This window comes from Variovorax sp. GW823-FHT04B03, from assembly GCF_058796495.1.
The window spans coordinates 1,411,626-1,632,983 of the sequence record NZ_JBXAIT010000001.1 but is presented as its reverse complement, the minus strand read 5'-3'; the positions used below and the strand labels follow the sequence as shown (position 1 = coordinate 1,632,983).

Below are 221,358 nucleotides of genomic sequence, written 5' to 3'. Positions count from 1 at the left end.
CGCTGCAATCAGAGCGCGAGACGAGGGGGTGAGGGGATGAGCTGCGAACACTGCACCGACCCCGACGGCGTGCCGTGCTTCCCGATGTACGGCATCGGCCCGCACATGCACATCCGACCGTTTGGTGGGACCGTCATCCTGCCCGGCCCCGCAATCCCCGGATATACGTCCAACCCCGATGAGCCCGGCTTCGGCGTGCACTGGTGCCCGCATTGCGGCGATGGAAAACCCGAAACCCTGGCCGCCGAGATCGGCCGGGCTGAGGATGGGAGAGAGAAGAAATGAGCGCACGACGTGTATCCCTTTCGCTGTGGGCTGAACGGCAGTTCGATCCAACCCCGACTGATCGAACCCTGCGACGCTGGGCAAAGGCGGGGCAGATCATCCCAGCCCCCATCAAGATCGGAAAGACCTGGTACGTGGAGCCTGCTGCACGACACATTGAAGAGGCCATGGCCGCCCCATCCCTGATGAACCGACTGAGGGCCGTCTGATGGCAGCGCGCCCCCGCGTGCAGTCACGTAAGGACTGGCCTCGTGGTCTGCAGGAGTCCCGGCCCGGGTACTTCGTCTGGATGAACCCGATCACCAAGGCGGCCATCTCGATTGGCCGGGTCCCGCTCCCCAGCGCGAAGATGCAGGCCATTGAGGCGAATCTTTGGGCCTCCCAGCAGATGGGGGCTGCGCGTCTGATTGATCGGCTGCAACAGCAGGACAAGACCGTGGGGGGGTGGCTGGATGAATGGCTCAAAACCCTCACCCATGCCGACAACACCATGAGGTCCTATCGATCCACGGTCAAGGCCATCAAGGAGCAAATCGGCGAGCATGCGCTTGCACGCCTAACTGTGAAAGACTGCGACGAGGCGGTGACAGCCATCGCCAAGGGCCGAGGCGACCGAACAGCGGGCGTCGCGCGCTCCGTCATGTCCACAGCGTTTCGCAAGGCCATCACGAAGGGCCTGATGCCATCGAATCCGGTGGATGTTGTAGAGGCCCCAACGGTCGAGGTGGTGCGCCAGCGCTTCACATGGGAGACGTTCTCCAAGGTGTGGGAAGCGCTGCAGCAGGCGCCTGTCTGGCTGCGCAATGCAACAGCCCTTGCTCTGCTGACTGGCCAGCGCCGCGAGGACATCGCCGAGCTTCAGTTCGGCGACGTGGTGGGCGATTACTTGCGCGTGGTTCCGATCAAGAACCGAGGCATGGTGAAGCTAGAAATCCCCATCGATCTACGCATGGACAGGTTCGGCCTGAGCATCAAGGAACAGATTGCGATCTGCCGCCGAACTGGGGTAGTGAGCAAGTTCATGGTTCACCAGACGCAGCCGCATGGCAACAGTCCGCCAGGCCGAAAGATCTGGCGCGACACTGTGACCCGACGCTTCACCGACTACGTGGTCATTGCGCTCGGGGAAGGCGAGAACCTGCCAACCTTCCACGAGCTGCGCAGCCTCTCCAAGCGGGCCTACATGGAGCAAGGTGGGGTGGACACGAAAGCGCTGCTTGGGCACACGACCGAGCAGACCGCCGCGCTGTATGGCAATGCCAGAGGCGCCGAATTCCAGCGCGTCCATATCGGATGATTTCTACCGAATTTCGACCGAGTTTCTACCGATTTATATTTCTCAGAGGGGGAATTGAGATCGACGTGTGCTGCCGGTGCACACGAACAAGATGGCGGGGGTGCTTGGTTTCATGCGCGTCGACTATAGGCACAGAGGGCAGGCATTCGGCATAGGCCGCCCTACCCCTGGCATCCCCCAGTCGGGGGATGCCACGAGGGAGCGAGGGCGAATCGCACCCTCCCTCACCAATGGACAGCTCCCATATCTTCGGTATCGCCTGACACAACTCCTTGCGCTTCACTACGGCCCATGGTCAGTGCAAAGGAGGTCACGATGCCCCGACCCAGTCTTCACAGCGCGAGCATCACGCTGAAACTCCCCTTCGACATGAGCGCCGCGCAAGAGGTCGAGGCCCTGCGCGCCGCTGGCATTCCGGTGGACGACCTGGGCAATGCCATCTCGGGCTTCCTGTTCGTGCGCTTCAGCAACGGCTGGCGCAGCGACTCGAACATCTTCCGCTGGTTTCCGGCCCCTATCGAACGCAGCGCGAACGAGGCCCGGCTCCACGCCACGCAGCCCCGGCGCAGCCTGTTGCTTCATGCCAAGGGTTGACGCTGGCAATGATGCGGTGCAACAATCCGGAAGTCATCATTTCGGAGCCCCGTGCGTGGACAGTGCCAGTTGGATCAGTGACAAGACGCGTGCCTCGGCAGGCGTGACACCCCCGGCCCTCTAGCGCAGGCAGCTCCCGCGCTGGCGGCCGCCGTGTCCGCAGCGCGAACCCCTTGCCCCTCGGGCAAGCGGCTCCCCCTACCGATTCCCGTTGTTCTTCGTCGCTGACTTTGTCAGTCAGCTTGCGTGCGTCCGTGCGCGAGGCCCTTCAGCGTGAAGGAGCCTTGTCATGCGCCAGTTTCAGATTCGTCCGCTGCATCCGCAGGTGCGACCGTCGCACGGTCGTCCGTCGGCGCACGCCGGTGCGCCTGTGCGCGTGAACCCGGCACCGCACGTCGACGACGAGCAGGCCCTGGACCGCGCCGCCGCGCTGTGGACCACGCGCCGCATCCGCAGCTTCTTCCTGCTGCTCGACCCACCCGGCCACGGCACCACGCGCCGCTGAAGCCCGCCCCTGCCACCCCACAGAACAGGAGGCCCTCATGGACCCGGACCCTTGCTTGCGCCGCTGTGCGCCGCCTTCCTTGCCCGATCGATCCCCCATTCACCTCGCAGCCTGCCGCGCTGCGGAGGAGCCCCGCCGGCTGACTGCTGAGTAAGCACGTCGTCACGGGCGTTTCCTTCCTTCGCGGCGCGCCGCACCCGAAGGAGAAACTCCCATGACCCGCGAACGCCTGCGGCGTGTCGTGCGGACGGCCACGGCCGCCCGTTCCACCGCCCGCCCCTTTGCCTCCCGCCGCCCCGCGCCAAGCCGCGCCTGGCTGGCCACCCTCTGCGGCCTGGCCGCCACGCAGACCCACGCCGCCGGCGGACACCACTCGGTGGACGACGCCGCCATCCTCGATCCGGGCCAGTGCCAGATCGAGACCTGGGGCGGCCAGCGCCTCGTGCACCTCGGCCCGGCCTGCCGTGTCGGCCCCATCGAGCTGGGCCTGAACCTCGAACGTGAGCGCGGAGCCGACAGCCGCACGCTGCGCGCCGGCCCGCAGATCAAGTGGGCCTTCGCGCTCACCGACACGCTGAGCACCGGCGTGCTCGCCTCGGCCACGTGGCAACGCAGCGACGCCGGCCACGCCTCGCTGCGCCTTACCGACAGCAGCGTGGTGATCCCCGTCACCTGGCAGTTCGACGACGCCTGGCGCGCCCACCTGAACCTGGGCCGCGACTTCCATCGTGCGCAGCCGAGCACCAGCCACTCGGGCGCGGCGCTCGAATGGGCCGCCCTGCCCGCGCTCTCGCTCGTGGCCGAGCGCTTCCGCGAAGGCGGGCGCAACGCCTGGCGCGCCGGCCTGCGCTGGACGGCCACCCCGTCGGTCAACGTCGACCTCAGCCACGCACGCGACCTGCGCCACGACGGCCCGCGCGGCTGGACGCTGGGCCTCACCTGGGCGTTCGCTCGCTGAGCGCCCCCACACAGGAGAAAAACAATGAAGAACGTCCTGAAGTCCTTTTTCGAAAGCTTCCTGCGCAGCCGCCACATGCGGCATCACTTCGAGCGCTGGCAGACGCTGCTGAGCGCCAAGCCCAGCAGCCTGGGCTCGGCCGCGATGCCGGCCGAGATCGCCAAGGCGCTGGCCGCCGCCTCGCACACCGACGCGGGCGAGGTGCTGGTGCGCATGAACAGCTCGTCGCAAGGCCTGACCGAAGCCCACGCGCTGGCGCTGCGCAAGCGGCTGGGCAGCAACGAAGTGCGCCACGAGCAGCCGCTGCCGTGGTGGAACCACCTGTGGCAGTGCTACCGCAACCCCTTCAACCTGCTGCTGACGGTGCTCGCACTGGTCTCCTACATCACCGAGGACACGAAGGCCACGGTGGTGATCGGCAGCATGGTGCTGCTGTCGACCGTGCTGCGCTTCCTGCAGGAGTCGCGCTCCAACAAGGCCGCCGACCGGCTCAAGGCGATGGTCAGCAACACCTCGACGGTGCTGCGCCCCGCGCCCGGCGAGAAGGCCGGCCGCGCGGGTGACGACGGCTTCGACCTCGCGCACGCCGGCACGCAACGCATCGAAGTGCCGATGCGCGACCTCGTGCCCGGCGATGTGATCGCGCTGTCGGCCGGCGACATGATCCCGGCCGACGCGCGCCTGCTCTCGGCCAAGGACCTGTTCATCAGCCAGTCGGCGCTCACCGGCGAATCGATGCCGGTGGAGAAGTTCTCAGCCACCGCCGCCGACCACCAGGCCGGCGTGCTGGAGCGCGACAACCTGCTCTTCATGGGCACCAACGTGATCAGCGGCACCGCCACCGCGGTGATCGTGCACACGGGCGAGCGCACCTTCTTCGGTGCACTGGCCCAGCGCGTGAGCGCCACCGACCGCGGCACCACCGCCTTCCAGGCCGGCATCAACCGTGTGAGCTGGCTGCTGATCCGCTTCATGCTGGTGATGGCGCCGCTGGTGCTGGTGATCAACGGCGTGACCAAGGGCGACTGGTGGGAGGCCGCGCTGTTCGCGCTGTCGATCGCGGTCGGCCTCACGCCCGAGATGCTGCCGATGATCGTGACGGCCACGCTGGCCAAGGGCGCGGTCGTGATGTCGCGCCAGAAGGTGATCGTGAAGCGGCTCGAGGCCATTCACAACTTCGGCGCGATGGACGTGCTGTGCACCGACAAGACCGGCACGCTCACGCAGGACCGCATCGTGCTCGAACGCCACACCAACGCCTGGGGCGAAGACTCCGACCACGTGCTGCAGCAGGCCTACCTCAACAGCTTTCACCAGACGGGGCTGAAGAACCTGCTCGACAAGGCCGTGCTCAGCCACGCCGAGGTGCAGCTCGATGCGCAGCTGCAGACAAGCTGGCGCAAGGTCGACGAAGTGCCCTTCGATTTCTCGCGCCGCCGCATGTCGGTGGTGGTGGCGCACGGCGAGGACGAGCACCTGCTGATCTGCAAGGGTGCGCTCGAAGAGATCCTGTCGGTGTGCACCTCGGTCGAACGCGGCGCCGAAGTGCTCGCGCTCGACGCCGACGTGATGGCGCGCATCCACCGCGTGGCCTCGGAGCTCAACGCCCAGGGCCTGCGCGTGGTGGCCGTGGCCAGCCGCACGCTGCACGCCGATGCGCGCAAGCCGGCCTACGGCGTGGCCGACGAAGCCGGGCTCACGCTGCTGGGCTACGTGGCCTTTCTCGATCCGCCGAAGGAATCGACCGCGCCCGCGCTGCAGGCGCTGGCCGCGCACGGCGTGGCGGTGAAGGTGCTGACCGGCGACAACGAGCTGGTCACGCGCAAGGTCTGCGGCGACGTCGGCATCGACGCCGGGCGCATGGTGCTGGGCCACGAGGTCGAGCGCATGAACGAGGCCGAGCTGCGGCAGGTGGTCGAAATGCGCCAGGTGTTCGCCAAGCTCACGCCCGCGCACAAGGAACGCATCGTGCAGGCGCTGCATGCCAACGGCCACGTGGTCGGCTTCATGGGCGACGGCATCAACGACGCGCCCGCGCTGCGCGCCGCCGACATCGGCATCTCGGTGGACGGCGCGGTGGACGTGGCCAAGGAATCGGCCGACATCATCCTGCTCGAGAAGAGCCTGATGGTGCTGGAGCAAGGCGTGGTCGAAGGCCGCCGCACCTTCGCCAACATGCTCAAGTACATCAAGATCACGGCCAGCTCGAACTTCGGCAACGTGTTCTCGGTGCTGGTGGCCAGTGCGTTCCTGCCCTTCCTGCCGATGCTGCCGCTGCACCTGCTGGTGCAGAACCTGCTGTACGACGTGTCGCAGATCGCGATCCCGTTCGACAACGTGGACGAAGAGTTCCTGAAGACGCCGCAGCGCTGGAACCCGGCCGACCTGGGCCGCTTCATGGTGTTCTTCGGGCCGCTGAGCTCGGTGTTCGACATCCTGACCTACACCGTGATGTGGTTCGTGTTCGCGGCCAACTCGGTGGAGCACCAGACGCTGTTCCAGTCGGGCTGGTTCATCGAGGGCCTGCTGTCGCAGACGCTGATCGTGCACCTGATCCGCACGCGCAAGATTCCGTTCCTGCAAAGCCGCGCGGCCTGGCCGCTGCTGGCCATGGGCGCGGCCATTGCCGCGGTCGGCATCTGGCTGCCGATGGGGCCGCTGGCGCACTACTTCAAGCTGCAGGCGCTGCCGCTCGCGTACTTCCCGTGGCTGGTGCTGATGCTGGTCGGCTACGCGACGCTGACGCAGGCCGTGAAGGGCTGGTACGCGCGCAAGTACGGCTGGCAATGAGACACAGACAACCGTCCGGACGCAGGGTCGCGGCTGTCACACAAGGCCGCTACCCTGCTTCGCACACAGAGGATCAGGAGGATCACTCATGGAAGCCATTCGCCACATCAACCTGCCCTCGCTGCTCGACACCCTGGTCAGCGTGGGCGCGGCCTTTCTGCTGGGCTCGCTGATCGGCTTCGAACGCCAGGTGCGCCAGCGCACCGCGGGGCTGCGCACCAACACGCTGGTGGCCGTGGGCGCGGCCGTGTTCGTCGACATGGCGGCCCGCCTGGGCGGCCCCGACGGCGCGGTGCGCGTGGTCGCCTACGTGGTCTCGGGCATCGGCTTTCTCGGTGCCGGCGCGATCATGAAGGAAGGCGCCAACATCACCGGCCTGAACACGGCCGCCACGCTGTGGGGATCGGCCGCGGTGGGCGCCTGCGCGGGCGCCGACCTGCTGGGCGAAGCATTGATCGCCGCGCTCTTCGTGCTGGCGAGCAACACGCTGCTGCGGCCGGTGGTGAACCGCATCAACCGCCGCCCGGTGCACGAGGAATCGAGCGAGGCCACCTACACGGTGCGCGTGATCTGCTCGCGCGCGGCGCGGCCCGAGGTGATGGACCAGCTGCTGGTGCAGCTGGAAGCCGCGAACTACCCGGTGCGCGACATCGACCAGCACGCCTTCGGGCAGGCCGACACGGAGATTGCAGCGACGCTGTACGCCACCGCGGTCGAGCCCGAAGAGCTCGACCAGGTGATCGCGGAGCTGGAAACGCTGGAAGGCGTCCAGCAGGCGTTCTGGAACGCCTCCGCCGAAGATTAAACGCCGAGGATCGACACCGCCTTGGTGTTGAGATAGGCCTCGATCGCCTCCGGGCCACCTTCCGAACCGTAGCCCGAATCCTTCACGCCGCCGAACGGCATTTCCGGCGAGGGCGTGGCGGGCTGGTTGATCCACAGCATGCCCAGCTCGAGCTTCTGGCTCAGCAGGTGCGCGCTCTTGATCGACTTGGTGAAGGCATAGCCGGCCAGGCCGAACGGCAGGCGGTTGGCTTCGGTGATGGCTTCTTCGAGCGTGTCGAAACCGCGGATCGCGGCGATGGGGCCGAAGGGTTCGTTGTTGAACACGTCGGCGTCCAGCGGCACGTCGGTGATGACGGTGGGGGCGAAGAAGTTGCCGGTGTCGCCGACGCGTTCGCCGCCGGTCGCGACCGTGGCGCCCTTCTTGCGCGCGTCTTCCAGCACATGGGCCATGGCCGTGAGGCGGCGGGCATTGGCCAGCGGGCCGAGGTTGGTGCCTTCGACCAGGCCGTCGCCGAGCTTGAGGCCTTCGGCGTGCTTGACCAGCAGGCTCGCGAACTCATGGCGCAGGCTGTTGTGCACCAGGAAGCGGGTCGGCGAGATGCAGACCTGGCCCGCGTTGCGGAACTTGGCGGCACCGGCGGCCTTGACGGCCAGCGCCACGTCGGCGTCTTCGGCCACGATCACCGGGGCGTGGCCGCCCAGTTCCATCGTGACGCGCTTCATGTGCGAGCCGGCCAGTGCGGCCAGCTGCTTGCCGACCGGGGTCGAGCCGGTGAAGGTGACCTTGCGGATGATCGGGTGTGCGATGAGGTAGCTCGAGATCTCGCCCGGGTTGCCGAACACCAGGCCCACCACGCCGCCCGGAATGCCGGCGTCGACAAAGGCCTTGAGCAGCGCGGCCGGCGAGGCCGGGGTTTCCTCGGGCGCCTTCACCAGGAAGGAGCAGCCGGTGGCCAGCGCGGCGCCGAGCTTGCGCACGATCTGGTTGACGGGGAAGTTCCACGGCGTGAAGGCCGCGACCGGGCCGACCGGCTCCTTGATGACCAGCTGCTGCGCGGCCAGGTTACGCGAGGGCACGATGCGGCCGTACACGCGGCGGCCTTCGTCGGCGAACCACTCGATGATGTCGGCGGCGGCCATCATTTCGACCTTGGCCTCGCCCAGCGGCTTGCCTTGTTCCTGCGTCAGCAGCTTGGCGATGTCCAGGGCGCGTTCGCGGATCAGGCCGGCGGCGCGGCGCATCACGGCGGCGCGCTCGTTGGCGGGCGTGTCGCGCCAGGCTTCGAAGCCGCGCTGGGCGGCGGCCAGGGCACGGTCGAGGTCGACGATGCTGGCGTGCGCCACCTTGCCGATGGCCTTGCCGGTGGCGGGGTTCAGCACGTCGAGCGTCTTGCCGTCGGCGGCGTCGACCCATTGGCCGTCGATCAGCAGGCGGGTGTCGGTGTAGGTGGCGGTCATGGCGAACTCTTTCCTTCGAGGACTGGATGGTGAAAACGAAACGGGAAATCGGGCGCGCGGCGCGGCACCCCGTAGGGGTGCGCATGCGACAACGGCGGCCAAGCGCCGCCGGGGCCGTAGATTAACCTGAGTTCACAAAGCTTGCCGGCGGCCCCGCCAGGGGCCGGGGCGCGCCTACAGCACGAGGATCGCGCGGAAGTCGTTGACGTTGGTGTTCGTGGGGCCGGTCACGAACAGGTCGCCGATGGCGTCGAAATAGCCGTAGGCGTCGTTGCGGTCGAGGTGGTCGGACAGCTTCCTGCCCTGCGTCGTGGCGCGCGCCAGGGTGTCGGGCGTGACGAAGGCGCCGGCGTTGTCTTCCACGCCGTCGATGCCGTCGGTGTCGGCCGCCAGCGCCCACACCTGCGGCTGGCCCATGAGCGCGCCGGCCAGGCCCAGGCAGAACTCGCCGGCCCGCCCGCCGCGGCCCTTGGCCTGGCCGGGTTGGCGCGGACGGATGGTGACGGTGGTTTCGCCGCCCGACAGGATGACGCAGGGCCGGGCGAAGGGCTCGCCGCGCAGGGCCACGGCGCGGGCGAGCGCCGCATGCACCTTGCCCACTTCGCGCGATTCGCCTTCCATTTCGTCGCTCAGCACGTGCACGCCGATGCCGGCGGCGCGCGCGGCCGCGGCGGCGGCTTCGAGCGACTGCTGCGGCGTGGCGATGAGGTGCGTGCTGTGGCCGGCGAACACGGCGTCGTCGGGCTTGGGGGTTTCAAGCGCGCCGCTTTCGAGCTGCGCACGCACGGGCGCCGGCACCTCGATACCGTAGCGATCGAGGATGGCCAGCGCGTCGGCGCAGGTGGTGGCGTCGGGCACGGTGGGGCCGCTGGCGATCACGGCCGGGTCGTCGCCGGGCACGTCGCTGATGGTGAGCGTGACCACGCGCGCCGGCGCACAGGCCGCCGCGAGCCGGCCGCCCTTGATGCGCGACAGGTGCTTGCGCACGCAGTTCATCTCGCCGATGTGGGCGCCGCTGTCGAGCAGCTGCTTGTTGATGCGCTGCTTGTCGGCCAGCGTGAGGCCTTCGGCCGGCAGCACCAGCAGCGACGAGCCGCCGCCGGAGATGAGGCACAGCACCAGGTCGTCGGCCGTGAGGCCCTGCGTGAGCGCCAGGATGCGCTCGGCCGCCTGCTGGCCGGCCGCGTCGGGCACGGGGTGCGCGGCCTCGACGAGCTCGATGCGCTGCGGCACGCCTGCGGGGCGCGGCGGAATGTGGTCATAGCGCGTGACGACCAGGCCCGACAGCGGGGCGTCGGCCGGCCACAGCGCCTCGAGCGCCTGCACCATCGAACCGCCGGCCTTGCCGGCACCCAGCACCACGGTGCGGCCCTTGGGCGGCTGGGGCAGATGCGCACCCAGCGTGGACAGCGGCAGTGCGCGGTCCACCGCCACGCGGTACAGGTGTTCGAGGAAGGCGCGCGGGGCTTCGCGCGGATCGGGAGTAGCGGCGATGGCTGAGGGCGAGGTCGATGCGGTCATGGCTTGCGTGTTGTCTCCATTCGGCGATTGTGCGACGACCGGTGGCCCGCCCTCGCAGGCCACGGTCTTCTAGTTCGTCTTGGCGCCGGCCTGGAACCAGCGGCTGATCAACGCCCGCTCTTCGTCGGTGATGTTGGTCGCGTTGTTCATCGGCATGATCTTGGTCACCACGACCTGCTGGTAGATCGCCTGGGCGTGCGCCGTCACCTGGTCGGGCGTGTCGACGCGCACGTTCTTCATCTGCACGGCCGCGCCGTGGCACATGAAGCAGCGCTGCTCGAGCACCTTCTGCACGTCCTGGTAGGCCACGGCGGGCGCGGCCTGGGCGGCGGTGGCCGCCACGGGCGCGGCCGGCTCGGGCTTCATCCACACGATGGTCAGGCCCAGCACCGCGATGCCGACCATGGCGTAGGGCAGCGGGTTGCCCGCGTTGCCCAGCTTGAAGCGGTGGCGCACCACGAAGAACTGCCGGATGGCCGCGCCGCCGAGCATGATCAGCAGCAGCACGATCCAGTTGTACTTGTGCGTGTAGGTGAAGCTGTAGTGGTTGCTCAGCATCGCGAACAGCACCGGCAGCGTGAAGTAGGTGTTGTGCACGCTGCGCTGCTTGCCGCGCTGGCCGTGCACCGGGTCGACCGGGCGGCCTTCGCGCAGCGCCTTCACGTTCTTGCGCTGGCCCGGGATGATCCAGAAGAACACGTTGCCGCTCATGGTGGTGGCCATCATGGCGCCCACCAGCAGGAAGGCCGCGCGGCCCGCGAACCACTGGCAGGCCAGCCAGGTCGCGAAGGCGATGAAGACCGCGATCAGCACGCCGACGATGGTGTCGCCGTGCTTGCGGCGCCCGAAGATCTGGCAGATGCCGTCGTAGACCATCCAGAACACGACGAAGAAGGCCAGTGCCACGGCAATGGCTGCGCCGGGCTGCCAGTCCATCTTGCTCTTGTCGATGAGGTACGTGCTCGCGTTCCACAGGTACGACATCGTGAAGAGCGCAAAGCCCGTGAGCCAGGTCGAATAGCTCTCCCAGTACGACCAGTGCAGGTGGTCGGGCAGCTTCTTGGGCGCCAGCGCGTACTTCTGGCTGTTGTAGAAGCCGCCGCCGTGCACGGCCCATTGCTCGCCGCCCACGCCCTTGTCGAGCGATTCCTGGTCCTGCGGCTTCTCGAGGCTGTTGTCCAGCATCACGAAGTAGAAGGAGGCGCCGATCCAGGCGATGGCGGTGATGACGTGGACCCAGCGCAGCAGCAGGTTGGCCCAGTCGAGGTAGTAGCTTTCCATGTGCTCTCTCTCAACCCTGTTGGCGCGTGGGGGCGCCAAGGAGGGGTTTCAGCCTGCTCACCACCGCGGGCGCTGTAAGCAGAGAAAGTGCCGCGAACGCAGGCCCGTTGAAATGGACCTCGCTCCGCTGCGGCTTGTTGTGGACCGAAAGTGTATACAGTTTTGGCACGAGGCGGGATGCTATTTGCGGCGTCGCCGCCAAGGGAAAACCCTGTTCAGCCCAGCGATTGCAACAACTGTGCCGCCACGGCCACCGCGATCACCTCGGGTTCCTTGCCCGTGATGCCGGGCACGCCGATCGGGCAGGTGACGCGCGCCAGCTCGTCGGCCGTGAAGCCGCGCGCCTCCAGCCGGTGGCGGAAGGTGGCCCACTTGGTCTTGCTGCCGATGAGGCCGATGTAGGGCAGGTCGTTGCCCGCGCGCAGGCGCTTCAGGCAGGCAATGACGATGTCCAGGTCTTCGGCGTGGCTGAAGCTCATGATCAGCACGCGGCTGCCGGGCGCGAGCGCGGCGACCGCGTCCTGCACGGGCTCGGAGTGTTCGGTGTCGATCTGTGCGGGCAGCGCGTCGGGGAACACGCCGTCGCGGCTGTCGATCCAGCGCACCGAGAACGGCAGCACGGCCAGCAGGCGCGCCAGCGCGGCACCCACATGGCCGCCGCCGAACAGGGCCACGGGTTCGAGCTGCGCGACCAGTTCTTTTTGCAGCGCGGGCGCGTCGGCCGCGCCGATGCGCCGGTAGGTCAGGAACATCACGCCGCCGCAGCACTGGCCCAGGCTCGGGCCCAGCGGGTAGCGCTGCACGCCGTCGAGGCTGCGGGTGCCGGCCAGGATCTCGCGCGCTTCCTGCGTGGCCTGGAACTCCAGCTGACCGCCGCCGATGGTGGCCGTGAGCCCGTCGGCCCAGACGGCCATCCAGGTGCCGGCCTCGCGCGGGGCTGAGCCCTGGGTCGATTCGACCCGAACCAGAACCGCGTCTTCAGTGCGAAGACGCGCCAGCAATTGATCGACCGCACCGTTCATGACCGAAACCTTCGGTTGCCGAGGCAGCAACAACTCACGGTATAACCCCGGCGATGATGACGAACCGCCAGCTTACGCCGCGCCGCCTCGCCTGGGCCGCCACTGTTCTTTCCGCCTTGTGGCTCGCCGGCTGCGGCTCGACGGGCTCGGTGCCCGGCCAGCTGAGCGGTGCCAGCAGCGCACAGGGCAGCGGCCCCGCGCCGCGTGCCTCCAGTGCGGCTACCGCGCGCGAGTACCGCCGCGACGCCGCACGTCACATCTACAACGCCAACGCCTCGCGCATCTACAAGGGCCAGATGCCGCCCCTGCTGTACGCGGTCGGCACCTTGCAGGTGAACCTCGACACAGGCGGCAAGGTGGTCTCGATGCACTGGCTGCGCGCGCCCAAGCACGCGCCCGAGGTGATCGCCGAGATCGAGCGCGCCGTGCTGCAGGCCGCGCCCTTCCCGCCCGCCCAGCGCCTGGGCGCGGTCACCTGGACCGACACCTGGCTGTGGGACAAGAGCGGACGCTTCCAGCTCGACACGCTGACTGAGGGCCAACAGCAAGGCGACTGAGAACGCGGCCGGAGGAATTTGCGAGAGGGCCGCCGCGCACGGCCGCCCGAAGCGGCCGGCCCGCCCCCGGTAGGGGGTTGGCGAAGCGACACGAAGTGCGCGAAGCCTGGGGGCGAGCATCAAGACCCGCGGTACGTGGAGTAGCTCCACGGGCTCACGAGCAAGGGCACGTGGTAGTGCTGGTCGGTGTGCGCCACGCCGAAGTCCAGCGCCACCTTGTTCAGGAAGTTCGGCTCCGGCAGCGTCACGCCGCGCGCCTTGAAGTAACCCGCCACGTCGAACACCAAGCGGTAGGTGCCGACCTTGATCGAGTTGTTGTCGTAGAGCGGACCGTCGCTGCGGCCGTCCGAATTCAGCGTGAAGCGCTTCACCAGCGTCGCGGCGTCGCCGTCGGTGGTGTACAGCGCCACCTCCATGCCGGCCGCGGGGCCGCCGTGCATCGTGTCCAGTACGTGAGTGCTCAAGCCCATGGGGCCTCCTTCAAAGGGTGTCGGATCGGTGAGATCGTGTGCGGGAAATTCCGGTGGACAAAAGTGTATACAGTTACCGGCTTTGGGTCTATCATGAAAAACATGGAGTCCTCCACCACCCGTTCGATCGTCGATGCCCTCACGAAGGCCATCGTCGAGCACCGCCTTCAGCCCGGCACCAAGCTCGCCGAGCAGAAGCTGGCCGACCACTTCGGCGTGTCGCGCACCTTGGTGCGCCAGGCGCTGTTCCAGCTCTCGCAGAACAAGCTGATCCGGCTCGAGCCGGCGCGAGGCGCCTTCGTGGCCGCACCCGCCGTCGACGAGGCCAAGCAGGTGTTCGCCGTGCGCCGCATGCTCGAGGCCGAGATGACCCGCGCCTTCGTGCGCAGCGTCACGCCCGCCAAGATCAAGGCGCTCAAGGAGCACGTGGCGCTCGAGAAATCGGCCGTCGGCGGCGAAGACGTGTCGGGCCGCACCGAGCTCTTGGGCGACTTCCACGTGCGCATGGCCGAGCTCATGGGCAACCAGGTGCTGGCGCAAATATTGGGCGAGCTGATCTCGCGCTGCGCCCTCATCACGCTCATGTACCAGAGCACCAGCGCCGCCGAGCACTCCAACGACGAGCACGCCGACATCGTGAAGGCGCTGGCCGCGCGCGACGAGGAGCTCGCCGTGCGCCTCATGACCGAGCACCTGGAACACGTCGAGGCCAACCTCACCTTCGACCGCAAGGTCCCGACCAACGACATCTCCCTCGCGCTGTCCTGATCCACACCATGACCGTCTACGACACCACCCTGCCCTACCCGCGCGACCTGATCGGCTACGGCCGCAACCCGCCCCACGCCCGCTGGCCCGGCGGCGCGCGCGTGGCGGTGCAGTTCGTCCTCAACTACGAAGAAGGCGGCGAGAACGCCACGCTGCATGGCGACGCGGGTTCGGAGCAGTTCCTGTCCGAGATGTTCAACCCGGCGAGCTTCCCCGACCGGCACATCAGCATGGAAGGCATCTACGAGTACGGCTCGCGCGCCGGCGTGTGGCGCATCCTGCGCGAGTTCGAAAAGCGCGGCCTGCCGCTCACCGTCTTCGGCGTGGGCATGGCGCTGCAGCGCTACCCCGAGCTCACGGCCGCCTTCAAGGAACTCGGCCACGAAATCGCCTGCCACGGCTGGCGCTGGATCCACTACCAGAACCTCGATGAAGCCACCGAGCGCGAGCACATGCGCCTGGGCATGGAAGCCATCGAAAAGCTCACCGGCGAGCGCGCGCTCGGCTGGTACACCGGCCGCGACAGCCCGCGCACGCGCCGCCTCGTGGCCGACTACGGCGGCTTCGAGTACGACAGCGACTACTACGGCGACGACCTGCCCTTCTGGATGAAGGTGCAAAAGACCGACGGCAGCGTCGTGCCCCAGCTCATCGTGCCCTACACGCTGGACTGCAACGACATGCGCTTTGCGCTGCCGCAGGGCTACTCGCACGCCGACCCGTTCTTCCAGTACATGAAGGACACCTTCGACGCGCTGTACGCCGAAGGCGACCCGAACGGCGACGACAGCCCCAAGATGATGAGCATCGGCATGCACTGCCGCCTGCTCGGCCGCCCCGGCCGCATCACGGCGCTGCAGCGCTTTCTCGATCACATCGCCACGCACGACAAGGTCTGGGTCTGCCGCCGCGTCGACATCGCACGCCACTGGAAGCAGGCACATCCTTTCGAAGCCGGAGCCGCATCATGAGCACCCCTCTCCTCACCCTTGCCCAACTCAACGCCGCAGGGCCGGCCGCTGCCGTCGCCATGCTCGACGGCGTGTACGAACACTCACCCTGGATCGCGCAGCGCGCGCTGGTGCAGCGCCCCTTCCGCTCGCTCGCCCACCTCAAGCACGCGCTGGTGCAGGCGCTGGCCGCGTCGTCGGCCGACGAGCAGATCGGCCTGATCCGTGCCCACCCCGAGCTCGCAGGCAAGGCCATGGTCAGCAAGACGCTCACCGCCGAATCGACCAACGAGCAGAACAAGGCCGGCCTGACCGACTGCACGCCCGAAGAGTTCGCGCAGATCCAGCAGCTCAACGCCGACTACAACGCGAAATTCGGCTTCCCGTTCATCCTGGCCGTGCGCGGCCCGCGCGGCACGGGCCTGGCCAAGCGCGAGATCATCGAGACCTTCGCGCGCCGGCTGCACAACCACCCGAGCTTCGAACTTGGCGAGGCGCTGCGCAACATCCACCGCATCGCCGAGATCCGCCTGAACGACAAGTTCGGCGCCGACATCACGCTCGGCAACGACGTGTGGGACTGGCAGGAACAGCTGTCGGTGCACACCGACCCCGGCTATGCCGAGAAGGGCCAGCTCACCGTCACCTACCTGACCGACGCGCACCGTGCCTGCGCCGCAAACATCTCGGGCTGGATGCGCGACTGCGGCTTCGACTCCGTGCACATCGATGCCGTGGGCAACGTGGTCGGCCGCTACGAAGGCGCCACGCCCGACGCCAAGACCCTGCTCACCGGCTCGCACTACGACACCGTGCGCAACGGCGGCAAGTACGACGGCCGCCTGGGCATCTTCGTGCCCATGGCCTGCGTGCGCGAACTCAAGCGCCAGAACCGCCGCCTGCCCTTCGCCTTCGAAGTCGTCGGCTTCGCCGAAGAAGAAGGCCAGCGCTACAAGGCCACCTTCCTCGGCTCGGGCGCGCTCATCGGCCACTTCGATCCGCGCTGGCTCGACCAGAAGGACGCCGACGGCATCACCATGCGCGAGGCCATGCAGCACGCCGGCCTGAAGGAAGAAGACATTCCGAAGATCCAGCGCGACCCCGCGCGCTACCTCGGCTTCGTCGAAGTGCACATCGAACAGGGTCCCGTGCTCACCGAGCTCGACCTGCCGCTGGGCATCGTCACCTCCATCAACGGCAGCGTGCGCTACGTGGGCGAAGTCATCGGCATGGCCAGCCACGCCGGCACCACGCCCATGGACCGCCGCCGCGACGCCGCCGCCGCCGTGGCCGAGCTCATCCTCTACACCGAACAACGCGCCGCGAAAGACGGCGACTCGGTCGGCACCGTCGGCATGCTCGAAGTGCCGAGCGGCTCCATCAACGTCGTGCCCGGCCGCTGCAAGTTCAGCCTCGACCTGCGCGCGCCCAACAACGCGCAGCGCGACGCGCTGGCCAACGACGTGGTCGCCGCGCTGAAGGACATCTGCGAACGCCGCGGCGTGCGCTACGAGCTCGAGGAAACCATGCGCGCCGCCGCCGCGCCGAGCGCCCCCGCCTGGCAGCAGCGCTGGGAACAGGCCGTCGACGCGCTGGGCATTCCCTTGTTCCGCATGCCCAGCGGCGCCGGCCACGACGCGATGAAGCTGCACGAGGTGATGCCGCAAGCCATGCTCTTCGTGCGCGGCATCAACTCGGGCATCAGCCACAACCCGCTCGAGTCGAGCACCAACGACGACATCCAGCTCGCCGTGCAGGCCTTCCAGCTGCTGCTGGACAACCTCGCCGCCGAACAAGCCCACTGACCGACCCCACAAGAACAACCACCATGACCGACTACGCCAAACTCGACGCCTGGATCGACGCCCACTTCGACGAGGAAGTGCAATTCCTGCAGCAACTGGTGCAGGTGCCCACCGACACCCCGCCCGGCAACAACGCGCCGCACGCCGAGCGCACCGCCGAGCTGCTGAAGGACTTCGGCCTCGACGCCGAGAAGCACGCCGTGCCCGCGCAAGAGGTGAAGGACTACGGTCTCGAATCGATCACCAACCTGATCGTGCGCCGCAAGTACGGCAACGGTGGCCGCACCGTCGCGCTCAACGCGCACGGCGACGTGGTGCCGCCCGGCGAAGGCTGGACGCACGACCCGTACGGCGGCGAGATCGTCGATGGCAGCCTGTACGGCCGCGCCGCCGCCGTCAGCAAGAGCGACTTCGCCAGCTTCACCTTCGCGCTGCGCGCGCTCGAGGCCGTGGCCAAGCCCACCCAGGGCAGCATCGAGCTGCACTTCACCTACGACGAAGAGTTCGGCGGCATCCTCGGCCCGGGCTGGCTGCTCGAGAAGGGCCTGACCAAGCCCGACCTCATGATCGCGGCCGGCTTCAGCTACGAAGTGGTCACCGCGCACAACGGCTGCCTGCAGATGGAAGTGACCGTGCACGGCAAGATGGCCCACGCCGCCGTGCCCACCACCGGCATCGATGCGCTGCAGGGCGCCACCAAGATCCTGAACGCGCTGTATGCGCAGAACACGCTCTACCAGAAGGTCACGTCGAAGGTCGAGGGCATCACGCACCCCTACCTGAACGTGGGCCGCATCGAGGGCGGCACCAACACCAACGTCGTGCCCGGCAAGGTCGTGTTCAAGCTCGACCGCCGCATGATCCCCGAAGAGAACCCGGTCGAGGTCGAGGCCAACATCCGCCAGGTGATCGCCGATGCCGCCGCCGAAAGCGCGGGCATCACGGTCGAGATCAAGCGCATGCTGCTCGCCAACTCGATGAAGCCGCTGGCCGGCAACAAGCCGCTGGTCGACGCGATCCAGAAGCACGGCGGCGAGCTGTTCGGCGAGCCCATCAAGGCCATGGGCACGCCGCTGTACACCGACGTGCGCCTGTACGTCGAGGCCGGCATTCCCGGCGTGATCTACGGCGCCGGCCCGCGCACCGTGCTCGAGTCGCACGCCAAGCGCAGCGACGAGCGCGTGGTGCTCGAAGACCTGCGCCGCGCGACCAAGGTGGTGGCGCGCACGCTCAGCGACCTGCTGGCCTGAGCGCCCTGAACTACGGCTGAAAGCGCATGCCTTCGGGCGTGAACTTTCATCGCAGTTTCATCGAAGCGTCACGACAGGATTTCAGACTCCGGGGTTCTCCGGCGGATGCGCTTTCACGCCATCCGCCTCGTTGAAATCCCGATGCGACGGCCAGCCATGCGCTGGCCGTTGCTGCTTGTGTCGCCATGAAAACCCTGTCTCCCGCACCCCGCTTTCGCACCACGCTTTTCTCTTCCCTCGCGCTCGGCGCGGCCCTGCTGACCGCGTGCGGCGGCGGTTCCGGCGGCGGTGCGCCGTTCGCCGGCCTGCCCATCGCACCGCCGGCCCCTGCACCGGCGCCCTCGCCCGCCACGCCGCCGCCACCGGCCGAGCCCGCCGGCCGCTGGACCGTGGGCGACCTGCACGTCCACACCATCCAGTCGGAGGACACGCAGCAGATTTCCACGCTCGACCAGGTGCTCGCCAAGGCCTTCGACACCTTCGGCCTCGACTGGGTCGCGCTGTCGGACCACCTGCGCATGTCTTCCTATGACAACGACGGCCGCAAACTGGACCCAGCGATTCCGTTCTCGCGAGGCATGGCCCTCTATCAGGTGCCGCGCATCAAGGCACTGCAGGCCGGCGGCAAGTACACCGACAAGACGATCTTCGCGTCCTTCGAGTGGGACATGGCCACGCACGACCACGGCAACGTCGGCATCCTGACCGACAGCCCCATGTCCGACGCGGCGCTCAAGGCCGTGAGCCAGTTCGAATACCTGTTCACCAACCGCGACCCCGCGCTGTTCCCCACCGCCGACGTCGCGGCCTGGAACGCCAAGGACGCCCGCGCTTTCACGACGCACGACGACGTGCTAAAGGCCATCGCGTGGCTGAAGAAGAACTACCCCGACTCCAGCTACCTGCAGATCAACCACCCCTCGCGCAGCCCCGGCAAATACACGGCCACCCAGCTGCGCGAGATGAACGACGCCGCGCCCGACATCGTGTTCTCGCTCGAGGGCATGGTCGGCAACCAGATGGAGCCCGACCGCGGCGGCTACGAGAGCGCCTACACGCCGGCCAACCTGCCCTCGCGCACCTACGGCGGCGTCGACTACCTCGTCGCCAAGCTCGGCGGCACCTGGGACGCCCTGCTGTCCGAGGGCCGCCGCATCTGGAACGTGGCCGATTCCGACTACCACTTCACGACCTCCAAGGGCCTGTACAGCAGCGGCTACGCACCCGGCGAGTACGCCAGGAACCACCTCTGGGGCGACATCAAGGACCCGAAGTCGCTGCTCACGGCGATGCGTTCGGGCAAGCTCTTCGCGGTCAACGGCAGCCTCATCAACGCGCTCGACTTCAAGGTGCAAAGCGCCAAGGGCGCGGGCGAGATGGGCGCCGAAGTGAGCGCCAAGCCCGGCGAAGACCTGAAGATCACCATCCGCTTCAAGAGCCCCGAGCGCAACAACTTCGAGTACCAGCTCGGCAGCGGCGTGTACGCCAATGTGAAGCCGGTGGTCGACCACATCGACCTCATCGCAGGCGACGTGACCGGCCGCGAACTCCCGGGCACCCCCGGCTATGCACGCGACACCAACCCGACGACCCGCGTGGTCAAGCGCTTCACCCGCGCCGACTGGACGCTCGACACCGAAGGCTACTTCGCGGTGAGCTACACCGTGAAGGCCGGCAACAACCAGTACTTCCGCCTGCGCGGCACCAACCTGGGCACCGACGTGCCGAACGAAACCGCGGGCGGCGAGCCGCTGTTCGATGCACGCACGCCCACGCCGGCCGGCGACGACCCGGTCACACGCTTCAACGCGATCAATGCGCGCAACTACAACGACCTGTGGTTCTATTCGAATCCGGTGTTCGTGAAGGTGGCGGCGCAGTAGGCGGCGCCCCCTCGCCCCGGCCTCCAAGGCGCCATGCCCCTCGCGGGGCATGGCGCTTTTTCTTTGCCCCGGCCCGCCCCGCATCAGGGAATCTACGGATATATGATTCCCCGCATGGTCTTGATTGGGTTCAATTTTTGTATACAAATAACGAACCCATAAAGACGGCGCGAAATTTGCGTCAAAAAGTCCCTCATCCCAACCAAGTACGAGGAAAGACCATGAGCACAGTCGCCAGCCATGCCCCCGCCGGGGCCAGCGAAGCCGGCATCGCGCCGCACGCGGAATCGAATGCCCTCATCAAGCCGGGCTACGACCCGCGCCTGACCAACGAGGACCTCGCCCCGCTGAAGAAGCAGACCTGGGGGCAATACAACATCTTTGCGTTCTGGATGTCCGACGTGCACAGCGTGGGCGGCTACATCACGGCCGGCAGCCTGTTCGCGCTGGGCCTGTCGAGCTGGCAGGTGCTGGTGGCGCTGCTGGTGGGCATCGTGATCGTGCAAGTCTTCTGCAACCTGGTGGCCAAGCCCAGCCAGGTGACGGGCGTGCCCTACCCCGTGGTGTGCCGCGCCTCGTTCGGGGTGCTGGGCGCCAACATCCCGGCCATCATCCGCGGGCTGATCGCGGTGGCCTGGTACGGCGTGCAGACCTACCTGGCGTCGGCGGCCTTCATGGTGCTGGCGCTGCACATGGCACCGGGCCTGGCGCCGTACGCCGACGTGGCGCAGTACGGCTTCGTCGGCCTCTCCGCGCTCGGCTGGGTCGCCTTCATGGTCATGTGGGTGCTGCAGGCCTTCGTGTTCTGGCACGGCATGGAAGCGATTCGCAAGTTCATCGACTGGGCCGGCCCGGCGGTGTACGTGGTGATGGCCGTGCTGTGCGGCTGGCTGGTGTGGAAGGCCGGCTGGAGCAACATCGACCTGAACCTGGGCGGCATCAAGTTCCAGGGCTGGGACGCGCTGCCGGTGATGCTCTCGGCCATCGCGCTGGTGGTGAGCTACTTCAGCGGCCCGATGCTCAACTTCGGCGACTTCTCGCGCTACGGCAAGAGCTTCGACGCGGTGAAGAAGGGCAACTTCTGGGGCCTGCCGGTCAACTTCGTGTTCTTCTCGCTGCTCACGGTGATCACCACGGCGGCCACGTTGCCCGTTTTTGGTGAACTGATCACCGACCCGGTGCACACCGTGGGCAAGATCGACAGCACCACGGCCGTCGTGCTGGGCGCGCTGACCTTCATGATCGCCACCATCGGCATCAACATCGTGGCCAACTTCGTGTCGCCGGCCTTCGACTTCTCGAACGTGGCGCCGCAGCACATCAGCTGGCGCACGGGCGGCATGATCGCCGCGGTGGGCTCGGTGTTTCTCACGCCCTGGAACCTTTACAACAGCCCCGAGGTCATTCACTACACGCTGGACGTGCTGGGCTCGTTCATCGGCCCGCTGTTCGGCATCCTGATTGCCGATTACTACATCGTGCGCAAGCAGCAGATCGACGTCGACTCGCTCTACACCATGAGCAAGCAGGGCAAGTACTGGTACAGCGGCGGCTACAACCCGAAGGCGATCCAGGCGCTGGTGCCCTCGGCCCTCGTGCCCATCCTGTGCGTGATGGTGCCGACGCTGCGCGGCGCCGCCAACTATGCGTGGTTCATCGGCATGGGCCTGGGCTTCATCCTGTACGTGCTGCTGAACCGCAACAACAAGACTTGAAACTGTAGAGAGAAAGAAAGGGACCGCGCCGTGCGCATCAAGATCATCAACCCCAACACCACCTGGAGCATGACCGAGAAGATCGGTGCCTGCGCCCGCGCGGTGGCGCACGCCGGCACCGAGATCGTGGCCGTGAGCCCGGCCATGGGGCCGGTCTCCATCGAGAGCCACTACGACGAAGCGCTGGCCGTGCCGGGGTTGCTGCAGGAGATCGCCGCGGGCGAGCGCGACGGCATCGACGGCTACGTGATCGCCTGCTTCGGCGACCCGGGCCTGAAGGCGGCGCGCGAGCTGGCGCGCGGCCCCGTGGTCGGCATCGCCGAGGCGGCGATGCACCTGGCCAGCATGATCGGCAGCCGCTTCAGCGTGGTGACCACGCTGGGCCGCACCATGGGTCAGGCCTGGCACCTGGCCGAGATCTACGGCATGGAGCGCTTCTGCGCCAACGTGCGCGCCTGCGAGCTGCCGGTGCTCGAGCTGGAAGAGCCGGGCTCCAACGCCCGCGAGCGCATCGTCGACGAATGCCGGCGCGCGCTCGAAGAAGACGGCGCCGACTGCATCGTGCTCGGCTGCGCCGGCATGACCGACCTGTGTGCGCACATCGAGCAGGTGCTCGGCGTGCCGGTGATCGACGGCGTGGCCGCGGGCACCAAGCTCATCGAATCGCTGGTGGCGCTGAAGCTGCGCACCAGCAAGCGCGGCGAGCTGGCAAGGCCCCTGCCCAAGCCCATGATCGGCGCGCTCGAGGCCTTCACCCTCACGCGCTGAGCCACAATCGACGGATGCCCCGCGCCAGTTCCAAAACCTCCGTCCCTTCCGCCGCCCCCGTTGCCGCACCGGCCGAGAACGGCGCGGCGCCGGCCGACAAGAACAGTTCCATCGAAAGCATCGCCAACGACATCGCCACCGCGATCGTCGAGAAGCGCCTGCCGCCCGGCACCTGGCTGCGCGAAGAGGCGCTGGGCCGCGTCTACTCGGTGAGCCGCACCAAGGTGCGCGCAGCGCTGCTGATGCTGTCGAAGGACAAGCTCATCGAGATGATTCCCGACAAGGGCGCCTTCGTCTGCCAGCCCACGGTGGACGAGGCGCGCGAGGTGTTCGCGGTGCGCCGCATCCTCGAGCGCGAGGTGGTGCGCCTGTTCATCGCCAACGCCCGGCCACGCGACTACCAGACGCTGGAGCAGCACATCAAGTTCGAACGCACCGCGCTGCGCCAGAGCACCACCATGGGCACGGTGCGCGAGAAGCTGCTGGGCGACTTTCACGTGGCGCTGGCCGAAGCCACCGGCAACCACACGCTGGCCGAGATGGTGCGCGAACTCGTGGCGCGCAGCTCGCTGATCGCGATGCTCTATCACTCGTCGAACGACCCGCACTGCTCGTCCGACGAGCATTCCGACTTCCTGCGCCTGTGCCGCAAGGGCGACGTGGAAGCGGCCGTGACCTGCATGATCGAGCACCTCGAACGCATCGAGGCCAGCCTCGAACTGGGCACCGAGAAGCCCGACCGCCAGCTCGACCTGGTCAAGGCGCTGCTGGCCTGAGCCTCTGAGCCCGTGCGTCGCTGACGCGCCCCACCCCCAACACCTGAGAGCCGGCCGAAACGCCGGATGCCCCGGCGCGCACCTCCCACAGCGCTTCTTCGCCGGATTCGGGTTTACCTGAATCCAGATTGCCGCATAAATTGTATACAGTTTCGCGTACACAACTGGTGTGCGCGACGGCTCTGCGACGCGCATCACTGCTCCGTTCCCCTCGCCGCGCCAGGAGACAACGATGACGGCAGATTCCCTTTCCAGCAATGTCCATCCCGTGGACCAGCGCCTGCCTTCGGGCAAGCTCGCGGCCCTCGGCCTGCAGCACGTGCTCGTGATGTATGCGGGCGCCGTCGCGGTGCCGCTCATCGTGGGCCGTGCGCTCAAGCTCTCGCCCGACGAGGTCGCGCTGCTGATCTCGGCCGACCTGTTCTGCTGTGGCATCGCCACGCTGATCCAGGCGCTGGGCGCCACGCAGTGGTTCGGCATCAAGCTGCCCGTGATGATGGGCGTGACCTTCGCCTCGGTGGCGCCCATGGTCGCCATCGCCAACGCCAACCCCGGGCAGAACGGAGCGCAGCTGCTGTTCGGCGCCATCATCGGCGCGGGGGTCATATCGATACTGATCGCGCCATTGGTGAGCCGCATGCTGCGGTTCTTTCCGCCGGTGGTGACGGGCACGATCATCGCGGTCATCGGCATCAGCCTGATGCGCGTGGGCATCAACTGGATCTTCGGCAACCCCGTGGGCCCGACGGCGCCCGCGCTGGTCGACCCGGTGTACGCCAAGTGGCTGGCCGAGGTCACCTCGCCGGGCAGCTCCATTCCTGCGGTGCCCAAGGGCTTCGCCATCATGCCCACCGTGCCCAACCCCAAGTACGCCGACCTGTCGGGCTTCGGCGTGGCCGCGCTGGTGCTGGTGTCGATCTTGCTGATCGTGAAGTACGCCAAGGGCTTCATCGCCAACATCTCGGTGCTGCTGGGCATCGTGATCGGCGCGGTGGTGGCGTCGATCACCGGTCTCATGACCTACGAGAAGGTCGGCAAGGCCGCCTGGGTCGACGTCGTGCTGCCCTTCCACTTCGGCATGCCGCTGTTCGACCCCATCCTGATCCTGACGATGACGCTCATCATGATCGTGGTGATGATCGAATCGACCGGCATGTTCCTCGCGCTGGGCGAAATGACCGACCGCAAGATCAGCCAGCAAGACCTGGCCAAGGGCCTGCGCACCGACGGCCTGGGCACGCTCATCGGCGGCATCTTCAACACCTTCCCGTACACCAGCTTCTCGCAGAACGTGGGCCTGGTGGCCGTCACCGGCATCAAGAGCCGTTATGTCTGCGTGGCCGGCGGCGTGATCCTGATCGTGCTGGGCCTGCTGCCGAAGATGGCCGCGCTGGTCGAGTCGCTGCCCACCGTGGTGCTCGGCGGCGCGGGCCTCGTGATGTTCGGCATGGTGGCCGCCACCGGCATCCGCATCCTGTCGGGCGTGGACTTCAAGACCAACCGCCACAACGCGATGATCGTCGCCGTGTCGATCGGCGTCGGCATGATTCCGCTGATCGCCCCCAACTTCAAGCAGTGGATGCCGCACTCGATCCACTCGCTGATCGAGTCGGGCATCCTGCTGGCGTCGATCACGGCCGTGCTGCTGAACCTGTTCCTCAACGGTGCGAAGCACGACGAAGAGGCGGTGATCGCGGCGGCCAAGCACGCCGACGCGCACTGAGCCGAAGCCAGAACGTGCTCTGACTAGATCATCGCCAACGGCGTCTTGCGCTTCGGCACCGGATAGATCCGGTCCAGCGCCGCCAGGGTCGTCGCATCGAGCTGCAGCTCGGCGGCGGCCCTGTTTTCTTTCAGGTGCGCGCTGCGCACCGCCTTCGGAATCGCCGCCACGCCCGGGCGCGCGATGACCGCGGCCAGCGCCAGTTGCGCGGCGCTCACGCCGAGCTCGGCCGCCAGCCGGCCCAGCGCCTCGTCGCCCGCCAGCGCACCCTGGTCGATCGGGCTGTAGGCCATCAGCGGCACGCCGCGTTCGCGCTGCCAAGGCAGCAGGTCGAACTCGGGGCCGCGCTCGCCGAGCGACAGGTACACCTGGTTGGCCGCACAGGCCGGGCCGGTGCCCACGACCTGCGCCAGCTCCTGCATGTCGTCGGTGTCGAAGTTGCTCACGCCCCAATGGGCGATGCGACCGGCCGCGACCAGTTCGTGCATCGCCTCGACCGTGTGCGCCAGCGGGTGGTTGCCGCGCCAGTGCAGCAGGTACAGGTCGATGCGCTCCAGCCCGAGCCGCGCCAGGCTGCGCTCGCAAGCCTGGCCCGTGCCGCGGCGGCTGGCGTTGTGCGGGTAGACCTTGCTGACGATGAAGAGCGCGTCGCGTTGCACGTCGCCCGCGCGCAGCGCCTCGGCCACGGCCTGGCCGACCACGGTCTCGGCGCCGCCTTCGCCGTACATCTCGGCCGTGTCGATCAGGCGGTAGCCCAGGCCGATGGCCTCGCGCACCGCGGCCACCTCGGCCGCGCGGTGGGTGGCGTCTTCGCCCATGCGCCAGGTGCCGAGACCGAGAACCGGCATCTCGCCGCCGGTGGGGAGTGGAAGTGTTCGCATGGGCACGATGGTACGCAGGCCCTTTCGGCGGGTGCCCGGGTGCGGGTTTTCCGCCCCGTCGCCTTCTAATTTTTCGAAGCTCAAGTCAGTTCGATGACCATCAATTGCTTATCTTCCGCCGTGTTCTGGCGTTTTGGCCTTCGCTTTTTGTCAATGCCTGGTGGGTGCCAACCCCCATCGCGCGCGCCCCACCCGCTCCTAGAATTTTTTGACGGCCCGGTGTCACAAGCGTCGGCGCTCTTATCGAAACGGTTCAGGAACAGGTTGAGTCAATGCAGCAGAAGCAAAAGCACAGGATTGCCGTCATTCCCGGAGACGGCATCGGCGTCGAAGTCATGCCCGAGGGCCTTCGGGTGCTCGACGCGGTCAGTCGGCGCTTCGGCATCGATTTCGCGTACGACCATTTCGACTGGGGCTCCGACCACTACGTGCGCACCGGCCTGATGATGCCGGCCGACTGGGCCGACAAGATCCAGGGCCACGACGCCATCTACTTCGGCGCCGTGGGCGACCCCGCCAAGGTGCCCGACCACATCGCCGTGTGGGGCCTGCTCATCAAGATCCGCCGCGACTTCGACCAGTACGTCAACCTGCGCCCCGTGCGCCTGATGCCCGGCGTACCCGGCCCGCTGGCGCACCGCAAGCCCGGCGACATCGACTTCCTCGTCGTGCGCGAGAACACCGAAGGCGAATACACCTCGGTGGGCGGGCGCCTGTTCGAAGGCACGCCGCGCGAGATGGCGATCCAGGAAGCCGTGTTCACCCGCGTGGGTGTCGACCGCATCATCGACTACGCGTTCCAGCTCGCCAACCGCCGCAAGCGCAAGAACCTGGTGGCCGCCACCAAGTCGAACGGCATCTCGATCACCATGCCCTACTGGGACGAGCGCCTGGCCGAGATCGCCACGCGCTACCCCGACGTGGCCACCAGCAAGTACCACATCGACATCCTGTGCGCGCACTTCGTGCAGCACCCCGACTGGTTCGACGTGGTCGTGGCCTCCAACCTGTTCGGCGACATCCTCTCCGACCTGGGCCCCGCCTGCACCGGCACCATCGGCATCGCGCCCTCGGCCAACCTGAACCCCGAACGCAAGTTCCCCTCGCTGTTCGAACCCGTGCACGGTTCGGCGCCCGACATCGCAGGCAAGGGCATCGCCAACCCCATCGGCCAGATCTGGTCGGCCGCACTCATGCTCGACCACCTGGGCGACAACGACCCCGTGTACGCACAGGCCTCGGCGGCCGTGCTCTCGGCGATCGAGACCGTGCTCAGCGAAGGCCCGCGCACGCGCGACATGGGCGGCACCGCCAACACGGTGGACGTGGGCCGCGCGATTGCCGAGTGCATCGCTTCGGCATGACACCTCCCGACCCTCTTTTTCGCAGGAAGCGAAACGCGCTGCGCACACCCGCAGCCTGCCCCCGTGCTCAGGGCACTGGGTGCTTCCCGCAGCGAAATCAAGGAGGAGGCCGAAGGCCGGGGGACATTCGCGGAGGGAAGTACCCGGTGGCCTGGGCACACGCCCTGAACAGCGACAAACAACGGAGCCACTGAACCATGGGCCTGTTCCTGCTCAAGCGCACCTTGACGCTCATCGGCACGCTGATCGGCGCGTCCGTCATCGTGTTCCTGGTGCTCGAAATTCTCCCCGGCAACGCCGCGCAGATGCTCATGGGCCCCGACGCCTCGCCCGATGCCGTCGCCGCCCTGGCCACCAAGCTCGGCCTGGACCAGCCCGCGTGGACGCGCTACTGGCACTGGATCGGCGGCCTGCTCACCGGCAACCTCGGCGACAGCTACGCCTACAGCTCGCCCGTCATCGACCTCATCCTGGAGCGCCTGGCGCTCACCGTGCCGCTGGCCGTGATGGCCATGGCCCTGACTGTCGTCATCGCCCTGCTCGTGGGCGTGACGGCTGCGGCGCGCCACAACAAGCTCGGCGACGTCGGCCTCATGGGCATGGCCCAGGTCGGCATCGCCATTCCCAACTTCTGGTTCGCGATCCTGCTGATCCTCGTGTTCTCGGTGCAGCTGCAGTGGTTCTCCGCCGGCGGCTTCGAGGGCTGGGGCGAAGGCATCTTCGCGGGGCTCAAGTCCCTGCTTCTGCCCGCGCTGTCGCTCGCAGTGGTGCAGGCCGCGATCCTCGCGCGCATCACGCGCTCCGCAGTGCTCGAGGTGATGCGCGAAGACTTCGTGCGCACCGCGCGCGCCAAGGGCGTGTCGCAGCGCATGGTGCTGTGGACCCACGTGCTGCGCAACGCGATGATCCCCGTCATCACCGTCATGGGCATGCAGTTCTCCGAACTGCTGGCCGGCACCATCGTGGTGGAGAACGTGTTCTACCTGCCCGGGCTGGGTCGCCTGATCTTCCAGGCCATCAGCAACCGCGACCTGATCGTGGTGCGCAACTGCGTGATGCTGCTCGCGGCCATGGTGGTCATCGTGAACTTCGTGGTCGACGTGCTCTATGCCGTGATCGATCCGCGCATCAAGGCGAGCGACATATGAGCGCCATCCTCTCCCCTTCCGTGCCCGCATCCGCTGCGCCCCTCGCGCCCGGCTTCTGGCGCCGCGCGGTCAAGCACCGCAGCTTCGTCATCGGCGGCGTGTTCGCGCTGCTGCTGTTGCTGGCGGCACTGATCTCCTTCGTCTGGACGCCGTGGTCGCCCTACGCGATGGACATGGCCAACAAGATGCAGGGTCCTTCGGCCACGCACTGGCTCGGCACCGACGCCTTCGGGCGCGATGTGGCCTCGCTGCTGCTCGTGGGCGCACGCGCGTCCATCCTCGTGGGCGTGATCGCCGTGGGCATCGGCCTCGTGGTCGGCACCGCGCTGGGCCTGCTCGCTGCCGCGAGACGCGGCTGGGTCGAAGAAGCGGTGATGCGCCTGTCGGACTTCACGCTGGCCTTCCCCGCGATCCTGTCGGCCATCATGATGACCGCCGTGTTCGGCGCCGGCATCGTCAACGCGATCATCGCCATCGGCATCTACAACATCCCGACGTTTGCGCGCATCACGCGCGCCTCGGCCAACGCGATCTGGTCGCGCGAGTACGTGGCTGCTGCACGCGCCTGCGGCAAGGGCAGCTTCGCGATCACGATGCAACACGTGCTGCCGAACATCTCGGCCGTGCTGATCGTGCAGATCACGATCCGCTTCGCCATCGCCATCCTGGCCGAAGCTGCGCTGTCGTACCTCGGCCTCGGCACGCAACCGCCGCAGCCCTCCTGGGGCCGCATGCTCAGCGAAGCCCAGACCCTCATGTTCCAGCAGCCCCTGCTGGCCGTCTTCCCGGGCATGGCCATCGCCTTCGCGGTGCTCGGCCTGAACCTGCTGGGCGACGGTCTGCGCGACCTGCTCGATCCGCGCCTGGCCCGCGCAAGGTAGACCGCCATGCCCCTCCTCGAAGTCAACGACCTCCACATCGGCCTGCAGACACAGCGCGGCCCGGCCGAAGCCGTGCGCGGTATTTCCTTCTCGCTGGAGCGCGGCGAAACGCTGGGCATCGTCGGCGAATCGGGCTGCGGCAAGTCGATCACCGTCATGTCGCTCATGGGCCTGCTGCCGTCCACTGCCAAGGTCACGGGCAGCATCAAGCTCGACGGCCAGGAACTCGTCGGCCTGCCCGAAAAGCAGCTGTGCCAGCTGCGCGGCAACCGCATCGGCATGATCTTCCAGGAGCCGATGACGGCCCTGAACCCTGTGCACACCATCGCGCGCCAGGTCGGCGAGCCGCTGATGCTGCACCGCGGCCTCACCAAGGCGCAGGCGCGCAAGGAAGCCCTCGACCTGCTCGACCGCGTCGGCATTCCCGACGCCGCCTCGCGCCTCGACGCCTACCCGCACCAGTTCTCGGGCGGCCAGCGCCAGCGCATCGGCATCGCGATGGCCCTGGCATGTGGCCCCGACCTGCTGATTGCCGACGAGCCCACCACCGCGCTCGACGTGACGATCCAGAAGCAGGTGCTCGACCTGATCCAGGGTCTGGTCGCCGAAATGGGCATGGCGCTGATCCTCATCTCGCACGACCTCGGCGTGATCGCCAGCAGCGTGCAGCGCATGCTCGTGATGTACGGCGGCAGCGCGGTGGAAAGCGGCCCGACCGAGACGGTCTTTGCCGACCGCGCCCACCCCTACACGCGCGGCCTGTTCGCGGCGCGCCCCGCGCTCGGCACCGTGCGCGCGGGCCGGCTGCCCACCATCCGCGGCAGCGTGCCCGAGCTGGTCGATATTCCGCGCGGCTGCGGCTTCGCGGGCCGCTGCGACTTCACGACCGACGCCTGCCACACCACGAAACCGCCGGTGGCCCGCCAACCCAACGGCCACTCAGTGAGCTGCCTGCACCTCGACGCCGTCGCCGCGCACGCCACGCTGGCCGCCGCATGAGCACCCCGATGACTTCGACGTCTTCTGCCTCCCCCCCGCTGCTGCAGGTGACCGACCTCGTGCGGCACTACGCATTGCCGCGCGAAAAGCTCTTCGGCCCGCCGCCCACCGTGAAGGCGCTCAACGGCGTGAGCTTCGAGGTGCAGGCCGGCAAGAGCGTGGGCATCGTCGGCGAATCGGGCTCCGGCAAATCGACCATCGCGCGCCTCGTGATGGCGCTGGACACGCCCACCTCGGGCAGCGTCGCCCTTGAAGGCCGCAACCTGCACGCGCTCTCGAAGGCCGAGCTGCGTACCGCGCGGCGCGACTTCCAGATGGTGTTCCAGGACCCGTACGGCTCGCTCGACCCGCGCCAGACCGTGGCGCGCATCGTCGCCGAGCCGCTCGAAGCCCTGGCCGAAACGCGCCGCGCCGAGCAGCGCGAGCGCACCGCCGAAGCGCTCGCCGCCGTCGGCCTGCGCACCACCGACCTCGACAAGTACCCGCACGAGTTCTCCGGCGGCCAACGCCAGCGCATCGCCATCGCGCGCGCACTCATCACGCGGCCCAAGCTCATCGTCGCCGACGAGCCCGTGAGCGCGCTCGACGTATCCGTGCAGGCCCAGGTGCTCAACCTCATGCAGGACCTGCAGCAGCAGTTCGGCATCAGCTATCTGCTCATCAGCCACGACCTCGCCGTGGTCAACCACCTGTGCGACGAGGTGTGCGTGGTGTTCAAGGGCCAGATCGTGGAACGCGGCCAACCCGCCGAACTTTTTGCCCACGCGCAACACCCATACACACGCACCTTGCTGTCGGCCGTGCTGCACACGCCATCGCGGTAGGCCCGAACGGGTCGAACCGGCAGCCTCTTTTTTCTTCCAGGAGAACCCCCGAATGTTGAAGCGACGCACCCTCATGGGCACCGCCATCGCCGCCGCGATCCCCGGCGCCTTCCCGCTGTTCGCGCAAGCCCAGACCGGCAAGAACATGCTGACCATCGGCATGCCGCTGGAACCGCCGGGCCTGGACCCGACGACCGCCGCCGCCTCGGCCATTGCCGAGATCGCGCACTACAACATCTTCGAGACGCTGACCAAGATCAACGCCGACGGCAGCGTGACGCCGCTCCTGGCCGAGAGCTGGACCGTGTCGCCCGACCTGAAGACCCACACCTTCAAGCTGCGCAAGGGCGTGAAGTTCGAGAACGGCGAGGCCTTCGACGCCGCCGCCGTCAAGTTCAGCTTCGAGCGCGCGGCCGGCGAGAAGAGCACCAACAAGGACAAGCGCTTCTTCAGCGAGATCAGCCTGAAGACGCCCGACGCCGACACGGTGGTCATCACCACCGCGCAGCCCAACCCCGACCTGCTCTTCATGCTCGGCCAGGCCACCGCCTGCATCGTCGAGCCCAAGAGCGCCGACACCAACGCCACCAAGCCCGTGGGCACCGGCCCCTACAAGCTCGACAGCTGGCAGCGCGGCTCGGCCTGTTCGCTGGTGAAGTCGCCGACGTACCGCAACCCGGCGCTGGCCAAGGTCAACAAGTTCGTCTTCAAGTTCATGTCCGACTCGGCGGCGCAGACCGCGGCGCTGATGGCCGGCGACATCGACATCTTCCCGCGCGCCGGCACGCGCAGCGTGGGCCAGTTCCGCGCCAACCCGCGCTTCCGCGTGCTCGAAGTGGGCACGCGCAGCAAGGTGATCCTGGCGATCAACAACAAGCGCAAGCCGCTGGACGACGTGCGCGTGCGCCGCGCCATCCTGGCCGCGGTGGACCGCAACGTGGTGATCCAGGGCGCGGCCGACGGCTTCGGCAAGGCCATCGGCAGCCACTACCCGATCGGCGCGCCGGGCTATGTCGACACCACCGGCATCAACCCCTTCGACATCGCCAAGGCGAAGAAGCTGCTGGCCGACGCGGGCGTGAAGACGCCGCTCGAACTGCGCATGACGCTGCCGCCGCCTTCGTACGCGCGCCAGGGCGGCGAGGTGATCGCGGCCCAGCTCGCGGCCATCGGCATCAATGTGAAGATCCAGAACGTCGAATGGGCCCAGTGGCTCAGCGGCACCTTCGGCGGCGGGCACGACTTCGACCTGAGCATCGTCGCGCACGTGGAGCCCTTCGACCTCGTGAAGTACACCGAGCCCGATTACTACTGGGGCTACGACTCGAAGAAGTTCCGCGACCTGTACGCCTCGGTCCAGAGCGAGCCCGACGAGAAGAAACGCAACGCGCTGCTCGGCGAGGCGCAGAAGATGCTCGCCAACGATGCCGTCAACGGCTTCCTGTTCCAGGCCGTGTTCCCCACGGTCGCGCGCAAGGAAGTGAAGGGCCTGTGGCCGAACATGCCGATCGTCGCGAACGACCTGGCTGCCATTTCGTGGGGTTGATGCGGCCATGACGAAACCTCTTTACGCCCTGGGCGTGCAGGCACTGCACGCCGCCTACGCCGCCAGGGAACTCTCGCCGGTCGAGGTGACGCGCGCGGTCAACGAACGCATCGCGGCCTGCGAGCCGCAGCTGCGCGCCACCTGGCTGTTCCGCCCCGAAGCCGCGCTCGAGCAGGCGCGCGCTTCCGAGGCGCGCTGGCGCGCCGGCACACCGCGCGGCACGCTCGACGGCGTGCCCGTGACCATCAAGGAAAACCTCGCGACCGAGGGCGACCCGATGCCGCTGGGCACCGCCGCCTACGAGCTCGTGCCGGTGAGCTACGACTCGCCACCCGCCGCGCGCCTGAAGGCCGACGGCACGGTGATGGTCGCCAAGACCACGATGCCCGACCTGGGCATGCTGTCGTCGGGCCTGTCGAGCTTTCATGACCTCTCGCGCAACCCGTGGGACACCTCGCGCACGCCGGGCGGCTCCAGCGCGGGCGCGGGCGCCGCCGCAGCTGCCGGCTACGGCCCGCTGCACGTGGGCACCGACATCGGCGGCTCGCTGCGCCTGCCGGCGAGCTGGAGCGGCATCTTCACGCTCAAGCCCAGCTTCGGCCGCATTCCGCTGAGCTCGCCCTACATGGGCCGCTGCGCCGGCCCGATGACGCGCACCGTGGCCGATGCGGCGCTGATGATGGCCTCGGTCGCGCAGCCCGACGACCGCGACTATTCGGAACTGCCGCCGCCCGTGATCGACTGGAACGCCTTCGAGGTCGATCCGTCGTTCCTCAAGGGCAAGCGCGTGGCGCTGCACATGGACGCGGGCTGCGGCCTGCCGCTCGATCCGCAGATCGCACAGGCCGTGCGCGATGCCGCCAAACGCATCGAAGCGGCCGGCGCGCACGTCGAGGAAATCCCGGCCTTCATGACGCCGCAGATGCTGCAGGGCATGGACCACTTCTGGCGCATGCGCTCGTGCCTCGACATGCAGGCGATGAGCGCAGAACAGCGCGCGAAGATCCTGCCGTACATCCGCGAATGGGCCGAGAGCGCGGCCGGCTTCTCGGGCGCGCACGTCTTCGACGGCTACAGCCAGTTCGTCGCCACGCGCGCGGCCACCGTCGCCGCCACCAAGGCCTACGACTTCGTGATCTCGCCGGTGTCGCCCAACATGCCCGCGCCCGCGGACCATGCTTCGCCCACCAACGACCCGATGCGGCCGCTGGAACACATCGGCTTCACGGTGCCCTACAACATGTCGGAGCAGCCGGCCGCGTCGGTCAACTGCGGCTACTCGACCGAAGGCCTGCCCATCGGCCTGCAAGTGGCGGGTCGCCGCTTCGACGACCTGGGCGTGCTGCAGTTCAGCCGCGCCTTCGAGCAGATTCGCGACGCCCAGAAGCCCTGGCCTGAACCCATCTGACCCGCCACACGGAGACACCTTCCATGACCGCCACCCACTACATCGACGGCCGCCGCGTGGCGTCCGAAGGCAACGCCACCATCGACGTGATCGACCCGAGCGACGGCCAGAAATTCGGCGAGATCGCGCGCGGCACCGCCACCGACATCGACGCCGCCGTGCGCGCCGCGCGCCAGGCCATGGGCGAGCATTTCGACGGCCCCTGGGGCGCCACCACCGCGCTGGAGCGCGGCCGGCTGCTCGCCAAGCTCGGCGCCGCCGTGATGCAGCACCACGAAGAGCTGGCCCAGCTCGAGGCGCGCGACACCGGCAAGGCGCTGCGCGTGGCGCGCAACGACGCGACCGCGCTGGCGCGCTACTTCGAGTACTACGCCGGCGCCTGCGACAAGCTGCACGGCGACACCCTGCCCTACGAGCGCGGCTACACCGTGCTCACCGTGCGCATTCCGCATGGCGTGACGGGCCACATCATTCCCTGGAACTACCCGATGCAGATCGCGGGCCGCAGCGTGGGCGCCTCGCTCGCCGCAGGCAACGCCTGCGTGGTGAAGCCGGCGGAAGACGCGAGCCTGTCGCTGCTGCGCCTGGCCGAGATCGCGACCGAAGTCGGCTTTCCGGCCGGCGCGCTCAACGTGGTCACGGGCTACGGCAAGGAAGCCGGCGCCGCGCTGTGCGCGCACCCGGGCATCGACCACATCTCGTTCACCGGCTCGACCATGACCGGGCGCAGCGTGGGCCTGGCCGCGGCCGAGCGCCACTGCCCGGTGACGCTGGAGCTGGGCGGCAAGTCGCCGCAGATCGTGTTCGCCGACGCCGACCTCGACGCGGCCGAGCCCGTGCTGCTCAACGCCATCATCCAGAACGCCGGCCAGACCTGCTCGGCGGGCAGCCGCGTGCTGGTCGAGCAATCGATCTATGAAGAAGTCGTGCAGCGCCTCGCGAAGCGCTTCACGGCCGTGCGCGCGGGCACGCCCGCCGAAGACCTGGACATGGGCCCGCTCATCAACGAGAAGCAGTTCCGCCAAGTGCGCGACATGGTCGCGACCGCCGAGGCCAGCGGCATGAAAGTGGCGGCGCGCGGCACCGTGTCGCCGCAGGCACCGTCCACCGGCTACTACCAGGAAGCCGTGCTGTTCCGCGACGTGCCGCATGACAGCGACCTGGCCCAACGCGAGGTCTTCGGTCCGGTGCTGGCCGTGATGCCCTTCGCCGACGAGGCCGAGGCGGTGCGCCTGGCCAACGGCACGGACTTCGGCCTGGTGGCCGGCGTGTGGACGCGCGACGGCGGGCGCCAGCTGCGCATGGCGCACAAGCTGCATTGCGGCCAGGTGTTCGTGAACAATTACGGGGCGGCGGGTGGTGTAGAACTGCCTTTCGGCGGCGTGAAATCGAGCGGTTTCGGCCGCGAGAAGGGCTTCGAGGCCCTGCTCGGCTTCACGACCCTCAAGACCATCGCCATCAAGCACGGATGAATTCATGACCACCACTGAACAGCAACCACAAACCTCGCGCAAAGTCGGCCTCGTCGGCGTCGGCCTGATGGGCCACGGCATCGCCAGCAACATCGTCAAGCACGGCCACCAGCTCACCGTGCTGGAGCACGCGGGCAACCAGCCGATCGACGACCTGCTGAAGGCCGGCGCCACCTCGGTGAAAGACGTGGCCACGCTGGCCGCGCAGGTCGATGTGCTGATCCTGTGCGTCACCGGCACGCCGCAGGTCGAGGCCGTGATGCTCGGCGACAACGGCGCGCTGACCACGCTGCGCCCCGGCACCGTGGTGATCGACTGCTCCACCGCCGTGCCCGCCTCCACCGCCAAGGTCGCGCAGGCCGTGCTCGCCAAGGGCGGCCGCTTCCTCGACACGCCGATGACCCGCACCGCCAAGGAGGCCGCCGAAGGCCGCCTGAACCTGCTGGTGGGCGGCGACGCCGACGTGCTGGCCTCGTGCCTGCCGCTGCTGCGCTGCTTTGCCGAGAACGTCACGCACGTCGGCGATGTGGGCGCGGGCCATGCGATGAAGCTGCTGCACAACTTCGTGTCACTGGGCACCGTGGCACTGCTGTGCGAAGCCGCGGCCTGCGCGCAGCGCGCCGGCGTGAAGCCCGAGGTGTTCGTGGACGTGCTCGCCAAGGGCGGCGGCAACGGCGTGGCGCTGGAACGCCTCAAGCCCAAGCTGCTGACGGGCAGCACCGATTCGCTGAAGTTCTCGATGGCGAATGCGAAGAAGGACCTGGGGTACTACAACGACATGGCGGAGCAATCGTCTTCGAGCCATGGCATCGCGCAGGCTGTGGATGCCTTGCTGGCGCACGGGGTCGAAGTGTTCGGGCCGGATCGCATGGTGCTCGATCTGGTCGAAGCGCTGCGCTGAAACTCTTCGGGGCGCGTGCGCAGGCCACCGGGTACTTCCCTCCGCGAATGTCCCCCGGGCTTCGCCCTCCTCCTTGATTTCGCTGCGGGAAGCACCCGGTGTCCTGCGCACGATGAGCGTGGCTGTGGTGCTGGCCGTTCAGGCGCTGCGGCGAAGTGCCAGCCCCAACCCGCCCGACCGCGTCAGTGTTATTGGATGGCGGTAGCCAGTTCTGCGCGCACGGCGGCGAACACGGCCGCAGGATCTGGGGCACGCGATATGGGGCGGCCGATGACCACGTGCGTCGCGCCAGCCCCGATGGCCTGCGAGGGCGTCGCAGCCCGCGCGTGGTCATTCTTTTCATCGCCTGGGAGCTGCGTGCCTGGCGTCACGATCAGGGCATCGGGCGGCAGGATCTCGCGAAGCAGCCTCACCTCCAATGGCGACGACACAACGCCATGGCAACCGGCCGCGGCGGCCAGACGGCCCAGCCGTGCGACCTGCTCTGGAACCGTCGAGGCAACGCCCACCTCTTTCAGATCCTGGTCACCCATGCTGGTGATGACGGTGAGCGCAAGCACCTTCAGTTGAGGGAACGGGCTCGCGGCCTCGACGGCCGAGCGAAGCACGGCGGAACCGCCTGAGGCGTGCACCGTCACCATCGACGCACCCAGGTGTCCGGCTGCGGTGACTGCGCCCGCCACCGAGCTGGGGATTTCCAGCAGCTTGAGGTCGAGGAAGACACTCTTTCCTGCCTCTGCGAGCTCGCGGACGACCGAAGGTCCTGCCGCTGTCAGAAGCTGCAGGCCGACCTTGTAGTGCGTGGTCGCTGCGCCCAGCTGCTTCACAAGGTCCGCCGCCAATGCGGCGGCTGGGAAGTCGAGCGAAACGATGATGCGGCTGTCCGTACTCATTGGCTTGTCCTCCATGCCGACGCCCCGCGCTCGGAGAGAACTCAGGCCTCCGAACGCTCCACGACCACCTCGCTGATCTGCACCATGGGTTGAATGTCCGTGTAGTTGGCGATGTCGCCCCGGATCTCCTCCTGGTGCTGGGCAGAGGCTGCCCGGTAAGCGTCGACGGAAGTGCAGACGAAGTCGCACTTGGCGATGTACGCAGGGTCGGTGCCCACACCACGCCCCGAGATGCCCTTGTCCACCATGTAGTACAGGCACGCAGCGCCGAGCAGTCGTTTCATCATGGGCATGTGCCTCTCGCGGTAGTACGCGTGGTCGAATCGCGCGCCTGCGGCGTAGGGGTACATGACACTGACCTTGATCATCGAGATTTCTCCTGGGGTTGCACGCTGGTTGACAGCCTCACGCGGGGAATCGTGCGCCCGACGCTTCCAGGGGCAGGCGCAGCCCGTTCGTGAGGTAGCTGACGGTGCGATAGAAGCCGGCCAGCATCAGCAGTTCGATGATGGCTTCTTCGCTGAAGTACGTTCGCAACGCGTCCCACAGGCCATCGTCGATGTCGGCGTGCGCGTGCAAGGAGTCGCACAGGCGCAGAAGCACCTGGTCCTCGGCCGACCAGCAGGCGTCGTTCGCCGAAGCCGTGACACTCGCCTGAACCTGCTCTGGCGTCAGGCCAGCGAGCCTCGAGAAGACCGTGACGTGGATGCCCCATTCGTATTCGGATTTGCACAATGCCGTGGTGCGGTGAATCACGATCTCGCGCTGCCGGATGCTCAAGTGGCCTTTGTCCAGCAACCCGCCGGCAAAGAACTTCTGAAACAGACGCGGGTCGCGTGCCAAGGTCGTGAACAGCCGCAAGGGGGGCTGTCCCTTCATCACCCTGTCGAGTGACCTGGAAATGTCTTCACCAAATGGTGGCGTTGCTGGCTCGATGCGTGCGGGCATGCAGACTCCTGATTCAAGGGCCACGCCATCGTAGGTCCGTTGCTGTATAAAGTAAAGCATGACGACACCTCGCATCGGCCACCCAGTTCGCGGCTCCACCACTGGCCGCCCCCTCATGGTCGCCCTGGACCTGCTGGGCCGGCGCACGGCGCTGCGCGTGCTCTGGGAACTTCGGGAGGGCTCGCTGACCTTCAGAGCCCTGCAGGACGCGTGCGAGACGAACACCCGATTGCTCAACACGCGGCTCACCGAACTGAGGGAGGTCGACCTGGTCGAACATGCCGAGGGTGGCTATCGACTGACGGACGAAGGACGGCGGCTTTCGAAGGCGCTGAAGCCGTTGTCAGCCTGGGCGGACCAGTGGGCGCGCGGAAAGCGATGAGAAGCGGAGCATCCGCGGCGAATGGCTCCGCCTATGATCAGAAACGTTTTTGTGGAGGAGCCCGTGACCGGCATGTTCGCGCTGCCCAGCCTGCCTCGCAGGTCGTGCGGGACACATCGCGTCAGTGCCTTGGAGAACCTATGAGAAAAATCTTTCCTCTCTGCACCCTCGTGTTGCTGTCCGCCCTCTCGGGTCAGGCCCTCGCAGGTGCCAACACGGCGCGACTGAACTGCACCGGAAGTCACGCGGGGCAGGCACTCACCTTGGTGGGTGATGTGCCCGCCTCCATCGTGGAGGTCGATCTGAAGCTCTCCTACGGCGGGCAAACTATGCGCCTGGTTTCGCCCCAGGCGGAAACCTCCGAGTCCACCGATTTCCGCCATGGCATCTTCAGGTTGGAGGCTGCGCTGTCCGGTTCGAACAAGCTCCAGCTTCAAGCCAAGCCCAAGAGCATCAAGTACAAAGGCAGCATGGGTGCCGGCAAACTCAACGCCAGCTTTGGCGCCATCCTCAAGAATGCGCCTGAGCCCTTTCAATCCGCGCTGAAAGGGGCCGAGCTCACTTGCATCTATGCATACGAAGTTTGAGCGTGGGCCCACAAATCGTTCAAGCAGGCAGACAGCCGCCGCGCGTTCAACCGCGAGCGCCTCGGCGAACCGCGATGCCTGCGATGGAATGGCATCCATCTGCGGCCACGACCCGAGGCTGAACCCTTGTTTCTTGCTCGCCCGATGAAGCGGCTGCGTCTCTTTGCCGCCCTGCTGTGGCTCGGCATCGCCCTCGGTCCAGCCCGCGCAGCGCCACCGACCTACCAGGCGCTGTACGCCAACCCGGAACGCGCGTTGCCGATGCAGCCGACCTGGCAACTGCAGCCGGTGGATGCACAGGCGCCACCGTGGGAAGACATCTTCACCTTCACCATCGGCATCGCCCCCAACCTGATCGAACGGGCGCGTTGGCTGAGCCTGAATCCGGGCAAGCACAGCGAGCGCGCCCCCGCGTTGTTCGACGGCCTCGACGGGCGCGTGCTTTTCCTTTCGCCGACCGCGCGCAGCTTCTGCGACGGACGCTGGCAGGTCGTGCGGCAGGAATACATCTCCCTCAATCCCGCACTGCAGCCGCTGCACCGGGTGTGGCTGGTGGAGCGAAAGCCCGGCGGCGGACTGCGCACCACCACGGCCAACGGGCGCATCGATGCGCAAGGCCAGTGGGCCGTTCCGCCCGTGAGTTGCGATGGCAAGGACACGATCTCCGCCGACTCCCCCGCCGCCCTCTCTTACCTGATGCCCGAAGGATCCAGGCCCGTGCCTTCCGAGCTGCAGGTGGACACGGTGTTCGCACAGCCCGGCTTGCGCGATGCACGGGGACAGTGGCGCCCCCCCGCCCCGCCGCGGGACATCACCACTGCACGGTGGATGGACTACAAGCGGCAGATGGTGACGCCTGGCTCCACCGGCTCGGGCCTGATCGACGCGCGCGGACGCATGGTGATTCCGTTCATCTTCGGCGAGCGGCCCGACGCCACAGCCCAGCGGCGCATCCAGCTGTGCACCGCCACCGGGCTGGATCTGCAGCGCAACGCCGGCACGCCGCAGGTGTGTCGCTGGCAACGACTGCACGGCAGCAGCAATGCCGGCGCCGCGCTGCGGCCGGTCAAGGACGCGGCCACCGGCCGATGGGGCTACCAGAACGCGCAGGGCCAATGGGCGATCGCGCCGCAGTTCGAATCGGCGCGCCGGTTCCGTCATGGCTACGCCGTCGTCTCGGGTGCGTTCCCCCAGGACTGGCGGCCGCCCGGGTGGCAGGACGAACGGCCGATCATCCGGCAGTTCCACCGCGTGGGCCGCCATTGGGTGGTCGACGCCCTGGTGCGCAACGCATCCACGGGCGGCGCGTGGGAATTACGCTATGGCCTGATGAACGATGCAGGGCAATGGCTTGCCGCCGTGCCGCAGCCCGCGCTGCACGTCACCGTGCTGGTTCCGCCCGGTGGCCGCAGCGGCCACTATGCCGAGATGCTGGCCAGCCACTTGCCCACCCTGCTGGGACGCAGCGTGCAGGTCGATCACGTGCCGACAGCCACCGAGGCCGACTATCGCCGGCTGATGACGGAGGGCGGCAACGAGAAGGTCCTGCTCGCGGCGTTGCGGCTGCCGCGCGGAGGCATCGAGGGCGTGCACCAGGCCGCTCCGATCGATGCGCTGATGCATTCCCTTCGCCCCGTCACGCTGCTGGCATCGGAGCCTCTGGTGCTGGCCATCGACAGCACGAAGGCCGACACGCTGGGCATCCGCAGCACGGACGACCTGCTGGCCTACGCACGGGCCCATCCGGGCAGCCTGCGCATCGGCACGGGCGACGACGGCTGGACGGGCCACCTCGCCTTCGGCCAGTTCCGCGCAGCGAGCGGCGTCGACGTGCAGCGTGTGGTCTTCAAGGGCATGTACCCCGACTCGGACGTCATTACCAAGGAGCATGCGGTGGACCTGCTGTTCGCGCCCGTGAACGGCGTGGCGGTCGCCGTGCGGCGCGGCCAGTTGCGCGTGCTGGGCACCACCGCCGACCCGGCGCACCCGCAAAGCTTCGAAGGTGTGCCATGGCCGACGCTGGCGTCGAGCGCGCCCCTGGCCGGCTACACGACCTACGACCACTTCAGCCTCTGGGCGCCCGCGAATTCGGAGGCCGAATCCAATCGCACCCTGCAGGAAGCCGTGGCCCAGGTGCTTGCCACGCCCGAGGTGCGCAAGCAGCTGCAAGACCTTCGCGTGGTCGGCGGCGGCGGTTCGCCGGAGCGCCTGCTGGCGCTGGAAGACGAAGAGCGCGAACGCTGGATGCGTGCGCTTTCATCACCGGCGCGTTGAGGGCGTTGAGGACACTGTCTCGCACCATCACTCGAACCGTATCTCGGCCACGGTCGGCGCATTCGGCTCCCTGGTCCTGGCATTCGCAATGGCACCGTCTTTTTCGTTCCTGAACCAGTAGCGGCACCCGGTTCGGGAAATCATCGTCACGCACATCGAGCCGTCGGCGTTGAGAACCCATTTGCCCGACGCCTTGCCGGGCCCGCTCTGGTTGACGAAGTCGACGCGGCCATCCGTATAGAACTGCCAGCGCGAGACCATGCCGGTCGACAGATTGCTCGAGACGATGGGTTTGCCGATCAAGGTGCTCTCGACCTCGGCTTTGCTCAGGAACACGCGGCCATGGATGGGTGCGGGCTCCTCGGAGATGGCCGGCACGACGGCGATGCACAGCAGCGCGCGGATGGCGTAACGGGTGAACATGACATGCCTCTCTGACGTCGCGCAGTCGGCACGCGTTCAGCCGAGCGCGTGCGTCCAAGCGCCTGGTTGGCCTGTCGGTAACGCCCGATGGCGTTACATGGCATTAACTAAAAAGCGCTACTTTTCTGTGCGCCAGATCCAGCCGGCGTACGCGAACGAGGCCTGCTTCTTCCTGCGCGCCACGGCCACGCCGGGAGGCGGTGGCCCGAGGTCGAGACGAGGAAGGCGGCGTTCTTTTTCTGCGACAACACGGCTTGTGCTCCGATGGCCCCTCGGCAAGGTGGCCGAAGGGCGTTGTGGGTGGCCTACGCAAACTCCGTGGCAACGGCGCCGGCGACGGCGGAAGAGCACTGTGAAGGCAGCTGTGCAATGGCTTGTATGGCACTGTGTCGTGCGTACGGTGCCTGTAAACGGCCTGTCGATTTTGCGGGCCCGTTTCGCCTGCCGGCTGTCGCGGATCACAGGCGCTGCTTGCGTTCGAAGCGCGCCGGCCCCTGCACCGTCCAGCCACCGCCGGCCGGATCGAGGTCGCGAAAGCATTGCGTGAGCCCGTTGTCCAGATCGAGGGTGACGCCGATCCGCCAATGCCCGGTGGCGCCGCGCTCCACCTGCAGCACGGCGAAGCCGTTGCCGGTGCCCACGGCCGCCGTGACCATGGTGGCGCCGAAGGCACCCGGCACGGTGCCGAGTTCGACCTGGCCGTCGAGCCAGAACGCGTCGGGCCGCGCATTGACGAAGGTCCAGGGTGCATACAGGCCCGAAGACACGACCGAGATCACCTCCACCGGCCCACCCGCCGCCTGCAGCCAGAGGCTCGACACGCTGGACATGTGGCGGTCGCCCGACAGCACCACCACGTGGCGCGCGGTGGTGTCGCGCAGCAGTTCGAGCAGCGCGCGCTGCGAGGCCGGGTAGCCGCTCCAGTCGTCCATCCCCAGGCGTTGCGCCGGGTCGCCGAAGACCGCCGCGCGCGGCATCGGGAACAGCGCCACCGGCGACACGATGAACTTGGGCAGCTCGGCGGGCGCAGCCTCGAGCCACTTCTTCAGGTCGCCCATGTCGGCCCCGGCACGGATCGCCGCCTGGTCCAGCGGCGTGGCTTGCGCGTCGGTGCGCAGCGCCCGCCGCTGCCGCGTGCTGCGCGTGTCGAGCATGTAGAACGGAAAGCCGGCCGGCGCCATGCGGTAGTCGAAGGGACGCGGGTCGCGCTGCGGGCCGATGCCCCGCACCAGCTTGTGCTGCTGCGCGACGTAGCCGTCGAGCGCGGCGCGCACGGCCGGCGTTCCATAGGGGTCGGGGCCCGGCTCCCAGTCGTCCATCACCTCGTGGTCGTCGAGCAGCGGACAGGTCGGCAGCGAGGCCATCACCTGCCGCAGCGCCTCCAGCCTGAAGGTGAGCGCATAGGCCTGGCCGACGTCGTCGCCGCCCGCCGGCACGAAGAGCCCGGCGGTCTGGTCGACATACACCTGGTCGCCTGCCAGCACCAGCAGTTGCGGCTTGTGCGGCGGCGCGAGCACCTCGAGCCGCTGCGCGAGCCGCCGGTACGACGCCTGCGCGGGCACCCGGTCGACCAGGCCCGGCACGTACTGGCAACTGGCGAGCACGAAGCACAGCGAGGCCTGTGCGGGCTCGCCCTCGCGCTGCACGGCGCCGGTCCATGCGGGGTCGAGGCGCACCACGGCGCGCTCGCGCTGCGCGTTGGTGGCGGCGTCCAGTGTCTTCATCACCTGGTTGCGGATGGGCTCGATGGGCTCGTCCTGCGGCTGCGCGAACAGCCCGGCCGACAGCCTCCGGCCCAGCACCTCGAGGGGGCCGCGCGCCATGGGCAGGTCGTCGTGCGCCGTCAGCACCGCGAAGCCCTGGTAGTCGGCGAGCCGGTCGTCGAACAGGTCGATCTCCACCGCCTCCTGCAGGAGCTTTTCGCGCGTGGTCTCCAGGCCCACCATCCATGCGAAGTCGAAGCACCAGCGCCCGTCGCGGCGCCACGCGGGCACGAAAACCACGGCGCGCGCCGACACATGCGCGGGCGGCGGACGCAGCGCCAGCCGGCAATGCAGCCGGCCCGCGTTGTCCGCCGACCGGCTCGCAAGGCCGAGCCACGGGCCGGTCCACGGCAGGCTGGCCCGCCAGTCGGGCGGCACCGGGTTGCCGCGGCCGGGCTTGTGGTCGAAGGCCTCGAGAAACCGCACGATGTGCGGGAACACGTCGGTGCAGGCCTTCTCGCCGATCAGCGTGTCCTGGTGGCCGTAGTCGCCGAGCACCAGCAGCTGGTGCGGGGTACCTTCGCCGAGGAACAGGTCGCTCCCGGAAGGCTTCGAAGCGTCCGACGGCTCCGGCAGCTGCGGAGGCTCCCGCGGCAGGCCTTCGTCTTTGCCGAACACGCGCTTGAGCAGCCAGAAGCTGTCGTACGAGCCGCGCCAGTCGAACACCGCGTTGCGCTGCCCGTGCAGCATGAACACCGGAAAGCCGAAGCGCTGGCCGACCTGCTCGAAGCCCACCGCATGGCCCTGCCCGCCGGCATCGGTCAGCACCTCTTCGCGGGCGTAGTTGCCGACCTGGGCGAGGCCGCGCACCTTCACGAAGCCGTAGATCGAATCGAGCGCATCGAGCGTGTCCTTGCCGATGTTGTGCAGCCGCATGGTCTGGCCGAAGATGGCGTCGGCCCGGTGCCGCACGGCCGCGAAGCCCGGCGCCTCGCGCAGACGCTCGGCCTCCCCGTCGTCGTCGGGGTAGGGAAAGGTCGCCAGCAGGCCGTCGACAAGCAGGCGCTTCATGCGCGTGAGCGTGGGTCGCGTGTCGAACTCGTCGATGCCGATGAACTGCTGCAGGTAGCCCGCCACATAGCCCCGGAAGCGGTTGAAGGCCGTGGCACGCAGCAGCGGCCCCACCTGCGACAGCACCACCGCGCCGATGGACGCATGCAGCCCCGGCAGGCACAGCACCGCCACGCTGAACATGGCGGCGCCGATGCAATGCGCCACCACGTCGACCTGGATGGGCGCCGCTTCGTCGGGCGTCGCATGCGCCGCCTGCACGGTGCGCAAGGCGTCGGGAATGTCGGTCTCGGCCACCTCGTCGAACGACCAGTAGCGCCGCGGCCGGTTCGGGAAGCCGATGCTGGTGCGCAGGTCGAGCACCCAGACCTCGCGCCCGGCCGCGAGCAGGCTGTGCACCAGGTTGCCGGGAATGCTCTTGTGCGCGAAGGTGGAACCGCTCGCGCCATAGCCGTGGATCAGCATCACGGGCCGCGTGCCCGCGCGGCGCACCGGCGGGTGGTAACGCGACAACAGCCGCGGCGGCGCGCTGCCCGGGCCCGCCGCGGTGACGAGCTCGACCGGCTCGGGCCGCACGCCGTACACCTCGCCCGGCAGGCGCTCCCAGTCGTGCTGCGGCGAGTCGGGCGGCGGCACGAAGTGCAACAGGTGAACCTGCAGCACGATGCGCAGCACCCACAGCGCCAGTTCGGCCAGGTCCGCCAGCTGGTTGGGCATGTCCTGCTGGTGCTCGACGCGCAGCAGGGGTTGCAGCGTCTCGACGAAGTAGGAAGGGTCCAGCACCAGCCGGCCCAGCGACTTCGGCGCATCGGGGCCGAGCTGCTGCAGCTCGCCCTCGCTCAGCTGCCGCCACGGGTTGCCGCCTTCGACGAACGCGATGCGCTTGGTGAGCCGCAGCCGATCGCCCTCCTTCAGCGGCGCGCCGTGCGCGATGCGCGCCACCGTCCAGTCGTACTCGATGAGGCGCACCTGCCCCAGGTGCGAGCACAGCGCCAGCAGATCAGCCATGGCGGGGCCCTCGAAGACGGCATCGTCCTCATCGATCGCGGCGCCGGCCGATGCGGCGCGCGCGTCCAGCAGGCTTTGCACCAGCGCCAGCAGCTTCTTGCGTGCCAACCCGTGGCTGCGCAGGATGCGTTCGATGCTGTCGCTCTTCTCGCGCACCAGCATCGATGCGGTGCCGGTGCAATGCGCGACGGGCGCGTCGTCGCCCTTGCCGAAGCGCAGGACGACCACCGGCTGGGACAGCACGCGCGGCGTCGCGCGCAGGCTCGGCACGTCGAACGGCTCGAATTCGACTTCGGCGCTCAGCGCGAAGGCCTGGCCGTCGATGTGCACGCGGCCCGTCATGCGCTCGCGCAGCGAGACGCGCGTGGGCGCGGGCGCGCGGGGACGGGTCAGGTCGCGGCGCAACGGGCGCTGCGACGGCGGCGGCTGTGGCGAACCGGCCAGCGCCAGGCCCCAGTCCTCGGCCAGCACAGGCACCGCGCGCTCGGCCAGCGCGGCGATGGTGAGCGAGGGGTTGATGCCGAGCGACACCGGCACGATCGAGCCGTCGAGCACCGCCAGACCCGGCAGCAGCGACGGCGCAGCTGAAGCACCCGCAGCGCCGTCGTAGACGCGGCCCCAGCTGTCGACCACGCCGCGCTCGCACCGATCGGCCATGCGGCAACCGCCCAGCGGGTGCACGGTGAGCACCGAGCCCACGCCCTCCAGCTGGCCGACCAGGTCGGCGAGGCTGCCGAACGGCGGTATCGGTTTCCACAGCGGGTTGGGCAGCACGCGCCCGCCGAGTCCGCCCGCGCCATCGTGGGCCGCATGCAGGGCGCGCATCTGCGCCTCGAACACGGGCAGTGCGGCCACCTTCGGCCACGCCACACGCACCTGCGCGTCGGCCAGCACGGCGCCCTCGCCGCCATGACCGACGAAGCCGATCTGGCCGGCCGCCCCGTCGTCGCCCATCATTCCGTAGACCGGCGTGCGGCGCAGCATGTCGTCGTCCACGGCCAGTGGATCGCGCCCTTCGTCTGGCGCGTGCAGGTCGAGGTCCATGTGCGCGAGCGCCTGCAGCGCGTCGGTGGTGGTCACCACCTCGGCCAGCAGGCGGCGCAGCGGCGCGGGAATGGCGAACTCCTCGATCACCAGCGGGCGCTCGCCCGGCTTCGCGCAGGTGCGCAGCAGCCCGGTGATGGTCGGCCCGATGCCGCGCTGTGCCGGCGCCTCGCCTTCGGGCGCACAGGACAGCGCTTCGTCGTTCTGCGCGGCCGCCACCGCGATCATGTCGCCGTTGGCCGAGAAGCCGCGGCCCACGGCCTGCGATATGGGCAGGCCCGGGCCCCTGGAGCGCAGCAGCAGCTCGGTGGAGCCCAGCGTGCCGGCGGCCACCACCACCCGCCGCGCGCGCACCACGTAGGGCCGGGCGTTGTCGGTGCGCGCCTTGCGCCGGTCGGTGAAGAAGAACTCGACGGCATAGCCGCCGCCTCCCGGCAGGGCCGCGATGCGGTGCGCGGTGCCGCCGGTGAACAGGCGCGCGCCCCGTGCATGGGCCAGCGCGAGGTAGTTGGTGTCCAACGATTTCTTGGCGCGGTGGTTGCAGCCGCTCACGCAGTCGCCGCAGCGCAGGCAGCGGTGCATCGCCACCTGGGCCGGCGTGCGCGTGCCGTCGGCGAAGGCGATGGCGACATGGGCCTTGCCGCCCGCCGCATGCAGCCGCGCGCCGGCATTCAGCAAGGAGTCGAGCTTCGACACGCTCTCGGGGATCTGCTCCAGGCCCAGCATGGCCTCGGCCTTGCCATAGCCTTGCGCCAGCGCGGCAAGGTCGAGGCCCCCGGGCCAGGCGCCGCCCTCGAAGGCATCGGGCGTGGCGCGCTCCATCACCGCCGCATTGATGAGCGACCCACCGCCCAGCCCGTTGCCGAGCAGCGCGTTCACTTCGCCGCCCAGGCGCAGATCGAACAGCCCCGAGGCATTGCCGCGCGCAGGCTTGCCGTCCTGCATGCTGAAGCGCACATGCCCCGGCAGCTCGGCGAAGGTGGCCGGAAATTCGCCGGGCAGGTATTCGCTGCCGCGCTCCAGCACATAGACCTTGATCGGCACGGCGCCCGGTGCGATGCCGGGCGCCGCGTCCAGCGACAGCGCGCCCGCCAGCCGTGCCGCCGCCACCGCGCCGCCGTAGCCGCTGCCGATGACCAGCACATCGCAGTGCAGCGCGTCGGGCGGCGCCGCGTCGATCTCGCGCACCAGCACCTCGGCGCCCTGCGAGAGCAGGCGGTCTCCGGGGTCATCCTCATCGTCGCGGCCACCGTCGTTCATGTTCGGCTCCTCGCGGAATGGATCGCGGATTCAGGAATGCCCGATGGCCGCGGCCAGCGCGCGGCCGAGCGTCTGGTCGTCGACAGGTTTGCGCAGCAGCGGCAGCGCCTGCTGTCGCGCCGCCTCGACCACTGCCTGGTCAGTGTCGGCCGTGACCATGACGATGGGCAGCGCAGGCTGTGCGGAGCGCTGCGCGCGCAGGCGCCCGGCGGCATCGAAGCCCGAGACGCCGCCGCCGAGCCGGCAGTCGAGCACCACCGCATCGGGCTCGTCGACCTGCGCCAGCGCTTCGTCGAGCGCGGCGGCGGACAGCACGCGGCAGCCCATCGCGCCCAGCGCGTTGAGGTAGGCGCCGCGCACCATAGGGTCGTCCTCCAGCACCAGCACGCAGCGCCCGGCCAGGCTCCACGTCGCGCCGGCGCCCTCCCCCTCGCAGCCGTCGGCACCGACAGGCGCGGCGCGCGGCAGCCGCAGGCGAAAGCAGGCGCCCGCGCCGAGGCGGGACTCGAGCTCGACCGGCACGCCCAGCAGCTCGGCCATGCGCCGCACGATGCCCAGGCCCAGGCCATGTCCCGCGGCAGGCGTGGTGCCGGAGCCCGACGCCTGGAGTTGCACCAGGTCCTCGAACACGAGCCGGTGGTTCTCGGGTGCGATGCCGGGGCCGCTGTCCTGCACGGTCAGCTCGACCTCGGCGTCCGATGCGTCCTGCGTGCGGACCCGCACCTCGACCTGCCCGCCCGCGGGCGAGAACTTGATCGCGTTGTCCACGAGGTTGGCCAGCATGCGGCGCAGCAGGTCGGGGTCGGTGCGCACCGCCAGGCCGGGCGGACAGTCGGTGTGCAGCGCGACCCGGCGCGCCGCCGCCGCGGCGCCGAAGCTGGCCATCACGGCGGTCAGCAGCCGGTCGATCTGCACGCGCTGGGGCTGGGCCACCACCACGCCGGCGTCGAGTTTCGAGACGTCGAGCAGCGCGTCGAGCATGGCGCGCAGCTGCTCCAGGCTGCTGTCGACCACCTCGACGATCGCGCGCGCATCAGACGCCATCGCCACGTGGCGCAGCGCCCCCACGTTGAGCGCCATCGCCTGCAGGGGTTGGCGCAGGTCGTGGCTGGCGCCGGCCAGGAAGCGGCTCTTGTCGTTGTTGGCGCGCACCGCCTGGTCGCGCGCGATGGCCAGCTGCGCGCGCTCGAACTCCAGCGAGGTGGCCAGCGCCTGGTTCTCGGCGCGGATGCCGAACGACTCCTCGAAGGTCTGCAGGTTGCGCCGGGCAAAGCGCGTCTGCACGCCGAAGAACATCAGCACCAGCGCGGCCACGCCCCCGCCGAGCCAGCCGCCGGCCGCCAGCCACATGGCGGCCGTGGGCACGAAGAGCAGCCCTGCGTAGGCCAGGAAGGCGGGCATCACGGTCGCGCTGGTCGACACCGCGCCCGCGCCCCAGGACACCAGGATCATCGTGAGGACCGCGTCCAGCGTCGGGTCGAGCCGGGCCATGAACAGCGCCGCGGAGCCGTTGCAGGCGCCGATCAGCACGTTCCAGTGCACGGTGGCGCGCAGCCGCGCGGCGATGGGGCGGGCGCGGTCGGCGGCCATGCGCGCGAGCGCGGCGGCGCGCCACTCGCGGCTGGCGATCACTGCCGCGAACCAGCCGAGCACCCAGGGCGTCGGCACATCGCGCCAGACGATGGCCGCGACGACGACGGCGGTGAGCAGGATCTGCCAGCGCAACCCCACGGCCTGCTCGGCGACCACCTGCAGGCGCCGTTCGTCCAGATCGTCCAGCGCGGCCGGCATGCTCACGCAGCCTCGAGCGCCCATGCCGCCTGCGCGTCGAAGACGCGGCACATGGCATCGGTGCGGTTGCGCGCGCCCAGCGCCCGGTAGACCATCGACAGGTGCACCTTCACGGTGCCCTCGGCAATGAGCAGCTGGCGCGCGATCAGCTTGACCGGCATGCCCCGCATCGCCAGCGCCAGCACCTCGCGCTGGCGCGGCGACAGCTCGACGCGCAGGAAGCCGGCGAGGTCTTCGCGCGGCAGCTCGTCGGGGTCGCGCGCGCGGGTCACGTCGTCGGCCAGCACGAACTCGGCCGGCAGGTAGATCTTGTGGCGCAGCACCACGCGCAGGGCGGCCTCCATGTCCTCGAGCCGGTACGACTTGGGAATGAAGCCGGCCGCGCCGGCCTCGATGACCTCGCGCACGCGCTGCGGCGAGCTTTCCGCCGACTGCATGCACACGGGCGTGGCCTCGAAATGCGCCTTCACGGCCTTGAGCGCCGCCAACCCGGACAGCTGGGGCAGGTGGTAGTCGAGCAGCAGCAGGTCGATGCCGGTGGGGTCGCGCTGGCAGGCTTGCTCGGCGTCCCGCACGGCGTCGAAATGGAAGGGACGGCCGGGTTCGATCTCGGCGGCCATGCGCTCCAGCAGGAGGCGCGTGCCGTTCCAGACGATCTCGTGGTCATCGACCAGCAGAACCTTCATACAGGCCTCTCGTCTACGGTGACCCTCCCCGTCCTGAATGCAGATTAGCGCAAAGCCCCCCAAGAAGCGAGCGTGCGCACCTACACCAAAGGCCTAGTCGGACGGCCACGCCGGGGACTAGGCGCTGCGCGCAATGGTTGCGGCGGGCGCCGCGCGGAAAACTGGCTGCATCGATCGCCACTTCGCATCCGATGCACCGAGGTCCGCCATGAACACCCCCCAGTCTCTTGCCGCGCTGCGTGCCGCATGGGAACCCCTTGCGTGCCGCTTGTGCATCCTGGCGCTGCAGCATGCGGCGCTCGCCCGCTGGCTGTGCGCCGCGGCCATGCTCGCCGCCTCGCTGCTCGCTGGCTGCGCTGCATTGCCCAACGAGGTACCCCGTGTCGCGTCGCACGCGCGCACCGACCTCGGGGACAGCCCCCTGGCGCGCATCGCCGCCGCGTCGCTGCCGGCTGCGGACAGCGCGATGTCCGCGATGCCCGATGCATCCGGCGTACGCCTGCTGCCGGGCGGCGACCAGGCCCTCGACGCACGCATCGCACTCGCGCAGGCCGCACGGCACACCGTCGACGCGCAGTACTACGTGGTGGCCCCAGACAGCGCAGGGCGGCAGTTCCTGCGCGAGCTGCGCGACGCGGCGCAGCGCGGCGTGCGCGTGCGCCTGCTGGTCGACGACCTGTACGCGGGCGGAGACGACGAGATGCTGGCCGGGCTGGCTGCGCACGCCAACGTGGAGGTTCGCGTCTTCAACCCGCTGCCGGTGCGCAGCGGTGGCCTGCGCACGCGCGTGCTGCTGTCGCTGCACGAGATCGGCCGCGTGAACCGGCGCATGCACAACAAGCTCTTCATTGCCGACAACAGCTTCGCCATCACCGGCGGACGCAACATCGCCGACGAGTACTTCGGGCGCAGCAAGCCGGCGAACTTCATCGACATGGACGCACTGGTGGCCGGGCCGGCGGTGCGCGCGCTGTCGGCGAGCTTCGACGCCTTCTGGAACGGGCCGTTGTCGTACCCCTTCGAAGCCATCGCGGCCGAAAGCGCCCCGGCAGCGGCTCCTGCGCGCGAACGCTTCGCCGCGCTGGTGCGTGACCTCGCGCGCTTCATGCCGCCTGCCGACGAACCCGATGCGCTGGGACGCGGCCCGGTCGGTGCGCAGCTGGCGCAGGGGCGCGTCGCGCTGGTGCCTGCGCAGGTGCGCGTGGTTGCGGACGCGGCGGTGCCAGGCCGCTTCGCTGATGATGCCGGCGGCAACGTCGAAGAAGCCGCAGCGCCCCAAGGCCGCGAGGGCGCGGTCATGGCCGCGAACCTCGACCTGTTCCGGACCGCGCGCTCGGAGGTGCTCGTCGTCTCGCCCTACTTCGTGCCCATGCCCCGCATGATCGAGGCCCTGAGCCATGCGAGCCGCGAGGGCGCGCGCGTGTCGGTGATGACCAATTCGCTCGCCACCACCGACGAGCCGCTGGTGCACTATGGCTACGCGCGCTACCGCAGCGCCCTCTTGCAGATGGGCGCCATGCTGTATGAGCTGATGCCGGCCAGCGAAGCGCATCCCGCCTGGAGCGACACCGACAGCGGCCGCGGCTCGCTCGGGCGCCTGCACGCCAAGCTGGCGGTGGTCGACCGGCGCTGGTTCTACGTGGGGTCGATGAACATGGACCGGCGCTCGGCGCACTGCAACACCGAACTGGGCCTGATCGTCGACAGCCCCGCGCTGGCCGGCGAACTGGCCGACCTGATCCAGCGCGTGCGCATGCCCGCGAGCTTCACCGTGAGCGAGGTACCTCTGCGGGGTGGCCTGCAATGGAGCTTCCTGCGCGACGGACGTCGCTGGGTGCTGCACCGGGAGCCCGAATCGAACTGGGCCCAACGACTGCGCTGGTCCGTGCTGTCGCTGGTGGTGGACGAAGATTTTCTGTAACCCGGCTTACGCAAACTGCCACATGACGCTCTTCGAAAGAGCGGCGCTTTCGTGCAAGAAATAGATCACTGCACGCGTGGCCCAGGACTACCATTCCATCGTTCACGTGCGGTTCGGCACGAGACTGCCGCGGACTGTTTGCTCACTCGTGTCGCAAGGAGAGTCGCGATGGCAAGCCCGATGAACGTCAGCAAGCTTCAGACGAAATCCCATGACGAACCGGACGAGGTTCGACAGCCCGAAAAGACCCGCGTCGAAGTGGTCCGCCTCGAGGGCTACACGCTCGGACGCTTCAAGTTCGAGCCCGGGTGGCGCTGGTCGAAGTGCATCAAGCCGGTCGTGGGCACGGACAGTTGCCAGGTGGCTCACGTCGGGTATGCAGTGTCCGGCCGGATCACCGTGCAAATGAATGACGGCTCGCAGACCGTCATCGAGGAAGGCATGTCGTACACCATTCCGCCGGGTCACGACGCATGGGTCGAAGGCAACGCGCCGTTCGTCGGCCTGGAGATGATGAGCGCAGAGGAATACGCAAAGTCCAAAAGCTGAGCCGAGGTGAGAGGCCTCGGGAAGGGACTTCTTCGGGATGGTCGAACGGGGCGTGACACCCGCGACCGTCCGGCTCACGCGCCCGGGTCTGCGGATTGCCTGGGCGGCGAGCCGGACGCCGAGGGCGTTTCAGCCCTTTCGCATGGTGATCGCATGAAAAGGGCAAGTCACTGCGCAATCGCTGCAGCCCGTGCACCGATCCGCGTCTTGAAGCGTCGACAACTTCTTCCATTGCTCGACTTTGAGACTGAGAAGGTGAAGGTCGCACGCGGCGACGCACCAGCCGCAGCCCGTGCAACGCGCGGCGTCGACAACGGGCAACCAACCGGGTCGGTGCGGGCGGCGAAGCTGATGTACGTCCATCTGTGATTCCAACGAGCCGTATCGGTCCGGAAGGTAGCATGCTGGCTGGCGCCAGTCGGCCACGACCGGACATTCGCGCGAAGCCTTCAAATGAGCACACCATCACATGCACCCGTTGATATGCCGTTCACCGTCGCGGCAGCCGTTCAGATGCTACGTTGGGGTGCGCTGTCCGCGGGCTCACCATATTCGCACGAGAAAATTGCGGAGTGGTGTGACCAATTCTGGTGTCAGTACCTGGAGGTGGATGCTCCCCCCGACGTCGAGCGGCTACTCCCCATCCTCACTGCCGTGGACACCCAGTGGGACCTATTTCTTACCAACACGTACTCGTTCCAGGAACTTCGCACTGGCTCGTTTGAGCAGGTGCGCATGCCGGTCGAATGGTTTGAGCAATGGCTTTGCGATGCGACTGACGGGAATCTAGCCGGCTGATCGGTTGTAGGCGGCTACAGTCGGCCAAAACCAGTCATTCGACGAGACCCTCAACGCGAATACCTTCTGACGATGGCAATCATTGAAATCACCGGATGGCGACCTGGTTTTCTGAAGGTCTCCTGCACAACGACCTTGCGAGCTGCAACCGGCGTGGGATTGGCGAAAGCCAAGGCCATTACCGACGGAGTGCTCCGCGATGAACGTCAGCGAGTCGAGGTTCCTGACGCGGAAGCACATCAGTTCGTGCTCTCTCTTCGAGAATTGGGGGCATCAGCAGAGGTTATCGATGGAACCGGCGCCCCGACATCCTAGAAACCGCCATGCCCGTGTTCGGTCAGGAGCCGCCTTCCATCGAGTCTTCACACTGACTTCGCACAACCTCAGCGCTCCGCCGCTAACGTAGGCATAGAACGCAGCTCTTCCGATTCCGAATGCCCCTAAACACGCTCAAGTCGACCGCGAGAAGGTTGACCATCTGCGTCGGCACCATTGCGATGCTGGGTGCCTGCGCATACTTTGTTGCTGGTCTTGCGCGGGAAAGGCACAGACTCGGCTTCGTTCCCACGGGGCTGGGTGTGACTGGGGTTCGATATGCGAAGGGGGACTCCTGGGGCTTCGGTCCGGGAGGCAATGAGACAGGTGTCATCGCATATGCCCTGCCAGTCCCCACCGCAACAGCCATTCAGAATCAAGGAATTCGCTATCTGCAGGACTTGCCGCCGGAGACGCTCGCCAACGGACTTGGCAGAGCTCACTCTTGGCAAACGACGCCTGCCCAGTTGGAAGGCTCCGACGCTCACGCCAACAGCGTCTTTTCGTTTGACGTAGCGGACTATTTGAATCGCTATGGTTTTGGCATTGATATCGACCCAACGGTCAGACAGCAAATCAACGATGCACTCGCCAATGGCGGGAGCTTCCTCTCGCACGAGCGCACCGGAATATTGATAGTTGCTCCAAGCCTGCGGAAGGTCTTCTACATCTACAACGGTTAGGCGCTGGGCGCTCAGGGGTTCTGAACGTCTGCTTTCTCGCCCGGGGCAACAGCCGCCTAGGGCCCCTTGCTGCCATTCCCGGCCCCTCAGTTCCTCGCGAAGAATCCGTCACCCAACCGGCCATCATCTGCATCGGCCTGCACCACGACGCCACGAACGCGACCTGTCGGCATCTGCGACGAAGCACTGCGCAACCATTGCTGCGTGCGTGCAACGCTCCTGTTGCAGGATCGCCATCGCGGTGTTAGCCTGCGCTCCCCCAAAGATCAACCATCGCGTTGCGGCCAACACCAACCGCACGAGAGCCCCATGAAGCAGTTCCTGACCAAGCAAGATGCATCGATGACCCGCGCAGTCGCAGTGACTTCGCTGCGCGCCTTTTTTGCCGAATTGCGTTCCTAGAGCCTTTCCACCTGGAGGCTCGGCCTCCTGAGTTTCACAAGACCCGGTAGGCCTCAAGCCACCGGGTTTTTTGTTTTCCGCTTGCCCACTTGGAGATTTGGACATGAGCCCCGAACGAGAGCTTCTTTCTTCCGCCGCACGCGCTGCCGGCGCAGTGCTGTGCGTCAACTCCGTGGAGTGGTTCGTGTAGAGCCTTCAGGCCCTCGTGCGCCTGGAGGTCCATCCTTCAGGCAAGAAAAAAAGTCTGTCGGGTGGTCCACCCCGGCAGGCTTTTTTTATTGCCCGCATGGCGGGCACCGCGAGTTTGGTGCGCGCGCACCGACAACCCGCCGACCGTTTCGCCTGGCCAGCGAATCGCATCGGTTTTTCAATCTCAAACTGGAGAGAAACATGATGAACAAGAAGGTTCATGTGAATGTCGGAACCATTGGTCACGTCGACCATGGCAAGACGACGCTGACGGCTGCTCTGACCTTCGTGCAGGCCGCGCGCTTTGGCGGCGATGCGCTGTCCTATGGACAGATCGACAACGCGAAGGAAGAGCGCGAGCGCGGCATCACGATCAATACCTCGCACGTCGAGTACGAGTCGGACGGCCGTCACTACGCACACATCGACTGCCCCGGGCATGCCGACTACATCAAGAACATGATCACCGGCGCCTCGCAGATGGACGGCGCGATCCTGCTGGTGGACGGCACCGAAGGCGCCGCGCGGCAGACCATCGAGCACGTGCTGCTGGCGCGCCAGGTGAACGTCGGCCACATGGTGGTGTTCGTGAACAAGATGGACCTCGTTGCCGCGAGTGACCGTGCGGAGATCGAGCAGCTGATCGAAATGGAGATCGGCGCGCTGCTGGCCGCGCACGGTTACCACGAGGCCCGCTTCGTGTTCGGCAGCGCGCTGAAGGCCCTGGCCGCCGCCGAACGCGGCGATCTCGAAGGCCCGGACGTGCAATGCATCGTCGAACTCGTGGATGCGCTGGACGCGTGCATTCCTGATCCGGTGCGCGACTACGACGCGCCGTTCATGATGCCTGTCGAGGGCGTGCACACCATCGCGGGCCGCGGCACCGTGGTCAGCGGCCGTGTCGAGCGCGGCGTGATCCGCGTGGGTGACAGCCTGGAGATCGTCGGGCTCAGCGCGGACGGCGACGAGCAGGTGGTCGTCACCGGCGTGCAGTCCTTCCACAAGGACGTCGCCGAGGCGCGGGCCGGCATGAACGTTGGCCTGCTGCTGCGCGGGGTCAAGCGCGACGCTGTCGTGCGAGGCCAGGTGGTCGTGAAGCCCGGTGCACTGAAGCCGTACCGGACGGGGCGCGCACAGATCTTCGTCCTCAGCAAGGACGAAGGTGGTCGCCATACCCCGTTCGGCTCGGGCTACCAGCCGCAGTTCTTCTTCGGCACGACCGACGTGACGGGTGTCATTCGCGTCGACACCGAGACCGGCATGGTCGAGCCGGGCGCACAGGCGCAGATCAGCTTCGAGCTGAACAAGCCCGTGGCCATCGAGAACGGCATGCGGTTCGCCATGCGCGAAGGCGGCAAGACCGTCGGCGCAGGCATCGTGACCGAGGTGCTCGGCTGAAAGGCTGATGCGCCACTTGCCCCTGTGGCCCGATTGCCGGGCGGCAGGGGCTTTTTTTTTGAGCCTCAGCCGAGCTGCTCGGCAAGCCCGACGATGATGCCCTCGGGCCCCCGGATGTACGCGAGCCGGTAGGACGTCTCGTACTGCATCTGGCCGATGAGTTCCGCGCCATGGGCTTGCATCCGCGCAACGACCGCATCGATGCCATCGACAGCAAACATGATGCGGCGAAGACCCAGGGTGTTCACTGGCGCATTCACAGGCCCGAACCGGACCGCATCCGGCGTGTGGAACTTGTCCAGTTCGATTCCCTGCCCATCGGGCGTTCGCAGCATGGCGAGGGTGGCCCGGACATCCCCCAGCCCGATGAGACTGCCGACAGCAGGCCCCTCCACCGTGGTCTGGCCCTCGAGCTTCAGGCCCAGCGCGACAAAGAATGCCTTCACCGCTTCCAGATCGTCGACAACGATCAGGATGTTGTCCATTCGTTTGAGTGTCATGTCCTTCGGCTCCTCTTTCAACGGTGTTGCAAGGTCTACACTGCGTCTCCGCTTTTGCAGGAGACGACCCCATGCCTCGATTGCTTGTGCGCAGCTTCGGTGTTTCGCTCGATGGCTTCGCGGCCGGCCCGGACCAGAGTCTGGCGCATCCGCTGGGCGTTCGCGGCCCTGAACTCATGGACTGGTTCATGCCCACGCGTGTCTGGCAGCAGATGCTTCAGACGGGCGAGACCAATGGCGAGACCGGCATCGACAACGAGATGGCCGAGCAAGGCTTCGCCGATATGGGGGCCTGGATCCTCGGGCGCAACATGTTCGGGCCGGTGCGCGGTCCCTGGCCCGACGAGAGCTGGAAAGGCTGGTGGGGCGACGAGCCTCCCTACCACGTGCCGGTCTTCGTGCTGACCCACCATGCCCGCGCACCACTGACGATGCAAGGCGGCACCACCTTCCACTTCGTCACCGGCGGCATCCACGATGCACTGGCGCAGGCACGGGCCGCCGCGGGTGGGCGTGACGTGCGGGTGGGCGGTGGCGTGGCCACCGTGCGCGAATACCTGAAGGCCGGCCTGATCGACGAACTGCACCTGGCCCTGCGGCCGGTGCTGTTGGGCCAGGGGGAAGCGCTTTTCGCAGGCCTGGACCTGCCAGCGCTGGGCTACCGCTGCGAACGGCAGGTGGCGGGCGAGCGCGCCATGCATGTGTTCCTGCGTCGCTCCGAATGAACCCGCGCCCTACGGCATCCCCCGCGCCAACAGATGGTCCACCAACCGACGCTGCGGAAAACTCAACGCCTCCTGCCGCGTGCACAGGTACATCCGGCGTGAAGCCCACGCGTCGGTGAGGTTGATGAAGCGCAGCTTCATCTCCTTGCGGTAGGTCACCGCCGCCCCCTCGGGCAGGATGCCCACGCCCATTCCCGCTTCGATCATCCGGCACACGGCCTCGAAGCTCTTCACGCGCACACGCAGGCGCAGCACCTTGCGCGCGCTCATCGCGGCGTCTTCCATGGTGCGGGAGATGGCCGAGTCGTCTTCGAGCCCCACGAAATCGAAGTCGAGCAGTTCTTCGAACGACACCTCGCGCCCGCGCCACGGATGCTTCTGGCGCACGATGGCCACGAGCCGGTCGGTGCGGTACGGAATGAAGTGCAGCGCCGGGTCGACCGCCTCGCTGGTGATCACACCCACGTCGGCCTGACGGTCGCGAATCGCCTGCACGATGTAGACGCTGCGGTGCTCTTCCACGCTCACGCGGATCTCGGGGTAGCGCAGCCGAAAGCTCGCCACGTCGTCGGGCAGGAACTGGCCCATGGCCGACGCGTTGGCGTGCAGCCGCACGCGGCCGGTGGCGCCCTGCGCGTAGTCGGACAGGTCTGCGCGCATGCGGTCCACGTCGCGCAGGATCTGGCGCGCATGCATGGCCAGCGACTCGCCCGCGCCCGTGGGCGTCACGCCCTTCGAGGTGCGGTTGAGCAGCCCCACGCCGAGCTGGCTCTCGAGGATGGCCAGGCGCCGGCTCGCGGCCGACAGCACCATGTGGCTCTCGGCGGCCGCCTTGGACAGGCTGCCGTGCTCAATGGCGCGCAGGAACAGCGCCAGCGAATCCAGGTCGGGTCTCATCGGGTCCTCGGTCGATCGGGCGGACATTGTCGGGCCTGCGCGGTTGTGGGCGCGTGGCCGAAGGCCTTTCGGCGAATCGACGGCGGCGGCGATGGTTCTTCCGGAATGCGGGTTTCTCCCTCGAAACGAAGAAGCACTTTCGGGCCGGGGTGCGAAAGAATCGTCGCTGTCTCGGCGGCAACCCCGGCGAGGCGTTTCGCGGGCCGGCCCTCTACCGGGGCCACGCCCGCATTCCACGAGTCCTACCCGGAGTCTTTTCTCTCATGGCAACCCACGAACTCGCCAGCGTTGCGCTGGACGACAAATACACGGCCACCGAAGGCCGGATCTACCTCAGCGGCATCCAGGCGCTGGTGCGCCTCATGCTCGTGCAGAAATGGCGCGACCAGCAGGCCGGCCTGAACACCGCGGGCTTCGTCTCGGGCTACCGCGGCTCGCCGCTCGGCGGCCTGGACGAAGCGCTGTGGAAAGCCCAGCCGCAGCTCGAAGCCAATGCCGTCAAGTTCCTGCCCGGCGTGAACGAAGAGCTGGCCGCCACCGCCGTGTGGGGCACGCAGCAGGTGCACCTGACCGGCGAGAGCGCGGTCGATGGCGTGTTCGCCATGTGGTACGGCAAGGCGCCCGGCGTGGACCGCTGCGGCGACGTGTTCAAGCACATGAGCCACGCGGGCACGTCGCCCCAGGGCGGCATCCTGCTGGTGGCGGGCGACGACCACGGCGCGTCTTCCTCTACCCTGCCCAACCAGAGCGACCACCTGTTCGCCGCCTCGATGATCCCCATGCTCTACCCGCAGAGCGTGGAGGAGTACATCGAGCTGGGCCTGCACGGCTTTGCGATGTCGCGCTTTGCCGGTCTGCCGGTCGGCTTCAAGGCGCTGGCCGACACGGTGGAGTCGTCGGGCTCGATTGCCGCCGGCGCGCTTGACGTGCACACGCGGCTGCCGAAGGACTTCGTGTTCCCGCCCGGAGGTGTGCATGCGCGGCTGTCGACCGACACGCTCGGCGTGCAGGCGCGCAAGCAGGAAGCGCTGATGCAGGACTACAAGATCTACGCCGCCATCGCCTACGCGCGCGAGAACCGCCTGAACCGCGTGACCATCGATTCGCCGCAGGCGCGGCTGGGCATCGTGGCCTCGGGCAAGTCGTACCGCGACGTGCTCGAAGCGCTGGAAGAACTGGGCATCGACGCCGACGAGGCTGCGCGCATCGGCATCCGCCTGTTCAAGGTGTCGATGCCCTGGCCGCTGGAGCCCGACTCGATCCGCGAGTTTGCCGACGGGCTCGAAGAAATCCTGGTGGTCGAAGAGAAGCGCCAGATCGTCGAGTACCAGCTCAAGGAGCACCTGTACAACTGGCGCGAGAACGTGCGCCCGCGCGTGATCGGCAAGTTCGACGAACAGGGCGAATGGGGCGCGCACCCGCGCGGCCAGTGGCTGCTGCCGGCCACGGCCGACTTCTCGGTGGCGCAGATCGCGCGCGTCATCGCCGGGCGCGTGGCGCGCTTTCACACCAGCGACCGCATCCGCATGCGGCTGGCGATCCTCGACGCGAAGGACGTGGTGCTCGGCAAGGCCGTGGCCACGCCCTCGCGACCGGCCTGGTACTGCGCGGGCTGCCCGCACAACACCTCGACCAAGGTGCCCGAAGGCAGCCTGGCGCTCGCGGGCATCGGCTGCCACGTGATGGCCACCGCCATCTACCCCGAGCACAACCGCACCACCACGCACATGGGCGGCGAAGGCGCGCCGTGGCTCGGGCAGGCGTGGTTTTCCAAGCGCAAGCACGTGTTCGCGAACCTGGGCGACGGCACCTACTACCACTCGGGTTCGCTGGCGATTCGCGCGGCCGTGGCGGCGGGCGTGAACATCACCTACAAGATCCTCTACAACGACGCGGTCGCGATGACGGGCGGCCAGCCGGTCGACGGGCCCATCACCGTGCCGCGCATCGCGCACCAGGTGGCGGCCGAAGGCGTGAAGCGCATCGCGCTGGTGGCCGAAGACCCGACACGCTGGGCCGACCGCAGCCTGCTGCCGCCCGACCGCGACGGCCTCTTTGCGCTGAGCGTGCACCACCGCGATGACATGGACGCGGTGCAGCGCGAGCTGCGCGGCTTCGAGGGCGTGTCGGTGCTGATCTACGACCAGGTGTGCGCGGCCGAGAAGCGCCGCCGCCGCAAGAAGGGCGAGTTCCCGCCTGCCGCACGGCGCGTGTTCATCAACGACGCCGTGTGCGAAGGCTGCGGCGACTGTGGCGAGCAATCGAACTGCACCGCCCTCCTACCGAAGCAAACCGACCTGGGCCTGAAGCGCAGCGTGGACCAGAGCGCGTGCAACGCCGACGAGTCGTGCATCAAGGGCTTCTGCCCGAGCTTCGTGACGGTCGAAGGCGTGAAGCCTCGCAAGCACGCGCCCGTGGCCGTGAAGGCCGCCGAGGAACCCGCTCTGCCCGCGCCGGCGCCGCTCGCGCTGGACGGCATGCACAACATCCTCATCACCGGCATCGGCGGCACGGGCGTGATCACCATCGGCGCGCTGATCGGCATGGCGGCGCACCTCGAAGGCAAGGGCGTGAGCGTGCTCGACATGACGGGCATGTCGCAGAAGAACGGCTCGGTCACGTCGCACGTGCGCATTGCGCGCGACGCGGCGCAGCTGAAGGCGCAGCGCATTCCCACCGGCGAGGCCGACCTGATCCTGGGCTGCGACATGCTCACGGCCGGCGCGCCCGACGCCATCGCGCGCATGCGGCCGGGCCGCACCTATGCGCTGGTCAACACCTTCGAGCAGCCGACCGGGCACTTCGCGCAGCAACCCGACTGGCAGTTCCCGGCCACGCAGGTGCGTGCGCTCATCGAGGAATCGGTCGAAGGCCGCGCCGACTTCATCGACGCCACGCAGCTGGCCACGCGCCTCATGGGCGACGCCATTGCCGCCAACCTGTTCCTACTGGGCTTCGCGTTCCAGAAGGGGTTCGTGCCGCTGTCGGCGCAGGCGCTAGACAAGGCCATCGAGATCAACGGCGTGGCCGTGAAGGCCAACCAGGCCGCGTTCCGCTGGGGCCGCAAGGCAGCGCTCGACCTCGCGGCCGTCACGCGCCAGGCCGCGCCGGCGCAGGTGGTGTCGCTGCAAAAGCCCCAGAGCTTCGAAGCGCTGGTGGCCGACCGCACCGCGTTCCTCACGGCGTACCAGAACGCAGCCTACGCGCGCAGCTACGCGGACCTCGTCGAACGCGTGCGCGAGGCCGAGCAACGCACACGCGGCAGCACCGTGCTGGCCAAGGCCGTGGCCTCGGGCCTGTTCAAGCTCATGGCCTACAAGGACGAGTACGAGGTGGCGCGGCTGTATGCCGATCCGCGCTTCATGGAGAAGCTCGGCGAGCAGTTCGAAGGCAAGCCGGTGCTGCGCTTTCACCTGGCACCGCCGGTGCTGGGCCGGCGCGATGCCGAAGGCCGCGCGGTCAAGACCAGCTTCGGCCCGTGGATGCTCGGCGCCTTCCGCGTGCTCGCGAAGCTGCGCGGCCTGCGCGGCACGGCGCTCGATCCGTTCGGCCGCACCGCCGAGCGCCGCATGGAGCGCCAGCTCGTGGCCGACTACCGCGCGATGGTCGAAGACCTGCTCGCGCGCTTCGAGCGCGTCGACTTCGACACCGCCCTGTCGCTGGCGCGCCTGCCGGAGCAGATCCGGGGCTTCGGGCATGTGAAGGAAGAAAGCATCGTGTCGGCGCGCGTGCGGTGGGAGATGCTGCGCGGGCAGCTCGATGCTGGAGCGCCTGCACGGGCCGCCCGAGCAGAACCAGTGGCGGCTTGAACGATAGCGCGGCCCGCTACAGCAGGCCTCTGGCAGAGGCCTTCAGCGTGGCGGCCGCGCGGGTCGAGCAACCGAGCTTGCGGAACACGCGTTCGACGTGCGTGCGCACCGTGCTCGCACTGATGCCCAGCGCACGCGCGACCTGCTTCGTGTTGTCGCCCTGGCTGATGCAGCGCAGGACGTCCAGCTCGCGCTGGGACAGTGACGCGTCGTCCTGCGCAGGGGCCACGGGCTTCGCGGGCGTGCCCGACAACGCGCAGGCGAGCAGTGCACCGACGACCTCCGCGTCGAAGCGGCCGGCCTCGACGTCCGCCTGCAGGCGATCGCGTGCCTGCGCATCGGTCAGTTCGGGTCGCCACGGACGGCGGGTGCGGTGCGACACCCACTGCTCGGCCGCCGCAACGACCTGCCCTTCGAGCGGCATCGACGCGCCGGAGCGGCCACGGAAGTAGCCGGAGCCATCGCGCCGCTCGAAGGCGAACGAGGCGATCTCCGCTTCTGCCGCGAGACCGTCGATCTGCCCCGCCGCGCGCGACGTCCAGTACGGCACGAGCCGCAGGCGCTCCATCGACGCGGCCGGCAACGGCTCGGGCGCATTCCAGATGGCGTTGGGCACCGCGGCCCGCCCGATGCCGTGGATCAGGCCGGCCCGGTGGATGCGATGGCACATCGCTTCGCTCATGCCCAGCTGGGCGCCGCAGTCGCGCGCCAGCCGGGCCACGCGCCGCGAGTAGCCCGTCATCCACGGCAGCTTGAGGTCGCTCACGTCGCCGACGAGTTCCAGCCCGACGCGCCGGCGCATCGACACCGGCGGATCGGCGGCATCGGTCCACGGCGCAGGCGAAGCATCCAGCCGCGTCATCCACGCCGCAGCGTGCGGTGCGCAAGCGTCGACCAGGAAGCCGGGGTAGAGGCTGTCGGCGCGCCCCCGCGCGAGCGTGAGGGCTTCATCGAGCCCGTAGAGGCGGCTGAAGATTTCCAGATCGCTCGCCAGGGCCACGACGTAGGTGGCCAGCGGAACGCCGTCGCCCTGCAGCAGGCCGGGGACGCCGCTGCCGTCGAAAGCTTCGAAGACGGCGCGCAGTGCGGCTTCGGCCTCGGGCCCCAGGCCGAGCATGTTCGCGATGTCGCCGGCAATCTCGCAATGGATCTGGGCCATCGCCACGACGGCCCCGGGAATGGACGCCTGGTGGGGCTGGCGCAGGCGCGGTTGCGCGGAGGCCAGAAGGGCTCTCCGGCCCAGCACATCGTCTTCCAGGAAGTCCGCGAACTCCTGCGCGTTCGCCGTGCAGCCCGACCAGCGCAGCAGCGCCACGTGTTGCGCGACCTCGACCTGCGCCGCGTGGCAGCCGGCCTGTGTCGCGATCATGCCGGCCAGCCAGGCGGTGCGCAGCGAATGGTCGATGGGCTGGCCCATGCTCAGGTCGCCGATGAAGGCGAGCGCGCGGGCCGCGTCGAAAGCGGTGAGGGTGGTGTCTTCGGGCATGGGATCGCGGGGGGCGAGCGCACAGCATCGCACAGCCGCCGGTTCGGCGCGTGTCGGTCATTCGACCGATACCGTGGTCCGGGGGAACGCAGAAGAATCGTTGCACCCGCCTCGTGCGAGGCGCGCCCCTCCTCCTACCTCCCCCCTTTCATGTCCGACATCATCCAACCCCCTCTGCAGCCGGCCGCCTGGCTGCGCAAGCTCTACTTCACCCGCGCGGCCTTTTCCTTCGTGTGGGTCGCGCTGGCCTTCAGCGTCGCCAGGCAGTCGCCGGTGCTGACGACGATCCTGCTGGTCGTCTATCCGGCGTGGGACGCGCTGGCGAACCTGGTGGACGCCCGGATGACCGGCGGCCCCCGGGCCAACCCCAGCCAGATGCTGAACACGTGGATCAGCGCGCTGGTCACCGCGGCCGTGGTGGCCTCCCTGGTGCTCGGGCTCCAGATCGGCCTGGCCATCTTCGGCGTCTGGGCCATCGTGTCGGGCCTGCTGCAGCTGGCGACGGCCGTTCGCCGCCGAAAGAGCCATCGGGGGCAGTGGGTGATGATGCTGAGCGGCGCGCAGTCTGCGCTGGCCGGCGGCCTCTTCGTCGCACGGCAAGGCACCGATGCCCCGGTCCTGCAGACGCTCGCAGGCTATGCGACGGTGGGCGCCGTTTACTTCCTGATCTCCGGACTCGTGATCCTGCTTCGCAAGCCGCAGGAGCGGCCCGTGAGTTCGCTCACCGCCACGCCTACAGCATCTTCCACTTCTTGCGGTCGATGACGCGGCGGCGCGTGTCCATGTTCAGCTGCGACAGCTCGATGTTCACCTGGTCCTTCGTGATGTCGACCAGCCCCCAGTTGCGCTGCAGCGCACCGACGGTGACGGCCGTGCGCAGCGCGGCGCCGGAGGACGTGGCTTCGAACAGGCTCCAGGGGCCGGCCGGCCACGGCACGGCGAAGCGGTTCTCGTGCACGTCGCCGCTGAGGATGAGGATGCGGCGCTTCTCCGCCAGCTTGAGGATCGCGGCGTGTTCGGCCGCGCAGTCCATCCAGGTCTCGCCGTGGCGGGCTTCGAAGGTGAGGCCACTGGCGATCAGGTGCACGGTCCTCTCGTCCGAGTCTTCGATGGCCTTCTTCAGTTTCTTCATCTGCGCGCTGCCGAGCACCGCCGTCGCGCCGCCCTTGGTCTTGTAGCTGCGGCCGTCGGTGAGGTGCAGCATCACCGGGCCATCCGCGTCGCCGGTATTGCTCAGCATGAGGGGCCGGTAGCCGGGTTCGGGAACGCCCGAGGCCCAGGGATCGCCGGCCTTGGGAAAGGTCTTCGGATCGTTCGAATCCAGCGCCTTGCGGTATTCCTGGAACGCGGCGCGGGTCGGGTCCAGCAGGTGCCGGTAGGAAGGCTGTCCCTCGATCTGCGCACCGCAGGCGCCGTTCCACAGAAAGTCGTGATCGTCCCAGATCGGATGAATCTGCAGGTCGGTCTTGCGCACCAGCTTGGCGAACTCCTTCTGGTTCAGCTGGTCGCGCAGCCGGCCGAAGGCGTGGATCGCGAAGTCGTTCGCGCCCATGGCCTTGACCGCGCCCATGCTGGAGCCGTCCGCGTCGTAGTAGGCCGAGTCGCCCAACAGCACCAGGTGCGTGGCGCCGGACGCGCCCACCTGGGTCCAGACAGGTTGTTCCTTGAAGGTCTGGGCACTGAAGCAGGAAGTAAAGGCGATCTTCATCGGGAGGCTCCTCGTTGTGGGTGCGCGGATGCTAGGAGCCGCCTCGAAACGTCGCCTCCCCCATCCATGGGAGGCGCATGCCGCGGGCCGCAAGGGCTCAGCGCCCCTCGTCTTCCCAGTCGACCCACTCCACCGGATGGGTCTTGAGGTACCTGCTGACGGCGGCACCGACGGTCGGAAAGAACGCGGCTTCGCCCAGCCGCGCGAAGAGCCCGAAGCGCTTCAGCTTGTCCTTGACGGGGTCCTTCATCTCGGCAAAGCACAGCTGGATGCCGGCGTCGCGCAAGCTGTCGACCAGCTCGGCCAGCATGTCGGCGGAGGTCACGTCCACGCTGGTGACGGGCTCCGCCGCGACGACCAGCCAGCGCACCGGCGCGGGCGACGACGCGATGGCGTCGCCCACCCGGTCGCGGAACAGCTCGGCATTGGCGAAGAACAACGGCGCATCCCAGCGAAACAAGACCAGGCCAGGGATGAGGCGCGCGTCGGGATAGCGCGTGATGTCGTGGTAGCCCTTGACGCCGTCGGCGCGCCCCAGCACCGCGGAATAGGGGCGCCAGGCATCCCACAGGAATTCGATGACCGCGATCACGATGGCCAGGCCGATGCCCTCGACAGCGCCCAGCACGACCACGCCGACCGTGCAGGCGATCGACAGCCAGAACTCCCAGCGCTGGATGCGGTAGATCCGCCGCAGGTCGGCGACCTCGATGAGGCCGATGGCCGATGCGATCACGACCGCGGCCAGTGCGCTAGTAGGCAGGTTCTTCAGCAGGTCCGGCGCCGCCACCAGCAGCAGGGCAACGGCCAGCGCGCCGACGAGGCCGGTCAGCTGGGTTCTGGCGCCCGCGGCCTCGGCCACGGGGGTGCGCGACGAACTGCTGCTGACGGCAAAGCCCTGGAAAAATCCGGCCGCCAGGTTGGCGGCGCCCAGCGCCACCATCTCCTGGTTCGGGTCGACGTGGGTGCGGGTGCGCGCCGCATAGACACGGGAGAGCACGCTGGTGTCGGCGAACGAGACGAGCGCGACGGCGCAACCGCCGATCAGCACGGGGCCGATGTCGGCGGCCGTGATCCACGGGATGCCGAACGCCGGCAGGCCTTGCGGGAGGGCGCCGAGCACCGGCACCCCCTCGCGCGTCGCCAGGCCCAGCACGCCGACGGCCACGGTCGCGCCCACCACGGCGATCAGGATGCCCGGCACGCGCCGGCGGCCCTTGAGCAGCAGGATGACCGCCAGGGTGCCCGCGCCGACCATGAGCGTGGTCGCGTGGGTCTTGCCCTCCATCACCGACACGGCGATGGCCTTCAGGGTCGCCAGCGGTGCATCGCCCTCGACCGAAAAACCCAGCAGCCTGGGCAGCTGGCTGATCAGCACGGTCAACGCGATGCCGTTCATGTAGCCGTAGCGGATCGGCTTGGAAAGCAGCTCGGTGACGAAGCCCAGGCGTGCAACGCCCGCGAGGATGCACACCGCGCCCGACACGATCGCCATCAGGCCCGCCAGGGCGATGGCGCGCTGCGGGTCGCCGCCCGACAGCGGAAGGACGACGGCCAGGATGAGGGCCGCCAGCGAGGAATCCGGGCCCAGCACCAGGATCCGGCTGGGGCCGAACACGGCGTACGCGAGCAACGCCACGATGGTCGCGTAGAGGCCGTGGATGCCGGGAACGCCCGACGCCTGCGCGTAGGCGATGCCGACCGGCACCAGCATCGTGGTCAGCACCAGCCCGGCCACGATGTCGTGCCGCAGCCAGGCCAGCTCGTACCCGCGCAGCGTGCGCAGTCCCGGCAGCCAGCGGCGCCATCCGGCCGCGTCGGCGGACTTCGCCCTCGACGCACTGCGGCCGGGTTCGGAAAGAGGAGGTGGAGGTTCCAGGTCGTTCATGCGCCGCGGGCCACAGGGTGGAAGGACAGTGCAGAGGCGCGCCGGGAAAGGCAAGGGGGAAGACACGGGTGCCGGCGCGGGCCGCGCGCCCCTCCCCGCCCCTGCGCCCCGGTCGCCTGCGAAACACGCACTTGACCGGCTGCGCCCGCGCCCGAAATTCGCTAGGCTGTGGTGGCGCGCGATGCCATCGAGCGCGGAGACAACGCGATGAGCCAAGGCACATCTCTTCGTCTGCATGTACCGGAGCCCACCGGGCGGCCGGGGCACGAGACCGATTTCTCCTACCTGCACCTGTCGCGTGCCGGCGAGGTGCGAAAACCCCCGGTCGACGCATCGCCCGCCGACACCAGCGACCTGGCCTACACGCTGGTGCGCGTGCTCGACGACGAAGGCCGCGCCGTCGGCCCGTGGGCGCCGACGGCCGACCCCGAGCTGCTGCGCCGCGGCCTGCGCGCGATGATGAAGACACGCGCCTTCGACGCCCGCATGCTGATCGCGCAGCGGCAGAAGAAGATCTCCTTCTACATGCAGTGCCTGGGCGAAGAGGCCATCGCCACCGGCCACGCGCTGGTGCTGCAGCAGGGCGACATGTGCTTTCCCACCTACCGCCAGCAGGGCCTGCTGCTGGCGCGCGACGACGTGACGCTGCTGGAGCTGACCTGCGAGCTGATGTCCAACGAGCGCGACCCGCTCAAGGGGCGGCAGCTGCCGGTGTGCTATTCGATGAAGCGGGCCGGCTTCTTCTCGATCTCGGGCAACCTGGCCACGCAGTTCATCCAGGCGGTGGGCTGGGGCATGGCCTCGGCGATCAAGGGCGACACGCGCATCGCCTCGGGCTGGATCGGCGACGGCGCCACCGCCGAGTCCGACTTCCACACGGCGCTGACCTTCGCGCACGTCTACCGCGCGCCGGTGATCCTCAACGTGGTCAACAACCAGTGGGCGATCTCGACCTTCCAGGCCATCGCCGGCGGCGAGGCGACCACCTTCGCGGCGCGCGGCGTGGGCTGCGGCATCGCGTCGCTGCGCGTCGACGGCAACGACTTCCTGGCGGTGCTGGCGGCCTCGCGCTGGGCGGCCGAGCGCGCCCGCAGCAACCTGGGGCCGACGCTGATCGAGTGGGTCACCTACCGCGCCGGTGCGCATTCGACCTCGGACGATCCGTCGCGCTACCGCCCGGCCGACGACTGGGCGCATTTCCCGCTGGGCGATCCGATCGCGCGTCTGGCGCAGCACCTGACGGCGATCGGCGCCTGGTCGCAGCAGGAGCACGCGCAGACGCAGGCCGACATGCAAGCGCAGGTGAACACCGCGGTGAAGGAGGCCGAGCGCTTCGGCTCCATGGCCGACGGCCATGTCGCGGGCGACGCCGCCCTGTTCGAGGACGTCTACAAGGACATGCCCGAGCACCTGAAGCGCCAGCGCGAACAGCTGGCATCCGAGGGGTGACGGCCATGGCCTCGATGACGATGATCCAGGCCCTGCGCTCCGCCATGGACGTGATGCTCGAGCGCGACGACAACGTGATCGTCTACGGCCAGGACGTGGGCTACTTCGGCGGCGTGTTCCGCTGCACCGAAGGCCTGCAGGCCAAGTACGGCCACTCGCGCGTGTTCGATGCGCCGATCAACGAGGGCGGCATCGTCGGCTCGGCCATCGGCATGGGCGCCTACGGCCTGCGCCCGGTGGTGGAGGTGCAGTTCGCCGACTACGTCTATCCGGCCTACGACCAGATCGTGTCCGAGGCGGCGCGCCTGCGCTACCGCTCGGCGGGCGACTTCACCGCGCCGATCACCATCCGCATGCCCTGCGGCGGCGGCATCTACGGCGGCCAGACGCACAGCCAGAGCCCGGAAGCGCTGTTCACGCACGTGTGCGGGCTGCGCACGGTGATGCCCTCCAATCCGCGCGATGCCAAGGGCCTCCTGATCGCCTCGATCGAGAACGACGACCCGGTCATCTTCCTGGAGCCCAAGCGGCTGTACAACGGCCCCTTCGACGGCCACCACGACCGGCCGCTGGTGCCCTGGTCGGCGCATCCGCTGGGCGAGGTGCCCGAGGGCTACTACACGGTGCCACTGGAGTCGGCCACCGTGTTCCGCCCCGGCGCCGACCTGACGGTGATCAGCTACGGCACCATGGTCTTCGTCTGCGAAGCGGCCGCGCGCGAGACCGGCATCGACGCCGAGATCATCGACCTGCGCAGCCTGTGGCCGCTGGACCTGCAGACGCTGATCGCCTCGGTGAAGAAGACCGGCCGCTGCGTGATCGTGCACGAGGCCACGCGCACCAGCGGCTTCGGCGCCGAGCTGACGGCGCTGGTGCAGGAGCATTGCTTCCACCACCTGGAAGCGCCGATCGGGCGCGTGGCCGGCTGGGACACGCCCTACCCGCATGCGCAGGAGTGGGCTTACTTCCCCGGTCCGGCGCGCGTCGGCGCGGCCTTGCGCCGCGCCATGGAGAACTGAATGGGCACGCTCACGATCAAGGTGCCGGACCTGGGCGAAGGCATTGCCGAGGTGGAGCTGGTGGCGTGGCGCGTGCAGCCCGGCGACACGGTGGCCGAAGACCAGGTGCTGGCCGACGTGATGACCGACAAGGCCACCGTCGAGATTCCTTCGCCGGCCGCGGGCCGGGTGGTCGCGCTCGGCGGCGAGGTGGGGCAGCAGATCGCGGTGGGCGCGGAGCTGATTCGGATCGACGTGGCGGCCGGCGGCGAAGCGAAGGAAGCGGTGCCGGTCGTATCGGCGCCGGCGCCTGCAGCGGTGCCTGCACCGGCACCGGCCGAACGCGCGCGTCCCGCGGCCGGCAAGCCGCTCGCCGCGCCCGCGGTGCGCCATCGGGCGGCGGTCCTCGGCATCGATCTGCGGCAGGTGCCGGGCAGCAGCGCGGACGGCCGCATCCTGCACGAGGACCTCGACGCCTGGCTGCTGCGCCGGCCCGGTCCGCCGGCGCCGGATGCCGCGCGCTACGCCGAGCGCCACGACGAGGAGGCCGTGCCCGTGACCGGCGTGCGCCGCCGCATCGCGCAGCGCATGCAGGACGCGATGCGCCGCATTCCGCACTTCACCTACGTCGAGGAGGTCGACGTGACCGAGCTGGAGCTGCTGCGCGCCCGCATCAACGAACGCTGGGGCGGCGAGCGGGCGCACCTGACGCTGCTGCCGCTGCTGGTGCGCGCGGTGGTGCTGGCGGTGCCGCGCTTCCCGCAGATCAACGCCCGCTTCGACGACGAGGCGGGTGTGCTCACGCGCCACGGCGCGGTGCACGTCGGCATCGCGACCCAGGCGGCGGCCGGCCTCATGGTGCCGGTGCTGCGCCATGCGGAAGCACGCGACCTCTGGTCGAGCGCGACCGAGATCGCCCGGCTGGCCGATGCCGCGCGCGCCGGCCGGGCCACGCGCGACGAGCTGAGCGGCTCGACCCTCACCGTCACCAGCCTGGGCGCGCTGGGCGGCATCGCCTCCACGCCGATCATCAATGCGCCCGAGGTGGCGATCGTCGGCGTCAACCGCATCGTGCAGCGCCCGGTGATGCTGGGCGGGGCGGTGGTGGCGCGCCGCATGATGAACCTGTCCTCGTCCTTCGACCACCGCGTGGTCGACGGCCAGCTGGCGGCCGAGTTCGTGCAGGCCGTGCGGGCGTCGCTCGAATGCCCGGCGCTGCTTTTCATCGAGTAGCCGCCCCGCACAGGTCTCACCGCCCCGGCGCGCGGCGGGGGTACCCCGTCGACCGGAACGCCCCGGGAATACCCTCTGAACCCCCTGCAATCTTCTTGCCTACAGTTCTTGTATGCAAGAAAAAGCGATCCTTGCATGCAAAACCTCGACACGACAACGACAGGAGATTTCCATGCCTCGCTTTGCCAAATCGCTCTTCGGACAGGTGGTCATCGCACTGGTGATCGGCGTGCTCGTCGGCCTCTTTGCCCCCGAGTTCGCCGCCAAGCTCAAGCCGCTGGGTGACGGCTTCATCAAGCTGATCAAGATGATCATTCCCGTGCTGGTGTTCTGCGTGGTGGTGCATGGCATCGCCGGCGCGGGCGACCTCAAGCGCGTGGGCCGGGTCGGCGTGAAGGCGCTGATCTACTTCGAGGTGCTGACCACCATCGCGCTGGCGATGGGCCTGGTGCTGGCCTTCGTGTTCGAGCCGGGCGTGGGCATGAACGTCGACCCCAAGGCGCTCGACGCGAGCGCCATGAGCGCCTACGCCTCCAACGCCGACAAGCTCACCAGCGGCGGCACGGTCGAGTTCCTGATGAAGCTCATTCCCACCACGGTGGTGGCCGCCTTCGCCACGGGCGACGTGCTGCAGGTGCTGCTGTTCGCGGTGCTGTTCGGCTGCGCGCTGTCGCTGCTGGGCGATCGCGGCGCGCCGGTGGCGGCCGTGGTCGATGCACTCTCGCTGGTGCTGTTCAAGATCATGGGGATCATCATCAAGCTGGCGCCGCTGGGCGTGCTGGGTGCCATTGCCTTCACGGTCGGCAAGTACGGCATCGGCTCGCTCAAGCAGCTGGGCATGCTGGTCGCCCTCTTCTACGGCGCGGTGCTGGTCTTCGTGTTCGTGGTGCTGGGGCTGGTGATGCGCATGTCGGGCTTCAGCCTCTGGAAGCTGCTGCGCTACCTGCGCGAAGAGCTGGCCATCGTGTTCGCCACCACCTCGTCGGACAGCGTGCTGCCGCAGATCATGGCCAAGCTGCGCCGCATGGGCATCCGCGATTCGACGGTGGGCCTGGTGATTCCCACGGGCTACTCGTTCAACCTCGACGCGTTCTCGATCTACATCACGCTGGCGGCGGTGTTCATTGCGCAGGCCACCAACACGCCGATCTCGATGGCCGACCTGCTGACCATCCTGGCGATCGCGCTGGTCACCTCCAAGGGCGCGCACGGCGTGCCAGGCTCGGCGATCGTGGTGCTGGCCGCCACGCTGCATGCGATTCCGGCGATTCCCGCCATCGGCCTGGTGCTGGTGCTGTCGGTCGACTGGTTCATGGGCATCGCCCGCGCGCTGGGCAACCTGATCGGCAACTGCGTGGCCACCGTGGCGATCGCCGCGTGGGAAGGCGACATCGACCGCGAACGTGCCCATGCCGTGCTCGACGGCACCTATTCGCCCGACGACGAGCCGCTGGCCGAGGCGCCCGTGGTAAACACCGGCACCGCCGCTTCCACCGCCCACTGAAAAAAATGCCCGCCGACGTCAGCCCCACCGCCATCGCCGAACGCGTCGTCGAGGCCATCCTCGCGCAGAAGCTCGCGCCCGGCGACCGGCTCGGCGAGCAGGCGCTGGCCGAGAACTTCTCGGTCAGCCGCACCATGGTGCGCGAGGCGCTGATGCAGCTGCAGGCGCGCGGTTTCGTCGAGGTGCAGTCGCGCCGCGGCTGGTACGTGGTGGAGCCCTCGGCCGAAGAAGCGCGCGACGCCTTCTCGGCGCGCCGCATCGTCGAGGCCGGCATCCTGGCCGCGAGCGAAGGCCGGCCGCTGGGCCAGGTGATCCGCAAGCTGCGCGACCACATCGCCGACGAGCAGCGCGCCATCGAAGGCGCCGACGCCGCCACGCGCGCCTTCCTGCTGGCCGACTTCCATGTCTGCCTGGCCGAGCAGATGGGCCACCAGCTGCTGGTCGACGTGCTGCGCGACCTCACGGCGCGCACCACGTTGGCGGCCACGCTCTACCAATCGAAGCACGAGGCCGGGCAGTCGTGCGCGGAGCACGGCGCCATCGTGGCGGCGCTCGAGGCCGGCGACATCGAGCAGGCGCGCCAGCTCATGCTCGACCACATCGGCAATGTCGAACGGGCGCTGGAAGTCGACGCCACCGCCGAGCCCGACGCGCCGAGCCGGCTGCGCGCCACGCTCGCGCCGGTGGCGCTGCCGCGTGCCGCCAGGCGTTGAAGCTGTGCATTTGTGCCGCCATCAGCTATCGATTGCATAGCTGACACCCGCCGCCGGCCCTGCGCCTGCGGCGTTTTTCTTGGGCAACCCTGTTGCGCCGCACAAGGGCGCGCCGGCTGACACAGCGGCGGGTTCCGGCTCGGCTACAGTCCGAGACACTTATGAACTCTCCCCAACTCCAGCGCGGCGTCTTCCTCGCCCTGCTTGCCGCCGTCACCGTCGCCTTTCTGTGGGTGCTGATGCCGTTCTTCGGCGCGGTGCTCTGGGGGGTGGCGCTGGCGATTTTGTTCACGCCGCTGTTCAAGTGGCTGCTCAAGAAGATGCCCGGCCGGCGCAACGTGGCCGCGATGTCCACGCTGGCGATCTGCCTGTTCATCGTGATCCTGCCGCTGGCGATGGTGGGCGTGTCGCTGGTGCAGGAGATCGCGCTGATCACCCAGAGCATCCGCTCGGGCCAGATCAATTTCGCGGCCTACTTCCAGCAGATCCTGAACGCCACGCCGCAGTGGCTGCTGAACATCGTGGAGCGCTTCAACCTGGGCGACATGGCGGCCTGGCAGGCGCGCGTCTCGGCCATCGCGGGCCAGGCCAGCCAGCTCATCGCCAGCCAGGCGCTGGCCATCGGGCAGAACACCTTCGACTTCGTGGTGAGCTTCTTCGTGATGCTGTACCTGCTGTACTTCCTGGTGCGCGACGGCACTTCGCTGTCGAAGACCATGCGCGACGCGCTGCCGCTGGCCAAGCCGCACACGCACTACCTACTGAACAAGTTCACCACCGTGATCCGCGCCACCGTGAAGGGCAACGTGGCCGTGGCCATTGCGCAGGGCACCATCGGCGGGCTGGCCTTCTGGTTCCTGGGCGTGCAGGGCGCGCTGCTGTGGGCGGTGCTGATGGCCTTCCTGTCGCTGCTGCCGGCCGTGGGCGCGGCGCTGATCTGGGGGCCGGTGGCCATCTACTACCTGGCCACCGGGCACTTCTGGCAGGGCGGCGTGCTGATCTTCATCGGCGTGTTCGTGATCGGCCTGGTCGACAACATCCTGCGCCCCGTGCTGGTGGGCAAGGACACGCAGATGCCCGACTACATCGTGCTGATGTCGACCATCGGCGGCATGGCGATCTTCGGCATCAACGGCTTCGTGATCGGACCGGTGATCGCGGCGCTGTTCATGGCGGCCTGGAGCCTGTTTGCGGACTCGGGCCATGTGGGCACGGGGCACGCGGTCGAAGAGGCCGCGCAGGCCCCGAAGGACGGGCAGGACAAGGCCTGACACCGGTCGCGGCCCTTCCCGGGCCGCGGCGTTCGCTCCTTCTGCGCGCATTTCGCGCGCGCAATCACGCATTCCGTCGCATGACGCTGGGCACCGCCCGGCGACTGCGGGATCGTCGGGCCCTCCACCCACCACGAGGCCTGCCATGCACCTTCCCGCTTTCCTCTCCCGCCCCGCCGCGCGCGGCCTGATCGCCGCTGCCGCGCTCGCCCCGCTCGGCGCCCTGGCCGCCGACCTGAACCTGCGCATCGCCGACGGCCCGGCTGCCGGCGCCACGCTCTACGTCGCGCTGTACAACGACGCCGCCAGCTACGCCGACAGCAAGGCCTTCGCCTCGCAGACCGCGCCGATGCGCGAAGGCAAGGCCCGCTTCGTCTTCACCGACCTGGCACCAGGCCGCTACGCGCTGCGCGTGTTCGCCGACGAGAACGGCAACGGCAAGCTCGACACCAACCTGGTGGGCATGCCGATCGAACGCTACGGCTTCTCGAACGACGCCAAGGGCAACCGCGGCGCGCCCGACTTCGAGGCCGCGGCGCTGCGCATCGACGCCGACGCGCAGGCCGTCATCCACCTGCGCTGAGGAGACACGGCCATGGAACGACGCGAACTCCTGCGCCTGCTGGCCACGGCCGGCGCCCTGCCCCTGCTCGCCCCGCTCGCACGCGCGGCCGGCACCACCGACGACTGGCAAGCCCAGTTCGAAGCCGCCGACGCGCCCTGGAAGATCGGCTTCGCCACGCCGCCTGGCGACCTGCCCCTGACCCGCGCCACCGTGCGCGGGCGCTTTCCCGACGCCGTCGCCGGCACGCTGTTTCGCATCGGCCCGGCCGGTCACGATCTCGGCGGCGAGCGCTACCACCACTGGTTCGACGGCGACGGCATGGTGCACCGCTTCGTCATCGAGGGCGCCGACGTGCGCCACCAGGGCCGCTACGTCGCCACGCCCAAGCGCGTGGCCGAGGTGAAGGCCGGCCGCCACCTCACCGAAGCCTTCGGCACCATGCCGCCGGGCGTGGAACCGCCCACCTCGGCCGACGCCATCAACGTCGCCAACACCAGCGTGCTGCCGATGCAGGGCGAGGTGCTGGCGCTGTGGGAAGGCGGCTCGGCCACGCGCATCGATGCGCGCACGCTCGACACGCTGGGCGTGAAGACCTGGCGCGCCGACCTCGCGGGCATGCCCTTCTCGGCCCACCCCAAGGTCGACCCGGACGGCACCGTGTGGAACTTCGGCGTGAGCTCGGGCCAGAGCCTGCTGGCGCTGTACGAGATCGCACCCGGCGGCGCGCTGCGCCGCGCGGCCGTGGTGCCGGTGCCCGAGCTGCCCATGGTCCACGACTTCGCCGTGACCGCGCGGCACCTCGTGTTCCTCATGCCGCCGCTGGTGTACGACAGCAAGCGCAAGGAGGCCGGCGCGAGCTTTCTCGACGCCCACGTCTGGCGGCCCGAGCTCGGCATGCGCGCGCTGGTGGTCGACAAGCAGGACTGGGACAAGCGCCAGCTGCTGGAGCTGCCGGCCGGCTTCCTGTTCCACGTCGGCAATGCGTGGGAAGAAGACACGCCGCGCGGTGCGCGCATCCACATCGACTACGTGCGCACGCAGAACGCCGAGTCGGTGTTCACCAGCAACCGCGAGGTGATGCGCGCGCGCCGCGTGCGCCGCAACGAGCCGCGCCTGACCGTCGCCACGCTCGACCTGGGCACTGGCAAGGCCACGCAGCGCGAACTGCCGCTGGAAGCCGAGTTCCCCCGCATCGACCCGCGCCGCGTCGGCCTGCGCCACCGCCAGGTGGTGCACGCCACGCAGACACGCGCCGACGTGCCCGGCTTCGGCGCGGTCGCGCGCACCGACATCGAGAGCGGACGCAGCCAGCGCTTCAGCTACGGCGCGCAGGCCATCGTGGAAGAGCACGTCTTCGTGCCGGATGGCGCGAAGCCCGGCTGGGTGCTGGGCACGGCGCTGGACTTCGGCCGGCAGCGCACGGTGCTGTCGTGCTTCGCCGCCGACCACCTGGCCGCCGGGCCGGTGGCGCAGGCGACGCTGCCTTACGCGCTGCCGCTGGGGTTGCACGGCGCGTTCGTGAAGGCCTGAGAAGGTGTGAATCCCCGACCGCTGCGGCCACGCGCACGCGGGGCCTGCAGCGGTAGCCCGTTCAGGCAGCCTTCGCGATCGGGATCGTCATGCCCCGGTGCACCTCCGCCTCACCGTGCCTGGCGAGCAGCTGCATCAGGTGCTTGCGAATCAGCATGCCCGGCCGGTCGGACTCCATCGAGTACTCCACGCCGCGCCGCCGCGTGTCGACCAGCGCATCGGGGTCGGTCGATTCGAGGATGTCCTTGTCCTCGCGCGTGATCTCCTCGTCGAAGTCGATCAGCATCTGCGCCGCGCAGTCGGCCTCGGTGTCGTTGCGGAACAGCCACTGGCACAACTGCATGCGCCCGTCGTCGATGGGCGTGAAGCAGTTGATGATGATGTGGCGGATGCCGCTCGGGTACTCGATGTCGAGGCGGCGCGCGAACGGCAGGAAGTAGGCGTTGCGCATGTGGCGTGTGGTGATCGCGTCGGTCACGCCGCTGATCGCGTGGAACTTCACCGGGTTGGTCGCTTCGATCACCGTCTCGGCGTAGAAGCCCGCTTCGTTTTCCACCAACTCGTACTTGCTCGGCTTCGGGCTTGCGGCCACGCCGAAGGTGGCGCGGTGCACGAAGCTGAAGTGCGAGTTGTCGAACGAATTTTCGAGCGCGCGCATCGGGCTGGTCTGCCACTCCTCGTAGAACTGGAAGATGGTGCGGTAGCCCGGATCGTCGAACTCGGGAATGACCGGGATGTCGGCGATGGGTTCTTCCAGCGCCACCCAGGCGTAGCCGTAGCGCGCGGTGCAATGGTAGGCCGTGGTCTTGTACTCGGGAGAAATCTTGCGGTCGGGCTCGTACTGCGGGATGCGCACCACCTGGCCGCTGCGGTCGTAGGTCCAGCCGTGGTAACCGCACTGGATCGCGCCCTGCCCGCAGGCCTTGCCTTCGCCATCCACGCACCAGCCCTTCGAGAGCTTCGCGGTGCGGTGGCAGCAGCGGTCGCGCAGGGCAGCCGGCTGGCCGTCGGCGTCGAGGAACAGAACGATGTCTTCGCCCAGCAGCCGGAAAGGCTTGGGGCCGTGGGCCAGTTCGGTGAGCGGCATGACGGCATGCCAGAACTTGCGGAAGACGGGTTGTCGGGTGACGAGCATGGGCGAACTCCTTCGATGTGCGTGTGGGACGAACGTGAAAGAGCAATTTCCTGCTTCGTCGGCATGCCGGTTGAAAAGGCATGCGCGAGGCTGAACGCTTCTACTCTGCGCCGATCGACTTGCAATTAGCGCGCCCGGATTGTGGCGCGCCCTTGTCGCACGTCCAAGCCCCTTGCCGCCATGCCCGAGCGCCGCACCCTGGCATGCCTCATGCAAGACAGCGAGCAAGAGTAGAAGCGTTCAGCAGCGCACGCACCATCCCCGTGCGCCCGCCCGGAAATTGCTCTTGAGGCGCCTCCCGCCCGCGGTGGGAGGCATCCGTCAAGACCACCGACTCCGAGGCCCCACCATGCAACGCCGATCCTTTCTTGCCGCCGCTGCCGCCACCCTCGCCGCCCCTGCCGTGCTCGCGCAGGGCGGCAAGCTCACACCGCTCAAGTTCACGCTCGACTTCCGCATCAACGGCCAGACCGCGCCCTTCTTCCTGGCGCAGGCCAAGGGCTACTACCGCGACGAAGGGCTGGACGTGACGATCGACACCGGCGCCGGCTCGGTCGCGTCGATCACCCGCATCGCCAGCGGCGTCTACCAGCTGGGTCTGGGCGACATCAGCTCGCTGGTCGAGTTCAACGCACAGAACCCGGGCACGCCGGTGGTGCAGGCCGTGTACCAGTACTACAACCGTGCACCGTTCGTGATCATCGGACGCAAGGACCGCGGCGTGACGACCGACTTCAAGAGCCTCACCGGCAAGAAGGTGGCGGCCGCCGCCGTCGAGTCCACGCGCCGCGCCTGGCCGATGGTGGCGCGCAGGCAGGGCATGCGCGGCGACGCCTTCCAGTGGCAGACCACCGACTTCAGCGCGCGCGACAACGTGATGGTGCGCGGCGACGTCGATGCCGCCACCTACTTCCACGACTCGGCCGTCTCGCTCTTCGCGCGCATGAAGGTCGACGAGCTGTCGGTGCTCAAGTATTCGGATGCGGGCGTCAACCTGTACGGCAATGCGATCCTGGCGAGCAGCAACCTCATTGCGCAGAACCCGAAGGTGGTGGCGGCCTTTCTGCGCGCCACCAACCGCGCCATCGTCGAGACCTTTGCCAACCCGATGCCCAGCATCGCGGCCATGCGCCAGCGCGAACCGATCCTGGACGAGAAGGTCGAACTCGAACGCTGGGGCCTCACGGCGCAGTACGTGGGCGCGGCGGACACGCGCGGCCACGGGCTGGGCGACATCCGCAAGCTCACGCTCGAACAGCAGGTCGACGAGGTGGCCGACACCTTCGGCCTGAAGACGCGGCCCTCGGCCGACGCCCTCTTCAATAGCTCAATGCTGCCTGCGCGCAGCGAGCGCCTTCTTCCCGCACCCAAGGCATGAACCTTCCTGACCCTTCCATTCCCGCCCTCCCCGAAGAAACCACGCTCGACGAGCGCGACGGCCGCTACCTGCGCAAGGCCATCGTGTGGTCGCATGCCGCGCGCCGGCGCGGCAACCGGCCCTTCGGCTCGGTCATCGTCTCGGCCGCCGGCGAGGTGCTGGCCGAGGCCGCGAACAGCAACGCCGAAACCGGCGACTGCACCGCGCACGCCGAAGTGAACGCGCTGCGCGCATTGGCCGGCCGCGGCCTCACGCGCGAAGAGCTGGCCGGCGCCACGCTCTATGCCTCAGGCGAACCGTGCGTGATGTGCGCGGGCGCGATCTTCTGGTCGAACATCGGCCGCGTGGTGTTCGGCATCGACGCGCAGCGGCTGCGTGTGTTCCGCGGCGAGCGGCAGGACCAGCGCGACGCGGAACTGTCGTGCCGCGACGTGTTCCGCGCTTCGCCGCATGCCATCGAGTGCATCGGGCCGGCGCTCATCGACGAAGCCGCCGCCGCGCATGACGGCGCCTGGAAGACCTGAGCCGGCGCACTAGACTCCCCGCATGCCCTGGCACGCCCGTCTCCACCTCGCCTACCAAAACGAAGCCGACCGCAGCGTCGCCCGTTTTCGCCACGACGGCCCGCTGCGCATCCTGCAGAGCCTCTATCCCGAAGGCGATGCCGTGTGCCACAACGTGCTGGTGCATCCGCCCGGCGGTCTCGTGGGCGGCGACACGCTCGACATCGACATCGAGGCCGCCGATGACAGCCACGGCCTGATCACCACGCCCGGCGCCTCGCGCTTCTACCGCTCCGAAGGCGAGACCGCGCTGCAACGCACGCGCATCCGCCTCGCACAGGGCGCGCGGCTCGAATGGCTGCCGCTCGAAGCCATCTGCTACAGCGGCTGCCAGGCGGAGAACCGGCTCACGCTCGAGGTCGCACCGGGCGCCGAGATGATCGGCTGGGACGTGTGCGCGCTCGGCCTGCCCAACGCCCACCAGCCCTTCGAACGCGGCACCTACCTGCAGCACATCGAAGCGCCCGGCGTGTGGCTGGAACGCGGGCGCATCGACGCCAGCGACCACCGCCTGCTGCAAAGCCCGCTGGGGCTGGGCGGCCACCGCTGCCTGGCCTCGCTGTTCGTCGTGGCGGGTTCGCCGATGGCCAAGGCACGGCGCGAAGCCCTGCTGGCGCAGGCGCGCACGCTGCTCGAAGCGCACGAACTGCACGAGAGCGCGGGCGCGACCAGCCCGCATGCGGAAGTGGTGGTGCTGCGCGTGCTCGCGCCGGTGGTCGAGCCCGCGATGCAGCTGCTGCGGCAGGTCTGGCAGGCGTGGCGCGGCGAGCTGTGGCAACTGCCGGCGGCCACGCCGCGCATCTGGGCGACCTGAGGAGCAGGCGGCAATCGCCGCTACTTTCGTGTCTTCAGGCGGTAGGTACCGTTGAACGGATACGGGGACGAACCGTTCTGCCCCACCGCCTGCACGTCGACCGTCAGCGTCTTGCCCGAGAAAACGAGCGCGCCCGTGAGGCGCGGCCTGCGCTCCTTCTCGTAGTGCTCCCGCAGCCGGAGATCGACAGGGTGCGTGGAAGGCGCCTTCTTCTGCGCCGCCTTGTCGAACTCGCTCACCTCGTACACCGAGGCGTCGGCTGCGTCGATGCGCCCTTCGATCGACGGCACCCGGATGCGGGATTCGAGTTCGTAGCTGCGGTGGAAGATCAGCGACACAGGGTCATGCACCATCAAGCCCCGGGTGGCGTAGAGCGTGACCTCGTAGCCGTCAGAAGTCCGGGTGACGGTCGCGTCGGGCTTGTTTCCTGTTGCCGTGCACCCGGCGAGCGCGAGCACGCACGCGAACAGGCGCCAGGACACGGTGCGCATCAGTCGGTCCGCAGAAGAAGGAGTGGGCATGCAACGGCGCGCTCGTGAAGGAGCGCCGAGTATGGCCGCGCCGCACTCGCCATCAACCGCAGGCGATCTTTCCGGACGGCGCGCTGCGCAGCCTGTTGAGAAACGCCAGCTGCACCCTGGCCGTTTCGCTGCCCTGCCCGGCGGCGCGCAGCATCCACGTGCGCGCTTCGCAGCGGTCGGCCTTCACGGCCGATCCGTACAGCGTGGGCCCCGTCAGCAGCACCATGCCCAGCATCTCCTGCGCCTCGGGATGGCCTTCGGTGGCGGCCTGGCGCAGTTGCTCGAGCATCGTTCGGTAGTCGCGTGCGGCCTGCGCTTCGAGGGCGAGCTGGTAGCGCTGCTCGGTCTGCAGGTCGACGTTCGCGTCGAAGGGCTTGGCCGCGGCGATGGCGGCGACGAGGCACAGCGTGCCTGACAGAAAGATGCGCCAGCGCAGCGACCAACTGGCGATCTGGTTGAGTTCGGATGACATCGGTTTTTTCTCCACGAATTGCGTGGCACCGATGGTCCCGCGAAGGCGCGCGCAGGAGAAACTGGAATTCACGCAGGACGCCTCAGGCGCCGCCTGAGCCCTGCGCGAAATTCGTTCAGAACATCGCCAGCACGGCCGCATTCACCGCATAGCCGCCGGCCGTCAGGAACACGAACAGCAGCGCCCCGAGCTTGAGCGGTTGCGCCCCCGCCTTGCGCAGGCTGGCAGCGCTGGTGCGCAGGCCCATCGCGGCCATGGCGGTGGCGAGCAGCAGCGTGTCGAGTTGCACCAGCGCGGCGACGAGTGCGCGGGGCAGCACGTCGAGCGAATGCACGGCGCTCACGGCGATGAACAGCACCGCGAACCATGGCACGCGCACCTGGCGCCAGCACGCGCCCAGGCTCGCCGCGCCCGGCGTCGAGGCCGCCACGCGGAACGACAGGCCCATGAGGAACGGCGCCAGCATCATCACGCGCAGCATCTTCTCGACCACCGCCGCGTTGGCCGCGCCCGGGCTGACGGCCTCGCCGACCGCGACCACCTGCGCCACCTCGTGGATGGTAGAACCCGCGAAGAGACCGAAGGCATGTTCCGTGAGGCCGAGGTACGGATAGACCAGCGGGTACGCCACCATCGACAGCGTGCCGAACACCACCACCGTGGCGACGGCGATCGACACCTTGTGCTCTTCGCCGCGCACCACGGGCTGGGTCGCCATCACGGCGGCGGCGCCACAGATGGCGCTGCCCGCGCCGATGAGCGCGGCGGTCTCGCGGTCGAGCCCCAGCCAGCGCGTGCCGATGCGCACCGCGAGGCCGAAGGTCAGCGCCACCATCGCCATCGCAATCAGCACGCCGGGCCAGCCGACGGCGCCGATGTCGCTCAGCGAGATGCGAAAACCGTAGAGCACGATGCCCGCGCGCAGCAAGGCGCTGCGCGCGAAGTCCACGCCCGCGCCGGTGCGCGCCGACACCGCGGGGAACACCGTGTTGCCCGCCACCATGCCCAGTGCGATGGCCAGCGTCAGCGCGCTCAGGCCCAGGTGCACCATCGGCGGCCATTCGGCCAGCAGCGCGGCGGCGGCCGCCAGCAGTGCAGACAGCAACACGCCGGGGCCGCAGCGGCGAACGAAGGAGAAACCGGGCAAGGAGGCGGCAAGGGAGGACATGGACCCGACTTTAGGAATCGACACCCCATGAGTCAAAGACATAAACTTCACCAATGCATGAAGTTAAGTTATGACCCTGAACCTGCATCTGGTGCGCCTGTTCGTCGCCGTGGCCGAAGCGGGCAGCTTCTCGCGCGCGGCCGAGGGCCTGTGGATCAGCCAGCCGGCGGTGTCCAAGGGCATCCGCGAGCTGGAGCACCAGCTCGACCTGACGCTCATCGAGCGCGGCGCGGGCAAGGGCTTTCGGCTCACGGAGGCCGGCGCGTCGCTGCTCACGCATGCGCGCGGCATCTTCGCGATGGAGCGCGCGGCACTGGACGACGTGCGTGCGCGCGTCGGCGTGCAGCGCGGCAGCCTCACGCTGGGCGCCAGCACCACGGTGGCGAGCTACTGGCTGCCGCCGCAGATCGCGGCCTTCTGCGCCGCCTACCCGGCGGTGGTGCCGCGCGTCACGGTCGGCAACACGCAGTGGGTGTGCGAGCAGCTGCTCGAATGCCGCATCGACCTCGCGCTGGTCGAGGGCCGCGTGGACGAGGAGCGCGTGGAAGTGCGCGAATGGACCACTGACCCGCTCGCCATCGTCGCGCCGCCCGATGCCGCCCTGCCCCGGCGCGGCGTGACGGCCGCGCTGCTGGGCCGGCAGAACTGGATCTTGCGCGAGCCGGGCTCGGGCACGCGCCAGGCCACCGAGGCGCTGTGCGCGGCGCACGGCATCGACGCGCCGCCGTGGATGGAAATGGCGAGCAACGAAGCCATTGCGCGCACCGTGGCCAGCGGGGTCGGCATCTCGATGCTGCCGCGCGTGGTGGTGGCCGACATGCTCGCGCTGGGCACGCTGCGCGAGCTGAAGCTGCCGGGCGCGGTGCTGTCGCGGCCGCTGTACCGGTTGGCCCTGAAGAACCGGCCGCTCTCGCCGGCGGCGCTGCGGATGGCGCAGATCCTCGGCGCCTCGTGACATGAAAAAAGGGCGCATCGCATGCGCCCCTTTCTCTCTGTCATCCGCTACCCGTCAGCAGCAGCGGCCCTTGCCCGCGCCGTAGCGCGCCTCGAGCCGCTCGCGGAAGAATTCCTCGTAGCTCATCGGCGCCCGGTCCGGGTGGGTGGCCGCCATGTGCGTCAGGTAGACGTCGTAGTCGGGCAGGCCGACCATGAGCCGCAGCGACTGCTTGATCGAGCGGGCGATGTAGCGCCCGGCTTCCGGCATGGCGAGGCCCATGGCGTGCTTGCGCTCGGTCAGTGGGCGGCGGACGAGGCCGCGCCCATCGCCTCGAACGGCGTCTCCTGCGTGGTCGGCCGGTGGGCAGCACGGGCCGCCAGGCAGGCCTTGATGCTGTAGACCAGCACGCTCAGCACCACGAAGATGAACAGCGCGCACAGCGCCGCGTCGAGCCGGTCGTTGAAGACGATGCGCGACATGGCTTCGGGCGTCTTGGCCGGCGCGATCAGCACGCCGTTGGCCAGGCCGTCGGCGTACTTGGCCGCGTGCGACAGGAAGCCGATCTTCGGATCGCTCGAGAAGATCTTCTGCCAGCCCGCCGTCAGCGTGCAGGCCAGCAGCCACACGGCCGGCGCCGCCGCCACCCAGGCGTAGCGCTCGCGCTTCATGCGGAACAGCACGACCACGCCCAGCATCAGCGCCACCGCGGCCAGCATCTGGTTGGAGATGCCGAACAGCGGCCACAGCGTGTTGATGCCGCCCAGCGGATCGACCACGCCCTGGTACAGGAAGTAGCCCCAGGCCGCCACGCACAGCGCGGTGGCGATCAGGTTGGCCGGCAGCGAGTCGGTGCGCTTGAGCGCGGGCACGAAGCTGCCCAGCAGGTCCTGCAGCATGAAGCGGCCGGCGCGGGTGCCGGCGTCCACCGCCGTGAGGATGAAAAGCGCCTCGAACAGGATCGCGAAGTGGTACCAGAAGGCCATCATGGCCTGCCCGCCGATCACCTGGTGAAGGATGTGGGCCATGCCCACGGCCAGCGTCGGCGCGCCGCCGGTGCGCCCGAGGATGGTGGTCTCGCCCACGTCCTTGGCCGTCTGCAGCAGCATCTCGGGCGTGACCACGAAGCCCCAGCCGGAGATCGTTGCGGCGGCCTGTTGCACCGTGGTGCCGACCAGCGCGCCCGGGCTGTTCATCGCGAAGTAGATGCCCGGCTCGATGCACGAGGCCGCCACCAGCGCCATCACGGCGACGAAGGATTCGGCCAGCATGCCGCCGTAGCCGATGAAGCGCGCGTGGCGTTCGTTGTCGAGCATCTTGGGCGTGGTGCCCGAAGAAATGAGCGCGTGGAAGCCCGAGACGGCGCCGCAGGCGATGGTGATGAACAGGAACGGGAACAGGCTGCCCGACCACACCGGGCCGTTGCCCTGCGCGAACTGCGTGATGGCGGGCATCTGCAGCGTGGGCATCACGACCACGATGCCGATGGCCAGCGCGATGATCGTGCCGATCTTCAGGAAGGTCGACAGGTAGTCGCGCGGCGCCAGCAGCAGCCACACCGGCAGGCTGGCGGCGACGAAGCCGTAGCCCACGAGCATCCAGGTGAGCGCCTTGCCGTCGAAGGTGAAGGCCGGGCCCCACACCGGGTGCTGGCTGACCCACTGGCCGCCGAAGATGGCCGCCATGAGCAGCACGAAGCCGATCACCGACACCTCGCCGATGCGGCCCGGGCGGATGTAGCGCAGGTACACGCCCATGAACAGCGCCACCGGAATCGTCGCGGCGACCGTGAAGCTGCCCCAGGGCGATTCGGCCAGCGCCTTCACCACGATGAGGGCCAGCACCGCCAGGATGATGATCATGATCATGAAGGTGCCGAACAGCGCGATCATGCCGGGCACAACGCCCATCTCCTGCTTGACCAGGTCGCCCAGCGAGCGGCCGTCGCGGCGCGTGGAGATGAACAGGATGATGAAGTCCTGCACCGCCCCCGCGAACACCACGCCCGCCAGCACCCACAGCAAACCGGGCAGGTAGCCCATCTGCGCGGCGAGCACCGGGCCCACCAGCGGGCCGGCGCCCGCAATGGCCGCGAAGTGGTGGCCGAACAGCACGTTCTTGTCGGTCGGCACGTAGTCCAGGCCGTCGTTGTGGCGGTGCGCGGGCGTCTTGCGGTTGGCGTCCAGTCCCAGCACCTTGTCGGCGATGAACAGGCTGTAGTAGCGGTAGGCGATCAGGTAGGTGCAGAGCGCGGCGGTCACGACCCACAGGGCGTTGATGCTCTCTCCCCGGCTCAGGGCGACGGTGCCCAGCGCGAAAGCGCCGAGCACGGCCACGGCCAGCCACACCAGATGGCGGCGAATGTTGGGCATGCGGATGTCTCCTCGATATGAACCGGGCGAGTGTTCCCCGCCCGCCGCCGGGCCGCATCCGTCGGACTGCGCGGGCCGGGCGGGTGGAATTGCCTAATGGATAACCCCTATCCACGCCCGGATCGCCGCCGCCGGACGGCCGCCGGAAGCGCCGCAAATCCGTTGCGCTCACATTAGATGTGATAAATTCACATTCACTAACAATGTGAAACATCTCTGACGAGTCCACGATGACCCAGCATTCGCAGGCACGCGCCCCCCGCGGCTTCACATTGATCGAGGTCATGATCACGGTGGCCATCGTGGCCATCCTGGCGTCGATCGCCCTGCCCAGCTACCAGCAGTACATCGTGCGATCGAAGCGCTCGGCGGCCCAGGCGCAGATGATGGACATCGCCAACCGGCAGCAGCAGTTCCTCATTGCCAACCGCGGCTACGCCGACAAGACGGCACTGACTGCCAGCGGCTACAGCCTGCCCGCCGAAGTCAGCAGCAACTACAGCTACGACGTCGCGCTGCAGGAATCCGGCCCGCCCACCTTCACGATCACCTTCACCGCGATCGGCAGCCAGCAAAGCGACGGCAACCTCGGGCTCACCAGCGAAGGCGTGAAGACGCCGTCCAACAAATGGTGAGCCCCGCCTTGCAGCGCCAGCGCGGCGCCACGCTGATCGAAGTGCTGGTCACCCTGCTCGTGCTGGCCTTCGGCCTGTTCGGCCTCGTGGGCCTGCAGGCCCGGCTGCAGGCCTCCGAGATGGAGTCGTACCAGCGCTCGCAGGCGCTGATCCTGCTCAACGACATGGCCAACCGCATCGCCATCAACCGCCGCGTGGCGGCCAGCTACGCCACCAGCGCACCGCTGGGTGGCACCGATGCCTGCCCCACCGGCACCGGCACGCGCCAGCAGATCGACGCCAGGGAGTGGTGCAACGCGCTGCAGGGCGCGGCCGAGTTCTCGGGCAACGACAAGTTGGGCACCGTCATCGGCGGGCGCGGCTGCGTGGAAGACATGGGCAACAACGAGTACCTCGTGACGGTCGCCTGGCAGGGCCTGGGCCCGATCTCGGCGCCGCCGGCCGGCGTGGCCTGCGGCAAGGACCTCTACGACACCGGCACCAAGTGCATCAACGACCTGTGCCGCCGCACCGTGACCACGCTCGTGCGCATCGGATCGCTCTCATGAACCTGCGCCCCACCGCACGCCGCGCCCAGCGCGGGCTGACGTTGATCGAGTTGATGGTGGCCATCACCATCATGCTCATCGTGATGGCCGCGCTGCTCACGCTGTTCCTCAACGTGAGCGGCTCCCAGCGGGAGATGGAACGCGTCAACCGCCAGATCGAAACCGGGCGCCTGAGCATCTTCGTGCTCGAGAACGAGATCTCGCACGCGGGCTTCTGGGAAAACTACATGCCCGAGTTCGACGACCTCACGGTCAGCGCCGCGCCCACGCACGTGCCCACCGGCAACGTGCCCGACCCGTGCCTGGCCTACTCGGCGGCGAACTGGACCGAGGACTACAAGCGCCAGCTGCTCGACCTGCCCGTGCAGGTCTACAGCAGCGTGCCGGCCACCTGCACCGACCTGCTGACGCACCACAAGACCGGCACCGACATCCTCGTGGTGCGCCATGCCGAAACCTGCCTGCCCGGCACGCCCCATTGCGACGCCGACGTGGCCGGCGCGATGTACTTCCAGTCGTCGCTGTGCGGTACGCAAAAGCCCTCGTCGTTCGACCTCTCGACCGGCGCCTTCGACCAGATGTTCCTCAAGGACTGCACCAGCGCCTCGCCCAAGCGCAAGCTGGTGGCCGACATCTACTACGTGCGCGACTACGCCGAGGCCGAAAACGACGGAATTCCCACGCTGGCACGCTCGCGCTTCGACCTGGTGGGCGGCACGCTCGCGCAGCAGCCGCCCACAGCGCTGATCGAAGGCGTCGAGGGCTTTCGCGTCGAGCTCGGCCTGGACACGCTGAGCAAGACCGGCGCCGCCGTCAACTATGCCCAGGCCATCGCCTGGGCCGACCCGGCGAACAAGTCCACCCCGTCCAACCGCGGCGACGGCAGCCCCGACGGCGCCTTCGTGCACTGCGGCGCGACCTGCACCGCCGACCAGCTGGTCAACGCGGTGGCCGTGAAGCTGTATGTGCTCGCGCGCGCCACCACCATCTCGCCGGGCCACACCGACACGCGCAGGTACCAGATGGGCGCTGCGACGCTCGCGCCGTTCAACGACCACTACAAGCGGCACGCGTTCGCGACCACCGTGCGCCTGACCAACGTCACCGGCCGGAGGGAAACGCCATGAAGCCACGCGTGCGCGCCGGCCGCTCCACCCAGACCCAGCGCGGCGCCGCGCTGATCATCGGGATGATCATGTTGCTGCTGATCACGCTCGTGGTCACCGCCGCCTTCAACCTCAGCGGCGCCAACCTCAAGGCCGTGGGCAACCTGCAGACCCGCAACGAAGCCGTGGCCGCCGCCAACCGCGCGATCGAGGAGGTCGCGGCCAGCCTGCTGGTGCCCGGCAGCGACGGCACCCCGTCGCTCGCGCCGCCGCAGGGCACCGTGAGCATGGTCGACATCAACAACGACGGCTTGAACGACTACACGGTCACCGTCGCCCCGCCCGTGTGCGTGCGCGCCACCAAGGCCGTCGACAGCGGCGGCGGCGGCAGCACGGGCCCGGGCGGCATCACGGGCGGCGCGTCCAGCAGCGGCTCGGGGCTCGCGGCCCTGCCCGACCAGTACAACACCGTGTGGGACATCAGCACCACCGTGACCGACACCACCCCCGGCGCCACCGGCACCACCACCTCCGTGCGCCAGGGCGTGCGGGCGCTGCTCAACAAGGCGCAGTTCGAAGCGCTGTGCGCGCCGCCGCCGGTCGCGCCAGCCGAACCCGCGCCAGCCGCCTCTTGAACCACGACGATGAACGGGTCCCCGCCATGACAAGGAAACTACTCACCACGCTGTGGGCCGCCGTGCTGCTCGCGTTGCCGATGCAAGCGGCGCAGGCGGAGGACATCGATCTCTTCGTGGAATACAACCAGGCGGCCGGGCAGATGCCCAACGTGCTGTTCGTGCTGGACAACACGGCCAACTGGAACCAGCCTTTCGAAGCCGAACTCGACGCGCTCAAGACGGCCTTCAGGAGCCTTGACCCCAACCAGTTCAAGATCGGCCTGATGATGTTCACGGAGACCGGTGGCGGCAACTCCAACTCGGACGGCGGCTACGTGCGCGCCGCCGTGCGCACGCTGGACGGCGACACCAAGATCACGTACACCAGCATGCTCGCCAGCCTGGACAAGACCGCCGACAAGTCCAACGGCGGCAAGGCCGGCAAGACGATGGCGGAGGTCTACCGCTACCTGTCCGGCGGCGCGCCGATCGCCGGGAACAACAAGCTCAAGACCGACTATCTGGGCAATACACGCGGGACCGCCGCGTCCAACCAGATCTATGCGCTGGCGGGCAACGCGCTCAGTTCGTTCAACGGCGCCCGCTACATCCCGCCGAGCACCGAGAACTGCACCGGCACCTTCATCATCTACATCAGCAACGGCGCGGCGCAAGACAACACCAACGACATCCAGATCTCGACCGAGGCCCTGCGCCAGGCCGGCGGCGACACGACCCCCATCGTGCTGGGCGTCAGCGGCTCGCAAGACAACCCCGCCGACGAATGGGCACGCTTCCTGAGGGACAGCATGCGCGTGAAGGTCTACACCATCGAGGCCGTCCGCGCGACCGGCGGCCAAGGCCCTGGCTGGACGGCGTTGCTCCGGAGCATGGCCGACAGGTCCGACGGTGAGTACTTCGACCTGTCCGGCAGCACCAATCTCAACACCGCGCTCATCGATGCGCTCGCCAAGATCTTCAGCAAGATCCAGGCGGTCAACAGCGTCTTTTCCTCGGTGAGCCTGCCCGTGAGCGTGAACACGCAGGGCACCTACCTGAACCAGGTGTTCGTCGGCATGTTCCGCCCCGATCGCAGCGCGCGCCCGCGCTGGTACGGCAACCTCAAGCAATACAAACTGGGACTGGACAGCGGCGGCCAACTTCTCCTGCAGGATGCCGTCGACGGCAACGCGATCAACAACAACACCGGTTTCGTGGACCCCTGCGCCCAGAGCTTCTGGACACCCGCGAAGGGGAGCGGGGGCAGTTACTGGGATTTCCTCCTGCCCGCGGACCGTCCCTCGGGCGGCTGCCTGGGTCAGAACAAGCTGTCCGACAGCCCCGACGGCGATGTGGTGGAAAAAGGTGCGCAGGGCTACATGCTGCGCAGCCTGACCGTGGCCAGCCGCAACATGAAAACCTGCGCCGCAACCGGCTGCAGCACACTCACGAACTTCTCCACCGGCAACAGCGCCATCAACAAGGGCGACCTGGGCGTCGCCGTGGATGCCGACCGCGACAAGCTGATCGACTGGGTACGCGGCCTCGACAACAAGGGCGATGACAGGGCCCGGGCCGATGGCACGCTGGTCACCACCGGCGGCATGCGTCCCTCCGTGCATGGCGACGTGGTTCATTCACGGCCGGTCGCCATCGACTACGGAACCGCCACGGCGCCCCAGGTGGTGGTGTTCTACGGCGGCAACGACGGCGCGCTGCGAGCCATCAACGGCAACCGCAGCAGAGCCATCGGCACGGCTGCCGCGGGCGCCGAGCTGTGGTCTTTTGTTCCGCCCGAGTTCTATGGCAGCTTGAAGCGGCTGTACGACAACAACGTCCGCATCGATTTCCCCGGCATGCCCGTGCCCACCGGCACCACTGTGGCCCCCAAGGCCTACGGCATGGACGGCGCGGTATCCGCCTACCGCCAGGGCAACACGGCCTGGCTGTTTGCCAGCATGCGCCGCGGTGGCCGGCAGATGTACGCTTTCAACGTGTCCGACCCGGCTGCGCCCTCCCTGAAATGGCGCCGCGGCTGCCCCAACCAGTCCAATGACACCGACTGCGACAGCGACTTCGAAGGCATCGGCCAGACCTGGTCGGCACCGAAGGTGCTGAAGGCCAGCGGCTACGCGTCGGGCAACTCGCCGCTGCTGATTTTCGGCGGCGGCTACGACAAGTGTGAGGACGCCGACACCAACAGCGCCACCCAGGCCTGCGGCAGCGGCGTGAAGGGCAACCGGATCTATGTGCTCGACGCCGATACCGGCGCGCAACGCAAGGTGTTCACCACGGAACGCCCGGTGGTCGGCGAAGTGACGGTGGTCACCGACGCGCTCGGCGTCGCCAAGATCGCCTACGCCGCCGACCTGGGCGGCAACGTCTACCGCATCAAGATCGGCACCGCAGCACCGTCCGCCTGGGAATTAAAGAAGATCGCCTCGCTCGGCTGCGACACCGTGACCACCTGCACGCCCAACCGCAAGTTCATGTTCGGCCCCGACGTGCTGGAGGACACCGGCTCCTACGTCGTGCTGCTGGGTTCGGGCGACCGCGAGAAGCCGCTGCGCCGCTACACCTCGGCCCTCAGCGTGGCCAATCGCTTCTACATGCTGGTGGACAAGCCCACCGACGACAACTGGCTGAGCAGCGAGGCCGTCCTCACCCGCTGCGGCACCGGCACCAGCAACGAGCTGCTGTGCCATGCCTCGCTGCAGGCCATCACCACGACCGACGACCCGACGTCCGCGGACCTTGCGACCAAGAAGGGTTGGTACCTCGCCCTCGCTGCCGGCGAGCAGGTCGTGACCGGCTCGGTGACCGCCTACGGCGTCACCACCTTCAACACCCACACGCCCACCGTCCCCAACACGCTGACGTGCAAGGCCGACCTCGGCACCGCACGGGTCTACAACGTCTCGTACGTCAACGCCGCGGCCCAGAGCACCCTCGGACGCTTCCAGAACGTGGTGGGTGGCGGGCTCGCGCCCACACCAGTCGTGGGTCGGGTCGAGCTCGACAACGGCAGCATTCGCGACGTGGTGATCGGCGCCAGTCCCAATTCCTTCCTCAGCCCCAAGGGCACCGCGCCCAAGGCCGCGTTCAAGCAGCCCAAGGGCCGGGTCTACTGGTTCATCCAGAAGTAAAACCGTGCACCCGCGCATGCGCCACGACCACCCCAGGCAGGCCCGCACCCGGCCGCGCGGCTTCACGCTCATCGAGCTGATGGTCACGCTGGCCGTGCTGGTGGTGCTGATCGCCATTGCCGTGCCCTCGTTCGACGGCATCCGGCTGTCCACCCGCCTGAGCAGCTACAGCACCGCGCTGGTCGCCGGCAGCCAGCTGGCGCGCAGCGAGGCCATCAAGCGCAACGCGCCCGTCACCCTGTGCGCCTCGGCCAACGGCACCAGCTGCAGCACCAACGGGCAGTGGGAAGCCGGCTGGATCGTGCGCAGCGACACGCAGGTGCTGCGCGTCGAACCCGCGGCCGCCAGCGGCTACCGGCTGCGCGAGGCCGATGGCGCCAGCGCCATCGTGTTCCAGGCCACCGGCCTGGGCGCCGGCCGGAGCAGCATCACCATCTGCCGCGCCACCCCGAGCGCCGACCAGTCGCGCGCCGTGAGCATCAGCGCCACGGGGCGCACCACCGTCACCCGGTCCAGCGGCGGCACCTGCGCCGCGACCTGACCCGGGCCGGCCGAGGGGGTCCGCCGGACGAACGACAATAGGGCCCTGTGGCAAGCCCGGGCGCCGGTCCCGCCTCTCTTGCCTTGACGACCATCACCAGGAACAACGCTCCCGCATTCATGGAACACCGGCTGGACTGGGCCCTTGCCGCCTGCGCTCGCATCCTCAGGCCCGTGGTCCGGCTGGCGCTGGGCATGGGCGTCAAGCACCCGCACCTCGAAGCCCTGCTGCGCGACCTGCTCATCGAGGAAGCCCAGCGCACCTGGCGCGCCCAGGGCGTGACCAAGCCCAACCTCAGCCAGATTTCGGTCACCACCGGGCTGAACCGCAAGGTCGTCACCGCCAAGGTCCGCGCCACCGTCGACCCCCTGCCCCACACCGAGCTGTCAGCGGCTGCCAAGACTTTTACGTTGTGGTTACAGATGACCACCGACGACGACACCCTGCGCCGCCTGCCCGTCGTCACCGAGGGTGACGGGCCCTCGTTCGAGCGCGTGGCCCGCCTGGCCAGCCGGGGCAACGTGCACCACCGCACCATCCTCGACGAGCTGGTGCGCCTGCAGATGGTGGCCGAGAGCGACGGCACCGCCGAACTCACGGCCGACGGCTTCGTGCCGGTGGAAGACCTGCAGTCGATGCTCGCCTTCCTGGGCGACAACGGCCGCGACCACCTGCTGGCCGCCGTCTCCAACACCCTGGGCGAACAGCCCCGCATGCTCGAGCGCGCCGTGTACGCGCGCGGGCTCACGCTGGCCGACTGCACGGCCATCGAACGCCTCGTGCGCGAACGCTGGGCCGGCCTGCACCACGAGCTGGCCCGCGAGATGACCGAAGCCGTCGACCGCGTGCCCCCTGAGGCCAAGGCCACCGCGAAGGCGCGCATCCGCGTCGGCATCTACACGTATTACGAAGACGAAGAAGGCGCGCCCACCCCCGGCGCGCCCCAGCACAACGAGTCCCCCCGATGAACACGCCTCCCCTTTCCTTGCGACTCGTGCGCGGCCTGCTGATGGCCAGCGCCATGGCCCTGCTTCTGTCCTGCGGGGGAGGCGGCGGTGGCGGTGGAGGTGGCGGCACGCCGGGCTTCGGCACCGCCGGCACCACGGCCACCGGTAACGGCGGTGGGGGCGGCGACGGCGGCTCGGGTGACGCCGGCTCCGGCAGCGGCACGGGCAATGGCAGCACCGGAAGCACCGGTGGCGGCGGCGACAGCACCGCCGGCAACACCAACGGCGACGGCTCGGGCGTGGGCTCCGGCGGCACGGGCGTGACCGCCGACGCCGCCGGCATCGGCGCGGCCGACGGCCTGGGCAGCGTGATCCTCAACGGCCTGCGCTACAACACCGACAGCGCCACCTTCAGCCTCGAGGACACCACCGAGCTGCAGATCGGCATGAGCGCGCGCATCGCCGGCAAGGTCGACGCCGACTTCAACAACGGCATCGCCGCCACGGTCGTCTCGGCCGCCGAGCTGCGCGGCGCCGTGTCGGCCATCGACCTGAAGGACGGCAGCTTCACCGTCATGGGCGCCCGCGTGACAACCGACAACGCCACCGTCTGGGGCGACGCCAAGGGCGCCGCCGACCTCGTGGACACCGCCGTGGTGCAGGTGTGGGGCCTGCCCGCCGCCCCGGGCATCCTGCGCGCCACGCGCGTGCTGGTGGCGCCCGCCACCACCGCCCCGCTGGTGACCGGCACCGTGCAGAACCTCGACCGCGGCGGCCAGCAGTTCACGCTCGGCCTGCTGACCATCGACTTCGGCGGCGCCGCCTTCGGCCCCGGCATCGATGCCGCGAGCCTGGCCAACGGCACCATCGTCCGCGTGCGCGGCACGGCGGCGCCGGCCGCCGGCCGCTTCACCGCCACCCAGGTGCAGGGCTGGTACGCCATTCCCTCGGCCGACGGCATCGCGCTGCAGCTGGCCGGCGTGATCACCGACTTCGCCGCGCTGGGCGACTTCCGCGTGCTGGGCAACAAGATCGACGCGCGCAACGCCCAGATCACCGGCGGGCCCAGCGGCTCCATCGGCAACGGCGTGAAGGTGGAGGTCGACGGTTTCCTCTCGGGCCAGGTGCTCGTGGTCAAGAAACTGCGCATCCGCCACGTGCCCGGCACCGGCGGGCCGGTGTCGTTCACCGTGATCGGCGCCATCGGCGGCTACGTGTCGGCCGCCGACTTCACCGTGCGCGGCCAGCGCGTGGATGCCAGCGGCTCCGGTACCATCTTCGAAAACGGCACCGCCACCGACCTGGGCAACGGCAAGCGCGTGACCGTCGTCGGCGACCGCGTGGTCGACGGCGTGCTCATCGCCCAACGCGTGAGCTTCATGCAGCCCTGAGGTCCGGGCCCCGGCGGTCCGGCCGCGCAGTGCGTGCACCGAGGGTGCACGCACTGCGCACCCCACAGGCCACGCCACCCATGGCGCGACCGGATCGATCGGAGCCATGGACACCCACACCACCTCTGCGCCCGCTCCCACCACGTCGCCCCGCTGCTGCATCGCCGGCGGCGGCCCGGCCGGCATGGTGCTGGGCCTGCTGCTTGCGCGCGCGGGCGTGCCCGTTGTCGTGCTCGAGAAACACCTCGACTTCCTGCGCGACTTCCGGGGCGACACCGTGCACCCTTCCACCCTCGAAGTGCTGCACGAACTCGGCCTGCTCGACGCCTTCCTGCAGCGCCCGCACAACCGCATCGAGGAGCTGCGCGGCACCTATGAGGGCCGCGGCGTGACCATTGCCGACTTCAGGCGGCTGCCCACGCACGCCCGCTTCCTCGTGCTCATGCCGCAGTGGGAGTTCCTGGACTTCATGTGCGACGAGGCGCGGCGCTACCCCGGCTTCGAGCTGTGGACCGACGCCGAGGCCGTCGGCCTGCTGCAGGACAAGGGCCGCGTCAATGGCGTGAAAGTGCGCGTCGGCGCCCGCAGCCCCGACAGCGGCGGCCCGAGAGACATCGAGCTGCACGCCTCCCTCATCGTGGCCGCCGACGGCCGCCACTCCACCTTGCGCGACGCCGCGGCGCTGCCGCACATCAGCTACGGCGCGCCCATCGACGTGCTGTGGATGCGCCTTCCCAAGCGCCCCGGCGACCCCGAAGCCACCGGCGGCCACATCGCGGCAGGCCACCTCCTGGTGACGCTCAACCGCGGCGACTACTGGCAATGCGCCTTCGTCATCCGCAAGGGCGGCAGCGCCGAACTGCAGTCGCGCGGCATTGCCGCCTTCCACGCCGAGATCGCGCGCATCGCGCCCTTCTTTGCCACCCGCCTGCCCGAGGCCCTGCCCGACTGGGAGGCCGTGAAGCTGCTCGAAGTGACCGTCGACCGGCTCGAATCGTGGTCGTGCCCTGGCCTGCTGTGCATCGGCGACGCCGCACACGCCATGTCGCCCGTGGGCGGTGTCGGCATCAACCTCGCCGTGCAGGACGCCGTGGCCGCCGCCAACCTGCTCGCTGCGTCGCTGGTCGGCAACGCCACCGACAAGGAAATCGACAACCTGCTGCCCCAGCTGCAGCGCCGCCGCGAATGGCCCGTGCGCGTCACGCAGGCCGCGCAGCGCCTCGTGCAGGACCGCGTGCTGATGCCCGTGCTCAGCCGCAGGGCGGCGGCGTCGACCGCGCCCCGCCCCATGCCCTGGGCCCTGCGCCTGCTGGGGCGCTGGCCGTGGCTGCGCACCCTGCCGGCGCGCGCCGTGGGCATCGGCGTACGGCCCGAGCACGTGCAGTCGCCGCGCGCGTAACGCGCGAGCCGGATTCGTCGGATCAGCCGGGCCGGCGCGCCTGCGTCGGCTGGCGCGACCAGTACACGCCATCGAGCCGGTCGAGCCGCACCTCGCCGCCCGTGGACGGCGCATGCACGAAGCGCCCATCGCCCACATAGATGCCCGCATGCGTGGGCGACGCCGAGCCGAACAGCACCAGGTCGCCCGAGCGAAGCTCCGACATCGGCACCGGTCGACCGAAGCCCGCCATGCGCGACACCGTGCGCGGCGGCACCTGCCCCACGCTGTGGCGGTACACGTAGCCGATGAGCCCGCTGCAATCGAACCCGCCCTCGGGCGAGTTGCCGCCATAGCGGTACGGCGTGCCGACCAGCCCCAGCGCATGGATCGTGATGCTGTTCGACTGCTCCGACGTCAACGGCGGGATGTTGCTGCTGGGCACCGAACCACCGGGCGCGCGCGCGGGCGGCGGGCTCGCGCAGCCGATGGCCAGGAGGCAGGCGGTGACGGCGGGGATCAGTCGGAACAGGAGCCGCTGCTGCAGCAGCGACAGCGATGCGGGGGAATGAGGAGGCGTCGGCAATGGTGTGTCGAGCATGGGCGCAGGCCGGTCTTGTGGACGTGGCCCGACTCTAGCGCGAGTGGGCCGGATCGCAATGCAGAGGCCCTTGGCGGGCGACAACGCCCTCGCCCTTCCTCGCCAATCAGCTGAAGCCGAAGACCAGCAGCAGGTTGTTCGCCGGCATCGCGTGCCGCTCGCGCAATGCGAGGCCGACACGGCGCGCTTCTGCCACCACGTCGTCGAGCCGGCGAATGCCCCACGCGGGATTGCGCGCGCGCAGGTCTTCGTCGAACGCCAGATTGCTCGGCGCCGTGGGGCCGTGCTGTGCTTCGTCTTCGAAGTAAGGCCCGTAGGTGATCAGCAGGCCGGTGCCGGCACGCAGATCCCGCGCGGCACCGGCCATCAACGCGGCGCAGGTGGGCCAGGGTGCGATGTGCAGCATGTTGGCGCAGTAGATGGCGTCGAACTTCTCTTCTTCTTTGCCTTCTTGAGCGAACGCAGGGCCTTGCAAGGGCCACTGCGGCGCCATCACGTCGAGGAGCAGCGGCGGGCGCAGATTGGGCAGCGCGGCTTGCTCGACGCGACTGGCGATCGCGGGGAGCGAGCGGGCGTCTGCGTCGGTGGGCTGCCAGGTCCATGAGGGCAAGGCAGCGGCGAACCAGGCGGCGTGTTGGCCTGTGCCGGAGGCGATTTCCAAGGCGGTGCCGCGCTCATCGAGGATGCGGGTCAAGGCATCGAGGATGGGTTGTTTGTTGCGGTCGGCGGCGGGGCTGAAAGGGAGGTCGGGCATCACGAGAAGCTTCGGGCAGGTACAACTTACAGGGTATCAAAGCAAGATCGCTCAGATCCGTTTCGTAGTTCCGCAATGTCGGCAATGCAGCGGTTGCCGACATCCCTCGGCCTCGCGCGAATGGGTACTATCGGCCAGAACCGGCCATTCACCTGGTCGCTTAAATGAACCCTGTATCCCTTGATCGAGGGCAGGACTTGTCGGTTTGCGCGTTTCGCTGCCCGCCAGCCTGCTCCAAGTACTCGACAAACCCGTCGAAGGCATTCAATAAGGGCTGGAACCGCGCCGCACCGCCTTCCAGTTGGCACAAGGCGTAGCAGGTCGCCTCCAGCGTGGACAGTTGGTCGGGCCCATGGGCTTTGCGGATACGGTAGTGCGAAGGCGGCAGGTTGTGCAGGGCCAAGCGGGGCAACTGTTGCAGTGGCGGGCTTTGGTAGAGCATCTTTCGGCTTTTGCGCCAGGTGCCGTCCAGCACGACCAGGCGCAGGCGCGACGGGGCTTCCGGCCACTCGGTCGGTAGCGGGGGTGGGACCCGCAGGTCCGGGGCGCTATCTTGCAGACTGTCCGGGTACAGCAGCAGCGTGTGCTTGCCGTCCACCGGCCAGACGGGCACGGCAAATGCCTCACCCACCACCAAGCGGCAGTGCGCCAAGCTGAGGTGCAGCAGGCGGGCACTGCCTTTGGCCTGGTGTACCTCCAACGGGTGCTGCAGCACTAGTACCTCCACCGTGTGGGCAGTGGGCGCGACCCAGCGGCAAATGCAGGCGCTGAGCGGGCGCAGGCAAGCGGTGCACTGGGGGCGTGGGACTACAGCGGCGGACATGGTTGGGTTTTATTCAGCGTGCCTGGCTAGACAATGCATGGAAGGAGATGTCTCTTAGTGGCGCGACGACCGGCAGCTTTGGACAATGTCGGAAGACCGCAGTGGGCCCTATGCCGTCCTACAACCAGCAGTCGAGAAAGTCCGCTTCGCAGCGATTGTAGAAATCGACTGCGAAGCGACGGACGTCTGCTTTGAGTTCAATGGCGCATCGCACTCGCATGAGCCCATGTGCCCCCCCAATCAAGATCGCCGGCCGTAAGCAAGGGGTAGCCTCCCGCGTCAGAAGAATCGACCCCCGAAAATCCCCGCTGCCATTCGCCGCCGACGTAGAGATCAATGCAGCCTCTCAGGGTTTGGAGAACTTCTTGTTGGGAAACCACCGGAAGATGTTGTCGCAGCGGTTGTTGGCGAGCCGCACGAACAGGTAGCCAGACTCTGCGTTGCCGAGCGCATCAACGGGGATTCCTGCGCCGCGAAGGGCTGCGACTTCGGCGTCCGCGTCAATGTCGAACGGCAAGCTGAGAGTCACCGTCGCTGTGTGCACGAGAAGCTTGGCCATGCTACGGGCTCAATGCGCTTGTTCCGATGCAGCATGCCTTTTGGGCGTCACGCGCATCACGGTGGCCCGGCCTGAACAGACGACTCGCCCACGTGGGTACAGCGGGGGACGGAGGTTCGGCCTCGTTCAACCCCGCGCTGCGCAGCACTCCGCGCATTCGAGTCTCCTCCAGATCATCGGTCGGCACAGGCGGTCGCGCGCGGCAAAGGCGGCGGAGCAGATGTATGCGCATTGGATTTCCTGGGTCTGTGTTGGGCGGCAGCGGCAATTGACGGCCGTACAAGCCAGTGCGCACCAGGTTCTCGGTGTCGATTCCCGCGGGGCTCATGGCGTACATGGGGTTGCTCTCCAAAGCGAGGTTCTGGGGGGCCCACGCTAGCCAGAAAGTGAGTCCCTGACTGTTCGCTGGCGCACCAAGCCCCCCCAAAAAATGTCCCGGCGATTGGTACGCCAGCGCACAGACGCCGGATTTCAGTCGCAGAATCATGAAAATTTGGAAGCAGATCTCGCCCATGGCATTGCCTCCTCGTTCTTCTTCGTTGCGTCGGGCCGCTGCACACAACGAACTGCTGGATGCCATCCCTGTCGAGGTGATGGCCCGAATGGAGCCGTTCCTGGAATTGGTGCCGCTGCGTCTCGGGGAGGTGCTCTACGAGTCGGGGGTGGTGCAGCGACACGTTTTCTTCCCCGTCGATTGCATCGTCTCCCTGCTGTACGTGCTGGAGAACGGGCAGTCGGCGGAGATCGCGGTCGTCGGCTTCGAAGGCATGGTGGGCGTGTCGCTCCTGATGGGCGGAGGTAGCACCCCCAATCGTGCCGTGGTGCAAAGTGCAGGCAAGGCCTTCAGGCTGAGTGCCACCCACGTTCAGGAGCTGACGGACAAGGGGGGCCCGTTGCTTCACCTCTTGCTGCGCTACACCCAGTCGCTCATCACCCAGATGTCGCAAACGGCGGTGTGCAACCGGCATCATTCGCTCGAGCAGCAGCTGTGCCGCTGGCTGTTGTTGAGCCTGGACAGATTGCCCGGCAATGAACTGGTCATGACGCAAGAGCTGATCGCCAACATGCTCGGCGTGCGACGCGAAGGCGTGACGGAGGCGGCAGGCAAATTGCAGCGTCTGAACCTGATCAAGCACGCCCGAGGTCACATCACGGTGCTCGACCGCCCGGGCCTGGAACAGCAGGTATGTGAATGCTATGAGGTCGTGAAGCGCGAAACAGATCGGCTGCTGCCTCGCCAAGTGGCAAGCTGATTCGCCGCGCCGATGGTCACGCTCGGTGCGCCGCCGCACAGACGTGAGCCATCGCATCGGCAACAATGCGGCGGGTCACGCATTTTCGCGCTGGCCCCTCTCAACAGGGGCTCTGTGACATCCCATCCGACCCGCCCCATTCACAACCGTCTGCTCGAAGTGCTGCCGCCGATGGTCAGGGCGCGTCTGCTCGAAAAATGCGAGAGCGTGCCACTGGCCGCAGCCCAGACGCTCTATGAGCCGGGCGATGCCATCCACCACATCCACTTTCCCACGAGCGCCTTTGTTTCGCTGGTTTCCACGGCGGATGGCCACGACGGCCTGCAAACAGGCTTGGTGGGCAACGAGGGCGCCTTGGGCTACGAACTGTCGCTGGGTGTTCAGAGCGCACCGTTGCGAGCGTTCGTTCAAGGCGGCGGTCTGGCCTGGCGCCTGACAGCGCAGTCCTTTGCTCAGGAACTGGAGCACAACACGATGCTCAGGCGTGTTCTCAACCGCTACGTCTGTGTGCTGCTGATGGAGCTGGGTCGCTCGGGCCTGTGCAACCGCTTCCATCTGATCGAGGAGCGCCTGGCGCGCTGGCTACTGACCACGCAGGATTGCGCGCACTCCGCACACCTGGCACTGACTCATGAAGTACTGGGTCGCATGCTGGGGGTGCGCCGGGTCGGCATCACCAATGCAGCGACGGCACTGCACGAGCGTCGGCTGATCGAATACCGCCGCGGCGCCATCACGATCACGGATCGCCAGGGACTGGAAAATGCGGCGTGCGATTGCTACCGGGCCAACCAGCGCAACTACGCGCGGTTGATCTCATGACGGGCGGCCTTCCTGCCATTCACACGGCAGGAGCATGAAGGTCGTTCTCCCGCAGCATCACCGGCTCCATGGCTCCCTGTGAGAGACGCCGCCGCACCGCGGCTTCTATCTCTTCGACATGGTGGCCGAAGGTTTCAAGCGGATCGGCGCTCTCGGGTGTGTGAAAGTGATAGCGCAGCGCTTGGCTCCCGACGCTGGCACTCACGAACCGGTTGCCCTCCAGGTCCACCCAGAAGCGGACGGAGCCAGAGGCATCATGAAAGTAGGGAGCATCGGACATTGCGAGAATCTTTCTTGGGGGCGGCTGTGCACTATCACACGCTTGGCGCTTCGCGGCCGTAAGACAACGGGAGTTGATCGCTCCGCAGGCCCAAGTGCTTGGCCTTTGCCATGAAATCCAGCGAGGTGACGGCCCGCCGGCATCGAGGCGCCGCTCTTGATGGGCGGGTGCTTAAGCTTCCTCTACCAGCGCCGGATGGCCGTCAACCAGATCATGGCGCGCCTTTTGTTTTCGGTCTGTGCGCCAGCGCACGGTCGAAAAATCTCCTGCGCGGTAGTGTGGCGGCTTCAACTTCTTCAACGGAGGGGCCCATGACACCTTCCCAGTTCACCGCCGAGTCGCTGCTTCGGACTTACCTCAGTGGGCGCAGCATGCCGAAAATCCTTCGTGACGCCATTGTGTGGTCGATCGAAGTTCGACTGGCCAGGGGCGACACGCCAACGCTCGACGAGACGCTGCGAACTGACATCGACAACCATGCTGTAGAGCCTCCTGGGGGACCGACCGTATGTGCCTTGTTGCGTCGCTTTGGCGAGACTGAAGACACAACGCATGCGAGCAGTCGCCCGAGCCACAGAGCGTTTGGAACCTCCGTTTATTGACACGAGCGCATCGGCTGGTTCGTGTCCACTTCAGTCAGACGGCCCGGGCAGATTTGCGAGGCGGAAGTCCGCGCCGGGTCGCAAAGCCGCCCTCGATGCATATCGCCCCGAGCGGCAGCAATCAGTCTGAAGCAGCCACCCCGGTATCCAATACCGGCGCCAAACTCTCACCCTCCCCCACTCTCCTGAAACAACGCCGCCGCATCCCGCGCCAAATCCGAAGCGATCCAAAGCAGGTTGTCCCGATGCCCGGCCCCCGCCTCTTCGAACCACCCATCGCCGGCGCCATGGCAGCACCACAGCAGTGAGTTCAGTTGTTCCAGCTTGCATTCCAACAGGTCTGCTGCGTTGGGGGTGGTCGCGTGGGGAGAGGCCGGCGCGGTAGCGCGGGCCATAATTCGTTTAGCCATTTGTTGTGCTCCTTATCAAAGCTTGCACGTCACTTGGTTAGACGGTCATGGTGTTCGCGCACCGTGGCCGTCGCCTTTTGTGCCTCACGTTCGCATCGATCGATCTGCATCTATGGCCCGCCGTGAGGCGAAGCGGTTCATTCATTCACTCAATCAGTCAGTGGTCCGTGGTGTGGTGTGTGCTGCCCTCCTCGCCCACATGGCGGGTCGTTTCATCGCAGGGGCATTCACTGTAGAGAAGTCCTGCCCGGCGCACAGAGATATTTCGCCGAGGAATGCGCGGTTCGCGCAAGTAATCGCGCTGCGGCAGCGGCGATTCACAAAGCCCTGACAGTCAGGCCCTGAAAGCAGGGCCCAAGCCCCGCATCGACAGCAGCGCCTCAACCCTGCCCGCCGAACTCCCGCGCGTGTTCCACCGCGTACTTGATGAGCTCCGCCTGCCCTTCGATGCCCAGGCGCCGCTTGATGCTCTGGCGGTGCGCCTCCACGGTGCGCACGCTCAGGCCGAGGTCGCGTGCGATCTGCTTGCTCGATTCACCGCGGCCGAGCGCGCTCAAGATTTCGCTCTCGCGCGGCGTGAGCAGCGGGCGCGGGGTCTGGTTGCGAAAGAGCTTCTTCGACACGGCCGGGCTCAAGAAGGTGCCGCCCGCCGACACGGCCTCGATGGCGGCCACGATCTCCGCGGCCGGCGCGTCTTTCAGCACGTAGCCACGCGCGCCGACCTGCAGGGCCTTCTGCACGTACTCGGGGTTGTCGTACATGCTGAGCATCACGATGTGCGGCGCGAGCTGGTGCTGCGGCTGTTGTTGCAGCAGCAGCGCCGCCAGCTCGATGCCGTTCATGTCCTTCATGCCCACGTCCATGAGCACGAGGTGCGGCTGCGCGGGGCCGATGAGTGCCAGCGCCTCGGCCGCGCTGCCGGCCTCACCCACGATCTCCAGGCCGGGCATGGCCCCCAGGCGTGCGCGCAGGCCGTCGCGCACCAGCGGGTGGTCGTCGACCAGGAACAGGCGCACGACAACAGGAGCAGCAGCAGCGGCGGAGTCTTCTTTCATGGCCGCTATTCTGGCTTTGCGCGCCGCACGGGCACTTCGGCCACGATGGAGGTGTGGCCCCGGCCCGAGCGCATGCGCAGCCGGCCTTCGATGGACTCCATGCGCTCGCGCATGTTGCGCAGGCCGATGCCGCGCTGCGGGTCGAGCTGCATGGCCTCGACGTTGAAGCCGACGCCGTCGTCGCTGATCTCCAGGCGCACGGCCTCTTCGTCGAAGCCCAGTGCGATGTGCACCTGTTGCGCGCGGGCGTGTTTGCGCACATTGGTCAACGCTTCCTGCGTGACGCGAAAGAGCGCGGTCTTGGCTTCTTGCGACAGCTCGAAGGGTTCGCCCTCGACCATGATGGATGCGTCCACGCCGCCTTCTTCACCGAACTCGGCGCCCAGACGCTCCAGCGCGGCGGGCAGGCCCAGGGTGTCGAGCAGCGCGGGGCGCAGCCGGTGCGAGATGCGGCGCACCTCGGTGAGCGAATCGTTCAGCCGCTGCAGCGCCTTGCCCAGCGCGGGCGGCGGCGACTGGTGCGCGCGGTCGAGCTGCTCCACCGCCGATTCGATCAGCAGCTTGGCCGACACCAGCGTCTGGCTGGTGCCGTCGTGCAGCTCGCGCGCGAGGTGGCCGCGCTCTTCTTCCTGCGACTGCACCACGCGGCGCGCGAGCAGGCGCAGCTTGGCTTCGGCGGTGCGGTGCTCGCTGAGGTTGAGCAGCAGCCCGGCCGCGCTCACCACGCCCAGGCACAGCGCGGCGATGCCGGCGATCCACAGCAGCGTGGCGGTGACGTTGGCGTTCATCTGCCGGTCGAGGGTGTCCATGGTCGACTGGATGTCGTCCAGGTACAGGCCGGTGCCGACCATCCAGTTCCAGCGCGGCAGCGCGGTGACGTAGCCGAGCTTGGGCGCCATCTGCGCGCTGGAGGGCTTGCGCCATTCGTACTCGACGTAGGCGCCGCCCTTGTCGCGCGCGCCCTTGATCAGCTCCTGGATGGTGAAGCGGCCATGCGAATCGCGCAGGTTCCACAGGTTCTGGCCGACCAGCTCGGGCTGGCGCGAGTGCATGAGCGAGTTGCCGTCCATGTCGTAGACGAAGAAGTAGCCGTCGTCGCCGTAGTTGAGCGTGGCCAGGCGGCGCAGGGCCTCGGTGCGCGTGGCCTCGTCGTCCAGCCCCGACTCGTACAGCGGCAGCAGGTTGCTCACGGCCAGGTCGACGTAGCTGCGCAGCTCGCTGCGGCGCTGGGCCATGTAGCTGCGCTCGATGAGCGCCCGCTCGCGCTGGGCCAGGTCGTGTTCCTGGTGACGCACAGCCAGGGCCACGAGCACCAGCGCGACCAGCAGGGGCGCAACGGCCAGCGCGACGATCTTGGTGCGGAGGTTCATCGGGGAGGGAGACTACCACTGGGGGTGGGCGGGGAGCTGACCTCGCGGCTTCGCGGAGAAATTTCGGGGAAGAAGGACCGGGTGACGTTGGGTGACAGTGTGCAGCGCCGAACCGGCCTACAACACGGGGACATCAACAAACGGAAGAGGGAGCACGTATGCGCAAGACGCAAAAGACGACGGCAGCCGAGACAGAGAATGAAGGCTGGAAGCGCGGCATCGACAACGCCGACGACAAGTGGGACAGCCACGACTGCGAGATCCGCTCGGCCGTCCATGAATACGACATGCACCTCTCTCGAACCAAGGGCTACGTCCCGTTGGACTGGCGCCTGGTGAAGGCCATGCTGTGGGTCGAAACGGGGGCCAAACGGCCGCAGTGGAAGACCCGCCCGATGCAGATCGGCAATACAGGAGATCTGGGCCTCCAGGCGCTGCTGGGTGGCAAGGACGGCGGTGACCTGATCCTCCCGCCCTCTTACCGCAGAAGCCTCTCCGTCGACGGCGTGCGCCGCGCGCCTGCCGACAACATCCGGGCGGGCATCGGCTATCTGCTGCTACGCATGGCCAATTTCTCCTTTCAGAGCGTGCCCGATGCAGACACCCGCACCCATCAGGTCGTCGTGAAAGCTGGCGATACCCTGAACAGCATCGCCAGAGCGAAAGGCAGCACGCCAGAGGTGATGAAGCGGCTCAATCCGTCCGCACACATGCTTCGGCCCGGCGAGGTGCTGCACTACCAGAGGGCCTCGGTTCAGAGGGTCATCACAGGCTGGAAGCCCATCACGGTGTCGGGAGCGGCAACTTACTACAACGTGGATGGCGATGCGACGTATGCAGACAAGCTCGGCTATGCCTTGGCGGCCGTTCGCAGAGGCTCCGAGGCAACCGCATGCAAGTAGGCCGAAACATCGGGCGGCGTCTCCTGGCACTCGCCTGCTCAGCAGTTATGGCTGGTCCCGCGCACGCCCACACATTCACCGGGAAGTTCACCGGCACGGGCCGGGCATGCAACGGCGTACTCCATGTGCGCAGCCAGACCATCGAATGGCGATCGAGTTTCAGCCGCTGCGCACGCAGCAGCTATGAGGTGCTGGACATGAGCCGCCCCGGCGAACCCGGGCGGATGGCTTTTCGCTTCAAGGCACGCGACGCCAAGTGCCTGTACGAAGTGGTCGCGCTCGAACAGGTGGACGGCACCGACTGGACGGCGGACGGCTATCCCTCGCTGGCGGCCTACCGAAAGAAGGACGTACCCGGCTGGCAGGACTCACCCCTGCCCGCCCGGCTCGTTCTGGAGTGCCCAATGACACAACAGCTGCGATGAGCAGCTGCGAAGCAGGTCAGTGCAGGCTCGTAGGCCGCCCCGAAGCCACCCACGCATCCAGCCCCCCCGTCAGCGGCAACGCCCGCCGCGCCCCGCGCGCCAGCAGCACGCGCGCGGCCTGCGCGGCCGAGACTTCGTTGGGGCAGTTGCAGTACAGCACCACGTCGCGGTCGGGGTCGATGGTGAGGTCCAGGTTGCGCTGCTGCAGCGCCTTGAGGGTGTACGACAGCGCGCCCGGAATGCGGCGCGGGTCGACCTGCACGCCGGCTTCGCCACGCACGTCGATCACCAGCGGCGGCACGTCGCCGCTCATCAGGTCGAACAGTTCGTCGACGCTGATGCGCGGCATGCCGGTGAGCCGCGCGAAGGCGCGGCGGCGCCAGTAGCGCACGGCGAGCATCACGAGCAGCACCACGCCCAGCGCGGCGGTGGCAATGCCGCCGGCCTGCGCGAGCACGGCGAGCACCTGCTGGATCTGGTCGCGAAAGAGCCAGCCCAGGCCGAGGAACAGGCCCGTCCAGACCAGCGCGGCGACGATGTCGAAGCCGACAAAGCGCCGCACCGACATGCCCAATGCGCCGGCCATGGGCGGCGCCACCACGGACACGCCGGGCACGAACTTGGCGGCCACGAGCGACATGCCACCCCAGTCGGAAATGAGCGATTCGCCGCGCCGCACGCACGAGTCCTGCGACAGCGAGATGCGGCACAGCAGCCGCATGAAGCGGTAGCCGAAGCGGCGCCCGGCATAGAACCACGCGCCGTCGCCCAGCAGGTTGGCGACCACGGCGGCCAGCACCACGCCGACCACCGACACGTCGCCCGCCGCCAGCAGCGCGCCGGTGACGACCAGCACGGCCGCGGCCGGCACGGGCAGGCCCAGGCGCGCGGCAAAGCTGGCGGCAAACACCACCAGGATCGCGTTCTGCACCAGCAGCGACATCAGCTGTGCCATGCGGGCCGCCGTTCGGTCGTTGCCGGGGGCCGCAGGGCGGCGCGCCGGGAGGGGGTGTGGGATGTGGTCATGCCGGGCGCGATTCTCCCGCATGGCCCAAGCACGTACTGCGCGCAGGCCATCCGGGGCGCCGGCACGCCCCCGTTCGCTCAGCGGGGCGCGTCGCCCTTGCGGTACTCGGCGGTGAGCGCGTCGAGCTTCTGCTTGAGCGCCGGGTCGAGCACGTAGCTGGCGGCGGCCACGGTGGCGTCGAGCTGTTCGGGGCGGCTGGCGCCCAGCAGCGGCGCGGTGATCAGCGGGTTGGCCATGACCCACGCGACGGCCAGCGTGGCCAGCGGCACGCCGGCTTCCTCGGCCAGTGCGTGCAGTTGGGTGACGGTGTCGAAGCTGCGGTCGTTCCAGTAGCGGTCCTGGTACATGCCGCCGGCGGTGCCGAGGGTGAAGCGGGTGTTTTCCTCGGGCTTGGCGCCGGGCTTGTACTTGCCGGTGAGCAGGCCGCCGGCCAGCGGGTTGTAGGGAATCACGCCCAGGCCCTCTTCCGCCGCGAGCGGCAGCAGCTCGCGCTCGATCTCGCGGAACAGCAGGCTGTAGCGCGGCTGCACCGACACGAAGCGCGTGAAGCGGTGCAGCTCGGCCTTGCCCAGCGCGCGGGCCAGGCGGTAGGCCAGGAAGTTCGACACGCCGATGTAGCGCGCACGGCCCGACCTGACGATGACGTCGAGCGCCTCGAGGCTTTCTTCGAGCGGCGTCTCGCGGTCGTCCATGTGCAGCTGGTACAGGTCGACGTGGTCGGTCTTCAGGCGCTTGAGCGAGAGGTCGATGGCGTCGAGCAGGTGCTTGCGCGAGGCGCCCTGGTCCCAGGGGTTGGGGCCGACCTTGTTGACGGCCTTGGTGGCGACCACGAAGCGGCGGCGGCCGGCGGGGCCCTGCTTGTCGAGCCAGTTGCCGATGATCTCTTCGGTGCGGCCGGTGGTCTCGATGGTGCCGCCCAGCGGGTACACGTCGGCGGTGTCGAGGAAGTTGATGCCGGCGTCGGCGGCCTTGTCCAGGATCTGGTGCGACACGGCCTCGTCGGTCTGCAGGCCGAAGGTCATGGTGCCCAGGGCCAGGCGGGACACGGTGAGGCCGGTACGGCCCAGGCGGGTGGTGGGGATGCTCATGCAGGCTCGCTCCGAGAAGGTGGGAGAGGGAGGAAAAGAGGCGGCGGCCATCATAGGCACGGCCGCGCATTCCTGCAGGCGCTGGAGATTCAGGTGGATTCGAGGTGCACGCCGGGCGCGCCGCGTTCGACAGAAAAGCGGGCCATGGCCGCGACGGCGGAATCGGCGTTCTTCTCGTCGTCGACCGCGCGGAACTCGACGGCGCAGCCGCGCGCGTCGAGCGTCATGAGGCCGTAGCCGCGCTTGTCGGCGCGGCCGTAGCGCAGGTGTTCGTTCTTCGCACGCATGTGGGCCACGCTGGCGGCGCTGGGCCCTTCGGAGGTGATGGCGCCGCCGACGAACTCGGTCGCGACGACGGGGCCCTGCGGCTCGCGGTGCAGGTCGGCGGCCCAGAAGGCGTGCACGTCGCCGCCGAGCACCAGCGCATCGCCGCCGCGCGACGGGTTGGCGGTCAGCGCGTCGAGCAGGCGCGTGCGCGCGGCGGCGTAGCCGTCCCAGCCGTCCATCCAGTAGCCGTGCCCCGCGCCGCGCTGGCGGTCGGCTTCGGCGAGCAAGGTGGGTTGGGCGATGACGGTCCAGCGCGCCGGCGGCGTGGCGAGTTCGTTCGCGAGCCAGGCTTCCTGCTGCATGCCGAGCAGGCTGCGCTCCGGGGCCAGCCGGTCGGCGCAGTCGACCAGCGGCTTGGTGCTGCGGCCCGGGAGGCAGGCGTGGTGCGAGCGGTACTGGCGGCCGTCGAGCAGCATCACGTCGAGCATGCGGCCGAAGCGATGGCGCCCGTAGATGGTCGCGCCTGCACCGCGCGGGCGCATGGAGGCGGGCACGGGCATGTGCTCGTACCAGGCCTGATAGGCGGCGGCGCGGATCGCCAGGAACTGCGCCGGGTCGGGCGTGCGTGGCGAGACGTCATCGGTGTAGTCGTTGGCGACCTCGTGATCGTCCCAGGTCACGAGCCAGGGAAAGGCGGCGTGCGCGGCCTGCAGGTGCGGATCGGTCTTGTAGAGCGCGTAGCGGTTGCGAAACCCGGCCAGGTCGGTGGGAATGCCGCCCTCGTGCCGGCGCACGTTGTGCGAACCGCGCGTGCTTTCGTAGATGTAGTCGCCGAGGTGGACGACGAAGTCGAGCGGCTGCGCGGCCATGTCGCGGTAGGCGGCGTAGTAGCCCTCCTCGTACTGCTGGCACGAGGCGAAGGCGAAGCGCAGCGGCTGCACGGCGGCGTCATCGTCGGCCGGCGCGGTGCGCGTGCGGCCGACAGGGCTGCGCACGCCGGCGGCGGTGAAGCGGTACCAGTAGGGGCGGCCCGGGCGCAGGCCCTGCACTTCGACGTGCACCGCGTGCGCGAGGTCGGCCGTGGCACTGGCCGTGCCCTTGGTCACGATGCGGCGAAAGCGCTCGTCCTCGGCCACCTCCCACTGCACCGCCACAGGCGCATCGCCCATGCCGCCGCCCTGCACCGGCTCGGGCGCGAGCCGCGTCCACAGCACCATGCCGTCCGGCAGTGGCGCGCCCGAGGCGATGCCCAGCGTGAACGGATCGCGCGCCGCCAAGGGCTGGGCGCGCAGGTGCAGGAAGGGATGGCCGAGCGCGGCGGCGGCGAGGCCGGTGTGCAGCAGGCGTCGGCGGGTGAAAAACGGAGGGGTCATCGGGCGTCTTTCTTGGCGCGTCGCTCGGCGATCTCGAGGTCGATCGATGCCTGCAGGCGCGCTTGCCGGTCGAGCTCCCTCTGCCGGGTGTCGACGCTCGTGTACTCGCGGTCGATCAACGCCTGCAGGCGCGCCAGCTGCGTGAGATCCATCTCGCGGGTGTTGGCGCTCGCGTGCTCGAAGTCGATCGACGCCTGCGGGCGCACTGGCCGCTCGGGCTCTTTCGGATGGGTGTCGACGCCCCTCGTTCGCAGGTCTTCGCTCGACTGCGAAGAAGCACCACCGGAGCGTCCCTCCCAGATCACCAATGCGCCTACGAGAAAGAGCACCGCGAACATGAATTCCATGGCGACGGGGTTCAGGTCGTCCTTGAGGATCGGCTTGAGCGAGCCGTCCAACCGATCTTTCGGGGGCAGCAGGACCGCGACCTTCTTGCCCACGGGGCGTGGATCGAACTTGCCGCCGCTGCGTGCGTACAAGACAGCCCGTCGGCCGTCGGGCCGGACGTAGTCGACCCGGACCTCTGTGTTGCCGGCGCCGGTGACGACACCCTCGACCTTGCCGTAAGAAGAAAGAATGACCGCGGCATCAAGCGCCGACAGCAGCGCGACACACAGCATGGCAACGCCCATCGCCGCGAGGCACACCGCCACAAACACTCGAAGGATCTGCATGGACTCCAGCCGTCAGGAACGTGCCTGATTCTGGCGCCCTTCTCTTACAGCACCGCCACTGCAGAACGGCGTCTCAGCCCACCGACCCTTCGCAAACCACAGCCACCGGCCGCCGCGCATCCGCACGCGCGCTCGCGACCGCCCAGGCAAAGATGCCCACGCCCGCCAGCGCCAGCAGCGCGCCGACCCAGCCGGTCGAGGTCCAGCCCAGGCCGGCCGCGATGGCGACGCCACCGAGCCAGGCGCCAAGGGCGTTGGCCATGTTGAAGGCCGAGTGGTTGAGCGCGGCGGCGAGCGTTTGTGCGTCGCCGGCCACGTCCATCAGGCGGATCTGCAGGGCCGGGCCGATGGCGACGGTGGTGCCGATGAGGAACACGGTGAAGGCTGCCGTCACGACGTGGTGCGCCGCGAAGGTGAAGCTGGCGAGCACGAGCGCCGCGTAGACCAGCACGCCGCCGATGGTGCGCATGAGCGACTTGTCGGCCAGCCGCGAGCCCACGAGGTTGCCCGTGACCATGCCCAGGCCGAACAGCGCGAGCACGAAGGGCACGCCGCCCAGCGGCAGGCCGGCCACTTCGATCAGCGTGGGCTTGATGTAGCTGAACACGGCGAACATGCCGCCGAAGCCGATGGCGCCGATGCCCAGCGTGAACCACACCTGCTTGCGCTTGAGTGCGCCGAGTTCGCGCCAGGGGCTGGCGCCGGCGGCGGGTGCGATGTCGGGCACGTCGCGGCGCAGCAGCGCCACGGCGACGAGCGCGATGACGCCCACGAACACGAAGGCCGCGCGCCAGCCGAACAGCTGGCCCAGCCACGCCGCGATGGGCACGCCGACCAGCGTGGCGCCGGTGAGCCCCAGCATCACGAGGCCGACGGCGCGTGCGCGGCGCCCCGGCGGCGCGAGCGTGGCGGCCACGAGCGCGGCCACGCCGAAGTAGGTGCCGTGCGGCAGGCCGGTGGCAAAGCGCAGCAGGTTGAGCGACAGGTAGCCGGGCGCCATCGCGCTGGCGAAGTTGCCGGCCGCGAACACGGCCATCAGCGCGATCAGCAGCGCGCGACGGCCCCAGCCGGCGGCCAGCACCGCGAGCACGGGCGCGCCGATGACCACGCCCAGCGCATAGGCGCTGATGACGTGGCCGGCCTGCGGGATGGTGACGGCGATGTCTTTCGCAACCTCGGGCAGCAGGCCCATGATGACGAACTCGCCGGTGCCGATGGCAAAGCCGCCGACGCCGAGCGCGAGCACCGCGCGCAGGAACTGGGCGGACGAGACGGACGGTGCAATGGCGGTGGTTTCCGCGCCTTCGCGGGCGGACGGTGAGGCGTTCAAGGCCGGGCTCCTGGGGGGTGCCCGGCGGACGCGGGCAAGGCCCGATTCTAGGGTAAACCCTTAAATTGTGAAGATGCTCTCGTGCGCCGCGTCTGTACCGTCTTGCAATTCAGATGGCAACCAACTGCCGCACGCCCTGCGCTTCCATGTCCTTGCCCAGGCCGCGCGCAATGACTTCGCCGCGCTCCATCACGAGGTAGTCGTCGGCCAGTTCCTGCGCGAAGTCGTAGTACTGCTCGCACAGCACGATAGCCATGTCGCCGCGGTCGGCGAGCATGCGGATGACGCGGCCGATGTCCTTGATGATGCTGGGCTGGATGCCTTCAGTGGGCTCGTCGAGGATCAGCAGCTTGGGCTTGGGCGCGAGGGCGCGGGCGATGGCCAGCTGCTGTTGCTGCCCGCCTGACAGGTCCCCGCCTCTTCTGTTGATCATCTGCTTGAGCACGGGAAACAGCTCGAACAGTTCCGCAGGAATGGGCGTGCCGCCGCTCTTGTAGGCCAGGCCCATGCGCAGGTTCTCTTCCACCGTGAGCCGCGCGAAGATCTCGCGGCCCTGCGGGACGAAGCCGATGCCGGCCCTGGCCCTGTCGTACGGCGTGGCCTTGTGGATCGGCTTGCCTTCGAGCTCGATGCTGCCGCTCTTGATGGGCACGAGGCCCATGAGCGACTTCAGCAGCGTGGTCTTGCCGACGCCGTTGCGGCCGAGCAGGACCGTGACCTTGCCGAGCGTGGCCTCGAAGCTCACGTCTCTGAGGATGTGGGAGCCGCCGTAGTACTGGTGGATGTTCTTGACTGTCAGCATGGTGGGATGCTTTCATTGGTCTTTATCGGGGGCACCCGGTGTGCGACACGGCGCGGTCGGTCTCACTGTGCCGGCCCTTCGGGCTGCCCTGCGGTGCTCGCGTTTCGCGGGGCCTCGCAGAACTCGCTGCGCTCAGACAGCTGCGAGCCCTGATCCGCGAATCGCTGCGCTCCTCGGCGGCACAGAGGGGCCGCCCACGCCGCACCGCACACCGGGCGCTGGTCGTGGCGTTGATGCCGGCGGCTTTGGCCGCGGCGACAAGTTCACCGGCCAAGGTAGACCTCGATCACGCGCTCGTCGGCCTGCACCTCATCGAGCGTGCCCTGCGCGAGCACCGAGCCATCGCACAGCACGGTCACGATCTCGGAGATGGTGCGGATGAAGCTCATGTCGTGCTCCACCACCATCAGCGAATGCTTGCCCTTGAGCGTGAGGAACAGCTCGGCCGTGCGCGCGGTTTCCTCGTCGGTCATGCCGGCCACGGGCTCGTCGAGCAGCAGCAGCTTCGGGTCCTGCATCAGCAGCATGCCGATTTCGAGCCACTGCTTCTGGCCATGGCTCAGGTTGCCGGCCAGGCGCGAGACGCTGTCGGCCAGGTGGATCGTCTCCAGCACTTCGGCCAGACGATCGCTCTGCGCCGAGTCGAGCCTGAACAGCATCGAGGCGCGCACGCCCTTGTCGGTCTTCAGTGCGAGCTCGAGGTTCTCGAACACGGTGAGGTGCTCGAACACCGTCGGCTTCTGGAACTTGCGGCCGATGCCCAGCTGCGCGATGTCGGCCTCGCGGTGGCGCAGGAGGTCGATGGTGCTGCCGAAGAACACGGTGCCTGAATCGGGTCGGGTCTTGCCGGTGATGATGTCCATCATCGTGGTCTTGCCCGCGCCGTTGGGGCCGATGATGCAGCGCAGCTCGCCCGGCGCAATGTCGAGCGAGAGCTTGTTGATGGCCTTGAAGCCGTCGAAGCTCACGCTCACGTCTTCCAGGTACAGAATGCGGCCGTGGGTGACGTCGACCTCGCCCGGCGTGGCGATGCGGCTGAAACCTGCGGTGCGGCCACCCGATTCGGTCTGGCCTGTGGCGGCGTGCAGCCCGGCCGCGCGTGCGGCGCGCTCGGCGCCGGCTTCCATCAGGTCGGGCGTCATGCGCGGGCTCCCTTCACGTCGGCGACCAGGGGCGCCTGCACCGTCGCTTCGGGCTCGGCGTGCGCGGCGCCGGGCTCGCGCCGCGCGTCCTTCGCGGCCGGCGCCGCGGCCTTCTGTGTCTTCTCGCGCGAGAGCCACTTGCGCACCAACCCCACGATGCCGTTCGGCAGGAACAGCGTGACAGCAATGAACAAGGCGCCCAGGAAGTACAGCCAGTACTCGGGGTAGGCCACGGTGAGCCAGCTCTTTGCGCCGTTGACGATGAAGGCGCCGATGATCGGACCGATCAGCGTGGCGCGCCCACCGACTGCGGCCCACACCGCGATCTCGATGGAGTTGGCCGCGCTCATCTCGCCCGGGTTGATGATGCCGACCTGCGGCACGTACAGCGCGCCGGCCACGCCGCACATCACGGCCGATATGACCCAGATCGTGAGCTTGTAGGGCAGCGGGTTGTAGCCCGAGAACATCACGCGCGTTTCGGCATCGCGAATGGCCTGCAGCACGCGACCGAACTTGCTGCCGATGAGCCACTTGGCGAACAGGAAGAAGCCCAGCAGCGTGAGGCCCGTGAGCGCGAAGAGCGTCATGCGCATCTCCTGCGTGGCGATCGGGATGTTCAGGATGCGCTTGAAGTCGGTGAAGCCGTTGTTGCCGCCGAAGCCGGTCTCGTTGCGGAAGAACAGCAGCATGGCCGCGAAGGTCATGGCCTGCGTGATGATCGAGAAGTACACGCCCTTGATGCGCGAGCGGAAGGCGAAGAAGCCGAACACGAAAGCGATGAGGCCGGGCACCGCCACGATGAGCAGCAGCGTCATGCCGAAGCTGCCGCTGAAGGTCCAATGCCAGGGCAGCTCCTTCCAGTCGAGGAACACCATGAAGTCGGGCAGGTCGCTCTTGTAGTTGCCGTCGCGGCCGATCTGGCGCATGAGGTACATGCCCATCATGTAGCCGCCCAGCGCGAAGAAGAGGCCGTGGCCCAGCGACAGGATGCCGGTGTAGCCCCAGATCAGGTCCATGGCCAGCGCGCAGATGGCGTAGCACATGATCTTGCCGACCAGCGCCACGGCGTAGTCGCTCATGTGCAGCGGGCTGTCGGCCGGCACCCACATGTTGAGCACGGGCGCCACGGCGCACACGACGATCAATGCGACGAAGAAGGCTGTCCAGCCCTTGCCGCTCAGCAGCGGGCCTTTGGTGGGAAGTACGACCTTGCTCATGCCTCTGCGCTCCGGCCCTTCATGGCGAAGATGCCCTGAGGTCTCTTTTGAATGAAGATGATGATGAAGACAAGCACCGCGATCTTCGCGAGCACCGCGCCCGCCCAGCCTTCGATGAACTTGTTGAGGATGCCCAGCCCCAGCGCCGCATACACGGTGCCCGCGAGCTGGCCGACGCCGCCCATCACGACCACCATGAAGCTGTCGACGATGTAGCTCTGGCCCAGGTCGGGGCCGACGTTGCCGATCTGGCTCAGCGCGCAGCCCGCCAGGCCCGCGATGCCCGAGCCGAGCGCGAAGGCGTAGGTATCGATGCGCGCGGTGTTCACGCCCATGCACGAGGCGATCGGGCGGTTCTGCGTGACGCCGCGCACGAACAGACCCAGGCGCGTCTTGCCGATGAGCCAGCCCATCGCGAGCAGCACGAGCGCGGCGAAGACGATGATGCAGATGCGGTTCCAGGGCAGCGTGACGTTGCTCAGCATCGTGAAGCCGCCGCTCATCCAGCCGGGGTTTTCCACGCCGACGTTCTGCGCGCCGAACAGCGATCGCACCAGCTGCTGCAGCATCAGGCTGATGCCCCAGGTGGCGAGCAGCGTCTCGAGCGGACGGCCGTAGAGGAAGCGGATCACGCCACGTTCGAGCACCGCGCCCACGAGCGCCGAGGCGAGGAAGGACACGGGAATGGCGGCCACCAGGTACCAGCCGAACGCCGCCTCGGGCATGTACTTCTGGAAGATGCCTTGCATCACGTAGGTGGCGTAGGCGCCGATCATCATCAGCTCGCCGTGCGCCATGTTGATGACGCCCATGAGGCCGTAGGTGATGGCCAGGCCCAGCGCGGCCAGCAGCAGCACCGAGCCCAGGCTGATGCCGCTGAACACGGCGTTGATGCGGTCGCCCCAGACCAGCGCGCCGTCGATGTTGGCGATCGATGCGGTGATGGCCGCCTTGACGTCGGCTTCGGTCTCGTCGGCCAGGCGCTGGTTGAGCAGCAGCTTGGTGTCGGGGCTGCGGTTGTTGCCCAGCTCCTTGGCGGCGGCGAGGCGCTTGGCCTTGTCGGCGCTGGTGAGCATGCTGGCGGCGCGCACGAGTTCGAGCTGCGCCTTGATCTTCGGGTTGGTCTCGGCGGCCAGCGCCTTCTCGACCATCGGGATGCGCGACTCGTCGGGCTCCTTGAAGAGCGCCTGCGCGGCTTCGGCGCGCACCGCGTCGTCGGTGCTCGTGAGCTTGAGCGCGGCCTGTGCGGCATCGAGCGCGCCGCGCATGAGGTTGTTGTTGACGACGTCTTCGGCGGTGTCGGGCACCTTCAGCTCGACGCCCGTCACGGGGTCGTAGCCCTTGTCGTCCTTCATCACGAAGACCTTGTCTTCGGTGTACTTCACGGCGTCGTCGGACATCGCCTGGATGAACGCGGCGGTCTTGTCGTCGGCGGTGAGGACGGCCTTGTTGAGCGCGGCGATGCGGGCTTCGGACTCGCCGGAGGCGATGGCCCGAGCTTCGTCGGCGGTCAGCGCATGGGCGGCCGACGCTGCGAGGAGCATGGCGGCGAAAGCGCAGTGAAGGGTTCGTCGAAGCATCATGAACTTGGAAGTTGGTAAGGCTCCCTCCCCTTTCGGGGGAGGGTCGGGGTGGGGGCACGCGGCGCCCGGACAAGCGCAGTGCTCGAATCGACCGCCGTCAGCCCCCACCCCTGCCCTCCCCCAGCGGGGGAGGGAGAAACACACTTACATCGACTTGCCGGCCGGGTAATCGGGCTTCTTGTCGTTGCCTTCGATGTACGGGCTCCACGGCTTGGCCTTGACCGGGCCCGGCGTCTTCCACACCACGCTGAACTGGCCGTCGGCCTTGATCTCGCCGATGAACACGCTCTTGTGCAGGTGATGGTTCTTCTCGTCCATCTTCGAGACGATGCCCGACGGTGCCGTGAAGGTCTGGCCGGCCATCGCCGCGATCACCTTGTCGGTGTCGGTCGACTTGGCCTTCTCGACCGCCTGCTTCCACATGTGGATGCCGATCCAGGTCGCTTCCATCGGGTCGTTGGTGAGCGGCTTGTCCTTGTGGCCGGCGATGTTCTTGGCCTTGGCGTAGTCGCTCCACTGCTTGATGAACGCGGTGTTGGTCGGGTTCTTGATCGACATGAAGTAGTTCCATGCCGCCAGGTGGCCCACGAGCGGCTTGGTGTCCACGCCGCGCAGTTCTTCCTCGCCCACCGAGAAGGCGACCACCGGCACGTCCTTGGCCTTCAGGCCCGCGTTGCCCAGTTCCTTGTAGAAGGGCACGTTGGAGTCGCCGTTGATGGTCGAGACCACCGCCGTCTTGCCGCCGGCCGAGAACTTCTTGATGTCGGCGACGATGGTCTGGTAGTCGCTGTGGCCGAAGGGGGTGTACTTCTCGTCGATGTCCTTGTCGGCCACGCCCTTGCTCTTCAGGTAGGCGCGCAAGATCTTGTTGGTCGTGCGGGGGTAGACGTAGTCGGTGCCCAACAGCACCCAGCGCTTGGCGCCGCCGCCTTCCTTGCTCATGAGGTAGTCGACGGCCGGAATGGCTTGCTGGTTGGGCGCGGCGCCCGTGTAGAACACGTTCTTGGAGAGCTCTTCACCCTCGTACTGCACGGGGTAGAACAGCAGGCCGTTCATTTCCTCGACCACCGGCAGCACCGACTTGCGCGACACCGAGGTCCAGCAGCCGAAGATCACCGAGACCTTGTCCTGGCCGAGCAGCTGCTTGGTCTTTTCAGCGAACAGGGGCCAGTTGGAGGCCGGGTCGACCACCACGGGCTCCAGCTGCTTGCCCAGCACGCCGCCCTTCTTGTTGATGTCGTCGATGGCCATCAGCACCGTGTCCTTCAACACGGTTTCCGAGATGGCCATCGTGCCCGACAGCGAGTGCAGCACGCCGACCTTGATGGTGTCGGCAGCGAATGCGGGGGCAGCAGAAATGCTGGCCAGCGCGACGGCGGCGGTGAGCGCCTTGAGTGTGAAACGACGTTGCATGTGGACTCCTGCTCCGGGTGGGTTGAACCTTGTCGACAGCGCGGGGCTGGCGATGGAGAGGAGTCTGCGGAACGCACCACAAAGGGGAAATACGCCGGGTGGCGTACACGGAGGTACTCAGGCGGGCGGCGGGGCCGGGTACTTCACGGCGTTGGCGAGCATCTTGTGCTTCGCTGCCTCGACCGGATCGATGCCGAGCTTGTCGGCCAGTTGCAGCAGGTAGAGCAGGACGTCCGCGATCTCGGTGCCGATCTCGGCGCGCTTCTCTTCAGGCAGCGCCCGGCTTTGCGCTTCGGTGAGCCACTGGAAATGCTCGAGCAGCTCGGCCGCCTCGACCGACAGCGCGGCGGCGAGGTTCTTGGGGGAGTGGAATTGCTCCCAGTCGCGGGCTTGCGCGAAGTCGCGCAAGGCCTGGGTCAGCGATTGCAGGTCATCGGCCATGGCATTCCTGTAGGGTTGGAGAAACCCATTTTGGGCATTAACATACCCAAAATGGGTAAATTGAAATCACCGGCACCGGTTGTCGAGAAGTCCGCCAGCCTGGCGGACGCCTTGTTCACGACCACGCAGCAACGCGTGCTGGGCTGTCTCTTCGGGCAGCCGGACCGGAGCTTCTTTTCCAGTGAATTGATCAAGCTTACCGGTGCGGGCTCGGGCGCAGTGCAGCGAGAACTCCAGCAGCTGACCGACAGCGGGCTGCTCACGACGTCGCGTGTCGGCAACCAGAAACACTACCGCGCGAACGCGGACGCACCGATCTTCGAGGAGCTGTGCAGCATCGTGCGCAAGACCTTCGGGCTCGCGGGCCCGCTGCGCGATGCACTGGCGCCCGTGGCCGACAAGATCGACGCGGCCTTCGTCTTCGGCTCGGTGGCCAAGAAGAGCGACACCGCCGCCAGCGACATCGACCTGCTGCTGATCAGTGAAGAACTTGCCTATTCGGACCTCTTTCTCGCCCTCGACGCCGTCTCTGCGCGCCTCGGCCGTACAGTGAACCCGACCCTGTTCACGAGGAAAGAACTGATGCGAAAGCTCAAGGACGGCGAATCTTTCGTCACGCGCGTCATGGCACAGCCCAAGCTCTGGGTGATCGGCGACGCGCATGCCCTCCCCGCTTGACAACCTGTGCGGCCCGTCGAAACCGCTGACGGCCGAAGCACCCGATGCGCGCGAATTCGCGGGCCTGCTTCGCTCCGGACTGGCTCGCCTGGCCGATGCGCAGGTCACCCAGCTCTCGCTGGAAAGCCGCTTCGATCTGGCCTACAACGCGGCACACGCCTTGTGCCTCGCTGCACTGCGATGGCACGGCTATCGATCGGGCAACCGCTTCATCGTCTTCCAGGTGCTGCCGCACACCCTGGCGCTGGGGCCGGAAGTCTGGCGCGTGCTGGCCAAGGGGCACGAGATCCGCAACCTCGGTGAATACGAAGGCGACATGAATATCGACGAACGCATCGTTCGCGACCTCATCGTCGCCTGTCAGCGCGTGGCCTCGGCGCTGTCCGACTTGCCCCCGCCTGCCACCACCTGACGCTGTCGCACGCCTGCGCGATGCAACACGGCCACCAGCAAGGCCGTGCCCATCAGGTAGAGCAACGCGACGCCGAGCGCGCTCGCATGGCCTGCGACGTCGCCGCCGTGCCCCAACTGCCCATAAAACAGGATCCCCACCAACGCCACCCCCAGCGCATTGCCCGCCTGCTGCACCATCGACAGCACGCCCGAAGCCACGCCCGCGTGCTGCGGCGGCAGGCCGGCCAGCACGGTGGACACGAGCGGCGCCATCACCATGCCGAGCCCCGCGCCCTGCACGAACAGCAGCGGCACCATCCACGCCACGACATGCGCATGGCCCGGCCAGCCGGCCACGTTGGCGCACTGCAACGCATGCCCCGCCGCGAGCACGAGGGCGCCGAGCGCGATCGGGGGCGTGCCGCCGAAGCGGCGGGCGATGCGGGCGCCGGCCATCGAGGTCGCGAAGAAGCCGACGGCCAGCGCCGTGAAGACGATGCCCGAGTGGAGCGCGCCCAGCCCCATCCCCTGCTGCAGGTACAGCGCCAGCACGAAGTAGAACGAGGCGTTGCCGGCATAGAAAGCCAGCGTGGTGAGCAGCCCGGCCACGAAGCGGCGGTTGGCGAGCAGCACCGGCGCCACCAGCGGCGCACCGCCGCGTGCCGCAAGGCGGCGCTGCTGTCCCGCGAAGAGGCCCCACAGCGGCACGGCGGCGGCCAGGTACAGCCAGCTCCACAGCGGCCAACCCTGCTGGCGCCCTTCGACCAGCGGCAGCACCACGGCCACCGAACCGGCCGCGACCAGCGCCATGCCGGCGAGGTCGAGCCGGCTGTCGCCCCGGCCCTGCGCCAGCGGCGGCACCACGCGCGGCGCGAGCACCAGCGCCAGCAGGCCAATGGGCACGTTGATGAGAAAGCAGCTGCGCCAGCCGAGCCCCGCGAGGTCGGCATGGATCAGCGCGCCGCCCACCAGCTGCCCCAGCGTGGCCGCCAGGCCCAGCGTGAGGCCGTAGGCCGCGAAGGCGCGCGTCCGGTCTTCGCCCGCGTAGGCCAGGCCGATCATCGCGAGCACCTGCGGCTGCAGCAGCGCGCCGGCCAGGCCCTGCAGCAGGCGCGCGGCCACGAGCAGCCCGGCGTTCGGCGCCACGCCGCAGGCGGCCGAGGCGAGCGTGAACAGCAGCAGGCCGAGCATGAACATGCGGCGCCGGCCGAACAGGTCGCCCAGCCGCCCGCCCGTGACCAGGCCCGCGGCAGTGGCCAGGCCGTAGCCCGCCACCACCAGCTGCAGCGTGCCCGCGCTGGCCTGCAGGTCGTGCTGCATCGATGGCAGCGCGACGTTGACGATGAAGAAATCGAGCACCACCAGGAAGGTGCCGCTGAGCATGACCCACAGGCCCAGCGGGCCCGGTGTGGCGGACGCGATCGATGGGGCAGAAGAAACGGCAGGGTTCGAGGAGGTCATGGCCCCCACTGTCGGCACCGGCCGGCATCGCGGCAATGACCTGCGAGGTCATGCGCGCAGGGCGCCGCGCGCTCAGCGCTTGTCGAACTGCGCGGACGCAAAGGCCCACGTCATGCGCGTGGCGTCGGGCCCGAGCGGGTCGCTGAACAGCTGCCCCCGCGACCCGCCGCTCCACGAGTGGCCGAGCCCCGCGATCTCGCACAGCGTGACCAGCGTGCGGCCCTGGCGCTTGAAGTCGGTCACGCGCATGGCACGGCGCTGGCCGCGTTGCAGGTCGCGCGCCATGCCGGCGTGCGCGCCCACGGCGGTGGCCCAGACGGCCGCGCTGCTCATCGCATTGCTGGGCGCCACCACGGCGTCGGCATCGCCGTGCAGCACCAGCATCGGCGGCAGCGTCGTGAAGACGGCCGCCGCGCCCATGGCCTTGCCGACCGCGGTGACGGGCATCGGCGGCACGTGCTGTCCGCGCATGGCGCCGAGCGCGGTGGCCGATGACTTCGCGGCGCCGGGCGCCACGCCCGAGTGCATGACCACCGCGCGAAAGCGGTTCGGGTAGCGCGTGGCCAGCAGCGCCGCCATGCTCGCGCCCGCCGACAGGCCAGCCACGGCCACGCGGTCGCGATCGACGGGGTACAGCATGCAGGCCTGGTCGACGGCGGCCATCAGCGTGGCGGCCTCGGCGTCGGCCTTGCCGGAGCGGCGCTCGTACCAGTTCCAGCAGCCCTGCGGATGGGCGATGCGGTCCTGCTCGGGGTAGAGCACGAGAAAGCGCTGGCGCACCGCGAGCGCGTTCATGCGCGTGCTGGCCGCGAAGTCGCGACCGGTCTGGCCGCAGCCGTGCAGCATGACCATGAGCGGGAGTTTCTCGCCGGGCTGCAGCACCAGGTCGGCCGGACGGAACAGGTGATAGCCGCGCGCCCCGCCCGCGCCCATCGCCATGCCGCTGATCCAGTCGCCCTTGCCGGGCGGCGGCTTGAGCCGCTTGGCGGTCGCGCGTTGCACCTGGCCGGCCACGCGCTTGCCGTTGCTCAGCGTGAGCTTGGTGAGCGCCTTCAGGTTGCGCTCATAGGCGCGGGCGAAGAAAGAAGCGGTGGAGCGACGGGCCATGGCGCAGTGTGCAGGCAAAGCGCCGGGCGGCCAAACGGCCGCGAAGCCTTCAGTAGATTTCCGGCACGATCATGCTGGCGGGGACGGGCTGGCGCAGGTAGTCGTCATGCCGCTCGCGCGCCGGCAGCTCGACCGGCGCGTGCGCCACTTCCTGGTAAGGCAACTGGCCCAGCAGGTGGCTGATGCAGTTCAGGCGCGCCTTCTTCTTGTCGACGGCCTGCACCACCCACCACGGCGCCTCGGGGATGTGGGTGCGCTCCAGCATGATCTCTTTCGCCTTGGTGTATTCCTCCCAGCGGCGGCGGCTCTCGAGGTCCATGGGGCTGAGCTTCCACTGCTTGAGCGGGTCGTGGATGCGGCCCAGGAAGCGCATGTGCTGCTCGTCGTCGGTGATGGAGAACCAGTACTTGATGACCTTGATGCCCGAGCGCACGAGCATCTTCTCGAACTCGGGCACGGTGCGGAAGAACTCCTCGTACTCGTCGTCGCTGCAAAAGCCCATCACGCGCTCGACGCCGGCGCGGTTGTACCAGCTGCGGTCGAACAGCACCATCTCGCCGGCCGCCGGCAGGTGCGCCACGTAGCGCTGGAAGTACCACTGCGTGCGTTCACGGTCGTTGGGCGCGGGCAGCGCGGCCACGCGGGCCACGCGCGGATTCAGGCGCTGGGTGATGCGCTTGATGACACCGCCCTTGCCTGCCGCGTCGCGGCCTTCGAAAAGAATGACCACCTTCTGCTTGCTGTGCTGCACCCAGTCCTGCAGCTTGACCAGCTCGCCCTGCAGGCGAAAGAGTTCCTTGAAATAGGCCTGGCGCGCCGCCTTGTCGGACACGGAAGACACGGCCGAGCCGGGGTCGAGCCCGTCGAGGTTGCGGTCTTCGATCTCCAGTTCGAGTTCTTCGTCGTAGCTGTCGATCAGGTCGCGGGCGATGCGTTGCATCAGGTCTTCGTGGTCGGGAAGTGCGCTCGTCAGCATGATGAAAAGGGGCAAGAGTGGCGGGTAGACAAAAAGCATGCTGCCCCCGCCGCATGACGGCGGCGTGACGGTTTTGCGGCTGTTTTCTGTAAGCCGACACGCCGTTGTCACATGGCACGAACACCATCCGGGGCATGCTGGCAGCCCGCCAAACGGGCGTCTGCCTGTTCACATGTCTTTTCTGACCACGCACCTTGTCGGTATTTCATGACCTCGCCGCGCAGTCCTATGGCGGCGACGAAGCCGGGCTGATCTGCGGCTACCTGTTCGACGCCGCGGCGCCGGAGCCCGCGCGGGCCATCGATTCGGCGCAGGCCGCCGCGTGGCTGGCGGATGCCGGCCAGCTCGGCGACAGCAACGCCTACGTGTGGCTGCACTTCAACCTGAGCCATGCGCACGCCGAACGCTGGCTGGTGCGGCACGCCGCCCTGTCGGACACCTTCTACGAGACGCTGCACGAAGGCCTGCCCTCCACGCGCATCGAGCGCGCCGACGACTCGCTGATCGCGGTCATCAACGACGTGCACTTCGAGTTCAGCTTCGAGCCCTCGGACATTTCGACGCTGTGGATCAGCGTCGGCCCGCGCCTGGTGGTCACGGCGCGCACCAAGCCGCTGCGTTCGGTCGACGCGCTGCGCACGGCCGTGAAGGCGGGCGAGGCGCCGCGCTCGAGCACCGAGCTGCTCGAGCACCTGCTGCGCGCGCAGGCCGACGTGCTGGTGAAGATCGTGCGCGGCGTCACCTCGCGCATCGACCGCATCGAGGACGAGCTGCTGGCCGGGCGTCTGGACCACAAGCGCGCGCGCCTGGGCGTGCTGCGCCGGCTGCTGGTGCGGCTGCAGCGGCTGCTGGCGCCCGAGCCGGCCGCGCTGTTTCGCCTGCTGCAGGGTCCGCCGGCCTGGATGGCCGAGCCCGACGTGCAGGAGCTGCGCGGCTCGACCGAGGAGTTCTCGGTGGTGCTGCGCGACATGCAGGCGCTGCAGGAGCGCATCAAGCTGCTGCAGGAAGAAATCGCCGCCAACGTCAACGAGGACAACAACCGCAGCCTGTTCGTGCTGACGGTGGTCACGGTGCTGGCGCTGCCGATCAACATCCTGGCCGGCCTGTTCGGCATGAACGTGGGCGGCATTCCGCTGGCGGAGCACAAGCACGGGTTCTGGATCGTGGTGGCGATCGTCGCCACCTTCACCGCCGTGGCCGCCTGGACGGCGTTTCGCAAGAAGCGCTGAGGCGCCGCAGCGCCGGCCCGGTCAGTCCGACGACGGCAGCGGCGCGGCGGCCGCGTCCTGCATGCATTGCAGGAAGACGCGCGTGGGCGTGTTCATCGCCTCGCTGCGCAGGCGGAAGGCGCACATGGGGCCGCGCAGCAGTTCGCCCGGCATGGCGATGCGGCGCACGAGCCCGCGCCGCTCGAAGTCTTCGGCGTAGTGGTTGGCGGTGGCCCACAGCAGGCCCGAGCTGCGCACGAGGTGCAGCGCGAGCGGGGCCGAGTCGGCCTGGATGTCGGCCGGATGCGGGCCGCCCGGGCGGCGGTGCACCGACAGCATGCGGTCCAGCTTGGGCCGCAGTGGCGTGCGGTGCGGCGGCAGCACCCAGCGCTCGTTGGCGGCCTCGGCCCAGGTCGGCGCGCGCTTGAGCGCCAGCCGGTGCCGCGGCGCCGCCACGATGCTGCTGAACTCCTCGTACAACGGCGTGACCTCGACGCGGTTGAGGTCGACCGTCCACTCCGCGTGCGCGAGCATGAGGTCGATGCGCCCGTCCTGCAGCGCGCCGTGCAGGTCCTCGATCTCCAGCGTCTGCACCATCGGGCGCACGTGGGGCAGCATCTGCGAGGCCTGCAGCAGCGCGGCCGCGAGCCGCTGCGCCGAGAACACGGGCAGCACGCCCAGGCGCAGCTCGCCGCTCACGCCCACGCGCAGGTCGCGCAGCGACTCCTCGGCCAGCATCAGCTCGCCCAGCACGCGGTCGGCGTGCCGGACCATGCTCAGCCCCGCCGCCGTGGGCGCGATGCGCTTGGTGGTGCGCTCGAACAGGCGCACCTGCAGCGTGGCCTCGAGCTGGGCCAGCGTGCGCGACAGCGCGGGCTGGGTGGTGTTGAGCAGCTCGGCCGACTTGCTCAGGCTGAGCGTGCGGCCCAGCTGGCTGAGCAGCCGCAGCTGGCGCAGCGTGAGGTTTCGTTCCAGGAAGGAGGCCATGGCCATTTATATCGGCAACGGTATGAGTACGCTCGGATTTCTCATTTGTCGCCCTCCCCCGGCCTGCCCAGAATCCGCCCACCCCCTGGCACCCCGGAGACCCGCGATGACCGAACCGACGAAGCGATTCCTTTGCGCCGCCCTCATGGCCGCTGCCCTGCTGGCCGGCCTGCTGCCCGCCGGCGCCGCGGCCCAGGCGTACCCGTCCAGGCCCGTGCGCCTGATCGTGCCGTGGGCGCCCGGCACGCCGGCGGACGTGGCTGGCCGCGTGGTGGCCGAGCGCATGGCGGGCGGGCTGGGCCAGACCGTGTTCGTCGAGAACCGGCCGGGCGCGGCCGGCACCGTGGGCCTGGGCGAGGTGCTGCGCCAGCCGGCCGACGGCTACACGGTCTACATGCTGTCGTCGGCCTCGCTGGTGGCGCCGCTGCTGTTCCCGGGCCAGTCGCTCGACCTGCTCAAGAGCCTGGAGCCGGTCGGCATGACGGCCTGGAGCTACAACGTGTTGGTGGCGCCCGCCGGCTCGGCGCTGGGCTCGCCGCGCGAGCTGGAGGCCGCGGCCAAGGCGCGGCCGGGCACGCTGAGCTTCGGCTCCGGCGGCAACGGCACGCCGGCGCACCTGGCCGGCGCGCTGTTCGCCCAGCAGACGGGCAGCCAGCTCACGCACGTGCCGTACAACCAGTTCCCGATGGCGGTGGGCGACCTGCTGGCCGGGCGCCTGGACACCATGTTCCTGACCGCCTCCGCCGCATTGCCGCAGATCCAGGCCGGCAAGCTGCGCGCGCTCGCGGTGACCGGCGCGCACCGCCTGCCAGCCCTGCCCGCGGTGCCCACGATGATCGAGCAGGGCTACGCGGGCTTCGAACTGCGCTCCTTCGACGGCATGACGGTGCGCAGCGGCACGCCGCGCGAGATCGTCGAGCGGCTCGGCGACGCGCTTGCCAAGGCGCTGGCCGCCCCCGAGGTGCGCGAGCGCCTGGCCACGCTGGCGCTCGAACCGGAGCCGATGACGCCGGCGCGCTTTCGCACCGTGCTGGCGGCCGAGTCGGACAAGTGGTTGCGCCTGGGCCGCAACGCCGGCATCAAGGCCGACTGAGCGCGCGCGATGCAGGCAGACATCGTGATCGTCGGCGGCGGCTCGGCGGGCTGCGTGCTGGCCGCCCGCCTGAGCGAAGACCCCGCGCTGCAAGTGGTGCTGGTCGAGGCGGGACAACCGTCGCGCAACCCGTGGCTGCGCATTCCCATCGGCTACTTCAAGACGGTGGGCCACCCCCGGCACGACTGGCGCTTCGAAACCGACCCCGAGCCCGACATGGCGCAGCGCCGCCTGCCCTGGCCGCGCGGGCGGGGGCCGGGCGGCTCCAGCCTGATCAACGGCATGCTGTACCTGCGCGGCCATCGCGCCGACTACGACCAGTGGGCCGCCCTGGGCAACCCGGGCTGGGACTGGGACAGCGTGCGCCCCTACTTCGACCGGTCGCAGCCCGCGGCCGATGGGCCGCTGTGGGTGTCCGCGCTGCCGCGCGATGCGTTGTCCGACGCCTTCATCGCCGCGGCGGCGCATGCCGGCATCGCACCCACGTGCGACTTCAATGGCGGCGACAACAGCGGCGCCGGCTACTTCCGGATGACGACGCGCCACGGCCGGCGCATGGACACCGGGCGGGCCTTCCTGGCGCCGGCGCGGGGCCGGCCCAACCTGCGCGTGCTGTCGGGCGCGCAGGCGACCCGCGTGTGCTTCGAGGGGCGGCGTGCCGTCGGCGTGGACTGTGTGCGCGACGGCAAGGCCGAACGCGTCTCGGCGCGGCACGAGGTGATCCTGAGCGCCGGTGCCATCCAGTCGCCGCAGCTGCTGCAGCTCTCGGGCGTGGGGCCGGCCGGGCTGCTGGGCCGCCTGGGCCTGCCGGTGGTGGCGCCGCTCGAGGGCGTGGGGCGCAACCTGCAGGACCACCTGCAGGTGCGGCCCAGCTACCGCTGCCAGGGCATCGAGACGCTCAACGACATCGCCCACAGCCGCTGGCGCAGCGCGCGCGAGTTCATGCGCTACCTGCTGACGCGCGGCGGCGCGCTGAATGGCGGCGTCTACCGCGCCGGGGCCTTCTTTGCGGCGGGCGACGAGGCCGCGGGGTGGCCCGATGCGCAGATCCACTTCGGGCTGGTGAGCTTCGAGCGGCCGCACCAGCCGCCGCATCCGTTCCCGGGCGTGACGCTGTCGGCCTGCCTGCTGCGCCCGCACAGCCGCGGCGAGATCATGCTGCGCTCGGCCGATCCGCTGGCGGCGCCGTCGATCCAGCCGCGCTACCTGTCGCACGAAGCCGACCGCGCGCTGGCCGTGCGGCTGGTGCGCAAGATGCGCGAGATCGCCGCCGCGCCGCCGCTGGCGCGCTACCTGGCGCAGGAGCACGAGCCCGGGCCCGCGCTGGCCAGCGACGCGCAGCTGCTGGACTGGGTGCGCCGCCGCGGCGGCAGCATCTTCCATCCGGTGGGCACCTGCGCCATGGGTCCCGCCGACGACGGCGCCGCGGTGGTCGATGCCCGCCTGCGGGTCCATGGCCTGCAAGGGCTGCGCGTGGTGGACGGCTCGGTGATGCCGCGGCTGGTGTCGGGCAACACGAACGCGCCGATCATCATGATCGCCGAGCGCGCCGCCGACCTCGTCAGGCACGACCTGCGCGCCTGAGCGCGAACGCGCCGCCCCGCAGGACGGCGCGCGCCAGGCCGCTTGGGCGATGAGGTTAATGCTATTTATCTAGTAGCAGACCGAAGCATCCACACGCCGGTGTCGGCGGGCGAGAGCGCCTAGAATCGGCCGGTGTCTTCTACTCTCAATGCCGATCTTCACTGCCACTCCGTGGTCTCCGACGGCACATTGACGCCCGAAGCGCTGGCCGCCCGCGCCGCCGCCAACGGGGTCGAGCTCTGGGCCCTCACCGACCACGACGAGGTCGGCGGCCAGCACCGCGCCGCCGCGGCCGCGCGCGAAAACGGCATGCGCTACCTCACCGGCACCGAGATCTCGGTGACCTTCGCGAACGAAACCGTGCACATCGTCGGCCTGGGCTTCGACCCGGACGACGCCGCCATGTCGCAGGGCCTGTACGACACGCGCGGCGGCCGCGGCAAGCGCGCGCAGGAAATGTCCGAGGGGCTGGCCAAGGTCGGCATCCACGGCGCCTACGAAGGTGCGCTCAAGTTCGTCGGCAACCCCGAACTCATTTCGCGCACGCACTTCGCGCGCTTCCTGGTCGAGCAGGGCCACTGCCGCGACACCCCCGAGGTGTTCCGCAAGTTCCTCACCGAAGGCAAGCCGGGCTACGTGCCGCACCGCTGGGCCTCGCTGAAGGACGCCGTGCACTGGATCACCGCCGCCAAGGGCATGGCCGTGATCGCGCACCCGGGCCGCTACAAGTTCACGGCCAACGAGGAGTACGCGCTGTTCCTCGAATTCAAGGCGCACGGCGGCCAGGCGATCGAGGTCGTCACGGGCAGCCACACGCCGGCCGAGTTCGTCGAGTACGCCGACAAGGCGCTCGAGTTCGATTTCGCCGCCTCGCGCGGCAGCGATTTCCACAGCCCCGACGAGAGCCACTGCGATCTCGGCAAGCTGCCACCGTTGCCCGGCAGCCTCACGCCGGTGTGGGAACTGCTCGGCCACCGCATCCAGCAGTGAGCCAGAGCCCCGGGCCCGGCATCGACAACGCGGCCAGCGCCGCGCTCGCCCAGGCACGCGCCGCGGCGCAAACCCGCCGCCGCACCGAATCCGAACGCATCCTGGCAGGCATCGGGCTGGTCATCCTCGCGGTGGCCTGCTTCGCCACGCTGGACACGGCCACCAAGTACTCGACCCTGGCCGTGCCGATCCTCATGGGCGTGTGGTTCCGCTATGCCTTCCAGGCCGTGGCCACCACGCTGGTGCTGCTGCCGCTGCGCGGCACGGCCCTGCTGCGTACGCAGCACCCGCGCTACCAGGCGCTGCGCGGGGCGCTGCTGCTGGGCTCGAGCCTCTTTGCCTTTTTGAGCCTGCGCTACATGCCGCTGGCCGAGTTCACGTCGATCGTGCTGATCGCGCCGCTGGTGATCACGCTGCTGGCCGCCACCACCCTCAAGGAGCAGGTGTCGCCGCTGCGCTGGACGCTGGTGGCCGGTGGCTTCATCGGCACGCTGGTCATCCTGCGTCCGGGCGGCGGCAGCTTCAGCTGGGCCGTGCTGCTGCCGCTGGGGCTGGTGCTGACCAATGCCTGGTTCCAGGTGCTCACCAGCAAGCTCGCGCAGACCGAGAACCCGCTGACCATGCACTTCTACACCGGCTGGGTCGGCACGCTGCTGGCCTCGGTGGCCGTGCCCTTCGCCTGGACCGCCCTGCCCTCGTGGGAATGGTGGGCGCTGCTGTGCCTCATGGGTTTCATGGGCACGGTGGGACACTTCATGCTGATCCTGGCCTACCAGCGCGCGCCGGCGTCCACCCTCACCCCGTACCTGTACGCGCAGATCGCCTTTGCGATGCTGGGCGGCTGGCTCATCTTTTCCCACGTGCCCGACCGCTTCTCGCTGATCGGCATGGCGATGATCGCCGTGTGCGGCGCCGCCGGCGCGTGGCTCACCGTGCGCGAGCGGCGCGTGCCGATCGAACCGGCGGAATCCTGATCAGGAGCAATTCACCATGGCCCAGTACTTCGAAGTCCACCCCGAGAACCCCCAGCAGCGCCTGCTGAAGCAGGCCGTGGCGCTGCTCGCGCGCGGCGAGGTCGTGGCGGTGCCCACCGACTCCAGCTACGCGCTGGCCTGCCACCTGGACGACAAGGACGCGGTCGACCAGCTGCGCCGCATCCGCCAGGTCGACGACAAGCACCACCTCACGCTGCTGTGCCGCGACCTGAGCGAGCTGGCCAACTACGCGCGCGTCGACAACAAGCAGTACCGCCTGCTCAAGGCCGCCACGCCCGGCCCCTACACCTTCCTGCTCGAAGCCACCAAGGAAGTGCCGCGCCGCGTGAGCCATCCGCAGCGAAAGACCATCGGCCTGCGCGTGCCCGATCACAAGGTGCTGCTGGAGCTGCTGGAACTGCACGGCGCGCCGCTCCTGGCCACCACCCTCATCGCCCCCGGCGAGACCGAGGCGCTGAACGACGCGCAGGAAATCCGCGAGCGCTTCGAGAAGCAGATCGGCGCCGTCATCGACGCCGGCGCCTGCCCGTCGCAGCCGACCACCGTGGTCGACCTCACGCCCATGGGCACAGGCGACGACCCGGTCGTGGTGCGCCAGGGCCGGGGTGCGCTCGCGGTGCTTGGCCTCTGACGAACGGCTCGGCCGCCCCATTCCTCTCTGACACAATCGCGCAGTGGATATTTCCAATCTGATACAGACGGTTCTGATTTACGCACTGCCGGTGATCTTCGCGATCACCGTGCACGAAGCGGCGCATGGCTACGTGGCACGCCACTTCGGGGACAACACCGCCGCCATGATGGGCCGCGTGACGCTCAACCCCATGAAGCACATCGACCCCATCGGGACCATCCTGATGCCGCTGATGCTGTACTTCGCGACCTCGGGCGCCTTCCTGTTCGGCTATGCCAAGCCGGTGCCGGTCAACTTCAACCGCCTGCGCCATCCCAAGCGCGACATGGTGTGGGTCGCACTCGCGGGCCCGGCCTCCAACTTCATCCAGGCCATCCTGTGGGCCGTGCTGCTCATCGTGATCGTCGCGGCCGGCGTCAGTGAAACCTTTTTCATCAAGATGTGCCAGGGCGGCGTGCTGGTCAACCTCGTGATGTGGGCCTTCAACCTGTTCCCGCTGCCCCCGCTCGACGGCGGCCGCGTGCTGGCCGGCCTGCTGCCCAGCGGCCCGGCGCAGAATTTCCTGGCGCGCATCGAGCCCTACGGCTTCTTCATCGTGATGGCGCTGGTGCTCGCCGGCATCGTCAGCAACTACTGGCTGCGCCCGCTGATGGATGCCGGCTACTTCGTGGTCAACCTGCTCATCACGCCGCTCAAGGCAATGCTGCTCTAAGTTTCTCCTTCCGTCACATGGCTTCGTCTTCTCCAGCTCCCCTGCGCGTCCTGACCGGCATCACGCCGTCGGGCACGCCCCACCTCGGCAACTACGTCGGCTCCATCCGCCACTCGGTGCGCCAGAGCGTCGCGGCCGGCGTCGAGAGCTACTTCTTCCTGGCCGACTACCACGCGCTCATCAAGGTGCAGGAGCCGGCGCTCATCCAGCGCTCCACGCTCGAGATCGCCGCCAGCTGGCTGGCTTGTGGCCTCGACCCCGAACGCGTCACCTTCTATCGCCAGTCGGACATCGCCGAGATCACCGAGCTCACCTGGTTCCTGACCTGCGTCACCGGCAAGGGCGTGCTCAACCGCGCGCATGCCTACAAGGCCCAGCTCGACAAGAACATCGCCAAGGGCGAGGAGCCCGACGCCGACGTGACGGCGGGCCTGTTCATGTACCCCGTGCTGATGGGCGCCGACATCCTGATGTTCAACGCCCACAAGGTGCCCGTGGGCCGCGACCAGGTGCAGCACATCGAGATGGCGCGCGACATGGCGCAGCGCTTCAACCACCAGTACGGCGAGCACTTCACGCTGCCCGACGCCGAGATCGACGATGCGGTCGCCACCTTGCCCGGCCTCGACGGCCGCAAGATGAGCAAGAGCTACAACAACACGATCCCGCTGTTCGCGCCGCGCGCGCAGCTGCAAAAGCAGATTGCCAGCATCGTCACCGACTCGCGCGCGCCCGGCGAGCCCAAGGACACCGAGGGCTCGGCCCTGTTCCAGATCTACCAGGCCTTCGCCAGCGCCGAAGAAACCGAGGCCCTGCGCAAGGCGTACGCCGACGGCATCGCCTGGGGCGACGCCAAGCAGGTGCTGTTCGAGCGCATCGACCGCGAAGTGGCGCCGCTGCGCGCGCGCTACGAGGCGCTCATGAACGACCCGGCCGAGATCGAACGCATCTTGCTGCTGGGCGCCGAGAAGGCGCGCAAGCTGTCCCGCCCCTTCATGACCTCGCTGCGCCATGCGGTCGGCCTGCGCAACCTCGCGGCGGGCCGCGACGGCGCCGGTGCCAAGGCCGCCAAGGTGGCGAAGCCCAGCTTCAAGCAATACCGCGAGAAGGCCGACGGCCTGTTCTATTTCAAGCTGCTCGATGCGCGCGGCGAAACCCTTTTGCAAAGCCGTGGATTCGCGTCGCCGCAGGAAGCGGGCCGTACCATCGCCGACTTGCAGGCGCAACGCGGCGCGGCGCTCACGGCATTGGCCGCGCAGCTCGAACCGGTCGACGCGCAACAGGCTCGCGCCGCCACCGAGGCGCTGGAGGCACTGGCGGAGGCAACGTCCACCACCCAGGGACATTGATCCGGCAACAACCCGCGGGCCATCCGTCGGCGGGTGTGACAAGAGAGAAGACGGTGCGATCACAAAGGAAGAAAACATGAGCATTTATGTCATCGACGACCACCCCCTGATGCGCGACGCGATCGTGATGGTCCTGCGTCGCCTGCGCCCCGCCGAGAACATCGTCGAGCTCGAGCGGCTCGACAAGCTCGCCAGTTCGGTCCAGCAGCGTGGCGCGCCCACTCTCTTCTGCCTGGACCTGAAGCTGCCGGACACCAATGGCGTCTCGGGCGTGATCGCGGTCAAGCAGGTCTATCCGAACGTGCCGATCGCCGTGTACTCGGCAGCCCCGGCCGCCGACATGGAAGACGCCTGCATCGAGGCTGGCGCCGACACCTACATCGAGAAGTCGGCCAGCTCCAACGAGCTGGCAGCCGCCCTGCGCGGCCTGCTGATGGCCGGATCGGAAGACGACACCGAAGAGATGCCGGCCGCCAACAGCGGCAAGCTCTCCAAGCGCCAGACCCAGCTGATCGCCATGCTCGACAAGGGCATGAGCAACCGCGACATCGCCACCGACCTGGAGATCAGCGAACACACGGTGAAGGTGCACCTGTGGCGCCTGTTCCGCCGTCTGGGCGTGAAGAGCCGTACGCAGGCCTTGCACTATGCAAGAACGAATGGGCTGCTGTCTGGCTAACCCCCAGGCTTCGCGCACTTCGTGTCGCTACGCCAACCCCCTTGCAGGGGGCAACACCTGAGGCCCGGCAGAGCCGGTTCCTCGGTGTTACTGGAAGGAAAAAACCGCGCAACAGCGCGGTTTTTTTATGGGCGCGTCGCTCTCGTGCTCAGCCGCCCGACGCACTCACCCGCGCCTGCGCCACCGCCTCGTCGGCGTCGTGCAGCGCCACGCGGAACACGCTGCCGCTGCCCAGGCGCGAGCGCACGCTGACCGGGTGGCCCAGCACGTGCGACAGCCGCGCGACGATGGCCAGGCCGAGGCCGAAGCCGTCGGAGGTGCCGGCATGGTCGGCGACCTTGTAGAACTCCAGGAACACGTCACGCAGGTGCTCGGGCGCGATGCCGATGCCGGTGTCCCACACCTCCACGCGCATGCCCTCGCGGGTCTGGCGCGCGGCCAGCAGCACGCCGCCTTCGGTCGTGTACTTGATGGCATTGGCCAGCAGGTTGCCGATCATGCGGCGCACGCGGATCGGGTCGGTGAGGAACGAGCCCTCGGTCACGTGCACCCGGAAGTCCAGCCCCCGGCTCTCGGCCACGGGGCGGTACTGCAGCTCCAGGTCGTGCAGCAGTTCGGCCACGTCGACGCGCTCGATGTGCAGGCGCACCTGGCCCGCGTCGATGCGCGCGAGGTCGAACATGGAGTCGAACAGCGCGTTCACCGCGTGGGTGGCGCGCACGATCTTCGGGGCCAGTTCGAGCACCAGCTCGGGCTCGTTGCGCAGCCAGTCGGCGTACAGCGACAGCGCCAGCACGGGCTGGCGCATGTCGTGCGCGGCGCTGGCCAGGAAGCGGTTCTTCATGGCCACGGCCGACACGGCCGCCTGCCGCTGCTGCGTGAGCGACTTGATCAGGATGTGGTTGTGGAACAGCAGCTCCAGGCTGTTGCGCGCGGTCTCATGGATGTTGCGGCCGGCGCGCAGCAGCAGGAACCAGTGCAGCGCCGGCAGCAGCGGCATGAGGTAGCCGTACTGGAAATGCGGGTGCTGCATGGTGACGGCCACGAGGCGCACCAGCACCGCGCCCAGCATGGTGATGAACAGCGTGTTGACGTAGCGCTTGAGCAGCGGCGGGTGCAGCGCCAGCCCGTTGAGCGGGAAGGTGCCCACACCGGCCACGATGAGCCAGCTCATGAACTGGTTGACCTGCGGCGTGCGCTCGAAGAACAGCAGCACCGAGCAGCCCCAGACCACCGCGCTGGTGCTCCACACGAAGCCGTAGCGGTCGGTGAACTGCTGCTGCGCGACGGCACTGCGCCCGGCATAGCGCACGGCGTACACGCGCGCGCCCCAAGCCCGGCAGGCGGTGGCGATGATGCCGGCGGCCAGCCAGGTCAGCAGCTCCCAGCGGGGCACGTGGCCCCAGCTCAGGCCGACCATGGCGGGCATGAGCGCCGCCGAGACGAGGTAGGAGCCGCGCGCCGAGCGCATCAGGCTGCGGATGAGTTCCCCGCGCACCCACGACTCGGCCTCGTCGGCCGACGCCGGAGCGGGTGTCACGCTTGCGATCGACGCATTCGCCATGGATGCATGACCGTGGTGGATTCGGCCAAACCAGAGAAAGATGGAGACAGGCGCCTGCGCAGGCGCCGGAAGTTCGCGATCTTAACGGCCTGTCGGCCATGGTTTCGGGAAGTAACCGCAGAAAATCCGCCCGCCCCGCGCAGCGGTCCGCCGCGACGCCCCGTTTACCATGCGGGCTGCCGACACACACCGCACGCCATGCTGAACAACATCACCCCTTTCCTCGTCCACTGGGCCATCACCGGCATCTCGCTGTGGGTCGCCAGCCATCTCTTCAAGGGGCTCAAGTTCGACAGCACCTCGGCGCTGATCGTGTCGGCGCTGCTGCTCGGCCTGGCCAACGCCATCGTCAAGCCGCTGCTGATCTTCCTGACACTGCCGCTGACGCTGCTGACCTTCGGCCTGTTCCTGCTGGTCATCAACGCGCTGATGATCCTGCTGGTGGCGGCGCTGGTGAAGGGCTTCAAGGTGTCGGGCTTCTGGACCGCGCTGTTCGCGAGCATCTTCGTCTCGCTGCTGAGCATCGTCATCGGCTCGTTCGTGACGGGCGGCGACCCGGCCGAGCAGATCCAGATGCCGCAGGGCGGCAACTGGCTCTGAGCGAGCCCCTGCCTTTCTCGCGGGCCCCGCCCGTTGCGCGCGAAATGCCCCGCGCTCTTCGGAATCAGTGGGGCGACCGGTGTGGCTTCGCGGGAAACCCGTGCGCACGCGATGTCCAGGCAATCAGAAGGCCGGGAAGCAACAGCGCCAGCAGTGCCCATGGAAAAGCGCCGACGCCCGATGTCTCCAGCAGCACGCCACCGACGATGCCGCCTCCCGCAATGGCGATGTTCCACACCGTGACGAGGATGGATTGCGCCACGTCCGCGCCGGGGCCGGCTGCTTCGGCCGACGCGGTCTGCAGCAAGGCCCCGGAGCCGCCGAAGGTCAGCCCCCACGCGGCCACCGCGACATAGACCACCACCGGCTGCGTGCCGGCGACGCCTAGGGCCAGCGACGCCAGCGCAAAGCCCGCGAGGGCGAGCAGCACCAGCGAGCGCAGCATGCGGTCGATGAGCAGCCCGCTGATCCAGATGCCGGCCAGCGATGCCACGCCGAAGACCAGCAGCACCGCATCGACCCGATCGGACAGGCCGGCCGGCGCCAGGAACGGCATCACGTAGGTGTAGAGAATGCTGTGCGCCAGCACCCACAGCGCAAGCACGGCCAGCACCGGTCGCACGCCGGGCGTGACGAAGATCCGGCGCACCGGCGCGCGCTTTTCGGCCGTCTGCCCCGGATAGTCGGGCACCTGCAGGAAGACCCAGGCCATCACCGCCAGCGTGAGCAGCGACATGCCGCCGAACGCGGTGCGCCAGCCCAGCGTGGCGCCCATCAACGTCCCCAGCGGGACGCCCAGCGACAACGCCAGCGGTGCGCCCAGCCCTGCCACTGCCAGCGCGCGCCCCTTGAGGTGCTCGGGCACCATGCGCCGCGCATAGCCCGCCAGCATCCCCCAGATCAAGCCGCCCGCCATGCCGGCCATGAAACGCGCAACCAGCGCGACGGCATAGCTCGACGTCAGCGCCGTGAGCGTGTTGAAGGCCAGCACGGCGACCAGCGCCGCGATCAGCAACGGTCGGCGCCGCCAGCCCAGCGTCGCCGCCGTCAGCGGGATGGCCGCAACCAGCGAGCCGATGGCATAGAGGGTCACGAACTGGCCCGCGAACGCTTCCGACACGCCCAGGTCCTGGCTGATGCGCAAGAGCATGCCGGCCGGCATCGTTTCCGTCAGCAGTGCCAGGAAGCCGGTCATCGACATGGCCAGCAAGGCGGCCACGGGCAGTCGTTCAGTGCGCTCGCCCCCGGTGGCGGTTGTGGTGGTCATTCAGTTGTTTTCCATCGTCTGTGCCCGCGTTGGCCGGGTGGCCCGCGTTGGCGTCCACCGCAGTGTGGGCGGGAATGCATCAATGAAAAATGGGCTAAAGTTTCAAATACATGTGACTCTCCAGTCATCAATCAAAGTCGCTCCATGGAAAACCTGGGTTCGCTGAACGTCTTCGTTCGCGCCGGCGAAACGCGCAGCTTCACGGCCGCGGGGCAGCAGTTGGGCATCTCGGCCTCGGCCGTCAGCAAGGCCATCGTGCGGCTCGAAGAACGGCTGGGCGTGCGGCTGTTCCATCGCTCCACGCGCACCGTCCACCTGACACCGGAAGGCGCGCTGTTCCTGGAGCGCTGCCGGCGCATCCTTTGCGAGGTGGAATCGGCCGAAGCGGAACTGCTGCAGACACAGAGCGCACCGCGCGGCAAGCTGCGCATCAGCCTGCCGTCGGTGGGCACGCTGTTCATGCCCAAGCTGGCGGCGTTCAAGCGGCTCTACCCCGACATCGAACTGGACATCGACTACGCCGACCGGCTGGTGGACGTCATCGAGGAAGGCTTCGACGCGGTCATCCGCACCGGCGAGCCCAGCGATTCACGGTTGATGGCGCGCCGCATCGGCTCGTGCCGCAAGGTGATCGTCGGTGCACCGGCCTACTTTCGCCGGGCCGGCGTGCCGCGCGAACCGCAAGACCTGGCAAGCCACGCCTGCCTGCTCTACCGCTTTCCCAGCACCGGCAAGCTGGACGTGTGGCCGTTGGGCCTTGCGGCCGGCGCGCCCGCCATCGACCTGCCGGCCAGCATGGTGACCAACACGCTCGATCCGCAGGTCTGCTTTGCCGAGCAGGGGCTGGGCATTGCCTGCGTGCCGGAGATCGCCGTGCGCCAGCAATTGGAACAGGGCCGCCTGGTCACGGTGCTGGACGACCACAACCGCGAACACATGATCTTCCACGTGCTGTGGCCGTCGAGCCGGCAGCTGTCGCCCAGGATCCGTGTGTTCGTGGACTTCATCGCGCAGCACCTGTTTCCGCTTTCGGATGCGCTGGCGCAGCCGATTCGCTCAGGTCAGCGCTGCGCGCCCGCCATGTAGTCCACCGTCAGCTGCGTCAGCGTGCGCACGCCCACCAGCAGGCTGGCCTCGTCGACGAAGAAGCGCGGCGAGTGGTTGGGCTCGGCCTTGTTCGCGTCGCGGCCGGGCGGCGTGGCGCCGATCATCACGAACAGGCCGGGGGCCTTCTGCGCGAAGAACGAGAAGTCTTCGCCGCCCGTGCCCTTGGGAATCACGATCGGCGTGGCGCCGGGCACGCGCTGCAGGCTGGGCACCATCTTGGCAGTCAGGGCCGGGTCGTTCACGGTGGGGGCGTAGCCGTCGGCCTCGACGCGGACCTCGGCCGTGCCGCCGCCGCTTTGCGCGATGTGCGAAGCGGTCTCGCCCATGCGCTGGATGATGAACTGGCGCATCTCGTCGTCGTAGGTGCGCAGCGTGCCGCTCATCTCCACAGAGTCGGGAATGATGTTGTAGCGCGTGCCCGCATTGAAGGTGCCCACGCTCAGCACCGAGGGCTCCTTGGTCACGTTGACCTGGCGGCTCGCGATGGTCTGGAAGCCCAGCACGATCTGCGAGCCCAGCACGATCGGGTCGACCCCGCTCCAGGGTTGCGAGCCGTGCGTCTGGCGGCCCTTCACGCTGACCTTGAAGGTATCCGAGCTCGCGGTGATGGGGCCGCTCTTGTAGCCGATCTGCCCGGTGTTCAGGGCCGAGACCAGGTGCAAGCCGAACACCGCGTCAGGCTTGGGCGCGTCGAAGGCGCCTTCGGCCAGCATGCGGCGCGCACCGCCGATCTCGGCATTGGGCAGCTTTTCTTCGGCCGGCTGGAAGATCAGCTTCACGGTGCCGGGCAGCTGCGCCTTCATCGAGGCCAGCACCTCGGCCACGCCCATGAGGATCGCCACGTGGCCGTCGTGCCCGCAGGCATGCATGACGTCGACCGTGGCGAAGCCCCACTGGGCACGCGCCTTGGAGGCGAAGGGCACGTCGACCTGTTCCTTCACGGGCAGCGCGTCCATGTCGGCGCGCAGCGCCACCACCGGGCCGGGCTTGCCGCCGCGCAGCGTGGCGACCACGCCGGTCACGGCCACGCCTTCGCGCACCTCGTAGCCCAGCGCCTTCAGGTGGGCCGCGACCAGCGCGGCGGTGCGCTTTTCCTGGTTGCCCAGCTCGGGGTGCTGGTGGATGTCGCGGCGCCAGTCGATCACCTTCTGCTCGATGGCCTTGGAGCGCTCGGCGATCAGCGGGTACAGCGGCACGGCAGCGGCCGGCGCGGGCGATGTGGCAGCAGGCGCCTCCTGCGCCGAGGCGCACAGGGACGAGACGGCAAGGACGATGGGCAGGCACAGGCGCGCGGCCGGACGGAATCGGTGGGACATGATGATGTGTTGTCTGAAAAGCAAGAAAGGGAAGGACCCGCCGGGCGGGAGCCCTTCGTCCGCACGGCCCCGTCGGACCGGCAGCCGATGCGCCCTTGTCTGCCGCCCGACCCCGTGAGCGTAGGAAGGCCACCGATTGGCGTCCAATCGCTTTTGCATCGACTGATAATGATTGCCTATCGATGGCCGCCGACACACCCACCCCGTCTTCCGTGCTGCACGAGCGGCTGCTCGCGCGCCTGCGCCTGCGCCACCTGAAGCTCATCGACGCGCTGGCCGCGCACTCGCACCTGCGCCGCGCGGCCGAGGCGATCCACATCAGCCAGCCGGCGGCCACGCAGATGCTGCAGGAGGTCGAGGGCCTGCTCGACACGCCGCTGTTCGAGCGCCACGCGCGCGGCATGCGCATCACCGAAGCCGGGCGGCTGCTGGCGCTGCACGCGCGCATGGTGATCGACGCCATGCAGGTGGCCAGCGACGGCCTCGCGGCGCTGGCCGCGCAGGAGACGCGCGCGCTGCGCATCGGCGCCATCGAGGCGGCCATCGCCAGCGTGCTGCAGCCCGCGCTGAACCTGCTGCATGCGAAGCACCCCAAGCTGCGCCTGTTCATCGAGGAGGGCAACATCGAGCGGCTCACGATCGGCCTGCGCGCGGGCGCCTTCGACGCCGTGCTGCTGCGCCAGCCCGCGCGCGTGCCCGACGCCCACCGCTTCGTGCCGCTGCGCAGCGACGAGGTGGTGGTCATCGCCGGCATCGGCCACCCGGCCGTGCAGCGCAAGCGCCTGCGGCTGCGCGACCTCGCCGATTCGCGCTGGGTGCTGCCGCCCGCGCACTTCGCGGTGCGCCAGGTGATGGAGGCCGCCTGGGCCGCCGAGCGGATCGTGCCGCGCCCGCATGCCATCCAGGTGCTCACGCCGCAGCTGGTGCGCGCCCTGCTCTCGCAGCCCGACGTGGTGGTGCCGGTGCCGCGCACCGTGCTCGACCAGCTCGACCGCGCGGCCGTGGCCGAGCTGCCGCTGCGCATGAACGCGCCCATCGCGCCGCTGGGCATCCTCTACCGCACCGACAACGAGGTCGGCCCGCTGCCGCTGCTGGTCGATTTCCTGGTCGCGCAGGCGAAGAAGAAGCCATAGAGAGCGCTTCAGGCGGGTTTTTCATGCGGGCAATGCCCCGCTTCACACCCGCTTAACTGTGGGGCCGCACACTCGACGCCACCCGCCCGTCCCCTCGGGACATGGCACGGTTTCCGCTCTGTAAAGTTCGCCGCCCCCGCGCCGCGGCATTGAACTCGACGGCGCGAGCCCGCTCCATCTTTGGCTTTCGTTACTTCTGCCTGTCCATGCCCGTCCACTTTGCCTCCCGCTCCGCCCCGCTCCTCACGGCCCTGTGCATCGCCGCCGCCCTCGCGGGGTGCTCGCGCACCAATGTGGAGGCCGCCGGCGCGGCCAAGGCGGCCAACGCCCCGGCAAAAGAAGTCGGCATCGTCACGCTCAAGTCCGAGGTGCTGGCCCTGAGCACCGAGCTGCCCGGGCGCACCGCGGCCCCGGTGATCGCCGAGATCCGCCCGCAGGTCGGCGGCATCCTCAAGGAGCGGCTCTTCACCGAAGGCTCGCAGGTCAAGGCCGGCCAGGTGCTCTACCAGCTCGACCCCGCCTCGCTGCAGGCCGCCCATGCCAGCGCGCAGGCCAGCGTGCGCAAGGCCGAGTCGGCCCTGGCCACGGCCCGCACCGTGGCCAAGCGCAATGCCGAGCTGGTGAAGATCGACGCCATCAGCCGCCAGGTGTTCGACGAGACCCAGGCCGCCGAGCAGCAGGCCGAGGCCGACCTCGGCGTGGCCCGCGCCGCCGAGCAGACCGCGCGCATCCAGCTGGGCTACACGCGCATCACCTCGCCGATCACCGGCTGGGCCGAGCTGTCCACGGTCACGCCGGGCGCGCTGGTCACAGCCAACCAGGCGGCGGCCATGACCACCGTGCAGCAGCTCGACCCGATCCATGTGCACGTCACGCAATCGAGCAGCGAGCTGCTGCGCCTGAAGCGCGAGCTGGCCAGCGGCCGGCTGCAGCGCGCCAGCGACGCCGAGGCGCGCATCCAGCTGCTGCTGGAAGACGGCAGCCCCTACCCGCACGCCGGCCGCCTCACCTTCAGCGGCGTGACGGTCGATGCCGGCACCGGCAGCGTCACGTTGCGCGCCGTGGTGCCCAACCCCGACAAGCTGCTGATGCCCGGCATGTACGTGCGCGCCGTGCTGCAGGAAGGCGTGAACGACGCCGCGCTGCTGGTGCCGCAGCAGGCCGTCACGCGCGCGCCCGACGGCAGCGCCTCCACGCTGGTGATCGATGCCGAGGACAAGGTCCAGAAGCGGCCCATCCGCATCGGCCGCGCCGTCGGCACGCGCTGGCAGGTGATCGACGGCCTGGCCGCGGGCGACCGCGTGCTCATGGAAGGCTCGCAGCGCGTGAAGGTGGGCGACAAGGTGCGCACGGTCGACCTGGGCGCGAAGCCGGCCGGTGCTGCCATCGCGAGCGCCACGCCCGACGCCGCCTCCGCCACCGTCGCGCGCTGAGGCCCCGCCATGGCCCAGTTCTTCATCGACCGCCCCATCTTCGCGTGGGTGCTTTCCATCGTCGTCATGCTCGCCGGCCTGATGGCCATCCGCACGCTGCCTCTCGAGCAGTACCCCGACATCGCGCCGCCGCGCGTGTCCATCAACGCCACCTACACCGGCGCCTCGGCCAAGACGGTCGAAGACTCCGTCACCCAGGTCATCGAGCAACAGATGAAGGGGCTGGACAACCTGCTGTACATGCAGTCGACCAGCAACTCGTCGGGCGTGGCGCGCCTGTCGCTCACCTTCAACGCGGGCACCAACATCGACGTGGCCCAGATGCAGGTGCAGAACAAGCTGCAGCAGGCCATGTCGCGCCTGCCGCAGCAGGTGCAAAGCCGCGGCGTCACCGTCACCAAGGGCGGCAACGATTTCCTGCTGATCGTCTCGATGTTCTCCGGCGACGGCAGCGCCTCGGCGGTGGACGTGGGCGACTACATCAGCAGCAACCTGGTCGACGTCATCAGCCGCGTCGACGGCGTGGGCGAGGTGCAGACGCTGGGCACCGGCTACGCCATGCGCCTGTGGCTGGACCCCGACAAGCTGCGCAAGTACGCGCTCATGCCCTCGGACGTGGGCAACGCCATCACCGCGCAGAACGCGCAGGTCTCGGCCGGCCAGCTCGGCGCGCTGCCGGCTGGTGCGCAGCAGCAGCTCAACGCCACCATCACGGCGCGCAGCAAGCTGAAGACGGTCGAGGAGTTCGAGAACGTGGTGCTGCGCGCCACGCCCGACGGCGCCGTGGTGCGCCTGCGCGACGTGGCCCGCGTGGAACTGGGCGCCGAGAACCTCACGGTGCGCTCGGTGCTGGGCGGTCGCCCGGGCGCCGGCATGGGCATCGTGCTGGCCGACGGCGCCAACGCGGTGCAGGTGGCCGAGGCCGTGAAGGCCAAGGTGGCCGAGCTGCAGCCGCTCTTTCCGAACCAGATGCAGACCTTCGTGAGCTACGACACCACGCCCTTCGTGAGCGCGTCGATCGACGAGGTGGTGAAGGCGCTGGCCGAGGCCATGGTGCTGGTCGTGCTGGTGATGTACATCTTTCTGCAGAACTTCCGCGCCACGCTGATCCCGGCCATTGCCGTGCCGGTGGTGCTTCTGGGCACCTTCGGCGTGCTCTCCGTGGCGGGCTACTCGATCAACACGCTCACCATGTTCGGCATGGTGCTGGCCATCGGCCTTTTGGTGGACGACGCCATCGTGGTGGTGGAGAACGTCGAGCGCGTGATGCACGAAGAGGGCCTGTCGCCCAAGGAGGCCACGCGCAAGTCGATGGCCGAGATCACGCCCGCGCTCGTGGGCATCGCGCTGGTGCTGTCGGCGGTGTTCATCCCGATGGCCTTCTTCGGCGGCTCGACCGGCGTGATCTACCGCCAGTTCTCGATCACCATCGTCTCGGCCATGGCGCTGTCGGTGTTCGTGGCGCTCACGCTCACGCCGGCGCTGTGCGCCACGCTGCTCAAGCCGGTCGCCAAGGGCGGCCACGCGGCCTCGCGCAAGGGCGTGCTGGGCGCGGTCGACCGTTTCTTCGCGGGCTTCAACCGCCGCTTCGACCAGGGCGCCGACCGCTACCAGGGCATCGTCGGCGGCATCGTGCGGCGCGGCAAGCGCAGCCTCGTGGTGTACCTGCTGATCGCAGCCGTGATGGCGCTGCTGTTCATGCGCCTGCCCACCTCCTTCCTGCCCGACGAAGACCAGGCCTTCCTGCAGGTGCAGGTGACGCTGCCGCCGGGCGCGTCGGATGCGCGGCTGCAGCCGGTGGTCACGCAGATGCAGGACTACTTCACGAAGCAACCCGAGGTGGTGAGCGTGAACGTCATCACAGGGCAGAACGGCGACCAGAGTTCGGCGCGCGCCTTCGTGAAGCTGAAAGACTGGGCCGAGCGCGAAGGCGCCGGCCAGTCGGCCGCCGAACTCGCGCGACGCGCCAACAAGGAGCTCTCGACCATCCGCGACGCGCGCATCTTCGTGCTGCTGCCGCCGGCGGTGCGCGGGCTCGGCGCCAACGCGGGCTTCAACTTCCACCTGAAGGACATCAACGGGCTGGGCCACGATGCGCTGGTGAAGGCGCGCGACCAGCTCATCGACCTGCTCTCCAAGCGCCCCGAGGTGGCGAACGTGCGCAGCAACAACCTGGACGACACGCCGCAGTTCGCGGTGGACATCGACGACGCGCGCGCCGGCGCGGCCAGCCTGGCCACGTCCGACATCGACAGCACCCTGTCGAGCGCGATGGGCGGCACCTACATCAACGACTTCCTGGACAACGGCCGCGTCAAGCGCGTGTACATGCAGGGCGACACGGCCTTTCGCATGCTGCCCACCGACATCGACCGCTGGAGCGTGCGCAACAGCCTGGGCCAGATGGTGCCGTTCCCGGCCTTCTCCAGCTCGCGCTGGACGTATGGCTCGCCGCAGCTGCAGCGCTACAACGGCAGCCCCAGCTACGAGTTCGTCGGCGATGCCGCACCCGGCGTGAGCTCGGGCGACGCCATGGCCGCCGTCGACGAAGTGATGAAGCAGATGCCCGCCGGCATCGGCTACGAATGGACCGGCGCCTCGTTCCAGGAGCGCCTGTCGGGCGCGCAGGCGCCGGTGCTGTATGCCATCTCGATCCTGTTCGTGTTCCTGTGCCTTGCGGCGCTGTACGAGAGCTGGTCGGTGCCGTTCTCGGTGATCCTGGTGGTGCCGCTGGGCATCGTCGGCGCGCTGCTGTTCACCAGCCTGCGCGGCCTGAGCAACGACGTGTACTTCCAGGTCGGCCTGCTGACCACGGTGGGGCTGTCGTCCAAGAACGCGATCCTGATCGTCGAGTTCGCCAAGCAGCTGCAGGAGCAGGGCAAGGGCGTGATCGAGGCCACGCTGGAGGCCGTGCGGCTGCGGTTGCGCCCCATCCTCATGACCTCGCTGGCCTTCGGCTTCGGCGTGCTGCCGCTGGCCATCGGCACCGGCGCGGGCGCGGGCGGCCGCCAATCGATCGGCACCGCGGTGCTGGGCGGCATGGTGGTCGGCACGGCGCTGGGCATCTTCTTCGTGCCGCTGTTCTTCGCGATGATCCGCGGCTGGCTGGAAGGCCGCCGCAAGCCGGCCGACACGCCGCCGGATGCCTTGCCCGCGGAACAGGGAGCCCAGTGATGACGCGCACCACCCTGCCCCGCCTTCCCCTGCGCGCACTGGCCTGCGCCGCCCTGGCCTCGGCCGTGCTCGCCGGCTGCGTCAATCTCGCGCCCGCGTACGAAACGCCCGCCTCGCCCGTGCCATCGAACCTGCCCTCGGCCGGCGTCACGACGACCACACCCCTGGACATCGGCTGGCGCGACTTCTTCGTCGACAAGCAGCTGCAGGGCGTGATCGAACTCGCGCTCGCCAACAACCGCGACCTGCGCGTGGCGGCGCTCAACATCGAGCGTGCGCGCGCCCAGTACGGCATCGCGCGGGCCGACCTGTTCCCCACCGTCAACGCCGGCGCAGCCGGCACGCGCTCGCGCACGCCGGGCAGCCTGTCGACCAGCGGCGAATCGCGCATCGCCTCGCAGTACAGCGCCAACCTGGGCATGACGGCCTACGAGCTCGACCTGTTCGGGCGCGTGCGCAACCTCGGCGAATCGGCGCTGCAGGGCTACTTCCAGACCGAGGAGACGCAGCGCAGCACGCAGATCAGCCTCGTGGCATCCGTCGCCACGGCCTGGCTGCAACTGGCCGCCGACGAGCAGCGCCTGCAGCTGGCGCGCGGCACGCTCGAGAGCCAGCGCAAGTCCTTCGAGCTGGTGCAGCGCAGCCATGCGCTCGGCGCGCAGTCGGGCCTGGCGCTGGCGCAGGCGCAGAGCACCGTCGATGCCGCGCGCGCCGACGCCGCGGCCTTCGACAGCCAGGTCGAGCAGGACCGCAATGCGCTCGCGCTGCTGGTCGGCGCCACGCCGCCGCCCGAGCTGCTGCCGAGCGCCGCGACGACCGCCGACGTGGCGCAGCTGCTCGTGCCGCCGGCCGGCCTGTCGTCGAACGTGCTGCAGCAGCGGCCCGACGTGCGCGCCGCCGAGCACGCGCTGCGCGCGAGCAATGCCGACATCGGCGCGGCGCGCGCGGCTTTTTTCCCGCGCATCGCGCTCACCGCGTCGGCCGGCACCGCGAGCAGCACGCTCTCGGGCCTGTTCACCAGCGGCAGCAAGGCCTGGAGCTTCGCGCCGTCGATCAGCGTGCCGATCTTCGACGGCGGCGCCAATCGCGCCAACCTGCAGGTGGCGCAGGCGCAGCAGAAGATCCAGATCGCCACCTACGAGAAGGCCGTGCAGACCGCCTTCCGCGAAGTGGCCGACGCCCTGGCCGAACGCCGCACGCTGGCCGAGCGCCTCGACGCACAGCGCTCGCTGCGCGCCGCCACCTCGCGCAGCTTCGCGCTCTCGCAGTCGCTCTTCAAGAGCGGCGCCGCCAACTACCTCGACGTGCTGGACGCGCAGCGCAGCGACTATGCGGCGCAGCAGACGCTGATCGGCCTGCAGCTCACGGAGCAGACGAACCGGCTGGCGATCTACAAGGCGTTGGGGGGTGGGTGGAGCGAGGCGTCCGGCACGCAGCAGCCTGCGCAGGGCGACTGACGCACCACCGCCCTACGCGCCGGCCACGGCGTAGGGCGTGAACCTGCTTTCGTTCTCGTTCACATCCAGCGGCCGCCCGATGAACGGGAACGCCCGCTGCGGGCAGGCCACGCGCTCGCACACCTTGCAACCCATGCCGATGGGCGTGGGCACGTCGGGGTCCTTCAGGTCCAGGCCCTTGGCGTAGACCAGGCGCGGGGCGTGGCGGATGTCGCAGCCCAGGCCGATCGAGAAGGTCTTGCTCGGTGAGCCGAAGCCGCGCTGGCCGTGCGACACGGTGCGCGCGATCCACAGGTAAGCGCGGCCGTCGGGCATGCGCGCCAGCTGCGGCAGCACGCGCCCGGGCTGCGCGAAGGCCTCGTACACGTTCCACAGCGGACAGGTGCCGCCGGTCTTCGAGAAGTGGAAGTGCGTGGCCGACTGCCGCTTGGAGATGTTGCCGGCCCGGTCCACGCGGATGAAGAAGAAGGGCACGCCCGACGCGCCCGGGCGCTGCAGGCTGCTCAGGCGGTGGCACACGGTTTCGAAGCCGACGCCGAACTGGCGCGCGAGCAGGTCGATGTCGTAGCGCAGCGCCTCGGCCGCCTGCAGGAACGGGCCGTAGGGCAACAGCACGGCCGCCGCGAAGTAGTTGGCCAGCCCGATGCGCGCGAGTGCGTGGGCCGGGGCGTCGCCGAAATCGGCCTGCACGACCAGCGACTCGATGAGCGCGGCCTGCTCCAGCAGCGCCAGCTGCGTGGCCAGCTGGAAGGCCTGCTGGCCCGGCTCCAGGCCGGCCGACAGGCGCAGCACGCGGCGGGCCGGGTCGTAGCGGCGCTGGCTGTCGAGCGCGCCCTCCCCTTCGTCGCCCGGCACCACGCGCACGCCGTGGGCCGAAAGAAGCCGCTGCTGGAGCCATTCGGCGAGCGGTCCGCCCTGCGCGCGAGCCTCGGCGGCGAGCGATTCGGCGGCGGTGTCGAGCGGGTCGAAATGGTTCTGGTGGGCAAAGAAGAAATCGCGCACCACCTCGAAGGGCATGGGCCGGCTGCGCGAGATGTCGCCGCGCCCGTCGCCGAGTTCGGCGGCCATGAGCTCCAGCCGCTCCTGCGCCTCCTGGTGGCGGCGGTGCAAGGCGAGCAGCGCACGCGCCACGGCCGGCATCTGCGACGCCACCTCGCGCAGCTCGGGCAGCGCCACGGCCTCGCCGCCGGGGTTGTCCGCCAGCGCCTCGCGCATGCTGGCCACGAGCCGCGCCTCTTCGTCTTCGGAGAACTGCTGCACGTCGACGCCGAGCGTCTTGCTGATGCGCAGCAGCACCGCCACGGTGAGCGGGCGCTGGTTCTGCTCGATCTGGTTCAGGTAGCTCGGCGACAGGCCCAGCATCTGGGCCAGCGCCACCTGCGTGAGGCCGCGTTCAGCGCGCAGCGTGCGCAGGCGCACGCCCATGAAGGTCTTGCTCATCGGGTCACCTCGTGGGTCTTTGCGAAATTCGCAATATTTGCAAAATCATCCGTCTTCATTCGCAATGATTCGCCAATTCAGGCCTTCATTATGGGCGTTCGATTGCGTAAATTGCGAAGCATGACAAACCGATCCGCCGCCATCGAGCTGACCGACATCGTGTTCCCCGAGCACGCCAACCACTACGGCACGCTGTTCGGCGGCAACGCCCTGCTGCTGATGTCGAAGGCCGCGTTCCTCGCCGCGCGCGCCTTCGCGAAGTCCGACGTGGTGATGGCCAGCCTGGGCGACGCGCAGTTCTTGGCGCCCGTGCCCGTCGGCCATGTGCTGCGCATGCGGGCCTGGGTGACGCGCGCCGGGCGCAGTTCGCTCACGGTCTGCGTCACCGGCGCAGCCGAGCCGCCCGACGGCGAAGCCCGCCCTTCGCTGAAAGGCCTGTTCGAGATGGTGGCCGTCGATGGCCGCGGCCGTCCCGCGCGCCTGCGCAACACCTACCTGCACCCCGTGCCCACAGACAAGGAACCCGCATGAACGACACCGCCACCCCCACCGGCTTCAAGCCCAAGAAATCCGTCGCCCTGTCGGGCGTGACCGCCGGCAACACCGCGCTGTGCACCGTAGGCCGCACCGGCAACGACCTGCACTACCGCGGCTACGACATCCTGGACATCGCCGAGGTTTGCGAGTTCGAGGAAATCGCGCACCTGCTGGTGCACGGCAAGCTGCCCACGGCTGCCGAACTGCGCGCCTACAAGGCCAAGCTCAAGGCCATGCGCGGCCTGCCCGCGAGCCTGAAGGAGGCGCTGGAGCAGCTGCCCGCCAGCGCGCACCCGATGGACGTGATGCGCACCGGCGTCTCGTCGCTGGGCTGCCTGCTGCCCGAGAAGGAAGACCACAACCTGCCCGGCGCGCGCGACATCGCCGACCGCCTGATGGCCTCGCTCGGCTCGATGCTGCTGTACTGGTACCACTGGTCGACGCAGGGCCGGCGCATCGAGGTGGAGACCGACGACGACTCCATCGGCGCGCACTTCCTGCACCTGCTGCACGGGCGCAAGCCCAGCGCGCAGTGGGAGCGCGCGATGCACACCTCGCTCAACCTCTATGCCGAGCACGAGTTCAACGCCTCCACCTTCACGGCGCGCGTGGTCGCGGGCACGGGCTCCGATGTGTACTCGGCCATCACCGGTGCCATCGGCGCGCTGCGCGGCCCCAAGCACGGCGGTGCGAACGAGGTGGCCTTCGAGATCCAGAAGCGCTACGACGCGCCCGACGAGGCCGAGGCCGACATCCGCCGCCGCGTCGCAGCCAAGGAGGTCGTGATCGGCTTCGGCCACCCGGTCTACACCGTGAGCGACCCGCGCAACGTGGTCATCAAGGGCGTGGCGCGCACGCTGTCGCAGGAAGCCGGCTCGACCAAGATGTTCGACATCGCCGAGCGGCTCGAGACCGTGATGTGGGACGTGAAGCAGATGTTCCCCAACCTCGACTGGTTCAGCGCCGTGAGCTACCACATGATGGGCGTGCCCACGGCCATGTTCACGCCGCTGTTCGTCATCGCGCGCACCTCGGGCTGGGCGGCGCACATCATCGAGCAGCGCATCGACAACAAGATCATCCGGCCGAGCGCCAACTACACGGGCCCCGAAGACCTGAAGTTCGCGCCGATCCAGGATCGGAAGTAAAAACACGAGAAGAAGAAAAGCGCCCGTGCCTGCGCGCGGGTGCCGAGCGACAAGCGCCCCCCCATGAACACCGACTACCGCAAGAACCTTCCCGGCACCGCGCTGGACTACTTCGATGCGCGCGCAGCCGTCAAAGCCATCCAGGCCGGCGCCTGGGCCACGATGCCCTACACCGCGCGCGTGCATGCCGAGAACCTCGTGCGCCGCTGCGACCCGGCGATCCTCGTGCAAAGCCTCACGCAACTCATCGAGCGCCGGCGCGACCATGACTTTCCGTGGTTCCCCGCGCGCGTGGTCTGCCACGACATCCTGGGCCAGACCGCGCTGGTCGACCTGGCCGGCCTGCGCGACGCCATCGCCGAACAGGGCGGCGACCCGTCGCAGGTGAACCCCGTGGTGCCGGTGCAGCTCATCGTCGACCACTCGCTGGCGGTGGAGTGCGGCGGCTTCGACCCCGATGCCTTCGCGAAGAACCGCGCCATCGAGGACCGGCGCAACGAAGACCGCTTTCACTTCATCGAATGGACGAAGCGGGCCTTCCGCAACATGGAGGTGATCCCGCCGGGGAACGGGATCATGCACCAGATCAACCTGGAGCGGATGTCGCCCGTCGTGCATGCGCAGGACGGCGTGGCCTACCCCGACACGCTGGTGGGCACCGACAGCCACACGCCGCACGTCGATGCGCTGGGCGTGGTCGCGGTCGGCGTGGGCGGGCTCGAGGCCGAGAACGTGATGCTCGGCCGTGCCTCGTGGATGCGGCTGCCCGACATCGTCGGCGTGCGCCTCGCGGGCCGGCCGCAGCCGGGCATCACGGCCACCGACGTCGTGCTGGCGCTCACCGAGTTCCTGCGCGCGGCGAAGGTCGTGGGCGCCTACCTGGAGTTCCACGGCGAAGGCGCGGCCAGCCTCACGCTGGGCGACCGCGCGACCATCTCCAACATGGCGCCCGAGTACGGCGCCACCGCCGCGATGTTCGCCATCGATTCGCAGACGCTCGACTACCTGCGCCTCACGGGCCGCGCCGACGAGCAGGTGCGCCTGGTCGAGGTCTATGCGAAGCAGGCGGGCCTGTGGGCCGACACGCTCGCCGAGGTCGAATACGAACGCGTGCTGCACTTCGACCTCTCGACGGTCGTGCGCAACATGGCCGGCCCCTCGAACCCGCATGCGCGCGTGGCCACGGCCGACCTCGCGGCGCGCGGCATCGCCGCACCGTGGGACGAGGTGCCCGGCCAGATGCCCGACGGCGCAGTGATCATCGCGGCCATCACCAGCTGCACCAACACCAGCAACCCGCGCAACGTGATCGCCGCGGGCCTGCTCGCGCGCAACGCCAACCGCGTGGGCCTGGCGCGCAAGCCGTGGGTCAAGACCTCGCTGGCGCCCGGCTCGAAAGCGGTCACGCTGTACCTGGAAGATGCGGGACTGATGGGCGAGCTGGAACAGCTCGGCTTCGGCGTGGTCGCCTATGCCTGCACCTCGTGCAACGGCATGTCGGGCGCGCTCGACCCGGCCATCCAGCAGGAGATCGTCGATCGCGACCTGTACGCCACGGCCGTGCTCTCGGGCAACCGCAACTTCGACGGCCGCATCCACCCGTATGCGAAGCAGGCCTTCCTGGCCTCGCCGCCGCTGGTGGTGGCCTACGCCATTGCGGGCACGGTGCGCTTCGACATCGAGAAGGACGTGCTCACCGTGGTCGACGGCAAGGAGATTCGCTTGAAGGACCTCTGGCCCAGCGACGAAGAAATCGATGCCATCGTCAAGGCGAGCGTGAAGCCCGCGCACTTCCGCCAGGTGTACGAGCCGATGTTCGCGATCCAGCCCGACACGGGCGAGCAGGTGGCACCGCTGTACGACTGGCGCCCCGCCTCCACCTACATCCGCCGCCCGCCCTACTGGGAAGGCGCGCTGGCAGGCGAGCGCACGCTGAAGGGCATGCGTCCGCTGGCGATCCTGCCGGACAACATCACGACCGACCACCTGTCGCCGTCGAACGCGATCCTGCTGGACAGCGCGGCCGGCCAGTACCTGCACCGCATGGGCCTGCCGGAGGACGATTTCAACTCCTACGCCACGCACCGCGGCGACCACCTCACGGCGCAGCGCGCCACCTTCGCCAACCCGACGCTGAAGAACGAGATGGTGCGCAAGGCCGACGGCACGGTGCGCGCCGGATCGCTGGCGCGCGTGGAACCCGAAGGCGAGGTGATGCGCATGTGGGAGGCCATCGAGACCTACATGCTGCGCAAGCAGCCGCTGATCATCGTGGCCGGCGCCGACTACGGCCAGGGCTCGTCGCGCGACTGGGCCGCCAAGGGCGTGCGGCTGGCCGGCGTGGAAGCGATCGCGGCCGAAGGCTTCGAGCGCATCCACCGCACCAACCTGATCGGCATGGGCGTGCTGCCGCTCGAATTCAAGCCCGGCACCAACCGCCTCTCGCTGGGCCTGGACGGCACCGAAACGTACGATGTGACCGGCGCGCGCACCCCGCGCGCCGACCTCGTGCTGGTCGTGCACCGACAGAATGGCGAACGGCTCGACGTGCCCATGACCTGCCGCCTCGACACCGCCGAGGAGGTCTCCATCTACGAAGCCGGCGGGGTGCTGCAGCGCTTTGCGCAGGACTTCCTCGCCGCCACGAAAGCCGACTGACGATGCCGCACCTTCCGCAGATCAAGATCCCCGCCACCTACATGCGCGGCGGCACCAGCAAGGGCGTGTTCTTCCGCCTGCAGGACCTGCCCGAGGCCGCGCAGGTGCCGGGCCCCGCGCGCGATGCGCTGCTGCTGCGCGTGATCGGCAGCCCCGACCCCTACGGCAAGCAGATCGACGGCATGGGCGCGGCCACGTCGAGCACCAGCAAGACCGTGATCCTCTCGAAGAGCGAGCGGCCCGGCCATGACGTGGACTACCTGTTCGGCCAGGTGTCGATCGACCGGCCTTTCGTCGACTGGAGCGGCAACTGCGGCAACCTCTCGTCGGCCGTGGGCCCGTTCGCGATCAGCAACGGCCTCATCGACGCAGCGCGCGTGCCGCGCGACGGCGTGGCCGTCGTGCGCATCTGGCAGGCCAACATCGGCAAGACCATCGTCGCGCACGTGCCGATGACCGGCGGCGCGGTGCAGGAGACCGGCGACTTCGAACTCGACGGCGTGACCTTCCCCGCGGCCGAGGTGCAGCTCGAATTCATGGACCCCGCCGCCGAAGAAGACGGCGCGGGCGGCGCGATGTTCCCGACCGGCAACCTCGTCGATGACCTGGAGGTTCCCGGCCTCGGCACGCTGCAGGCCACGATGATCAACGCCGGCATCCCCACCGTCTTCGTGAACGCCGAGGCGCTTGGCTACACGGGCACCGAGATGCAGGACGCGATCAACGGCGATGATGCCGCGCTCGCCCGCTTCGAAGCCATCCGTGCGCATGGTGCGCTGCGCATGGGCCTGATCCGCACGCTCGACGAAGCGGCCAGCCGCCAGCACACGCCCAAGGTCGCCTTCGTGGCCAAGCCTGTGGGCTATACGGCGTCGAGCGGCAAAGCCGTGGCGGCTGGCGACATCGACCTGCTCGTGCGCGCGCTGTCGATGGGCAAGCTGCACCACGCCATGATGGGCACGGCGGCGGTGGCCATCGGCACGGCCGCTGCCATTCCCGGCACGCTGGTGAACCTCGCGGCCGGCGGCGGCGCGCGCGAGGCCGTGCGCTTCGGCCACCCCTCGGGCACCTTGCGCGTGGGCGCGCAGGCCCGCCAGGTCGATGGCGAGTGGCAGGTGACCAAGGCCGTCATGAGCCGCAGCGCCCGCGTGCTGATGGAAGGCTGGGTGCGTGTGCCCGGCGACACCCTTTGAGCTTTCAGATCCATTCACAGGAAATTCCGATGTCGACTCGCAAGACCCTCCGATCCCTGGCCGAGGCCCGCCGCGGCGTGCTGGTGCCGGGCGCCTTCAACGCGCTCTCGGCGCGCGTCATCCAAGACCTGGGCTTCGAGGCCATCTACGTCACCGGCGCGGGCGTCACCAACATGTGGTTCGGCCTGCCCGACCAGGGCTTCATGGGCCTGCACGAGATCGCCGACCACACGGCGCGCATCCGCGACGCGGTGAACCTGCCGCTGATCGTCGATGCCGACACCGGCTTCGGCAACGCGCTGAACGTGCGCCACACGGTGCGCGTGCTGGAGCGCGCGGGCGCCGACTGCATCCAGTTCGAGGACCAGGTCGCGCCCAAGCGCTGCGGCCATTTCTCGGGCAAGGAGGTGATCTCCACCGAGGAAGCCGTCAACAAGATCAAGGCCGCGGTCGATGCGCGCACCGACCCCGACCTGCTCATCATGGCCCGCACCGACGCGGCGGCGACGCTGGGGTTCGAGGCCGCGATCGAGCGCGCGCAGAAGTTCAGCGAGGCCGGCGCCGACATCCTGTTCGTCGAGGCCGTCACCACGGCTGACGAGATCCGTGCGCTGCCGCAGCGGCTGGCGAAGCCGCAGCTCATGAACATGGTGATCGGCGGCAAGACGCCGATCTTCGGCGCCGAGGAACTCGGCGGCCTCGGCTACGGCATCGTGCTGTATGCCAACGCCGCGCTGCAGGGCGCGCTGGCCGGCATGCAGAAGGCGCTCACGGTGCTGCGCGACACGCGGCGCATGGACGAGGACCCGTCGCTGGTCGCGCCCTTCGCCGAACGGCAGCGGCTGGTGCGCAAGCCCGAGCTCGATGCGCTGGATGCACGCTACGCCAGCTGAGGTTCTCTACAAAGAGTCCTTCAGCTTCGCACGCAGCCGGCTCACCGCCTGGCCGTGCAGCTGGCACACGCGCGACTGGCTCACCTCGAGCACCGCGCCGATCTCGCGCAGGTTCAGCTCTTCCTCGTAGTAGAGCTTGAGCAGCAGCTGGTCGCGCTCGGGCAGCGCGCCAATGGCGTCCACCAGCTGGTGGCGAAAGCCGCTTTCGAGCAGGCGCGCCAGCGGGTCGTCGAAGTCGCCGCGCCCCTTGCGCGCCTCCTGCGCATGCAGGTCGAGAAAGGGGTTGTCGGGGTCGCCCTTGGCGAAGTCTTCCACGTACAGCAGCTGGCAACCCTGGATGTCCTGCAGCATCGACTGGTAGGTGTCCAGGTCGACCTTCAGCTCCTTCGCGATCTCGCCTTCGGTGGGCGCGCGGCCCAGCCGGTGGCCCAGCGCCTGGATCGCCTTCTCGATGCCGCGCGCCGACTGGCGCAGCCCGCGCGAACCCCAGTCGCTGGCGCGCAACTCGTCGAGCATGGCGCCACGGATGCGCTGGCTGACGAAGGTCTCGAACTGCGCGCCGCGGTGGTCCTGGTAGCGGCTCGATGCGTCGAGCAGGCCGAGCATGCCGGCCTGGATCAGGTCGTCCAGCTCCACACTGGCCGGCAGCCGCGCCATCATCTGCAGCGCGATGCGGCGCACCAGCGGCTGGTGCTGTTCCAGCAGATGCGATTTCTCGATGGTGCCCTGTGCGGTGTACACGGCCGTCCGTCCTCGTGGTCGTGTCTCAGGCCGCGAGCGCCTGCGGGAACACGGCCGGCCGCGCGGGCGTGCGCCAGGTCCAGCGCCCCATGTCGTCGGCGATGGCGCGGAAATCGACCGCCGCCGCGCTGGCCGGAAAGGCCTCGACCACGGTCTGGCGCAGCCGCGCTGCATCAGCAAGCCACGGGTCGGTGCGCACCCAGCCCACGGGCATCAGCGACAGCGCGAGATAACGGCTCGCCGCCTGCGCGAGGTTGTGCATGACCTGCTGCGCGGTGCCGGCATCGGCCACGCCGTTGAGCAGGAAGCGCAGCTGCTTCAGCGCATGCGCGCGGTGCAGGCGCTTGATGCCGGCGTAGGCCGAGGTGATGGCCGCCGGGTGCGGCTGCAGCACGAGCAGCAGTTCGTCGGCGCCCTGCGCCAGCGGCGACAGGCAGCCTTCGTCGTCGAAGGCCGCATCGACGAGCACGATGCCGCGCGGCCACAGCGTGCGCGGGTCGATGGTCGTGCCGGGCGAAGCGGGCAGCACCTGCACGCCGCACACCGCGCTCGCTGCGGCCTGGTCGATGCGCAACCGCCGACTCGCCACATCGGCCAGCGTGCCGCGCGGGCCCAGCGCCCACACATCGCACACCGAGCGCACCTTGGGGTGGTGTTCGTCGAGCAACAGCACGTCCTTGCCCTGCTGCGCCAGCGCCGCGCCCAGGCTCATCGCGGCCGTGGTCGCGCCCGCGCCGGGGCCCATGCCCGCCACCGCGACGACGCGCACCGGCGCCTGCCCGAGCAGCCGGCGCAGCCCATCGGCCTGGTCCGTGACGCGTGCGCCCATCGCCTTCAGCCCAGGCGTTCCAACGCGCGCGGCGCTTGCGCAGGCGCTGCCGATTCGGCGCCCAGCGCATCGAGCAGCAGGAACAGCTTGCCCACGCCCGCGTACAGCGCGCCGCCCGTCAGGGCGCGGCCGGCGCGCGCGGCGCGGCCCGTGAGCTGGCCCAGCAGAAGGCGCGTGCGGTCGGCCCACTCGCCTTCGGCCTGCAGCAGGCGCCACACGGTGGTCGTGACCTGGCCGGCGACGAGCAGGCGCTTCATCATGTGCGGATCGCCGGGCTCGCCCATGCCACCCACGAGCTGCACGCCGTCGCGCAGCAGGCGGAAACACGGCTCGGCGTCGGCGGCCCAGCCCTGCCATTGCGCGAGCTGCGGTGCGCCCACTTCGTCGCCCAGGTTGGTGAGCACGCAGGTCTGCGACAGCAGCTTGCGGCTGCGCGCATCGACCACGCGCACAGAGATGCAGCGCAGCGTGGGCAGGGTGTCGCGGTCGATGGCGGTGCGTGGCAACACCTCGACCTGCGCTTCGCATTGCAGTGCAGCCTTGCCGCGATAGCGCACGGGCCGCTCGGTCGCATCGTCGAACGCGAAGGCCAGGCGCGCGAGCGTGGTCGCGGTGCCGGTGCGCAGGTCCGTCACGGCCGTGCTGCCGGGCGCGCGCGCCAGCCATTGCATGCCTTCGGCCTGCCACGCCAGCATCTGCTCCAGGGCCGGCGGCTTGCCCAGCACATGCACGAGCCGCTTGCCGAAATCCTGTTGCTGCAGCCACTGCGCCTGACGCTGGCCCGGCGCGGCCGACTGGCGCGCCGCAGCAGTCGAAAGCCACTGGTTCGGCGCCGCCAGCGGCAGGCCGCTGCGGTCCGACAGCAGCAGGCTGCCGTGGCACACGTAGGCGTCGCCGCTGTCGGTCGCGCGCAGGCCCACCTGCCCGGCCAACGCGAGGACGTAGGTGTCACAGCCCGAAACCAGCTCGCCGCGCGCAAACGTCGACAGCTCGTGCAGCACAGCCTTGGCATCGATGGCCTCGTCACCGGCCTGGCGCCACAGCGTGCGCGCGCCGTCGAAGCCGATGTGCGCACCGGCCAGCGCGCCAGCAGTCGTCGCCAGCTCCTGCGCGTCGTGCGCCATCGCACGGATCAGGCTCTGGTAGCGCAGGCGCAGGCGATCGGTCTCGCCCTGCGCTTGCGGCGAAGGCGCGGCCTCGTCGGGCAGGTCGGCTTCGGCCGGCACGAAGAGCGGGCTGTGCTGGCGCGGCTGGAACACGCTGTCCACCAGCTGCACGCGGTCGGCGCGCACCAGGTTCTCGGGCACCTTCTGGCCGCCCGAGATGTAGTGCACGGGCAGGCGGTGGCGGATCACGGTGTCGATCAGCGCGCCCGGGTGGGTGGCCTCGTCGACCTTGGTGAAGATGCAGCCCGCCAGCGCATGGCCCTGGCGGTAGGCGTGCACCACCTCGTTGAGCGTGTCGCCGTGGCTGGTGGCGTTGAGCAGCAGCAGCCGCTTCACCGGCCGCTGGCTGCTGCCGAGCATGGCGATCTGCTCGGGCACGGCGCGGTCGCGCTGGCTCATGCCGACGGTGTCGATGAGCACCATGTGGCGGTCGCGCAGGTCGTGCAGCACCAGCTGCAGGTCGGCCGCGTCCTTCACGGCATGCACCGGCACGTTGAGGATCTGGCCGTAGATGCGCAGCTGCTCGTAGGCGCCGATGCGGTAGCTGTCGGTGGTGACGAGCGCGAGCTTGTCGGCGCCGAAGCGCATCACGCAGCGCGCCGCCAGCTTGGCGGTGGTGGTGGTCTTGCCGACGCCGGTCGGGCCCATCAAGGCATAGACGCCGCCCTGCGCGAACAGCGCGTCCTCGTCCTCATGCACCGGCACCGCGCGCACGAGCTCGGAGCGCACGAAGGCCATGCCGTCGGCGTAGCTCTGGCCCGTGGGCAACTTCTCGAGCATGGCCTTCGACAGGCGCGCGCTGAAGCCGGCGCCCAGCAGCGTGCGCAGCAGGCGACCGCGCACCGGGTCGCGCCGCTGGCTGTCGCTCCAGACCACGCTGGCGAGCTGTTCCTCGATCATGCCGCGCATCGAATGGAGTTCGCTGAGCACGGTGGGGTCGGCCGGTGCGGCCGTGGCAGGTGCGGCTGCGGGCACGGCGGCCTGCACGGTCTGCTGCACATCGCCCTCGGCCATGGCGACGATCTCGACGCCCTGCGCGGTGGCACGGTGCGTGAGCACGATGGCCTCGGCGCCGAGCGATTCGCGCACCAGGCGCAGGGCCTCGCGGCCGGTGGCGGCGACGAATTTGCGTGCGGTGGTGCGCACGTCGGTCTGTGAATTCAAACGGCTCGTCCTCCAATGGCGGCGGTGATCTTGATGGTCCGGGCGTCAGGGATCTCGGCGTGCGAGAGCACCTTGAGCTGCGGCAGGCTGCGCCGCAAAAAGCGCGACAGCAGCACGCGCAGCGCGTGCTGCACGACCAGCACCGGCGCCAGCCCCATCTGCTCCTGGCGCACCATGGCGGCCTGCGCCTGCTTGAGCAGGTTGTCGGCAATGCCCGGCTCGATGCCGCTGCTGTTGTTCAGGGCCTGCTGCAGCACGCTGTCGAGCGAGCCGTCCAGGCCGATCACCTGCATCTCCTCGTCGCCCGGGAACAGCTGCTGCGTGATGGCGCGGCCCAGCGCCAGGCGCGTGAGCGTGGTGAGCTCGGTCGGGTCTTTCACCGTGGGCGCGTGCTCGGCCATCACGTCGAGGATGGTGCGCATGTCGCGGATCGGCACCTCTTCGTCGAGCAGGTTCTGCAGCACCTTGTGCAGCGTGCTCAGCGACAGCACCTTGGGCACCAGGTCTTCGGTGAGCTTGGGCGCGGTCTTGGCGATCTGGTCGAGCAGCTGCTGCACTTCCTGACGGCCCAGCAGCTCGGCCGCATGGGTGTGGATCAGGTGGTTCAGGTGCGTGGCCATCACGGTGCAGGCATCGACCACGGTGTAGCCGTACACCTGCGCCTGCTGGCGCAGGCTGGCGTCGATCCAGGTGGCCTCCAGGCCGAAGGCCGGGTCGCGCGTGGGCGTGCCCGTCAGCGTGCCCGTCACCTGGCCGGGGTTGATCGCCATCCACTGGTTGGGGAAGGCCTCGCCGCGACCGATCTCCACGTCCTTCAGGCTGATGACGTAGGCGTTGGGCTTGATCTCCAGGTTGTCGCGGATGTGGACCACCGGCACCAAAAAGCCCAGCTCCTGCGCGATCTTCTTGCGGATGCTCTTGATGCGGCCCAGCAGCTCGCCCTGCTGCGACTGGTCCACCAGCGGGATCAGCCGGTAGCCGACCTGCATGCCCAGCGGATCGACCATGGCCACGTCGTCCCAGGTGGCTTCGGCCTGCTCGGCCGAGGCGGGCACGCCCGCCCCTTGCGTGGCGGCGGCAGCGGCAGCCTGCTGCGCGGCCGCCTGCGGCTTGCGCTGCAGCAGCCGCTTGCCGAGCCACACCAGGCCGCCCGCGATCAGCAGGAAGGCCAGGTTCGGCATGCCAGGGATCATGCCCAGCAGGCCGACGATGCCGGCCGTGAGGAACAGCACCTGCGGGTTGGAAAAGAGCTGGCCCGTGAGCTGGCTGCCCACGTCCTCGTCGGTGGTCACGCGCGAGACGATCACGCCGGCCGCGGTGGAGATCACCAGCGCCGGAATCTGCGCCACCAGGCCGTCGCCGATGGCCAGCAGCGTGTAGGTCTTGCCGGCCGTGGAGAAGTCGAGCCCGTGCTGCAGCATGCCGACCACCAGCCCGCCGATGATGTTGATCACCATGATGAGCAGGCCCGCGATCGCGTCGCCGCGCACGAACTTGCTGGCACCGTCCATCGAGCCGTAGAAGTCGGCCTCCTGCGCCACCTCGGCGCGGCGCTTGCGGGCGATCTCTTCGCCGATCAGGCCGGCGTTGAGGTCGGCGTCGATCGCCATCTGCTTGCCCGGCATGGCGTCGAGCATGAAGCGCGCCCCCACCTCGGCGATGCGGCCCGCGCCCTTGGTGATCACCATGAAGTTGATGAGCACGAGGATGATGAACACCATCACACCCACCGCGAAGTTGCCGCCCACCAGGAAGTGGCCGAAGGCCTCGATCACCTTGCCGGCCGCGTCGGGCCCGGTGTGGCCGTGCATGAGCACCACGCGCGTGGAAGCCACGTTGAGCGACAGGCGCAGCAGCGTCGAGAACAGCAGCACCGCCGGGAAGGCCGCGAAGTCCAGCGCCTTCATGGTGTACATGCTCACCAGCAGCACCATCACCGACAGCGCGATGTTGAAGGTGAACAGCAGGTCGAGCAGGAAGGGCGGCAGCGGCAGCACCATCATGCTCAGGATGAGGATGATGAGGATCGGGCCCGCCAGCCCCTTGAACTGCGAGCCGGAGAAGATCCGCGCCGGCAGGCGCATCAGTTCGTTCAATCCGTTCATGCGACCGCCGGCGAATACTGCAGGTCGGCCGGCACCGGCAGGTCGGTCGGCGTGCGCGGCGCCTCGCCGCCCTCGCTGTTCCAGCGCTTGAGCTGGTACACCCAGGCCAGCACCTCGGCCACGGCGGTGTACAGCCCGGCCGGAATCTCCTCGCCCAGCTTCGTGTGCCGGTACAACGCGCGCGTGAGCGGCGGCGCTTCGAGGATCGCGACCTTGTGCTCCCTGGCCATCTCGCGGATGCGTGCGGCCACCAGCTCGGTGCCCTTGGCCACCACGCGCGGCGCGCGCATGTCGCTGTCCAGGTACTGCAGCGCGACGGCGAAGTGCGTCGGGTTGGTGAGCACGATGTCGGCCTTGGGCACCTCGGCCATCATGCGGCGGCGCGCCATCTGCTGCTGCTGCCGGCGGATCTGTGCCTTGATGTGCGGATCGCCTTCGCTTTCCTTGTGCTCCTGGCGCACGTCCTCGCGCGACATGCGCAGCTTGCGGTAGTAGTTCCAGAGTTGGAACGGCACGTCGACGAGCGCGACGAGAAAGAGCGTGGCGGCGATCAGCGCGCAGTGCTTGGCCACCAGCACCAGCGCGTGCGGCAGCGCCTCGTGCGCGGGCTGCGACATGAGCGCCATCACGGCCTCGATGTCGTCCACGATGACCCACCACGCCACGCCGCCGATCAGCGCCGACTTGGCCAGCGCCTTCACGAGTTCGGCCAGCGCCTGCGCCGAGACCATGCGGCCGATGCCGGCCAGGGGATTGAGTTTTCCGAAGTTCGGTGCAACGGCCTTGCCGGAGAACATCCAGCCGCCGAGCATCAGCGGCGCGGCCACGGCGGCCACGACCATCATGGCGAACAGCGGCCCGATGGCCACGAGCGCATGCAGCACCATGAGCCCGCTCTGCGAGAGCATGTGCGCGGGGTCGAAGGCGCTGGCGCGTTCGAACTGCAGGCCGCGTCGCAGCGCGCCGCTCAGGCTCGCGCCGAGCGACTCGGCCGCCAGCCACAGGCCGGCGCTCGCGGTGGCGAGCATGACGAAGGTGGTGAGCTCGCGCGAACGGGCCACGTTGCCTTCCTCGCGCGCCTTCTCCAGGCGCCGCTCGGAGGCGGGTTCCGTTTTCTCGAGATCGCTTTCCTCAGCCATTCATGCTCCGAACCAGCACTGGCGAAGTACGCCTTGCCCAGAACCAAATTATTGGTTCCGGTGGTGCGGAACAATCTGCCGATCAGGGCCGGTATCGCCCTGCAATTCGGCCAATCAAGCAGGCTGCGAGCGGCTCAGAAACCCAGGCTTTCGAGCAGGTCGTCGACCTGCGCCTGGTCGGTCACGGCGTCGGGGTTGCCGGGCTTCACCTGCGGCCCGTTCTGCAGGCTCTGCACGGCCTCGTGGCGCTTCTCGGGCGGCGAGTTGTCGATGAGCACCTGCAGCAGCTGCGTCTCGACGTCGTTGACGACTTCCATCATTTTCTTGATGACCTGGCCGGTGAGGTCCTGGAAGTCCTGCGCCATCAGGATCTCCATGAGCTGCGTGTTGATGGCGCTGGCGCGCTGGGGCACGTCGTTCAGGTAGCCACGCGTGTCCAGCACGAGTTCGCGCGCCTGGTCGAGTTCGATCGGGTTCTCGAACCACTGGTCCCAGCGCTGCGTCAGGGCCTTGGCGTCGGTGGCCAGGGCTTCCTGCAGCGGCTGCGCCACGTCGATGGCGTTGAGCGCGCGGTGCGCCGCGCGCTCGGTGGTGGCCGCCACGTAGTTGAGGCGGTCGCGCGCATCGGGAATGGCCTGCGCGGCCTTGGCCACCTGCTTGTCCAGGCCCAGCTCGCGCAGGCCTTCGCGCAGCTGGCGCGTGAGGTGGCCGATGCGGCCCAGCAGTTCCTCGGTGGTGTTGTTGGTGGCGTCTGCCGCGCCGGCGGTGTCCTGGCTCATGCCTTGGCCAGCTTCTCGAAGATCTTGGTGATCTTCTCTTCCAGCGTCGCCGCGGTGAAGGGCTTCACCACGTAGCCGTTGGCGCCGGCCTGCGCGGCCGCGACGATGTTTTCCTTCTTGGCCTCGGCCGTGACCATCAGCACCGGCAGCGTCTTCAGCTCGGGGTCGGCGCGGATGGTCTGCAGCATGGTCAGGCCGTCCATGTTGGGCATGTTCCAGTCGGAGACCACGAAGCCGAAGCTGCCGCCGCGCAGCTTCTCCAGGCCGGCCACGCCGTCCTCGGCCTCGTCGACGTTGAGGAACTCCAGCTCCTTCAACAGGTTGCGCACGATGCGCCGCATGGTCGGGAAGTCATCCACCACCAGGATCTTGATGCTCTTGTCGATCACGATTTTTTCCAGCTCCACAGGTCGTTGTTCAAACTCGTCATACCCGGTTCGCACGTTCACCGAACGTGCGAAGGTGCGCCATCACGCGGCGACTGATTTCGTTCAGCGGCGACACCTCGTCCACCGCGCCCAGCGCCACCGCCTCGCGCGGCATGCCGAAGACCACGCAGCTGGCCTCGTCCTGCGCCAGCGTGTGCGCGCCCGCGCGCCGCATGCGCAGCAGGCCCTCGGCGCCGTCCTTGCCCATGCCGGTGAGGATGATCCCGATGGCGTTCTTGCCCGCGTGCTTCGCCGCCGAATCGAACAGCACGTCGATCGACGGCCGGTGGCGGTTCACGGGCGGCTCCTGGTCCAGGTGCGCCACGTAGTTGGCGCCGCTGCGCGCCAGCGACAGGTGAAAGCCGCCCGGCGCGATGTAGGCATGGCCCGGCAGCACGCGCTCGCCCTGCTCCGCCTCCTTCACGCGGATGCGGCACAGGCCGTCCAGGCGCTGCGCGAAGGAGCGCGTGAAGCCGGCCGGCATGTGCTGCGCGATGAGCACCGCGGGCGCGTCGGGCGGCAGCGGCTGCAGCACCTCGCGGATGGCCTCGGTGCCGCCGGTGGAGGCGCCGATGATGAGCAGCTTCTCGGTGCTCAGCAGCGGGCTGCGCAGCAGCGCCTCGGGCGCCGCCTCGTGGGCGGGCCGCGCCGCCGTGGCCGCTGGGCGCGCGGGCAGCAGCCGCGCACTGGCGGCCGTGCGGATCTTGCCGGCGATGAGCTCGGTGTAGTTGAGCAGGCCGTCGCGCACGCCCAGGCGCGGCTTGGTCACGAAGTCGATGGCGCCCAGCTCCAGCGCGCGCAGCGCGATCTCCGAGCCGCGCTCGGTGAGCGAGGACACCATGACCACCGGCATCGGCCGCAGGCGCATGAGCTTCTCGAGAAACTCCAGGCCGTCCATGCGCGGCATTTCCACGTCGAGCGTGAGCACGTCGGGGTTGGTGACCTTGATGAGGTCGCGCGCCACCAGCGGGTCGGCCGCGGTGCCGACCACGGTCATGTCGCTCTGGCTGTTGATGATCTCGCTCATCACGCTGCGGATCAGCGCCGAATCGTCGACGCAGAGCACCTTGATCTTTTTCTTGCTTGGCAGGCTCACCGGCTTCCTTTGGTTCTGTCGATCTCGTGCGGCGCGGCGGGCACCGACAGCCGGCGCAGCAGCTCGCCTTCGTCGCGGCGCACCCGCAGCACCTCGGTCTGCGCGCGCAGGCGGCGCACCACGGCCTTGCCGCTCTCGGGCAGGAAGCACACGCGGCGCGCATGCGGTCCGCGCAGGTCCTGCGCCGCCACTTCGATGCGTTCCGCCTCCAGGTAGCGCAGCACGAAGTCGGCGTTACGGTCGCCGATGTTGAGCGTGGTCATGCCGGCCAGCACGGCGCCGCCGCCGAACACCTTGGCCTGCAGCCGCTCGCGCCGCGCGCCCGCGCGCACCAGTTCGCGCACCAGCACGTCCATGGCGTAGGCGCCGTAGCGCATCGAGCCGCCCCCGGGCTCACCGTCGTCGGGCAGCATGAAGTGGTTCATGCCGGCCACGCCCGCCTGCGCGTCGTGCAGGCAGGCGGCCACGCAGGAGCCGAGCACGGTGCTCAGCACGGTGTGGTCGGTGGTCACGTAGTACTCGGAGGGCAGCAGCTTGACGGCCATGCGCCCGACATCGCGGTCGAAGTAGTGGTGGCTCGCCAGGCTCATGCGATGCCCGACGGCGTGCGCGACAGCTCGTACACCGTCTGCCCCAGCGGGCGGAAGGCCGGGTTGACGAGCGAGGCGTTCTCGGAATGCCCGGCGAACAGCAGGCCGCCCGGCTTGAGCAGCGGCGCGAAGCGGTCGAGCACCTTCTTCTGCGTCGGCTTGTCGAAATAGATCATCACGTTGCGGCAGAAGATCGCGTCCACCGGCTCCTTCACCGACCAGGCGCTGTCCAGCAGGTTGACGCGCGAGAACTTCACCAGCGTGGCGACCTCGGGGCGCACGCGCACCTTGCCGGCGTTGGTGCCGGTGCCCTTGTTGAAGAAGCGCCGCAGCCGCTCGGGCGACAGGCGCCGCACCTGCTCGGTGGTGAAGACGCCGGTGGCGGCCTTGGCCAGCACCGCGGTGTCGATGTCGCTGGCGATGACGCGGGCCGAGCCCGCGCGCTCGCCCAGCGCTTCCATCAGCGTGATGGCGATCGAGTACGGCTCCTCGCCCGTCGAGGCGGCTGCGCACCAGACGGTGACCGGGCCCGGCCGCTTGCGCACATGGTCGGCCAGCGTGGGAAAGTGGTGCGCCTCGCGAAAGAACGAGGTCAGGTTGGTGGTGAGCGCGTTGATGAACAGCTGCCACTCGTCGCCGTCGTGGCGCGCCTCGAGCTGGTCCAGGTACGGCGCGAACGCCGGCAGCTGCAGCTCGCGCAGGCGCCGCGACAGCCGGCTGTACACCATCTGCCGCTTCTGCTCGCCCAGGGCGATGCCGGCGCGGCGATGGATGAGGGTCCGGATTCTGGAGAAGTCGTGGTCGGTAAAGTGGAACTCGGTCGTCACAGCCAGCCTGGAAGCGTGACTTTCAATGGTCACGGAAACCGCCGTTTCCAATCGGCCGATCAGACGCGCAAAAGCCTTGCATTTCCGGGGGTCAGGCAGGCGGTGCGGTCACGGCCGGGCCGGCGTCGAGCGCCCACACCAGCGCCGACAGCTGCGCGGCGTTGACCTGCGCGGCGCTCAGGAAGAGCGCCTCCGACAGGCGCGCCGCGCGGCCGTCGTCGGTCTCGCAGCTTTCGGCCAGCGCCACGAAGGGGCCGTAGACGCCGCTGCGCGACAGAATGGCCTGCTGCACCGCCTCGGTGAGCTGCACCTTGCGCAGCACGCCTTCCATGGGCACGCCCAGCAGCTGATCGAGCAGCGAGAACATGCCGGCAACGAACAGGTTGTCGGCCTCGCTGGGTGGCAGCATGCCCTGCCCCATCAGCTCGACGAAACGCCCGCGCAGGATGGCCTTCTTCATCATGAAGGGCGAGCTGACCTTGTTGCTGGTGGCCAGCAGCAGCGACAGCCAGCGGTACAGCGGCGAGTAGCCCAGCATGGCGACCGCATGGCGCAGCGAGTGGATCTCCACCGCCAGCCCCACCGAGGGCGAGTTGATGTAGCGCAGCAGCCGGTAGGTGAGCGCCGCGTCGTGCTTGAGTGCGCCCTCGATGGCGCGTACGTCCTCGTTGCGCAGGATCATCTGCATCAGGTGCACGATGAGCTGCGACTCGGGCTGCAGCGCGTCGGCGCTGTCGCGCGCTGGCGGCAGGCGCACGGCGCCGTCGACGAAGACCTGCACGCCGCGCGCGGCGCAGGCCTCGAACTCGGCCCAGTTCGCCACGCGCGCGGCGATGGGCGCCGGGCCGGAGGGCGACACGTCCGCCAACTGGGAGGGCAGCACCTCGCGGTGCATGACGATGGCGCGCAGCTCGTCGTCGTCCGGCAGCGCGACGCCGCCGCACAGCATGAAGCCGAAGCCCTGCTCGCGCAGGAACAGCAGGATGGAGCGCATGTCGGCGTCCATCAGCTCGTCGGCCTTCATGCACAGCACGACGTTGCGCGGCGGCAGCGACTGCAGCTCGCTCTGGAACAGCGCATCGACGGTGACGTCGACGAACACCATCTGCCCGCCCAGCAGCCAGCCGTGGCCGCCCGGGTTCAGGTGCAGGCCCAGCGTGTCCATGAGCGCCTTGACGCCGGCCGCCGCACCCGCGTCGGTGCCCTGCCCGGCCGCGCGCCAGGCCATGCGGTAGCCGACCACACGGCGCTTGCCGTCGAGCAGCATGGCGTAGGCCACATGGCCGTCGGCACCGACTGCGGGCGTGATGGCGGGCGTTGTGTCGGCTTGCGCGCCGTTGCCGTCGACGCCGGGGCGCCGGAAGAAATCGAACCTCATGCGGCCGTCCCTCGCGTCGGGATCAGGACGCCAATGCGTCGGTGCGGCGCGCGGCGCCCGCCAGGGCCGCCGCGCTGGCGGCCTGTGCGCGCTGGATGCGCGGCATCGCGCCCACGTCGACGATGAAGGCCACGCTGCCGTCGCCCACGATGGTGGCGGCCGAGATGCCGGGCACCTTGCGGTAGTTGGTCTCCAGGTTCTTCACCACCACCTGGTGCTGGCCGAGCAGCTCGTCGACCAGCAACGCGAAGCGGCTGTCGTCGGCCTGCACGATCACCAGGATGCCCTGCGTGGGCTGCGTCTGCGCGCCGGCCACGTCGAACACGCGGTGCAGCTCGATGAGCGGCAGGTACTCGCCGCGCACGCGGATCACGTGGCCGTCGGCGGTAATGGAGTGCAGGTGCTCCGGCAGCGGCTGCAGCGACTCGATCACGTAGCTCAGCGGCAGGATGTAGGCCTCGCTGCCCACGCGCACCGACATGCCGTTGAGGATGGCCAGCGTGAGCGGCAGCACGATGCGCGTGGACGTGCCCTGGCCGCCGCGCGAATGAATCTCCACATGGCCGCCCATCTCCTGGATGTTGCGCTTGACCACGTCCATGCCCACGCCGCGCCCCGAGATGTCGGTGACCTGCTCGGCGGTGGAGAAGCCGGGCGCGAAGATCAGCTGCCACACCTCTTCGTCGGGCATGGCGTCGCTCACCGGCAGGCCCTGCTGGCGCGCCTTGTCGAGGATGCGCTCGCGGTTCAGGCCCGCGCCGTCGTCGCTCACCTCGATCACGATGTTGCCGCCGTGGTGCTGTGCCGACAGCAGCAGCTGGCCGGTGGCGTCCTTGCCCTTGGCCAGGCGCACCTCGGGGGCCTCGATGCCGTGGTCCAGGCTGTTGCGCACGAGGTGCGTGAGCGGATCGACGATGCGTTCGATGAGGCCCTTGTCGAGCTCGGTCTCCTTGCCGTAGGTGTCCAGGCGCACCTGCTTGCCGAGCTTGGCGCTCACGTCGCGGATCACGCGCGGGAAGCGGCTGAACACGTAGTCCATCGGCATCATGCGGATGGACATCACCGATTCCTGCAGGTCGCGCGCGTTGCGCTCCAGGTGGCCCAGGCCGCTCAGGAAGCGCTCGTAGGCCACGGGGTCGAGCACGGTCGCGGCCTGCGTGAGCATCGACTGCGTGATGACGAGCTCGCCCACGAGGTTGATGAGCTGGTCGACCTTCTCGACGTCGACGCGGATGGAGCTGGACTCCTTGGCGCTGGCGGGCGCAGACGCGGCGGCGGCCGATGCAGGGGCCGGTGCGGCGGGTGGCGGCACGACGGGCTCTGCCACTGCGACCACGGGTGGGGCAACGTCGGCCACCTCGCGCGTGATGTCGATCTGCGATTCGTCGATGACGAAGCAGCACACGGCCACGATGTCGTCGGGGTCGCAGGTGGTGGCCAGCCGCACGGTCAGCTGGTCGTTGCTGCGCGTGCGCGTCAGCACGGTGCCCAGGTTGGCCAGCTCGCCGGCGAGCAGCTCGCATTCGCTGTCGGACAGGCGCGCGAAGCGCACGACCAGCACGCCGTCGCTGCTGCTGCAGCCTTCATCGGCCGGCGCAGCGGCTTGCACGACAGGCGCCGGTGCGGGCGCGGGTGCAGGCACCGGCGCGGCGGCGTTGTTCTCCATCGCCAGCTGCTGCAGCACGCCGCAGATGTGGGCGACCCTCTCGGCGTCCGGCTCCTTGCCGGCCTGGTAGGCGGTGAGTTGTTCTTGCAAGGCGTCCTTCGTTTCCAGAAAGGCATCGATCATCGGAGCGCTCAGGTGCAGCTGCCCGTGGCGGGCCCTGTCCAGCAGCGTTTCGAGCACGTGCGTGGTGTGGGTCAAGGCGGTGAAACCGAACGTGGCCGCGCCGCCCTTGATGGAATGCGCCGCGCGGAAGATGGCGTTGAGCTGCTCGCCGTCGGGCGCCTCGACGTCGAGGTCGAGCAAGAGCTGCTCCATCTCCGCCAGCAGCTCGATGGCTTCGACGAAGAAGGCCTGGGTGAATTGACTGAGGTCCATCTGTGGTGCTCCGGGGCCCGCGCTTTTGCGCGAGGCCGCTTCCTTGTTCTTGTTATCCCGCCGTGTGTCCCGCCGCGGTGCGCGCCTGCGCGGCCGGTGGCGGCAGGCCGATGCGCGTGGCGCCGGCGTCGTTGCTGTTCTCGCGCTCGATGCGCTCCTGCGTGCGGTGGTTCAGCAAGATGATGCTGATGCGGCGGTTGATGGGGTTGCGCGGGTCGGCGCGGTCCAGGTGCATGCTGTCGGCCAGGCCGATCACGCGCAGCACCTTGTCCTCGGTCATGCCGCCCGTGACCAGCTCGCGGCGCGAGGCGTTGGCGCGGTCGGCCGAGAGCTCCCAGTTGCCGTACGAACGGTCGTTGGTGTAGACGATGGCGTCGGTGTGGCCCGACAGCGTGAGCTTGTTGGGCAGGCCGTTGAGCACCGGCGCCAGCTCGCGAAGAATGGCGCGCATGTGCGGCACCACGCGGGCGCTGGCCAGCTCGAACATCGGGCGGTTCTCGCTGTCCACGATCTGCAGGCGCAGGCCTTCGGTGGTGATGTCGATGAGGATCTGCGAGCGGAACTGCTGGAACACCGGGCTCTTCTCGATCAGCTCGTCGAGCTTCTTCTTCATCTCGGCCAGGCGGCTGGCGTCGGCCGCGTCTTCGCTGTCGGCCTCGGTGTGGCGCACCTCGCCCTCGGCGTGCATCACGTCGGCGCCGCCGCCGGGAATCATGCTGGTGCTCATGCTGCTCTTGTCGCCGCCGGCCAGCGCCACGCGCAGCGGCATGCGAAAGTGCTCGGCAATGCCTTCGCGCTGCTTGGGGCTCGAAATCGACAGCAGCCACATGACGAGGAAGAAGGCCATCATGGCCGTCATGAAGTCGGCGTAGGCGATCTTCCAGCCGCCGCCCGCATGGCCGCCGCCGTGCCCGCCGCCGTGGGCGCGCTTGATGATGATGCGGGGCTTCGCGTCGCTCATGGCCGTCGGGGAATCAGCGCGCCTTGACTTCGCGCACGTGGTCGTCCAGCTCGGTGAACGAGGGGCGCTCGGTCGAGAACAGCACCTTGCGGCCGAACTCCACGGCCAGCTGCGGTGCGTAGCCGTTCAGGCTGGCCAGCAGCGTGACCTTGGCGCACTGGTAGATCTTCATGCCCTCTTCGACCTTCTGCTCGATCAGCGAGGCCAGCGGCGACACGAAGCCGTAGGCCAGCAGCACGCCCAGGAAGGTGCCGACCATGGCGTGCGCGATGAGCGCGCCCATTTCCGACGGCGGCAGGTGGGCCGAGCCCAGCGCATGCACCACGCCCATCACGGCCGCGACGATGCCCAGCGCAGGCAGCGCGTCGCCCACGCGCGAGAGGCTGTGGCCGGGCACCGCCGCCTCGTGGCGGATGGTGTCGATCTCGTGGTCCATCAGGGCCTCGATCTCGTGCGCGTCGGTGTTGCCGCTGATGACCAGGCGCAGGTAGTCGCACAGGAACACGGTGATGCCCTCGTGCGCCAGGATGGTCGGGTAGCGGCCGAAGATCTCGCTTTGCTCCGGCGCTTCCACGTCGGACTCGAGCTTCATCATGCCCTCCTTGCGGGCCTTGGCGAGCAGCTCGTACAGCAGCGCCAGCAGGTCCATGTAGAGCTGGCGGTTGTGCTTGGACGAACGCAGCAAGAGCGGCAGCTCCCGGATGGTCGCCTTGATGGTCTTGCCGTTGTTGCCCGCGATGAACGCGCCGAGCGCGGAGCCGCCGATCATGAGCAGCTCCACGGGCTGGAACAGCACGCCGAAATGCCCGCCCATGAGGCCGTAGCCGCCGAAGACGGCGCCGATCACCACCAGATATCCCACCAGAACCAGCACGCGCTTCCCCTATGCCCTGAGGCGTCCAAAACAAAAAACCCGCGCCGGGCGCCGGGGCACTTTCACGAGACGGCGCCGCCGATGTCGAGCACCGGGCCGCCGGCAATGAGGCCGCCGCGGCGCACCGGTTCGAGCTTGGGCTTGCGCGCCTTGCCCGCGCGCGAAGGCGGGCGGCACAGCACGCACACGTAGCCGTGCTTGTGGTCGTGGGCGTGCGCCACGAAGTGGCCGCCGCAGCGGCTGCACGGGCTCAGCTGCAGCATGTCGCTGTCGAAGAAACGCACCATGGTCTCGGCGCGCGTGAAGTCGAGCACGACCTCGCTGCCCTGCGACTCGACCTGCTCGGTGTACAGGCGGTAGGCCTTGATGAGCGCGGGCAGCTCGCCCTCGCCGGCCTCGTCGCGCATGAAGCGGTAGATGTTGTAGAACATCGACGAGTGGATGTTGGCCAGCCAGGTCATGTACCAGTCGGTGGAGAACGGCAGCAGGCCCTTGGGCGGCGAGACGCCCTTGAGTTCCTTGTACAGGCGGATCAGGCGTTCGCGGCTGAGCGCGACCACGGCCTCCAGGAACTGCAGGCGCGCACCCAGGCCGATGAGTTCGACCGCGAGCTGCACCTGCCGGACCTCGCCCAGGATGCTCTTGGCAGTCATGCGCTGGCCGAACCTGCTTTGCGCATCTGCGGCTGGGCCTGTGCCTGGCGCGCGCTCATCAGGATCGACATGTGGGCCTGCTGCAGCGCGGGCTCCTTGCCCTCGCCGACCACGGCGAACATGGGCCGGTCGTCCAGGCGGAAGCTGCACAGCAGGAAGTTGGACGCGGCCAGCTTCACGATCTGGCTGAGCGACATGTTCATGAGCAGATCGGCCAGCTCGCGCCCCACGCCGAGGCGGAACATGGCTTCCGCCCGGTCCCGCTTCACGAGCTTCTGCGCGAGCAGCATGTAGGCCAGATTGATCTCGCCGATTTCCTTCGAAATCACGCCGCCTGCGTTGACATTGCAATTTTCCACGTCTACTTCCATTTCCGATTCCATGTCGACTCCGCACGTCCATCCAACATGTATACATTATATACACACTTATTTACACTTCGAAGACAAAGTAGAGCAAAAAGTAAAAGGGTTTTGACGAGGTTTCCGACGGAAGGCTTCAGACCTCCCTCTGGGGAAGCGGTTTCAGTCCTGGCACCGGCGCGCAGTCACGGAGCGCAAGCAATTGTTACGGGCGTGCGTATTCCGGCAATTGGCAATCCCCTCGCCAATTGAATTTATAAAGACTATCGAGCACCTCCGAGCGTTAATCGGCGGCTTTATTCAGGGTCTTTCAATAGGTCAATGACTTTCCATAGAACAACCGCCGATCAAGGCGCCGCAGCCTCGGCGCCGCCTTCCAGCCGGTGAATCCAGGCCATCACTTCCGCGACCGCCTGGTACAGCTGCGGCGGGATCTGGCGGTCGAGGTCGATCTGCATCAGCAGCTTCACGAGGTCGGCCGACGCATGCACATAAAGCCCGTGCGCGCGCGCCTCGCGCAGGATCGATTCCGCCACCACGCCGTAGCCCTTGGCGACGACGACGGGGGCCTTGCGCGTGTCCGCATGCGAGAGCACGACGGCGCTGTGGCGGTTGCGAAGGTCATCGCTCATGCCGCCGCCTTCTCCGTGACCTGCAGCTGCTGCAGCTGAAGACCGACAGCCTCGAAGCGTTGCGCGAGCCGGCCGGCGTCGCCGCGCAGGCGGGCCACGGTGGCGTGCTCGCGCGCCTGCAGCTGCGCCTGCACGGTCGGGCCGCTGAGGCTCAGGCGCAGGTCGACCTCGCCCAGGCGTGGCAGCACGAGCGACACGGTGGTCGACCAGCGGCGCGCGGCTTCTTCCTCGGCGGGTTCGCCTTCGCGTGCGTTGGAGCTGGCGGGTTCTTCCTCGATGGTCCACGCCATCGGCACCTCGGGCCAGGCGTGGCCGCTCCAGCGGAAGGCGGCACTGGCCAGCAGGTCGAGCTGCTGGTGCACGACGGTGACGGCTTGCGGGTGGATCACTTCGGCGCTGCGCGGGGCCGGCGTGCTGGTGACGTCGACCGCAGCGCGCGCGTGTTCTGCGAGGCGGGGCGCGGGCATTTCCGACGGGGCCTCGGAGAGGCCGTAGGCCGCCTGCACGCGCGCCGCATCCGGTGCGGGCGCGGCGGCGGTCTCGCTGCGCGCAGCGCCACGCGCTGCTTGTGCGATGTCGGCTTCCGGCGCGTCGACCTGCGGGGCCTGCGCCTGCGCATTCGGCGCGGGCGGCGTTGCAACATCGACCGCAGCCAGCGCCGTCGCCGCAGCCACCACGCCCTGCCCTGGTGTGCTTGTCGTCGTCGCCACCATCACCGGACTCGCCCAGCGCGCCTGCGGCTCCCGCGCCATCTGCGCGAGCGTGCGCGTGCCGGCCGCGAATTCGGCCAGGTGCGATTCGTAGAAGAGCCCGCTGTCCGCCACCGTCTGCGCCAGCGTGCCCGCGAGTGCCGCGGTGTTCGTACCCTGGCGCGCGACGGGCAGCAGCAACGGCGCCTCGCCCCGCACCGGCCCCGGCGCGGCCTGCAGGTCGGCCAGCACCGCGCCGATCACGCGCGCGGCCAGCGACAGGCGGGTGTCGATCGAAGGCGGCGCACCGCCGGCAGGAGGCGCAGCCCCATCGCCACCGGACGCGCCCGACGGCACCAGCCGGTCCAGCGCCGCACGCGACGGCAGGCGCACGTCGTTCGCCGTCTTCGGAACGGCCACCGCCGCACCGGGCGCGCCCACCGTGGTCTCGGGCCGCAGGCCGAGCAGGTCGAGCGGCGGCGTCAGGCGCGCGGCCCTCAGTGCGTCGATCAGTCCGGTGAGTCCCAGCATGGCCACGGTGGTGTCGTCCTGTCGGTTCGCGTCAGTGCGCCAGGCCGTAGGCCTTGCCCAGGTTCTTCTGGTGGTTGAGCGAATCCATGCGGCGGATCAGGTCGTCGAGCTGCGGCTTGATGAGCCCCGACAGCTCGGCCTGCTCGGTGCAGATGCGCTCGAGCAGGCGCAGCACGAGGTCGCGCTGCGCGGGCTCCAGCGACGCCAGCGGCTGGATCGCCTTCAGGCGCTCGACCGACGCCGAACAGCGGGCCTCCAGCTCGGGCAGCTGCCCCCATTCCTTGGCACGGGCCAGCGCCAGCATCGTCGAGATGCACGCGGCCAGCTGCTCGTAGCAATGAACGATCTCGCTGCGCACGGCCATCTGTTCCTGCCCCCAGGTCACGCTCTGCATCATCAGTTGGAGGGCCTGTCGTCGATCTCGCGCCAGGCGGACGCCAGGTGATCGAGCAGGCGGTCGGCCTCGTCCAGCGCCTGCACGTCGTTGCGCAGGTTGGCCAGCAGCAGGCGTTGCACCACGTAGTCGTACAGCGACGACAGGTTGCCGACGATGTCGCCACCGGCCTCGCCGGCCGCCTCGGCATCGAGGCTGGCCTTCAGGCCGTTGTCGACGATGTTGATCGCCTTCGAAATCGCCTGCCCCTTGGCGCCGATGTCGCCGGCCGTCATGTGCAGGCGCGCCGCGCCGATGGCGGTCTTCGCGCCGTCGAACAGCATGTGGATCAGTTGCAGCGGCGACGCGCTCATGGCGCGCGTCTCCACGCCGACGCGCGCGTAAACGCCGGCACCGGTGCGGGAGTGGTGAGAGCTGTACATGTCGCGTCCTGTCCTCAGCCCTTGCTGGCGTTCATCGCGTCGAACTGCTGCGCGAGGTATTTCAGCGTGCCGTTCATCTTGTTCATCGCCACGTCCAGCTGCACGAACTGCTTGCGATAGCGCTCCACCGTCGCGTCGGCACGCTCCTTCATCGCGGTGTACTGGGTGTCGAGCTGCTTGAGCGAGCTCGTCACGCCATCGGTGGCGACCTTGAGCGCGCCCTTGGTGCCGGTGAGGTCGTCGACCAGCGCCGTCAGCTGCTTGCCGTAGCCGGCGGTGCTGCCGGTGCCGCTGGAGAACAGCTTCGCCACGCCCTCCAGGTTGGTGTCGATGGCCTTGTCGAGCTTGTCGTTGTCGATCGCGAGCGTGCCGTCCTTCTGGAACGAGATGCCGATGGACGTGAGCACCTTCAGGTCGTTCGGGCCGCCCACCTGCGGGGCGACCAGCGCCTGGCGGATGCGCGTCTGCAGGTTGCGCAAGGTCGAGTCGCCCACCAGCGGCGCGGCGGCCTTGGCGTCGGTGTCGAAGGCCGTGAGCGACTTCGCGGTGCTCTGCAGCGCGTTGTAGGCCTTCACGAAATCGGTGATGGCCGTCTTCACCGACGTCGTGTTGGCCTTCATCACCAGGCTGAGCTTGCCGGTCTGCACCAGCGTGAGCGTGGTGCCCTGGATGGCGTCGGTCACCGAGTTGCTCGTGCTGGTGACCGCGATGTTGTTGACGGTGAGCTTGGCGTTCTGCGCCGCGGCGGTCTGCTTCAGGTTCTGCGTGCCGGCGGGGTCGTTGCCCAGCAGGTTCTGCAGCGCAGCGTCGCCGTCCACCGAGATGCGCATGGCCGAGGCCTCGCCCGTCTGCGTGGAGGTGAGCACCAGCCGGTTGGGCGTGCCGCTGCCGTCGTTCACGATGGTGGCCGACACGCCGGCGTTGGCCGCGTTGATCGCGTCGCGGATGCCGCCCAGCGTGTTGTTGGTCGCATCGATGGTGATCGGCTTGGCAATGCGCGTGGCGTCCTTGTCGAAGGTGGCGCCGGTGTACTGGCCGGTCGCCGGGTCCAGCGTGCCGCCGGAGACCTTGCCGAAGTCGATGGTGATCTTGCCGCTGCCGATCACGCTGGTGGTGCTGGTCTGGCCCTTCGCGATGACCGACTGCGCCTGCGCGAGCTGCGAGATGTCGATGGCATAGGTGCCGACCGACCTCGGGTCGGTGCCGCTCGCCGCCAGGATGCCGCTCACGCTCGGCGTGCCGGTGATGGCCTGGAACAGCGCCGGGTCGCCCAGCTTCTTGGCAGCCGCCTGGATGCCGGTGAGCGCGCTTTGCAGCGTGCCGTAGGCCGAGAGCTTGCTGTTGTAGCTGGTCTGCTTGGCCTTCAGGGCCACCAGCGGCTGGTTCTCCGCGGTCTGCAGCTGGGTGAGCAATGCGCCCAGGTCAAGGTTGGCGCCAACGCCGATGCTGCTGATCGATGCCATGTCGGGGGTGTCCTGAAATGCGAATGAAATGAAGAGGTCTGGAGCGGGTCGTGATCAGGCTTGCTGGCTCACCAGAAGCCCGGCCTGCCGGTCCATGACCTTGGCGATGCGAACGACCTCTTCGGTCGGAATCTGGCGAATGACTTCGCCGTTGCTGCGGTCGACCACCTTGACGATGAGCTTGTCGGTGTCGCGGTCGACCTCGAACTGCAGGCTGATCGAGCGGCTTTCCAGCGAGGCGTTGACGGACTTCACCGCCATCTCGATCTGCACCGGTGTCGCCTCCTCGACTTCGGCCTCGGCCTTGCGCAGTGCGGCGGCCTCGGCGGCGGCCGCAGCGGCACCGCCGGTGCGGCCGGCAAGCAGTTGCTGCAGCCAGGGGCTTTCCACGGCGGAGGCGGCGGGTACGGGCTGGGACATGGTCTGCGTTCTTCTTCTGGAGTTCGTTGTCCTGTGCGGCCTCGCCACCAGCGTGGCCGCACAGGACAACGCAGGCGGCTTCGGGTCGCCCCGAAGGCCTGCGAGCAAAAAAACAAGGCACCGGGCGCCACCCTCGTGAGGGGCGCCCGGCGGTCTCAGCGAATCAACGCAGCAGCGACAGCACGCCTTGCGTGGTCTGGTTCGCCTGGGCCAGCACCGAGGTACCGGCCTGCTGCAGGATCTGCGCGCGCGTCATGTTCGACACTTCCACGGCGTAGTCCGAGTCTTCGATGCGCGAACGCGACGACGACAGGTTGGTGATGGTGGTGCCGAGGTTGGCGATCACCGAGTCGAAACGGTTCTGCACCGCACCCAGCGAGGAGCGCAGCTTGTCGACCTTCGACAGGGCGGCGTCCAGGGCCTTGAGCGGGTCGACCGTCGAGGTCTTGCCGCTGCGGGCGTTCAGCGTGAAGGCACCGGCCTTGGCCGAATCGGCGTAGACCGCATTGCCAGCGCCGTCGGTCACTGCGCCGTTGCTGTGCACGCTGTAGGTCGACACGGTGGTGAGCGAGTTGCCGAGCGAGCCGTCGGCGCCCACGTAGGCGCCAGCAACCGTGCCGCCAGCAGTGATCGTGACACCTGCCACGCCGCCGATGGTCGATGCCGCCACGGCGGTACCAGCACCTGCGGCCAGCTTGTCGTTCAGCGCAGCGGCCGAGATTTCGTCGCCGGTCACGTCGAAGTTGGCTGCACCGGCGGTTGCCGTGTAGGTGGTGCCGCCGACCTTGATGGTGCCGCCCGTGCCGGTAGCCGACGCCATGCTGGTCGTTAGGCTCGTCAGCGTGGCTGCCTGAACGCCAGCGCCAGCGCTGTTCTGCGTCAGGTTGCCCACGTTGTCGACAAACAATGCAGAGCCGTCGGTCGCCGTGATCGTGCCGGCGCTGTCGATCTTGACGTCCAGCGAGGTGCCGCCGATCGTGACCGTGGCGGTCTTGCTCGAGCCCGCTGCGGGCTGGAGCGAAGCGATCGTGGCAGCGTTCGTGCGACCCGTTTCACCGAAGGTGAAGGCGGACTTTGCAGCGTTGTAGGTGTAGGTGGAACCTGCGGTGACGACCGAGTCGCCCGCCTTGGCGCCCGCCAGCAGCTGGCTGCGCGTGGCCAGCGTGTTGGTGGCCGTGACGTCGTACTTCTGCGTGCCGTTGACCGGTGCGCCGTTGGCGACAGCGCCAGCCAGCGTCAGGTCGTCCTTGGTGGCGGCCTTGTTCAGCGTGCCCGTGCCGTTCACGTTGAAGCTTTCCAGACCCAGGGTCTTGGCGCTGATTTCCTGCAGGTCGATGTCGATGGTTTCGCCATCGTTCGCGCCGACTTGCACCGTCAGCTTGCCGGCGTTGGCCGACAGGACCTTCACGCCGTTGAACTGGGTCTGCTCCGACACGCGGTTGATTTCGTCCAGGCGCTGGCCGATTTCCGACTGGATCGAGTCCAGGTCGGTGGCCGAGTTGGTGCCGGTGGCGGCTTGCACCGACAGGTCGCGGATGCGCTGCAGGTTGTTGTTGACTTCGGTCAGCGCGCCTTCGGTGGTCTGCGCGATCGAGATGCCGTCGTTGGCGTTGCGCGCGGCTTGCGTCAGGCCCTTGATGTTGGCGGTGAAGCGGTTGGCGATGGCCTGGCCGGCGGCGTCGTCCTTGGCGCTGTTGATGCGCATGCCGGAAGACAGGCGCTCGATGGCCGTGTTCAGGGCCGATTGCGACTTGTTGAGGTTGTTCTGCGTGAGAAGAGAAAGGCTGTTCGTATTGATGACTTGCGCCATGTTCGACTCCTGATTGACAAAAGGTTGTGGACTCCGGCCATCGGCCGTAACGCTGGACCCGCTTCCACGGTGAGACTCAAGCCATCGTTGAAGGGGATATCGGCGGGTGTCCGCAAACCTTTAGGGCCGCAACGAAAAAAGTTCTACGTTGCCGCCCCCTGCCTCGTCATGCCTGCATGCTCATGATTTCCTGGTAGGCCGTCACCAGCCGGTTGCGCACCTGCAGCCCGGTCTGGAACGCCACGTTGGCCTTCTGCAGGTCGACCATCACGTCGTTGAGCGCCACGCCGGGCTTGCCCAGCTCGAAGGATTCGGCCTGCGCATAGGCCTGCTGCTGCGCGCCGCTGATGCTGGCGAGCGAGCGCTGCAGCTCGGCCGCGAAGCCGCCCGCGCCGGCCGGCGCAGTCGTCGTGGGCCCCATGCCGCTGGCGAGCGCGGTGGCGCGCATCTGCTGCAGGACGGATTCGATGGCATTGATGGACATGGGGAAAAGTTCACTTCCAGCTGACTTGACACGGAGCGCGCGAGCGCTCCAACCGGCAGGCAGCGTATCAAGGGAAGACCCCCATTCAAACGCGCAACTGAGGGCAAAACCCCCGGCTGTTCGACCGATCGAATTCCCCATCGCCTGCTGACAATCGTTCGCGAAACCACAGGCCGCGCACGACGTCGCCGGCCACCGGCATGACATCCCAACACCGAATTCCCTCTCTCACACCGGCGCCGGCCCTGCGCGGCGCAACGGCCCCGGCGAAGGCGTGCCGATGAGCACGGCCGCGCCCACGGGCGGCCTGGCGGCGGGCGCCAACGGCCTGCCCCCGATGCTGGAGCGCATGCGCGCGCAGCCCCGGCTGCCGCTGATCCTTGGCGCCGCGGCGCTGGTGACGGTGGCGGCCGCTTTCTTCCTGTGGAGCCGCGGCCCTGACTACAAGGTGCTCTACACCAACGTGTCGGACCGCGACGGCGGCGCGATCATCGCGTCGCTGCAGCAGATGAACGTGCCCTACAAGTTCGCCGAGGGCGGCGGTGCGATCCTGATCGCGGGCGACAAGGTGGCGGAAACGCGCCTGAAGCTCGCGGCCCAGGGCCTGCCCAAGGCCGGCGGCGTGGGCTTCGAACTGATGGACAACCAGAAGTTCGGCACCAGCCAGTTCGCCGAGCAGGTCAACTACCAGCGCGGGCTCGAGGGCGAGCTGGCGCGCTCCATCGAATCGATCGGCAGCATCGAGGCCGCGCGCGTGCATCTGGCGCTGCCCAAACCGTCGCTGTTCGTGCGCGACCAGAAGAAGCCCTCGGCCTCGGTGGTGCTCACGCTGATGCGCGGGCGCAGCATCGACGAAGGCCAGGTGAGCGCCATCGTGCACATGGTGTCTAGCAGCGTGCCCGACCTGGACGCCAAGAGCGTCACGGTGGTCGACCAGCGCGGCAACCTGCTGTCGTCGGCGCGCGGCACCAGCCAGGGCCTCGACGTGAGCCAGCTCAAGTACGCGCAGGAGATCGAGCAGGGCTACGTGCGCCGCATCGAAGCCATTCTTCAGCCGCTGGTGGGCGCGAGCAACGTGCGCGCGCAGGTCGCGGCCGAGATCGACTTCTCGGTGGTGGAGCACACCGACGAGAAGTACCGACCCAACCAGGACCCGGCGCAGGCCGCGATCCGCAGCCAGCAGTCCAGCGAATCGGCGCAGCACAACGGCGCGCCGCCCGGCGGCGTGCCGGGCGCGCTGTCGAACCAGCCGCCGGTGAACCCGACGGCGCCGATCACCGCGCCCAAACCGCCGAATGCGCCCAACGCACCGGGCACGGCGAACACGGCTCCCGCGCCCACACCGGCCGGCCCGAGCAACACGCGCAAGGACGTCACGACCAACTACGAGCTCGACCGCACCATCCGCCACGTGCAGCAGGCCGCCGGCGGCGTGAAGCGCCTGTCGGTCGCCGTGGTGGTGAACCACCGCGACACGGTCGATGCCGCCGGCAAGACCAGCGCCCGCGCGCTCGCGCCGGCCGAGCTGGAGCAGATCCGCAACCTCGCCAAGGAAGCGATGGGCTTCAGCCAGGAACGCGGCGACTCGCTCAACGTGGTCAACAGCGCCTTCGCCCGCGACGGCGACAGCGACGCCGGCCCCGCGCCCGACGTGCCGTTCTGGCGCGACCGCGACAACCTCGCGTTCGGCAAGACGCTGGTCCCCTACCTGCTCATCGGCCTGCTCGCGCTGTTCGCCTGGTTCGCCGTGGGGCGTCCGCTGATGCGCCGGCACCTGGCCGCGCCGCCGCCCGCACCGCCCGTGGCCGATGCGAGCGCCGTGGCCCCCACCGGCACGGCCCCGGCCGAGCCCGAAGAAACCCTGCAGCAGCGCGAGTCCGCACGCCAGAAGGCCGACATGGACTACGCCCAGCAGACCGCCGACAAGGACCCCAAGCTCGTGGCCGCCCTGATCCAGCACTGGATGCACTCCGATGACTAGCAGCGAAGCAGGCACCCGCAAGAGCGCCATCCTGCTCATGGCGCTGGGCGAAGACCGCGCCGCCGCCGCGCTGCACCTGCTGCCCACCTCCGAGGTGCAGGCGCTGGGGCTGGCCATGTCCAAGCTGAGCGCGGTGTCGCGCGACGAGCTGGCCTCGGTGCTGGCCGAGTTCCGCCAGGAGACCGAGCAGCTGTCGGCCCTGCACCTGGGCTCCACCAGCTACATCCGCGCGGTGCTCAAGAAGGCGTTGGGCGACGACCGCGCGAGCAACCTGCTCGAGGACATCCTGCAGCCCGACGAGCCGCACGGCGGCATCGAGCGCCTGAACGAACTCGAGGCCGGCGAGGTGGCCGAGCTCATCCGCGACGAGCATCCGCAGATCCTCGCGACGCTGCTGGTGCACCTGGACCGCATGAAGGCGTCGGAGGTGCTCGAGAAGCTGCCCGCGCGCCTGCGCCACGACGTGATCATGCGCGTGGCCACCTTCGGCGGCGTGCAGCCCTCGGCACTGAACGAGCTGACCGAGGTGCTGACCGAAATGCTCGCCGGCCAGGGCCTGCGCCGCAGCCGCCTGGGCGGCGTGCGCACCGCGGCCGAGATCGTCAACCTGATGAGCACCACGGTGGAAGAAGAAGCCATCGCCCATGTGCGCGAACAGGACGAGGCGCTGGCCCAGCGCATCGTCGACGAGATGTTCGTGTTCGAGAACCTGCTGGGCCTGGAAGACCGCAGCATCCAGCGCCTGCTCAAGGACATCGAGAGCGACTCGCTCATCATCGCGCTCAAGGGCGCGCCGCTGGAGCTGCGCGACAAGTTCCTCAGCAACATGTCGCAGCGCGCCGCAGAAACGCTGCGCGAGGACATGGAGCTGCGCGGTCCCGTGCGCGTGTCGCAGGTCGAGACCGAACAGAAGGCCATCCTGCAGGTCGCCCGCCGTCTGGCGGACGCCGGCGAGATCGTGATCGCGGCGCCTGGCACCGATGACTTCGTCTGACCCCGGCGCCTTCGGCGCCTCCAACAGTTCGCGCGAGCGCCTCGCCGCCATCCACGCGGCTGCGCGCCAGGCCGGCGCAGGCACCCCGGCGCTGTCGGCGTGGGAGCGCTGGGAGATGGGCACGCTCGATGGCAAGGCGCCGTCGGGCACGGCCCTCTCGCGTCAAACCGTGCAGCGCCCTTCCCCGCCTGCTGCGCCCCCCGCGCCCAAGGTCGACCTCGCCGAGCTGGCCCGCATCCGCAAGGAAGCACGCGCCGCGGGCGAGGCCGAGGGCCGCGCCGCCGGGCTGGCCGAAGGCCGCCAGGTCGGCCACACCGAAGGCCTGGCCACCGGCCTCGCCGCCGCCAGCGTGCACGCCGAACGCCTGCGCGCGCTGGCCCGCTCGCTGCCCGAGGCGCTGCGCGGCGCCGAAGTCGAGCTGGCAGAGACCGTGCTCGCGCTCGCGCTCGATGTGGCGCGCCAGGTGGTGCACCGCACCTACCAGGCCGAGCCCGAGTGGGTGCTACCGCTGGTGCGCGACCTGCTGCACGCAGAACCCGCGCTGCGCGGCGAACCGCGCCTGCTGCTGCACCCCGACGACCTGGCCCTGGTGAAGAACAGCCTGGGCAACGAGATCGAGGCGGCCGGCTGGCAGCTGCGCGCCGACGACAGCCTGGCGCGCGGCGGCTGCCGCGTGCAGTCGGCCACCGGCGAGCTGGACGCCAGCCTGGCCACGCGCTGGGAGCGCGTGGGTGCGGCGCTGCGTGGCGACGCTTCCTGAGCCGATGCAGACGACGGCCACCAACCCTCATCTGAACAGCGTGCGCGCCGTGCTGGAACAGGCGCGCGCCGACGTCGCCCGCTGCACGACCACCACCGCCTCGGGCCGCCTCACGCGCGCCGTCGGCCTCGTGCTCGAGGCCGTGGGCCTGCAGCTGCCCGTGGGCAGCGACTGCCTCATCGAACTGCCGCCCGGCCATCCGCAGCGCCATGCCGAAGCCGAAGTGGTGGGCTTCGCGGGCGACCGTCTCTTTCTCATGTCGCAGACCGAGGTGGCGGGCCTGCTGCCCGGCGCGCGCGTGTTCGCGCGGCCCGGCCTGCGCGAGCCCGGTGCGACCGGCGACGCCCACACCAAGCGCCTGCCCGTGGGCGAAGGCATGCTGGGGCGCGTGGTCGATGCGGCCGGCCGGCCGCTCGACGGCCTGGGCCCGCTCGACGTGGCACGCCAGGTGCCGCTGGCGGCGCCGCCGATCAACCCGCTGTCGCGCGCGGCCATCGACTCGGTGCTCGACGTGGGCGTGCGCGCCATCAACGCGATGCTCACCGTCGGCCGCGGCCAGCGCATGGGCCTGTTCGCGGGCTCGGGCGTGGGCAAGAGCGTGCTGCTGGGCATGATGGCGCGCTACACCAGCGCCGAGGTGATCGTGGTCGGCCTCATCGGCGAACGCGGTCGCGAGGTGAAGGACTTCATCGAGAACACGCTGGGCGAAGAGGGCCTGGCCCGCGCCGTGGTGGTGGCCGCGCCGGCCGACAACTCGCCGCTGCTGCGTTTGCAGGGCGCGGCCTACGCCACCTGCCTGGCCGAGTACTTTCGCGACCAGGGCAAGGACGTGCTGCTCATCATGGATTCGCTCACGCGCTATGCGATGGCGCAGCGCGAGATCGCGCTGGCCGTGGGCGAGCCGCCCGCCACCAAGGGCTACCCGCCTTCGGTGTTCGCGCGGCTGCCGGCATTGGTCGAGCGTGCCGGCAACGGTGCGCGCGATGCGCAGGGGCGCGGCGGCTCGATCACCGCCTTCTACACCGTTCTCTCTGAAGGCGACGACCAGCAGGACCCGATCGCCGATTCGGCGCGCGCGATCCTGGACGGCCATGTCGTGCTCTCGCGCACGCTGGCCGAGGCGGGGCACTACCCAGCCATCGACATCGAGGCCTCGATCAGCCGCGCGATGACGTCGTTGATCGCGCCCGCGCAGTTCGACACCGTGCGTCGCTTCAAGCAGATGCTGTCGCGCTACCAGCGCAACCGCGACCTGATCAGCGTCGGCGCCTACGCGCCGGGGCACGACCTGCAGCTGGACCAGGCGATCGCGATGTACCCGCGCATCGAAGCCTTCCTGCAGCAGTCGATGCACGAGCGCACCGGCTACGAGGAGGCCATCGCCCACATGGACAGCCTGTTCACGAACATACCTTCCCCAGGACGCCCATGAGCAGCAGCAAGCTTCCCCTCGGCATGCTCATCGACCTGGCGCAGAGCCAGACCGACGACGCCGCGCGCCGCCTGGGCGCCTTGCAGAGCGCGCACCTGAGCGCGCAGCAGAAGCTCGAGCTGCTGCTGCAGTACCGCCAGGACTACCACGCACAGCTGGACACGCTGATGCGCGGCGGCCTGCCGTCGTCGCAGTGGCGCAACTACCGCAACTTCCTCGGCACGCTCGACCACGCGATCGCGCAGCAGCGTGCCATCGCCGAACGGGCCGGGCACCAGCTCGACCGGGGCCGCACCGACTGGCAGCGCGAGAAGCGCCGCCTCAGCTCCTTCGACACGCTGGCCGATCGCGTGCGCGCGCAGGAACTGATGGCGCAGGCCAAGCGCGAACAGCGCGACAGCGACGAACGCGCCGCCCGCCAGTTCTTCGACCGCGCCTCGCACCCCACCCACTGAATCTCCTCCAGGAACCGACATGCCTCCCATGATCCCGCCGACCGTCACGCCTGCCGCCTCCTCGCCGGTCGCGCAGGGCGGCGCACGTGGCCGCAGTGCCGACGAAGCACAGGGCCACGCGTTCGGTGCCGCGCTCGAACGTTCGCGTGCGAGCCAGGCCGAGAAGGCGTCGGATGCCGACACCGTGGTGGCGGATGCCAAGCCGCTGCGCAAGACGGACCTTGCGGAAGAGATCCGGGACGCGCAGCCTGCGGAGCCCGACCTCGCCTTTCTCGCAGCGGCCGTCACGCCGCAACAGGCATTGGTGCTCGCGGGAGGTGCGGCCACGCAGGGCAGCGGTACGCCAGAAACTTCGCTGGCGCCGGTCACGCCTGACGCGCAAGCCGGCCTGCCTGCGGGCACGGTGCGTTTGAGCAGCGACGCCGCCGCCGCACCCGCGCCCGCCATCGCCACCGAAGACGCTTCCGCCCCCACCGCAACCGCCGCCACACAAAGCGCAGCGCCTGAAGCCGACGACGCCGCACCGCCCTCGCTGTACGAGATCGTGCGCGCCGCCGTGGCCGCGCAGCCGATGGCTGTCGATGGCAAGAAGCCGGCCGCCGCACCCGCCGGCCCGCCCGTCGGCACCGCCGCACCGGGCCGCGCGGGCGCACCGCGCACCGTGAGCGCCACCACCACCGAACAGCTCGCAGCCGCCGCGCAAGCCCAACCCGCCGGCGATGCGAAGCTTGCGACGACAGAAGCAGCACCCGTCGCCGCAGTCCCCGCAACGACCTCAGGCGACGACGCGGCGACCCCATCCACCACCCCGTTCGCGCTTCAACATCCCGTCGCCGCTTCCACCGAACGCACGACCGAAAGCCCCGCCGCACGCCCCGCCATGCACACGCTCGCGCCCGAAGTCGGCAGCGAGAAATGGGCCCCCGCACTCGGTCAGCAGCTCGCGCGCATGAGCCTCACCGGCACGCACACGGCCGAGCTGAACCTCAACCCCGCCGGCCTCGGCCCGCTGAAGGTCACGCTGTCGGTCGGCGAGCACCAGGCGCAGGCCGCGTTCGTGTCGGCGCACGAGAGCGTGCGCAAGGCCGTCGAGGCCGCGCTGCCGCAGCTGCGCACCAGCCTGTCGGAGCAGGGCATCACGCTGGGCCAGACCTCGGTGGGCGCGGACACGCGCGCGCCGTTCGGGCAGGACGCGGCGTTCGCGCAGCAGCAACAGCAGCAACAACACCAACGACAGGGCGCATGGCGACCGCAGGGCACTTCCGCTGCCACCGACATCGCCCGCACGGCAACCGCAGCACCCCGCCCCGTTGCCACCCCACGCACGGGCCCGGGCGTCGACACCTTCGCCTGAAACCGCCCCGCCCGCCTCCCGCAATGAACGGATGTGAAGCGCCTTTGTGCGCTTGTTCGGCCGTTCGCCGGCGGGCGACTTCGCAAAGAATAGATCGGACCCGTCCACCGTTTCACCATGGCTACCTCTTCTCCCGCCGCCACCGCGGCTGCGTCGGTCGCGACCGACCCGCCGGCCTCGCGCCGCACCTCGAAACTGCTGATCGGGCTCGTGGCCGTGCTCGGTCTGGCTGCGGCCGGCGCGGCGGCGTACGTCTTCGTGCTGCCCCGCTTCACCGAACACGCTGCCGCCGAGGCGGCCAAGGCGCCGGTGCCCGAGAAACCCATCTTCCTGCTGCTGGAGCCGCTGACCGTCAACCTGCAATCGGAAGGCCGCTCGCGCTTTTTGCAGATCGGCATGGCGCTGAAGGTGCGCGACGAGCAGGCCAAGGCGCAGATCGTGGAGTTCATGCCCGAGCTGCGCAGCCGCCTGCTGGTGCTGCTGTCGAACCGCCCGCCCGAATCGCTGGTCACCTCGGAAGACAAGGCCCGGCTGGCCACGGAGATTCACAGCGCGCTGAACGCGCCGCTGGCCGAGGGCCTGCCCGAGCTGGGCATCGCGAGCGTGTCCTTCAACTCCTTCGTCGTGCAGTGACGACGATGCCCGTTTGCGGACCCGCGATCCATGGCGTATGAACAGGTGCTCTCCCAGGACGAGGTCGATGCGCTGCTGCAGGGCGTCACCGGCGGCGACCTCGACCAGGCCGCCGCGCCCGCGCCGCCGCCCGACGGCCTGCCGGCCTACGACCTCGGTGCGCCCGACCGCGTGGTGCGCAACCGCATGCACACGCTGGAGGTCATCAACGACCGCTTTGCGCGCGGCCTGCGCAGCGCGCTGCTGAACTTCATGCGTCGCAGCCCCGACATCTCGGTGGGGCCGGTGCAGATTCAGCAGTTCGGCGAGTTCGTGCGGCACCTGCCGGTGCCCGCGAACATCAACATGGTCCACATGAAGCCGCTGCGCGGCACCGCCCTCTTCGTGTTCGACCCGAAGCTGGTGTTCCTCGTGGTGGACAACCTGTTCGGCAGCGACGGGCGCTACCACGTGCGCGTGGAAGGCCGCGACTTCACGCGCACCGAGCAGCGCATCATCAAGCGCCTGCTCGACCTGTCGCTGCAGTGCTACGGCGACGCGTGGCAGCCGGTGTTTCCGCTGGCCTTCGACTACGTGCGCGCCGAGATGCACGGCAAGCTCGCCAACATCGTGGCGCCCAACGAGGTGGTGATCAACACCACGCTGCAGATCGAGTTCGGCCCCATCGGCGGCTTTTTGCATGTGTGCCTGCCCTACTCGATGATCGAGCCGATCCGCGACCTGCTGTCCAACCCGATCCAGGACGAGGTCGAGGTCGACAAGCGCTGGGTCACGCAGATGTCGCGCCAGATGCAGGCCGCCGACGTCGAGCTCACCGCCGACTTCGTGACCATGCCCTCGACGCTGGGCGAGGTGATGAAGCTGCGCGTGGGCGACGTGATTCCCATCGAGCTGCCGGCGACGGTGGTCGCCAAGGTCGGCGGCGTGCCCGTGATGGCCTGCGGCTACGGCACCTCCAACGAGCGCTACGCCCTGCGCGTGCAACACATGATCTCCCACCAAGACAGCGATTCGAAGAACGACCATGACTGACAACACCTCTGCCGCCAGCGACGCGGACGACTGGGCCAGCGCACTGGCCGAGCAGACCGCGGCGAGCGCGCCCGCGCCCGACCCGGCCGTGGCTCCCGCAACGGCGCAGGTCTTCCAGCAGATCCAGGATGCACCGGCTGCATCGTCCGCCACGCCCGTGGACATCGCACGCGTGCTCGACGTGCCGGTGCAGCTCACCGCCGAGATCGGCCGCACACGCATCACCATCAAGAACCTGCTGCAGCTGTCGCAGGGCTCGGTGGTGGAGCTCGACGGCCTGGCCGGACAACCGCTGGACGTGCTGATCAACGGCTACCTCATTGCTCAAGGCGAGGTGGTGGTGGTGAACGAGAAGTACGGCATCCGCCTGACCGACATCGTCACGCCCTCCGAGCGCATGCAGAAGCTCGCGCGCGCATGAACCTGGCGCGGGTGTCTTCGCTGCTCGCGCGGGGCACCGCGCTGCTCGCACTGGGCTTTCATGCAGCGCATGCGGCGCTGCCCACCGTGCCCACGCCGGTGCGCGAAGCCGCGCCGCCCGCTGCGGTCGGCGGCGCGGGCCTGCTGCAGGCGGGCTTCGGCATGGCGGCGGTCGTCGGCCTGATCTTCCTGTGCGCGTGGCTGGCGCGGCGCTTCGGCCTGCAGCGGCTGGGCGGCGGCCAGGTGGTGAAGGTGGTGTCCACCGCCATGGTCGGCCCGCGCGAGCGCGTGGTCGTGGTGGACGTGGCCGGCCAGTGGCTGGTGCTGGGCGTCACCAGCAGCCAGGTCCGCACGCTGCACACGCTGCCGGCCCAGGCAACGCCTGCGGCAGTCACACCCATGTCGCCACAGAACCCGGTGGGCCTGTTCGCCCAGAAGCTGCGCGACTCCCTCGCGGGCAAGGCGCGCACCGCGCCATGACGCGCCCTGCCCTGCACCGCGGCCTGCGCACCGCCCTGCTGCTGCTCGCTGCCACGCTGCCCGCCGTCGCATGGACCCAAGGCCTGCCCGGCCTCACGAGCACGCCGGGCCCCGGCGGCAGCCAGACCTGGTCGCTGAGCGTGCAGACGCTGGTGCTGCTCACCTCGCTCACCTTCCTGCCCGCGCTGCTGCTGTCGATGACCAGCTTCACGCGCATCCTCATCGTGCTGGGCCTGCTGCGCACCGCCATCGGCACGCAGACCTCGCCGCCCAACCAGATCCTGGTGGGGTTGTCGCTGTTCCTCACCTTCTTCGTGATGTCGCCGGTGTTCGACAAGGCCTACACCGAGGCCTACGTGCCGTTCTCGGAAAGCAAGCTCAGCGCCGAAAAAGCGCTGGAGCGCGGCATCGCGCCCTTCAAGACCTTCATGCTCAGGCAGACGCGCGAGACCGACCTGGCGCTGTTCGCGCGGCTCGCCAAGGCGCCCGAGATGCAGGGGCCCGAAGACGTGCCGCTGCGCATCCTGCTGCCGGCCTTCGTCATCAGCGAGCTGAAGACGGCGTTCCAGATCGGCTTCACCATCTTCATTCCCTTTCTCATCATCGACCTCGTGGTGGCGAGCGTGCTGATGTCGATGGGCATGATGATGGTGCCGCCCGCGTCCATCGCGCTGCCCTTCAAGCTCATGCTGTTCGTGCTGGCCGACGGCTGGCAGCTGCTGATCGGTGCGCTCTCGCAGAGCTTCTACTTATGACGCCCGAATCCGTCATGACCATGGGCCACCGGGCCATGGAAATCTCGCTGCTGCTGGGTGCGCCGCTGCTGCTGGTGGCGCTGGTGATCGGCCTGGTGGTCAGCATCTTCCAGGCGGCCACGCAGATCAACGAAGCCACGCTGTCCTTCATTCCCAAGCTGCTCGCGGTGTTCGCGACGCTGGTCATCGCCGGGCCGTGGATGCTCGACCGCATGCTCGACTACATGCGTGCCCTGTTCGCCAGCATCCCGCAGATGCTGGCGTGACGCCCTCGGTTTTCTCCGTCACCTCGGGCCAGCTCGAGGCCTGGCTGGTGGCCTTCCTCTGGCCCTTCGTTCGCATGCTGGCCATGGTCTCCACGGCGCCGGTGTTCGGCGAGCCCTGGGCCACGCGGCAGGTGAAGGTGGGCATCGCCGCCGTGCTCACACTGGTGATCTCGCCCACGCTCGGCCCGCTGCCGGCGGTGCCCGTGGTGTCGGCAGGCGGCCTCTGGATCATCGTGCAGCAGGTGCTGATCGGCGCCGCCATGGGCTTCTCGATGCGCCTCATCTTCACGGCCGTGCTGGCCGCGGGCGAGTACATCGGCCTGCAGATGGGTTTGTCGTTCGCGTCCTTCTTCGACCCGATGAGCCACGGCAGCACGATGGTGGTGTCGCGGTTGCTGAACATGCTGGCGATGCTGATCTTCATGGCGCTGGACGGCCACCTGCTCATGCTGGAGGCGCTGGCCGCGAGCTTTCACACGCTGCCCATCGCCGACGCACCGCTGGCGGCCGGCGGCTGGATGTTCCTGGTGCTCGCGGGCGGCGACATCTTCGCGAGCGGCCTGCTGCTGGCGCTGCCGCTGATCACCGCGCTGCTCACGCTCAACCTCGCCATGGGCATCCTGAACCGCGCGTCGCCGCAGTTCAGCATCTTCGCGGTGGGTTTTCCGCTCACGCTGCTGGCGGGGCTGGTGATGCTGCAGCTGCTGATGCCGCACCTGGCGGCGTTCCTGGAGCCGCGGTTTGCGGAGTCACTTTCGAACATGCTGCGGTTCACGCAGGGGTTGCGGCGCTGAGGGGTGAAGGGCTGCTTGCGGCCAGTCGGCTGGTTTGAAGGACAGCAGGGTCACGGGATGGCGCGCCGCTCCCACTAAGATGATTCCGGCCGCAACACGGAAGGTCGCGCATGTCACACCCCATTTATCTGTCCAGCTCCTCCCTGCCCCGGATGCCGGAAGGCAGCCGCAACGAATGGCGCAGTTTCTTCGGCCATGGCACGGAGCTGGAGGCCAACGCGTTCTTCCCGCTGTTCTGGCGGGCCCTCTTCAGCCCCAGCGACATACGGTACGCGCGCTTCCTCGACGAATACGACATCGACGACGAAGCCTCGGCCGTCGACCGCGAGGAATGCATCGAGGATTTCGGCGCCGACGCGACCTACCCCTACCTCGTCATTGACAAGGCCGCGGCAGTTGCGCGGCTGGCGACACGGCGTGAAGCGATCCTCGGCGCCGTCGGAGAACGCTACCGCCCGATCTACGCGTCGTTTGAAGCACTGATTGCGCAGCACTTCGGGGACTACCTCCTGTTGCGCACCTCCGGCTTGCCAGATGCGGCCGACGCCGAGCCATGGCTGCGCGCCGATCTTGGGGACATCGACGGTCTCCACGACAGCAAGGCGCTCGAAAGCCTGATGTCGGATCTTGCGAGGCACGACGCGGACCCGGTCTGGACATTGAGCGGCCTCGCGTCATCCAGCGATGGCGCCTGGCCCACGCCGGCGTTGCGAGAACACTTCCCCGACCCGCGACAACGGAAGGCCCGCAGACCGCCGACCCTACAGCAGATCGACGAACACGATCGCGCGTTCGCGGAACCCAAGGCGCACGCTGCGAAGAGCTGGCTCGACCCCGCCCTGGAATGGCTGGGCGCCTTCGTGGCGGCGGGTGCGGCCTTGGGCGCCTATTACTTCACCCAATCCACCTGGCTGGCCGTGCTGGCATTCTTGTGTGTCGCCGTGGCATTGGGCTTCGGCATTGCGAGGCTGCGCGCCCCGAGACGATGACCCCGGCCCTGGCCATCAACAAGCCTGCTGCCGCTACATCGCGCGAAACAGGTGCCCGAACGCGCGGCTGACCTTGAGCGATCGCGCCAGGCCCCGCACGGACAGGCTGTAGCGCCCGCTCTCGTCACGGGTGGCGCTCACGATGCTGTGGATGTTGACGAGCACGCCGCGATGCACCTGCGTGAAGTCGGTGGCGTCGATGCGCGATACCAGATCGCGCAGGCTCATGCGCACCAACGCCTCGCCCTGGGCCGTGACGACATTGACGTACTTCTCGGCGGCTTCCAGGCAGATCACCTCCGAGACCGGAATCATCCGCACGGTGTTGCCGACGCCGGCACGGATGACCTTGATCTTTTCGGGCGCATCCGCCGGATCGGTGATCGACTGCACGCGCTCCATCAGGGCCGCCATGCCACCGGCAGCCGGGGTCCGGGCGCGCTCGTGCAACCTGTGCTTCAGGCGTTGCACGCAGACCTGCAGGCGTTCGAGCGTCGCCGGCTTGAGCATGTAGTCCATCGCCGCATGCTCGAACGCCGAGATCGCGAAGTTGTCGTACGCGGTGATGAAGACGAAGAGCGGTTCGGCCTGGTCGTCGGGCCACTCGTCAGCGACGGCCTCGGCGACTTCCAGGCCTGTCTTGCCCGGCATCTTGATGTCCAGGAACATCACATCGGGCGCCAGGGTCTGGGCCAGTTCGATCGCCTTCAGGCCATCGTCGGCAACGCCCACGATCTCCAGCTCGGGCCAGGCTTCGTGCAACAAGCGCTGCAGCGTTCTCGACAGCACCGGCTCGTCTTCGGCAATCACGCCGCGCCACGCACTCACGATGGAATCCTCACGACCGCGCGCACGCCGCACGGCGATCGGGCCTGCAGAGACAGGGACGCACGCAAGCCATAGCGGGTCTGGAGGCGGTCACGCACATTTTTCAGTCCGGCCCCGCAGACCTCGTCGCCACCCGAAGCGGGCAGGTGCGGCGACAAGCCCAGACCGGAATCGTCCACAGCGACCTCGATGCCGCCCTCGATCGAACGCGCCAGCACTTCGACGCCCCCTGCGCCCAACTTCGGCTCCAGGCCGTGCCTGATGGCGTTCTCGACCAGCGGCTGCAACAGCATCGGCGGGATGGCGATCCGCTCCAGCTCGGCGGGCAAGTCGAGCCGGTAGGCCAGCCTGGGGCCCATGCGCAAGGACATGATGTCGAGGTACGCCCTCAGCTGGGCGAACTCCGACTGCAGCGTCGTCACCTCGTCGCGAGACGCTGCATGCGTGCTGCGCAGGTAGACGATCAGCTGGTCGATCATGCGCTCGGCCTGTCGCGGGTCTTCGTCGACAAGCGAGCGCAGAGTCGCCAGCGTGTTGAACAGCATGTGGGGCTCGAGCTGCGCGCGCAGCAGCCGCAGTTCCGATTCGGTGGCCAGGCGCTGGGCGTCGGATCGGGCGACCGCCTCCTTGGCAAGCTGGTCACGCGTCGCAGCGACGTAGAGGACGAACATGGCCAGCACCAGGCCGAAGGCGAAGGCCACCATGTAGTCGCGGTCATGACCCACGACGCGGCCGATCGGTTCGTCCAATATCAGGAGCGCGACCAGGTGACCGCCGAAGTACCCCGTCGGGATGGCGATCGCGCCGGTCAGAAGCCAACGGGGCAGCGCCTGCATTCGCCGCAGTCGTCCAAAGCGGCCCAGCACCGCGACGCACGCGATGAACACCATGCCGACACATTCGACGAAGACGAACAGACGCGCCGGCGTTTCGAGTGCAGGAGCGGCCCAGAAGAGCAGCCCGGCCGCGATCGCGCACAGCAGGAACGAACTGGCCGTCAGCCGCGCTGCGCCCAGCCAGCGGGCGGGAATGGGTGAATCAACGCGGATCACGGATGGCAGTCGGCTGCATGCATCGCGTCACTGTAGAGGTTGGCACGCCATGCCGCCACCGATCGAGGGCCCGTGGGGGCGAGTTTGTCCTCGAGCCGTCGTTTGAGGGGCCCGAACGGCGACCGCTCGATGCCGCCTCACGACCGTTGGCACCCTCGGTTGGACGTTTGGGCGCCAAACCGGATGCGCGCCCGGCTGCGGCCGCCGACAGTGCGGGCCTCACCACCCGGGAGTCCCCATGCAACGATCTTCTTCTCTTTCGAACACGCTGCTTTGCGCCGCGGCCGCCGTCTGTGCAGCCCTCGTCACGACGAACGCACAGGCCTTCGACGGCATCGTGGAAAAGCAGGTGTTCAACCTGCCCACCTACACGACCGTGAACGGCCAGGTCATCAAGGGCGTGCGCATCGGCTATGAAACCTATGGCCGCCTGAATGCAGCGCGAGACAACGTGATCCTCATCAATCACTTCATCACCGGCACCTCGCACGCCGCCGGCCGGTATGCAGCGAGCGACGCCGCGCCGGGTTACTGGGACACGATCATCGGCGCCGGCCTGCCGATCGACACCGATCGGTTCTTCGTCATCGCAACCGACGCGTTGTCCAACCCCAATCGCGCATCGGCCACCGTCGTCAGCACCGGCCCCGCCAGCATCGACGCCGCCACCGGCAAACCGTATGGCCCGCGCTTCCCGGTGCTGGCGGCGCGGGACACGGTGGAGGTGCAGAAGGCCCTGCTCGATGCGTTGGGCATTCGAACCCTTTACGCCGTGGCGGGCGCGTCGGCCGGCGCCTGGATGTCGGTGGAATGGGCCTCGGCCTATCCGGAGCGCGTGCAACGCCTGGTGTCCATCGTGGGTCCTGGCGTCGACAGCCCGGCCTACGCCATCGCCAAGATGAGCTCGTGGGGCGCGGCCGTGCGGCTGGACCCGAACTGGGCCCACGGCGACTACCACGGCAAGGCCGAGCCGCTGGCAGGCATGACGCAGGCCATGCGGCTGGTCACGCTCGACGCGCTCAGCTTCGCCTGGGCCGACAAGGCCTTCGGCCAGAAGTGGGCCGACCCGGGCAAGAACCCCGGCGAAGCGGCCGCGAACCAGTTTGCGGTCGATGCCACCCTCGAGAAGATCGGCGAAGCGCGTGCCAAGGGCATGGACGCCAACAGCTGGCTGTACACGCTGAAGGCCTTGCAGCTGCCCAGCGCCAAGCCAGAACGCATCAAGGCCAGGTCGCTGTTCGTGGGCATCAGCTCGGACCAGATCTTTCCGCCGCTCCTGTCCCAACGCGCCGTGGAGATCCTCAAGGCGCAAGGCACGCCGGCAGAGTATGTCGAGATGAACAGTCCCAATGGCCACGCCGATGCACTGGGTGCCACCATCGGCCTGGCCTGGCCGGGCCGGCGATTGCGTCGCTCCTGGCCAAGTAGGCGCGCGGTCTGTGGCGTTGTCAGCAAGCGTCCGGTCGGGAAGAGGAAGCCGGCCTCTTTCAAATTCCGTCCACCAGTTTTCTGGAATCGCGCGATGGATGCAGGCTTTCTTTTGGAGGCTGAAGGAGCCATTCCTCAGGCAAATTGCGCCAGCCCATGCCCGACGGACCAGTTCTCCTTGGGGGCATCGGCAATGGTCACAAAGACGTCCTCCGGCCGTATCCCCGGGCTCTCGGCCAGCAGCTGCGCGATGCGCTGGAACAGCGCCTTCTTCTGCTGCGCGGTGCGCGTGTTGAAAACGGTGATCTGGATGTACAGGAGATCGTCGCTGCGCGCGACGCCGAAGGCGCCTCCATATCGGAAGTTGGCGGCCTCGTGCTCGGTGATCGTCATGAACTGGTCGTCTTGCGGCACGTTCAACGTGTCGCGCAGTGCGCGATAGAGGCTGTCGAAGATCGCCTGCCGGTAGGCCTCGGGCTTTCCCGCGCGCATCGAGATGTGAATGGTGGGCATCGCTACTCCGGTCATCTTGGAACAGCGGATGTTATGTATTCGGATTTGCTATTGATACTTATCTCAATAACAATCTTTTGTCATGACTGATCGCCCGCTGGATCTCGACGCCGTTCAGGCCTTCGTTCGCATCACCGAACTGGGCAGCTTCACGCGCGCCGCAGAAGTCATGCAGACCACGCAGGCAGGGATCAGCCTGAAGCTGAAACGCCTGGAAGACAGGTTGGGCTGCCGGCTCCTGGAGCGCACACCGCGGCACGTGGAACTGTCGGCGCGCGGTGCCGCCTTCCTGGGACATGCCCGGGAACTCCTGGCGGTCCACGATCGCACGCTGGCGGCCTTTGCCAGCGCCCGCCAGCGGCTGACCATCGGCATCAGCGACCACGTGGCAGGCCCGGAGTTGCCCGCGCTGATCGCCCGCATGAACGCGCAAGACGCGCAGCTGCTGATCGATATCCGGATCGGTTCGTCGGGCGACCTGCTCCAGAGCTACGACCGACGCGAACTCGACACGGTCATCGTCCGGCTGCATGCGGGACGCACGGACGGAAAGCTTCTGACGCAGGAGCGCTTCGGCTGGTTCGCTGCCGCAGGCTGGCAGCACCGCGTGGGTGAGCCCCTGCCGCTGGCCACGATGGCGCAGCCCTGCGGCGTGCGCGCGCTGGCGGAGCAGCTCCTGGACACGGCCGGCATCCCGTGGACCGAGGTGTTTGTGGGGGGCGGCGTCGCAGCCGTGGCGGCGGCGGTGGTGGCCGGACTGGGCGTCGCTGCGTTGGCGCCGCGCATGCTGCCCCTGGGCTGCGTCGACGTGGGCCCCAAGCTGGGTCTGCCCGACCTGCCGCGCCTGCCGGTCCTGCTGCACTCCCGGGTCCGGGAGGGTCGGGCGCGCGAGGCCGTGGACGCCCTGTCTGCGGCGTTCAGGAGCGTGGCGAGAAACTGAGCCGACTGCGTCAGGGCGTGCGTTCGTCCACCACGAAGCCCCAGAAATCGTCGTCGCAGTGGATGCAATGGTCCAGGAAGGATTGCATGCCGCTGGCGTGGAACCACACCAGGCCCTGCGCCTCGTCGCACAGCGCATCGGCCTGCGCGTCCAGGCTGAGCGATGGGAGGTGGGCCAGCTCCATGTCGGCCAGAAATTCCTGCGTGTCCAGCTTGCCTGCAAAGAGGTCGTGGTCGAGGCTGGCGATCCGGCCCTTGTGCCGGCCGTGCAGCACCTCCACGAACGGGTTGCCCGCGGGGTCGCTGCCGATGTCCAGAAACCAGTCGGCCAGCAGGCTCTCGGCCTGCAGAGTCTCCAGGTCGCAGTGCGGGTCCGAGGCGCCGAAGCTGTTGAGCACCCGGAAGTTGGCGTGCGACGCGCTGCTCGCCGTGCCGTCTGGCTGCACATAGGCCGCGATGTCGCCTGCCTGTTCCATCTCGTACAGCGAGAAGCCGTTCTGGATTCGCAGGAAGGTGGCGTAGGCGTTCGAGAAACCGAGGCGGCGCTGCAGCGCGTCGACCGCCTGCGCGGAGGCTGGCGCGCGGCCGAAGGGATTGGGGAAAAGTACTTTCATGGCGTTCGCTGCAGCCTAACGCGGATCACGGCGCACCGGCCCCGCGTCGCTTTCGTGCACCGCCCCTATCGGCCAGGCAGGTTCAGGCCGTAGATCAGCATGTCCTCGAAGACGCCCCGGTGGTTCACGTGCTTCACCAGGCGCCCCTCCGGAAGGAACCCGGCCTTCTGCATGACGCGCTCGGAGCCGATGTTGCGCGGCAGGCAGCTGCACACGATGCGGCTGATGCCGAGCTCGCCGTGTGCGTAGCGGATCACGGCGCCGACCGCTTCGGAGCAGATGCCGCTCGACCAATGCGCAAAGGCGACCCAATAGCCCAGCTCGGCGCGACGATGCAGCGTGGACATGTGGGCCAGCTGCACCGCGCCCAGCAGCTCGCCCGTGTCGGCGCTGGTCACGGCATAGATGACGTCGGTTCCCGCGCGGAAGGCGGGAGCGTGCGAGGCGATCCATTCGCTGGCCACGCCATCCGGATAGGGGTGAGGCACGTGCGCGGTCGGCTCGGCGACGCGCACATCGCCTGCGATGCGTTGCACGTCATCGGCGTCGTCAGGATCGAACGGGCGCAGGACGAGACGGGAGGTTCGGAGCTGAGGTTGCATGGCGGGGTTCGGGTTCAACGTCGCTGGCGTGGCCAGGGGCCCATTCTGGGCCAGAAGCCGAACCGCGAGAATGCGGGCAACAGACACTTCAGAGGAGCTCGCCTTGACCACCGTCGCCATCACCCCCGCCATCCACGTCAGCAACAGCAAGGGCTTTGTCCTGTTCGGCGGCGTGAACGTCCTCGAGTCGAAAGACATGGCCCTGCGTGCCGCGGAAGAGTACGTGCGGGTCACGCAGAAGCTCGGCATTCCCTATGTCTTCAAGGCGAGTTTCGACAAGGCCAATCGCTCGTCCATCCATTCCTACCGGGGCCCCGGCCTGGAAGAGGGCCTGAAGATCTTCGAGGCCGTGAAGGCGGCGTTCGGCGTGCCCGTTCTCACCGACGTGCACGAGCCCTGGCAGGCGAAACCCGTCGCCGAAGTGGTCGACGTCCTGCAGCTGCCTGCGTTTCTCGCCCGCCAGACCGACCTGGTCGTCGCGCTCGCCCAAACCGGCAAGGTCATCAACGTCAAGAAGCCCCAGTTCCTGAGCCCGACGCAGGTGCTCAACATCGTGGAGAAGCTCAAGGAGGCGGGGAATTCCTCCGTCATCCTGTGCGACCGCGGCACCTGCTTCGGCTACGACAACCTGGTGGTGGACATGCTCGGCTTCGGCACCATGAAGAAGGTCACCGGGAACCTGCCGGTCATCTTCGATGTGACCCATGCCCTACAGCAGCGCGAGGCCAACGCCATCGCCTCCGGCGGGCGGCGCGAGCAGGTGGCCGAGCTGGCGCGTGCGGGCCTGGCGGTGGGCCTGGCGGGCCTCTTTCTCGAAGCGCATCCCGACCCGGCACAGGCCAAGTGCGACGGCCCCAGCGCCCTGCCGCTGGACCAGTTGGAGCCCTTCCTCACGCAGCTGAAGGCGTTGGACGACCTGGTGAAGTCGTTCGCGCCCCTTCACATCCGCGCCTGAACAGGACGCTCCCGCAGGGGCCTCTAGCGGCTGTCGAGGCGGGCCTTCATGTAGCAGGCCCGCAGGAGCGCCTGTTCGCGATGGGGATCGTGCAGGCCATTGCCCATCGGCCGGGTCCGGCTCGCCGCCTCCTGCAGGGCCCCGGCGTGGTACTCGGCCAGCGACTGGGGCGGAACGGCCAGCGCGCCTGCGGCGTATTCGACCCTGGCTTTTTCCGTCATCCAGCCCTGCACGCGCTCGCGCGACCCGGTGTGCGTGCGGCGGTAGTAGCGGTCGGCCTCCACCTCCGATTGGTAGAAGGTATCGATGGCGGTCCGCAGGGCGTCCGAGCAGCGCGACATCAGCATGTCCACGGAGGGTTCGCTGCGCGAGGATGCTCTCGCCGCGGGAACGCCGCCCGCCTGGACCGTCGGGCGTTCCGGCGCCGCGGCCTCGTTCGGCATGGCGGCCGAGTCGCAGTTCCTGGCGCCCGAATGCCTGCATTCGGAGACGAGCCGCACGTACTCCTGCTGATAGACCTTGCGCGTGGCCGCACGGTCTTCGGGTGTCAGGTTGCCGCAGCTGCGATCGAGGTACTCGATCATCGTGTAGTTGTGGACGCGGTCCGCACCAGGGCCCGAGGCCTGCGTGGCGCGTTGCTGCAGCGCCTTGCATTCTTCCGAGGAGGCGCGCGTTCGCTGGGAGGGCGCCGGATTTGCGGTCTTCGCCTCTTTCTCGGAGAAGCAGTACCCCCGGTAGCCTCGCCCCTCCACGTACCGCCAGCGGCCCGTGCCCCGGTGCTTGGTCGAGCAGGCCCACCAGTGCACGGTGCCGTGAAGGAGGTTGCCCTCCTTCTTGCCGGGGCCCAGCGTGCTGAGTCCGCCGTTGGGACACTGGAAGGCCTCGGAGCTGTCGAAGAAGTGCTTGGTCTGCCGCGGGTTCTCGACGCAGAAGCCGACGTCGACGCTGTAGTTGCATTGGTTGAAAAGCGTGCTGTCCTTGCCGATGACGCAATGGCTGTCGGTGCCGTCGTTCGCAGCCAGGGCGGGCAAGGCCGTGCCCAGCAGGAAGACGCTCAGGGCCAGGGTGCGAACGATCGGCATGCTTTTCTCCTCCAGGATGGCGCCTGAATCTAGCCGGCCGATTCGCAAACGAAATACCGCTTTTGTGGGAGGCCACGGGAACCGGTGGCCCGCCTCGCAAGACGCAAGTGGAGAAGCAATCCCACGCCAACGGCAGGCAGCTTGCTTCCTGCCTCGTGTTCATCGCACCCGCGCTGTCTCGTTTCTATTCCTCCGGCCTGACGTCCATTCCCAGCGCCTCGGCGATGGTCAAGGCTTGCACGGCGGTGATGACTGCGCCCTGGAGCTGTACGTGCTGCGGTTCGAGTGCGCTCAGGTCACTGCCACGCAGGTCGCACCGCGAGAAGTTGGCGCTGTGCAGCCAGGCCCCCGACAGATCGACATCGCGAAGCACGCCGCCGTCGCATCGTGCGCCCGTGAGGTCGACCTCTCGCATCCGTGTGCCATGGAACGACGCCTTGCGCAAGTCGGCCCCCGGAAGGCCGGCAAACGACCAGTCGCCGCCGACCGCTTTCATCACCTCGAACATGCAGCCATCGAACATGCTGCCGATGAACTTGCAATCGATGAAGCTGGCATCGAAGAACTTGCAGGCGACAAACGTGCAATTGACGAAAGCCGCATCCGTGTGGACCGACGCATTGAAGCGCGCGCTCCGGAAGGTGCAGTCGGTGAACACCGACCCGGTGTTTCTGGCCTCCGTCATGTCCAGATCGCTGAACAGGACGGCGGTGTAGGTTTGCCGGTCGATGTCTTTCCCGTACCAGCGCTCTCCAGCCAGCGTGGTCCGGGTCGCAGGTGCCGGTGCCCCATATGCACGGTCGGCCATGGATCGATTCTCCGAGGAAGGTGGGTGTGGTGCGCGGCTGCCAGGCGGACGATCGACGGCAGCCAGCCGACGCATTCTGCCCGCGCCCATCGCGACGATGGGCTTCCTCCTCCAGTGGCCAGCACGCAGCCGCTGGCCACCCCACCCTCACAGGTAGTTGAAAAGCGAAATGCTGTTCAACTTGGCAAACGTCATCTGCGTCGCCTGCAGCGACGACTGCCGCTGGTAGAACTCGGAAATCGCCGTGTACGGATCGAGGTCCTCGATCGACGACAGGTAGCTTTCTTCCTGCAGCTTGTTCATCGCGCCGGCGCTGTCGAGCGCCTGCAGCTCGACCTGGCGCGAGCCCACCGACGACAGCACGGTGAGCACGTTGTCGTGCGCGTTCGTGACCTTCACGTTGGCGGTGCTCAAGGCGTTGCGCAACTGCGCCTGGGCCGCCGCGCCGCCGCCGTTCAGCGGTGCGCGCAACGCCGTCACCAGCTCACCCAGGGCCGCGAAGATGTCGGTGCCGGCGTTCTGTGCGGTCGACACGTCGAAGCTGTCGCCGGTGGCCGGCGTGCCGCTGATGGCGATCTGCACGCCGCCGAACGAGATCGGGGTGCCGGCGGTGAACGGGCCGCTCGCGGCCACCACGGGCGGCGTGTCCTTGGTCATCACCGTGTAGTCGGTGCCGGTGAAGCGGATGGTGAAATCCTTGCCGTAGTTCGGTGCGGTGGCGTCGGTGATGCTCACCGCGCCGAACACGCCCGAGCCGGTGTTGGCAGGTGAGCCCGAGGTCACATAGCCCGCACCGCCTTGCACCGACTGGAAGATGCTGCGGCCGTCGTCCGAGGTCGACATCTGGCGCGCCACGTCGATCTGCATCAGCCGCTCGCCCTGGTCGCCCACGTACTGCACGCCGCCGCCGGCAGCCATCACGAAGGGCGGGCTGCCGCTCTTGAAGCCGGCGAACAGGTACTGGCCGCTGCCGTTGTCGCTGTTGGCCACGCCCACCAGCTGCTCCAGGCTGCTCTGGATGGCCGTGGCGAGCGAGGCGCGGTCGGCGTCCGAGAGGCCGCCGCCGCCGGCCTGCACGACCAGCGTCTTCACGTTCTGCAAGATGGCCGTCACCGAATTGAGCGCGTTCTCTTCGGTCGACAGCGCCAGCGCCGCGCGCTGGCGGCTGGTGGTGAACTGGGCGCCCTCCGCCAGCGTCTGGCTCACGCCCAGCGCGCGCGCCGCGCCCACCGGGTCGTCGCCGGCCGTCAGGAACTTGGAGTTGGTCGCCAGCTGCTGCTGGACCTTGAACAGCTTCTGCTGCTGCAGGCCCATCGACTGCAGGCTCTGTTCGTAGAAGGATTGGGTGCTGATGCGCATCGCGGGTCCTGGAATCTGTGCGGAGGTGAACGATCAGCTGCGGATGCCGAGGATGGCGTCGAACATGGCCGACGCGGTCTGGATCACCTTGGCGTTGGCCTGGTACATCTGCTGGAACATCAGCAGGTTGCCGGTTTCCTCGTCCTGCACCACGCCGGAAATCGCGCGCTGGCTGGCCTTGATCTGGCCGGTCACGCTGTCCTGCGTGACGGCGGCCACCTTGATCGACATGGCGCGGTTGCCGACGTCGCTCACCAGCTGCGAGTAGGCGCCGTTGAAGGTCGCGGTGCCGTTCGACATCGTGGTCTTGCGCTGCAGCGCGCCCAGCAGCAGCGCATTGCCGCCGTCGGAGACACCGCCGGTGTTCTTGCCGATGGTGAAGGTGTCGCCCTGCGCGGGCGCGCCGGTCATGGCCACGGTGATGCCGTCGAAGCTCATCTTCGCGCCGGCCGTGTAGGGCACGGGCGTGCCGGCCGGGTAGCTGGTGGCGGTGCCGTCGGCGCGCGTGACGGTCACCGCCGAGCCGGCCGGAAAGCCCGACAGCGTGCCGGTGCCCGCGTTGAAGCTCAGCGTGACGTTGCCGGCCAGCGGCGAGCCCGGGTAGGCGGCATCGACGGTGGCCGCGCCCAGTGCGCCGCTGCCCTTGTTGCCCGCGGTGTTGCCGGTGATCACGGGCGAGGCGGCGGCCACCTTGGCCGGGTCGCGCACCAGCACCTCGAGGTCGCGCACGCCGGTGCGCGTGGGCTGCACCAGGAACGAATCGCCGGCCTGCGCCGTGCCGCTCGCGGCCGTGAGGCTCACGCCGTCGAAGCTGATCGGGAAGGTGGTGAAGCTGCCCATCGGCGTCTTGTCCGAGAGCCGCGTGACCGTGTAGGTGAGCGTGCCCCCCACGTCGGTCACGCTCACGTTGTAGTCGCTCGTGGTGAGCTTGGACGCATCGGTCAGCGTGGCGCCCAGCTCGAGGTTGCCGGCGTTGCTTGCATTGGCGATCGTGCCCGGCACGGCCTGCGAGAAGAAGTTCTGGCCCAGCGCGCCGTTCAGGTCCACGCCCAACTTGTGCTGCGCGTTCACCGCGTCGGCCACCGACATGGCCAGCCGGCCGATGGCGTTCTGCGTGGGGATCAGCGTGTCCTTGCGGAAGGCCATGAGGCCGCCGAGCACGCCGCCGGTGAAGGCGCTGTCGTCCAGTTCGACGGTGTTGCCGGCAAAGCCCGACAGCGCCACCACCTGGCGCGTGGGGTCGGCCGACGACGTCACCGCCGCCATCTTCGAGGCGTGGTCGCCCACCACCAGCGACTGGCCGGTGGCGATGAACACGTTGTACTTGCCGTCGTCCTGCTGCAGCACGCGCACGTCGACCACCTGGCTCAGCTCGCTCACGAGCTGGTCGCGCTGGTCGAGCAGGTCGTTGGGTGCCTGGCCGCCGGCCACCGCGCTCATCTGGCTGATCTGCTGGTTCAGGCTGGCGATCTTGGCGGCATAGGTGTTGATCTGGCTCACGCTGCCCACGATCTGCTCGTTGACCGAGGTGTTCAGGTCCGACAGGTACTGGTCGGTCGCGCGGAACTTGCTGGCCAGCGACTGCGCCGCGCTGATCATCTGCTGGCGCGCGGCCGGGTCGGCCGGCGTGTTGGCCACGCCCTGCACGCTGGTGAAGAAGCTCTGCATCAGCGGCGCGATGCCCGAGGTCTTGTCGGCCAGCAGCTGGTCGATGCGGTTGACCTGCACGCCGTTGGTGGCCAGCGCGGCCGACTGCGACTGCGCGGTGGCCAGCTGCGCCGTGAGGTAGCGGTCGTAGCTGCGCGACACGGTCGTCACGTTGGCGCCCGAGCCGATGAAGCCCGAGCCGCTGGCAATGCCGCCGGCCGAGGCGATCTGCGCGATCTGGCGGCTGTAGCCGGCCGTGTACACGTTGGCGGTGTTGTGGGCCGTGGTCATCAGCGCGGTGCGGGCGACCGCGAGGCCGCTCAGACCTGTGTAGAACATGCTTCCGGACATAAGGCTTTACCTGTCAAAGGGGTGTGTGGGAGCGGCATCGCGCGCGATGCCTCTCGGTAGTTATCGGCAGCGCGCGCCCGAAGTTGAGGGGCGCGCGTCGTCTTTACGCTTGACTCAGAATTCCGACCAGTCGCCCTTGGCGTCGCCGGCCATGGCGAGCTGCGGTGCGCCACTCGGTTCGCGGCGCGTGGGCAGCGCCTTGGCACGCGGCTTGGGCGTCGGCTTCGGCGGCTTGGGAATCGGCGTGATGCGCGTGAAGCTGGCGCGGGTCGTCGCGACCGCGTTCGCGTCGAGCTTGAAGACGCTCACGGCCTGCACGAGGGCGCCGGCCTGCTCCTGCAGCGACTGCGCGGCGGCCGAAGCTTCCTCGACCAGCGCCGCGTTCTGCTGCGTGACCTGGTCCATCTGCGTGATCGCCTGGTTGATCTGCTCGATGCCCGAGGTCTGCTCCTGGCTCGCTGCCGTGATCTCGCCCATGATGTCGGTCACGCGCTTGACGCTGCCCACGATCTCTTCCATCGTGCGGCCGGCTTCGGCGACTTGCTTGCTGCCTTCTTCGACCTTTTCCACTGAGTCGCCGATCAGGGTCTTGATTTCCTTGGCAGCGGCTGCGGAGCGTTGAGCCAGGCTGCGAACTTCAGAGGCCACGACTGCGAAGCCACGACCTTGTTCACCAGCGCGTGCGGCTTCAACAGCAGCGTTCAGCGCCAAGATGTTGGTCTGGAACGCGATGCCATCGATCACGCCGATGATGTCGACGATCTTCTTGGACGATGCATTGATCGAGCCCATCGTGTCCACGACCTGAGACACGACCGCCCCACCCTTCACAGCGACTTCCGAAGCAGAGACGGCCAGCTGGTTCGCCTGCCGCGCGTTGTCCGCGTTCTGCTTCACCGTCGAAGTCAGCTCTTCCATCGAAGCCGCCGTCTGCTCCAGCGAACTGGCCTGCTCTTCGGTACGCGACGACAGGTCCTGATTGCCCGAAGCGATCTGCCCCGACGCCGTGGCAATGGTCTCCGTGCCCGTGCGCACCTCGCCCACCACCTTCGCCAGGTTGGTGTTCATGTCCTTCAGCGCCTGCATCAGCTGCCCGGTCTCGTCGCGGCTGTCCACGCGGATGTTCGCGCTCAGGTCGCCCGCGGCCACCGTCTCGGCCACGCCCACGGCCTTGGCCAGCGGGCGCACGATGCTGCGCGAGATGAAGAAGGCGAACAGGCCACCCAGCAGCACCGTGAGCGCCGTCAGCAGCAGCCGCAGGTTGAAGCTCTTCGCATTCGCCGCGTCGATGGCGTGGCTCATGTCGTCGATGGCGCGGCGCTCGATGGCCAGCAGCTCGAGCACGCGGTTCTCGTACGCCTTGGCCGCTGGCTGGAACGACAGCTGGTAGGCGCGCACGGTCTCGACGGTGTTGCCGCTGGCCTTGGCGCGGGTCACCTCGTCCTTGGCGGCCTGGTACTTGGCGCGCAGCTCGACGATGGACTTGTAGGTCGCTTTTTCTTCGTCGGTGACCAGCAGCGCCTCGACCTTGGCCATGGTCTCGCTGCCCTTCTTCACGCTCTCGGAGATCACGTCGGCGAACAGCATCGGCAGCGCTTCGTCGGTGGTGCGCGCGATCATCGAGGTGCGCGCGATGGCCGAGTAGGTCAGCACGTACCAGTCGGAAATGAGCCGCTCCTTGGCCAGCGGGCTCTGCATCATGATGCGCGTGGCCTCGGCGTTCTTGTGCGCCGACATCAGCCCCACCGCGCTGGAGATGAGCGTCAGCCCCAGCACGATGGCGAAGGCGAGGGTCAGGCGGGTGCCGATGCGAAGGTTCGAAAAGAATGTCATGGGGTGGTCCTCAAACGGTGGCTGCGGCTTCGATGAGGCCCATTTCTTCGCTGGACATCAGCCGGTCGATGTCCACCAGGATCAGCATGCGTTCGTCCAGCGTGCCCAGGCCGATCAGGTAGTCGGTGTCGAGCACCGAGCCCATCTCGGGCGCCGGCTTGATCTGCTCGGCCGTGAGCGTGATCACGTCGGACACGCTGTCCACCACCATGCCCACCACGCGGCCCGAGATGTTCAGCACGATCACCACCGTGAACTGGTCGTAGGTGGGTGCGCCCAGCTCGAACTTGATGCGCATGTCGATGATCGGCACGATGATGCCGCGCAGGTTGACCACGCCCTTGATGTAGTCCGGCGCGTTCGCGATGCGCGTCACGGCGTCATAGCCGCGCAGCTCCTGCACCTTCTGGATGTCGATGCCGTATTCCTCGTCGCCGAGCTTGAAGGTCACGACCTCCAGGCGGTTGGCCACGGTGGACGCGGACGGCGCCGCGCCATTCGATCGCGGTGATGTGTCTCTGGTGTTGTTCAACATGTGTTCTTCTCCTCGTTCAATACGCATCCCGGGCGCCGGCACCCTCGCCCGCCCCGGTCCTGAATACCCCTGCGGCCCGGACCAGGCCCTCCGCCTGTTCCTGCAGCGACTGCGCCGTGGCCGAGGCTTCTTCGACCAATGCGGCGTTCTGCTGCGTGACCTGGTCCATCTGCGTGATCGCCTGGTTGATCTGCTCGATGCCCGAGGTCTGCTCCTGGCTCGCTGCCGTGATCTCGCCCATGATGTCGGTCACGCGCTTGACGCTGCCCACGATCTCTTCCATCGTGCGGCCGGCTTCGGCGACTTGCTTGCTGCCTTCTTCGACCTTTTCCACTGAGTCGCCGATCAGGGTCTTGATTTCCTTGGCAGCGGCTGCGGAGCGTTGAGCCAGGCTGCGAACTTCAGAGGCCACGACTGCGAAGCCACGACCTTGTTCACCAGCGCGTGCGGCTTCAACAGCAGCGTTCAGCGCCAAGATGTTGGTCTGGAACGCGATGCCATCGATCACGCCGATGATGTCGACGATCTTCTTGGACGATGCATTGATCGAGCCCATCGTGTCCACGACCTGAGACACGACCGCCCCACCCTTCACAGCGACTTCCGAAGCAGAGACGGCCAGCTGGTTCGCCTGCCGCGCGTTGTCCGCGTTCTGCTTCACGGTCGAGGTCAGCTCTTCCATCGAAGCGGCCGTCTGCTCCAGCGAGCTGGCCTGTTGTTCGGTGCGCGAGGACAGGTCCTCGTTGCCCGAGGCGATCTGGCTCGACGCCGACATCACGCCGGCGACGTTCGCGCCCACGTCCGCGACGATCGCGAAGAGGTTGGCGCTCATCTGGTTCAGCGCGCGCAGCAGCCCCGCGATCTCGTCGCCGGGCCGCACCGTGAAGCGCACGAGGTCGCCGCCCGCGATGGTGCGCGCGACCTCGATGGCCTCGTCGAGCGGACGGAACACCGTGCGCCCGAGGAACGCACCGAGGCCCAGCCAGGCCAGCGCGGCGCCGAGGCTGCCCGCTGCCACGGCGGTGGGCAGCCAGCTGTGCGCGCCGGACGCAGCGGCCAGGCGGGACGCCTCCATCCAGCCCATCGCGCCCAGGCCCGCAGACAGCGCAGCCGCTACGACGGTCACGCCGAACACGCGGCGCCGCACCGGGATGCGCCGCAGCCGCGCCAGCGGACGCGTCCAGCCGCTGCGCACCACCTCGCCCTGCAGCAGCTCGAGGCCCTTGGCCTCGCCCTCGCGCATGCGGCGGTAGAGCGCATCGGCGGCAGCCACGTCGTCGCGCGCGGGGCGGCTGCGCACGGACATGTAGCCCTCCACGCGGCCCTGGTGGCGGATCGGCGTGACGTTGGCGAGCACCCAGTAGAAGTCGCCGTTCTTGCGCCGGTTCTTGATCAGGCCGGTCCAGGGCAGGCCCTGGTCCAGCGTGCGCCACAGGTCGGCGAAGGCCTCGGGCGGCACGTCGGGATGGCGCACGATGTTGTGCGCCTTGCCCAGGAGTTCGCCGGCCGTGAAGCCGCTGGCCGCGACGAAGGCCGGGTTGACGTAGGTGATGCGGCCCTTGAGGTCGGTGCGGGACACCAGGGCCTCTTCCTTCGAGAGTTCGTATTCGATGTCGGTGACGGGCAGGTTGACACGCATGGCCGGTGCGTCGCCTTCAGGCCAGGGCCAGCGCGTTGCCGTGGCTGCTGCTGCCGCCGAGGCGGAACACGCCGACGACCTGCGACAGGCTGCCGGCCTGCTCCTGCAGCGACTGCGCGGCGGCCGAGGCTTCCTCGACCAGCGCGGCGTTCTGCTGCGTGACCTGGTCCATCTGCGTGATCGCCTGGTTGATCTGCTCGATGCCCGAGGTCTGTTCCTGGCTGGCCGCAGTGATCTCCCCCATGATGTCGGTCACGCGCTTCACGCTGCCCACGATCTCTTCCATCGTGCGGCCGGCTTCGGCGACTTGCTTGCTGCCTTCTTCGACCTTTTCCACCGAGTCGCCGATCAGCGTCTTGATTTCCTTGGCGGCGGCTGCGGAGCGTTGAGCCAAGCTGCGAACCTCCGAAGCCACGACGGCGAATCCGCGACCCTGTTCCCCAGCGCGAGCGGCTTCAACAGCGGCGTTCAACGCCAGGATGTTGGTCTGGAACGCGATGCCGTCGATCACGCCGATGATGTCCACGATCTTTTTCGACGAAGCGTTGATCGAGCCCATCGTGTCCACCACCTGCGACACCACGGCGCCGCCCTTCACTGCGACTTCCGAAGCGGAGACGGCCAGTTGGTTCGCTTGACGTGCGTTGTCCGCGTTCTGCTTCACCGTCGAGGTCAGCTCTTCCATCGAAGCGGCCGTCTGCTCCAGCGAGCTGGCCTGCTCTTCCGTGCGCGAAGACAGATCCTGGTTGCCCGAAGCGATCTGCCCCGAGGCCGTGGCAATGGTCTCCGTGCCCGTGCGCACTTCGCCCACCACCTTGGCAAGGTTGGCGTTCATGTCCTTCAGCGCCTGCATCAGCTGGCCCGCTTCGTCGCGGCTGTCCACGCGGATGTTCGCGCTCAGATCGCCGGCAGCCACCGTCTCGGCCACTTCGAGTGCATGGCCCAGCGGGCGCACGATGCCCAGCGTAAGGCGCCAGGCGAACAGCGCGCCCAGCGCCAGCGCGATGGCCGACAGCACGAGCAGCGTGGTGCGGCCCTCGGTGTGGTCGGCCGCGATGCCCTTGGCGGCGGCGTCGATCTTTTCGCGCTGGTGGTTGGCCAGGTTTTCGACGGCGCCGGCGTAGACGGCGAGCGCCGCGCTGAACTTGGTGTCGACCAGCACATTGGCTTCGTCGATCTTCTTCTCGTCCTTGAGCTTGTTGAGCGTGCCCACGGTCTCGAGCACGACGACGCGCGCCGCGACCACCGCGGCATAGAGCGCCTTTTCTTCCGGCGTGGCGAGCATGGCTTCCAGCTGCTTCTGCGCCGGCGTGATGCGCGCCGAACCCGCCGCCTGGAGCTTGGCGAAATAGGCCGCCACCTCGGGGTCGGTGGTCTTGACCATCGCGTAGTTGGCCACCGTGTTCGACTTGAGCAGGCTGAGCCATTCGGCCGCCAGCCGCTCCTTGACCAGCGCGCCCTGCACCATCTCGTCGGTCGCCTGCCCCACGTTCGTCAGGCGCAGCACGCCCGTGCCCGCAATGAACGCCATCAGCAGCAGCAGCACCGCGAAGCCGAGCCCCAGGCGGGTGCCGATTTTCAGATCCTTCAAACTCATTGCGCTTCTCTTCCTTCAATAACGGGGGACGGTGGCCGCATCGCGCGGCGGGCCACCGGCATGACATGACGGCATGGCGGGACGGCGGCCTGCGCCACCCCGTCTCCCTGTTATCGGCAGCGCGCCGCCAGACTTGAGTCTTTTTTCTGAATATCGGTGCGGATCGGGGCGCGGGCGCATGCGTTCTCTGTCAGGCGTCGGTGGCGTTGACGTGCTGGAACACCCGGTCCAGCCGCTCGGCGACCTTGGCGTCGTGGTGACTTGCACGGGCCCGCGCATGCGCCGCGAAGCCCGCGAGACCCAGGCCCGTCAGGCAGGCGGCGCCCGCCAGCGCCCACACGACATGAAGCGCCCAGGCGCAGCCGGTGCCGACGTGGAAGCCGAGGAAGAGCGCCACGGCCAGCAGCAGGAGCAATGCGGCGAAGCCCATGCCGACACGGCGCAAGGCTTTCGGATGGAAGTGCGTGGACACGGGGCGTTCTCAGGCCGCAACGGCTTCGTCGGCGTCGAGCTTGAAGGTGCTCACGGCCTCGACCAGAGCGCCGGCCTGTTCCTGGAGCGACTGCGCGGCGGCCGAGGCTTCTTCGACCAGCGCCGCGTTCTGCTGCGTGACCTGGTCCATCTGCGTGATCGCCTGGTTGATCTGTTCGATGCCCGAGGTCTGCTCCTGGCTCGCGGCAGTGATCTCGCCCATGATGTCCGTCACACGCTTGACGCTGCCCACGATCTCTTCCATCGTGCGGCCCGCTTCTGCGACCTGCTTGCTGCCTTCTTCGACCTTTTCCACCGAGTCGCCGATCAGCGTCTTGATTTCCTTGGCGGCGGCTGCGGAGCGTTGAGCCAAGCTGCGAACCTCCGAAGCCACGACGGCGAATCCGCGACCCTGTTCCCCAGCGCGAGCGGCTTCAACAGCGGCGTTCAACGCCAGGATGTTGGTCTGGAACGCGATGCCGTCGATCACGCCGATGATGTCCACGATCTTCCTGGACGAGGCGTTGATCGAGCCCATCGTGTCCACGACCTGCGACACCACAGCGCCGCCTTTGACAGCAACTTCGGAAGCCGACACCGCCAATTGATTGGCCTGCCGCGCGTTGTCCGCGTTCTGCTTCACGGTCGAAGTCAGCTCCTCCATCGACGCCGCCGTCTGCTCCAGCGAGCTGGCCTGCTCTTCCGTGCGCGACGACAGATCCTGGTTGCCCGCTGCGATCTGCCGCGACGCCACCGCGATCGAATCGGTCGAGGCCTTGATGCGCGTCACGAGGTCGGTGAGCGTGTCTTCCATCTCGCCCATGCCGCGCAGCAGCCGGCCGAAGTCGCCGCCGCGCTCGGTCTCGAACTCCTGGCTCAGGTCGCCGGAGGCCACGGTCTCGGCGATCAGCAGCGCCTCGGCGACCGGATCGGCAATGCTGCGCGTGAGCAGCCATGCGAGCACCGCGCCCAGCGCCAGCGCGGCCGCGGCCAGCGCGACGATGTAGAGGAGGCCCGCGCGGTACTGCGCGTCGATGGCGGCGGCGGTGCTGTCGATGTGCTTCTGCTGGTGCGCCACCATGGCGCGGATGCCCGCGTCGTAGCCGTCGAGCATCGGCAGCAGCTGCGAGTCGGTGCGCGTCGCGGCCTCGTCCTTGCGGCCTTCGGTCTTCAGCTGGAGGATCTGCTGGCGCAGCGCGATGTACTCGCCGCGCCGCTTCTGGATGTCGGCGCTCAACGCCAGCTCTTCCGGCGACACGAGCAGCGCCTCGAGTGCCTTCTGCGTCTCGGAGATGGTGGCGCTGGTGGCGGCGATCTGCTTTTGCAGGTGGGCCTGCACCTGCGCGTCGTCGCTCTTGAGCAGCGAGAAGGTGCGCACGCTGTTGGTGGCCGTGCCCAGCTGCCAGGCCGTGGCCAGGCGCTCCTTCGACAGGGTGCGCGAGGCCATGTCCTGCGTGGCCTCGCCCACGCCCTGCAGCCGCAGCACGCCGATGCCCGCCACGGCCACCAGCAGCGCCAGCACCAGCGCAAAGCCGGCGCCCAGCCGCATTCCGATCGTCCAGTTCTTTATCGTCATTCGCTTGTCTCCTCTCGGGGCCTCTCGTGTCGTTGTTCTCGGGTCCGGGCAGTCAGGCTGTGCGAAGGGCTCAGCCGAACTTCTGCATGATGCGAACCAGCTTCTCGCCGTAGCGCGGGTCGGTGGCATAGCCCGCGCGCTGCAGGCCGTGCGCGGCCTGCGCCGGGTCGGCGGTGGCCAGCACGTTCGCGTAGCGCGGGTTGCGCGTGATGAAGCGCGCGTAGTCGGTGAAGGCCTCCTCGTACGAGGCGTAGGCGCGGAACTTCGCGCGCACCTTCTGCGGCTCGCCGTCGATGTATTCGGTGGTGGTGGTCTCGACCGTCGCGCCCTTCCAGCCCTTGTCGGCCTTGATGCCGAAGAGGTTGAAGCTTTGCGTGCCGTCATCGGCGCGAATTTCTCGCTTGCCCCAGCCCGATTCGAGCGCGGCCTGCGCCAGGATCAGCGGCGCGGGCACGCCGCTGGCGGCGCTGGCCGCCTGCGCGGAGGCGCCCATGCGGTCCACGAACGCATCGACCTGGCCTTGCAGCGAGGCGTTCGCGACGGGTGCGGGGCCGCTCCTGACTTGATAGACGCCCAGGTCGGCCGCCGTCGACACGCGCGCGCCGGGTGCCGAGCCGATGGGGATGCCCGCGCGCGGGCCGTACGGCAGGCCGGGGGGCGGCTCCAGCGACATCGGCCGCGTGCCGATGCCGTCGTCGGCTTCGGTCGCCGCCGAAGGCAATTGCCGCCGCAGCTGCGCCAGCATCGCCTCGGCCAGCCCCACGCCGCGCCCCGAAAGGTTCTGCGTGAGCTGCTGGTCGAACATCGACAAGTAGACCTTCTGGTCCTGGCTGTCGAGCAGGCCGCTCGAAGGCGTCGCCTCGCGCATGCTCTTGAGCACCATGTTCATGAACAGCGCCTCGAACTGGCGCGAGACCTGCTGCAGGCCCTCTTCGGGCGAGGTGCGCACGGTGCGCCGCAGCGCATCGACGCCCTGCACGTCGAGCGCAAAGCGCTGATCGAGCGCGCCGCTGCGGCTGGCCGCGTCGGCGCCGGTCCATGCTGTGTTGGCGGAGATGGTCATGACTGCGGCCTCAGATGATCTCGAGCTCGGCGCTCAAGGCGCCGGCCGACTTCATGGCCTGCAGGATCGACACCAGGTCCTGCGGGTTGGCGCCCAGGCTGTTCAGCCCCTTGACCACATCTGCGAGCGAGGCGCCGCCGCGCACCATCTGGATCGCGCCGCCGCCCTGGTTGACGGAAATCTGCGAGGTCTGCGCCACCACCGTGCTGCCGCCCGAGAACGCGCCCGGCTGACTGATCACCGGCTCGGTGTTGATCACCACCGACAGGTTGCCGTGCGCGATGGCGCAGTCCTTCACGCGCACCGCCTGGTTCATCACGACCGAGCCCGTGCGCGCATTGACCACCACCCGCGCGCCCGCCTGCGTGGGCGTGACCTCGAGCTCCTGCAGCTGCGCGAGAAAGCCCACGCGCCGCTGCGGCTCGGGCGCCTGCACGCGGATCACGCGCGCGTCCATCGCTTCGGCGGTGCCGGCGCCGAACTGGCGGTTGATGGCGTCCGTGGCGCGCTGCGCGGTGCCGAAGTCGGAGCGGTTCAGCTCGATGGTGAACGCGCCTTCCGCGCCCACCGGCGCCTCGACCGTGCGCTCCACCAGCGCGCCGGCGGGAATGCGCCCCGAGCTCAGCTGGTTGACCTGCACCTTGCTGCCGTTGGCCGACGCACCCGCGCCGCCCACCACCATGTTGCCCTGCGCCACCGCGTAGGTCGCGCCGTCCACGCCCTTGAGCGGCGTCATCAGCAGCGTGCCGCCGCGCAGGCTCTTGGCATTGCCCATGGACGACACGGTGACGTCGATGTTCTGCCCCGGCCGCGCGAACGACGGCAGCGTGGCCGTCACCATGACGGCCGCCACGTTCTTCAGCTGCATGTTCACGCCCTGCGGGATCGTGATGCCCAGCTGCTGCAGCATGTTGTTCAGGCTCTGCGTGGTGAAAGGCGTCTGCATCGTCTGGTCGCCCGTTCCGTCCAGGCCGACCATGAGGCCGTAGCCGATGAGCGGGTTGTCGCGCACGCCCTGGATGCTGGCGAGTTCCTTCAGGCGTTCTGCGTGCGCGGGCGCGATGAACAGGAGCGCGCACAGCGCCGCGATGCGCCAGCGATTCGAGGTGCGCGAAGACTGGAGGTGTGTCATCAGAATGGCATCACATTCAAGAAGATGCGCTGCATCCAGCCCATGTGCTGGGCTTCATCGATGTAGCCCTTGGCCGAGTACTCGATGCGCGCATCGGCCACCAGCGTCGAGGGCACGGTGTTGTTGCCCGACACGGTGCGCGGGTTCACCACGCCCGAGAAGCGGATGTACTCGGTGCCCTGGTTGATGCCCATCTGCTTCTCGCCGCTCACCAGCAGGTTGCCGTTGGCCATGACGTCGGTCACGGTGACGGTGATCACGCCGTTGAAGGTGTTGTTGGCGTTGGCGCCGCCCTTGGCATTGAGCGTGTTGGTGCCCGACAGCTTGGTGTCCTGTCCGTCGAGCAGGCCGCCGATGAGCTTGGGAATGGCCGCGAACACGCTGGTCGTGTTGCCCGTGCGGCTGGCATTGGCGCCCGAGTTCTTGGTCGCGTTGACCTTCTCGCTGATGAGGATGGTGAGGATGTCGCCGACGTTGCGCGGGCGGCGGTCTTCGAACAGCGCGTTGGCGCCGGGGCCGTCCTGGAAGATCGCACCCGGGGCGCGGCGCGCCTGCACCGCCGCGTACTGGTCGGCGCGCGCCGTCATCGGCTGGTGCACCAGCGGCTCGCGCGGCACCTGCGCGCAGCCGGCGGCCAGCGCGGTGGCGAGCAGCAGCGCCGCCGCCCGGCGAAGAAGACGCACCCCCGCCCGCATCACAACTGGGCCAGGCGCTGCAGCATCTGGTCCGAGGTCTGGACCGCCTTGCTGTTGATCTCGTACGAGCGCTGGGTGGCGATCATGTTGACCAGCTCTTCCACCACGTTGACGTTGGAGGCCTCCACATAGCCCTGGCTCAGCGTGCCCGCGCCGTCCACGCCGGGGTTCACCTGGTTGGGTGCGCCCGAGGCGTCGGTCTCGGCATACAGGTTCTCGCCCTGGCTCTGCAGGCCGGTCGGGTTGACGAAGGTCGCGAGCTGCAGCTGGCCGACCTGCACGGTGTTGGTACCGCCCGCCTGCACCACCGACACGATGCCGTCGCGGCCCACGGTGATGCTGGTGGCGTTGGCCGGGATGGTGATGGCCGGCTGCACCGGGAAGCCGCTGGCCGTGACCAGCTGGCCGTCGCGGTCGGTCTGGAACGAACCGTCGCGCGTGTACGAGGTGGTGCCGTCGGGCATCAGCACCTGGAAGAAGCCGCTGCCGCTGATGGCCACGTCGGTCGGTTTGTCGGTCTTGGTGAGGTTGCCCTGCGAGTGGATGCGCTCGGTGGCGACCACGTGCACGCCGGTGCCCACCTGCAGGCCCGAAGGCAGGCGCGTCTGGTCGGAGCTCTGGCCGCCGACCTGGCGCAGGTTCTGGTAGACCAGGTCTTCGAACACGGCGCGGCTGCGCTTGAAGCCGGTGGTGCCGACGTTGGCCAGGTTGTTCGAGACCACGTCGAGCTGCGTCTGCTGCGCGTCCAGGCCGGTCTTGGCGATGTAGAGGGAGCGGATCATTGAAAGGAGTTCCTGGAAGAGGGTCAGCCGTAGGCCAGCAGCTTGTTGGCGGTCTGCGCGTTGATGTCGGCGGTCTGCAGCGACTTCATCTGCATCTCGAAGCTGCGCGCGTTGGCGATCATGGCCACCATGGCATCGACCGGCTGCACGTTGCTGCCCTCGATGGCGCCGGAGATGAGCGTGACGGCCTCGTCGGCCTCGGCCGGCGGCAGGTCGGCGCGCATGCGGAACAGGCCATCGTCGCCGCGCACGAGGTCGGTCACGGGCGGGTTGACCAGCTTGAGCCGGCCCACCTCGGCGATGCCGGTGAGCGTGGTCGAGGCCGCGTCGCGCGAACCCACGAGGCCGTTGGATGCAATGCTCACGGCCGAACCCGGCGGTACGGTGAGCGCGCCGTTGTCGCCCACCACGGGGCGCCCACCCATCGTCGTGAGCTGGCCGTCGGCGCCGATCTGCAGGTTGCCGACGCGCGTGTAGGCCTCGCTGCCGTCGGCCGCCTGCACCACCAGCCAGCCCTGGCCGCCCACGGCCACGTCGAGCGCGCGGCCGGTCTGCGTGAGCGGGCCGTGCGTGAAGTCGGCGCCGGGCGTGGTGGCGGCCACGAAGGCGCGCGTGGGCGCTTCTTCGCCGACCACGGGCACGGCGCGGAAGGTCGCGATCTGCGCACGGAAACCCGGCGTCGAGACGTTCGCCATGTTGTTGGCGACCACGGCCTGCTGCTCCATGGCCTGCTTGGCGCCGCTCATGGCGACATACAGCATTCGATCCACGAAGTGCTCCCGATCAGCGGATGTTCATGAGCGTCTGCATGACCTGGTCTTGCGTCTTCACGGTCTGCGCATTGGCCTGGTAGTTGCGCTGCGCGACGATGAGGTTCACCAGCTCGGAGGTCAGGTCGACGTTGGACGACTCCAGCGCCCCCGAGGCCAGCGAACCGGCCTTGGTGCCTTCGCCCGGCGTGCCGGTGAGCGCATTGCCCGAGGCCTGCGTCTCGGCCCACACGTTGTTGCCCTTGGGCTCCAGGCCGTTGGGGTTGGCGAACGACGACAACACGACCTGGCCCAGCAGGCGCGTCTGCTCGTTGGAGAACTTGCCGGTGATGGTGCCGTCAGGGTTGATCGAGAACGCGGTGAGCTCACCCGACTTGTAGCCGTCCTGGCCCAGCTTGCTCATGCCGTTGGCGCTGCCGAACTGCGTGGTGCCCGTGAGGTCGACCGAGGCGGTGAGCGGCGAGGCGCCGTTGATGAAGGTGAGCGGCCCGATGTTGAACGCGCCCGAGGCGGGTGCGGTCATGACGCCCTTGGCATCGAACGTGACGTTGGACAGCGCGGCGCCGCCGTTCAGCGGTGCGCCGTCAGAGGTGCCGTACACGTTCCAGGTATTGGCCGCCGTCTTCACGAAGTACACGGCCACGTCGTGCGGGTTGCCCAGCGAGTCGTAGATGGGACCGATGGCGTTCGGGTAGTTGTAGGTGGCGGCGTCGGTGGGGTTGAACGGCGTCTTGGTGGGTACCGTGCTGCGCGCGTCGAGGTTGAACTGCGCGTCGATGTTGGCCGTAGGCTTGGGCGGCATCATGCCGCCCTGCACCTGGATCGGGCCCGGCGTGCCGCCGCTGATGCCGCCGCTGGCGTTGGCGCCGTAGCCGGTGAGCTGCAGGCCCTGCGCGTTGACGATGTAGCCGTCCTTGTCGCGCGTGAACTGGCCGTTGCGCGAGTAGAAGACCTCGCCGCTGGGGCTGGCCAGGCGAAAGAAGCCGTCGCCGTTGAGGATGGCCACGTCCAGCGGGCGCGTGCTCGACTGCGTCACGCCCTGCGTGAAGTTCTGCGTCACGCCCGACACCGAGGCGCCCAGGCCCACGCGCGAGCCGGCGTACACGTCCTGGAAGGTGGCGGCGGCCGACTTGTAGCCCACCGTGCCCGAGTTGGCGATGTTGTTGCCGATGACGTCGAGGTTGGCCGCGGCCACGCCGAGTCCGCTGATGCCTTGGGAGAAACTCATGAGGGGGTCCTTGTTCGGTGCGAGGAAGAAGAGTGCGAAGGGCGCGGCCCGCACGGGCCACGCCGAAGACGAAGACGAAAGCTCAGAGGAACAGGCGCACGTCGCCCAGCCCGATGCTGGCGCCCGAGGCCAGCTCCAGCGTGACGCCGCCGGCGCCCTGCTTCACGGCGGCCACCTGCGAGAAGGTGAGCGCGGTGGCCTTCACCGTCGTGCCGTTGTTGCTGGCATCGACCGTGAAGCGGTAGGCGCCCGGCGGCACCGCCACGCCCAGGTCGTCCTTGCCGTCCCAGGTGACGGCGTTGACGCCTTCCTTCATGGCGCCCGCGTCGAGCGTGCGGATCACCTTGCCGGTGCTGTCGACGATCTTGATCTCGACGTCGGCGGCGGTGCCCGGCAGCTGCACGGCGAAGGCCTGCGTGGCGGGGTCCTTGCCGTCCTCGGGCTTCTTGGTGGTGAGCACGTCGCCGGGCGACAGCACGTTGTAGCCGATGAGCGAGGTGGCCTGCAGCAGCTGGTTGGCGCCGGTCTGGTTGACCAGGCCCGAGAGCGTGGCGTTGAGCTTCTCAATGCCGCTCACGGTGCTCATCTGCGCGAGTTGCGAGGTGAGCTCGGCGTTCTGCATCGGGTTGAGCGGGTCCTGGTTGTTCAGCTGCGTGACGAGCAGCTTGAGAAAGCGCTGCTCGCTGTCGGCACTGGAGACATTGTTGTTGCTGTTCGCCGCCGTGGGCGCGTTCAGCCCGCTGATGGACGAGGTGTCGGAAAGGGCCATGGGGTCGGTGTTCTTCCTGCGGGAGGCGCGTGGGCGTGCGTGGGTTACTGGCCGATGGTCAGCGTCTTGACCATCAGCGTCTTGGCGGTGTTGAGCACCTCGACGTTGGCCTGGTAGCTGCGCGAGGCCGAGATCATGTTGGTCATCTCCTCGACCACGTTGACGTTGGGCATCGCCACGTAGCCCTCGGCGTTGGCGTGCGGGCTCTTGGGGTCGAACACCAGCTTGGCGGGCGACGGGTCTTCGATGACGCCGGCCACCTTGACGCCGCCGATGTCGCGCCGGCCCGAAGCGGCCACCTCGAACACCACCTGCTTGGCGCGGTAGGGCTGGCCGTCGGGGGCGGCCACGCTCTCGGCGTTGGCGAGGTTGCTCGCGGTCACGTTCATGCGCTGCGATTGCGCGGTCATGGCGGAGCCCGCCACGTCGAAGATGTTCATGGCTGTACCGCCGACAGGAGCGACTTGATCTTGGCGTTGATGAGGGTCAGGTTCGACTCGTAGCGCAGCGCGTTGTCGGCGAAGGCCACGCGCTCGACGTCCATCTCGACCGTGTTGCCGTCGAGGCTGGACTGGTGCGGCACGCGGTACAGCAGGTCGTCGCCGGCCGTGGCCTGCGCCTGGCCCGCGAGGTGGCGCGACGAGGTGGTGGCCATCGACACCGACGAGGCGGCGCGGCCGCGCTCGACGGCCTCGCTCAGGCGCGCGCCGAAGTCGAAGTCGCGCGCCTTGTAGTTCGGCGTGTCGGCATGGGCGATGTTGGCCGCGAGCACCTCCTGGCGCTGGGCCCGGAGATGGAGCGCTTCGCGGTGGAAGCGAAACGCCGCATCCAGCTTGTCGATCATCTTTGTTCCATCTGTTGAGGCGTCGCCAGTGCACGGGGCGCAGCGACCGATGGAAAGCAAGTCTATGCATGCGGCGCGTTGGCAATCGCCCGAACAAAGGGGGGTTTCGCCTGCTGCTCGCACCTTCGCCGGCAGGGCGAATTCATAAGAATCCAGGGGCGCCGGTTGCGGCCTTCCCGCACCGGCGACCTCATTTCTCTGGCCCTCTTCTTTCGCTTTCGATGACCCTCTCGCCGCTTCGCCAACGCCTGCTGCGCACTGCCTGCGCGATGGGGCTGTCGTGCGCGGTGTCGACCGGCGCGATCGCAGGCGACGCGGCCGCGAAGGCGGTCGAGACCTACCTCCAGGTGCAAAGCGCCGGCCTGCCGGGCAAGGTGACGGTCAGCCTCGAAGGGCGCGGCACCGACGCCCTGCCCGCGTGCGAAGCCCCCGAGGTGTTCCTGCCGCCGGGCGTCACGCCGTGGGGCCGCCTCTCGGTGGGCGTGCGTTGCCATGCCGAGCGGCCGTGGAAGCGCTTCGTGCAGGCACGTGTCGCGGTCGAGGGCCGCTACCTGGTGGCGGCGCGCGCCATCGACGCGGGCCGGGCGCTGGGCGCGGGCGACGTGGTCGAGCGCACCGGCGACCTCACGCGGCTGCCGCGCTCGGTGGTCACCAGCACGGCCGAACTGGTCGGGGTGGTGAGCGCCAACCGCGTCGCGCCCGGCGCCCCGATCCGCAAGGAGCTGCTGCGCGGCGTCGCCGTGATCCAGCAGGGCCAGGCCGTGAAGGTGGTGGCGCAGGGGCCGGGCTTTGTCGTCAGCACCGAGGCCAAGGCCCTGAGCGGCGCCGCGGTGGGCGCGGTGGTGCAGGCGAAGACGCTGGACGGCCGGGTGATTCGCGGCGTGGCCGACGAGGAAGGACAGGTCCGGCTGGTGCAGTAGCGGCCGCCGCGTCGGCGCAGGCTTCACTTCATGCACGCCCTTCCTAAAGTTCTTGCACCGGCTGCCGATATACGGGTCAGCCCCTGAGGAATCACCTTGAAAATCGATCCCACCGCCCCTTCGGCCACGCCCCTGCATCGCACGCCCACACCGGGCGCGCCGGCTCCGTCGACGCCCGCCGAGGCCGTGCAGCGCCCGAAGGAAGCGGCGCCCGTTTCCGCGCTCGTCCATGCGATGCCCGCCGCCGTGGGAGGCAGCGATTTCGACGCGGCGCGCGTGGCCGCGATCCGCGAGGACATCCGCGCCGGCCGCTACGAGATCCGTCCCGAGCGCATCGCCGACGGCCTGCTGGCCAGCGTGCGCGAGCTGCTCGCACCGAAGGGCGAGGCATGAGCACCTTGCTGGCGCACCTGCGCGCGGAAGCGGGCTGCATCGGGGAATTCCTCGTCGCGCTGGACCAGGAGGCGCAGGCCATGTCGGACAGCGTCTTCGACGCACTGAACGCCATCGCCGGCCGCAAGACCGCGCTGCTGGACCGCATGGCCGAACTCGACCGGCAGCGTGAATCGCTGCAGGCGGCGCTGGGCTTCGGGCCCGGTCGTGCGGGTGCGGATGCCGCCGCTGCAGCGGGCGGTGAACCTACGCGCCAGGCCTGGCGCGAACTGCTCGCGCTCGCCGAAGACGCGCGCAACCGCAACCTGCACAACGGCACGCTGGTGTACGCGCACCTGGACTTCACGCAGCAGGCGCTGCACTTCCTGCAGGCCCGCGCCCAACCCTTCTACGGCCCCGATGGCGTGCGCAAGACGCAGCCCGGCGCGGGCACCCGGCTGGCCGCCGGCTGAACAGCAGCCGTGAACGCGTCCGCACGTTTCGCCCTCCGACGCACCGCGATCCTGCGGGTGCTGATGCTGTGGCTCGCGTGCGCCGGCGCCCATGCCTTCGAACTGGCGCCCGCCGTGCGCCCGGACGACGCCATCAACCTAGGCCAGCTGCACCCGGTGCGCGCGGCCGTCGGCGAGACGGCGCGCATCGCCTACTCGGGCGCGGCCATGGCCATCGCGATGTCGGCCGCCTACGTGCCGACGTACCGCCCCGGCGAACAGGCGATCGGCCTGGCCTTCGGCAGCTACCGGGGCTATTCGGCCGCGGCGCTGGGCTTCAAGCGCAGCTCGGACGACGGCGACATGGCCTGGGGCATGGGCGTGTCCAGCACGGGCCGGGACTGGGGCTTCAACGCGGGCATCGGCTGGAAGCTGCCGCGCAGCACGGCCGCCGCCCGCCCCTGAGCCCACGCCATCGCCCCGGGACGCCCTTCACCACCTTCGCATGGATGCCACCGACATGAAGACCTCTCCTGCCACGCCAACGCCCCGCCACGAGAAGGTCGCACGCCGGGGAGCCCGCGCGTGATGGCCGCGCAGCAGGGCGCGCGCCGCGTCGCGATGGTGGGCTGCGACGAGGCGCAGCAGGCCGGCTGGGGCAACCGCCTGCGCCTGATGGGCTGCGATCCCGTGTGCTTCGACGACAGCACGGACTTCCTGCTGGCCATCACCCAGGGCCTGCAGTTCGGCCTGCTGCTGGTCGTGCTGAAGGACGAAGGCGCGTGGCCGATCCTCACGGCGATGTGCCGCGCGCTGCGCATTCCCATCTTCCTGGTGGCACGCGCCTCGCAGCGCGACCTGCTGGTCGACGTGCTGTCGGCCGCGGGCGGCGAGACGCAGGGCGCGAGCATCGACTTCGCGGTGCTGCCCGTCGACGAGTTCGAGGTGGAGCTGCGCGTGCGCGAATCGCTGCGGCGCAACCGCACGTTGCTGCAGCCGCACGCCACGGCCGCGTGCTTCGGCGACTACCAGTTCCTGGGCGAGCGCCGCGTGGTGGTGTGCCACGGCACCGAGGTGCGATTGAAGCCGCGCGAGTTCGAACTGGCGCTGCTGCTGTTTCGCAACGCCGGCCGGCTGCTGGAGCGCGACTGGCTGCTGGCCTCGCTGTGGGTGGATGCGCGCATCGAACGCACCAGCCGCACGCTGGACTGCTGCGTGGCCAGCATCCGCCGCAAGCTGTCGCTGCACAAGGGCGGCGAGTTCGTGCTCGTCTCGGTGTATGGGCGCGGCTACGAGCTGCGGCACATGCCGGCCGCGCGGTGCGCGTCGGACGTCGACGAGGCG

General features: G+C 68.6%; 208 protein-coding genes and 1 pseudogene (2 of these 209 running past the window's edge). 109 read left to right on the top strand and 100 right to left on the bottom strand.

Annotated elements, in window-relative coordinates:
- From AC1RAD_RS07510 to AC1RAD_RS07470, 9 genes are all read left to right on the top strand, one after another.
- Positions 1-40, top strand: the 3' end of a protein-coding gene (locus tag AC1RAD_RS07510; RefSeq protein WP_492734338.1) for a hypothetical protein. It extends 428 nt beyond the left edge of the window; the window shows 40 of its 468 coding nt (coding positions 429-468); its start codon lies beyond the left edge, outside the window; it ends in the stop codon at positions 38-40.
- Entirely contained in the window at positions 37-285 is a 249-nt protein-coding gene (locus tag AC1RAD_RS07505; RefSeq protein ID WP_492734337.1) for a hypothetical protein, read from the top strand. The genes AC1RAD_RS07510 and AC1RAD_RS07505 overlap by 4 nt, the downstream gene beginning before the upstream one ends.
- The gene (locus AC1RAD_RS07500; protein ID WP_492734336.1) at positions 282-494 is read left to right on the top strand and encodes an excisionase; all 213 of its coding nucleotides are present in this window, start codon (positions 282-284) and stop codon (positions 492-494) included. Before AC1RAD_RS07505 ends, AC1RAD_RS07500 begins: the two co-directional genes overlap by 4 nt.
- Positions 495-574: 80 nt before the next feature.
- Positions 575-1,582, top strand: a complete 1,008-nt coding sequence (locus tag AC1RAD_RS07495) for a tyrosine-type recombinase/integrase (protein ID WP_492734335.1) — start codon at positions 575-577, stop codon at positions 1,580-1,582.
- 315 nt (positions 1,583-1,897) lie between these two features.
- On the top strand, positions 1,898-2,176 hold the full coding sequence (locus AC1RAD_RS07490) for a hypothetical protein (RefSeq protein ID WP_235926727.1): 279 nt from the start codon (positions 1,898-1,900) through the stop codon (positions 2,174-2,176).
- A 289-nt stretch (positions 2,177-2,465) separates the two neighbouring features.
- A complete protein-coding gene (locus AC1RAD_RS07485) occupies positions 2,466-2,681 on the top strand; it encodes a hypothetical protein (protein WP_095744190.1) in 216 nt (71 codons plus the stop codon).
- A gap of 214 nt (positions 2,682-2,895) precedes the next feature.
- The gene (locus AC1RAD_RS07480) at positions 2,896-3,639 is read left to right on the top strand and encodes a PA4824 family protein (RefSeq protein ID WP_492734334.1); all 744 of its coding nucleotides are present in this window, start codon (positions 2,896-2,898) and stop codon (positions 3,637-3,639) included.
- Between the two features lie 24 nt (positions 3,640-3,663).
- Complete coding sequence (gene mgtA / locus AC1RAD_RS07475) at positions 3,664-6,429, top strand: magnesium-translocating P-type ATPase (protein ID WP_492734333.1); 2,766 nt, start codon at positions 3,664-3,666, stop codon at positions 6,427-6,429.
- 88 nt (positions 6,430-6,517) lie between these two features.
- Positions 6,518-7,234, top strand: coding sequence for an MgtC/SapB family protein (locus tag AC1RAD_RS07470; protein ID WP_062480849.1), 717 nt, complete (start codon positions 6,518-6,520; stop codon positions 7,232-7,234).
- Here AC1RAD_RS07470 and AC1RAD_RS07465 read toward each other — a convergent pair.
- From AC1RAD_RS07465 to xdhC, 4 genes are all read right to left on the bottom strand, one after another.
- Complete coding sequence (locus tag AC1RAD_RS07465) at positions 7,231-8,673, bottom strand: NAD-dependent succinate-semialdehyde dehydrogenase (protein WP_095946746.1); 1,443 nt, start codon at positions 8,671-8,673, stop codon at positions 7,231-7,233. The genes AC1RAD_RS07470 and AC1RAD_RS07465 overlap by 4 nt on opposite strands.
- A 174-nt stretch (positions 8,674-8,847) precedes the next feature.
- Entirely contained in the window at positions 8,848-10,194 is a 1,347-nt protein-coding gene (locus tag AC1RAD_RS07460) for a glycerate kinase type-2 family protein (protein ID WP_492734332.1), read from the bottom strand.
- Between the two features lie 69 nt (positions 10,195-10,263).
- The gene (locus AC1RAD_RS07455; RefSeq protein WP_159274485.1) at positions 10,264-11,475 is read right to left on the bottom strand and encodes a urate hydroxylase PuuD; all 1,212 of its coding nucleotides are present in this window, start codon (positions 11,473-11,475) and stop codon (positions 10,264-10,266) included.
- Positions 11,476-11,690: 215 nt separating this feature from the next.
- Positions 11,691-12,497, bottom strand: a complete 807-nt coding sequence (gene xdhC / locus AC1RAD_RS07450; RefSeq protein WP_492734331.1) for a xanthine dehydrogenase accessory protein XdhC — start codon at positions 12,495-12,497, stop codon at positions 11,691-11,693.
- A gap of 53 nt (positions 12,498-12,550) precedes the next feature.
- On the opposite strand from xdhC, the gene AC1RAD_RS07445 reads away from it, so the two are divergent.
- The gene (locus tag AC1RAD_RS07445; protein WP_307584594.1) at positions 12,551-13,054 is read left to right on the top strand and encodes a hypothetical protein; all 504 of its coding nucleotides are present in this window, start codon (positions 12,551-12,553) and stop codon (positions 13,052-13,054) included.
- Between the two features lie 119 nt (positions 13,055-13,173).
- Here AC1RAD_RS07445 and uraH read toward each other — a convergent pair whose 3' ends face one another.
- Entirely contained in the window at positions 13,174-13,524 is a 351-nt protein-coding gene (gene uraH / locus AC1RAD_RS07440) for a hydroxyisourate hydrolase (protein WP_070061690.1), read from the bottom strand.
- Positions 13,525-13,617: 93 nt separating this feature from the next.
- On the opposite strand from uraH, the gene AC1RAD_RS07435 reads away from it, so the two are divergent.
- From AC1RAD_RS07435 to AC1RAD_RS07395, 9 genes are all read left to right on the top strand, one after another.
- The gene (locus tag AC1RAD_RS07435) at positions 13,618-14,292 is read left to right on the top strand and encodes a GntR family transcriptional regulator (RefSeq protein ID WP_056574067.1); all 675 of its coding nucleotides are present in this window, start codon (positions 13,618-13,620) and stop codon (positions 14,290-14,292) included.
- An 8-nt stretch (positions 14,293-14,300) separates the two neighbouring features.
- Entirely contained in the window at positions 14,301-15,263 is a 963-nt protein-coding gene (puuE, locus tag AC1RAD_RS07430) for an allantoinase PuuE (protein ID WP_062480836.1), read from the top strand.
- On the top strand, positions 15,260-17,047 hold the full coding sequence (gene uraD, locus AC1RAD_RS07425) for a 2-oxo-4-hydroxy-4-carboxy-5-ureidoimidazoline decarboxylase (protein WP_492734330.1): 1,788 nt from the start codon (positions 15,260-15,262) through the stop codon (positions 17,045-17,047). Before puuE ends, uraD begins: the two co-directional genes overlap by 4 nt.
- A 23-nt stretch (positions 17,048-17,070) precedes the next feature.
- On the top strand, positions 17,071-18,297 hold the full coding sequence (locus AC1RAD_RS07420) for a M20 family metallopeptidase (RefSeq protein WP_095744180.1): 1,227 nt from the start codon (positions 17,071-17,073) through the stop codon (positions 18,295-18,297).
- 185 nt (positions 18,298-18,482) lie between these two features.
- Positions 18,483-20,180, top strand: a complete 1,698-nt coding sequence (locus AC1RAD_RS07415) for a CehA/McbA family metallohydrolase domain-containing protein (protein ID WP_492734329.1) — start codon at positions 18,483-18,485, stop codon at positions 20,178-20,180.
- Positions 20,181-20,401: 221 nt separating this feature from the next.
- Positions 20,402-21,895 carry an NCS1 family nucleobase:cation symporter-1 gene (locus tag AC1RAD_RS07410; protein ID WP_489061957.1) on the top strand — a complete coding sequence of 498 codons (1,494 nt, stop codon included), beginning with the start codon at positions 20,402-20,404 and terminating at the stop codon, positions 21,893-21,895.
- Positions 21,896-21,925: 30 nt separating this feature from the next.
- On the top strand, positions 21,926-22,663 hold the full coding sequence (locus AC1RAD_RS07405; protein ID WP_070061684.1) for an aspartate/glutamate racemase family protein: 738 nt from the start codon (positions 21,926-21,928) through the stop codon (positions 22,661-22,663).
- A 14-nt stretch (positions 22,664-22,677) separates the two neighbouring features.
- Positions 22,678-23,439, top strand: coding sequence for a GntR family transcriptional regulator (locus tag AC1RAD_RS07400; RefSeq protein WP_095744177.1), 762 nt, complete (start codon positions 22,678-22,680; stop codon positions 23,437-23,439).
- A 232-nt stretch (positions 23,440-23,671) separates the two neighbouring features.
- Positions 23,672-25,162, top strand: coding sequence for a nucleobase:cation symporter-2 family protein (locus AC1RAD_RS07395; RefSeq protein ID WP_492734328.1), 1,491 nt, complete (start codon positions 23,672-23,674; stop codon positions 25,160-25,162).
- Positions 25,163-25,185: 23 nt separating this feature from the next.
- On the opposite strand, the gene AC1RAD_RS07390 is transcribed toward AC1RAD_RS07395, so the two are convergent.
- Positions 25,186-26,043 (bottom strand): aldo/keto reductase, encoded by an 858-nt coding sequence (locus tag AC1RAD_RS07390; protein ID WP_492734327.1) that lies wholly within the window; start codon positions 26,041-26,043, stop codon positions 25,186-25,188.
- Positions 26,044-26,315: 272 nt separating this feature from the next.
- On the opposite strand from AC1RAD_RS07390, the gene AC1RAD_RS07385 reads away from it, so the two are divergent.
- The 9 genes from AC1RAD_RS07385 (at position 26,316) to AC1RAD_RS07345 (ending at position 36,586) form a co-directional block, all read left to right on the top strand.
- On the top strand, positions 26,316-27,407 hold the full coding sequence (locus tag AC1RAD_RS07385) for a tartrate dehydrogenase (protein WP_070061680.1): 1,092 nt from the start codon (positions 26,316-26,318) through the stop codon (positions 27,405-27,407).
- 197 nt (positions 27,408-27,604) lie between these two features.
- A complete protein-coding gene (locus AC1RAD_RS07380; protein ID WP_070061679.1) occupies positions 27,605-28,555 on the top strand; it encodes an ABC transporter permease in 951 nt (316 codons plus the stop codon).
- Entirely contained in the window at positions 28,552-29,436 is an 885-nt protein-coding gene (locus AC1RAD_RS07375) for an ABC transporter permease (protein WP_159274476.1), read from the top strand. The genes AC1RAD_RS07380 and AC1RAD_RS07375 overlap by 4 nt, the downstream gene beginning before the upstream one ends.
- A gap of 6 nt (positions 29,437-29,442) precedes the next feature.
- Positions 29,443-30,435 (top strand): ABC transporter ATP-binding protein, encoded by a 993-nt coding sequence (locus tag AC1RAD_RS07370; RefSeq protein WP_492734326.1) that lies wholly within the window; start codon positions 29,443-29,445, stop codon positions 30,433-30,435.
- Positions 30,432-31,259 (top strand): ATP-binding cassette domain-containing protein, encoded by an 828-nt coding sequence (locus tag AC1RAD_RS07365; protein ID WP_492734324.1) that lies wholly within the window; start codon positions 30,432-30,434, stop codon positions 31,257-31,259. The genes AC1RAD_RS07370 and AC1RAD_RS07365 overlap by 4 nt, the downstream gene beginning before the upstream one ends.
- 52 nt (positions 31,260-31,311) lie before the next feature.
- Positions 31,312-32,805 carry an ABC transporter substrate-binding protein gene (locus tag AC1RAD_RS07360; RefSeq protein ID WP_062479362.1) on the top strand — a complete coding sequence of 498 codons (1,494 nt, stop codon included), beginning with the start codon at positions 31,312-31,314 and terminating at the stop codon, positions 32,803-32,805.
- A gap of 7 nt (positions 32,806-32,812) precedes the next feature.
- The gene (locus AC1RAD_RS07355) at positions 32,813-34,213 is read left to right on the top strand and encodes an amidase (RefSeq protein ID WP_492734322.1); all 1,401 of its coding nucleotides are present in this window, start codon (positions 32,813-32,815) and stop codon (positions 34,211-34,213) included.
- A gap of 23 nt (positions 34,214-34,236) precedes the next feature.
- A complete protein-coding gene (locus AC1RAD_RS07350) occupies positions 34,237-35,685 on the top strand; it encodes an aldehyde dehydrogenase family protein (protein WP_492734321.1) in 1,449 nt (482 codons plus the stop codon).
- Between the two features lie 4 nt (positions 35,686-35,689).
- On the top strand, positions 35,690-36,586 hold the full coding sequence (locus AC1RAD_RS07345; protein WP_369631849.1) for an NAD(P)-dependent oxidoreductase: 897 nt from the start codon (positions 35,690-35,692) through the stop codon (positions 36,584-36,586).
- Positions 36,587-36,774: 188 nt separating this feature from the next.
- Here the strand turns inward: AC1RAD_RS07345 and pyrF are convergent, their stop codons facing one another.
- Genes pyrF through AC1RAD_RS07330 form a run of 3 tightly spaced genes read right to left on the bottom strand, consistent with a single transcriptional unit; the run spans position 36,775 to position 38,427 of the window.
- Entirely contained in the window at positions 36,775-37,479 is a 705-nt protein-coding gene (pyrF, locus tag AC1RAD_RS07340) for an orotidine-5'-phosphate decarboxylase (RefSeq protein WP_492734319.1), read from the bottom strand.
- 41 nt (positions 37,480-37,520) lie between these two features.
- Positions 37,521-37,847, bottom strand: a complete 327-nt coding sequence (locus AC1RAD_RS07335) for an EthD family reductase (RefSeq protein WP_492729014.1) — start codon at positions 37,845-37,847, stop codon at positions 37,521-37,523.
- A 37-nt stretch (positions 37,848-37,884) separates the two neighbouring features.
- Entirely contained in the window at positions 37,885-38,427 is a 543-nt protein-coding gene (locus AC1RAD_RS07330) for a carboxymuconolactone decarboxylase family protein (protein WP_369644315.1), read from the bottom strand.
- A 115-nt stretch (positions 38,428-38,542) separates the two neighbouring features.
- Here AC1RAD_RS07330 and AC1RAD_RS07325 point away from each other — a divergent pair, with 115 nt between their 5' ends.
- From AC1RAD_RS07325 to AC1RAD_RS07315, 3 genes are all read left to right on the top strand, one after another.
- Positions 38,543-38,809, top strand: a complete 267-nt coding sequence (locus AC1RAD_RS07325; RefSeq protein WP_492734318.1) for a winged helix-turn-helix transcriptional regulator — start codon at positions 38,543-38,545, stop codon at positions 38,807-38,809.
- Between the two features lie 140 nt (positions 38,810-38,949).
- Positions 38,950-39,396 (top strand): hypothetical protein, encoded by a 447-nt coding sequence (locus tag AC1RAD_RS07320; RefSeq protein ID WP_492734317.1) that lies wholly within the window; start codon positions 38,950-38,952, stop codon positions 39,394-39,396.
- Between the two features lie 144 nt (positions 39,397-39,540).
- On the top strand, positions 39,541-41,670 hold the full coding sequence (locus AC1RAD_RS07315) for a tripartite tricarboxylate transporter substrate-binding protein (protein WP_492734316.1): 2,130 nt from the start codon (positions 39,541-39,543) through the stop codon (positions 41,668-41,670).
- A 27-nt stretch (positions 41,671-41,697) separates the two neighbouring features.
- On the opposite strand, the gene AC1RAD_RS07310 is transcribed toward AC1RAD_RS07315, so the two are convergent.
- From AC1RAD_RS07310 to AC1RAD_RS07295, 4 genes are all read right to left on the bottom strand, one after another.
- On the bottom strand, positions 41,698-42,093 hold the full coding sequence (locus tag AC1RAD_RS07310; RefSeq protein WP_062479336.1) for a hypothetical protein: 396 nt from the start codon (positions 42,091-42,093) through the stop codon (positions 41,698-41,700).
- A 458-nt stretch (positions 42,094-42,551) separates the two neighbouring features.
- Positions 42,552-48,179 carry an alkaline phosphatase D family protein gene (locus tag AC1RAD_RS07305; protein WP_492734315.1) on the bottom strand — a complete coding sequence of 1,876 codons (5,628 nt, stop codon included), beginning with the start codon at positions 48,177-48,179 and terminating at the stop codon, positions 42,552-42,554.
- A gap of 30 nt (positions 48,180-48,209) precedes the next feature.
- Positions 48,210-49,970 (bottom strand): hybrid sensor histidine kinase/response regulator, encoded by a 1,761-nt coding sequence (locus AC1RAD_RS07300; protein ID WP_492734561.1) that lies wholly within the window; start codon positions 49,968-49,970, stop codon positions 48,210-48,212.
- 2 nt (positions 49,971-49,972) lie between these two features.
- The gene (locus AC1RAD_RS07295) at positions 49,973-50,656 is read right to left on the bottom strand and encodes a response regulator (protein ID WP_062472054.1); all 684 of its coding nucleotides are present in this window, start codon (positions 50,654-50,656) and stop codon (positions 49,973-49,975) included.
- A 208-nt stretch (positions 50,657-50,864) separates the two neighbouring features.
- Here AC1RAD_RS07295 and AC1RAD_RS07290 point away from each other — a divergent pair, with 208 nt between their 5' ends.
- Both AC1RAD_RS07290 and AC1RAD_RS07285 read left to right on the top strand, forming a co-directional pair.
- Positions 50,865-52,577 (top strand): phospholipase D-like domain-containing protein, encoded by a 1,713-nt coding sequence (locus AC1RAD_RS07290; RefSeq protein ID WP_492734314.1) that lies wholly within the window; start codon positions 50,865-50,867, stop codon positions 52,575-52,577.
- A gap of 168 nt (positions 52,578-52,745) precedes the next feature.
- Complete coding sequence (locus tag AC1RAD_RS07285) at positions 52,746-53,126, top strand: cupin domain-containing protein (RefSeq protein ID WP_492734312.1); 381 nt, start codon at positions 52,746-52,748, stop codon at positions 53,124-53,126.
- 129 nt (positions 53,127-53,255) lie between these two features.
- On the opposite strand, the gene AC1RAD_RS07280 is transcribed toward AC1RAD_RS07285, so the two are convergent.
- The gene (locus AC1RAD_RS07280) at positions 53,256-53,489 is read right to left on the bottom strand and encodes an ATP-binding protein (protein ID WP_492734311.1); all 234 of its coding nucleotides are present in this window, start codon (positions 53,487-53,489) and stop codon (positions 53,256-53,258) included.
- 90 nt (positions 53,490-53,579) lie between these two features.
- Between AC1RAD_RS07280 and AC1RAD_RS07275 the strand changes: the two genes are divergently transcribed.
- The 4 genes from AC1RAD_RS07275 (at position 53,580) to tuf (ending at position 56,911) form a co-directional block, all read left to right on the top strand.
- Positions 53,580-53,924 (top strand): hypothetical protein, encoded by a 345-nt coding sequence (locus AC1RAD_RS07275; RefSeq protein ID WP_492734310.1) that lies wholly within the window; start codon positions 53,580-53,582, stop codon positions 53,922-53,924.
- A gap of 72 nt (positions 53,925-53,996) precedes the next feature.
- Positions 53,997-54,239 carry a hypothetical protein gene (locus AC1RAD_RS07270; protein ID WP_447741981.1) on the top strand — a complete coding sequence of 81 codons (243 nt, stop codon included), beginning with the start codon at positions 53,997-53,999 and terminating at the stop codon, positions 54,237-54,239.
- A 119-nt stretch (positions 54,240-54,358) separates the two neighbouring features.
- Complete coding sequence (locus AC1RAD_RS07265) at positions 54,359-54,922, top strand: hypothetical protein (protein WP_492734309.1); 564 nt, start codon at positions 54,359-54,361, stop codon at positions 54,920-54,922.
- Positions 54,923-55,714: 792 nt separating this feature from the next.
- Complete coding sequence (gene tuf / locus AC1RAD_RS07260) at positions 55,715-56,911, top strand: elongation factor Tu (protein ID WP_492734308.1); 1,197 nt, start codon at positions 55,715-55,717, stop codon at positions 56,909-56,911.
- A 65-nt stretch (positions 56,912-56,976) separates the two neighbouring features.
- Here tuf and AC1RAD_RS07255 read toward each other — a convergent pair whose 3' ends face one another.
- The gene (locus AC1RAD_RS07255) at positions 56,977-57,411 is read right to left on the bottom strand and encodes a VOC family protein (protein ID WP_307637267.1); all 435 of its coding nucleotides are present in this window, start codon (positions 57,409-57,411) and stop codon (positions 56,977-56,979) included.
- A 71-nt stretch (positions 57,412-57,482) separates the two neighbouring features.
- Here AC1RAD_RS07255 and AC1RAD_RS07250 point away from each other — a divergent pair, with 71 nt between their 5' ends.
- Positions 57,483-58,136, top strand: a complete 654-nt coding sequence (locus AC1RAD_RS07250; RefSeq protein WP_139702736.1) for a dihydrofolate reductase family protein — start codon at positions 57,483-57,485, stop codon at positions 58,134-58,136.
- Positions 58,137-58,145: 9 nt separating this feature from the next.
- Here AC1RAD_RS07250 and AC1RAD_RS07245 read toward each other — a convergent pair whose 3' ends face one another.
- Complete coding sequence (locus AC1RAD_RS07245; protein ID WP_062472076.1) at positions 58,146-59,033, bottom strand: LysR family transcriptional regulator; 888 nt, start codon at positions 59,031-59,033, stop codon at positions 58,146-58,148.
- 263 nt (positions 59,034-59,296) lie between these two features.
- Here AC1RAD_RS07245 and AC1RAD_RS07240 point away from each other — a divergent pair, with 263 nt between their 5' ends.
- Positions 59,297-62,842 carry an indolepyruvate ferredoxin oxidoreductase family protein gene (locus AC1RAD_RS07240; RefSeq protein ID WP_492734307.1) on the top strand — a complete coding sequence of 1,182 codons (3,546 nt, stop codon included), beginning with the start codon at positions 59,297-59,299 and terminating at the stop codon, positions 62,840-62,842.
- A gap of 16 nt (positions 62,843-62,858) precedes the next feature.
- On the opposite strand, the gene AC1RAD_RS07235 is transcribed toward AC1RAD_RS07240, so the two are convergent.
- Positions 62,859-64,328: an HD domain-containing phosphohydrolase gene (locus AC1RAD_RS07235; protein ID WP_492734306.1), complete on the bottom strand. Its 1,470-nt coding sequence runs from the start codon at positions 64,326-64,328 to the stop codon at positions 62,859-62,861.
- Between the two features lie 150 nt (positions 64,329-64,478).
- Here AC1RAD_RS07235 and AC1RAD_RS07230 point away from each other — a divergent pair, with 150 nt between their 5' ends.
- Positions 64,479-65,093 (top strand): DUF308 domain-containing protein, encoded by a 615-nt coding sequence (locus AC1RAD_RS07230; RefSeq protein WP_492734305.1) that lies wholly within the window; start codon positions 64,479-64,481, stop codon positions 65,091-65,093.
- Here the strand turns inward: AC1RAD_RS07230 and AC1RAD_RS07225 are convergent.
- Positions 65,062-66,036 carry a metallophosphoesterase family protein gene (locus AC1RAD_RS07225; protein WP_492734304.1) on the bottom strand — a complete coding sequence of 325 codons (975 nt, stop codon included), beginning with the start codon at positions 66,034-66,036 and terminating at the stop codon, positions 65,062-65,064. The two genes, AC1RAD_RS07230 and AC1RAD_RS07225, sit on opposite strands and share 32 nt — an antisense overlap.
- Before the next feature lie 97 nt (positions 66,037-66,133).
- The gene (locus AC1RAD_RS07220) at positions 66,134-67,924 is read right to left on the bottom strand and encodes a SulP family inorganic anion transporter (protein WP_492734303.1); all 1,791 of its coding nucleotides are present in this window, start codon (positions 67,922-67,924) and stop codon (positions 66,134-66,136) included.
- Positions 67,925-68,131: 207 nt separating this feature from the next.
- On the opposite strand from AC1RAD_RS07220, the gene AC1RAD_RS07215 reads away from it, so the two are divergent.
- The 8 genes from AC1RAD_RS07215 (at position 68,132) to AC1RAD_RS07180 (ending at position 77,187) form a co-directional block, all read left to right on the top strand.
- Entirely contained in the window at positions 68,132-69,373 is a 1,242-nt protein-coding gene (locus AC1RAD_RS07215; RefSeq protein WP_492734302.1) for a 3-methyl-2-oxobutanoate dehydrogenase (2-methylpropanoyl-transferring) subunit alpha, read from the top strand.
- Between the two features lie 5 nt (positions 69,374-69,378).
- The gene (locus tag AC1RAD_RS07210) at positions 69,379-70,392 is read left to right on the top strand and encodes an alpha-ketoacid dehydrogenase subunit beta (protein WP_492734301.1); all 1,014 of its coding nucleotides are present in this window, start codon (positions 69,379-69,381) and stop codon (positions 70,390-70,392) included.
- A complete protein-coding gene (locus AC1RAD_RS07205; RefSeq protein WP_492734300.1) occupies positions 70,393-71,604 on the top strand; it encodes a dihydrolipoamide acetyltransferase family protein in 1,212 nt (403 codons plus the stop codon).
- Between the two features lie 172 nt (positions 71,605-71,776).
- Positions 71,777-73,108: a C4-dicarboxylate transporter DctA gene (locus AC1RAD_RS07200; protein WP_062472092.1), complete on the top strand. Its 1,332-nt coding sequence runs from the start codon at positions 71,777-71,779 to the stop codon at positions 73,106-73,108.
- Positions 73,109-73,113: 5 nt separating this feature from the next.
- Positions 73,114-73,821: a GntR family transcriptional regulator gene (locus AC1RAD_RS07195; protein WP_095744146.1), complete on the top strand. Its 708-nt coding sequence runs from the start codon at positions 73,114-73,116 to the stop codon at positions 73,819-73,821.
- 161 nt (positions 73,822-73,982) lie between these two features.
- Positions 73,983-75,092 (top strand): AI-2E family transporter, encoded by a 1,110-nt coding sequence (locus AC1RAD_RS07190; RefSeq protein WP_062472098.1) that lies wholly within the window; start codon positions 73,983-73,985, stop codon positions 75,090-75,092.
- A gap of 145 nt (positions 75,093-75,237) precedes the next feature.
- Complete coding sequence (locus AC1RAD_RS07185) at positions 75,238-75,675, top strand: DUF2141 domain-containing protein (protein WP_492734299.1); 438 nt, start codon at positions 75,238-75,240, stop codon at positions 75,673-75,675.
- A gap of 12 nt (positions 75,676-75,687) precedes the next feature.
- The gene (locus tag AC1RAD_RS07180; RefSeq protein WP_159274446.1) at positions 75,688-77,187 is read left to right on the top strand and encodes a carotenoid oxygenase family protein; all 1,500 of its coding nucleotides are present in this window, start codon (positions 75,688-75,690) and stop codon (positions 77,185-77,187) included.
- Between the two features lie 61 nt (positions 77,188-77,248).
- Here the strand turns inward: AC1RAD_RS07180 and AC1RAD_RS07175 are convergent, their stop codons facing one another.
- Positions 77,249-78,322: an aromatic ring-hydroxylating dioxygenase subunit alpha gene (locus AC1RAD_RS07175; RefSeq protein ID WP_492734298.1), complete on the bottom strand. Its 1,074-nt coding sequence runs from the start codon at positions 78,320-78,322 to the stop codon at positions 77,249-77,251.
- 349 nt (positions 78,323-78,671) lie between these two features.
- Here AC1RAD_RS07175 and AC1RAD_RS07170 point away from each other — a divergent pair, with 349 nt between their 5' ends.
- From AC1RAD_RS07170 to AC1RAD_RS07160, 3 genes are read left to right on the top strand one after another with little or no spacing between them, the layout of a single operon-like run.
- Positions 78,672-79,700 carry an ABC transporter substrate-binding protein gene (locus tag AC1RAD_RS07170; RefSeq protein ID WP_492734297.1) on the top strand — a complete coding sequence of 343 codons (1,029 nt, stop codon included), beginning with the start codon at positions 78,672-78,674 and terminating at the stop codon, positions 79,698-79,700.
- Complete coding sequence (locus AC1RAD_RS07165) at positions 79,697-80,224, top strand: nucleoside deaminase (RefSeq protein ID WP_354343260.1); 528 nt, start codon at positions 79,697-79,699, stop codon at positions 80,222-80,224. The genes AC1RAD_RS07170 and AC1RAD_RS07165 overlap by 4 nt, the downstream gene beginning before the upstream one ends.
- Positions 80,225-80,246: 22 nt before the next feature.
- On the top strand, positions 80,247-81,077 hold the full coding sequence (locus AC1RAD_RS07160) for an urease accessory protein UreD (RefSeq protein ID WP_492734296.1): 831 nt from the start codon (positions 80,247-80,249) through the stop codon (positions 81,075-81,077).
- Positions 81,078-81,097: 20 nt separating this feature from the next.
- Here the strand turns inward: AC1RAD_RS07160 and AC1RAD_RS07155 are convergent, their stop codons facing one another.
- The 3 genes from AC1RAD_RS07155 to AC1RAD_RS07145 all read right to left on the bottom strand — a co-directional run bounded on the left by AC1RAD_RS07155 (position 81,098) and on the right by AC1RAD_RS07145 (position 83,238).
- Positions 81,098-81,568, bottom strand: a complete 471-nt coding sequence (locus AC1RAD_RS07155; RefSeq protein ID WP_492734295.1) for a hypothetical protein — start codon at positions 81,566-81,568, stop codon at positions 81,098-81,100.
- Positions 81,569-81,650: 82 nt separating this feature from the next.
- Positions 81,651-82,070 carry a sel1 repeat family protein gene (locus tag AC1RAD_RS07150; protein WP_492734294.1) on the bottom strand — a complete coding sequence of 140 codons (420 nt, stop codon included), beginning with the start codon at positions 82,068-82,070 and terminating at the stop codon, positions 81,651-81,653.
- 115 nt (positions 82,071-82,185) lie between these two features.
- A complete protein-coding gene (locus tag AC1RAD_RS07145) occupies positions 82,186-83,238 on the bottom strand; it encodes a YeiH family protein (RefSeq protein ID WP_492734293.1) in 1,053 nt (350 codons plus the stop codon).
- Between the two features lie 70 nt (positions 83,239-83,308).
- Between AC1RAD_RS07145 and AC1RAD_RS07140 the strand changes: the two genes are divergently transcribed.
- Complete coding sequence (locus AC1RAD_RS07140) at positions 83,309-84,193, top strand: LysR substrate-binding domain-containing protein (RefSeq protein ID WP_492734292.1); 885 nt, start codon at positions 83,309-83,311, stop codon at positions 84,191-84,193.
- A 54-nt stretch (positions 84,194-84,247) separates the two neighbouring features.
- Here AC1RAD_RS07140 and AC1RAD_RS07135 read toward each other — a convergent pair whose 3' ends face one another.
- Complete coding sequence (locus tag AC1RAD_RS07135; protein WP_062472123.1) at positions 84,248-84,454, bottom strand: YbdD/YjiX family protein; 207 nt, start codon at positions 84,452-84,454, stop codon at positions 84,248-84,250.
- A gap of 17 nt (positions 84,455-84,471) precedes the next feature.
- Positions 84,472-86,544 (bottom strand): carbon starvation CstA family protein, encoded by a 2,073-nt coding sequence (locus tag AC1RAD_RS07130; RefSeq protein ID WP_307637248.1) that lies wholly within the window; start codon positions 86,542-86,544, stop codon positions 84,472-84,474.
- A 230-nt stretch (positions 86,545-86,774) separates the two neighbouring features.
- On the opposite strand from AC1RAD_RS07130, the gene AC1RAD_RS07125 reads away from it, so the two are divergent.
- The 9 genes from AC1RAD_RS07125 to AC1RAD_RS07085 all read left to right on the top strand — a co-directional run bounded on the left by AC1RAD_RS07125 (position 86,775) and on the right by AC1RAD_RS07085 (position 96,874).
- On the top strand, positions 86,775-87,179 hold the full coding sequence (locus tag AC1RAD_RS07125; protein ID WP_095744136.1) for a type IV pilin protein: 405 nt from the start codon (positions 86,775-86,777) through the stop codon (positions 87,177-87,179).
- Positions 87,173-87,727, top strand: a complete 555-nt coding sequence (locus tag AC1RAD_RS07120; RefSeq protein WP_159274437.1) for a prepilin-type N-terminal cleavage/methylation domain-containing protein — start codon at positions 87,173-87,175, stop codon at positions 87,725-87,727. Before AC1RAD_RS07125 ends, AC1RAD_RS07120 begins: the two co-directional genes overlap by 7 nt.
- On the top strand, positions 87,724-88,854 hold the full coding sequence (locus AC1RAD_RS07115; RefSeq protein WP_492734291.1) for a PilW family protein: 1,131 nt from the start codon (positions 87,724-87,726) through the stop codon (positions 88,852-88,854). Before AC1RAD_RS07120 ends, AC1RAD_RS07115 begins: the two co-directional genes overlap by 4 nt.
- Positions 88,851-89,468 carry a pilus assembly PilX family protein gene (locus AC1RAD_RS07110; protein WP_492734290.1) on the top strand — a complete coding sequence of 206 codons (618 nt, stop codon included), beginning with the start codon at positions 88,851-88,853 and terminating at the stop codon, positions 89,466-89,468. The genes AC1RAD_RS07115 and AC1RAD_RS07110 overlap by 4 nt, the downstream gene beginning before the upstream one ends.
- A 26-nt stretch (positions 89,469-89,494) precedes the next feature.
- The gene (locus tag AC1RAD_RS07105; RefSeq protein WP_492734289.1) at positions 89,495-92,596 is read left to right on the top strand and encodes a pilus assembly protein; all 3,102 of its coding nucleotides are present in this window, start codon (positions 89,495-89,497) and stop codon (positions 92,594-92,596) included.
- A gap of 4 nt (positions 92,597-92,600) precedes the next feature.
- A complete protein-coding gene (locus AC1RAD_RS07100) occupies positions 92,601-93,137 on the top strand; it encodes a GspH/FimT family pseudopilin (protein WP_492734288.1) in 537 nt (178 codons plus the stop codon).
- Between the two features lie 119 nt (positions 93,138-93,256).
- A complete protein-coding gene (locus AC1RAD_RS07095) occupies positions 93,257-94,105 on the top strand; it encodes a DUF6502 family protein (RefSeq protein ID WP_492734560.1) in 849 nt (282 codons plus the stop codon).
- On the top strand, positions 94,102-95,475 hold the full coding sequence (locus tag AC1RAD_RS07090) for a DUF5666 domain-containing protein (RefSeq protein WP_492734287.1): 1,374 nt from the start codon (positions 94,102-94,104) through the stop codon (positions 95,473-95,475). The genes AC1RAD_RS07095 and AC1RAD_RS07090 overlap by 4 nt, the downstream gene beginning before the upstream one ends.
- 106 nt (positions 95,476-95,581) lie before the next feature.
- Positions 95,582-96,874: an FAD-dependent oxidoreductase gene (locus AC1RAD_RS07085; RefSeq protein WP_492734286.1), complete on the top strand. Its 1,293-nt coding sequence runs from the start codon at positions 95,582-95,584 to the stop codon at positions 96,872-96,874.
- 22 nt (positions 96,875-96,896) lie between these two features.
- On the opposite strand, the gene AC1RAD_RS07080 is transcribed toward AC1RAD_RS07085, so the two are convergent.
- From AC1RAD_RS07080 to AC1RAD_RS07065, 4 genes are all read right to left on the bottom strand, one after another.
- Positions 96,897-97,454 carry a C40 family peptidase gene (locus AC1RAD_RS07080; RefSeq protein WP_492734285.1) on the bottom strand — a complete coding sequence of 186 codons (558 nt, stop codon included), beginning with the start codon at positions 97,452-97,454 and terminating at the stop codon, positions 96,897-96,899.
- 106 nt (positions 97,455-97,560) lie between these two features.
- Positions 97,561-98,208 (bottom strand): DUF938 domain-containing protein, encoded by a 648-nt coding sequence (locus AC1RAD_RS07075; protein ID WP_492734284.1) that lies wholly within the window; start codon positions 98,206-98,208, stop codon positions 97,561-97,563.
- Between the two features lie 160 nt (positions 98,209-98,368).
- Positions 98,369-99,031 carry a tRNA-uridine aminocarboxypropyltransferase gene (locus tag AC1RAD_RS07070; RefSeq protein ID WP_492734283.1) on the bottom strand — a complete coding sequence of 221 codons (663 nt, stop codon included), beginning with the start codon at positions 99,029-99,031 and terminating at the stop codon, positions 98,369-98,371.
- 346 nt (positions 99,032-99,377) lie between these two features.
- Entirely contained in the window at positions 99,378-99,590 is a 213-nt protein-coding gene (locus AC1RAD_RS07065) for a hypothetical protein (protein WP_062472154.1), read from the bottom strand.
- A gap of 512 nt (positions 99,591-100,102) precedes the next feature.
- On the opposite strand from AC1RAD_RS07065, the gene AC1RAD_RS07060 reads away from it, so the two are divergent.
- A complete protein-coding gene (locus AC1RAD_RS07060) occupies positions 100,103-100,843 on the top strand; it encodes a Crp/Fnr family transcriptional regulator (protein ID WP_492734559.1) in 741 nt (246 codons plus the stop codon).
- Between the two features lie 12 nt (positions 100,844-100,855).
- Positions 100,856-101,665: a Crp/Fnr family transcriptional regulator gene (locus AC1RAD_RS07055; RefSeq protein ID WP_255221064.1), complete on the top strand. Its 810-nt coding sequence runs from the start codon at positions 100,856-100,858 to the stop codon at positions 101,663-101,665.
- A gap of 19 nt (positions 101,666-101,684) precedes the next feature.
- Here AC1RAD_RS07055 and AC1RAD_RS07050 read toward each other — a convergent pair whose 3' ends face one another.
- The 4 genes from AC1RAD_RS07050 to AC1RAD_RS07035 form a co-directional block, all read right to left on the bottom strand.
- Positions 101,685-101,945, bottom strand: a complete 261-nt coding sequence (locus tag AC1RAD_RS07050; protein WP_369631807.1) for a DUF1488 family protein — start codon at positions 101,943-101,945, stop codon at positions 101,685-101,687.
- A gap of 769 nt (positions 101,946-102,714) precedes the next feature.
- Complete coding sequence (locus AC1RAD_RS07045; RefSeq protein ID WP_070061615.1) at positions 102,715-102,957, bottom strand: hypothetical protein; 243 nt, start codon at positions 102,955-102,957, stop codon at positions 102,715-102,717.
- A gap of 380 nt (positions 102,958-103,337) precedes the next feature.
- Positions 103,338-104,012 (bottom strand): response regulator transcription factor, encoded by a 675-nt coding sequence (locus tag AC1RAD_RS07040; protein ID WP_492734282.1) that lies wholly within the window; start codon positions 104,010-104,012, stop codon positions 103,338-103,340.
- A gap of 5 nt (positions 104,013-104,017) precedes the next feature.
- Positions 104,018-105,382 (bottom strand): cache domain-containing protein, encoded by a 1,365-nt coding sequence (locus AC1RAD_RS07035; protein ID WP_095744124.1) that lies wholly within the window; start codon positions 105,380-105,382, stop codon positions 104,018-104,020.
- 158 nt (positions 105,383-105,540) lie between these two features.
- Here AC1RAD_RS07035 and AC1RAD_RS07030 point away from each other — a divergent pair, with 158 nt between their 5' ends.
- Entirely contained in the window at positions 105,541-106,284 is a 744-nt protein-coding gene (locus AC1RAD_RS07030) for a LysM peptidoglycan-binding domain-containing protein (protein WP_489059482.1), read from the top strand.
- A gap of 125 nt (positions 106,285-106,409) precedes the next feature.
- Positions 106,410-106,709 carry a hypothetical protein gene (locus AC1RAD_RS07025; protein WP_492734281.1) on the top strand — a complete coding sequence of 100 codons (300 nt, stop codon included), beginning with the start codon at positions 106,410-106,412 and terminating at the stop codon, positions 106,707-106,709.
- 16 nt (positions 106,710-106,725) lie between these two features.
- Here the strand turns inward: AC1RAD_RS07025 and AC1RAD_RS07020 are convergent, their stop codons facing one another.
- The 11 genes from AC1RAD_RS07020 to AC1RAD_RS06970 form a co-directional block, all read right to left on the bottom strand.
- On the bottom strand, positions 106,726-107,664 hold the full coding sequence (locus AC1RAD_RS07020) for a VTT domain-containing protein (RefSeq protein ID WP_062472168.1): 939 nt from the start codon (positions 107,662-107,664) through the stop codon (positions 106,726-106,728).
- A 149-nt stretch (positions 107,665-107,813) separates the two neighbouring features.
- The gene (locus tag AC1RAD_RS07015) at positions 107,814-108,824 is read right to left on the bottom strand and encodes an aldo/keto reductase (protein ID WP_492734280.1); all 1,011 of its coding nucleotides are present in this window, start codon (positions 108,822-108,824) and stop codon (positions 107,814-107,816) included.
- 89 nt (positions 108,825-108,913) lie between these two features.
- Entirely contained in the window at positions 108,914-110,464 is a 1,551-nt protein-coding gene (locus AC1RAD_RS07010; protein WP_492734279.1) for an alkaline phosphatase D family protein, read from the bottom strand.
- Positions 110,461-111,138 (bottom strand): hypothetical protein, encoded by a 678-nt coding sequence (locus AC1RAD_RS07005; RefSeq protein ID WP_492734278.1) that lies wholly within the window; start codon positions 111,136-111,138, stop codon positions 110,461-110,463. Before AC1RAD_RS07005 ends, AC1RAD_RS07010 begins: the two co-directional genes overlap by 4 nt.
- Before the next feature lie 73 nt (positions 111,139-111,211).
- Positions 111,212-112,468 carry an MFS transporter gene (locus AC1RAD_RS07000; protein WP_095946664.1) on the bottom strand — a complete coding sequence of 419 codons (1,257 nt, stop codon included), beginning with the start codon at positions 112,466-112,468 and terminating at the stop codon, positions 111,212-111,214.
- Between the two features lie 109 nt (positions 112,469-112,577).
- On the bottom strand, positions 112,578-113,270 hold the full coding sequence (gene urtE / locus AC1RAD_RS06995) for an urea ABC transporter ATP-binding subunit UrtE (protein ID WP_062472198.1): 693 nt from the start codon (positions 113,268-113,270) through the stop codon (positions 112,578-112,580).
- 263 nt (positions 113,271-113,533) lie between these two features.
- Positions 113,534-114,412 (bottom strand): urea ABC transporter ATP-binding protein UrtD, encoded by an 879-nt coding sequence (urtD, locus tag AC1RAD_RS06990; RefSeq protein WP_139702780.1) that lies wholly within the window; start codon positions 114,410-114,412, stop codon positions 113,534-113,536.
- Positions 114,409-115,632 carry an urea ABC transporter permease subunit UrtC gene (urtC, locus tag AC1RAD_RS06985; protein WP_492734277.1) on the bottom strand — a complete coding sequence of 408 codons (1,224 nt, stop codon included), beginning with the start codon at positions 115,630-115,632 and terminating at the stop codon, positions 114,409-114,411. Before urtC ends, urtD begins: the two co-directional genes overlap by 4 nt.
- Complete coding sequence (gene urtB / locus AC1RAD_RS06980; RefSeq protein ID WP_492734276.1) at positions 115,629-117,176, bottom strand: urea ABC transporter permease subunit UrtB; 1,548 nt, start codon at positions 117,174-117,176, stop codon at positions 115,629-115,631. Before urtB ends, urtC begins: the two co-directional genes overlap by 4 nt.
- Positions 117,177-117,359: 183 nt before the next feature.
- On the bottom strand, positions 117,360-118,628 hold the full coding sequence (gene urtA / locus AC1RAD_RS06975) for an urea ABC transporter substrate-binding protein (protein ID WP_013543023.1): 1,269 nt from the start codon (positions 118,626-118,628) through the stop codon (positions 117,360-117,362).
- Positions 118,629-118,745: 117 nt separating this feature from the next.
- Entirely contained in the window at positions 118,746-119,069 is a 324-nt protein-coding gene (locus AC1RAD_RS06970) for a nucleotide pyrophosphohydrolase (RefSeq protein WP_492734275.1), read from the bottom strand.
- On the opposite strand from AC1RAD_RS06970, the gene AC1RAD_RS06965 reads away from it, so the two are divergent.
- Entirely contained in the window at positions 119,052-119,747 is a 696-nt protein-coding gene (locus tag AC1RAD_RS06965) for a nucleotidyltransferase domain-containing protein (protein WP_492685919.1), read from the top strand. The two genes, AC1RAD_RS06970 and AC1RAD_RS06965, sit on opposite strands and share 18 nt — an antisense overlap.
- Positions 119,731-120,159 (top strand): hypothetical protein, encoded by a 429-nt coding sequence (locus AC1RAD_RS06960; protein WP_354343216.1) that lies wholly within the window; start codon positions 119,731-119,733, stop codon positions 120,157-120,159. The genes AC1RAD_RS06965 and AC1RAD_RS06960 overlap by 17 nt, the downstream gene beginning before the upstream one ends.
- On the opposite strand, the gene AC1RAD_RS06955 is transcribed toward AC1RAD_RS06960, so the two are convergent.
- The 3 genes from AC1RAD_RS06955 to ppk2 all read right to left on the bottom strand — a co-directional run bounded on the left by AC1RAD_RS06955 (position 120,108) and on the right by ppk2 (position 123,684).
- Positions 120,108-121,601 (bottom strand): MFS transporter, encoded by a 1,494-nt coding sequence (locus tag AC1RAD_RS06955; RefSeq protein WP_492734274.1) that lies wholly within the window; start codon positions 121,599-121,601, stop codon positions 120,108-120,110. The genes AC1RAD_RS06960 and AC1RAD_RS06955 overlap by 52 nt on opposite strands.
- A gap of 72 nt (positions 121,602-121,673) precedes the next feature.
- Complete coding sequence (locus tag AC1RAD_RS06950; RefSeq protein WP_070061595.1) at positions 121,674-122,708, bottom strand: extracellular catalytic domain type 1 short-chain-length polyhydroxyalkanoate depolymerase; 1,035 nt, start codon at positions 122,706-122,708, stop codon at positions 121,674-121,676.
- Between the two features lie 49 nt (positions 122,709-122,757).
- On the bottom strand, positions 122,758-123,684 hold the full coding sequence (ppk2, locus tag AC1RAD_RS06945; protein ID WP_174543625.1) for a polyphosphate kinase 2: 927 nt from the start codon (positions 123,682-123,684) through the stop codon (positions 122,758-122,760).
- Between the two features lie 194 nt (positions 123,685-123,878).
- Between ppk2 and AC1RAD_RS06940 the strand changes: the two genes are divergently transcribed.
- Positions 123,879-124,913 carry a transporter gene (locus tag AC1RAD_RS06940; RefSeq protein ID WP_144004458.1) on the top strand — a complete coding sequence of 345 codons (1,035 nt, stop codon included), beginning with the start codon at positions 123,879-123,881 and terminating at the stop codon, positions 124,911-124,913.
- Between the two features lie 21 nt (positions 124,914-124,934).
- Here AC1RAD_RS06940 and AC1RAD_RS06935 read toward each other — a convergent pair whose 3' ends face one another.
- On the bottom strand, positions 124,935-125,879 hold the full coding sequence (locus tag AC1RAD_RS06935; protein ID WP_307694626.1) for a LysR family transcriptional regulator: 945 nt from the start codon (positions 125,877-125,879) through the stop codon (positions 124,935-124,937).
- Positions 125,880-125,985: 106 nt separating this feature from the next.
- Between AC1RAD_RS06935 and AC1RAD_RS06930 the strand changes: the two genes are divergently transcribed.
- The 8 genes from AC1RAD_RS06930 to AC1RAD_RS06895 all read left to right on the top strand — a co-directional run bounded on the left by AC1RAD_RS06930 (position 125,986) and on the right by AC1RAD_RS06895 (position 133,915).
- Positions 125,986-126,972, top strand: coding sequence for a Bug family tripartite tricarboxylate transporter substrate binding protein (locus AC1RAD_RS06930; RefSeq protein ID WP_492734273.1), 987 nt, complete (start codon positions 125,986-125,988; stop codon positions 126,970-126,972).
- A 9-nt stretch (positions 126,973-126,981) separates the two neighbouring features.
- Positions 126,982-128,556, top strand: coding sequence for a GMC family oxidoreductase (locus tag AC1RAD_RS06925; protein WP_492734272.1), 1,575 nt, complete (start codon positions 126,982-126,984; stop codon positions 128,554-128,556).
- A gap of 132 nt (positions 128,557-128,688) precedes the next feature.
- Positions 128,689-129,546, top strand: a complete 858-nt coding sequence (locus AC1RAD_RS06920; RefSeq protein ID WP_062482136.1) for a 3',5'-nucleoside bisphosphate phosphatase — start codon at positions 128,689-128,691, stop codon at positions 129,544-129,546.
- Positions 129,543-130,520: a DMT family transporter gene (locus AC1RAD_RS06915; RefSeq protein WP_095946657.1), complete on the top strand. Its 978-nt coding sequence runs from the start codon at positions 129,543-129,545 to the stop codon at positions 130,518-130,520. The genes AC1RAD_RS06920 and AC1RAD_RS06915 overlap by 4 nt, the downstream gene beginning before the upstream one ends.
- 16 nt (positions 130,521-130,536) lie before the next feature.
- Positions 130,537-131,172: an L-threonylcarbamoyladenylate synthase gene (locus AC1RAD_RS06910; protein ID WP_095744107.1), complete on the top strand. Its 636-nt coding sequence runs from the start codon at positions 130,537-130,539 to the stop codon at positions 131,170-131,172.
- 43 nt (positions 131,173-131,215) lie between these two features.
- Positions 131,216-131,887, top strand: coding sequence for a site-2 protease family protein (locus AC1RAD_RS06905; protein ID WP_062482125.1), 672 nt, complete (start codon positions 131,216-131,218; stop codon positions 131,885-131,887).
- A 17-nt stretch (positions 131,888-131,904) separates the two neighbouring features.
- Positions 131,905-133,236, top strand: coding sequence for a tryptophan--tRNA ligase (locus tag AC1RAD_RS06900; protein ID WP_095744105.1), 1,332 nt, complete (start codon positions 131,905-131,907; stop codon positions 133,234-133,236).
- Between the two features lie 76 nt (positions 133,237-133,312).
- Positions 133,313-133,915, top strand: coding sequence for a LuxR C-terminal-related transcriptional regulator (locus AC1RAD_RS06895; protein WP_056578680.1), 603 nt, complete (start codon positions 133,313-133,315; stop codon positions 133,913-133,915).
- A gap of 148 nt (positions 133,916-134,063) precedes the next feature.
- Here AC1RAD_RS06895 and shkS read toward each other — a convergent pair whose 3' ends face one another.
- Complete coding sequence (gene shkS / locus AC1RAD_RS06890; RefSeq protein ID WP_070061585.1) at positions 134,064-135,479, bottom strand: surface-behavior sensor histidine kinase ShkS; 1,416 nt, start codon at positions 135,477-135,479, stop codon at positions 134,064-134,066.
- Between the two features lie 198 nt (positions 135,480-135,677).
- On the opposite strand from shkS, the gene AC1RAD_RS06885 reads away from it, so the two are divergent.
- Entirely contained in the window at positions 135,678-136,079 is a 402-nt protein-coding gene (locus AC1RAD_RS06885; RefSeq protein ID WP_062482043.1) for a phage holin family protein, read from the top strand.
- Between the two features lie 64 nt (positions 136,080-136,143).
- Here the strand turns inward: AC1RAD_RS06885 and AC1RAD_RS06880 are convergent, their stop codons facing one another.
- Complete coding sequence (locus tag AC1RAD_RS06880) at positions 136,144-137,346, bottom strand: MFS transporter (protein WP_492734271.1); 1,203 nt, start codon at positions 137,344-137,346, stop codon at positions 136,144-136,146.
- A gap of 144 nt (positions 137,347-137,490) precedes the next feature.
- Between AC1RAD_RS06880 and AC1RAD_RS06875 the strand changes: the two genes are divergently transcribed.
- Entirely contained in the window at positions 137,491-138,432 is a 942-nt protein-coding gene (locus tag AC1RAD_RS06875) for a LysR family transcriptional regulator (protein ID WP_492734270.1), read from the top strand.
- Here the strand turns inward: AC1RAD_RS06875 and AC1RAD_RS06870 are convergent.
- Positions 138,408-139,769 (bottom strand): amidohydrolase, encoded by a 1,362-nt coding sequence (locus AC1RAD_RS06870; protein WP_492734269.1) that lies wholly within the window; start codon positions 139,767-139,769, stop codon positions 138,408-138,410. The two genes, AC1RAD_RS06875 and AC1RAD_RS06870, sit on opposite strands and share 25 nt — an antisense overlap.
- 182 nt (positions 139,770-139,951) lie before the next feature.
- Here AC1RAD_RS06870 and AC1RAD_RS06865 point away from each other — a divergent pair, with 182 nt between their 5' ends.
- The 4 genes from AC1RAD_RS06865 to AC1RAD_RS06850 all read left to right on the top strand — a co-directional run bounded on the left by AC1RAD_RS06865 (position 139,952) and on the right by AC1RAD_RS06850 (position 146,966).
- Complete coding sequence (locus AC1RAD_RS06865; protein WP_492734268.1) at positions 139,952-140,902, top strand: LysR substrate-binding domain-containing protein; 951 nt, start codon at positions 139,952-139,954, stop codon at positions 140,900-140,902.
- Between the two features lie 206 nt (positions 140,903-141,108).
- On the top strand, positions 141,109-142,335 hold the full coding sequence (locus AC1RAD_RS06860; RefSeq protein WP_492734267.1) for an efflux RND transporter periplasmic adaptor subunit: 1,227 nt from the start codon (positions 141,109-141,111) through the stop codon (positions 142,333-142,335).
- A gap of 9 nt (positions 142,336-142,344) precedes the next feature.
- Complete coding sequence (locus AC1RAD_RS06855; RefSeq protein ID WP_492734266.1) at positions 142,345-145,509, top strand: efflux RND transporter permease subunit; 3,165 nt, start codon at positions 142,345-142,347, stop codon at positions 145,507-145,509.
- Complete coding sequence (locus tag AC1RAD_RS06850; protein ID WP_492734265.1) at positions 145,509-146,966, top strand: efflux transporter outer membrane subunit; 1,458 nt, start codon at positions 145,509-145,511, stop codon at positions 146,964-146,966. Before AC1RAD_RS06855 ends, AC1RAD_RS06850 begins: the two co-directional genes overlap by 1 nt.
- A gap of 12 nt (positions 146,967-146,978) precedes the next feature.
- Here the strand turns inward: AC1RAD_RS06850 and AC1RAD_RS06845 are convergent, their stop codons facing one another.
- A complete protein-coding gene (locus AC1RAD_RS06845; RefSeq protein ID WP_062469428.1) occupies positions 146,979-148,406 on the bottom strand; it encodes a short-chain fatty acyl-CoA regulator family protein in 1,428 nt (475 codons plus the stop codon).
- A gap of 120 nt (positions 148,407-148,526) precedes the next feature.
- On the opposite strand from AC1RAD_RS06845, the gene AC1RAD_RS06840 reads away from it, so the two are divergent.
- The 5 genes from AC1RAD_RS06840 (at position 148,527) to AC1RAD_RS06820 (ending at position 154,835) form a co-directional block, all read left to right on the top strand.
- Entirely contained in the window at positions 148,527-148,937 is a 411-nt protein-coding gene (locus AC1RAD_RS06840; RefSeq protein WP_492734264.1) for an acyl-CoA thioesterase, read from the top strand.
- Positions 148,934-150,091 (top strand): bifunctional 2-methylcitrate synthase/citrate synthase, encoded by a 1,158-nt coding sequence (gene prpC / locus AC1RAD_RS06835; RefSeq protein ID WP_139704670.1) that lies wholly within the window; start codon positions 148,934-148,936, stop codon positions 150,089-150,091. Before AC1RAD_RS06840 ends, prpC begins: the two co-directional genes overlap by 4 nt.
- 63 nt (positions 150,092-150,154) lie before the next feature.
- Positions 150,155-152,749, top strand: coding sequence for a Fe/S-dependent 2-methylisocitrate dehydratase AcnD (gene acnD / locus AC1RAD_RS06830; protein ID WP_492734263.1), 2,595 nt, complete (start codon positions 150,155-150,157; stop codon positions 152,747-152,749).
- Between the two features lie 2 nt (positions 152,750-152,751).
- Positions 152,752-153,942, top strand: coding sequence for a 2-methylaconitate cis-trans isomerase PrpF (prpF, locus tag AC1RAD_RS06825; RefSeq protein ID WP_492734262.1), 1,191 nt, complete (start codon positions 152,752-152,754; stop codon positions 153,940-153,942).
- A gap of 29 nt (positions 153,943-153,971) precedes the next feature.
- Positions 153,972-154,835, top strand: a complete 864-nt coding sequence (locus AC1RAD_RS06820; RefSeq protein WP_492734261.1) for an isocitrate lyase/PEP mutase family protein — start codon at positions 153,972-153,974, stop codon at positions 154,833-154,835.
- 6 nt (positions 154,836-154,841) lie between these two features.
- Here the strand turns inward: AC1RAD_RS06820 and AC1RAD_RS06815 are convergent, their stop codons facing one another.
- From AC1RAD_RS06815 to fliE, 24 genes are all read right to left on the bottom strand, one after another.
- Positions 154,842-155,576 (bottom strand): RNA polymerase sigma factor FliA, encoded by a 735-nt coding sequence (locus tag AC1RAD_RS06815; protein ID WP_070061574.1) that lies wholly within the window; start codon positions 155,574-155,576, stop codon positions 154,842-154,844.
- Between the two features lie 25 nt (positions 155,577-155,601).
- On the bottom strand, positions 155,602-156,405 hold the full coding sequence (locus AC1RAD_RS06810) for a MinD/ParA family ATP-binding protein (RefSeq protein ID WP_492734260.1): 804 nt from the start codon (positions 156,403-156,405) through the stop codon (positions 155,602-155,604).
- Between the two features lie 5 nt (positions 156,406-156,410).
- Positions 156,411-158,735 (bottom strand): flagellar biosynthesis GTPase FlhF, encoded by a 2,325-nt coding sequence (flhF, locus tag AC1RAD_RS06805; protein ID WP_492734259.1) that lies wholly within the window; start codon positions 158,733-158,735, stop codon positions 156,411-156,413.
- Positions 158,732-160,840: a flagellar biosynthesis protein FlhA gene (flhA, locus tag AC1RAD_RS06800; RefSeq protein WP_492734258.1), complete on the bottom strand. Its 2,109-nt coding sequence runs from the start codon at positions 160,838-160,840 to the stop codon at positions 158,732-158,734. Before flhA ends, flhF begins: the two co-directional genes overlap by 4 nt.
- Positions 160,837-161,979 carry a flagellar biosynthesis protein FlhB gene (flhB, locus tag AC1RAD_RS06795; RefSeq protein WP_492734257.1) on the bottom strand — a complete coding sequence of 381 codons (1,143 nt, stop codon included), beginning with the start codon at positions 161,977-161,979 and terminating at the stop codon, positions 160,837-160,839. The genes flhA and flhB overlap by 4 nt, the downstream gene beginning before the upstream one ends.
- A 134-nt stretch (positions 161,980-162,113) precedes the next feature.
- Positions 162,114-162,758, bottom strand: coding sequence for a protein phosphatase CheZ (gene cheZ / locus AC1RAD_RS06790; RefSeq protein ID WP_062469395.1), 645 nt, complete (start codon positions 162,756-162,758; stop codon positions 162,114-162,116).
- Positions 162,755-163,147: a chemotaxis response regulator CheY gene (gene cheY / locus AC1RAD_RS06785; protein WP_056582361.1), complete on the bottom strand. Its 393-nt coding sequence runs from the start codon at positions 163,145-163,147 to the stop codon at positions 162,755-162,757. The genes cheZ and cheY overlap by 4 nt, the downstream gene beginning before the upstream one ends.
- Positions 163,148-163,184: 37 nt before the next feature.
- Positions 163,185-164,276: a protein-glutamate methylesterase/protein-glutamine glutaminase gene (locus tag AC1RAD_RS06780; protein WP_083259225.1), complete on the bottom strand. Its 1,092-nt coding sequence runs from the start codon at positions 164,274-164,276 to the stop codon at positions 163,185-163,187.
- Positions 164,277-164,278: 2 nt separating this feature from the next.
- Complete coding sequence (gene cheD, locus AC1RAD_RS06775; RefSeq protein WP_095946640.1) at positions 164,279-164,872, bottom strand: chemoreceptor glutamine deamidase CheD; 594 nt, start codon at positions 164,870-164,872, stop codon at positions 164,279-164,281.
- On the bottom strand, positions 164,869-165,732 hold the full coding sequence (locus AC1RAD_RS06770) for a CheR family methyltransferase (RefSeq protein ID WP_492734256.1): 864 nt from the start codon (positions 165,730-165,732) through the stop codon (positions 164,869-164,871). The genes cheD and AC1RAD_RS06770 overlap by 4 nt, the downstream gene beginning before the upstream one ends.
- Before the next feature lie 58 nt (positions 165,733-165,790).
- Positions 165,791-167,077, bottom strand: coding sequence for an EAL and HDOD domain-containing protein (locus tag AC1RAD_RS06765; protein ID WP_492734255.1), 1,287 nt, complete (start codon positions 167,075-167,077; stop codon positions 165,791-165,793).
- A 22-nt stretch (positions 167,078-167,099) separates the two neighbouring features.
- On the bottom strand, positions 167,100-169,118 hold the full coding sequence (cheA, locus tag AC1RAD_RS06760) for a chemotaxis protein CheA (RefSeq protein ID WP_492734254.1): 2,019 nt from the start codon (positions 169,116-169,118) through the stop codon (positions 167,100-167,102).
- Between the two features lie 52 nt (positions 169,119-169,170).
- The gene (gene motB / locus AC1RAD_RS06755; protein ID WP_062469377.1) at positions 169,171-170,079 is read right to left on the bottom strand and encodes a flagellar motor protein MotB; all 909 of its coding nucleotides are present in this window, start codon (positions 170,077-170,079) and stop codon (positions 169,171-169,173) included.
- Between the two features lie 13 nt (positions 170,080-170,092).
- Positions 170,093-170,953 carry a flagellar motor stator protein MotA gene (gene motA / locus AC1RAD_RS06750; protein ID WP_070061563.1) on the bottom strand — a complete coding sequence of 287 codons (861 nt, stop codon included), beginning with the start codon at positions 170,951-170,953 and terminating at the stop codon, positions 170,093-170,095.
- Positions 170,954-171,015: 62 nt separating this feature from the next.
- Positions 171,016-171,606 (bottom strand): flagellar transcriptional regulator FlhC, encoded by a 591-nt coding sequence (flhC, locus tag AC1RAD_RS06745; protein WP_062469371.1) that lies wholly within the window; start codon positions 171,604-171,606, stop codon positions 171,016-171,018.
- Entirely contained in the window at positions 171,603-171,965 is a 363-nt protein-coding gene (flhD, locus tag AC1RAD_RS06740) for a flagellar transcriptional regulator FlhD (protein ID WP_370869944.1), read from the bottom strand. Before flhD ends, flhC begins: the two co-directional genes overlap by 4 nt.
- 350 nt (positions 171,966-172,315) lie before the next feature.
- Entirely contained in the window at positions 172,316-172,600 is a 285-nt protein-coding gene (locus AC1RAD_RS06735) for an EscU/YscU/HrcU family type III secretion system export apparatus switch protein (RefSeq protein WP_159278072.1), read from the bottom strand.
- On the bottom strand, positions 172,597-173,820 hold the full coding sequence (gene fliK / locus AC1RAD_RS06730; RefSeq protein WP_492734558.1) for a flagellar hook-length control protein FliK: 1,224 nt from the start codon (positions 173,818-173,820) through the stop codon (positions 172,597-172,599). The genes AC1RAD_RS06735 and fliK overlap by 4 nt, the downstream gene beginning before the upstream one ends.
- Positions 173,821-173,851: 31 nt before the next feature.
- Positions 173,852-174,217, bottom strand: coding sequence for a flagellar protein FliT (locus AC1RAD_RS06725; protein WP_223301366.1), 366 nt, complete (start codon positions 174,215-174,217; stop codon positions 173,852-173,854).
- The gene (gene fliS / locus AC1RAD_RS06720) at positions 174,217-174,636 is read right to left on the bottom strand and encodes a flagellar export chaperone FliS (protein ID WP_070061560.1); all 420 of its coding nucleotides are present in this window, start codon (positions 174,634-174,636) and stop codon (positions 174,217-174,219) included. Before fliS ends, AC1RAD_RS06725 begins: the two co-directional genes overlap by 1 nt.
- Positions 174,637-174,650: 14 nt before the next feature.
- Positions 174,651-176,099: a flagellar filament capping protein FliD gene (gene fliD, locus AC1RAD_RS06715; RefSeq protein ID WP_492734253.1), complete on the bottom strand. Its 1,449-nt coding sequence runs from the start codon at positions 176,097-176,099 to the stop codon at positions 174,651-174,653.
- Positions 176,100-176,153: 54 nt separating this feature from the next.
- Positions 176,154-176,519 carry a flagellar protein FlaG gene (locus AC1RAD_RS06710; protein ID WP_095744080.1) on the bottom strand — a complete coding sequence of 122 codons (366 nt, stop codon included), beginning with the start codon at positions 176,517-176,519 and terminating at the stop codon, positions 176,154-176,156.
- Between the two features lie 163 nt (positions 176,520-176,682).
- Positions 176,683-178,329 carry a flagellin N-terminal helical domain-containing protein gene (locus AC1RAD_RS06705; protein ID WP_159274394.1) on the bottom strand — a complete coding sequence of 549 codons (1,647 nt, stop codon included), beginning with the start codon at positions 178,327-178,329 and terminating at the stop codon, positions 176,683-176,685.
- 166 nt (positions 178,330-178,495) lie between these two features.
- Positions 178,496-178,813, bottom strand: coding sequence for a flagellar hook-basal body complex protein FliE (gene fliE, locus AC1RAD_RS06700; protein ID WP_492734252.1), 318 nt, complete (start codon positions 178,811-178,813; stop codon positions 178,496-178,498).
- 280 nt (positions 178,814-179,093) lie between these two features.
- Here fliE and fliF point away from each other — a divergent pair, with 280 nt between their 5' ends.
- From fliF to AC1RAD_RS06630, 14 genes are all read left to right on the top strand, one after another.
- Positions 179,094-180,794, top strand: a complete 1,701-nt coding sequence (gene fliF, locus AC1RAD_RS06695) for a flagellar basal-body MS-ring/collar protein FliF (RefSeq protein ID WP_492734251.1) — start codon at positions 179,094-179,096, stop codon at positions 180,792-180,794.
- Positions 180,787-181,788: a flagellar motor switch protein FliG gene (gene fliG, locus AC1RAD_RS06690; RefSeq protein ID WP_062469343.1), complete on the top strand. Its 1,002-nt coding sequence runs from the start codon at positions 180,787-180,789 to the stop codon at positions 181,786-181,788. Before fliF ends, fliG begins: the two co-directional genes overlap by 8 nt.
- A complete protein-coding gene (gene fliH / locus AC1RAD_RS06685) occupies positions 181,775-182,548 on the top strand; it encodes a flagellar assembly protein FliH (RefSeq protein ID WP_492734250.1) in 774 nt (257 codons plus the stop codon). The genes fliG and fliH overlap by 14 nt, the downstream gene beginning before the upstream one ends.
- A 4-nt stretch (positions 182,549-182,552) precedes the next feature.
- Positions 182,553-183,980, top strand: coding sequence for a flagellar protein export ATPase FliI (gene fliI, locus AC1RAD_RS06680; RefSeq protein ID WP_492734249.1), 1,428 nt, complete (start codon positions 182,553-182,555; stop codon positions 183,978-183,980).
- Entirely contained in the window at positions 183,977-184,435 is a 459-nt protein-coding gene (fliJ, locus tag AC1RAD_RS06675) for a flagellar export protein FliJ (protein WP_062469337.1), read from the top strand. Before fliI ends, fliJ begins: the two co-directional genes overlap by 4 nt.
- Positions 184,436-184,454: 19 nt before the next feature.
- Positions 184,455-185,789: a flagellar hook-length control protein FliK gene (locus AC1RAD_RS06670; RefSeq protein WP_492734248.1), complete on the top strand. Its 1,335-nt coding sequence runs from the start codon at positions 184,455-184,457 to the stop codon at positions 185,787-185,789.
- A 117-nt stretch (positions 185,790-185,906) separates the two neighbouring features.
- Positions 185,907-186,422, top strand: a complete 516-nt coding sequence (fliL, locus tag AC1RAD_RS06665; RefSeq protein ID WP_492734247.1) for a flagellar basal body-associated protein FliL — start codon at positions 185,907-185,909, stop codon at positions 186,420-186,422.
- Between the two features lie 30 nt (positions 186,423-186,452).
- Positions 186,453-187,454, top strand: a complete 1,002-nt coding sequence (gene fliM / locus AC1RAD_RS06660; RefSeq protein ID WP_062469328.1) for a flagellar motor switch protein FliM — start codon at positions 186,453-186,455, stop codon at positions 187,452-187,454.
- A complete protein-coding gene (gene fliN, locus AC1RAD_RS06655) occupies positions 187,447-187,875 on the top strand; it encodes a flagellar motor switch protein FliN (RefSeq protein WP_062469325.1) in 429 nt (142 codons plus the stop codon). Before fliM ends, fliN begins: the two co-directional genes overlap by 8 nt.
- A complete protein-coding gene (gene fliO / locus AC1RAD_RS06650; RefSeq protein ID WP_492734246.1) occupies positions 187,872-188,354 on the top strand; it encodes a flagellar biosynthetic protein FliO in 483 nt (160 codons plus the stop codon). Before fliN ends, fliO begins: the two co-directional genes overlap by 4 nt.
- Entirely contained in the window at positions 188,351-189,109 is a 759-nt protein-coding gene (gene fliP / locus AC1RAD_RS06645) for a flagellar type III secretion system pore protein FliP (RefSeq protein ID WP_492734245.1), read from the top strand. The genes fliO and fliP overlap by 4 nt, the downstream gene beginning before the upstream one ends.
- Positions 189,106-189,375, top strand: a complete 270-nt coding sequence (gene fliQ, locus AC1RAD_RS06640) for a flagellar biosynthesis protein FliQ (RefSeq protein ID WP_062469313.1) — start codon at positions 189,106-189,108, stop codon at positions 189,373-189,375. Before fliP ends, fliQ begins: the two co-directional genes overlap by 4 nt.
- Positions 189,372-190,169 carry a flagellar biosynthetic protein FliR gene (gene fliR, locus AC1RAD_RS06635; protein ID WP_492734244.1) on the top strand — a complete coding sequence of 266 codons (798 nt, stop codon included), beginning with the start codon at positions 189,372-189,374 and terminating at the stop codon, positions 190,167-190,169. Before fliQ ends, fliR begins: the two co-directional genes overlap by 4 nt.
- Positions 190,170-190,279: 110 nt before the next feature.
- A complete protein-coding gene (locus AC1RAD_RS06630) occupies positions 190,280-191,158 on the top strand; it encodes a hypothetical protein (RefSeq protein ID WP_492734243.1) in 879 nt (292 codons plus the stop codon).
- Positions 191,159-191,191: 33 nt separating this feature from the next.
- On the opposite strand, the gene AC1RAD_RS06625 is transcribed toward AC1RAD_RS06630, so the two are convergent.
- Both AC1RAD_RS06625 and AC1RAD_RS06620 read right to left on the bottom strand, forming a co-directional pair.
- A complete protein-coding gene (locus tag AC1RAD_RS06625; protein WP_492734242.1) occupies positions 191,192-191,968 on the bottom strand; it encodes a LytR/AlgR family response regulator transcription factor in 777 nt (258 codons plus the stop codon).
- Positions 191,969-191,982: 14 nt separating this feature from the next.
- On the bottom strand, positions 191,983-193,038 hold the full coding sequence (locus tag AC1RAD_RS06620; protein WP_492734241.1) for a sensor histidine kinase: 1,056 nt from the start codon (positions 193,036-193,038) through the stop codon (positions 191,983-191,985).
- 238 nt (positions 193,039-193,276) lie between these two features.
- Between AC1RAD_RS06620 and AC1RAD_RS06615 the strand changes: the two are divergent.
- Positions 193,277-194,383 (top strand): annotated as a pseudogene (locus tag AC1RAD_RS06615) (alpha/beta fold hydrolase); the annotation flags it as partial.
- Between the two features lie 218 nt (positions 194,384-194,601).
- Here AC1RAD_RS06615 and AC1RAD_RS06610 read toward each other — a convergent pair.
- Complete coding sequence (locus AC1RAD_RS06610; protein ID WP_492685877.1) at positions 194,602-194,979, bottom strand: tautomerase family protein; 378 nt, start codon at positions 194,977-194,979, stop codon at positions 194,602-194,604.
- An 82-nt stretch (positions 194,980-195,061) separates the two neighbouring features.
- Between AC1RAD_RS06610 and AC1RAD_RS06605 the strand changes: the two genes are divergently transcribed.
- Positions 195,062-195,919 carry a LysR family transcriptional regulator gene (locus AC1RAD_RS06605; RefSeq protein WP_307694665.1) on the top strand — a complete coding sequence of 286 codons (858 nt, stop codon included), beginning with the start codon at positions 195,062-195,064 and terminating at the stop codon, positions 195,917-195,919.
- A 10-nt stretch (positions 195,920-195,929) separates the two neighbouring features.
- Here the strand turns inward: AC1RAD_RS06605 and AC1RAD_RS06600 are convergent, their stop codons facing one another.
- On the bottom strand, positions 195,930-196,532 hold the full coding sequence (locus AC1RAD_RS06600) for an SMI1/KNR4 family protein (RefSeq protein WP_492734240.1): 603 nt from the start codon (positions 196,530-196,532) through the stop codon (positions 195,930-195,932).
- 65 nt (positions 196,533-196,597) lie between these two features.
- Positions 196,598-197,134, bottom strand: a complete 537-nt coding sequence (locus tag AC1RAD_RS06595; RefSeq protein ID WP_492734239.1) for a GNAT family N-acetyltransferase — start codon at positions 197,132-197,134, stop codon at positions 196,598-196,600.
- Between the two features lie 103 nt (positions 197,135-197,237).
- On the opposite strand from AC1RAD_RS06595, the gene kdsA reads away from it, so the two are divergent.
- On the top strand, positions 197,238-198,089 hold the full coding sequence (gene kdsA, locus AC1RAD_RS06590) for a 3-deoxy-8-phosphooctulonate synthase (protein ID WP_492734238.1): 852 nt from the start codon (positions 197,238-197,240) through the stop codon (positions 198,087-198,089).
- Positions 198,090-198,112: 23 nt separating this feature from the next.
- Here the strand turns inward: kdsA and AC1RAD_RS06585 are convergent, their stop codons facing one another.
- The 19 genes from AC1RAD_RS06585 to flgB all read right to left on the bottom strand — a co-directional run bounded on the left by AC1RAD_RS06585 (position 198,113) and on the right by flgB (position 218,270).
- Positions 198,113-199,171 (bottom strand): hypothetical protein, encoded by a 1,059-nt coding sequence (locus tag AC1RAD_RS06585; protein WP_492734237.1) that lies wholly within the window; start codon positions 199,169-199,171, stop codon positions 198,113-198,115.
- Between the two features lie 184 nt (positions 199,172-199,355).
- Entirely contained in the window at positions 199,356-199,979 is a 624-nt protein-coding gene (locus AC1RAD_RS06580) for a pentapeptide repeat-containing protein (protein WP_492734236.1), read from the bottom strand.
- Between the two features lie 147 nt (positions 199,980-200,126).
- Positions 200,127-201,338 carry a flagellar hook-associated protein FlgL gene (gene flgL / locus AC1RAD_RS06575; RefSeq protein ID WP_492734235.1) on the bottom strand — a complete coding sequence of 404 codons (1,212 nt, stop codon included), beginning with the start codon at positions 201,336-201,338 and terminating at the stop codon, positions 200,127-200,129.
- A 33-nt stretch (positions 201,339-201,371) separates the two neighbouring features.
- A complete protein-coding gene (flgK, locus tag AC1RAD_RS06570; protein WP_492734234.1) occupies positions 201,372-203,324 on the bottom strand; it encodes a flagellar hook-associated protein FlgK in 1,953 nt (650 codons plus the stop codon).
- 126 nt (positions 203,325-203,450) lie between these two features.
- A complete protein-coding gene (locus tag AC1RAD_RS06565; protein WP_492734233.1) occupies positions 203,451-205,169 on the bottom strand; it encodes a methyl-accepting chemotaxis protein in 1,719 nt (572 codons plus the stop codon).
- Between the two features lie 10 nt (positions 205,170-205,179).
- Positions 205,180-205,704, bottom strand: coding sequence for a chemotaxis protein CheW (locus AC1RAD_RS06560; RefSeq protein ID WP_070061536.1), 525 nt, complete (start codon positions 205,702-205,704; stop codon positions 205,180-205,182).
- 16 nt (positions 205,705-205,720) lie between these two features.
- On the bottom strand, positions 205,721-207,343 hold the full coding sequence (locus tag AC1RAD_RS06555; protein ID WP_492734232.1) for a methyl-accepting chemotaxis protein: 1,623 nt from the start codon (positions 207,341-207,343) through the stop codon (positions 205,721-205,723).
- A gap of 16 nt (positions 207,344-207,359) precedes the next feature.
- Positions 207,360-208,940, bottom strand: coding sequence for a methyl-accepting chemotaxis protein (locus AC1RAD_RS06550; RefSeq protein WP_070061534.1), 1,581 nt, complete (start codon positions 208,938-208,940; stop codon positions 207,360-207,362).
- A 190-nt stretch (positions 208,941-209,130) separates the two neighbouring features.
- Positions 209,131-209,412: a hypothetical protein gene (locus AC1RAD_RS06545; RefSeq protein WP_390345992.1), complete on the bottom strand. Its 282-nt coding sequence runs from the start codon at positions 209,410-209,412 to the stop codon at positions 209,131-209,133.
- A 9-nt stretch (positions 209,413-209,421) separates the two neighbouring features.
- Positions 209,422-210,987 (bottom strand): methyl-accepting chemotaxis protein, encoded by a 1,566-nt coding sequence (locus tag AC1RAD_RS06540; RefSeq protein WP_492734231.1) that lies wholly within the window; start codon positions 210,985-210,987, stop codon positions 209,422-209,424.
- Positions 210,988-211,057: 70 nt separating this feature from the next.
- Positions 211,058-212,050, bottom strand: a complete 993-nt coding sequence (gene flgJ, locus AC1RAD_RS06535; RefSeq protein ID WP_492734230.1) for a flagellar assembly peptidoglycan hydrolase FlgJ — start codon at positions 212,048-212,050, stop codon at positions 211,058-211,060.
- Between the two features lie 10 nt (positions 212,051-212,060).
- Positions 212,061-213,182 carry a flagellar basal body P-ring protein FlgI gene (locus tag AC1RAD_RS06530; protein ID WP_492734229.1) on the bottom strand — a complete coding sequence of 374 codons (1,122 nt, stop codon included), beginning with the start codon at positions 213,180-213,182 and terminating at the stop codon, positions 212,061-212,063.
- Positions 213,182-213,877: a flagellar basal body L-ring protein FlgH gene (locus AC1RAD_RS06525; RefSeq protein WP_489059609.1), complete on the bottom strand. Its 696-nt coding sequence runs from the start codon at positions 213,875-213,877 to the stop codon at positions 213,182-213,184. Before AC1RAD_RS06525 ends, AC1RAD_RS06530 begins: the two co-directional genes overlap by 1 nt.
- Positions 213,877-214,659 carry a flagellar basal-body rod protein FlgG gene (gene flgG / locus AC1RAD_RS06520; protein WP_062469245.1) on the bottom strand — a complete coding sequence of 261 codons (783 nt, stop codon included), beginning with the start codon at positions 214,657-214,659 and terminating at the stop codon, positions 213,877-213,879. Before flgG ends, AC1RAD_RS06525 begins: the two co-directional genes overlap by 1 nt.
- Before the next feature lie 23 nt (positions 214,660-214,682).
- Positions 214,683-215,429 (bottom strand): flagellar basal body rod protein FlgF, encoded by a 747-nt coding sequence (locus AC1RAD_RS06515; RefSeq protein WP_159274365.1) that lies wholly within the window; start codon positions 215,427-215,429, stop codon positions 214,683-214,685.
- 13 nt (positions 215,430-215,442) lie between these two features.
- Complete coding sequence (flgE, locus tag AC1RAD_RS06510; protein WP_492734228.1) at positions 215,443-216,657, bottom strand: flagellar hook protein FlgE; 1,215 nt, start codon at positions 216,655-216,657, stop codon at positions 215,443-215,445.
- Between the two features lie 82 nt (positions 216,658-216,739).
- Complete coding sequence (locus AC1RAD_RS06505; protein ID WP_070061527.1) at positions 216,740-217,426, bottom strand: flagellar hook assembly protein FlgD; 687 nt, start codon at positions 217,424-217,426, stop codon at positions 216,740-216,742.
- Positions 217,427-217,470: 44 nt separating this feature from the next.
- Positions 217,471-217,866 (bottom strand): flagellar basal body rod protein FlgC, encoded by a 396-nt coding sequence (gene flgC / locus AC1RAD_RS06500; protein ID WP_492734227.1) that lies wholly within the window; start codon positions 217,864-217,866, stop codon positions 217,471-217,473.
- Positions 217,863-218,270, bottom strand: coding sequence for a flagellar basal body rod protein FlgB (gene flgB / locus AC1RAD_RS06495; RefSeq protein ID WP_062469229.1), 408 nt, complete (start codon positions 218,268-218,270; stop codon positions 217,863-217,865). The genes flgC and flgB overlap by 4 nt, the downstream gene beginning before the upstream one ends.
- 221 nt (positions 218,271-218,491) lie before the next feature.
- Here flgB and flgA point away from each other — a divergent pair, with 221 nt between their 5' ends.
- From flgA to AC1RAD_RS06470, 5 genes are all read left to right on the top strand, one after another.
- Positions 218,492-219,190: a flagellar basal body P-ring formation chaperone FlgA gene (gene flgA, locus AC1RAD_RS06490; protein ID WP_492734226.1), complete on the top strand. Its 699-nt coding sequence runs from the start codon at positions 218,492-218,494 to the stop codon at positions 219,188-219,190.
- Positions 219,191-219,286: 96 nt separating this feature from the next.
- Positions 219,287-219,583 carry a flagellar biosynthesis anti-sigma factor FlgM gene (gene flgM / locus AC1RAD_RS06485; RefSeq protein ID WP_492734225.1) on the top strand — a complete coding sequence of 99 codons (297 nt, stop codon included), beginning with the start codon at positions 219,287-219,289 and terminating at the stop codon, positions 219,581-219,583.
- Positions 219,580-220,035: a flagella synthesis protein FlgN gene (locus tag AC1RAD_RS06480; protein ID WP_492734224.1), complete on the top strand. Its 456-nt coding sequence runs from the start codon at positions 219,580-219,582 to the stop codon at positions 220,033-220,035. Before flgM ends, AC1RAD_RS06480 begins: the two co-directional genes overlap by 4 nt.
- 9 nt (positions 220,036-220,044) lie before the next feature.
- Entirely contained in the window at positions 220,045-220,479 is a 435-nt protein-coding gene (locus AC1RAD_RS06475; protein ID WP_492734223.1) for a YadA-like family protein, read from the top strand.
- A gap of 123 nt (positions 220,480-220,602) precedes the next feature.
- Positions 220,603-221,358 carry the 5' portion of a response regulator transcription factor gene (locus AC1RAD_RS06470; protein WP_492734222.1) on the top strand. It continues 75 nt past the right edge of the window, so only the first 756 of its 831 coding nucleotides appear in the window; its start codon is at positions 220,603-220,605; its stop codon lies beyond the right edge, outside the window.

Excerpts from the sequence above, each read along its gene's own strand:
- AC1RAD_RS07505 (WP_492734337.1), top strand. The coding sequence starts at position 37 with ATGAGCTGCGAACACTGCACCGACCCCGACGGCGTGCCGTGCTTCCCG.
- AC1RAD_RS07500 (WP_492734336.1), top strand. The coding sequence starts at position 282 with ATGAGCGCACGACGTGTATCCCTTTCGCTGTGGGCTGAACGGCAGTTC.
- AC1RAD_RS07495 (WP_492734335.1), top strand. The coding sequence starts at position 575 with ATGAACCCGATCACCAAGGCGGCCATCTCGATTGGCCGGGTCCCGCTC.
- AC1RAD_RS07490 (WP_235926727.1), top strand. The coding sequence starts at position 1,898 with ATGCCCCGACCCAGTCTTCACAGCGCGAGCATCACGCTGAAACTCCCC.
- AC1RAD_RS07485 (WP_095744190.1), top strand. The coding sequence starts at position 2,466 with ATGCGCCAGTTTCAGATTCGTCCGCTGCATCCGCAGGTGCGACCGTCG.
- AC1RAD_RS07480 (WP_492734334.1), top strand. The coding sequence starts at position 2,896 with ATGACCCGCGAACGCCTGCGGCGTGTCGTGCGGACGGCCACGGCCGCC.
- mgtA (WP_492734333.1), top strand. The coding sequence starts at position 3,664 with ATGAAGAACGTCCTGAAGTCCTTTTTCGAAAGCTTCCTGCGCAGCCGC.
- AC1RAD_RS07470 (WP_062480849.1), top strand. The coding sequence starts at position 6,518 with ATGGAAGCCATTCGCCACATCAACCTGCCCTCGCTGCTCGACACCCTG.
- AC1RAD_RS07465 (WP_095946746.1), bottom strand. The coding sequence starts at position 8,673 with ATGACCGCCACCTACACCGACACCCGCCTGCTGATCGACGGCCAATGG.
- AC1RAD_RS07460 (WP_492734332.1), bottom strand. The coding sequence starts at position 10,194 with ATGACCGCATCGACCTCGCCCTCAGCCATCGCCGCTACTCCCGATCCG.
- AC1RAD_RS07455 (WP_159274485.1), bottom strand. The coding sequence starts at position 11,475 with ATGGAAAGCTACTACCTCGACTGGGCCAACCTGCTGCTGCGCTGGGTC.
- xdhC (WP_492734331.1), bottom strand. The coding sequence starts at position 12,497 with ATGAACGGTGCGGTCGATCAATTGCTGGCGCGTCTTCGCACTGAAGAC.
- AC1RAD_RS07445 (WP_307584594.1), top strand. The coding sequence starts at position 12,551 with ATGATGACGAACCGCCAGCTTACGCCGCGCCGCCTCGCCTGGGCCGCC.
- uraH (WP_070061690.1), bottom strand. The coding sequence starts at position 13,524 with ATGGGCTTGAGCACTCACGTACTGGACACGATGCACGGCGGCCCCGCG.
- AC1RAD_RS07435 (WP_056574067.1), top strand. The coding sequence starts at position 13,618 with ATGAAAAACATGGAGTCCTCCACCACCCGTTCGATCGTCGATGCCCTC.
- puuE (WP_062480836.1), top strand. The coding sequence starts at position 14,301 with ATGACCGTCTACGACACCACCCTGCCCTACCCGCGCGACCTGATCGGC.
- uraD (WP_492734330.1), top strand. The coding sequence starts at position 15,260 with ATGAGCACCCCTCTCCTCACCCTTGCCCAACTCAACGCCGCAGGGCCG.
- AC1RAD_RS07420 (WP_095744180.1), top strand. The coding sequence starts at position 17,071 with ATGACCGACTACGCCAAACTCGACGCCTGGATCGACGCCCACTTCGAC.
- AC1RAD_RS07415 (WP_492734329.1), top strand. The coding sequence starts at position 18,483 with ATGAAAACCCTGTCTCCCGCACCCCGCTTTCGCACCACGCTTTTCTCT.
- AC1RAD_RS07410 (WP_489061957.1), top strand. The coding sequence starts at position 20,402 with ATGAGCACAGTCGCCAGCCATGCCCCCGCCGGGGCCAGCGAAGCCGGC.
- AC1RAD_RS07400 (WP_095744177.1), top strand. The coding sequence starts at position 22,678 with ATGCCCCGCGCCAGTTCCAAAACCTCCGTCCCTTCCGCCGCCCCCGTT.
- AC1RAD_RS07395 (WP_492734328.1), top strand. The coding sequence starts at position 23,672 with ATGACGGCAGATTCCCTTTCCAGCAATGTCCATCCCGTGGACCAGCGC.
- AC1RAD_RS07390 (WP_492734327.1), bottom strand. The coding sequence starts at position 26,043 with ATGCGAACACTTCCACTCCCCACCGGCGGCGAGATGCCGGTTCTCGGT.
- AC1RAD_RS07385 (WP_070061680.1), top strand. The coding sequence starts at position 26,316 with ATGCAGCAGAAGCAAAAGCACAGGATTGCCGTCATTCCCGGAGACGGC.
- AC1RAD_RS07380 (WP_070061679.1), top strand. The coding sequence starts at position 27,605 with ATGGGCCTGTTCCTGCTCAAGCGCACCTTGACGCTCATCGGCACGCTG.
- AC1RAD_RS07375 (WP_159274476.1), top strand. The coding sequence starts at position 28,552 with ATGAGCGCCATCCTCTCCCCTTCCGTGCCCGCATCCGCTGCGCCCCTC.
- AC1RAD_RS07370 (WP_492734326.1), top strand. The coding sequence starts at position 29,443 with ATGCCCCTCCTCGAAGTCAACGACCTCCACATCGGCCTGCAGACACAG.
- AC1RAD_RS07365 (WP_492734324.1), top strand. The coding sequence starts at position 30,432 with ATGAGCACCCCGATGACTTCGACGTCTTCTGCCTCCCCCCCGCTGCTG.
- AC1RAD_RS07360 (WP_062479362.1), top strand. The coding sequence starts at position 31,312 with ATGTTGAAGCGACGCACCCTCATGGGCACCGCCATCGCCGCCGCGATC.
- AC1RAD_RS07355 (WP_492734322.1), top strand. The coding sequence starts at position 32,813 with ATGACGAAACCTCTTTACGCCCTGGGCGTGCAGGCACTGCACGCCGCC.
- AC1RAD_RS07350 (WP_492734321.1), top strand. The coding sequence starts at position 34,237 with ATGACCGCCACCCACTACATCGACGGCCGCCGCGTGGCGTCCGAAGGC.
- AC1RAD_RS07345 (WP_369631849.1), top strand. The coding sequence starts at position 35,690 with ATGACCACCACTGAACAGCAACCACAAACCTCGCGCAAAGTCGGCCTC.
- pyrF (WP_492734319.1), bottom strand. The coding sequence starts at position 37,479 with ATGAGTACGGACAGCCGCATCATCGTTTCGCTCGACTTCCCAGCCGCC.
- AC1RAD_RS07335 (WP_492729014.1), bottom strand. The coding sequence starts at position 37,847 with ATGATCAAGGTCAGTGTCATGTACCCCTACGCCGCAGGCGCGCGATTC.
- AC1RAD_RS07330 (WP_369644315.1), bottom strand. The coding sequence starts at position 38,427 with ATGCCCGCACGCATCGAGCCAGCAACGCCACCATTTGGTGAAGACATT.
- AC1RAD_RS07325 (WP_492734318.1), top strand. The coding sequence starts at position 38,543 with ATGGTCGCCCTGGACCTGCTGGGCCGGCGCACGGCGCTGCGCGTGCTC.
- AC1RAD_RS07320 (WP_492734317.1), top strand. The coding sequence starts at position 38,950 with ATGAGAAAAATCTTTCCTCTCTGCACCCTCGTGTTGCTGTCCGCCCTC.
- AC1RAD_RS07315 (WP_492734316.1), top strand. The coding sequence starts at position 39,541 with ATGAAGCGGCTGCGTCTCTTTGCCGCCCTGCTGTGGCTCGGCATCGCC.
- AC1RAD_RS07310 (WP_062479336.1), bottom strand. The coding sequence starts at position 42,093 with ATGTTCACCCGTTACGCCATCCGCGCGCTGCTGTGCATCGCCGTCGTG.
- AC1RAD_RS07305 (WP_492734315.1), bottom strand. The coding sequence starts at position 48,179 with ATGAACGACGGTGGCCGCGACGATGAGGATGACCCCGGAGACCGCCTG.
- AC1RAD_RS07300 (WP_492734561.1), bottom strand. The coding sequence starts at position 49,970 with ATGCCGGCCGCGCTGGACGATCTGGACGAACGGCGCCTGCAGGTGGTC.
- AC1RAD_RS07295 (WP_062472054.1), bottom strand. The coding sequence starts at position 50,656 with ATGAAGGTTCTGCTGGTCGATGACCACGAGATCGTCTGGAACGGCACG.
- AC1RAD_RS07290 (WP_492734314.1), top strand. The coding sequence starts at position 50,865 with ATGAACACCCCCCAGTCTCTTGCCGCGCTGCGTGCCGCATGGGAACCC.
- AC1RAD_RS07285 (WP_492734312.1), top strand. The coding sequence starts at position 52,746 with ATGGCAAGCCCGATGAACGTCAGCAAGCTTCAGACGAAATCCCATGAC.
- AC1RAD_RS07280 (WP_492734311.1), bottom strand. The coding sequence starts at position 53,489 with ATGGACGTACATCAGCTTCGCCGCCCGCACCGACCCGGTTGGTTGCCC.
- AC1RAD_RS07275 (WP_492734310.1), top strand. The coding sequence starts at position 53,580 with ATGAGCACACCATCACATGCACCCGTTGATATGCCGTTCACCGTCGCG.
- AC1RAD_RS07270 (WP_447741981.1), top strand. The coding sequence starts at position 53,997 with ATGGCAATCATTGAAATCACCGGATGGCGACCTGGTTTTCTGAAGGTC.
- AC1RAD_RS07265 (WP_492734309.1), top strand. The coding sequence starts at position 54,359 with ATGCCCCTAAACACGCTCAAGTCGACCGCGAGAAGGTTGACCATCTGC.
- tuf (WP_492734308.1), top strand. The coding sequence starts at position 55,715 with ATGATGAACAAGAAGGTTCATGTGAATGTCGGAACCATTGGTCACGTC.
- AC1RAD_RS07255 (WP_307637267.1), bottom strand. The coding sequence starts at position 57,411 with ATGACACTCAAACGAATGGACAACATCCTGATCGTTGTCGACGATCTG.
- AC1RAD_RS07250 (WP_139702736.1), top strand. The coding sequence starts at position 57,483 with ATGCCTCGATTGCTTGTGCGCAGCTTCGGTGTTTCGCTCGATGGCTTC.
- AC1RAD_RS07245 (WP_062472076.1), bottom strand. The coding sequence starts at position 59,033 with ATGAGACCCGACCTGGATTCGCTGGCGCTGTTCCTGCGCGCCATTGAG.
- AC1RAD_RS07240 (WP_492734307.1), top strand. The coding sequence starts at position 59,297 with ATGGCAACCCACGAACTCGCCAGCGTTGCGCTGGACGACAAATACACG.
- AC1RAD_RS07235 (WP_492734306.1), bottom strand. The coding sequence starts at position 64,328 with ATGCCCGAAGACACCACCCTCACCGCTTTCGACGCGGCCCGCGCGCTC.
- AC1RAD_RS07230 (WP_492734305.1), top strand. The coding sequence starts at position 64,479 with ATGTCCGACATCATCCAACCCCCTCTGCAGCCGGCCGCCTGGCTGCGC.
- AC1RAD_RS07225 (WP_492734304.1), bottom strand. The coding sequence starts at position 66,036 with ATGAAGATCGCCTTTACTTCCTGCTTCAGTGCCCAGACCTTCAAGGAA.
- AC1RAD_RS07220 (WP_492734303.1), bottom strand. The coding sequence starts at position 67,924 with ATGAACGACCTGGAACCTCCACCTCCTCTTTCCGAACCCGGCCGCAGT.
- AC1RAD_RS07215 (WP_492734302.1), top strand. The coding sequence starts at position 68,132 with ATGAGCCAAGGCACATCTCTTCGTCTGCATGTACCGGAGCCCACCGGG.
- AC1RAD_RS07210 (WP_492734301.1), top strand. The coding sequence starts at position 69,379 with ATGGCCTCGATGACGATGATCCAGGCCCTGCGCTCCGCCATGGACGTG.
- AC1RAD_RS07205 (WP_492734300.1), top strand. The coding sequence starts at position 70,393 with ATGGGCACGCTCACGATCAAGGTGCCGGACCTGGGCGAAGGCATTGCC.
- AC1RAD_RS07200 (WP_062472092.1), top strand. The coding sequence starts at position 71,777 with ATGCCTCGCTTTGCCAAATCGCTCTTCGGACAGGTGGTCATCGCACTG.
- AC1RAD_RS07195 (WP_095744146.1), top strand. The coding sequence starts at position 73,114 with ATGCCCGCCGACGTCAGCCCCACCGCCATCGCCGAACGCGTCGTCGAG.
- AC1RAD_RS07190 (WP_062472098.1), top strand. The coding sequence starts at position 73,983 with ATGAACTCTCCCCAACTCCAGCGCGGCGTCTTCCTCGCCCTGCTTGCC.
- AC1RAD_RS07185 (WP_492734299.1), top strand. The coding sequence starts at position 75,238 with ATGCACCTTCCCGCTTTCCTCTCCCGCCCCGCCGCGCGCGGCCTGATC.
- AC1RAD_RS07180 (WP_159274446.1), top strand. The coding sequence starts at position 75,688 with ATGGAACGACGCGAACTCCTGCGCCTGCTGGCCACGGCCGGCGCCCTG.
- AC1RAD_RS07175 (WP_492734298.1), bottom strand. The coding sequence starts at position 78,322 with ATGCTCGTCACCCGACAACCCGTCTTCCGCAAGTTCTGGCATGCCGTC.
- AC1RAD_RS07170 (WP_492734297.1), top strand. The coding sequence starts at position 78,672 with ATGCAACGCCGATCCTTTCTTGCCGCCGCTGCCGCCACCCTCGCCGCC.
- AC1RAD_RS07165 (WP_354343260.1), top strand. The coding sequence starts at position 79,697 with ATGAACCTTCCTGACCCTTCCATTCCCGCCCTCCCCGAAGAAACCACG.
- AC1RAD_RS07160 (WP_492734296.1), top strand. The coding sequence starts at position 80,247 with ATGCCCTGGCACGCCCGTCTCCACCTCGCCTACCAAAACGAAGCCGAC.
- AC1RAD_RS07155 (WP_492734295.1), bottom strand. The coding sequence starts at position 81,568 with ATGCGCACCGTGTCCTGGCGCCTGTTCGCGTGCGTGCTCGCGCTCGCC.
- AC1RAD_RS07150 (WP_492734294.1), bottom strand. The coding sequence starts at position 82,070 with ATGTCATCCGAACTCAACCAGATCGCCAGTTGGTCGCTGCGCTGGCGC.
- AC1RAD_RS07145 (WP_492734293.1), bottom strand. The coding sequence starts at position 83,238 with ATGTCCTCCCTTGCCGCCTCCTTGCCCGGTTTCTCCTTCGTTCGCCGC.
- AC1RAD_RS07140 (WP_492734292.1), top strand. The coding sequence starts at position 83,309 with ATGACCCTGAACCTGCATCTGGTGCGCCTGTTCGTCGCCGTGGCCGAA.
- AC1RAD_RS07135 (WP_062472123.1), bottom strand. The coding sequence starts at position 84,454 with ATGGGCCTCGCCATGCCGGAAGCCGGGCGCTACATCGCCCGCTCGATC.
- AC1RAD_RS07130 (WP_307637248.1), bottom strand. The coding sequence starts at position 86,544 with ATGCCCAACATTCGCCGCCATCTGGTGTGGCTGGCCGTGGCCGTGCTC.
- AC1RAD_RS07125 (WP_095744136.1), top strand. The coding sequence starts at position 86,775 with ATGACCCAGCATTCGCAGGCACGCGCCCCCCGCGGCTTCACATTGATC.
- AC1RAD_RS07120 (WP_159274437.1), top strand. The coding sequence starts at position 87,173 with ATGGTGAGCCCCGCCTTGCAGCGCCAGCGCGGCGCCACGCTGATCGAA.
- AC1RAD_RS07115 (WP_492734291.1), top strand. The coding sequence starts at position 87,724 with ATGAACCTGCGCCCCACCGCACGCCGCGCCCAGCGCGGGCTGACGTTG.
- AC1RAD_RS07110 (WP_492734290.1), top strand. The coding sequence starts at position 88,851 with ATGAAGCCACGCGTGCGCGCCGGCCGCTCCACCCAGACCCAGCGCGGC.
- AC1RAD_RS07105 (WP_492734289.1), top strand. The coding sequence starts at position 89,495 with ATGACAAGGAAACTACTCACCACGCTGTGGGCCGCCGTGCTGCTCGCG.
- AC1RAD_RS07095 (WP_492734560.1), top strand. The coding sequence starts at position 93,257 with ATGGAACACCGGCTGGACTGGGCCCTTGCCGCCTGCGCTCGCATCCTC.
- AC1RAD_RS07090 (WP_492734287.1), top strand. The coding sequence starts at position 94,102 with ATGAACACGCCTCCCCTTTCCTTGCGACTCGTGCGCGGCCTGCTGATG.
- AC1RAD_RS07085 (WP_492734286.1), top strand. The coding sequence starts at position 95,582 with ATGGACACCCACACCACCTCTGCGCCCGCTCCCACCACGTCGCCCCGC.
- AC1RAD_RS07080 (WP_492734285.1), bottom strand. The coding sequence starts at position 97,454 with ATGCTCGACACACCATTGCCGACGCCTCCTCATTCCCCCGCATCGCTG.
- AC1RAD_RS07075 (WP_492734284.1), bottom strand. The coding sequence starts at position 98,208 with ATGCCCGACCTCCCTTTCAGCCCCGCCGCCGACCGCAACAAACAACCC.
- AC1RAD_RS07070 (WP_492734283.1), bottom strand. The coding sequence starts at position 99,031 with ATGTCCGCCGCTGTAGTCCCACGCCCCCAGTGCACCGCTTGCCTGCGC.
- AC1RAD_RS07065 (WP_062472154.1), bottom strand. The coding sequence starts at position 99,590 with ATGGCCAAGCTTCTCGTGCACACAGCGACGGTGACTCTCAGCTTGCCG.
- AC1RAD_RS07060 (WP_492734559.1), top strand. The coding sequence starts at position 100,103 with ATGGCATTGCCTCCTCGTTCTTCTTCGTTGCGTCGGGCCGCTGCACAC.
- AC1RAD_RS07055 (WP_255221064.1), top strand. The coding sequence starts at position 100,856 with ATGGTCACGCTCGGTGCGCCGCCGCACAGACGTGAGCCATCGCATCGG.
- AC1RAD_RS07050 (WP_369631807.1), bottom strand. The coding sequence starts at position 101,945 with ATGTCCGATGCTCCCTACTTTCATGATGCCTCTGGCTCCGTCCGCTTC.
- AC1RAD_RS07045 (WP_070061615.1), bottom strand. The coding sequence starts at position 102,957 with ATGGCTAAACGAATTATGGCCCGCGCTACCGCGCCGGCCTCTCCCCAC.
- AC1RAD_RS07040 (WP_492734282.1), bottom strand. The coding sequence starts at position 104,012 with ATGAAAGAAGACTCCGCCGCTGCTGCTGCTCCTGTTGTCGTGCGCCTG.
- AC1RAD_RS07035 (WP_095744124.1), bottom strand. The coding sequence starts at position 105,382 with ATGAACCTCCGCACCAAGATCGTCGCGCTGGCCGTTGCGCCCCTGCTG.
- AC1RAD_RS07030 (WP_489059482.1), top strand. The coding sequence starts at position 105,541 with ATGCGCAAGACGCAAAAGACGACGGCAGCCGAGACAGAGAATGAAGGC.
- AC1RAD_RS07020 (WP_062472168.1), bottom strand. The coding sequence starts at position 107,664 with ATGGCACAGCTGATGTCGCTGCTGGTGCAGAACGCGATCCTGGTGGTG.
- AC1RAD_RS07015 (WP_492734280.1), bottom strand. The coding sequence starts at position 108,824 with ATGAGCATCCCCACCACCCGCCTGGGCCGTACCGGCCTCACCGTGTCC.
- AC1RAD_RS07010 (WP_492734279.1), bottom strand. The coding sequence starts at position 110,464 with ATGACCCCTCCGTTTTTCACCCGCCGACGCCTGCTGCACACCGGCCTC.
- AC1RAD_RS07005 (WP_492734278.1), bottom strand. The coding sequence starts at position 111,138 with ATGCAGATCCTTCGAGTGTTTGTGGCGGTGTGCCTCGCGGCGATGGGC.
- urtE (WP_062472198.1), bottom strand. The coding sequence starts at position 113,270 with ATGCTGACAGTCAAGAACATCCACCAGTACTACGGCGGCTCCCACATC.
- urtD (WP_139702780.1), bottom strand. The coding sequence starts at position 114,412 with ATGACGCCCGACCTGATGGAAGCCGGCGCCGAGCGCGCCGCACGCGCG.
- urtC (WP_492734277.1), bottom strand. The coding sequence starts at position 115,632 with ATGAGCAAGGTCGTACTTCCCACCAAAGGCCCGCTGCTGAGCGGCAAG.
- urtB (WP_492734276.1), bottom strand. The coding sequence starts at position 117,176 with ATGCTCCTCGCAGCGTCGGCCGCCCATGCGCTGACCGCCGACGAAGCT.
- urtA (WP_013543023.1), bottom strand. The coding sequence starts at position 118,628 with ATGCAACGTCGTTTCACACTCAAGGCGCTCACCGCCGCCGTCGCGCTG.
- AC1RAD_RS06970 (WP_492734275.1), bottom strand. The coding sequence starts at position 119,069 with ATGGCCGATGACCTGCAATCGCTGACCCAGGCCTTGCGCGACTTCGCG.
- AC1RAD_RS06960 (WP_354343216.1), top strand. The coding sequence starts at position 119,731 with ATGCCCTCCCCGCTTGACAACCTGTGCGGCCCGTCGAAACCGCTGACG.
- AC1RAD_RS06955 (WP_492734274.1), bottom strand. The coding sequence starts at position 121,601 with ATGACCTCCTCGAACCCTGCCGTTTCTTCTGCCCCATCGATCGCGTCC.
- AC1RAD_RS06950 (WP_070061595.1), bottom strand. The coding sequence starts at position 122,708 with ATGGCCCGTCGCTCCACCGCTTCTTTCTTCGCCCGCGCCTATGAGCGC.
- ppk2 (WP_174543625.1), bottom strand. The coding sequence starts at position 123,684 with ATGCTGACGAGCGCACTTCCCGACCACGAAGACCTGATGCAACGCATC.
- AC1RAD_RS06935 (WP_307694626.1), bottom strand. The coding sequence starts at position 125,879 with ATGGCCTCCTTCCTGGAACGAAACCTCACGCTGCGCCAGCTGCGGCTG.
- AC1RAD_RS06930 (WP_492734273.1), top strand. The coding sequence starts at position 125,986 with ATGACCGAACCGACGAAGCGATTCCTTTGCGCCGCCCTCATGGCCGCT.
- AC1RAD_RS06925 (WP_492734272.1), top strand. The coding sequence starts at position 126,982 with ATGCAGGCAGACATCGTGATCGTCGGCGGCGGCTCGGCGGGCTGCGTG.
- AC1RAD_RS06910 (WP_095744107.1), top strand. The coding sequence starts at position 130,537 with ATGGCCCAGTACTTCGAAGTCCACCCCGAGAACCCCCAGCAGCGCCTG.
- AC1RAD_RS06900 (WP_095744105.1), top strand. The coding sequence starts at position 131,905 with ATGGCTTCGTCTTCTCCAGCTCCCCTGCGCGTCCTGACCGGCATCACG.
- AC1RAD_RS06895 (WP_056578680.1), top strand. The coding sequence starts at position 133,313 with ATGAGCATTTATGTCATCGACGACCACCCCCTGATGCGCGACGCGATC.
- shkS (WP_070061585.1), bottom strand. The coding sequence starts at position 135,479 with ATGGCGAATGCGTCGATCGCAAGCGTGACACCCGCTCCGGCGTCGGCC.
- AC1RAD_RS06885 (WP_062482043.1), top strand. The coding sequence starts at position 135,678 with ATGCTGAACAACATCACCCCTTTCCTCGTCCACTGGGCCATCACCGGC.
- AC1RAD_RS06880 (WP_492734271.1), bottom strand. The coding sequence starts at position 137,346 with ATGACCACCACAACCGCCACCGGGGGCGAGCGCACTGAACGACTGCCC.
- AC1RAD_RS06875 (WP_492734270.1), top strand. The coding sequence starts at position 137,491 with ATGGAAAACCTGGGTTCGCTGAACGTCTTCGTTCGCGCCGGCGAAACG.
- AC1RAD_RS06870 (WP_492734269.1), bottom strand. The coding sequence starts at position 139,769 with ATGTCCCACCGATTCCGTCCGGCCGCGCGCCTGTGCCTGCCCATCGTC.
- AC1RAD_RS06865 (WP_492734268.1), top strand. The coding sequence starts at position 139,952 with ATGGCCGCCGACACACCCACCCCGTCTTCCGTGCTGCACGAGCGGCTG.
- AC1RAD_RS06860 (WP_492734267.1), top strand. The coding sequence starts at position 141,109 with ATGCCCGTCCACTTTGCCTCCCGCTCCGCCCCGCTCCTCACGGCCCTG.
- AC1RAD_RS06855 (WP_492734266.1), top strand. The coding sequence starts at position 142,345 with ATGGCCCAGTTCTTCATCGACCGCCCCATCTTCGCGTGGGTGCTTTCC.
- AC1RAD_RS06850 (WP_492734265.1), top strand. The coding sequence starts at position 145,509 with ATGACGCGCACCACCCTGCCCCGCCTTCCCCTGCGCGCACTGGCCTGC.
- AC1RAD_RS06845 (WP_062469428.1), bottom strand. The coding sequence starts at position 148,406 with ATGAGCAAGACCTTCATGGGCGTGCGCCTGCGCACGCTGCGCGCTGAA.
- AC1RAD_RS06840 (WP_492734264.1), top strand. The coding sequence starts at position 148,527 with ATGACAAACCGATCCGCCGCCATCGAGCTGACCGACATCGTGTTCCCC.
- prpC (WP_139704670.1), top strand. The coding sequence starts at position 148,934 with ATGAACGACACCGCCACCCCCACCGGCTTCAAGCCCAAGAAATCCGTC.
- acnD (WP_492734263.1), top strand. The coding sequence starts at position 150,155 with ATGAACACCGACTACCGCAAGAACCTTCCCGGCACCGCGCTGGACTAC.
- prpF (WP_492734262.1), top strand. The coding sequence starts at position 152,752 with ATGCCGCACCTTCCGCAGATCAAGATCCCCGCCACCTACATGCGCGGC.
- AC1RAD_RS06820 (WP_492734261.1), top strand. The coding sequence starts at position 153,972 with ATGTCGACTCGCAAGACCCTCCGATCCCTGGCCGAGGCCCGCCGCGGC.
- AC1RAD_RS06810 (WP_492734260.1), bottom strand. The coding sequence starts at position 156,405 with ATGGGCGCACGCGTCACGGACCAGGCCGATGGGCTGCGCCGGCTGCTC.
- flhA (WP_492734258.1), bottom strand. The coding sequence starts at position 160,840 with ATGAACGGATTGAACGAACTGATGCGCCTGCCGGCGCGGATCTTCTCC.
- flhB (WP_492734257.1), bottom strand. The coding sequence starts at position 161,979 with ATGGCTGAGGAAAGCGATCTCGAGAAAACGGAACCCGCCTCCGAGCGG.
- cheZ (WP_062469395.1), bottom strand. The coding sequence starts at position 162,758 with ATGAGCCAGGACACCGCCGGCGCGGCAGACGCCACCAACAACACCACC.
- cheD (WP_095946640.1), bottom strand. The coding sequence starts at position 164,872 with ATGAGCCTGGCGAGCCACCACTACTTCGACCGCGATGTCGGGCGCATG.
- AC1RAD_RS06765 (WP_492734255.1), bottom strand. The coding sequence starts at position 167,077 with ATGAGGTTCGATTTCTTCCGGCGCCCCGGCGTCGACGGCAACGGCGCG.
- cheA (WP_492734254.1), bottom strand. The coding sequence starts at position 169,118 with ATGGACCTCAGTCAATTCACCCAGGCCTTCTTCGTCGAAGCCATCGAG.
- motB (WP_062469377.1), bottom strand. The coding sequence starts at position 170,079 with ATGAGCGACGCGAAGCCCCGCATCATCATCAAGCGCGCCCACGGCGGC.
- flhC (WP_062469371.1), bottom strand. The coding sequence starts at position 171,606 with ATGACTGCCAAGAGCATCCTGGGCGAGGTCCGGCAGGTGCAGCTCGCG.
- AC1RAD_RS06735 (WP_159278072.1), bottom strand. The coding sequence starts at position 172,600 with ATGAGCGATGACCTTCGCAACCGCCACAGCGCCGTCGTGCTCTCGCAT.
- fliK (WP_492734558.1), bottom strand. The coding sequence starts at position 173,820 with ATGCTGGGACTCACCGGACTGATCGACGCACTGAGGGCCGCGCGCCTG.
- AC1RAD_RS06725 (WP_223301366.1), bottom strand. The coding sequence starts at position 174,217 with ATGATGCAGAGCGTGACCTGGGGGCAGGAACAGATGGCCGTGCGCAGC.
- fliS (WP_070061560.1), bottom strand. The coding sequence starts at position 174,636 with ATGTACAGCTCTCACCACTCCCGCACCGGTGCCGGCGTTTACGCGCGC.
- fliD (WP_492734253.1), bottom strand. The coding sequence starts at position 176,099 with ATGGCATCGATCAGCAGCATCGGCGTTGGCGCCAACCTTGACCTGGGC.
- AC1RAD_RS06710 (WP_095744080.1), bottom strand. The coding sequence starts at position 176,519 with ATGTCCCAGCCCGTACCCGCCGCCTCCGCCGTGGAAAGCCCCTGGCTG.
- AC1RAD_RS06705 (WP_159274394.1), bottom strand. The coding sequence starts at position 178,329 with ATGGCGCAAGTCATCAATACGAACAGCCTTTCTCTTCTCACGCAGAAC.
- fliE (WP_492734252.1), bottom strand. The coding sequence starts at position 178,813 with ATGTCCATCAATGCCATCGAATCCGTCCTGCAGCAGATGCGCGCCACC.
- fliF (WP_492734251.1), top strand. The coding sequence starts at position 179,094 with ATGAGCACGGCCGCGCCCACGGGCGGCCTGGCGGCGGGCGCCAACGGC.
- fliG (WP_062469343.1), top strand. The coding sequence starts at position 180,787 with ATGACTAGCAGCGAAGCAGGCACCCGCAAGAGCGCCATCCTGCTCATG.
- fliH (WP_492734250.1), top strand. The coding sequence starts at position 181,775 with ATGACTTCGTCTGACCCCGGCGCCTTCGGCGCCTCCAACAGTTCGCGC.
- fliI (WP_492734249.1), top strand. The coding sequence starts at position 182,553 with ATGCAGACGACGGCCACCAACCCTCATCTGAACAGCGTGCGCGCCGTG.
- fliJ (WP_062469337.1), top strand. The coding sequence starts at position 183,977 with ATGAGCAGCAGCAAGCTTCCCCTCGGCATGCTCATCGACCTGGCGCAG.
- AC1RAD_RS06670 (WP_492734248.1), top strand. The coding sequence starts at position 184,455 with ATGCCTCCCATGATCCCGCCGACCGTCACGCCTGCCGCCTCCTCGCCG.
- fliL (WP_492734247.1), top strand. The coding sequence starts at position 185,907 with ATGGCTACCTCTTCTCCCGCCGCCACCGCGGCTGCGTCGGTCGCGACC.
- fliM (WP_062469328.1), top strand. The coding sequence starts at position 186,453 with ATGGCGTATGAACAGGTGCTCTCCCAGGACGAGGTCGATGCGCTGCTG.
- fliN (WP_062469325.1), top strand. The coding sequence starts at position 187,447 with ATGACTGACAACACCTCTGCCGCCAGCGACGCGGACGACTGGGCCAGC.
- fliO (WP_492734246.1), top strand. The coding sequence starts at position 187,872 with ATGAACCTGGCGCGGGTGTCTTCGCTGCTCGCGCGGGGCACCGCGCTG.
- fliP (WP_492734245.1), top strand. The coding sequence starts at position 188,351 with ATGACGCGCCCTGCCCTGCACCGCGGCCTGCGCACCGCCCTGCTGCTG.
- fliQ (WP_062469313.1), top strand. The coding sequence starts at position 189,106 with ATGACGCCCGAATCCGTCATGACCATGGGCCACCGGGCCATGGAAATC.
- AC1RAD_RS06630 (WP_492734243.1), top strand. The coding sequence starts at position 190,280 with ATGTCACACCCCATTTATCTGTCCAGCTCCTCCCTGCCCCGGATGCCG.
- AC1RAD_RS06610 (WP_492685877.1), bottom strand. The coding sequence starts at position 194,979 with ATGCCCACCATTCACATCTCGATGCGCGCGGGAAAGCCCGAGGCCTAC.
- AC1RAD_RS06605 (WP_307694665.1), top strand. The coding sequence starts at position 195,062 with ATGACTGATCGCCCGCTGGATCTCGACGCCGTTCAGGCCTTCGTTCGC.
- AC1RAD_RS06600 (WP_492734240.1), bottom strand. The coding sequence starts at position 196,532 with ATGAAAGTACTTTTCCCCAATCCCTTCGGCCGCGCGCCAGCCTCCGCG.
- AC1RAD_RS06595 (WP_492734239.1), bottom strand. The coding sequence starts at position 197,134 with ATGCAACCTCAGCTCCGAACCTCCCGTCTCGTCCTGCGCCCGTTCGAT.
- AC1RAD_RS06585 (WP_492734237.1), bottom strand. The coding sequence starts at position 199,171 with ATGCCGATCGTTCGCACCCTGGCCCTGAGCGTCTTCCTGCTGGGCACG.
- AC1RAD_RS06580 (WP_492734236.1), bottom strand. The coding sequence starts at position 199,979 with ATGGCCGACCGTGCATATGGGGCACCGGCACCTGCGACCCGGACCACG.
- flgL (WP_492734235.1), bottom strand. The coding sequence starts at position 201,338 with ATGCGCATCAGCACCCAATCCTTCTACGAACAGAGCCTGCAGTCGATG.
- flgK (WP_492734234.1), bottom strand. The coding sequence starts at position 203,324 with ATGTTCTACACAGGTCTGAGCGGCCTCGCGGTCGCCCGCACCGCGCTG.
- AC1RAD_RS06565 (WP_492734233.1), bottom strand. The coding sequence starts at position 205,169 with ATGACATTCTTTTCGAACCTTCGCATCGGCACCCGCCTGACCCTCGCC.
- AC1RAD_RS06560 (WP_070061536.1), bottom strand. The coding sequence starts at position 205,704 with ATGTTGAACAACACCAGAGACACATCACCGCGATCGAATGGCGCGGCG.
- AC1RAD_RS06555 (WP_492734232.1), bottom strand. The coding sequence starts at position 207,343 with ATGCGTGTCAACCTGCCCGTCACCGACATCGAATACGAACTCTCGAAG.
- AC1RAD_RS06550 (WP_070061534.1), bottom strand. The coding sequence starts at position 208,940 with ATGAGTTTGAAGGATCTGAAAATCGGCACCCGCCTGGGGCTCGGCTTC.
- AC1RAD_RS06540 (WP_492734231.1), bottom strand. The coding sequence starts at position 210,987 with ATGACGATAAAGAACTGGACGATCGGAATGCGGCTGGGCGCCGGCTTT.
- flgJ (WP_492734230.1), bottom strand. The coding sequence starts at position 212,050 with ATGACCATCTCCGCCAACACAGCATGGACCGGCGCCGACGCGGCCAGC.
- AC1RAD_RS06530 (WP_492734229.1), bottom strand. The coding sequence starts at position 213,182 with ATGACACACCTCCAGTCTTCGCGCACCTCGAATCGCTGGCGCATCGCG.
- AC1RAD_RS06525 (WP_489059609.1), bottom strand. The coding sequence starts at position 213,877 with ATGCGGGCGGGGGTGCGTCTTCTTCGCCGGGCGGCGGCGCTGCTGCTC.
- flgG (WP_062469245.1), bottom strand. The coding sequence starts at position 214,659 with ATGATCCGCTCCCTCTACATCGCCAAGACCGGCCTGGACGCGCAGCAG.
- flgE (WP_492734228.1), bottom strand. The coding sequence starts at position 216,657 with ATGAGTTTCTCCCAAGGCATCAGCGGACTCGGCGTGGCCGCGGCCAAC.
- AC1RAD_RS06505 (WP_070061527.1), bottom strand. The coding sequence starts at position 217,426 with ATGGCCCTTTCCGACACCTCGTCCATCAGCGGGCTGAACGCGCCCACG.
- flgC (WP_492734227.1), bottom strand. The coding sequence starts at position 217,866 with ATGAACATCTTCGACGTGGCGGGCTCCGCCATGACCGCGCAATCGCAG.
- flgB (WP_062469229.1), bottom strand. The coding sequence starts at position 218,270 with ATGATCGACAAGCTGGATGCGGCGTTTCGCTTCCACCGCGAAGCGCTC.
- flgA (WP_492734226.1), top strand. The coding sequence starts at position 218,492 with ATGACCCTCTCGCCGCTTCGCCAACGCCTGCTGCGCACTGCCTGCGCG.
- AC1RAD_RS06480 (WP_492734224.1), top strand. The coding sequence starts at position 219,580 with ATGAGCACCTTGCTGGCGCACCTGCGCGCGGAAGCGGGCTGCATCGGG.